The sequence below is a fragment of the Micromonospora sp. NPDC005257 genome (assembly GCF_042872445.1).
Lineage (GTDB): Bacteria > Actinomycetota > Actinomycetes > Mycobacteriales > Micromonosporaceae > Micromonospora.
Window position 1 is genome coordinate 1 of the sequence record NZ_JBIAKL010000012.1, and the last position, 189,738, is coordinate 189,738.

Here is a 189,738-nt window from a genome sequence, read left to right on the forward strand (position 1 = left end):
ACGTTGTTCGCCGAACCGCGGTCGACGGTGTTGTCGTCAGAACGCAGGTTGCGGTCCGCGCCCGAATCAGGCACCTGCTTGACGAGTACGACGATATTCATCGCGCTTCGACGACCCTTTCCTGGGTGATTGCTCTCCACACGGATTACTCTGCCCGTCTCGTTGCGTCACGCATGCTTCGGGCGTCCTGGCCACCGAGGGAGTCACTGCCCACCTCGGCGTTGTGCGCGTGGGCCACGTGGTGCAGTCCGAACACCGAATCCACTCCATCCCGCAGGCCCATGAGGTCCTCGGCCTGGTTGACCGCCTTCTTGGTCAGCGCAAGACCCAGACGCGGCATCTGTGCGATCCGTGCGGCGAGCCCCATGACCTCTGCCTCGAGCTCGTCTCTGGCGACCACCCGGTTGACCATGCCGAGCTCGGCGGCGCGCGCCGCCGGCATCCGGTCGCCGGTGAAGAGGAACTCCTTGGCGAAGCGCGGACCCAGCACCCACGGATGGGCGAAGTACTCGACGCCGGGGATTCCCATGCGTACGACCGGGTCGGCGAAGAACGCGTCGTCCGCGGCGACGATGAGGTCGCATGACCAGGCGAGCATGAGGCCCCCGGCGATACACGCTCCCTGCACCATCGCGATCATCGGCTTGGGCAGCTCACGCCAGCGGCGGCACATCCCGAGGTACACCTCGGACTCCCGGGCGAACCGGCTGTCGGCCCCGGCCTTACCCACATGGTCCCACCACAGGCCGGCACGCCGGTCGAACGACGAATCGATGTCCCGGCCCGGCGTGCCGATGTCGTGGCCGGCCGAGAAGTGCTTCCCCGCCCCCGCCAGGACGACGACCTTCACCTCGTCGTCCGCGGCCGCGCGGTAGAACGCGTCATCGAGCGCGTAGGTCATCGCCGAATTCTGCGCGTTGCGGTACTCCGGCCGGTTCATCGTCACGACGGCCACCGGCCCCCGCGTCTCGTACCGGACGACCTCCGCCTGCGGGTCCACGCCGCTGGTCTCGCTCATTTGGATCTCCTTCTCGCCGGGTCGGGTGTACGTCGTGCGGATCGCGGGCCGCCGGTGAGCGCCAGCGGTCAGGACGCGGGGCGCACGCCGGTCAGGCCGACACCGAGGTCCTCCAGCAGAGCCGCCCGGTGCCAGGCGGCGCTGCCCCACGACGACTCCAGAGCCCACGACCGCTTGAGGAACAGGTGCAGGTCGTACTCGGTCGTGTAACCGATAGCGCCGTGGCACTGCAGAGCGGCCCGGCCCACGACGTGCGCCGCCTCGGACGCCAGCGCCTTGGCCGTCGCCAGGGAACGCAGTCGGCCCGGGACGCCGGCGGCCAGCTCGAACCCGGCCGTCGCCACCACCGGCGCGGCGAACTCCAGGTGCAGCAGCGCTGTGGCGAGGTGGTGCTTGACCGCTTGGAAGCTGCCGATCGGCGCGCCGAACTGCTCTCTGGTGCGGACGTGCTCGACCGTGAGTTCGAGCATCCGTCGGGACAGCCCGATGAGTTCGGCCGAGGTCGCCAGCACCCCCCGCTCCCAGGCCAGCCGCACCACCTGCGGGTCGTCCACCGTCGCCACGAGCCGCGCGTCGGCGTACCCGGTCAGGTCCAGCGCGACGTCCACCGACGGCGACGTCGACGCCGCCGCGTCGGACACGTCGAGAATCTCGATGGGCCCCGTCCCACCGAATCCGCCACGCAGCACCAGGTCGACACCGGAACCGAACGCGACATGCCCGGTCACCGCAGGATCGGCGCCGACCGTGAGCACCCCCTCGACAAGGTTCGCCAGCCGGTCCGGAGCGCCCGAGGTGAGCACCGCCGGAGCGACCGCGAGGGTCGCCGTGAGCGGCAGCGGGGCGGCGGCGTACCCGATCTGCTCGAAGACCGACACGAGGTGGTTCTCGTCCAGGCCGAGCCCGCCGCCGCTCTCGGCCACGAGCAGCCCCGCCACACCGAGACCGGCCAGGCTCTCGGTCAGTGCGGCCACCTGCGCCGATCCGGCTCCGGCGCGTACCGTCTCCGGCGGGCACCGGTCGGTGAGAACCTGACGGACGACCGCCTCCAGCTCCCGCTGCTCGTCACTCGGAGCGAAACGCACGCCTGATCACCTTCTCGGCAGACCGAGCAGTCGCTCGGCGATGATGTTGCGCTGGATCTCGTTGGTGCCCGCGTAGATCGGACCCGACAGCGAGAACTGGTAGCCGCGGGTCCACGGGCCGTCGACGAGCGCGTCCGGGCCGAGCAGTTCCAGCGCCGTCTCGTGCAACGCGATGTCCAGCTCGGACCAGAAGACCTTGTTGAGGCTCGAACGCGCACCGGCCGGGCGACCCTCGACGATGTCGGTGACCTGAGCCAGCGTGAACTGCTGGTAGGCGTGCGCCTGCATCCACGAGCGCGCCACCCGGTCGCGGAGCAGGTCGGTCGCCGCCTCGCCCCGCCCACCCGCGAGCGCCACGAGCGCGGCTGCCGCCTTGAGGAAACGCCCCGGTGAGCGCAGCGTCAGTCCCCGCTCCGAGCCGGTCGTCGACATCGCGACCGACCAGCCCTGGTCGACGCCGCCGAGGACCGCCGAGTCCGGTACGAACGCGTCCTCGAAGAACACGTCGGCGAAGCCCTCGTCACCGTCGAGCCGGTCGAACCCGCGCACCGTCACGCCCGGGGCGTCCAGCGGCACGAGGAAGTACGTCAGTCCCCGGTGCCGTTGCGCCTGCGGGTCGGTACGGAACAGCCCGAACAGGTGGGTGCAGAACGCGCCCCGGGTCGACCAGGTCTTCTGCCCGCTCAGGCGCCACCCGCCGGCCTGCTCGTCCCGCACCGCCCGGGAGCTGATCCCCGCCAGGTCGCTGCCCGCGCCCGGCTCCGACCAGCCCTGGGCCCACAGGTCCCGCGCCGCCGCCATCCGGGGCAGCAACTCGTCCTGCTGCTGCTTCGTGCCGAACTCGAAGATCGTCGGGGCCAGCAGGAAGATGCCGTTCTGCGTCACCCGCTGCGGCGCGCCGGCCCGGTAGTACTCCTCCTCGAAGATGAGCCACTGCCATATCGAGGCCGCACGGCCGCCGTACTCCTCGGGCCACGACACGACCGACCACCGGTCCGCGTGCAGTGCCCGCTCCCACTCCAGGTGGGCGGCGAAGCCCGCCGCGGTGTCCCCGGAGGGCAACGGCTGCCGCGGCACGTTCGCGGCGAGCCAGTCGCGGGCCTCCGCACGGAACTGCTCGTCCTGCGCCGACCAGGTCAGATCCATCTCAGTCGCGTCCCGTCCCGGCGAGGACCGTCGGCGGCGTGTCGCGGTAGCGCCGTAGTTGCGTACGCGCCACCGTGCGCAGGTGCACCTCGTCCGGGCCGTCGGCGATGCCGAGGATGCGGGCGCTCGCCCACATCCGGGCCATCGGGAAATCGTCGGTGACCCCACCGCCGCCGTGCGCCTGGATCGAACGGTCCAGCACGTTGCGGGCGACCCGGGGCGCGACGACCTTGATCGCGGCGATCTCGGTCGCGGCGCCCTGGATGCCGACCTGGTCGATGAGCCACGCGGCCTTGAGCACGAGCAGGCGGGCCTGCTCGATCTCCATGCGGGACTCGGCGATCCAGTTTCGCACCACGCCCTGGTTGGAGATCGGGCCGCCGAACGCCTCGCGGGCCATCGTCCGGCGCACCATCAGCTCGAGGCCCCGCTCGGCCATGCCGAGGCAGCGCATCGCGTGGTGGATGCGGCCCGGGCCGAGGCGGGCCTGGGCGATCGCGAAACCCTCGCCCTCGGCGCCGAGCAGGTTCGTCACCGGCACCCGTACGTCGTCGAACCGGATCTCGCAGTGGCCGTGCTGGTCGTGGTAACCGAAGATCGGCAGCGAACGCAGAATCGTCACCCCGGGGGTGTCGACCGGCACGAGGATCATGGACTGCTGCCGGTAGACGGCCGCCTCCGGGTCCGTCTTGCCCATCAGCACGAGGATGGCGCAGCGCGGGTCGGCGGCGCCGGTCGTCCACCACTTGCGTCCGTTGATGACGTACTCGTCGCCGTCGCGCACGATCGAGGTGGAGATGTTGCGCGCGTCGGAGGAGGCCACGTCCGGCTCGGTCATCGAGAAGCCGGAGCGCATCGTGCCATCGAGCAGCGGGGTCAGCCACCGCTGCTTCTGCTCGGGCGTGCCGAACATGTGCAGCAGCTCCATGTTGCCGGTATCCGGCGCGGCGCAGTTGATCGCCTCCGGGGCGAGGTAGGGCGAGCGTCCGGTCTCCTCGGCCAGGTAGGCGTACTCGAGGTTGGTGAGGCCCGACAGGTCAGGCAGGAAGAGGTTCCACAGCCCCAGCTTGCGCGCCGTCGCCTTCAGCTCCTCGACGACCGGCGGCAGGACGTGGGACACCCCGCCGTTCTCGCGGGCCGCGGCGGCGAGCTCGGTGGCGTACACCTTCTCGGCGGGGTAGACGTGCTCGGCCATGAACGTGCGCAACGTCGCGAGCAGCTCGCTCGCGCGCGGGCCGGGGCCGAGGTCCATCCGGGTCAGGTCGGTCGCGTCAGCCACCGTCACTCCTTGTCTGTGCTCGTGCGGAGGGCGATCTTGCCGCGAGCGCCACGGTTCAGCACCGTGCCGAGCGCGCGAGCGGCCTCCTCCAGCGGGAAGACCTCGCTGACGTGCGGCCTCAGCCGGCCGGCGGCGATCCACTCCAGCACCGTCGTCATGTTGGCGGCGTTCGCCGCCGGGTCGCGCCTGGCCCAGGCGCCCCAGAGGACCCCCAGCACCGCGCCCTCGGTGAGCAGCAGCCGGTTGAGCTTGACCTGCGGGATCGCACCCGCCGCGTAGCCGACGGTGAGGAACCTCCCGGCCCACGCGAGGGCACGCAGCGCCGCGGTGGCGGCGTCGCCACCGACCGGGTCGTAGACGACGTCGACGCCGGCGTCGCCGGTCAGCGCACGCACCGTCGCCGTCAGGTCGTCGTAGCCGATGGCGTGGTCGGCCCCGTGCGCCAGGCACAGCTCGCGCTTGTCCTCGCTCGACGCGGCCGCGATCACTGTCGCGCCGAGGGCCTTGCCGATCTGCACGGCGGTGAGGCCGACGCCGCCGGAGGCGCCGAGCACGAGCAGCGTCTCGCCGGCGGCGAGGCCGGCCCGGTCGACGAGGCCGTGGTAGGACGTGCCGTAGACGACGGGGATCGTGCTGGCCTCGACGAGGTCGACACCCTCGGGCAACGGGTGGACCATGCGGGCGTCGACGAGCACCTGGGTGGCGTAGCCGCCGATGCCGCAGAAGCCGACGACGCGGGTGCCGACGGGTGGGCCGGTCACCCCGTCGCCGAGCGCCGCGACCGTGCCGGCGACCTCGCAGCCGGGCACGAACGGCAGCTCCGGCTTGGTCTGGTAGGTGCCGGCGACGATGAGGCCGTCGGGAAAGTTCACCCCGGCACCGACGACGTCGACGAGTACCTGCCCCGGTCCGGGCTGCGGCTGCGGCCCGTCCGCGACCGTGAGCACCTCGGGACCCCCGAGCTCGCGGACCACCATCGACCGCACGGCTCAGCCCTCGCTGCCCGGGCGTGCCGCCTTGTCGGTGCCGGCGAACTCGTCGCGGATCCGGTCGGCGACCCCGGTGAGGTTGAGCTCGAAGGTGAAGCCCTGCTCGAAGCGGTAGCTGCGGTTGACGTCCCACAGGTCGATGCCGTTGAGCGAGGCCTTGGCGGCCCGGATCACTGTGGGGTCCTTCTCGGCGATGCTGGTCGCGACGGCGAGCGCCGCCGCGCGCAACTGCTCTCGGGGTACGACACTGTGCACCGAGCCGTACGCGTGCAGCTCCTGTGCGGTGGCGGTGGCCGAGGTGTAGACCATGGCGCGCATCCGGTGCTGGGGCACCATCCGGGACAGGTGGGTGGCCGCGCCGAGGGCGCCGCGGTCGACCTCGGGCAGGCCGAAGGTGGCGTCGTCGGAGGCGACGATGACGTCGGAGTTGCCGACCAGGCCGATGCCGCCCCCGAGGCAGAAGCCGTGGACGGCGGTGACGACCGGGACGGGGCACTCGTAGACGGCCTTGAACGCGGCGAAGCAGCCGCGGTTGGCGCCGAGCAGCGCGGTGAAGCCGTCGGTGTGCTGCATCTCCTTGATGTCGACGCCGGCGTTGAAACCGCGGCCCTCGGCGCGCAGCAGGACGACACGTACCGACTCGTCGGCGCCGGCGGCGGCGAGGGCGGCGGCGAGCGCGAACCAGCCGGCCACCGGCAGCGCGTTGACCGGCGGGTTGTCCACGACGATCTCGGCGATCCCGTCGGGGTGCACTGTCGTCGTCACCGACGCGTGGCTCGTGGGACTCATCCCTGCTCCTCGGTGGTCTCGGGCTGCTCGCCAGCCTCGGGTGTCGCGTCCCCGACGGCGGCGTCGAGGGGCAGCACGAACGTCGCCCACGCGGTGACGGCCGTGTCGCCGGTCTGCCGCCGGCAGGTCAGCTCGATGTCGACGCGGCCCTCACGGCCGTCCTCGGTTTCGAGCACGTAGGTGCGCAGCGGAACGCCTTCGAGAGTGAGGACGTCGCCGGGCCACACCTGGGCCAGGAACCGGATGCGGAAGTCACGCACGTTGGGGCCGCCGAGCCAGTCGGTGGCGTAGGTGCCGAGCAGGCTGGCCTGCCACATGCCCACCGAGAAAGGGCTGGGAAACCCCGCGGCCCTGGCGAAGACCTCGTCGTGGTGGATCGGGTTCATGTCGCCCGAGGCGCCCTGGTAGCGGACGAAGTCGGTGCGGGTCACCGGGCCGTAGGCGCGCGTCGGAGGGGTCGCCGGGACGGGCAGGCCGACCTCGGTCGTACGGGGCTGGGCGGTGGCGTTGTGGCTCATGCGGACGCTCCGTCCTGCGTCGCCGCCCCGGTGACCGGCGGGCGGGCCGTCTCGACACCGGTGAGCTTGGCGCGGGCGACGAGACGCCCGGTCTCGTCGTGGAAGTCGGTGTACATCACGGCGAAGGTCATCTCACCGCCGCGACGCCCCACCTTGGTGTAGATCTCGCCGATGCGCGACTGGCAGGTGAGCCTGGTGCCGGCGCGGGGCGGCTCGCCGAAGAAGGTGTACTGCTGCTCGGCGTGCAGGCCGCGCTGCTGGTCGAGCTCGACCGCGGACCACGGGTTGGAGTCCTCGCCCTGCCAGAAGAAGGTCGTCGTGAGGAACGTCGGCTGTACGACCGGGTTCTCCTCCCGCAGGTAGGCCGCGTCAGCCGCTCCGGTGGCCAGCGCGAACTCGCGGATCTTGCCGCGCTCGACGTCGAGCCGGAAGGGGGCGCCGGTGACGCCCTGCGCGTCGGGGTTGGCCACGACGGGCTCCTTTCGTTCGTCCGCTGCGAGCCGGCACGGTCGCCGGCACGCAGCGGGTGGTCACGGGTGCTGGCTCGAGACGGACACGACCTCGCCGGTCATGTACGACGAGTAGTCACTGGCGAGGAAGACGATGACGTTGGCGATCTCCCACGGCGCCGCGGCCCGGCCGAACGCCTCCTGGTCGGAGAGTTGGGCGAGCAGCTCGTCGCTGGTCACCTTGGCCAGATGGGCGTGCATCGCGATGCTCGGGGACACCGCGTTGACCCGGATGCCGTGCTCGGCGACGTCGAGGGCCGCGCAGCGGGTCAGCGCCATGACTCCGGCCTTGGCCGCGGCGTAGTGCGCCTGCCCCTTCTGCGCGCGCCAGCCGATGACGGAGGCGTTGTTGACGATGACCCCCTTGCCGGCCGGGATCATGTGCCGCAGCACCGACCGGGTCGCCTTGAACGTCGAGGTCAGGGTCACCGACAGGACGGAGTCCCATTGTTCGTCGGTCATGTCCTGCACCGCCGCGGTGCCGCCGAGGCCGGCGTTGTTGACGAGTACGTCGATGCCGCCGAACTCGGCGGCGACGGTGTCCATGAGGTGGTCGAGCTGCGCCTGGTCGGTGACGTCGCAGGGCACCGCGAGCGGCCGGGTCCCGGTGCGGCGCTCGATCTCGTCGGCGGAGGCGGCGAGGCGGCGCTCGTGGCGGTCGCTGATGGCGACACGCGCGCCTTCCTCCGCGGCGCGGCGCGCCGTCGAGAAGCCGATGCCGGTGCCGGCCGCGGCGGTGACGAGCACCGAGCGCCCGGAGAGCAGCCCGTGGGCAGGGCCGGCCCAGTCGGCGGCTTCGGTGTGACCGGTGTCAGACACGGGCGGCCATCTCCTTCGCGATCTCCTCGACGGTCCAGCGGGCACCCTTGTCGATGGTCCAGTCGTAGCTCCACGGCGCGCAGCGACGGATCTCGCCGCCCTTGGCGTAGTACACCTCGCCGGTCACCGGCACGTCGGCGGTGAGCAGCCAGGCGACGAGCGGGGAGACGTTGCCCGGGTGGTAGACGTCGAACGCGGCGGGGTCGGCCGGGGCGGCGACCATCTCGCCGATGCCGGGCAGGTCCTGGGTCATCCGGGTACGCGCGACCGGGACGATCGCGTTGACGCGTACGCCGTAGCGGCCGATCTCCTGGGCGAGGATGACGGTGAGGGCGGCGATGGCGGCCTTGCCCGCGCCGTAGTTCGTCTGCCCGACGGCGCCGATGATGCCGGAGGTCGAGGAGACGTTGACGATCGAGGCGACCGGCTGGTTGCCGGCCTTGGACTCGGTGCGCCAGTGGTCGGCGAACACCCGGCACGGCGCGAACGTCGAGCGCAGCTGGCCACGGATCACCGCGTCCCAGTCGTCCTCGCTCATGTTGACGAACATCCGGTCTCGCAGGATGCCGGCGTTGTTGACGAGGCCGTCGACGCGTCCGTAGGTGTCGCGGGCGAGGGCGAGCAGCTCGCGGGCGCCCTCGGTGGTGGCGACGTCCGCGGTGCTGGCCACGGCCCGCCCGCCGGCGTTCGTGATCTCGGCGGCGACGGCCTCGACGACCGACGGGTCGCTGCCGGTGCCGTCGGGGGCGGCCCCGGTGTCGGCGACGACGACCGAGGCGCCTTCGGCGGCGGCGAGCAGGGCGTGCTCACGGCCGAGGCCGCGGCCGGCACCGGTGACGACGACGACGCGTCCCTGCAGTGCTCCCATGACTAGTCCTCCTTGTGCCCGGCCGGGGTCGACGCGACCGGCGCGGGCACGCCGAGTCGGTCGAGGGTCCGGGTGGCCTCGTCGATGATGCGGTCGATGAGCTCGGCGACGCTCGGGACGTCGTCGATCAGTCCGACGACCTGGCCGGTGGCCATGACGCCGAGGTCGGTCTTGCCCTCCAGCAGGGCCGACCGGTAGAGCATCGGAGCGTTGGCCGCCATGACGACCTGGCTCCACGTCAGGTCGTGGGCCTTGCGCATGGCCAGGCCCTCGCGGAGCATGTCGCCCCACGGCGTGCCGGACAGCTTCTGGAAGGCGAAGGCGTTGCGTACGGCCCGCAGCAGCCGGCCGGCGGCGGAGGTGCGCTCCAGCTCCTCGATCGTGCCGGCGCGCAGCACGCGCTGCGGAACGCCGTCGACCTGCAGGGTCAGCACGGTGTCGTTGACCGTCTTGGACAGGTAGACGTCCTTGACCGACGGCTGGACCGGCGAGTCGCTGGTGAGCAGGAAGCGGGTGCCCATGGCGATGCCCTCGGCGCCGTAGGCGAGCGCGGCGACGAGGCCGCGGCCGTCGAAGAAGCCACCGGCGCCGATGACCGGGATGCCGACGGCGTCGACGACCTGGGGCAGCAGCAGGCTGGTGGGCACCCCGCCGGTGTGGCCGCCGCCCTCGCCACCCTGCACGATGACGGCGTCGGCGCCCCACGCGGCGACCTTCTCGGCGTGGCGGCGCGCGCCGATCGACGGAACGACGACGAGGCCGGCGTCCTTGCACCTGGCGATGAGTTCCTGCTTGGGGGCCAGTGCGAAGGAGGCCACCTTGACGCCGGCCGAGATGAGCAGGTCGATGCGCTTGACGACGTCCGGCTGGTCGGCACGGATGTTGACGCCGAACGGCGCGTCCGTGCCGGCCTGGACCTGCTCGACGGCCACTACGAGCTCGTCGTAGGAGAGCAGGCCGGCCGCGAGGATGCCCAGCCCACCGGCGTTGGCCGTCGCGGTGGTCAGGCGCACGTCGGAGACGTAGCCCATGCCGGTCTGGACGATCGGGTACCGCACCCCGAACAGGTCGGTCGCCCGGGTACGCAGTGTCGGGGGCAGCCCGCGGCCCTGGCTCATGCCGGGATCTCGCGGTCGCGCAGCGAGCGGGGGTCGATGACCTCGCGGATGAGGCGCAGCTCCTCGGCGCTCGGCTCGCGGGTGGCCGGGACCTCACCCTCGACGTGCACGGCACAGCCGGTGGCGGCGCGGAACTGCTCGAGCGTGACGCCGGGGTGCAGGCTGAGCAGCCGCATCGTGCCGTCGGGGCCGCCGAAGTCGAGGACCGCGAGGTTGGTGACGACGCGACGCAGATCGTGGTACGCGCTCGCGGCCGGGCCGGCGGCCCGGGCGCTGTCGGTGCCGACGCCGGAGACCATGTCGACGGTCCGGACGAAGCTACGCGTGGAGTGGTTGGGTACCCAGTAGCTGGTCGGGTGGTAGATGCTGTTGCCGGGGGCGCCGCGCACGCCGAGCAGCTGGACCTTGGGCCGGGCGTAGTCGCCGATGGCCGAGATGTTGGTGTTGCCGTGCCCGTCGATCTGGACCGGGATCATCATGACGTGCCGCTTGCCGTGCCAGACGAGGTCGAAGATCGTGCGGAACGGGCTCCAGCCCTCGATGACGACGCCCTCGGTGGCGTGCGGGTCCGCGCCGATCTCCCAGGAGCCGGAGACGAAGTGGGCCTCACCGTCGGTGAGCAGCAGGTCGGGGGCGACGGTGAGCCGGGCGAGGCGGACGCCGATGGCCGGGATCGTGCCGAAGGCGCTGGCGATGGACTCGCCGTCGCCGGCGAACGTGTCCGCCACGGCGACCGCGCAGTACTCGGCGCGGGTCACCGGCGCGTCGGCAGTGGTGGCGCTGCCCGTGGGCTGCTCGGTGGCGGCGCTGCTCATGCGACCTCCTCGGCTCGGGCGGCGACGGCCGCCTGGTAGTCATCTTCGGTACCGGACAGGTACCGCTTCTCGAACCTGGCCCAGGCCTGCGGGTCGCCGGCGGCCTTGACGTACTCACGCTGGAAGGCCTCGTCGCGCTCGTAGTCGGGGGTGCAGGAGGTGAAGTGCGCGCCGTTCGGGGTCTCGACGACGCCGGCGACGAGCTGCCGGTTGATCTTGATGGTCGCCGAGTGCCCGGCGGCACTCAGCTCGGCCGTGGGCACGATCCGCTCGCAGGACATGAAGGCCTGGTCGGCGGCGAGGCAGTAGAGGTCGTCGAAGTACGGGTCGGGCCCGAGGAACTGGCCGTTGCCCTGGGCGTCGGCGCGGTTCATGTGCACGAGGGCCGCGTCGAGGCGCAGCGGCGGCATCGCCACGAGCCGCTCGGTGCCGTACGGGTCCTGGACGAGTTTGAGGTCGGGGTTGTGCTTCAGGACGTCCGACCCGAGCCCGGCGCGGGTCGGCAGGAAGGGCAGGCGGATGCCGGCGGCGTACAGCCCCCACTGGAGCATGCCCTCGTCGTACTCGGCGACCTCGACGGCGCCCTTCTGCCGCGCGGCGCGGAAGTGCGGGTCGAGGGCGATGCTGTCGAGGGAGACGAAACCGAAGACGACCTTCTTGACCTTGCCCGCGGCGCAGAGCAGCCCGACGTCCGGCCCGCCGTAGCTGACGACGGTCAGGTCCCTGAGGTCGGAACGCAGGATCTCGCGCACGAGGGCCATGGGCTTGCGGCGTGAGCCCCAGCCCCCGATGCCGATGATCATCCCGGAATCGAGCCGCGACACGACGTCGCGGGCTGTCAGAGTCTTGTCGGCCATGTGTCCCTCATCATTGCGTCTGTCGGAGCACTGCCCGACGGGTGGTGAGCAGCGCGAAGGGCGAGTCGCGTGCCGGGCCTCCACGGCCGGCTCACCATGTAGCAAGCGCTTGGTTGGTACACTAACAGCCTCAGGGAGAGGGTCAAGACCCTGTTGCGAAGGAGGACGAAAGATGAACACCGTGGTGCGCGAGCGCGTCGGCGCGGTGGGAGTCATCAGGATCAATCGGCCGCAGGTACGCAACGCCCTCGATCCCGACACCCTTCTGGCGATGACCGACGCCCTGCTCGGGTACGACGCGGACGCGGGCGTGCGCGCGGTCGTGCTGACCGGCACCGGCGAGTTGTCCTTCAGCGCGGGGATGGACCTGCGCGCCGCGGCCGAGGGGCGCCTGGTGGACGTGGCCCGCAGCCCGCTGACGCTGCTGCGCGGCGGCTACCGCAAGCCGGTCATCGCCGCGGTCAACGGGCCCGCCGTCGGCGGCGGCTTCGAACTCGCCCTCGCCTGCGACCTCGTCGTCGCGGCCGAGCACGCCTACTTCGCGCTGCCCGAGGTGGGGCGCGGCATCGCCGCCACCGAGGGCGGCACCGACCTGCCCCGTCGCGTGCCGGTCGCCGTAGCCCTGGAACTCGGGCTGGCTGCCGAACCGCTTCCCGCGGCCCGGGCCCACGAGCTGGGCCTGGTCAACGCCGTGGTCCCCGCCGACGAGGTCCTTCCGCGCGCGCTCCAGCTGGGCGCCCGGATCGCGACCCACTCCCCCGCGGCGGTGCGGGCGACCAAGCGGCTCATGCACCTGAGCCTGGACCCCCGCGTGGACGATCTCGGCGCGGTCAACCGGCTCGCGACCCTCGAACTGCTCGCCGGGCCGGATGCCGCCGAGGGCGCGGCCGCGTTCGTCGCCAAGCGCGCGCCGCGATGGGCGGACGCGCCCTGAGCGCTCAGGGACGCGCCACCGCGATCTGCTCGCGCGTCCAGGCGATCGAGCGGGTCACCGCCGACTCGGCGCCCTCGGCCTCGATGGCCGGGCCGATCAACTCGACGTCGACGATGCCGGTGTAGCCGGCCCGCAGCACGCTCGCCAACAGACCGGCCATCGGCAGGTCGCCGTCCCCGGGCACCCACCGGTTCGGGAAGGTCGAGGTGCCGACCCGGAAGTCGGACACCTGCAGCAACTCGACCTGACCGACCCGATCGCGGATGAGGTCGGTCAGGCCCCGCTCCTGCCAGCAGCAGTAGAGGTCGAGGCAGATGCCGATGCCGCAGAGGTCGGCCAGGGCGAGGGCGTCCCGCGCGGTGTGGGTGAAGCTGAGGTCGCACTTGACCGGCAGGGTGTTCTCCACGCCCAGGCGCACCCCGTGTTCGCGGGCGGTGGCCACGACCGGAGCGATCCGCTCGGCGAACCGGCCAGCCGCCTCCTCCCACGTCAGGTGCGCCGAGGGGCCCGAGGTGAGGTAGACGAGGTCGGCCCCGAGCCGACGGGCGTCGACGACGCCGTCCCGCAACGCCGCGACCTGCTGCGCCCAGCCCGACTCGTCGTCCGGGTGGGCGGTGAAGCTGTGCACGAGGTAGCCGAGACGTACGTCGTGCCGGGCGAGCAGGTCTTCGAGAGCCGCCACGCCGAAGGAGGCGACCTTGCTGCGCTGCAGGCCGACGAGGTCGGTGCCGGTACGCCGGTACATCGCGATCTCCTCGGGCAGGTCCCAGGACATCGCGGCCATGCCGCTGACGCAGACCGGGTTGGTCGTGACGGACATCGGGCTCCTGTCGGCTCGGCGGTCGTCCGGGTGTCGGACGTCGGGTCAGTCTCGGACGTCGGGTCAGTCTCGGACGTCGGGTCAGTCGAGGTATTCGATGCGCGCCCGGCGCATCCCGAGGGGTGCCAGGTGCGGCAGCAGCCGCGCCGTGACGGCCTCGGCGATGCGCTCCGGGGTCCACGCCGTGTGTCGCAGCACGGGCTCGGCGAGCGCCGGGTGGGTCGTCAGCATGAGTTCGGGACCGTAGGAGCGCAGCACCTGGCCGGTCAGCTCGGCGCTGAGGTCGGAGAGCAGGTAGAGCAGCAGCGGCACGTTGGCCTCGGGCGCGATGCCCGCGTTCTGCCCGCTCGGTGCGCCGCGGAACTGCTCGAGCACCTCGGCCATCCGGGTCTGCGCGTTCGGGGAGATCGCGTTGACGCGGATCCCGACGTCGGCGAGTTCGGCCGCCCACGCGTAGGTGAGCGTGGCGATCGCGGCCTTCGTCGCCCCGTACACGGCCGTTTCGGCACGGCCCATCTGCTCGCCCGAGGTGACGTTGACCAGGACCCCGTGACCCTGGGTACGCATCGCCGCGACAGCGGCGTTTCCCCAGGCGACGGCGCCGAGCACGTTGACCTCGAGCATCCGGCGCACCGTGGCCTCGGACTCGGTGCCGGCGCGGGCCATGGCGAAGACGCCGGCGTTGTTGACGAGGCCGTCGAGCCTGCCGTACTCGGCGAGGCAGTCACGCACGAGGTCGTGGGCGCCCGCCCAGTCCGCGACGTCGGCGACCCTGATCGAGCCCTGGCCGTCAGCTGCGGCGAGCTGCCCGCTGAGCCGCTGGAGTCCCTCCGCGTCGACGTCGACGGCGACCACGTGGGCCCCGGCCGCGGCGATGCCGCGCGCGTATGCCGCTCCCAACCCGTTGGCGGCGCCGGTGACGAGGACGACGCGGCCGGCGAGCAGGCCGGCTGCCTGGTCAGGCCCGGCGGCGGGCGAAGGCCCGGAGTGGACGGCAGGGATCGGGCCGGTCTTCGGGTCGGACACGGGCAGCCCCTCTCGGCTGATCGGGATCCGCAGCGCAGGCTCCGGCAACCGAACGAGCGCTTGGTTGGCTGCACGATAGGCATTTTGAGACCCCCCGGTCAAGGGAGGCTGCCTTTATCATGCTGAAGGCATCGAAGTGATATAAAGCAAGCGCTTGACCAACTCATATGCTCGAGGAACCGGGAGCACCCCAATGTCGACAACCCAGGACCGGCGCTCGGTCATCCTCGACAACGCCGCACACCTTTTCGCGGCCAAAGGAATCGATGCCACGACCGTCCGCGAGATCGCCGACTCGGTCGGCATCCTCTCGGGCAGCCTCTACCACCACTTCAAGTCCAAGGACGAGATGGTCAACGCGATCATCTCGGACTACCTGACCGACCTGACCGACCGTTACGCCCAGGTCCTGGAGTCCGAGGAGAAGCCGGCGATCCAGTTGCGCAAGCTCGTCACGAGCTCGCTGGCCAACATCGAGGCCCACCCGCACGCGACCGAGATATACCAGAACTCGAGCAACTACCTGCCCAAAATCGACGGCTACGCGCACATCCGCGACGCGGCCACCGCGATCCAGCGGGCCTGGATCCAGGTGCTCGAGGCCGGCATCGCCACCGGCGACTTCCGCAACGACATCCCGGTACGCGTACTGCACGGCATGCTGCGTGACTCGCTGTGGCTCTCGGTCCGCTGGTTCAAGCCGACCCCGTCGTACTCCATGGCGAACTTCGCCGACGACTTCGTCTCGGTATTCCTCGACGGAATTCTCGCCAGCGACTGAGCGCGAGCCGCCCTCATCCGCACGCCTACCTGGGGTGTCCGACACGACACGGCGAAAAACCAAGCGCTTGGTAGGGTCGTGCCTGAAGAGGAGGCGAACCCATGACGGCAGCAGGTCACGCCCCGAAAGACCCGGCCCCGATCGACACCACCCGGCACGTCGGGCTCCCGGCGGGCGTCGACGCCTGGCTCGGCAGCGCGGTGCCCGAGTTGCAGGGGAACCTCCGACACGAGGTCATCGCCGGAGGGCGCTCCAACCTGACCTACCGGACCACCGACGCGGTCGGCCACGTCGTCGTGCTGCGTCGTCCACCGCTCGGAAACCAACCGGCCAACGCACACGACGTACTGCGCGAGGCGCGGATCCTGCGCGGTCTGCACGGCCACCTCCCGGTGCCGCGAGTGCTCGCCGTCGAGGAGACGGGCGAGGTGGCCGGCGCCCCTCTCGTCGTACTCGAGCACCTCGACGGCGTGATCCTGCGCAGCCCCGCCGACGTCGGGCGGCTCACCACCGAGGCCGACCGCGCGCTCATCGGCCCCACGCTCGTCGACGCTCTCGTGGCCCTGCACCGACTCGCCCCGGAGGTCATCGGGCTGGGGGGCCTGGCCCGTCGCCGTGACTACGTCACCCGGCAGCTCGGGCGCTGGCACGAGAACTGGCACCGCAGCAGGATCCGCGACCTGCCCGATCTGCAGACCGCGCACGAGCACCTCGTGGCAGCGGCGCCCGAGCAGTCCCGCTCGGGGATCGTGCACGGCGACTTCCGCCTCGACAACTGCATGCTGGACTCTCGATGGCGGGTTCAGGGCGTGCTCGACTGGGAGCTGACCACGATCGGAGACCCGTTGGCCGACGTCGGTCAACTGCTCGTCTACTGGGCGCAGGCCGACGACCCGGCCCGCGCGCTGCACGACCCGGCCACGGTCCTGCCCGGATTCTCGACCCGGAACGAACTACTCTCCCGGTACTGCCTCGCCACCGGCACCGACCCGGCGCGGATCGACTACTTCGTCGCCTACAACTGGTGGAAGACCGCGTGCATCGTCGAGGGCGTGTACACCAGGGTCGCGCAGGGCGCGATGAGCGGTGGCGACCGCACCGCGGCCTCGTTCGCCGCGCAGTCGGCCGCGGTCGCCGGCCGGGCGGCGACCCTCGCGGCGGCGCTGCGCCGGCACTGATCCTCGCCTGACCGCGTGGTGGCCCCGGACGGGCGCGGTGGCATGAGCCGGGTGCCGACGTCCCCGGTTCGACCGGGGACGTCGGCGCACCCGCCTAGGAGAGCCGCTCGATGACCATCGCCATGCCCTGGCCACCGGCGGTGCACATCGTCTCGAGGCCGAACTGGCCGTCCCGGGCCCGCAGCCCGTTGATGAGCGTCGTCGTCATCCGCGCTCCGGTCTGACCGAACGGGTGGCCCAGGGCGATCGCGCCACCGTGGACGTTGACCCGCTCGGGGTTGGCCTTGAGGTCCGAGATGGAGGGGACGACCTGAGCGGCGAACGCCTCGTTGAGCTCGACGAGATCGATGTCGGCCATCGAGAGCCCGGCCAGCGCGAGGGCCCGCCTCGACGCCTCGACCGGGCCGAGACCCATGATCTCCGGCGAGATCGCCGAGACGCCCGTGGAGAGGATCCGGGCCAGCGGCGTGACGCCGAGTTCGGCGGCCTTGCGGCTGGACATGATGATGAGGGCGGCCGCGCCGTCGTTGAGCGGGCAGCAGTTGCCCGCGGTCACCGTACCGTCGGGCCGGAAGGCCGGTTTGAGGCCGGACAGCGACTCGGCCGTCACTCCGGCGCGAGGGCTGTCGTCGGTGGCCACGACGGTGCCGTCGGCGAGGGTCACCGGCGTGATGTCGGTGGCGAAGAAGCCCGACTCGATCGCGGCCTGGGCCCGCTGCTGGCTCGTGGCGGCCCACTGGTCCTGCTCGGCGCGGCTCACACCGCGGTGGCTCGCGACGTTCTCGGCGGTCTCGCCCATCGCGATGTAGACGTCGGGCAGTTCATTCGCGTCGCGTGGGTCGGTCCACGGGCCGGCGCCACCCCGTCCGCGGGTGGCGGTGCGCTCCCCCGCCGCGGCGAAGATCGGATTCTTCGTGTCCGGCATGCCGTCGGACTTGCCGGCGGCGAAGTGCGAGATGACCTCGACCCCGGCGGAGACGAGCACGTCCGCCTCACCGGCGCGGATGGCGTGCAGCGCCATCCTGGTCGTCTGCAGGCTCGATGCGCAGTAACGCTGCACGGTCGTCCCGGGGACCCGGTCGAGCCCGAGCTCGACCGCGACGACGCGCCCGAGGCCCCAGCCCTGCTCGCCGGCCGGCTGAGCGCAGCCGAGCATGAGGTCGTCGATCTGGGCCGGGTCGAGCGCCGGCACCTGGGCCAGGGCCGCCTGGACCATCTGGGTGGCCAGGTCGTCGGCCCGCATCGAGGCCAACGACCCCTTGAAGGCCCGGCCGATCGGCGAGCGCGCCGCGGCGACGATGACTGCGTCCTGCATGGTGTCCTCCGGTTCTCGGGCTGGCGCCCGTGACGGCGGTGCCGTCGGTGTCAGGTCTGGTCGGGGCGTCGGGCCTGCCGGCGAGCAGGGAACTGGGGCCGGTGCGCCGCACGAGGCGCCTTCGCGGGCAGCCCTCCGGTGAGGGGGGACCCGCGAACGCCGGGCTCACCCGGTGAGCATGAACTTCTGGATCTTTCCGCTCGCGGTTCGGGGCAGCGCCGGAACGACGGTGAAGCTGCGCGGGCGCTTGAAGTTGGCCAGCCGCTCCCGGCACCACGCCTCGAGCTCGTCGACGAGCGCCGACTCGTCCCCGCTCCAGGCGGGTACGGTCTGCACGAAGGCGCTGCCGACCTCGCCCATCCGCGCGTCGGGGACCCCGACGACCGCGACGTCGAAGACGGCGGGATGTTCGGACAGCACACGCTCGACCTCGGCGGGGTAGACGTTGAAGCCCCCGACCATGTAGACGTCCTTGATCCGGTCGGTGATGCGCAGGTAGCCGTCCTCGTCGACCCAGCCGACGTCACCGGTGTGCAGCCAGCCGTCCTCGTCGATGGCCTGCGCCGTGGCGACCGGGTCCTCGAAGTAGCCCGACATCACGTTGTAGCCACGCACGAGGACCTCGCCCGACTCACCGGCCGGCAGCGCCCGTCCGTCGAGCCCGGCGATCCGCAACTCGGTGCCCGGGATCGCCCGCCCGCAGCTGGTCGAGATCCGCTCGAGGCCGGCGTCGGGCGGGCACACGGTCGCCGTGCCGCACGTCTCGGTCAGGCCGTAGGCGGTGATGACGTCGCGGAAGCCCAGTTCCTCGCGCATCCGGCGCAGCAGCGGCACCGGCACGACCGTGGCCCCGGTGACGGCCAGGCGTACCGAGCTGAGGTCGTATGTGCCGAGGTCGGGGTGTTCGAGCAGGGAGGTGTAGACGGTGGGTGCGCCGGGGAAGACCGTGACACGTTCCTGCTCGATGAGACGCAGCACGGTCTCGACGGCGAACACCGCGACCGGAATGATCGTGGCGCGCGTGAGGAGGCAGGCCAGGATGCCGGCCCGGTAGCCGAAGCTGTGGAAGAACGGGTTGACCATCAGATAGCGGTCGCCTCGCCGCAGCCCGACGAGGCGGGCCCACTCCCTGTCGACGCGAAGGTTCGAGGCGTGCGAGACCATCGCGCCCTTGGGGTAGCCGGTGGTGCCCGAGGTGAACAGGATGTCGGCCACGCCCTCCGGGGCGAGGGCGGCGATCCGTCCGTCGACGACTCCGGGGTCGACCTGGTCGGCCAGCGCGGTGAAGGCCGCCAGGGACCACACGCCGTCGTCGTTCTGCTCGCGACCGGTGGCGGACAGGTCGACGACGGTACGCACCGAGGGCAGCAGCGGCACCGGGCGCCCGACGGCCGGTGACGGCCCGTCGCCGCGCAGCGCGGCCAGGTAGTGGGCGTCCAGGAAGGCGTCGTCGAGGACGACCATCGTGGCCCGGACCTTGGCGATGACGGATCGCGCCTCCGCACCACGGAAGCGGGTGTTGACGGGGCACAGCACGCCCCCCGCTGCCAGCACGCCGAGGGCGCTGATGACCCAGTCGGCGCTGTTCGGGGCCCAGACGATGACGCGGTCCCCCGGCTCGAGACCGTGCGCGACCGCGGCCCGCGCGAACCGGGTGACGGCCGCGTCGAGCTCGGCGAAGGTCATCCGCACGTCCCCGTCGACCAGGGCTTCGAGATCGGCGGCGTCCTGCGCGGCCTGCCGCAGCAGGGCGGGGATCGTGGTCAACACGTCACTCACGCACATCTCCTCACGCGGAGCCGGTCACTTGTCGAAACGAACCACAGACTACCAACCAAGCGCTTGCTAGACTAGCGGTGGCGGCGCCGGCGACCAGCGTCAGCGAGCCACGCCGACTCAACCGATCCGACCTCCGGCACCGACCGGTGAGGCATGTGAAGGAAGGAAACCCGGTGGCAGAGGCATACATCGTGGACGCCGTCCGCACCCCCGTCACGCGACGCGGTGGCGCGCTCGCCGACATCCACTCCGCCGACCTGGGAGCCGCCGCGCTCACCAGCCTCATGAGTTCCTCGGGGGTCGACCCCGACGCCGTCGAGGACGTCGTGTTCGGCTGCGTCGACACCATCGGCCCACAGGCCGGTGACATCGCCCGCACCGCCTGGCTCGCCGCCGGGCTCCCGCAGCACGTACCCGGCGTCACCGTGGACCGGCAGTGCGGCTCGAGCCAACAGGCGGTGCACTTCGCAGCCCAGGCCGTCATGGCCGGAGTCAACGACGTCGTCGTCGCCGGGGGTGTGCAGAACATGAGCGCCATCCCCATCTCGGCCGCGATGCTCACCGGTCAGCAGTACGGCTTCGACGACCCCTTCTCCGGGTCCGTCGGCTGGCGCAAGCGCTACGGCAACGAGCAGATCTCGCAGTTCCGCTCAGCCGAGATGATCGCCGAGAAGTGGGGCGTCAGCCGAGAGGACATGGAGCGCTTCGCCCTGCGTAGCCACGAGCGGGCCCTGCGGGCCATCGCCGAGGGCCGCTTCAGCCGCGAGATCCACGCCGTCGGCGACGTCGACACCGACACCTGTCCGCGCGCCGACACGAGCCTGGAGAAGATGGCCGGCCTCGACCCGCTGACCCCGGGCGGCCGGGTCACCGCCGCCGTGGCGAGCCAGATCTGCGACGGCGCGGCGGCCCTGCTCGTCATGAGCGAGCGGGCAGTGGCCGAGCACGGGGTGACCCCGCGCGCCCGGATCCACCACCTGTCGGTGCGCGCCGACGACCCGGTGCTGATGCTCACCGCCCCGATCCCCGCCACCGCCCACGCGCTCGAACGCACCGGGCTGTCGATCGACGACATCAGTCTGTTCGAGATCAACGAGGCGTTCGCCTCGGTCGTGCTCGCCTGGCTCAAGGAGACGGGGGCCGACCCGGAGCGGGTCAACGTCAACGGTGGCGCGATCGCCCTGGGCCACCCGCTCGGCGCCACCGGCGCCCGGCTGATGACCACCCTGTTGCACGAGCTCGAACGCACCGGCGGCCGCTACGGCCTGCAGGCGATGTGTGAGGGCGGCGGCCAGGCCAACGTCACGATCATCGAGAGGCTCTGATGACCCAGTCCCCCGCGACGCCCGGCGGCGTCGACCTGACCGGCCAGGTCGCCATCGTCACCGGAGGCACCCGTGGCATCGGCGCCGAGATCACCCGCGCCTTCCTCAAGGCCGGGGCGCGGGTGCTCGTGTGCGGCCGCAGCGAGCCCGAGCACCTGCCCGAGATCGACGGACGCACCCCCGTCTTCGTCCAGTCGGACGTCCGCGATCCGGAGCAGGCCAAAGCCCTCGTCGCCGCGGCGGTGGACCGGTTCGGCCGGCTCGACATCCTGGTCAACAACGCCGGTGGCGCACCGAGCGCCGACACCGCGACGGTGTCCCCCCGCTTCGTCTCGGCGGTCGTCACGCTCAACCTGCTCGCCCCGTTCTACGTCGCCCAGCAGGCCAACGAGGTCATGCAGCGTCAGGGCAGCGGCACGATCATCAACATCGGCTCGGTCGCCGGAGCCAACCCGGCCCCGGACACCGCCGCGTACGCCGCGGCCAAGGCGGGCCTGACGATGCTGACCCGCTGCCTCGGGCTCGACTTCGCCCCCGCCGTACGGGTCAACCAGGTGACGGTGGGGCTCGTACAGACCGAGCTCTCGCACCTCTACTACGGCGACGAGGCGGGGCAGGATCGCGTGGCGCGGACGATCCCCATGCGGCGGATGGCCACCCCGGCCGACATCGCCGCAGCCTGCCTGTTGCTCGTCTCGCCGCTCTCCGGTTACGTCACCGGCACCGAGATCGTCATCGACGGTGGTGGGGAGATCCCGTCGCGGCACCTGGCCGCCCAGCCGCCCGGCACCGGTCCGCTCGGCTGAGCCCGGCGGGCCACGTACGACGGAGGGGCCGCACCGGTTCGGTGCGGCCCCTCCGTCCTTCCGCTCCTGCCTGCCGTGGAGTTCGGCGGCCGGCTCAGAGACCCGCGAGCGCTGCCACCTCGGCCCGAACCGCCGCCGGAGAACCGGCCAGCAGCTGGGCCGACTTGCCGCGCTTGAAGAACAGGTGTGCGTGGTGCTCGAAGGTGAACCCGATACCGCCGTGCAACTGGATCGCCTCGGCTGCGACGGTCATCAGCGTGTCGGCGCACACGAGCTTGGCCAGCGCCGCGTCGTGCGAGCGGGTGGCGGCACCGGTGCGTAGCGTCGTGACGAGGTGGTCAGCCGTGGCCCGCGCTCCGGCGACCGCGACGGCGAGGTCGGCGCAGCGGTGCTTGAGGGCCTGGAACGACCCGATCGGGCGGCCGAACTGCTCCCGGACCTTGAGGTAGTCGACGGTGAGGTCGAGGCAGGCGCGGGCGGCGGCCGCCGATTCCAGCGCGAGCATGGCGCGCACGTGGTCCAGCAGCACCCGGGCCCCCTCGCCGCCGGGGGCGTCGACCCGGCCGGCCGCGGCCTCGCGCAGGTGCACAGTGCTCAGCCGCCGGGTCTGGTCGAGCGTCATGTGCGTCCGCACGTCCACCCCGTCGGCGGCCAGGTCCACGGCGTAGACGCCGAGCTCACCACCCGGGTTCCGGGCGGTGACGAGAACGACCCGGGCGGCTTCGACCCCGGCGACGAGGGTCTTCGTCCCGGTCAGCGCCCACTCGTCCCCGGCGCCGGCGGCCCGGGTGGCGGTCTGTTCGAGATCCCAGCCCGCGCCGTCCTCGGCGAGCGCAGCGGCCAGGGTCAGCTGCTCGTCCACGACGCGTGCCAGCAGGGGCTCGGCGTGGGGACCGAGGGCGCGGGCGGCGAGGATCGCGGTGAGGCTCGTCGCGAGCGCGCCCGGCACGAGCCGGGCCCCGAGCTCCTCGATGACGGCGGTCGCGGCGGGCACGCCGAGGCCGAGCCCGCCGAGGTGCTCCGGTACGACGAGGCCGAGCAGGCCCAGCTCGGCCGTGAGCAACTCGTGCAGCAGCGGGTCGTACCCCTGGTCCCCGACCATGACCTCGTGGGTTCGGCGCAGGTCAGCCTGCCCGTCGAGCACCTCGGCCACGGAGGCACGGATCTGGGCGAGATCCTCGGCCGCCTCCGTGTGCGACGTCTCGGCCACGGCACGAGGGTCGGCGTGCGATCCGGTCATCGTCCTCACCTCATCGGGGCAGGCCGAGCAGGCGCTCGGCGATGATGTTGCGCTGGATCTCGTTGGAGCCGCCGTAGATCGTGTTGGCGCGGCTGAAGAGGAAGTGGGTCTGGGCGTCGTCCAGCTCGTACCCGGGCCCGGTGAGCAGCGCCCCGGCCCCCTCGACGTCGACCGCGAGCTCGCCCAGCGAGCGGTTCCACGTGGCCCACTGGAGCTTGGAGATCGACGCCTCCAGGCCGGACAGCCCCTCACCGGCGGACGCGAGCAGCCGCACCGCCGAGTGCCGCATCACCTCGAGCCCGATGTAGGCGTCGACGAGGCGGTCACGCAGCGCCGGTTCCTGCCAGGCGCCGTTGGAGTGGGCCCGGGCGATGACGGCATCGAGGCGCCGGCGGAAGCCGATCTGCTGGCCGAGGGTGGACACGCCGCGCTCGAAGCCCAAGGTGCCCATGGCGACTTTCCAGCCCTCGCCCTCGGCGCCGACGCGGTGCTCGACGGCAGCGACGGCCTCGTCGAAGAAGACCTCGTTGAACTCGCTCGTGCCGGTCAGCTGGGTGATCGGGCGCACCGTCACGCCGGGCTGGTCCATCGGCACCAGCAGGTAGGAAAGCCCCGCGTGGCGGGTCGAGCCGGGATCGGTGCGGCACAGCACGAAGCACCAGTCGGCCAGGTGCGCGAGCGAGGTCCACACCTTCTGCCCGGTGATGACGTAGTGGTCGCCCCGGCGCTCGGCGCGGGTGCGCACCCCGGCGAGGTCCGAGCCCGCGCCGGGCTCGGAGTAGCCCTGGCACCAGATGTCCTCGCCGCTGGTGATGCGGGGCAGGAAGCGCGCCTTCTGCTCCGGCGTGCCGAATGCGAGCAGGGTCGGGCCGAGCAGCTGCTCGGACATGTGCCCGAGCCGGCCGGGTGCGCCGGCGCGGGCGTACTCCTCGTGGAAGATGACCTGCTGGGCGAGGGTCGCGGGGCGACCGCCGTACTCGGTGGGCCAGGAGAGGCCGATCCAGCCGGCCCGGCCCAGGTGGCGCTCCCACTCGCGGCGCAGCTCGTGCGCCTCGTGCTCGCGTCCCTCGCCGCCGGTGCCGACCGCCTCGGCGAACGGCCCGGTGAGGGCCTCCTGGAGCCAGCCACGGATCTCGGCCCGGAACTGCTCGTCGCTCACCGGCGCACCGGTGGCCCGCGCTGCGTCAGCACCCATGTCAGGCACCGTAGACGGGGGTCGGCGGCTCGGAGCGGGCGATGAGGTCGGCGATCACGTCGGTGAGCTCCTCCGGCTCCCACCGCGCGCCCTTGCTGGCGGCCGGCCCGTGGCGCCAGCCGTCGGCGAGCGAGACCTCGCCCCCGGCGACCTCGAAGACGGCGCCGCTGACGGCCTGCGCGGCGTCGGAGCCGAGCCAGACCACGAGGGGGGAGACGTTGGCCGGGTCCATCGCGTCGAAGCCCGTCTCGGGGGCGGCCATCGCCTCGGCGAAGACGGCCTCGGTCATCGGGGTACGGGCCGAGGGGGCGATCGCGTTGACGACGATGCCGTAGCGGGCCCACTCGGCGGCCGCGATCTGGGTCAGGGCGGCGATCCCGGCCTTGGCGGCGCCGTAGTTGCCCTGTCCGACGCTGCCCATGAGCCCCGCGCCGGAGGACGTGTTGACGACGCGCGCGGCGATCCGGCGGCCGGTCTTGGCCGCGTCCCGCCAGTAGGCGGCGGCGTGGCGCATCGGGACGAAGTGTCCCTTGAGGTCGACCCGCAGGACGAGGTCCCACTCCTGCTCACTCATGTTGACCAGCATCCGGTCGCGGTTGATGCCGGCGTTGTTGACCAGGGTGTGCAGCCCGCCGAAGGTCTCGACCGTCTCGCGCACGAGCCGCTCACCGTAGGCCCAGTCGCTGACGTCGCCGGTGCTGACGACCGCGCGACCGCCCAGTGCGCGGATCTCGTCGACGACGGCCTGGGCCGCCTCCCGGCTGCTCTCGATGTCGTTGACGACGACGTCGGCGCCCTGCCGGGCGAACTCGAGGGCGTGGACCCGGCCCAGCCCCTGTCCGGCACCGGTCACGATCACCGTTCGTCCTGCGCAGAAGCCGCTCACGGCACGCCCTTTCACTCGAGGTACGGGAAGAAAACCACACCCGACACTAGCGATGCAAGCAAGCGCTTGGTAGGGTCCCGGAAACGACAGAAGGATGGCGAAAGACGTGAAAATGTTCTCGGCCCTGCAATTCCGAGACTTCCGCTTCGTACTCCTGACCCTGGTGTTGTCCCAGGCCGGCTACTGGGGCTGCAACATCGCCTTCCAGTCGGTGCTCGTCGAGAGCGACGCCACCCCGGCGACGATGGGGGCGCTCTTCTTCTGCCTGCTCGTGCCGTTCACGCTCTTCTCCATCCCGGCCGGGGTGCTGGCCGACGCCGTCGACCGGCGCCGCCTGCAGATCGGCGTGCTCCTGGCGACGGCCGTCCTGGCCGGAGTCTGTACGGCGACGATCGCGGCCAGGATCGTCGCCCTGCCCGTGATGCTCGCGCTCGCCTTCCTCGCCGGCACCGGAGTCAGCTTCCTGTCCCCCGTGACCCAGGCCCTCGTGGCCAACACCGTCCCGGCCGAGGCGCTCGGCCACGCCGTACCGATCCAGGCTGCCGGGCTCAACCTCGCCCGCTCGGTCGGCCCCGCGGTCGCCGGGCTGATCCTCGTGGCCTGGGGACCGCTGGGCACGTTCGTGATGTACGCGACGCTCACCCTCGCCGCGGCCGCCGCCGCGATCGCGGTCCGCACCCGTCGCGTCCCGCCGGCCGTCCCGGTGGCCCGCGAGAGCCTGACCGCGCAGGTCCGCGCGGGGATCCGGCACGCCCGCGAGCGACCCCCGGCCGCGCTCTGCCTCGTCATCGTCGCGGTCAACGCGTTCTTCGGGTGCGCCTTCACGACCCAACTCCCCGTCCGGGCGGCCGCGACCTCGGACAACCCGGACCCGGTCTTCCCCATGCTGGTGGCCCTGACCGGGCTGGGCTCGCTCCTCGGGATCCTCGTGGTGGCCCGCCTCTCCAAGCGCATCGCCACCGTGTGGCATGCCGCGGTCACCATCGTTCTGCTCGCACTGAGCAACGCCCTGCTCGGGGCCGCCACGACAGTGCCCGTGCTCGCGGCGGCCGCTCTGCTGTGCGGCACGTTCAGCATCGGCGCCATGGTGATCCTGCAGACGGCGGTCCAGAGGGTCGTCGACGACGCGCAGCGCGGCCGGGTGATGAGCCTCTACTTCCTCGGCTGGGGTGGCATGCCGTTCGGCGCCCTCCTGCTCGGCGGGCTGAGCACGTGGTTCGGCTCCACGATCGCCTTCATGCTGTACGCCGCCGCGTGCCTGGCCACGGCCGCCACGGTGCTCGCGTGGTTGCGTCGCGGACGCGCCGACCCCCTTCCCGCGACGTGACCACCCTCGGCCCGTCCCGTTGTCCGCCCCGCAATTCCAGGAGTTCGTCGTGACCGACCAGTCCTCCCCGACCGCACCCGCGGCGGCGCTGCCCGTGCCCGCCGACTTCGTCCACCGCGCCGGTGTCGCGCTCGTCACCGGCGGCACCGGCGGCCTCGGGCGGGTCATCGCCCGCGAACTGGCGCGCCGGGGGTCGGCGGTGGCGATCACCTACCGCAGCGACGCCGAGGCCGCCCGGCAGGTGCTCGACGAGCTGCCGTCCGTCGCGTCCGGCACGCACTCGGCGCACCACCTCGATCTCACCGACGCCGAGGCCACCGCCGCGCTCGTGGCGGAGCTCACCGTAAGCCGCGGGCCGCTGCACACGATCGTGCACGCGGCCGGGCCGCACGTGCCCATGCGGCACCTGTCCACAGTGCGTCCCGAGCAGTTCGCCACGCAGGTGGCCAACGACACGGCCGCCTTCTTCACGCTGGTCTCGGCCTGCCTCCCGGCCCTGCGTCAGAGCCGTGGCAACGTCGTCGCGATCACGACCGCGGCGACGACGCGCTACCCCGCCCGGGACGGCCTCTCCTCCGCGCCGAAGGCGGCGGTCGAGGCGCTCGTACGGGCCTTCGCCAACGAGGAGGGCCGCTTCGGCATCCGGTTCAACTGCGTCGGGCCGGGCATGCTCACCGACGGGATGGCCGAGCGACTGATCTCCTCGGGGGACCTCGACGAACGCGCCCTGACCGTCGCCCGGTCCTCGACTCCGCTGCGGCGTTTCGGCAGCGCCGTCGACATCGCCGAGGCCGCCTGCTTCCTGGCCAGCGACCGGGCCGGCTTCATCTCCGGGCAGAAGCTCGACGTCGACGGAGGCTTCGGTGTCTGAACCGTCGCGGTCCCTCCCGGTCGAACTGGACGCGCTGCTCGCCGAGCGGGCCGTCGAGCGGGCCCTGCTGCGCTATGCGCGCGGGATCGACCGGATGGACCGGGCCCTGGCCGCGAGCGCCTTCCACCCGGACGCCCGGATCACCCTCGGCGGGACCACGGCCGAACGGGACACGACGCTGGACATGGTCTTCGCGCTCGTGGCGCGGCGCACCATGACGATGCACTACCTGACGAACATCCTGGTCGAACTCGACCCGGCCGACCCGGACCGCGCCCGGGCCGAGACGTACGGCATCGCGTTCCAGCGCAGCACGTCCGAGCCGCCGCGCGGCAACATCATCAGCGGGTTCCGCTACGTCGACCTGGTCACCCGGCGCGCGGGCGAGTGGCGGGTGCAGGAACGTCTCACCGTCTCGGAATGGCAGCGGGTCGACGACCTCGCCGGCCAGTGGCCGATCCCCGAGGCGTCGCTGCGGGGAGCCCGCGACGCCTCCGACCCGATCAGCCGGCCGTGGCCGCCCGGCGGCCCGGCTGCGGGCGGGCCGGACCGGGACAGCGATCCCGGACGCCCCCGTGAGTGACCCGCGGACTCCTGCACACGAGGCGGGCGACCGGAGGCCGGGGGCCGACGCCGGCGCGCCACGGCTCGGCTTCCGCACGGGCGACGTCGTCGTCGTGACCGGGGCCGGCAGCGGGATCGGAGCGGCGACCGCGGCGACCGCCGCCGCCCAGGGACTCGTGGTGTCCGCGTGGGACCTCGACGCCGCGGCCCTCACGGCGGTGAGCGCCGCCGTCCGCGCGGCGGGCGGGGTGGTCGACCCCCACGTGGTCGATGTCGCCGACGAGTCGGCCGTGCGCGCGGCCCTCGCCGGGACCTGCTCGGCGTACGGGCCGGTGCGCCACCTCGTCAACAACGCCGGCCCGTCCTCGGCGACCGAGCTCGACTTCGACCACGCCGTGCAGCTGTGTGTCGGCAGCGTGCGGTCGGTGACCCGGGCCTGGCTCGAACAGGCCCCGCCCGGGGCGACCCTCGTGAACACCGCCTCGGTCGCCGGCACCGTCGTGGGCACCGCCTCCGACTGGTACAGCGCGGCGAAGGCCGCGATCGTCGGCTACACCCGGCACCTGGCCGCGCACCGGGCCGACGCCGTACGGGCCAACGCGGTAGCCCCCGGCATGGTGGACACCCCGAGGCTGCGGGGCTTCGCCGGGTCCCCGACAGGGCAGTCCGTGCTGTCCCGGGTGCCGAGCCACCGGATGGCCACGCCGGACGAGATCGCCTGGCCGATCCTCTTCCTGCTCTCGCCGCTGGCCTCGTACGTGAACGGGGCGTTGCTCGTCGTCGACGGCGGGTGGACCATCACGCAGTGAGCGCTGCCCGCGGGCGGTCAGCGCGGGTCGGGGCCCGGCCCGCCGAGCATGGCCCGCATCCCGCCGTGGTTGCCGGCGACGAGGGCGGCCCGGTCCGGGCCGGAGCGCCGCGCGGCGACCTCGGCCTGCTGGCGCACCACGTGTACCGGGCCGGAGCCCAGGGCCGCCAGCCCCTGGGCGGCGACGTCGGCCGGGTCGGCCGCGCCGGTCAGGTCGAGGCCGGCGCGCGCCATGGCGGGGGTGGCCGTGAGCCCCAGCACCAGGTGCAGCACGTCGACACCGACCTGCCCCAGCTCGAGCCACAGGCCCTCGGTGAAGATCCGGGTGAATGCCTTGGCGGCGGCGTAGACGCCGATGTCGGCGTGGCCGAGGTAGCCGGCTGAGGAGCCGACGACGAGGATGCCGCCGCGGCCGCGTGCGGCGAGCCGGGCGCCGAACTCCCGGCAGAGCTCGAGCGGGCGGGTGATGTTGAGATCGATGACGGCCTGGACCCGGGCGAGGTCCGCCTCGACGAAGCGGCTGCGGTAGGTGTTCGCGCCGGCGTTGAGGACGAGCAGGCCGAGGTCGAGGTCGGCGACGGCCTCGACGATCCGGGCGGTCGCGTCCGCGTCGAGCAGGTCCAGGGCGAGCACGCGGCACGGGACCCCGTGCGCCCGGACCCGGTCGGCGGTCTCCCCGAGGGCCACCGGCTTGCGGGCGACGAGCACGATGCCGAGGCCGGCGCGGGCCAGCTGCTCGGCGAACGCGGCGCCGACCCCCTCGGAACCGCCGACGACCAGGGCCCAGGGCCCGTAGCGCTCGAACCGTCCGGTCCCGCCGGTGGACTCGGTCATGCCCCGCTGTCCGTCACCGTGGGCTCGTCGAACCAGTCCCACTCCCAGGGTGTGATGGTGGCCAGGGGCCCCGTGAACAGCGGGGTGGCCGTGCCGGCGAGCGCCGCGGGCGGGGCCGCCAGCGGATCCGCGGCCAGGGCCCGTGTGAACTCGACCGGGTCGGCTTCGAGGTAGGTGAGCCGGATCCGCACGACGGGTCCGTCGGGACGGCTGCGGCTCGGGGCGCTGCGGAAGGTCCACACGCCCGCGACGCCGTCGCGCGCGAGCAGGTCGGGCACCTGGGTCTCGTGCTCGAACCGGGACAGGTCGGCCACGTCGGGATGCAGGGACGTCTCGACTCGGCTCACCTCGACGTACACCCCGCGGTGGGGCCGGAACGGCAACGCGGCGAGGGTGACGAGGGCCCGGGGGGCGACATGACCCTGGACGGGTCGGAACATCCGGGTCATCGGCCGTTCGGTCCAGGCCAGCTCCGGACGCCGGCCCTGGTGGATCGCCCGGTCGCCGAGGTCCTTCCACTCGGGGACCGAGTCCGCGGCCGGCTCGGCGAACCAGTACATCGCCATGTACTGGCTGCCGGCGAGGGCGGGGTCGGGGTAGCTGCCGAGCCGCTCGCACGCGGGGGTACGCACCCAGCGGTCGCCGTGCACGACGCCGGGCAGGGCGAGGTTCTCGGGGCGGTGGTCGAGTTGATGCCACGCGTTGTAGTCGCGATGGCGGGCAGGGTCGGTCACCTTCGGGAACGAGAAGAAGGCTCGGGTGGCGGTCGCTGGGGTGCTCGGGAGCATCTCGGCCCTCTTCGCGGGTCGGGGCGCTGGTGACGCACGATCGGTCCGGTGTCGCCGCCGGGCGCGGCCGGTGTTCTGACTCTTGACCCTAGGGCAGCGTCCCTCATATGGTCAAGCAAGCGCTTGGTTGACATCGTTGTCCGCAAGAGGAGCCCCATGACCGGCAGTGACGCGGATTTCCGCGCCCGACTCGACGCTCTGATCGGCCTCACCGACCCGCCGCGCCGGGCCAAGGACGCGATCACCGAAGCAGCCATCCGCATCTGGTGCGACGCCGTCGGCGACGAGAACCCCGCGTACCAGGACCCCCAGTGGGCCGCCCGCTCCGTCTGGGGCGGCATCGTGGCCCCGGCGACCTCGCTGAACATGTGGACCCTGCCGGGCAACAGGCGCAGTCACCGCCACGCCGAGAGCCTCGACCGGGTCAACGAGGTCCTCGCCACGCGCGGGTTCACCTCGGTGGCCGCGGTGCAGACGGAGCACACCTACGTACGCCCGCTGCGCCCCGGCGACCACCTGGAGCAGTTCCCGTCCATCGGCGCGGTCTCCCCCGAGAAGTCCACCCGGCTCGGCCAGGGCCACTTCGTCGACCTCGTCAGCGACTACCGCACCGTCGAGGGCGAGCCGGTCGGGCGCGTCGTCCTGCGGATGCTCCGCTGGAACCCGGCGACCCGGACCGAGGTCCCGACGACGCCCGGGGACCGCCTCGCTCGCCCCGTACGCCCGGCCGCTGCCGCCCCTGTCGACCTGCCGCCCGCCGGCACCACCGGCACCCTGACCGCGCACCTGCAACCCGGCTACGCCGCCGCCCCCCTCGACGAGCGCCCCTACCTCGTCGGCAGCGCCGAACTCGCCGACGGGACCCGCTTCAGCGGAGACGTCGCATACCTGCGCCCCGACCTCGTGCACGACGGCATGCCGGTCGTCGTGGCGCACCGACGCACCCGCGACGGCCAGATCCTGCCGGTGCTCACCGCCCCCCGGCCCGAACGCCGCACGAGCACCCGTACCGGGGCCGAGGTGAGCATCGGGCAACGCCTCGCCCCCTGGCCGGTCCCCGTCACCCAGCTGTCCATCGCGGCGCTGGCGACCGCGACCTTCGACTTCAACGACGTGCACCTCGACCGCGACGCGGCCCTCGAACGAGGCGCCCGCGACGTCTACATGAACATCCTCGGCTCCAGTGCCCTGGTCAACTGCTACCTCACCGACTGGGCCGGACCGGAGGCTCGCGTCGTCGACTTCCGCACCCGCCTCGCCGCACAGAACCACCCCGGCGACACCTGCACCCTCGACGGCGTCGTCACCGGGCTGAAGCCGGCGCACGGGGGAACGCAGGTCACCGTCGACGTCCGCGGCACCAACAGCCTCGGCGACCACGTCATCGCCTCCGCCACCATCGCCCTGCCCTGAGAGGAATCGCGTGCTCGCCAGCTACGTCGTCGACTCCGGATCCCCCGACAGCCTGCGTCTCGGCCGGCTCGAGGCCCCGACGCCCGGCCCCGGTCACGTGCTCGTGCGGGCCCAGGCAGCCAGCCTGGACCGGGTCGACACCTACATCCGTCGCGGCACCCACGGGATGGCGGTCACCGGCCCGACGATCCTCGGCCGGGACGTCGCCGGCACCGTCGTGCGGACCGGTCCCGGCGTCACCGGCTTCACTCCCGGCGACGCGGTCGTCGGGCTGACCACCGGCACCCACGCCGAGCTCGCCGTCGTCCCGGCCACGCACTGCTTCCCGCGACCGGCCGCGCTCGACGCCGTCCACGCCGCGGCGGTGCCCACCGCCGGACGCACCGCCTACGACGCGGTCGTCAACCTCGCCGGCGTACGCCCCGGCGAACGGGTACTCGTCGTCGCCGCCGCGGGCGCCGTCGGCACCTTCGCCGTCCAGTACGCCCACCACCTGGGCGCGCGCGTCTTCGGCACCAGCGCCCCGGCGAAGGCCGACGCGGTACGCGCCCTCGGCGCTCTCGACGTCGTGGACCACTACCGTCCCGACGTCGTCGAGTCCCTGCGTGCCGCCCTGCCCGGCGGCGAGGTGGACGTCATCGTCGAGTCGGTCGGCGGCACCCTCTGGTCCGACGTGCTCAAGGTCCTCGCCCCCGGCGGTCGGCTGGTCACCTGTGGCGTCACCGCCGACAGCCACGCCCACCTGCACCTGGGTCGCCTCATGGTCAAGGGCTGGACGCTGCGCGGAATCGGCCGGCCCGGGCCCGAGGCGGTGGCCCGCCAGCTACGCGAGGCCCTCACCCTCTCGGCCGTGGCCGCCGCCCCCGCGATCGCCGCGACGTACCCGCTCGAGCAGGCCACCGTCGCGCACGACCGGCTGGAGGCGTCCGATTTCGTCGGTCGGATCGTCCTCACGACCGGCTGAGCCGCTCAGGCGAGCGACTCCCCCGAGACGGCGCTCAGGACGACGAGCGGGATCTGCCGCCCGAAACCCGCAGCCCGTTCGGCGTAGCGTCCCACGTTCGGCTTGCGCGCCACGACGTGCGCGAACAGCTCCGGGTCGCGCTCGCCGTCGGTCACCCGCGCCCGGACCGGGATCGTCCTGCGGCGCAGGACGATCCAGCAGAGTTCGTGATGACGCGCGTTGACCACCCAGGCCGGGTCCTTGGGGCCGCCCCCCTTGGAGCCGACGACCACCAGGTCCCTCCCGTACGGCACGTAGGGCAGCGCCGCGTCGCGCAGCTCCCCGGAGCGACGGCCAACCGTCGTCAGCAGCAGCGTGGGGTGGTACGGAAACCTGCCCGCCAGCGCGTACTGCAACGACACGAGCGAGAACCCGGTCCGTCGCACGAGAAACCGGTCGAACGCCATCCCGCGCGGCCCGCGGATGACGATGAGCCACGACCGGCCGTACGAGGCGAACGACCTCGTCTCCGCACCGATCCGGTCCCGCCGGCTCATCGCGCAAGCGCCAGCAGCGGTGACAGCGTCTCGGCGACGTCGGCGACGTCGTCGATGCCCCGGACCACCTCGACGAGCCGCTCCTGCGCGCCCGCGTCGAGGATCCCGTCGCAGAACGAGGCCAGCTTGCCGGCGACGAAGTCCCAGTCCGCCCGCGTCGTGTCGTCCCACGGGTCGCCCTGGGCGAAGTCCGACTCGACGACGTACTCCCGGCCACCGGCCCGGATCGTCAGCGCGCCGCGCGTCCGGCGGATCTGGCCGCCCGGGTGTTCCCTGAGGTCGGCCTCCCACTCCGCGTCGAGCACCGGGTCGGGCGCCGTCGTGATCCGGCGCGCCAGGTCCCACACCGCCGGGTCGGCCAGCCGCTCGGGGTCGTACCACCGCGGTCCCGGGGCGTGCCCGAGCAACGCCAGCGCCGCGGCGTACGGCATGTTGAAGGCGCCGTCCAACGGCGCGACGACAGTGTCCGGGATCTGCGGGGCCGGCTCCCGGAACTGCAACGTCCGGTAGGCCGCCGGGCTCAGCCGGATCTCCATGGACTCGATCTGCGACACCGGCACCCCGTGGCTGCTCGGGAACGCGCGGATCGCGTCGAGCGCCGCGTGGGTGAAACGGCACGTCGGGTACGGCTTGAGCGACGTCTCGCTGATCCACCACTTCGACCCCAGGCCGGCGACCATCTCGTGCCGCTCGCCGCCGAGGAAGCCCATCGCCTCGATGAAGCCCGGGGTGCGGTCCAGCACGTCCAGGTCGCCGGTGTAGCCCTCCTCGGCCAGCGCCGCGCCGAGCATCCCGGCGTGCGCGATCGCGCCGTACGGGCCGTACTTGAACGCGTTGAACGAGCGCCGCTCGGCCATGTAGGAGTTCTTCGCCGGCGGGGCCAGCCAGGCGACCAGGCCGAGCGCGTGCGCCAGCCGCTCCGGCTCCCAGCCGCCGACGACCGCGCATGCCGCGGCCGCGCCCATCGAGGCGTACCCGTGCGACGACAGCGGCGACCAGCGGAACTGGCCGTCCTCGAAGGCCATGAGCGAGGTCGACAGGTTCAGCCGCGCGTTGATCTCGAAGGCGATGATGCTCGCGCGCAACAGGCTCGCCCCGTCGGCGTGCAGCCGCTCGGCCTCCGCCAGCCCGGCCGCGACGCCGAACACCGCGAAGTGCGCCGAGTTGAAGAAGGTGTCGTCCGCGTCCAACGCGTTCATCATGTCCGCGTTGGCGTGCGCGGCGTTGATCGCCGCGACCCGCTGCCCCAGCCCGAACACCGTCGCCTCGGCGGGGCCGCCGAACCGGGCGGCGACCTGCTGGACCATGCGGCTGCGCCGCAGCCGCACCGCCGCCAGCCCGCAGACGAGCGAGTCGAGCAGGACGAGCTTGCCGTAGTCGCGTACCGACTCGGGGATCTCCTCGTCGCGTGTCGTCGCGAACCGCGCCAGCAACTGCGTCCGGGTCGGTCCCGTCGTACCGGTCACCGCTCAGCCCACCTTTCCCGGCGCGACGAGCCGGTTGCCCTGCGCGTCGCGTGGCAGCGGCACGGGGATCGCCGCGAGCAGCTTCTTCGTGTACTCCTGCCGCGGGTTGGCGAAGATCTGGTCCGTCGTGTCCGTCTCCACGACCTCACCGGAGGCCATCACCATGACCCGGTCGGCGATGACCTCGACGAGAGCCAGGTCGTGACAGACGAACAGGTACGCCAGACCCAGCTCCTCCTGCAGGTCCCGGAGCAGGTTGAGCACCTGCGCCCGCACCGACACGTCAAGCGCCGCGACCGGCTCGTCGCACACGATGAGGCTCGGCTTCATCGTCAGCGCCCGTGCGATCGCGACGCGCTGCAACTGACCGCCGGACAGCTCGGCCGGATAGCGCTCCAGGTAGCGCGAACCGATGCCGACCTTGTCGAGCAGCTCGACGGCCTCCTTCTCCCGCGTGACCCGGCCCTTGTCGGTGTGCACGAGGAGAGGCTCGGCGACCGCGTCCTTGATCGTCATCCGCGGGTCGAGCGAGCTGTACGGGTCCTGGAAGATCATCTGCATCCGCTGGCGCAGCGCGCGCAGCTGCTTCGGCTTCGTGGCCAGCACGTCGATCCCGTCGAACGTCACCGAGCCGGAGTTCGGCTCGATGAGGCGCAGCACCATGCGCCCGACAGTCGACTTGCCCGCGCCGGACTCGCCGACGACCGCGAGGCACTCACCGCGCTCCAGGGTGAAGCTCACCCCCTTGACCGCGTGCACCAATTTCGTACGCCGGCCGAGCCAGTCCCGACCGGAACTGAACGACTTCGTGAGGTTCTCGACTTCGAGCAGGCTCATCAGACCGTCACTCCATCCAGAGAGAGCTCCCCGGCCCGCACGCACCGCGCGTGGTGCTCGGCGGCACCGTCGAACCGGACCAGGTCGGGGTGGGCCACGTCGCACCGCCCCGGCACGGCGAACTCGCACCGGCTGGTGAACCGGCACCCGTGCGGCCAGGCGCCCGGGGCCGGGATGCCACCGGGAATCGCGCGCAGCCGCCGGTCGGTGCTCAGGCCCGGCTTGGGGATCGAGCCGATCAGGCCGGACGTGTAGGGGTGCCGCGGGTTGAAGAACAGCTGCTCCGAGGGCGCGTTCTCGGCCACCTCGCCGGCGTACATGACCACGACCTCCCGGCACAGCTCGGCCACCACCGCGAGGTCGTGGCTGACGAACAGAAGCGCCACCCCGGTCTGCTCCTGCAGGTCGCGCAGCAGCTCGAGGATCCGTTCCTGCACCGTCACGTCGAGCGCCGTCGTCGGCTCGTCGGCGATGAGCAGGCGCGGGTTGCACGCCATGACCATCGCGATCATGACGCGCTGGCACATGCCGCCGGAGAACGCGTGCGGGTAGTCGTCGACCCGCTGCGCCGCCCGTGGGATCTGCACCATCTCGAGCATCTCGACGGCGCGGGCCCGGGCCCGCCTGCGGCTCAGGCCCAGGTGCTTGCGCACCGACTCCGCGATCTGGTCCCCGACGGTGAATGCCGGGTTCAGGCTGCGGCTCGGTTGTTGGAAGATCATGCCCATGCCCGGGCCGCGCAGGTCCCGCCACTGCTTCTGGGTGCCCGCGGTGAGGTCCACGCCGTCGAAGACGATCCGGCCCGAGGCGATCCGCCCTCCGGTCGCCCCGGTCAGGCCCATCACCGCGATGGAGGTCACCGTCTTGCCCGACCCGGACTCGCCGACCAGGGCCATCGACCCTCCCGGCTTGAGCGAGAACGAGACGTCCTGGACGGTCGTCTGCCACCCACCCGAGGGCGAGGGGAACTCGACGTTGAGGTTCTCCACGCGCAGCAGGTCCGCCGCGTCGCCGGTGGCGTCGGTCCTGGTGCCGGCGGTCCCGCCGGACGCCGTTTCACGTGCCATGTCAGCTCCTGGTGGTTGCCGGGCGGTCAATTGCCCGAGCGGGTGCGAACGAGGGCGCGGCGGACGCCGTCACCGACGTAGGTGAAGGCGAGGACGGCGAGGAAGATCATCACGCCGGGCGGCCACACGAGGTACGGCGCGAGCCGCATGTTCGAGGAGGCCGTCGAGAGCATCGAGCCCCAACTGGCCGCGGGGGCCTGGACGCCCAGCCCGAGGAAGCTCAAGCTCGCCTCGGCCGCGACGGCGGTACCCAGCGACACCGAGATGACGAGGATGATCGGCGGCAGCACGTTGGGCAGCACGTGCCGCACCGCGGTACGCACGGTGCTGCAACCCAGGGCGATCGAGGCCTCGATGTAGGTCTCGTGCCGCACGTCCATCGTGCCGGCGCGGGCCACCCGGAAGAAGCGCGGGGCCATGACCAGGCCGATGGCGAGCATCGCGTTGGTGATGCCGGCACCGAGGACCGCGACGATGGTGATGGCCAGCACGAGCGACGGTGCGCTCATGAGCGCGTCCATGACGCGGGTCAGGATCGCGTCGACCCAGCCGCTGCGGTAGCCCGCGATCATGCCGAGCGGCAGACCGAGCAGGAGCGCGACGGCCGCGGCCTGTAGCGCCGCCCACAGCGAGACCCGTGCCCCGAAGATGAGCCGGCTCAGCACGTCCCGGCCGTAGTCGTCGGTCCCCAGCCAGTGCTCGGCGTTCGGTGGCCTGAGCCGCAGCAACAGGTTCTGCACGTCGGGGTCGTACGGCGCCAGGGCCGGGGCGAAGATCGCGATGAAGGTCAGCACGAGCAGGAAGACGCCGGCCACGATCGTCGCGGGGCGACGCACGATGCTCTTGAGGATGCCGGGGGCGGCGACCGGCTCCGGGTCGCCCGTGCCGACGGCCGCCGTCGGCATCTCGGCGCGGACGGTCTCGGCGAGGCCGCCGGAGTCGTGCGAGTCGTTCCCCGGCGCCGGAGCCGAGGGGGTCTGGTTCACGCTCATGACCGCACCTTCGGGTTGAAGTAGCCGTAGGAGATGTCGACGATGAGGTTGACGAGCACGACGACAGTCGTGCTGAACAGGACGAAGCCGAGCAGCACCGGGATGTCACGCCCCTGCACCGCCTCGATGGCGGTACGACCAAGGCCCGGCATGTTGTAGATCATCTCGATGGTCACCGATCCGGCGAGGACCTCCGCGACGCGGAAGCCGAGGACGGTGACGACGGGGATGCACGCGTTCTTCAGGGAGTGCTTGAACACGACGCTGGAGCGCGACAGTCCCTTGGCCTCGGCGTTGAGGACGTAGTCGGTCTTCATGACCTGCCCGAGTGCCGAGCGTAGTTGCAGGGTCACCTCGGCCGCGGGAAGCAGACCGAGGGCGATGCCCGGCAGGACGAGGTGCGAGAGCCACGGCCAGAAGCCGTCGGCCAGCGGTTGGTAGCCGAACGCCGGAAACATCTGCAGCCCCACCGCGAAGACCGAGGCGAGCACGAGGCCGAACCAGAAGCCCGGGATGGCGATCGCGATCGAGGCGAGCCCGTTGACGATCCGGTCGACGATGCCGCCGGAGCGCAGCGTGGCCACGAGGGCGAGGGTGGCCCCGATCATGACGGCGAAGATCATCGCGACGAGCACCAGCGACATCGTCGTGGCCATTCGCCGCGTCAGCAGCTCGATGACGGTCTGATCGGAGAGGAAGGACGTGCCGAGGTCGCCGCGGAGGACGTCGCCGGCCCACATGGCGTAGCGCACCAGGACCGGAGCGTTGAGGTTGAGCTCCTCGCGGATCGCCTCGACACGCTCCGGGGTCGGTTCGTCACCGGCCAGGACGACGGCCGGGTCGCCCGGGGCGAGTTCGATCAGGGCGAAGACGAGCAGCGGGACGACGAACAGCAGGGGTATTGCCGCGAGTAAGCGCCTGCTGGCGTAGCGGATCATGTCCTACCTCGACTCTGAGCGTGTGCCTGGGACTGCGCCTCACACGGCCTGGTGCCGGCAAGGCCGGTGGTGTCGCCGCCGGCCCCCGCCGCAGCGGGCGGGTCCGGCGGCGACGCCACCGGTGGTCAGGAGCGACCGGTTACTTCTTGACGGCGATGTGGCGCAGGTCCCAGATGCCGATGTTCGACATCGGGATGTTGTCGGTGCCGACGATGTTCGCCTTCGAGACGTTCGCGTTGGTCTGGTTGCACAGCGGCAGGAACCAGGCCTGCTCGAGCGTCGTCTTCCAGATGTCCTGGTACAGCGGGGCGCGCTTGTCCATCGACAGCGTGGGGTTGGCGGCCTCGGCCGCCTTGTCCGCGATGAGCGAGGGGTCCGCGGCCAGCTTGTACGTGTTCAGCAGGTAGGTGTTCACCGTCGCCGCCGGGTCGGCCTTCGGGCTCCACGACGTGCCGACCATCAGCTCGAAGTCGCCGGCGATGAAGCGCGGTTCGTTCTCGGTGTTGGGCACGGGGTTGAGCGTCGCGTCGACGCCGACGGCCCGCAGGGACGCCTGCACGACGTTGGCCGGCTGCTCGGCGTTCGTGCCCGCGGCGAAGGTGACGGACACCTTGGCGCCGCCGGCCTGCTGCACGAGGGCCTTGGCCTTGTCCACGCTGAACTCGTACGGGTAGGTGTAGTTCGGGATGCGGCTCGGGTCCGTCTCGGGCACGACCTGGCGGGTCGGCGTGCAGTAGCCGCTGAAGAGCGCGCTGATCGCCTCCGGGTCGACCGCGTGGGCGATCGCCTGGCGGACCTCGGGCTTGGCGACGTCGCCCTTGTTGCCGCGCATGTAGATGCCGACAACGTTCTTGAACTTCACCTGGTGCTGCTGGAGACCGCTACCCGGGGTGACGATCTTCTCAACCGTGGCGATCTCGCCGGCCGAGCTGAGCGGGGCCAGGTCGACCTGGCCACTCTGCAGGCCGTTGAGGCGGGCGGCGGCGTCGGGCACGCGCTGCAGCTCGATGCCGCCGAGACGGCCGACGTTCGGGTCCCAGTAGTTGTCGGCCCGCTTGAGGACGAGCTTCTCCTGGGGGACGAGCTGGGTGGCGATGTACGGGCCGGAACCGGCGGTCCCGGGATTGTTCTTGAGGTCGGCGCCGTCCTTGATCGCCTTCGGGCTGACCATCATGCCGGCCGTGCCGGTGAAGGACGCGGGCAACTGGACGCCCTTGCCCTTGACCAGCTTGAGCCGTGCGGTCGTCGCGTCCACGACCTCGACCGACTCGATGTCGGCGAGGTCGCTCTTGAGGGTCGAGCCCTCGAGGGTCTTGCCGCGCTCGATGTTGACCTTGACGGCCTCGGCGTCGAACGGCGTGCCATCGTGGAACTTCACGTCGTCCCGGAGCTTGAGTTCCAGGACGCCGCCGTCCTCGACGAAGTTCCACTCCTTGGCCAGGCCCGGGACGATCTTGTCGTCCTTGTCCAGCATGGTCAGCCGGTCCCACACGAGGAACAGGTAGCCCCAGGCGCCGTAGCTCGTCTGGAGGGCCGGGTCGAGGTCACGCAACGGACCCGCCGACGCGAACTTGAGCACGGCCGAAGTGTCGATCTCGCCCTGCGCGGCACTGCTGCTGCCGGAGCTGTCCGGCGAGCTGCAGCCGGCCATGGCGAGAGCCCCGATGCTGATCAACGCGACCACACGTTTGCGGGCCCTTATGTTGACGCCCATTCTCATCCTTCCCAAAACAAGAGCCGATTAGTTCCGGCTGATCAGAGGTGGTGTGTTGTCCCGTTCGGCGGCTGCCGGGCGGGATCCGTGGGTCGCTGACGGCCTTCGAATCTGTGGTGGTGGCCGGCGTCTCAGCCCTCCGCGGAGAGGATCAGTGCACTGGTGGGAACGCCGACGCCCGCCGTCACGAGGACGTTGCGTACGCCCTCGGGCTGGTTGGTCGAGGTCCCCCGGACGAGGCGGACGCCCTCCGCGACACCGTTCGTGCCGTGCAGGTATGCCTCGCCGATCTGGCCGCCGTGGGTGTTCGTCGGCAGCGAGCCGGTGACCTCCAGGTTGCCGTCGGCGATGAAGTCCTTGGCCTCGCCACGGCCGCAGAAGCCGTACTCCTCGAGCTGGTTGAGCACGTACGGCGTGAAGTGGTCGTAGAGAATCGCCGCGTCCATGTCGGCGGGGCCGAGCCCCGACTGTGCCCACAACTGCCGGGCGCAGAGCTCGACCTCGGGGATCCGGGTCAGGTCCTCCCGGTAGTAGCTGACCATCTGGTACTGGTCCGGCCCCAGGCCCTGGGCAGCCCCCCGGATGTAGACCGGAGTGGAGGGCAGGTCCTTGGCGCGCTCGGCGCTGACGACGACCATCGCCTGGCCGCCGTCGGTCTCCTGGCAGCAGTCGAACAGATGCAGCGGCTCGGCGATCCAGCGGGAAGCCTGGTGCTCCTCGAGCGTGAGCGGCTTGCCGTAGAACCACGCCTTGGGGTTGTTCGCGGCGTGCTTGCGGGCGAGCACTGCCACCCGGCCGTAGTCCTCGCTGGTCGCGCCGTACCTGTGCATGTAGCGACGGGCGAACATCGCGGTGTGCTGGGCCGGAGTGAGCAGGCCGTACGGGTTGACCCAGGAGCGGTACTCGTTGTCCGAGGTGGCCTGGGTCTTCGCCGGCGGAGGTCCCTGCCCGAAGCGAACGCCGGAGCGCTCGTTGAAGGCGCGATACGCCACGACGACGTCGGCGATCCCGCTCGCGACGGCCATGGCGGCCTGCTGGACGGGGGCGCAGGCGCCGCCGCCGCCGTAGGGGATCCGGGAGAAGAACTTCAGCTCGGGGATGCCCAGGCTGCGGGCGACCATGTTCTCCGGGTTGGTCTCCATGGTGAAGGTCGTCATGCCGTCGACATCGGCGGGGTTCAGGCCCGCGTCGGCCAGGGCGGCCGTGACGGCCTCGACGGCCAGTTGCAGCTCGCTGCGGCCGGAGTTCTTCGAGAACTCCGTCGCGCCGATGCCGACGACCGCGGTGCGACCCGACAGGAAGTTGGACGTCACGTCACTGCTCCGATCCACGGGGCAGGCGCACGGTCACCTCGGAGATGGCGTGCCCACCCTTGCTGTTCATGCCACGCACCGCGACGCGCACGGTGTCCTCCTCGACGCCGACGACCTCACCGGTCAGGCGCATCACGTCACCCGGGAAGTTCGGCACCCCGAGGCGGGTGCTCAGGCGCACCATGCGCGCGGCGGGGCCGGCCCAGTCGGTGACGTAGCGGCCGACGAGCCCGTTGGTGTGGTTGATGCTCATGTACGTGTCGGGGGTGCCGCGACGCTCGGCCTGGGCCGGGTCGTGGTGCACGTCCTCGTAGTCGCGGGTCGCGAGGGCGCCCGCGACGATGACGGTCCGGGTCAGCGGGATCTCGAGCTCCGGCAGCGTGTCGCCGAGGCTCACCTGCTCGATGGTGATCTGCGTGCCGCTCACAGCTGCTCCCCCTCGCCGACGAGGTCCGCGAGCTGCTGCAGGTGCCAGGCCCCGGAGCCGGCGGTGTTGGCCAGCTGCGTGGTCCAGAGCATGTAGCGGTGGACCGGATAGGTGACGTCGGCGCCCATGCCGCCGTGCACGTGCTGCACGGTGCGCGCGACGCGGTCGCCCGCCTCGGCGGCCCAGTACTTCGCGACGTGCACTGCCGCACGGGACGGCCGCCCGGTGGTCTCGCGCCAGAGCGCGTTGAGGTAGGTGACGCCCATCGCCTCGGTGTCGATGTGGCAGTCGGCGAGCTGGTGGGCGACGGCCTGGAAGGTCGCGATCGGCACACCGAACTGCTCACGGCCCGAGGTGTAGTCGGCGGCCTGGCGTACGGCGGCCTGGCTGATGCCGCTCTGCAGAGCCGCCACGGCGGTCCAGATCTGGCGCAGCAGCCAGTCGAGCCGGTCCTCCTCGGGGCCCTCGGCGAGCAGCCCTGCGGCGGCGCCGTCGAAGCGCACGTCGGAGGCGAGTCCACGGTCGGTGCGCTCGAAGGTGTCACGGCGTACCCCGGCGCCGGCGGTCGGCACGAGGTAGAGCCCGACCGCGCCCGCCTCGTCGGTGGCCGGGACGATGATCGCGTCGGCGAGGTGCGCCGAACGGACGCCGACCGCGGTGCCGCTCAGGGTGACCCCGTCACCGCCGGGCTCGGCGCCGGACCGCGCGCGAACGCGGGCGCCGTACGGCCGGGCGTCGGTCAGGTCGTCGACGGCGACGGTGAGGACCGCGTCCCCGGCGGCGACGCGGGGCAGCCACTCGGCCTGCTGCTTGGCGTTGCCGTAGCGCAGCAGCGGCAGGACGCCGCCGACGAGGGTCTCCCACAGCGGGACGGTGCCCAGCGTGCGGCCCTGTTCGACGAAGACCCCGGCGATCTCCCACAGGCCCAGCCCGGCGCCGCCGTGCTCCTCGGGCACGGGCAGCCCGAGGATGCCGGACTCGGCCAGGTCGCGGTACAGGACGCGGTCGAAGCGGTCCTGCCCGGCCTCGATGTCGAAGAGCCGCTGCGGGTCGCCGTTGCGCGAGAACACGTCGCGCGCCAGGTCGTTGACCGTGACCTGCTCCTCGGCGAGCTGGAAGTCCATCAGTTCCCTTCCTCTTCTGTGGGCTCCGGTGCGGAGGTCGCGGCCCGGAAACGCGGCAGCGTGAGGTTCTCGTCGTAGTCGAGCCAGTCGACCTGCACGGGCATGCCGATCTCGACCTCCTCGGCGTCCCCGGCGAAGTCGGCGACGAGGCGGGTGCCCTCTTCGAGATCGACGAGCACGACGGTGAGCGGGTAGTCGTACCCGGGAGCCTTCGGGTGGTGGCTGACGACGTAGCTGTGCACCGTGCCCCGGCCGCTCGCCTCGACCTCGTGCCACGCGTACGAGTGGCAGGAGGGGCAGATCGGGCCGGGCGGGTGGCGCAGCGTGCCGCAGTCGGCGCAGGCCTGGATGACGAGGCGACGCTGTGCGGCGGCCTCGAACCAGAACGCGTTGTCGCGCAGGATGAACGGCTTGTGCCGCAGCGCCGGGTCGGCCGCGGCCGGAGCCGCGGGCTTGGCGCCGGACGGGTCGAAGCGCAGGATGCGGAAGCGCTGGCGAGCCACGACCTCGTCGTTCTGGTCGGTGTAGGTGCGCAACGTCGTGATGAAGTGGCCGGTGCCCAGCCCCGTGGTCTTGCGCGGGGAGACGTCCTCGATGACGGTCGTCATCTTGATCTCGTCGCCCAGGCGCAGCTCGCGCACGTACTCGTGCTCGTCGTTGGTCGCGACGACCCCGACGAAGCCGGCGTCGGCGAGAAGCGCGAGCAGCCGGGCCATCGGGGTGTCCCGCGCGGCACCCGCGGCTGCGGCCGTGTGGGCCTTGTAGCCGACCATGAGCCAGGTGGACAGCATCGGCGGCGGGGCGATGACACCCTCGCGACCGGTGTCACGGGCGGCCTGGTCATCGACGTAGACGGGGTTCTCGTCGCCCATCGCCTCGACGAAGTGACGGATCATCGCCTGGTTGACGGCGTCCTGGGCGTAGCGGGTGGGCGTGGCCTCGAGGCCGACGAACTCGCGCAGGCGGGCGAGGAAGGCCTCCTGGTCGGTGGCGTCGAGGGCGGGGGCCTGCGTCGTGGTGCTCATGCGGAACGTCCCTTCCTCGGCATGCCGAGACCGGCGACCGCGATCATGTCGCGCAGCACCTCGTTGGTGCCGCCGCCGAAGGTGTTGATGTAGGAACCGCGGGTGTACGCCTCCAACTGCCCGCCGAGGACGGCGTCCGGCGCGCCGGGTCGCCGGGTCGCGCGGGGCCCGACGACGGAGACGAGGTTGCGGCAGACCCGGTCGTGGGTCTCCGTGCCGTAGACCTTGGCGACCGACGCGGCGGCGGGCGCCGGGTTCTGGCCCTCCCCCACGACGGCGATCTTCCAGTTGAGCAGGCGCATCGCGGTCAGCTCGGCGTAGTCGCGGGCCAGCTCCGTGCGTACCCACGGCTTGTCGAGGACGCGGTTGCCGTCGGCGTCGGGCTCGGCGGCCCACGCGGCGACGTCGGTCCACAGCTGCTCGGTGCGCCCGCCCATCGCGGCCAGGCCCACCCGCTCGTGACCGAGCTGGCCGGTGATGAGACGCCAGCCGCCGTTGACCTCGCCGACGAGGGCCTCGGGGCCGACGCGTACGTCCTCGTAGTAGGAGGCGTTGGTGTGGGTGATGCCGCTGGTGGCGATCGGCGTGCAGCTGAAGCCCGGGTCCGACGTCGGCACGATGAGGATGGTGATGCCCTTGTGCTTCGGGGCGCCGGGGTCGGTGCGCACGGCCATCCAGACGAAGTCGGCCTGGCTGACACCGCTGGTGAACACCTTCTGGCCGTTGACGACCCAGCCACCGTCGGGTGTGGCCTCGGCCCTGGCGCTCAGCGAGGCGAGGTCGGTGCCGGAGCCCGGCTCGCTGTAGCCGATGGCGAAGATGACGTCGCCGGTCAGCATGCCCGGCAGGTACGTGCGCTTCTGCTCCTCGGTGCCGTAGCGCATCAGCATCGGGCCGATGTTGTTGATGGTGACGAAGGGGAACGGCGCCTGGGCGCGGTTGATCTCGTCGAAGAGGATGTACTGGTCGAGCGCCGGGCGGCCCTGGCCGCCGTACTCCGTGGGCCAGCCGAGCCCGAGCAGGCCGTCCTTGCCGATCTGACGGATGATCTCGCGGTAGGCCGGGCGGTCCTCGTTGGTACCGCCGAGCGCCTCGCGGACCTCAGGCGTGAGCAGGCGCGCGAAGTAGGCTCGCAGCTCCCTGCTCAGCTCTCGCTGCTCGGGGGTGTACTCCAGGTACATGGATGTTCCTCATTCTCGGGGCGTGGGCGCCAGTCGGTGTGCCGGGCGGGCCGGCAGGTCAGGTGGCCGGCAGGAGCGCGGCACGTCCGTTGTCGGCGAACTGCTTCTCGAGGTCCCGGACGTCCGCCTCCGTCAGCGGGCGGTACGCGGTGGACGCGCCGTCGCGGACGTAGACGGGGTCGGTCGTGACCCAGGCGGTACGGCGCAGCACCTGCTTGGCGACCTTGCCGTTGCCCGTGCTGGGGATCTGGTCGACGATCCGCACGAAGCGGGGCCGCCACTTGGTGCCGAGGTCGGCCTGCTCGTCGAGGAAGGCGGTGAACGCCTCCGGGTCGAAGGTGGCGCCGCTACGCAGTTGGATCGCGCACATGACCTGGTCGCCGGTACGCGGGTCGGGCACGGCGAAGACGGGGGCGACCGCCACCCGGTCCCAGCGCTCGATGATCCGCTCGGCGGGCCCGGCCGCGAAGTTCTCGCTGTCGACGCGGATCCAGTCCGAGGAGCGGCCGGCGAAGTAGAAGTAGCCGTCGGCGTCGCGGTAGGCCAGGTCGCCGGACCAGAAGTCCTCGCCGCGGATTCGCTCGGCGGCGGCCTCGGGGTTCTTGTAGTAGCCCTCGAACCGGGCGGCCATGCCGACGCCGACGAGCTGGCCGATGGCCTCGTCGGCGTTGCGGAGCCGCCCGGTCCCGTCGAGCACGGCCGGCGGGCACTCCAGCCCGGTCTCCTCGTTCATGACCTTGATATCGGCGCCGGCGACGGCCACGCCGAGCGCCTCGGCCGGCGTCTCGGGGGTGCGGTTGATCCGCATGACGCCCTCGCTGGAGCCGTAGCCTTCGGAGATGACGACACCGAAGCGCTCGGCGAAACGGGCGATGTCGGCGGCCGAGGCCTCGGTGCCGACGGCGCGCCGCAGCGTGCTCGTCGCGTCGCGGGGGTCGACCGGCTGGGCCAGGATGTAGGCGAGGGCCCGGCCGACGTAGTTGAAGTAGGTGACGCTGTGCTCGTGCACGTCGCGCACGAAGCCCGACGCGGAGAACTTGCGAACCATGCGGATCGTCGCGCCGCAGACCATGGCGGGGCCGAGATTGAGCATGACGGCGTTGCCGTGGAACAGCGGCATCGACAGGTAGCTGATCGAGTCGCGGGTCAGCTCGGTGCGGGCCAGCAGCGCCTCGGAGACCGCGGCGAGGCGCCCATGGGAGCAGATGACCGCCTTGGGGGCCCCGGTCGAGCCCGAGGAGAACAGGAGCAGCAGGTTGGCGCGAGGGTCGACCTCGGCGGTGGGTACCGGCGCGCCGGCGTACCGTGCCAGCCAGGCGGCGTACTCCGGGGAGTCGATGCTGTGCACCTGCCCGGCGGGGATGCCCAGGTCGAGCCCGTCGATGAGGCCGGCGAGGCGGTCTTCGGTGAGGAGCAGGTCGGTGTCGGTGTGCCGCACGTCGTGAGCCAGCTCGGCGCCACGTCGGGTCGGGTTGATCCCGACCACGGTGGCGCCGGCCAGCGCGGCCGCACAGATCCAGTACACGTAGTCGGGGGTGTTCTCCAGGAGCACCCCGATGTGCAGTGGCCTGCCCTCCGGCCGGGGCACGTCGTTCAGGGCGGCGGCCCGGTCGGCGGCCTCCTGCACGATCCGGCCCCAGGTGATGGTGCGGCCCTCGAAGAGCAGGCCGGGATGATCGTCACCCGTGCGTGCGCGCACAATGTCGGCGAAGACGGCGGGTGCCGAGTTTCGGGCCACCGGGGCCTGAGTCGTCATTGACGTTTGCTCCGTCTCGTCCGTCGTCGAATGCGAGGCAGCAATCAAGCAAGCGCTTGGTCGAAGCGTAGAGTGAGGCTTGCCGCAGGTCAAGACCTTGACAACGCTTCCCACGGGCTGCTCGCGGCGAGCGCCGAGCGCACCCGGTCGGTGTCCTCACCACGGCGCCGCGGGGCCCGTGGCACGCCTGCGGGCGTACGCGAGAATCGGGGCGTGGGGGCCGGCTGAGCGACCCCCTCGACCTCGACGACGCCGCCCCGGGCACGCACCTGCGGGTGCTCGGCCGACTCGGCGATGTCCAGCACCGGGTGCACGCACGCGTCGACGCTCTCGAAGACGCTGGTCCACTCCTGCCGGGTGCGTCCGGCGAAGACCGACGCGATCCGCTCGGCCCAGCCGGTCCACCCCGACTCGTCGAACTGCCCCGGCCCGTCCTCCGGATCGAGGCCGAGGGTACGCAGGAACGCACGGTAGAACTTCGCCTCGATGGCCGCCACGGACATGAACTTGTCGTCGGCGGTGCGGTACACCCGGTAGAAGTGCGCCCCGCCGTCGAGGTAGTTCGTGCCACGGGTGAGGTTCCAGGCGCCCCGCGCGAGCATCGAGTGGATGACGACGGTGAGCAGCGCGCTGCCCTCGAGCATCGAGGCGTCCACGACCTGCCCACGCCCGGAGGAGACACGCTCCTGCAGGGCGGCCAGTACGCCGAAGGCCAGCACCATGCCGCCGCCGGCGAAGTCGGCCAGATACATCGGCGGCACGACGGGGCCGGTATCGGGCAGGCCGATCGTGTCGAGCACCCCGGAGACGGCGATGTAGTTGAGGTCGTGTCCGGCGGCCGCGGCGAGGGGGCCGTCCTGGCCCCAGCCGGTCATCCGCGCCACGACCAGGCGCGGGTACCGCTCGGTGAGTTCGGCCGGGGCCAGGCCGAGACGTTCGAGCACCCCGGGCCGGAACGGGTCGAGCAGGACGTCCGCGTCGGCGAGCAGCCGGTGCACGAGCGCCCGGTCGGCCTCGGACTTCAGGTCGAGCGTGACTGTCGTACGGCCCCGGTCGATCGCATTGACCTGCGCGCGCTCCCGCCGGTCGGGCTCGCCGGGCGGGTCGACCCGTACCACCTGGGCGCCCATGTCGGCGAGCATCATCGTCGCGAACGGCACCGGCCCCTGCCCACCGAGTTCGAGCAGGCGCAGGCCGGCCAGCGGTCCCTCGAACCGCAGGCCGGGGGCGGCGCTCACGCCTGTTCCCGGGTGCCGGCCGGGGCCGGGAGGCCGGTCACGGCACGGGGGTCCGTGCTCCACGTCTGCGCAGTCACGCCCTCCTCGCGCAGGACCCGCTTGAGGACCCGCCCGACGGCGTTCTTGGGCAGTTCGGTGCGGACCTCGATGTGGGAGGGGACGGCGTACCGCGGGATCCGCGGGTGCAGCCACTCGAAGAGCTCCGCGGGGTCGATCTCCGCACCGGGCGCGGGCACGACAGTCACCTTGAGGTCGTCCTCGGCCAGCGGGGAGGGGACCGCGTGGACGGCGACCTCGCCGACGGCCGGGTGGGTCGCGACGATGCCCTCGATCTCGAAGCTGGAGATGTTCTCGCCGCCGCGGCGCAGGTAGTCCTTGCCACGGTCGACGAAGTAGAGGTAGCCGTCCTCGTCGAGACGACCGTAGTCACCGCAGTGGAACCACAGGCCCCGGAAGACCTCCAGCGTCTTCTCCGGCTCGCGCCAGTAGCCGTTGAACATGATCGCCGGACGGTTGGGACGGGCGAGGATCTCGCCGACCTCGCCGACGGGCAGCGGGTTGTCGTGCTCGTCGGCGATGCGCACCTCGAAGGAGTCGTTGATCTTGCCTGCGCTCCCGGCGCGGTAACCCCCCGGTGGGGTGAGGGTGATCAGGCAGGCCTCGGTCAGGCCGTAGGCGCCCGAGCCGACCCGTTCGACGCCGAAGCGCTCCGTCCAGCGAGCGGCGAGCTCGGCGGTGACCGGCGAGCCGGACACGACGCGCAGCCGGCCGAAGGCCTCGCGGGTGGCCTCGGAGTCGGGGGCGCCGGCGATCATCGGCAGCATCGAGCCCATGAGCGCGGCCATCGTCGCGCGGCTGCGCAGGATCTCGTCCCAGAAGCCCCGGACCGAGAAGCGCGACGCGAGGTCGATGGCCGAGCCGAGCTGGAGCGAACCCATGACGTGCCCGACGGCGGCCATGTGGAACAGCGGCATCGCCGTCCACAGGACGTCGCCGGAGTGGCGTTCGAGGTTCTCGTGCATCTGGCGGGCCATGTTCGCCACGTAGCCGTGGCTGACCATGCACGCCTTGGACGGCCCGGTCGTGCCGGCCGTGTAGATGAGGTGGCTGGTGGCGTACGCGTCGAGGTCCGGGGTGGTCGTCACCGCCGATCCCTCAGCGACGGCGGCGTCGAAGTCGACGACCTCGGTGGCCCAGGCGGGCGCCGGGCCCGAAGCGGGCCGGATGGGGGCGCCGACGAGGACCGGCACCCGTAGCTCCGTGCCGATGAGGGCGTCGTCCAGGACGGGCACGAACTCGTCCTCGACGATCATCGCGACCGGGTCGGCGTCGAGCACCTGGTGGGCCAGTACGGGGCCGCGGTTGCTCGTGTTGAGTGGTACGACGAAACCGCCACAGAGCGTCGTCGCCCACCAGGAGAGCAGGGCCAGGCGGCCGTTGCGGGCGAGGACGACGACCCGGTCGCCGGGAGCGACGCGGTCGGCGAGGAACCCGGCGAGGCGACGCGACGCGGCATCGAGCTCGGCCACGGTGAACGGGGCGCCGGCGAGGGTGAGGGTGAGGTCCGGCTGCTCGTCGAGCAGGCGGGACAGGGCGGGCAGGAGCGGGGTGGCTGCGGTGGGACGGTTCACTGGCTCTGGCTACCTTTCTTCGGGTCGGCCGCTCGCGGTGGCGGACGGCGGGGACCTGACGCTCAGCCCTTCGTCATCGCCACGGTCCGCAGGTCGAACAGGCCGAGGTTGGTCCACGGCAGCTGCTCGGCCCCGACGACCTTCGGGGAGGCGATGGTGGCGCTGGTGAGGTTGCAGATCGGGATGAACCATGCCTCGGTGAGCAGCCGCTCCCACAGCTGGTGGTACTGCTTGGCACGCTCCTCGACGCTGGAGCGGGGGTCGGCGGCCTTGGCCGCGATCGGGCCGATGCCCTCGGGGTCGGTGGCGAGCTTGTAGTTGCCGGCGAGGTAGTTGTCGACAGTGCCCGCCGGGTCGAGACGCGGGTTGAAGGTGTTTGACACCTCGAGTTCGAAGTCGCCCGCGATGAAGCGGGCCTCGGTCTCGGAGTTCGGCGTCGGGTTGAGCTTCGCGTCGATGCCGGCCTGGGACATGGCGGCCTGGATGGCGGTGGCGGGCTGCTCGGTGTTGGTGCCGGCGGAGAAGCTGATCGACACCTTGGCCCCGCCGACCTCGGCGATCAGCGCCTTGGCCTTGGCCGGGTCGAACTCGTACGGGTAGGTCGCCGCCGGGTCCTCCCACGGGCTGTTCGGGTAGATGCTGCGGGTGGGCGTGCAGGTGTCGGCGAAGAGCGCGCGGATGGCGGCCGGGTCGACCGAGCGCGCGATGGCCTCACGGACCCGCTTGTCCTTGAGGTCGCCCATGTTGGCGCGCAGCAGGATGCCGAGGACGTTGCGGAACGGGCGGGTGGTCACCTTGAGCTGGCCGGTCTCGCCGAGCTGGCGGGCCTGGGTGATCTCGTTGGCCGAGGAGACGAAGCTGAGGTCGGTCTGACCGCTGATGACGCCGTTGAGCCGGGTGGCGCCCTCGGGGACCCGGGTGATCTCCATCCCGGCGAGGCGTCCGGCGTTGGGGTCCCAGTAGGTGCCTTCGGCGCGCTTGACGACGTACTTCTCGTTGGGGACGAACTCGGTGGCGACGTACGGGCCCGAGCCGGCGTTGCCGGGGGCGCGCTTGAGGTCGACGCCGTCGGCGATCGCCTTGGGCGAGACCATCATCCCGGCGGCGGTGGCCAGGGCCGAGGGGAGCACGGCGCCGGTGCCCGGCTTGAGGTTGAGGCGCACGGTGTGCGCGTCGACGACGGTGACGCCGGTGATGCTGGCGAGGTCCTGCTTGATGGTGCTCGTGGGCAACGTCTGGCCGCGCTCGATGTTGACCTTGACGGCGTTGGCGTCGAAGGGCGTCCCGTCATGGAACTTGACGTCGTCGCGCAGGGCGAGTTCGAGGTAGGAACCGTCCTCGGCGTAGGTCCACTTCTTGGCCAGGCCGGGGACGACCTGGTCCGTGGAGTCGACCATGGTGAGCCGGTCGTAGATCAGCGTGAGGTAGGGGTAGCCGCCGGGCGCCGGCTGCGCCGGGTCGAGGTTCTGGAACGGCGACGAGGCGCTCACCCGCAGGACGGCGTTGGGGTCGATCTCACCCGTGGTGGCACCGGGGTCGCTGGTCGGGGTGGCGGAGCAGGCTCCGACGGCGAGGGTGGCGGCGAGCAGGCTCACGGCGACGGCGAGGCGTCGGCGGCGCGGGAGGCGAGACACAATGGTCCTTTCCTGACCTTCGGCCCGGGAGCGGGAGCGGCTCCGCGGGTCACCGGCGCCCCGGAGGGCGCCGGGTGCCGCCGAGGTCGTTCGGCGGCGGCCGTGCGGGCGCGATGGTCATGGAGGTGATGGATGGCGGCGCTGGTGTGGAGCGCCTGCCCGGAACTGATCGGCATCCGCGCCCGAGGCTGGCGGTGTTGCGGCCGTTCGCGATCCAAACAAGCGCTCGATTGGGAACCGTAGGGGCAGCGTGCGGGCACGTCAATAGCCGAACGGCGGCCTGATCGACAAGGGGCGGCACGCGGCGCGCAACCGTTGCCAGCGCGCGGTCAGGTCGCTAAGGTGCCCATCAAGCAAGCGCTTGGTTGCTTGATGTCGGCCAAAGGAGTCCGCACGGTGGAAGCCCCCCTCGCCACGGCACAGCCCCGCGACACCGGCATCGACGCGGTCGCCTCGGCCACCCGCCGGCTCATCGACGCGATCACGCGCGCGGGCGGGGCCGTCGACGCCGACGCCAACCCGATCGTGGCCGACCTCGACGCGCTCACCGCCCGGATCGACGCCCACGCCCCGGACCTCTCCGAGCGGATCGCGACGATGTGGCGCCAGCCCGGCCCGGGCCGCTTCGACCCCGCCGGCGGCACCGAGAACCCGCTGTCACCGCCGGTGGCCCTCTGGGTCGAGCCGGACGGCTCACTACGCGGGGAAGTCACCCTGAGGCTTGCCTTTCAGGGGCCACCCGGGCACGTGCACGGCGGCACCTCGGCCATGCTCATGGATCACGCCCTCGGCATCGCCAACGCCCGCGCCGGATACGCCGCGGTGACCGTCGGGCTCGACATCTCCTTCCGCGCGGCCATCCCGATCGGCTCGACGATCACGATCCTGGCCCGGCACGACGGGCGCGACGGTCGCAAGGTGCGCAGCTCCGGCGAGCTGCGCGTCGGGGACCTGACGTGCGTCACGGCCACGGGCACCTTCGTACTCATGGACGACCCGTCCACGCGGGAGAAGTTCCGCCGACCGTCGAGGGAGCAGGCATGAGCACCGATCCCCACCCGACCACCGCCGCACCCGGCCCGCTCGCCGGCCGCGGCGCGCTCGTCATCGGCGGGGGCGGCGGCTTCGGCCGCGCCATCGCCGCCGCCCTGGCCGCCGACGGGGCCGCCGTGACGATCATGGGACGGACCGGGGCGACGCTGCGGGCGGCGGCCGAGACGATCGCCGCAGCCGCCCCCGGAGCACCACCGGTACGGATCAGCGCCGGCGACTCCACCCACGAACAGGACGTGGCCGTCGCGGTACGCGTCGCCGACGAGACCCCGCTGGCGGCCGTCGTCACCACGGTCGGCGGCGGCACCTTCCGTCCCGTGCTCGCCCTCGACGCCGAGACCCTCGAGCACGACTTCCGGCGCAACGTCACCACGGCGCTGCACGCCATCCGGCACGGCGGACAGGCCCTGGCCGCGCACGGTGGGGGCGCGATCGTGTGCACCTCGTCGAGCGCGGGCGGGCACTCCTTCCCGTTCATGCCGTCGTACTCGGTGAGCAAGGCCGCGCTCGAGGCACTCGTCCGGGTCGCCGCCGACGAACTCGGCCACCTCGCGGTACGGGTCAACGTCGTACGCCCCGGCATCGTCGCCACCGACGGGGCCAACCCGGGCCTGCTGCTGGCCGACCCCGAGCTGGCCGCCGCGACCGTCGCCGAGAAGCCCCTGTCGCGGATCGGGCGCGCCGAGGACGTCGCCGCCGCGGTCCGCTTCCTGTGCGGTCCCGACTCCTCATGGATCACCGGCGCCTGCCTGCCCGTCGAGGGCGGGGCCCACCTGCGGCGCGCGCCCCGCCTGGAGAAGCTCGCCCGGATCGTCAACGGCGACGAGGTCGTCGACGCCACCCTGGCGGGCCGCATCCCATGACGACACCACAGACACCCGCCACCCGGATGGAGCTGACCACGACGCTGCCGCCGACGACGGCGCTGCGCGAGGTGCCCGCGGTCGTGGCGCGCATCGAACGGCTCGGCTTCGACACCGTGCACATCCCCGAGACGACGCACGACTCCCTGGCGGTCGCGCTGCTCGCGGCCGAGCACACCAGCCGGATCACCGTACGCACCAGCATGACGCTGGCCTTCCCCCGCAGCCCGATGGTGACCGCGTACGCCGCGTGGGACCTCGCGCGGTTCTCCGAGGGTCGCTTCCAGCTCGGTCTGGCCACCCAGGTGCGCGGCAACATCGTCGGCCGCTTCTCGGTGCCATGGGAGCGGCCGGTCGAGAACCTGCGCGACTACCTCGCCTCGATCCGGGCGATCTTCGCCGCGTTCAGCACGGGCGGGCCCCTGGAGCACGAGGGCAGCCACTACCGCTTCACCCGGCTCCAGCCGTACTTCAATCCCGGCCCGCTGTCGACCGCGGCCCCGGCGCTCTACACCGGCGGGGTCAACCGACGCGTCTGTGAGGTGGCCGGCGAGCTCGCCGACGGATTCGTCACCCACGCGACGAACTCGCACCCGAGTCACCTGCGCACGGTCGTGCTTCCCGCGCTGCGCGCCGGGGCCGAGCGGGCCGGACGCGCGGCTATCCCCCGGGTCGTCGTGGTGTCCAAGTCGATCACCGGTCCGACGCCGGCCGCACTCGCCGCGAGCCGCGACTCCGCCCGCCAGGAGCTGGCGTTCCTCTTCTCCACACCCGCCTACCGCACGACCCTGGACCGGCTCGGACTGGGCCGGGTCGGCGAACGGCTCGCCGCGATGGCCGCCTCCGGGCGCTGGACGGGACTCGCCGGCACCCTCGACGACGAGACCCTGGCCACGCTCATCCCGCACGGCACCTACGCCGAGCTGCCGGACGTGCTCGGGCAGGCCTACGGCGGGATCGCCGACGGGCTCGGGCTCGGGCTGCCGCTCGACCCGGACGACGACGAGGACTTCGGCGCGTTGCTCGAACGCCTCCGGCTCATCCCGACGAGTGCCGCGTCCACCACCCCGCCCGCGACCGGCGGCCCCACCAGCGCGACGCGCGGCGTCGCCGGATCGGAGACCCTGTCATGACCGCGCGCATCGGACTGCTCACCCCGGTCGTCGTCCAACATCCGCGCACCGCGGCCGCCTGGGAACGGGACGTCCTGTCCGGCCCCGACGTCGGCGGTGCGCTGCTCGCCGTCGCCCGCGCCGCCGACGACCTGGGCTACCACCATCTGACATGCAGCGAGCACGTCGCCGTGCCCGCCCCGATCGCCGTCGAGCGGGGCGCGACGTACTTCGACCCCGTGGCCACGCTGTCGTTCCTCGCCTCGGCGACGCGCCGCGTCCGGCTCGCGACGAACGTCGTCGTCATCGGCTACCACCATCCGCTCGCCCTCGCCAAGACCTACGGCACCCTCGACCTGCTCAGCGGCGGACGCGTGATCCTCGGGATCGGGGTCGGCAGCCTCGAAGAGGAGTTCGACCTGCTCGGCGCCGAGTTCGCGCGGCGCGGCGCGATCGCGGACGAGGCGATCACGGCCCTGCGCGCGGCGTGGGGCAGGGCCGTGCCGCACCACGAGGGGCCCCACTTCACGTTCACCGACTTCGTCGTCGAACCGCACGCGCCGCGCACCACGGTGCCGCTGTGGATCGGTGGGCGCACCCGCCGCTCGCTGCGCCGCGCCGTGGCGTACGGCACCGGGTGGGCACCGTTCGGGCTCGGGCCGCGGGAGCTGACCCACATGTGGAACTCCGTGGAACGCCCGGACGGCTTCGACCTCGTGCTGCAGATCCCGCCGTTGGACCCGCTCGGAGACCCGGACGGCTCCCGCGAGCACCTGCACACGGCCGATGCCGTCGGGGCGACCGCGGTCAACGCGAGCCTCGTGGCCGCCTCGGCGGCCCACCACCTCGAGCAGATGGCCGCGCTGCGCGAGCTCGCCCCGGAACGCTTCGAGGGGAACCCGTCCACGACCTGACCGGCCGTCGACCGGCTCGGCCGGCGAGGCCCGATCGAAAGGAACCCACCATGACCGACTCGCAGCCCGACCGGCTCGCCCTGCTCGAGGCGCGCCTCGAACAGGCCGAACGGCGCCTCGCCGCAGCCGAGGACCAGATCGCCCTCTGGCGGATCGTGGCCAGCTACGGCCCCGCCGTGGACAGCGGCTCGGCCGAGGTCACCGCCCAGATGTGGACCGAGGAGGGCGTGTACGACACCTACCCGGTCGTGCTCAACGGCCGGGACGCGCTGCGCGGCATGGTCACCGGTGAGCGGCACCAGGCCCTGATCCACTCCGGCGCCGCCCACCTCATGGGGCTGCCGCACATCGTCGTCGACGGCGACCAGGCCGTCGTGACGAACTATTCGCAGCTCGTGCTCAGCGCACCCGACCAGAACGGCTACCGGATCTGGCGTACCGGGTCCAACCGGTGGGAGTTCACCCGCACCGACGAGGGCTGGAAGGTGACCCACCGCTGGAATCGCCAGCTCGACGGCACCGACGAGGGCCGCGACATCCTCGCCCGCGCCGTCGAATCCGAGGCCTGAGGCCGTGCGCATCGGCCTCAGCTCCCCGGTCCTGGCCGACTCCGGGCCCCGGCCCCCGTGGGAGGCCGAGGCCGGGGTCGCCGAGTTGCGGAAGGTCTTCACGACCGCCGACCGGCTCGGGTACGAATTCTTCACCTGTCCGGAGCACGTCAGCGTGTCACCAGGGCTGGCGCGAGGTGAACGCTTCTACGACCCGGTCGCGACCTTCTCGTACCTCGCGGCGATCACGGAGCGGATCCGCTTCCTGCCGTACGTGCTCGTGCTCGGGCTGCACCATCCGCTCGAGTTGGCCAAGCGGTACGGCACCCTCGACCACCTCAGCGGCGGACGGGTCGTCCTCGGGGTCGGCGTCGGCAACCTTGAAGAGGAGTTCGCGCTGCTCGGGCGTCCGTTCGCCGACCGCGGGCCACGGGCCGACGACGCCCTGCGGGCCCTGCGGGCGTCCCTGTCGGTACGGCTCGCGACCTACCACGGGGAGTACTACCACTTCACCGAGCAGGTGGTCAGCCCGCACGCGGTTCAGGAGAAGGTTCCGATCTGGGTCGGTGGTCACAGCAAGCGTGCCCTGCGGCGCGCGGTCACCCTGGGCGACGGGTGGGCGCCGGCCCCCGTCACGTATCGCGGACCGGACCTGGAGACCCTGCCGCGGATGCTCGCCGAGCACGACCTGCCGGAGGGGTTCGACGTCGTCATCACGCCTCCGGCTCGCCTCGACCCGACGGGTGCCCCGGAGGCCGCGCTCGACCTCGTCGGCCGGATCGGCGAGGCGGGGGGAACCGTGGTCAACCTCGTCGTACGGCACCGTGACCTGGCCGAGTACCTGGACCAGCTCGCGGCGGCAGCCGAGCTCTTCGGTCTCGACCGCCGCGACTGAGCACGGCCGTGGAGGCCGGGGCCCGGCGTCGAGCCCCGGCATCCACGGTCAGGCCTCGTTTGGCATGTTCGACCAGCCCTTGCGGTCGGTACGCGCGTACCAGCCCGAGGCGGCCAAAGTCCCTCCGTCGACGGGGATCGTGTGCCCGGTGACGAAGCGGGCGTCGTCGCTGGCGAGGAACTCGACGACGGCTGCGTAGTCGTCGGGCTCGCCGAAGCGCCCGACGGGGATCCACGTACGGACCAGTTCCGGGTCGCGTCCGCGCAACATCGCCGCGGCCGGCGTCTGGGGCGTGTCGGCGAGGTCGGGCGCGATCGCGTTGACCCGCACCCCGTGGCCGGCGACCTCGACGGCGAGGCTCTTGGTGAAGGCGCTGACCCCGGCGTTGTAGGCGGAGTACGGGGCGCACGCCGGGATACCCCGGAAGGCCTCGACGGTCGAGTTGTTGACGATGGCGCCACGGCCTCGATCGACCATGCCGGGCAGCAGCGCATGGGTCATCGCGAGCACGTGCCACAGGTTGATCTCGTAGAGCGCCTGCCACTGCTGGGGTGTCGAGTGCAGGAAGGTTTTGGAGGCCGGGCGGAAGTCGCCGACGTTGTTGACGAGCACGTCGACCCGCCCCGAGTCGACGGCCGCCGCGGCGGCGACCGCGATGGCGACACCGTCAGCGGTGCGTACGTCGGCGAGGACGACCTCGACCAGGCCGTCGGCGCTACGGATGTCCGCGGCGGTGCGGGCGGCGGCCTCACCGTCGATGTCGACGAGAACGACGTGGGCGCCCGCGGCGGCGAGACGACGGGAGATGCCGCCGCCGATCCCGAGGGCGCCGCCGGTGACGACCGCGATCTGGCCCTCGAGCCTGCGGGTGGCGCTCATCTGCCGGTTCCTTCCTCGTCGGCCCTGGTCAGGGAGACGCGGTGGCGTTCGATCCAGTTGACGGTCACCGCGCGACGTGTGAAGGCCCATCCTTCGTCGGTACGCGCGTACTCGTCGTCGTAGTGCAGAAACCAGACGAGGTCCGAGGGCCCGTCGCGACCGGGGAGCAGGTGGTGGGCCGTGCCGCGCACCCGGCCACGGGCCCCGGTCGGCGTCGGCAGGTAGCGCGTCCCGGCCACGACGTGGGTCGTCGCCAGGGTGCCGGCGAGTGCCCCGAACGCGGCCACGACAGCGGGACGGCCGACGTGGGACACGTGGGGGTCGAGGTGCGCCGGCGGCTCGGGGACCACGAGGACGCCGTCCGGGACGAACAGCGCGCCGACCGCTGCGGCGTCACGGTCGTCGGCGGCCGCGGCGTACGCCTCGGAGAGTGCGCGCAGCGCCGCGAGGTCGGCCGCGTCGAGGCCGGTCACGCCGCGGGAGCGGTTGCCGCGCGCACGACCTGGACGAGCTCGGCGACGGCACGCTCGCAGTCACCGCGGGTGTAGCCGAGCAGTGCGGTCTCGGCCGGATCCGGTTCATAGGCAAGGACGTTCCCGCGGCCCTGGACGATCATCGAGTCGGGCATGAAGGGGTGCGGCTCGTCGAGCTCAGCGATGGTGCGGTTGCCCCCGGCCGCGTCGACGAGCAACTGGAAGAACTGCCTGAACGTGAGGTTGGCGTCACCGACGAGGTAGGCCGCCCCCGCCGTGCCGCGGTCGAGCGCGCCGCCGATCGCCTCGGCCAGGGACCGGACCGACATGTAGTTCGTGCCGCCAGCCGGGGCGTGGTCGGGGATCTGCGGCTCGTTGCCGGCCGCCCAGGACACCATGCGACGGTAGCGCCTGGCCGTGATGCCGGGGATGGCACCGATGATCGAGGGCGGGTTGAGGGTGCAGACCGTGAAGGAGTCGTCGGCCAGCGCCCGGGCTCCCTCGTCGGCGTCGCGCCGGGCGGCGACGTAGGCACTGGAGTCGGCCAGGGCGGGTCGCAGGTGGTGGTAGTAGCTGCCGACCTGGACGAAGCGGGAGACACCCGCGCTCTTGGCGAGTGCGGCGAAGGCCGGCACCCCCGCGCTCTGGGTCTCCTTCCAGAACGCCGTCTCGTCCACGTCGCGGGGTAGGTGGCGTACGTCCTGCCCCGCAGCGAAGACGACAGCGTCGAAGGGGGCCAGGTCCTCCCGGGTGAAGGTCTGGCGGGTGTAGTCCCCACGGAGGACGGGCAGGTCGGCGACGGGTGAGTCCGCATCGACCGCCCCTCGGGCGGCGACGGTGACGTTGTCTCCCCGATCCCGCAGGTGAAGGGCAGTGTGGACCCCGATCATGCCGGTTCCACCGACCACGAGTACCTCCATCGCGAGGTCTCCTTGCGTAGTGAGGCGACTCCCCGCCGTGAATCTGGGAGCCGGCATGACTTCCGAACCAACCAACCAAGCGATTGGTAGGTTAGCACGAGAGGCTGTGATCGGGAACAACGGTGAGTGGGCAGGCGGCAACGTCCGGCGTAGCGCAGCGGTCATCACGGGGCGGACCGGTCTTCTCCTAGGGCGGCCACATCTGACACCGTGAACCGTGCGCCAGCGCCCGGCGCGGTTACCGAGCGCTACGGACATGCCTGCACCGCGCTCGGACAGCGGCTAAAATGAGTACGCCATCCATGGCACGGCGCCGGCCTGGCGGAGGGTCGGTGGCGCGTGGGACCCTCCCGTCATGCGTATCACCGCGCCCTCGCGACGAAGGTCTGTGCACCGGTTTGCACGGCGACGTTGGGGTCTGCGACAAGGTTGAGGTACCAAGCGGGATGCCGGTCCGCTCCGGCGTTGGAAGCGGCCACTACGTAGCGTTCACCGTCTCGAATCGCGGAGGTCCCGGCTGTCGTAGGCCAGGTCGTCGTACCCGAAGAGCTCCTCGGCGAACTCGCGAAGGAAGGCTCGTTTCACCGAGTACTCCGCGCGCTCACTGCCGTACCGGGAGCTGGTCGGCGCGAGGATTCCGGAGGGAAAGACATGCTGGAAGCCCGGATGCGTCTTGACGCTCGAGGCAGGCCCGGTTGCGGGGTCGGTGACAGCGGCTCCGGCAACAGCGACCGCGAGCAGCAGCACGATCCAGAGCGGGACGGCGCCGACGTCGCGCGGTTCGGGTCAGGTGGTGCCGCGGACGACGAGCGTCGTCGGCAACACGGTCGGCTTGGGCGGGTCGTCGCCGCCGTGCAGCATGGCGACCAGCGCCTCGGCGGCGGCCGTGCCGAAGCCGGGCTTGTTCTGGGCGACGGTGCTGAGCCCGGGCGGGATCAGCGCGGCCACCTCGATGTCGTCGAAGCCGACAATCGCAATGTCGTCGGGGATCCGTAGGCCGGCCGCCTGGGCCGCCCGCATCGCGCCGACAGCCATCTCGTCACCGGCGACGAACACTGCGGTAGGGCGGTCGTCGAGGGCGAGCAGCCGGTCCATCGCGGCGTGACCGCCGTCGAGATAGAAGTCTCCCTCGACGACGTGGCCGTCGGCGAGCGGCAGGCCGGCCCCGGCCAGCGCGGCCCGGAAGCCGACGAGCCGTTCGGCTCCCGGCCAGGTTCGCAGCGGGCCGGTGATGGTGGCGATGCGCCGGTGGCCGCGTTCGACGAGGTGGCGCACGGCGAGCGCCGCGCCGCCGGCATTGTCCGAGGTGATGTAGGTCGACGTCGGGCCGTCGACCCGCAGGTCGAGAGCGACGCACGGCACCTGGGCTTCGACGAGGGCGAGCACGGCCGGGTCCCGGGTGCCGTTGTCGATGATGACCGCGCCGTCGAGGTTGTGCTGGCGGACGGCGCGCACGTATCGCTGCCCGTCGTCGGGCCCCGCCGCGTCGTGGCCGGCGAGCATGAGCAGGTTCAGCCCGTGCGCGCTGAGCGCCGTCTTGAGCGCGACGAGGATCTCCTGCAGGAATGGGTGGCGCCATCCAGGGCGGCGATGGTCGGTGTCCCATACCAGGCCCACCATGTTGGATTTCTTCGTGGCGAGCGTCCGGGCCGACCCGTTCGGCAGGTAGCCGATCTCGGCGGCCAGGTCGAGGATGCGCTGGCGGGTGTGCTGGCTGACGACCTCGGGGGTGTTGAAGACGCGGGACACGGTGGCGACGGACACGCCGGAGCGGCGCGCCAACTCCCTGATAGTGGTCAATGTGGTGCCTTCTCTGTAACCGGTTTCACGACCGTAGCGCCAGCGATGTCCGCCGGTCAACCCGCATCGACCGTTACCGTTTCGTAACTTGACACCCCCTAGCCGAACCCGTTCACACTTCCCAGGAAAGGCGCTCGCCGGCGGTCACCCGCAACTCGGCCGGCATCCGATCTTCATCCAACTCCACCCACCCCCACCACCATCGCTTCGCCGACCATGTAACCGGTTTCAAGTAACCGGTTACATCGCACGAAAGGGTTCCCTGGCATGCACCCAAACCGACTGTTGCGACTGGCGGCGGCCACCCTGGCCGCCGGAGTACTGCTGACCGCGTGTGGCACCGGCACCGGCACCGAGGGAGGCTCCGGCGGCGGCAACGAAAAGATCACCCTGAACGTCAACCTGTTCGGCAACTTCGGGTACCAGGACCTGTACGCCGAGTACCAGAAGTCGCACCCGAACATCACGATCCAGGAGCGCACGGCCGCCTACAACGACCATCATCGCGACCTGATCACCCACCTGGCCACCGGCTCCGGCGCGGGCGACATCGAGGGCGTCGACACGGGCTTCATCGCGCAGATGCGCGAGCGGGGCAACCTCTTCGTCGACCTGGGCAAGGACCGCCAGTCCGAGTACCTCGACTGGAAGTGGGCGGCGTCGCTGGCCAAGGACGGCAAGCAGGTCGGGTACGGCACCGACGTCGGCGGCCTGGCCATCTGCTATCGGCGTGACCTGTTCGAGAAGGCCGGCATGCCGTTCGACCGCGACCAGGTGTCGGCCGCCTGGGGCAGCGGCTGGGACCAGTACATCGAGTTCGGCAAGCGGTACGCGGCGAAGGCCCCGGCCGGCAGCGCCTTCTTCGATGGCGGAGGCCAACTGTTCAACGCCATCATCGGCCAGGCCCCGGTCGGGTACTACAACGAGGACAACGCCATCGTCGTGGGCACCAGCCCCGATGTCCGAAAGGCCTGGGACCTGACGGTGAAGGCGATCCAGAGCAACCTGTCGGCCAAGCTGATCGGCAGCTCGCAGGAGTGGAACAACGGCTTCGCGAAGGACCAGTTCGCCACCATCGCGTGTCCGGCCTGGATGATGACCAAGATCAAGGACCAGGCGAAGCACGCCGCCGGCAAGTGGGACGTGGCGAGCGTCCCGGGCGGCGGCGGCAACTGGGGCGGCTCGTACCTCACCGTTCCCAAGCAGGGCAAGCACATCGAGGAGGCCAAGAAGCTCGCGGCGTGGCTGACCGCCCCGGAACAGCAGGCCAAGGTGTTCACCGCGCGGGGCAACCTGCCGTCCATCCCGGCTCTGTACGACAAGCCCGACATTGCCCAGTACAAGGACGCCTTCTTCAACAACGCACCGGTGGGCCAGGTCTTCACCACCGCGGCGAAGCAGCTCAAGCCCCAGTACCAGGGCCCGCGAGCCGGAGACGTGCAGACCACCATCCGCGACGCCCTCGTCCGCATCGAACAGGGCAAGCAAAGCTCCGACGAGTCCTGGAAGCAGATGGTCAGCGACGTCGAGCGCCTCGCCAAGTAACTCGACCCGCGCCGCCGGCGGTCGCCCCTGACCGCCGGCGGCGCCCGGCGACGAAGGATCGACGATGGCCACCTACCTCCACCAGGCCCGGCGGGCCGGCCTGAGCCGGCTCGACACCAAGGGCTCGCCCTACCTCTACATCCTGCCGTTCTTCCTGCTGTTCGGTGCGTTCGGGCTGTTCCCGCTGCTGTACACGGCGTACGTCTCGTTCAATGACTGGGACCTGCTCGACTCCGGGTCGCACCGCTGGGTCGGCCTCGCGAACTACCGCGAGATGCTGCAGGACGCGTACTTCTGGAACGCCCTGGGCAACACACTCAGCATCTGGGTGCTGTCCACCGTGCCGCAACTGCTCGCCGCGCTCTGGATCGCCCACCTGCTCAACCACCGGCTGCGGGCCCGCACCGCGCTACGGATGGGCGTGCTGCTGCCCAACGTCACCTCGATCGTGGCGGTGACGATCGTCTTCACCCAGCTTTTCGGCCGCGACTTCGGCATGGTCAACTGGGCGCTCGGCCTCGTCGGCATCGGCCCGATCGACTGGCAGGCCAACACCTGGAGCTCCCACCTGGCCATCTCGTTCATCGTCGCCTGGCGGTGGACCGGCTACAACGCCCTCATCTACCTCGCCTCGATGCAGGCGATTCCGCACCACCTGTACGAGGCCGCCGACCTCGACGGCGCGTCGCAGGCTCAGCAGTTCAGGCGGATCACCGTCCCGATGCTGCGGCCGACGATCATCTTCACCACGGTGATCTCGACGATCGGCGGCCTGCAGATCATGGCCGAACCCCTGCTGTTCGCCAGCTCCCAGACGCCCACCGGCGGCTCCGACCGGCAGTTCCAGACCGTCGCCCTGTTCATGTACGAGCAGGGGTTCCGGGAGTTCCGCTTCGGCTACGCCTCGGCGGTCGCCTGGACGCTCTGTCTGGTCATCGCCATCTTCGCGATCATCAACTTCCTGCTCACCCGGCGCATCGCCAAGGACGAGGACTGAGGAGAACGCCGTGACCACCCTCGCGGACCCCATTCAGACCGGCACCACACCCTCGCCGCCGCCACGCCGGTCCCACCGGCGCCGGAGCTTCGGGTACCCACGCAAGGGCTCGGTCTGGAGCTACGGCGCCCTGCTGGCGGTCGTGGCCGGGTCGGTCTTCCCGCTCTACTGGTCCATCGTCGTGTCCTCGCAGACCAGCGACGCCGTCACGAAGGTGCCGCCGGCCCTGGTGCCCGGCGGGCACCTCTTCGACAACATCGCGCGCGTGTTCGACACGACCGACTTCGGCCGAGCCCTGGTGAACTCCTTCATCGTCAGCGGCTCGATCACCGTCTCCGTGGTGTTCTTCTCGACCCTGGCCGGGTTCGCCTTCGCCAAACTGCGGTTCCGAGGCCGAAAGGCGCTTCTCGTCGTGGCCATCGCGACCTCGATGGTGCCGCACCAGCTCGGCATCATCCCGCTGTACATCCTGATGGCCGACCTCGGCTGGACCGGGCGCCTCACCGCCGTGATCGTGCCCGGGCTGGTAACCGCGTTCGGCGTCTTCTTCATGACCCAGTACCTCGGCCGCGCCGTACCCGACGAACTGCTGGAGGCCGGCCGCGTCGACGGGTCCAGCACGTTCGGCCTGTACTGGCACATCGTCCTGCCGGCGGCCCGCCCCGCCGCGGCGGTGCTCGGGCTGTTCACCTTCATGCAGGCGTGGAACGACTTCTTCTGGCCGTTGGTCGTGCTGCAGAACAACGCGACCGTGCAGGTGGCGCTCTCCGCACTGGCCAGTGGCTACACCACCGACTACACCCTGACGCTGACCGGCACGTTGCTCGCCACGCTGCCGATCCTCGTCGTCTTCATGCTCCTCGGCCGGCATCTCGTCGACGGCATCATGCAGGGGGCGGTGAAGGGATGACCACCACATCCGAAGGCGCCGCCGCGGCCGCAATCCAGCCGGACCTGCCCGAGCTGCCGGACCTGCCGGCCGGCTTCAGCTGGGGCGCCGCCACCGCGGCGTACCAGATCGAGGGGGCGGTCGACGAGGACGGCCGCGGGCCGTCGATCTGGGACACCTTCTGCCGCCGCCCCGGTGCCGTCGACGACGGCACCTCCGGCTCGGTCGCCTGTGACAGCTACCACCGCTGGCGGGAGGACGTGGACCTGCTGGCCGGCCTCGGCGTGGACGCCTACCGTTTCTCGGTCGCCTGGCCACGGGTCATGCCGGCCGGGCGGGGCGCGGTGAACCGGCGAGGCCTCGACTACTACGACCGGCTCGTCGACGCCCTGTGCGGGCACGGCATCCGGCCGTTCGTCACGCTGTACCACTGGGATCTGCCCCAGGCGCTCGAGGACGAGGGTGGCTGGCGGGTACGGGACACCGCCGAGTGGTTCGCCGAGTACGCCGCCGCGGTGGCGGGCGTCCTCGGCGACCGGGTCCAGGACTGGATCACGCTGAACGAGCCGTACTGTTCGTCGATCGTCGGCTACGCGGAGGGCCGGCACGCTCCCGGCACCGCCGAAGGACATGGTGCCCTGGCCGCCGCCCACCACCTGCTGCTCGGGCACGGCAGGGCGGTCGCCGCAGTCCGGTCCGCCGCCGGCCCGCGGTCGCGCGTCGGCATCACGCTCAACCTCTCCCCCGCCGTGCCGGCCAGCGATACCGAGGCCGACCGGGCGGCGGCGGATCGGCAGGACCTCATGCTCAACCGGCAGTTCACGGATCCGGTGCTGGGCGGCGCGTACCCGCCCGGGTTCGAGCGGCTCTACGCCGGGGTGAGCGATCTGTCGTTCCGCCGGGACGGTGACCTGGCGGTGATCTCCACGCCGCTGGACTTCCTCGGTGTCAACTACTACTACCGGGTGCACGTCGCCGACGCCCCGTACGAGCAGCCCGACCCGGCGCTGCGCAGCGCGTTCGACATCGGGGTCCGGCAGCTACGGCCGGACGGGTTGCCCACCACCGACCTGGGCTGGCCGGTGGAGCCGCAAGGGCTGTTCGACACCCTGACCGGGCTCGCGGACCGTTACCCGGGCCTGCCTGCCGTGTACGTGACGGAGAACGGCTGCGCCGACCTGCGGGACGGACCCGAGCCGGACCCGGAACGGATCTCGTTCGTGGCCGGGCACCTGGCGGCGGCGGCCCGTGCGGCCGCCGTCGACGACCGGCTCGATCTGCGGGGGTACTTCTACTGGTCGCTCATCGACAACTTCGAGTGGGCCCGCGGGTACGGGCCCCGCTTCGGTCTGGCCCACGTCGACTACGGCACCGGATCCCGTACGCCCAAGGCCAGCTACCACTGGCTGCGTGACCGCTTGCGGGCGTGGCGGGAACGCACCTCCACCTGAAGCGCCGCCCGCGGCTCGTGGCGGCAACGGTATGCGCGGTCACCCGGCAACGAACCGCCCCGGTTTCGGTGGAGTCGGTTTGTTTGACTCGTCAGGCGCTCAACCGCCAGTTGCCGAACGCCGCTACGCCGCTTCGCGACCGACCCGGCCCCGCGCATGCGATGCCCAGCACCCCGCGATCCGGACCTGCCCGTCGAGTTGGCAGAACGTCTGGCCACCGACCCGGACAGCACGGTTCGCCACGCGGTCGCCGACCACCCGAACCTGCCGGTCCACGTGCGTCGCGTCTTACTCGCGGATTCGAGCGAGTGGGTGGAGCAAGCCAGATGAGCTGCGGAATCAGGATGTAACAAGCTCTTCGATCATGAAGGCGGGGCGTGGGCGCCGGGCTCGCCTGGCGGGGCGTCGAGGGCCAGCCTCAGCGCCGCCTCGACCGGATAGACCGGGCAGTACAGCGGAGTGTCTGTGGCCGGCGGGGCCGCGTCCTTCGCCTCGAACGCCTTGCGGGCCCGGCCGAGGTCCGCGAGCAGGTCGGCCACTGACGGTTCCTTCTTCGGCTCCGGGGGCGCCGCCTCGACGGGTGCCTCCGTCTTCGGCGCCGTGACCGAGACGCCGAGCGCCGCCGCGGCGGCGTTGAGCCCGTCCTTCGGCATCGCGGCGGCCAGCGCCGAGAGGCGGCCGACGGCCTGGTCGGCGTACGCGGCGTCGACCGGCACCGCCGGCAGCTCGAACCGGGTTCCGGTCTGAGCGCCGAACGGGGCGTCGCGGAACACCCGGTCGCGGTTCTCGGCGTCGACGAGCACGTGGCGGCCGTCGTGGAGGTCGGCGTACAGGTTGGCGGCGAGCACGTTCCCGTCGAGCAGCAGGTTCTGGTCGGGCACGGTCGCGCGGACGGCGATGCTGTCGGCGAAGGCGAGCACGTTGGCCTCGACCCGCATGACACCCCGGCCGGAGATGTCCAGCAGGCAGCCGGTCGTGGACTGCCCGGTCGAGGCCCGGCCGGTGGGGTCGGCGGCGAACAGGACCGTGTTGCCGCGGATGGTCCAGGGGCCCGCGCCGGGTGCCTGGATACGGACGGCGGTGCCGCTCGTGTTGACGACCACGTTGTTCTCGAACGTCCCGTACGCCGCACTGAGCTGCACGGCGCAGTACGCCGCGTTGGCGAAGACGCAGTTGCGCACGGTGATGCCGCCGCTGCCGCCGCGCAGGTCGAGTAGCGCCGCCGACTGGGAATGGCCCGCGTCGAGGGCGCCGCTGTCGGCGTACGCGTTGTAGGTCGCCCCGTCGAACATGAACCCGTCAAGGATGAGGCCCTCCCCCGAGTCCTCGCCGGTGAGCACCGGATCGCCGAAGATGCCCTTCGCCTTGGTCTCCGGAGTGAGCACGAAGCGCACGGGGTGTCGCCAGGGGTCGCGCGCGGCGAACTCGGCGTCCCACCCGCCCAGCAGCGTCAGGTTGCGTACGGGGATGCGCCACGTGCCCGACCGCAGGCGGCCCGTGTACTCACCTGCGGCGACGAGGATGCGGTCGCCCTCGGCGGCCTTTTCGAGGGCCTGGAACGGGTCGCGGAACGGCGCCTCGCGGCTGCCGTCCCCGCCGGAGGATCCGGCTCGCACGAACCAGTCGCGGCCGGCCGGCCGGGGCGGCTCGGGGGCCGTGACGTCGAGCACGGGCGCGAGGGAGTCGAGGACGATGGTGGCGCTCTGACGCCCGCCGGGCGGCGTGAGGCGATACGTGCCGCGGAGCAGGTACGTGGACTCGACGTCGAGGCCGCGCGAATACCGTACGGCCTCCTCAGTCTGGTGATGGACGAGGCCGTAGCGCGGGGCGAGCGCCCACCACGGGCTGTTGTCGGTGCCGGGCTCGTAGACGGCGACGCCGATGTGCGTCTCCGCGAGCTCGGGGAGGATCTGCGTGTTCTGGTCGAAGCCGACCCCGGCCCGCACCTGCACCGGGGCTCCGGCGAGCGCCGGGTCGGCCTCGTAGAGCCGCGCCCAGTCGACGGCCTGGTACGCCGGACCGGCCGGGAGCTCGGTGAACGGCTCCGGCGCCGCCAGGTCGGCGGGGTGCGCGCCCGGCGCCGCGCCGACCGCGAGGGCGAGCACCTCGGCCGGGGCGAGCCGGCGCATGACGGGCCGCTGAACATCACGGTCTGATGTGGACGACAGCTCGCCGAGGCCGGCCGATTTCCGCAGCGCGTTGAGGGCGGCGATCGGCGGGCGCTCGTACGTGACGGCGACGTCCACCGTGTACGTGTCGAGCCACGCCGCCGGGAGCCCGGTCAGCTGTGGGTCGCCGACGGTGTTGCCGGCCGCCGAGCGCAGGCCGACGTCTTCGAGCTCCGCGGCGTACTCCTCGGTGAGCTCGGCCTCCGCGCCCGACACCCGGCTGCGCACGATGTCGCGCGGTGTGGCGAAGAACAGGTTGCGGTCGATGGCGATCTGCCCGACGTCGCGCAGGCAGGCGACGGCCGCGTTGCCGCAGCCGACGAACACGTTGTCGGCGATCGCGGCAGCGCCGTTGACCCGTACGCCGACGGCCCGGTCGGCGCCGGAGCCGCGCGGCGGGTCGGAGTCGTCGTGGGCGAAGGCGAAGGTGTTGCGGCTGACCGCGGCCGGGGCCTCGGGGGCGCCGTCGCGGACGGTGAGCAGGCTGAGGCCGACGCAGTTGACGACGATGTTGTTCTCGAAGACCACGGAGTCGCCGCCGAGCTCGACGGCGCCGGAGCTGCCGTTGGCGAAGCAGCAGTCGCGGACGGTGATGCGCTCGCCGCGCAGGCTCACCAGCGGGCCGTCCCCGTAGGAGGCGCGCTGCAGGCCGCCCTGCTCGTCGTAGTCGTCGCGCCCGGCCCCGTCGAAAAACAGCCCGTCCAGGACGAGGCCGTCGTGGCCGCCGATGCCCTGGAGCATGTTCGGCTCGTTCGGGACGCGCAGGCGGGTCTTTGCCGCGAAGACCGTCGGTGTCTGCCAGGGGGTACGGCGGGCGAAGTCGGTGCTGTATCCGCCGAGCAGGGTCAGCTCGGGGGTGTCGACGACCCACGAGGAGCGCTCGCCACGCCCGGTATAGGTGCCCGCCGCGATGTGGATGCGGTCGCCGGGCGCAGCCTGCCGCAGCGCGAGCCACGGGTCGTGGAACGGCCGGGCCCGGGTGCCGTCGCCGACCGGGCCGCCCGCCGCGACGAAGAGGTCGGTCATGACTTCTTCACCTCGTCGTCGGCTTCCTCCGTCTTGTCCGCGAGCAGCTTGAAGCCCACCTTGACCGCGTCTCTGACCTGTGCGAACGCGGCGAGGCCCGTCTGCTTGTAGGGTCCCTCGGCCAGGTCCTTGACGTATTCCTCCTCGGTCGCCAGCAGCGACTCCAGGGATTCCGAGGCCTTCTCCAGCTCCTCGTTGAACTTCGCCAGCGTGCCCGGATCATCGGTCAGCTGGGCGAAGGCGTTGGTGCTCTCCTCCACGAGCGTGGGGAAGAGCTCGTCGTAGAGCTTGCTGGACTGCTCCTTGGCCGCCTCGGCCCGCGTGTCGAGCCCTCGGTCGAGGACGTTCTCCTTCATCCAGTCCCAGTCGGTGGCCCGGTAGTCGCCGGACGCGCCGATGCCGCGCCAGTTCCCCGCCGCCTCGGCGCCGCGGGCGAAGAGCTTGTCGATCCAGTCCTCGTCGAGCTGTTCGCGGGCCGCGGTCAGCAGCTTGATGTTGTCGACCACCGTCTGCTTCGCGGCACGTTTCTGCTTGGCCGCCATGAGGTTCTCCGCGGTGAGCTTCTCGAAGTTCTTGATCGCCTCGTTGGCGGCTTCCTTGGACGACGGGTCCTTCATGAATAGGACGATCAGGCGGGCGCCCGAGGTCGGGAGGTATTTGACGAGCAGGCTCTTGACCGTGTCCTGGATGGAGCCGAAGTTCTTGAGGAGCAGCTGCTCGACGATCGCGTCGTTGCTGCGCGCGTTCTTGAGGTCCTCCTCGCACTTCTTGATGAGCGCGAGGTCGGCCTCCAGGACCTTGCTCATCAGCGTGGCGACCTCGGGGACGTCGAGCCGGGCGACCTGCGCCCAGATCTTGCGCTCCCCGGCGAGGAAGTCACGCGGGCCGACCGCGGTCCACCGTTCGTCGACGGACATCGCGTTGGCCTGGCTGTCCTCCAGCACCGACCGGATGTCCGATTCGAGGCGCTCCATCAGCGCCTCGGCCTGCTCGCAGTTGGTCTCCCACCGGTCGGTCAGGCCGTCATAGCCCGGTTGCTCCAGCTTGGAGAGCATCTCCTCGAACAGCTTCTCCCGATCGGTGTCGAAGCGTTCCAGCAGATCCAAGACCTTGTCGAGGATGTCCTCCTCGAACCCCGTGGCGCGCATCCGCTGCTCAACGAGCTCGCGGGCGTCATCGACATCTTCCACAAATTTCAGCGTAGGAGCCCTCGGTCACCCGAGGCAGTCGTGAACCCGATCCCTGCCAGATCAAGGATCCGACCTATGCCACCGCTCGGTGAAGACTGACTCCGGAAGTCGTCGACTCTTCGGGAGTGCACCATGTCATCCCTGTTCAGCGGACCGATACTTGGTGTTCGTGCCTTACCGTCCCGTGCGGTCACTCCCCCAGGAACGCACGGACGAGCCTCAGTTGAGGGCGTAGATCTCCGCGGCCGACGTCCACGGGTTGCCGGCGACCTCACTCACGGCACGCAGTCGCAAGTACTGCCCGGTCTCCGCGGTGAACCGGACGTCCTTCTGGCTCGCGTCGTTGGCGAACGCGCCAGTGACCACGACCGTTCCCCAGTTGGTGCCGTCGGTGCTGACGTACACCTCGTACTGGCCGATGCGTCCGTTGGCCGCGCCGGAGCCGCCATCCTGCCGGGGCAGGTAACGCAGGCCCGAAACGGAGTAGCTCGCGCCCATGTTGATCTGGATCTCGTGCGGCGCCGGGTCACTGCCGCCGGTGTACTTCGTGTGCCAGATCGTGCTGAGGTTGCCGTCGAACGCGTTGGTCGCCGCCCCCCGTTCTCGGCCGCCGTCTCCTGGCTGTCGACGTACCGCACCGACCAGCCGGTGCGCGGGACGACGCCGCCACCGGGCGCGCAGGTGGTGGTCAACTGGTGCGCGCCCCGGTCGGGACGTCATCCCGCGGTGACCGCTCCGCCGAAGAAGTCCCGGCTGCCCGGGTTCGTCATGACCTGGCCGCTGGCCAGGGCCGGCGAGCCGGCCCGCAGCCGGTACCCACCGGCGTTGCTGATCGAGGTGGCGGTGCCCGGACCGACCATCAGCGGGTCCGCCGTGCTCTTGGCCCCCTCCGGCTGAACTACCAGCCGGAAAACGCAAACGGTGCGCGCTGGAGTGGATCTCAGCGCACACCGTGGGGTTATCGTTTGTGTCCGAGGGGGGACTTGAACCCCCACGCCCTATACGGGCACTAGCACCTCAAGCTAGCGCGTCTGCCATTCCGCCACCCGGACCTGCACGTACCAGCCTACCCGGTCGACCGATGTGAGCTGCTCGCCGCATCGGCCGGCCTGGCGGGCCGCACGGGGGATTACTGTACACGGCCCAGAACGATCATGCACATCAGCTCCATCACGGCACGTTTGAGCAGGTCAGCGGCCATAAGAATCGCGTGGGTAGCGCGCAACAGCCGATTCCGGGCAGCATTGCTCACGTGTCCCACCCCTCCCCGTTGATCGCCACTCAACACCAGGCCCTCGCGCTGCGCGCCGCGGGTGACCTGACAAGCGCCCGCCGCCTGCTCGCCGACGCGATCGTCGCGGCCCGCCCGGCATACGGCGAGGACCACCAGGACGTCCTGGCCACCGGACACCTGCTGGCCCGGCTGCACCGCGAGGCCGACGATCCGGCCGCCGCCCGGCGCGTACTCGAAGAGGCCTACGCGGCCGGCGAGCCTCGCCGCGGCGAGGCCGACCCGCTGATGCTCGCGCTCAGCTTCGACCTCGCCGGGGTGGCCGAGGAGTTGGGCAACCGGCACGAGGCCCGCCGCAACTACAGCCGCGTGGCGACCGCCGGGCCCGCCGTGCTCGGTCCGGACCACCCAGCGGTACGCGCAGCCCGCCAGTACCTCGGCGGCTCCGCCGCCGCTCCCGCGGGCTACGGCCCCTTCCCCGGCGGCTCCGCCGCCGCTGCCGGACCGCACCCCGCCCCGTCCCTGCCCGCACACCCGCATCCGGGTCCGCCCGGACACCCGAATCCGAGCCCGGCCCAGCCCGGGCACCCGGGGCAGGCCCGAACAGGACGACCCGGTCCCGCTTCGCCCGGACACCCCGGGCACGGCCTGTCCGAGCCCACCGTGTCACTGGCAGCGATCACACCGCCCCACCCGCGCACGCCCTCCCGGCCCGCCGCGCCTGCCCCGGGTCCGCGGGCACCCGGCTCGCAGTGGGCTCCCCGCCCCGGGCCGGCGGTCCCGGTGGCCGGCTCCGGACAGCCGCCTCAGTCCGCGCCGGACCCGCGGACCGCTCCCCCGATCGCGCCCACCCCGCCGCCCCGGCCGCCCGCCGTCACGCCGAACACTCCCGCGAGCCCCTGGGCGCCGCCCGTGCCACCGGAAGAGGCGACGACCCGGTTCGCGCCGATCGCGGAGGAGGCGACCGCCCGGTTCCCGGTGGTGCCCGTCGAACCCGCCGCCCCGGCGAGGCCCTCGTCGGCTGCCGGAACGCCCTCGCAGATTCCCGGTGTCCGCCCGGTACCTCCGTCCCAAGGGGTCACCCCGGTTCCGCCGGCCCAGGACGGTGCCCCGGCGCAGCCCGGAACGTACGGTCGGCCGCCCGCCGCTTCCGCCGTCACCCCGGCACCTCCCCGCGCTCCGGCCGCCGTACCCCCGCGTCCGGCGCCCCCGCCGGGGCCCGCGACCGCGCCCGGACGGCCGACGACGCCCGGAGCCGCCGCCGCGTCCCCGCTGCCGCCACCGCCCGTCATCCCGCCGCCGCCCGCGACGCCGCGCACCGAGGCGCCCTCCACCGGGACCACCCTGCCGCCGTCGCGGCTGCCCGCTGCGGGAGCGGTACCGCCACCGCCACCGGCGGTTCTGCCGCCGGCATCGCGCGTCGTGGCGCCGGGGAGCGGCGCCCTGCCCCCACCACCACCCGTTCCGGTCGTGCCGCCGGTGGCCGCACCGGCCTCGGCCCCGCCCGCCCCGACCCCCAACGCACCGCCCCCGGTAGCCGCGTCCGCACCGCCTCCGGTCACCGCTCCGGACTCGGCATCCCCGTCGGTGCCCGCCACCCGGCCGGCGGCGGAACCGGCTCCGGCCGCCGCCACCGCACCGGCGCCGCCCGCGTCCGCCGCCCCGTCCGGGCCCACGCCCGCCCAGCGGCCGGCACCGGCTGCCGAGGCCGTTCCCACTCCCCCGCGGCACGCCGCGGCTCGGGTGGACGGCACCGGGACGAGCGGCGCCGGAGGAGGTACGACACCCCCCGTCCCCGGTGGACCGGGCTGGGACAAGCCGACGATCCAGGTACGGCAGATCGGCCCGCTGCTGGAGGAGGAGGCGGCGGCGCGCAGGGCTGCGACGGCGGTCTCCGACGCCCCTGCCACACCCGAAGCGACCGGCTCCAACGGCGACGCTCCGGCCAGCGCACCAGCGGTCAGCGGAGCACCGGTCAGCGCGCCCCCGGCGAGCAAGGGCTCGGCCGATCCGTCACCGGTCAGCGGGTCGCCCGCCGACGCGCCGCCGTCCGGTCCCACACCCGCCGGCCCCTCCCCGGCCGGCTCACCGCCGGTCAGCGCACCGCCCGTGGGCACGTCGGCGCATCCGGTGAGCGCGCCGCCCACGCACCCGACGGGCGGCGGTTATCCGCCACCGGTCAGCGGCCCGCCCGCTCCCACCTACCCGCCACCGATCAGCGCACCACCCGCACCCGGCTACCCCTCGCTGGCCAGCACGCCACCCGGGCCCGGGTACCCGCCACCGGTCAGCGGGCCGCCCGCCGGGTACCCGCCGGTCAGCGCTCCGCCCGGCACCTATGCGCCGCCCGTGAGCGGACCACCCGCCGCGCCGGTCAGCGCTGCGCCCGTCAGCGGTTCCTCCGTACCGCCGTGGGGCATGGTCGCGCCGCCGTGGAGCAGCGCTGCCCCGTCCCAACCGGTCGACCGGTCCGCCGGGCCCGAGGCCGCGCCGGATACGGACGAGCCGGCAACCGCCGATCCGGCGGCTGAGCCGGAGCCGAACCGGCCGATGACGATCTACGAGGACCTGCTGGACTTCCCCGAGCCCTCGCGACCGGAGCCGCCGGGCCAGCGGGGCCAGCCGGAGCAGGGCGCCTGGCCGGCGGCCCCGACGATGTTCCACCAGCCGCCGCCGGCTCACCCGCTGGACGCGTACCCGATGGAGCCGGAGCGGCCGGGCCGCAACCGCATGGTGCTGGCCCTGGTCGTCGGCGGCGCGGTACTCGCCGTACTGGCGGCGGTCGGCGCGGGCGCGGTGTTGCTGGACCGGGAGGCGGCGCCGCCGCCGGCCCCCGTGCCCGCGTCCGGCGCCGCGTCGCCGGAGGTGGCCGGTCCGCCGCCGGGGAACCTGGCGTTGCGCGACGACACGACCACCGTCACGGTGACCTGGACCGATCCGACGAACGGCGGGGTGCCGTTCGTGGTGGCGGGTGGCCGGGCCGGGCAGAAGCTCGGGGTGATGGCGACTGTGGACGCCGGGCAGACGCGGTACACGGTGAACGGGCTGAGCGCGAAGCTGGACTACTGCTTCACCGTGCTGGCTGTCTACTCGACCACCTCGTACGCCACCTCGGGTCAGGTGTGCACGGACCGCGAGGGTGGCGGCACGGCGAACTGAGCGCCCACGGGCGACACGCTCGGTGTCCACAGGAGGACGGTGCGGGTTTCACCGGCTCCGGGCGGCACCTATGATGGCTCCCGGCTCTGGGGAGGGTCGGCCGTGCGCATCGCCCCTCCCCCACCGACACGGGGAGGCAGCCGGCAGTGACCACCATCGAGGACGTCACGGGCACCGGGCCGGCGCCGGCCCGTCCACGGTCGCGGATGCGCGGCGGACTGGTCACCATCGGCACGGTGACCGCGCTGCTGGCCGCGATGGGTCTGACGGTGCTCGGGCTGGGCGCCGCCGACAACGCGGTGGCGAGCTTCGACGCGTCGTCCTGGTTGTGGAGCACCACTCGCAGCGAGCTGGCCCGGGTCAACGGCGTCACCGCGCGGGTGGACACCCGGATGGAGGTGCCGGGCGGGCGGCGGCACCAGATGCAGGTGGCCCAGACCGACCGGCTGCTGATCCTGCGCGACCTCAACACCGGTCGGGTCAGCTCGCTGGACCTGGCGACGTTGCAGATCACCGCCACGACGCCGACCGCGCCGGGCCTCGGGGTGAGCGTGGCGCTGCACGAGGACACGGCGTTCGTGGTGGACGCGGTGCAGGGCATCGTCCGGCAGCTCGACCCGCGGGCGCTGACGCCGGTGGGCGAGCCGGTCCGCTACCCGCCGGGCATCGCGGGCGGCACGTTCGACGGCGCCGGCAAGTTGTGGGTCGCGGTGCCGAGCGAGGGCACCGTCTCGGCGGTCACCGCCGCCGAGCTGCCGGAGAGGCCCGGTGACGCGCCGCCGCCCGGGTTCAGCCCGAAGCGGGTCGAGACGTACGACGTGGCCGAACCGGCGCACGACCTGGTGGTGTCCACGCTGGACGAGGGCGTGGCGGTGCTGGACCGCACCTCGGCGTCGCTGGTGACTGTGGTCGGCGGGCAGACGAAGCGGGCGGAGCTGAGCATGACCGCGCCGGGCAACCTGCCGACGCGTACCAGCGGGCCGCAGGTGCCGGTCACGGTCTCCGGTGAGCGGGCGGTGCACGTGGTGCGGGACAGCCGCGAGGTGAAGCGGTTCACCGTGCCCGGCACGGGTGCCCGGTTGAGCCCGGCGGTGGCGTGGGCGGGCCGGTTCTACTGCGCCGACGAGAACACCGGCACGGTGTACGCCTTCGACGGCGAGGGGCAGCTCGTGCAGACCGTCAAGGGCGCCGGCCGCCCCGGCCCGGTCGAGCTGGAGGTGCGCGAGAACCACCTGTTCATCAACCCGCCGGACTCGTCCACCGCGCAGGTGGTCGACGACCGCAACCAGGTCCGTGAGGTCGACAAGTACGCGAACGACGTGCTGGGCGGCGACCCGCCGCCGGTGGCCCCGCCGCCCCCGCCGAAGAAGCCCAAGGTCAGCAAGCCGGGTGCGCCGAAGTCGGTGACCGCGGCCGCCGGTGACGCGTCCGCGCGGGTGAGCTGGCAGGCCGCCGCGTCCAACGGCGCCGAGATCACCCGGTACGTGGTGGAGGGCGCCGGTCAGACCCACCAGGTCGGCGCGAACCAGCGCGCGTTGGAGATCACCGGCCTGACGAACGGTGAGACGTACACGTTCTCGGTGCACGCGGTGAACGCCAAGGGTGCGGGGCCGGCGCGGCGCAGCAACCCGGTGGTGCCGACCGCCGAGGTGCCGGACCCGCCGGCGGCGGTGACCGCGGAGGCGCGGCCGGACGGCACGGTGCGGGTGAGCTGGCCCGAGGCCGACGGTCAGGGCAACAAGATCGCGAAGTACGCGGTGACGGCGACCTCGGCGGGCGCGAGCGCCCCAGCCGGCGAGTCGGCGAAGACGGAGCTGGTGGTGCCGGCCGGGCAACTGGAGTACGGCACCCAGTACGCGTTCACCGTGGCAGCGGTCAGCGACTCCGGCGCGGGGTCGAAGGCGTCGCCGGTGAGCAACACGGTGGTGCCGTTCACCGTGCCGAAGGCGCCGACCGAGCTGCGCGCGTCCACCGTCGCCGACCAGCCGGGCACCGTCGCGGTGCAGTGGTCCCCGGCGGTGGAGAACGGCCGGCCGGTGACGAAGTACCTGGTCGAGGCGGCCGGGAAGTCCGTCGAGGTGACCGATGTGCGGGCCACTGTGGGCGGGCTGGGCAACGGCCAGAACGTGACGGTGAAGGTCAAGGCGGTGAACGAGGCCGGGCCGGGACCGGAGGCGAGCACGACCGCGCGGACGGTGGCGCAGCCCCGGATCACGGTGACCGGCTCGTCGGCGGACGCCACGTCGGTGACCGTGACGTTCACTGTGGACGCGGGCGGCGGGCGGGCCACCTGCACGGCGGCGACCGGCGGGAAGACGGCGAGCGGCAGTTGCTCCAGTCTGCGGGTGACCGGGCTGACGCCGGGTACCGCGTACACGGTGACGCTGACCGCGAGCAACGCCGCCGGTAGGGGCACCGCCTCCCGCGCGCAGGGCACGGACCCGCTGTACGGCGTCGCCACCTGCAAGAACGGTCCGGACGGCGATCAGCGGACGTACTGCGACAGGGACGTCGACGGTCGCAACGGCAACGAGATCTTCGAGGTTCCGCGGCAGGACAACGACCGGCAGGCGGGCTGGGTGCCGGACGGCCGGCGGCTGCGCACGTACTGCAAGGTGAAGGGCGAGGAAGTGGACGCCTGGATCTACAACAACAACAAGAAGAGCACCTGGTGGATCCAGGTGGAGTACAAGGGCAAGACGTACGTCCCGTGGGCCTGGCTCAACCTGGAGGGCGGCGACGACCTCGGCGTCCTGCCCACCTGCTGACCGCACGAGAGGCGCATCCGTGAACACGCACGAACCGCTGAGCCAGCCGGAGGTGCAGGGCTTCGCCGCCCTGGCCGCCCGGCTGGCCGACAACGTCAACGCGGTCGTGCTGGGCAAGCCGCAGGTGGTGCGGCTGGCGCTCACCGCGCTGTTCGCGCAGGGGCACGTGCTGCTGGAGGACGTGCCGGGCGTCGGCAAGACCACGCTGGCGCGGGCGATCGCGGCGACGGTGAAGGGGCAGTGGCGGCGGATCCAGTTCACGCCGGACCTGCTCCCCTCCGACGTGTCCGGGGTGACCATCTTCAACCAGGCCAGCCGGGGCTTCGAGTTCCACCCGGGGCCGGTGTTCGCCAACATCGTGATCGCCGACGAGATCAACCGGGCGTCGCCGAAGACGCAGTCGGCGCTGCTGGAGGTGATGGAGGAGCGGACCGTCACGGTGGACGGCGTACGGCACCCGGTGCCGCAGCCGTTCCTGGTGGTGGCCACGCAGAACCCGGTGGAGATGGACGGCACCTACCGGCTGCCCGAGGCGCAGCTCGACCGGTTCCTGGTGAAGCTGTCCGTCGGCTACCCGGACGAGGCGGTCGAGGTGGAGGTGCTGCGCGGCGCCACGGTCCGCTCCCCCGACTCGCTGAGCCCGGTCACCGACACCGCGACTGTGGGCGGGATGGTGAAGATGGCGCAGCGGGTGCACATCGCCGAGCCGCTCTACGCGTACGCGGTGCGGCTGGCCGCGGCCACGCGTACCCATCCGCAGGTGCGGGTCGGGGTGAGCCCGCGCGGGGTGATCGCGCTGACCCGGGCGGCGTGCGCGTACGCGCTGATCGACGGCCGGGGCTGGATCATGCCGGAGGACCTGAAGGCGCTCGTCGAGCCGGTGTTCGCGCACCGGCTGCTGCTCACCCCCGACGCGCAGGTACGCGGAGTCACGCCCGCCGAGGTGCTGCGCCAGGCGGTCGCGTCGGTGCCGGTGCCGTTGCCGACGGGCCAGGCCGCAGCGGTACACGGCTGAGCGTGGGGATCACCGCCCGTGGGGTCGGGTTGCTCATCGCCGCCCTGGTGCTGCTCGGCGTGGGGTTCCGGTACGCGTACCCGGAGCTGACGGTGCTCGGCGCGGCGGCCGGCGTGGCGGTCGGCTACGCCGTGGTGAACGCGGCCTGGCGTCCCCGGCTGAGCGTGCGGCGGCGGGCCGATCCGGACCGGGTGGCCCGGGGTGAGCCGGCGGCGATGGAGCTGACGGTGCGCAACACCGGCCGGCTGCGGGCGGCGAACCTGGTGGCCGAGGACCGCTGCGCCGGGTCGCTGGTGCCGGTGCCGCTGCTGCGGTTGCGTCCGGGCCGGGACACTGTGGTGCGGTACGAGGTGCCGACCCAGCGGCGCGGGGTGGTGCCGGTGGGGCCGCTACGGGTGGTGCGCCGGGATCCGCTGGGCCTGGTGGCGCTGGCGCGCGGCTACGGCGGCACGGTGCCGGTGTGGGTGCACCCGCGGATCCATCCCCTGTCCGCGGTGCCCACCGGCGCCGGGCGCAGCCTGGACGGACGCACCGACGGCGTGCCGCACGGATCGATCACGTTCGACTCGCTGCGGGAGTACGTGGTGGGTGACGAGTTGCGCCGCGTGCACTGGCGCACCAGCGCCCGGGTGGGCGAGCTGATGGTGCGGGAGAACGTGGACACCAGCCTGCCGTGCCTGGTGGTGGTGCTGGACAACCGCTCGTCCGCGCACCCGGGCCGGGCCGGTGGTCTGGCGGAGTCGTTCGAGTCGGCGTGTGAGGCGGCGGCGTCGGTGGTGGCCGCCGCCGTGCGGGAGGACCTGCAGGTGCACCTGCTGCTCGTCGTGCCGGCCGAGGTGGAGCCCGCCGGCGCGGCCGGGCCGCTGGACCGGCTGGCCGCGGTGGAGCTGGCGGACACCGGGCCGGACGTGCTGCCCGCCGCGACCGGGCGGCTGCGCCGGGACCGGCTCGGCGACACGCTCGTCTTCCTGACCGGACCGGGTGGCCGGGACGACCTGGGGCACGTGGGCGCGTTGCGCGGCGCGTACCCCTCGGTGGTGGTGGGGATGTTCGGCGCGGACGGGCCGACGCCGGCCGGCGCGGCGGGCCTGACGGTGCTGGACGCGGCCGACGGCGCGGCGTTCGCCGCCGAGTGGGACGGGGTCCGCCGGTGGTGACGCCGCTGCGGACCGGCACGGCGGCGGAGCGTGTGGTCCGGGCGTTGCGGGCCGCGCCGGTCCCGGCCGCGCTGGTCGTGTTGGTCGCGCTCTCCGGCGTGGTGCTGGGCCGGGTGTACGCGGACCCGCTGCCGGCCCGGCTCATGGCCGGTGCGGCGGCCGGCTCGGTGCTGGTCGGCGTGGCCGCCCGGCGGCTGCCGTCCTGGCTGGTAGCGCCGCTGTCGGTAGCCGCGCTGACCGGGTGGACGCTGCTGTCGCTGCGGCTGGCCGCCGCGCACGCGGCACTGCCGGGAGGGCTCGGCGAGGTGGCCGCCGACGCGGCCCGTAACGCGATCCCCCGGCTGCTCACCGCGATGATCCCGGTCGAGCCGGCTCCGGACACGGTGCTCGTCCCGGTGGTGGCGGCCTGGCTGGCCGGGCTGACCGCCGCCGAGGTGGCGCTGCGGGCCGGGCGGGTGCTGCTGGGCTACCTGCCGCCGGCCTTGCTCTACGCCGGCGCGCTCTACGTGGTCGGGCCGAACGCGGATCCGGCGATCGGCCCGACTGTGCTGTTCGCCGCCGTCGCGGCGGCCGGCCTGGCGGCAGCCGGGCGTCGTGACGGCCCGGCGCCCGATCCGGTCGCCGGTCTGACCCCTGCGGTACGCGCGGCGGTGCGCCTGCGGCTGGTGGCGGCGAGCGCGGGCGGGCTCGCGGTGGTGGTGGCGCTGGCGGCGCTGCTCGCCCCGGTGGTGGCCGCCCAGGTCGACGAGCGGCCGGTCGACCCGCGCCGCTACGTGGAGCCGCCGAAGGTGGAGTCGCTGGACGAGAACCCGCTGATCCGGATCTCCGGGTGGGCGCTGAACCCGGACCAGCGGCTGCTCGACGTGCGCACTGTCGCGGGCGCCGGCGACGGCGGGCCGCCGCGGATCCGGCTGGCGGTGCTCAGCGACTACGACGGGGTGACCTGGCGGGTCGGCGCCACGTACCGCAACGCGGGGCGGATCCTGCCCGCCGCCGAGCCGGCACCGGGCACGGACACCGACGAGGTACGCCAGCAGATCACTGTCGGCGACCTGACCGGGCGGCTGCTGCCGGCGGTGCCCACGCCGCGCGAGGTGACCGGCGCGCGGGTGGCGTACGACCCGGCGACCGGGACGCTGATCCGGCCGGAGGGGCTCGCGCCAGGGCTGCGGTACGAGGTGTCCTCGGTGCGGGAGCGCCCGGACCCGAACCTGCTGAGCACGGCGAACGTGCCCGCCGGTGACGAGGTGGCCCGGGTGCTGCGGGTGGCAGACGGGGCGCCGGAGCCGCTGCGAAGGCTCGCCACCCAGCTCGCCGAGTCGAACGGCGCCCCGTACGCGCGCGCCGACGCGATCGCCACGTTCCTGGCCGAGCACTACCGGGTGACAGCCGACGCGCCCAGCGGGCACGCGTACCCGAACCTGGCGTTCTTCCTGTTCGGACCGCGTAACGGCGGCGGGCAGCGGGGCACCTCGGAGCAGTTCGCCGCCGCGTTCGCGGTGCTCGGCCGCCTCACCGGCCTGCCGACCCGGGTGGTGGTCGGGTTCGAGCCCGACGGCGACGGTCCGGTGCGGGCCGCCGACGCGTACGCCTGGCCGGAGGTGCTGTTCGAGGGCGTCGGCTGGGTGCCGTTCGACCCGATGCCGCGTCCGGACTCCGAGCCCCGCCCGGTGGAGGAGGACTTCCGGCCGCGGCCGGAGGATCCACCGCCGTCGGAGGTGCCGGCGCCCACTGAGGAGCCGAGCGCCACGCCCCCGGCCGCCGCGTCCGCCCCCGGCCGGGGCGAGAGCGGGCTCGGTACGCCGGTGCTGGTCGGTGGCGGCGTCGGCGGGCTGGTGCTGCTGGTCGGCGCGGTGCTGGCGGCGCTGTACGCGATGCGCCGCCGGCTGACCCGCTCCCGCCTCGACGCCGGTGATCCGCGGGCGCGGGTCGCGGGCGCGTGGCGGGAGCTGACCGACGCGCTGCGCCTGGCCGGGCACCCGGTCGGACCGGACCTGGCGGCGGCGGAGGTGAGCGAACGGGCCCGCCGCGTGCTCGCCGGCGCCCGCGCGACGCGGCCCGGAGCGGTGCCCGCGGCCGGGAGCCGGGAGCCGGGGTCAGACGTGCCTGTGCACGGCCCCGGCGGTGGGCGGATGCCCGGGCCGGAGGGGGACGTGGGCGAGCTGGCCGGCCTGGTGAACCGGGTCGCGTTCGCCCCGGGCAGCGTCGATCCGGCCCAGGCGGACCGGGCGGCGGCGGTGGCGGCCGATTACGTCGCGGCGCTGCGGGCGGCCCGGTCCCGGCCGGGACGGCTGCTGTGGTCGCTGCACCCGGGCCCGTTGCGCTGGCGCCGCTGACCGGCTCGGCAGCGGGCTGGGCCGTGCGAGGGGACGCTGTCGCCCGTCGGCGCGATGTCACAAACGACTCAGCTCGAAAGGCGCCCACGGAGAGACAGCCTGTCGAGGCGCCGGCCGGCCGCGGGACGGCGCGAGGCGTGGTGGTCAGCGGTCGGCGGCGCGCAGCTTGCGGACGAGTTTGCGCAGCCCGGCCTGCCAGCCGTCGGGGTCCTCGGCGCGACGGCGGGCATAGTCGGCCACCTCCGGGTGCGGCAGGATCAGGAACCGCTCCTCGGCCAGGCCGGCGACGACCGCGTCGGCGACCTGGTCGGGCGTGAGGATCGTCCCGGACGCGGCGATCACCCGGGCGCCCAGGTGCCCCTCGGCGAGGCCGTCGGCGAGCATCGGGGTGTCCACGCCCTGCGGGCACAGCGCGCTGACCCGGATACCGGCGTCCCGGTAGGTGATCGCCAGCCACTCGGCGAGACCGACCGCCGCGTGCTTGGTGGCGGTGTAGGGGGCGTCGCCGACCGCCGTGAGCACACCCGCCGCCGAGCACGTGAGCAGCAGGTGGCCCTGGCCCCGGCGAAGCATCCCGGGCAGCGCCGCGCGAGCGCTGTGCAGGTGCCCGAGCACGTTCACCCGCCAGGCCCGGTCCCAGTCCGCGTCGGGCGCGTCGATGCCGCCGCCGGTGGCCACGCCGGCGTTGGCGCAGAACAGGTCGATGCGGCCGTGGCGGCGCTCGGTCGCCTCGACGAGGGCGCGTACCGCCGCCTCGTCGGTGACGTCGAGCCCGACGCCGCTGGCCACCGGGCCGATCGCCTCGGCGGTGGCGCGGGCCGCGTCGGCGGCCAGGTCGGCCAGGACGACAGCGGCGGCGCCCTCGGCGGCGAACCGGCGGCCCAGCGCCGCGCCGATCCCGCCGGCCCCGCCGGTGATCACCACGACCCGGTCGGTCAGGTTCATCTCAGGCCACCTTCCCGGGGGCGAGCCGGGGAAGCAGGTCCATCCAGGCCGCCGCGCCGCCCTCGTTGATCTCCGGCGTGGGCAGCACGGCGACCACCGGCACGTCCACGCCGTTGTCGGCGTAGCGGCGGACGGCGGCCACACACTGCTCGGGTGAGCCGTGCAGCACCAGCGCGTCGACCACCTCGTCCGGCACGGCGGCGGAGGCGCCCCGCCGGTCCCCCGCCGCCCACGCCTGCCACATCGGGCCGAGCGAGTCCTGGCGGCCCAGCCACCTGTGGAAGGCGGCGTACGCGGGCACCGTGAGGTAGGCGGTGATCATGCGGCGGCCCAGCGCGCGGGCGTACACGGCGTCCTCCGTCGGGCAGACGAAGATGCGGGCGGCGACCTCGAAGCCCGGCCGGCGCTCGCCCACCTCGGCCAGCGCGGTCGGCACGTCGTCGGCGGACAGCCAGTTGAGGATCACCCCGTCGGCCTCGGCGGCGGCCAGGCGCAGCATGCCGGGGCGCAGCGCGGCCAGCACGACCGGCGGCGGCAGGCTGGGCGGACGTTCCAGCGTGAACTTCCGGACGGCGAACGTGTCGAACGCGCCGTCGACCGTCTCGCCGCGCAACGCGGCCCGCAGGAACCGCAGCACGTCCCGGGTGCGCTTGAACGGCTCGTCGAACTCGATCCCGTTCCAGTCCCGCACCAGCACCGGCGACGACGCGCCGACGCCGAGCGCGAAGCGGCCCGGCGCTGCCTCGGCCAGAGCGGCGGCGCTCATCGCGAGCAGTCCCGGCCCGCGGGTGAACACCGGCGTGATGGCGGTGCCCAGCCGCAGCCGCGGCGACCAGGCCGCGGCCAGGGCCAGCGGGGTGAACGCGTCCGCGCCGGCCACCTCCGACGACCACACATCGGTGAACCCGGCGTCGTCGAGGGCCGCGTAGACGGCGGCGTGGTCGGCGAGCGGGATGCCGCCCAGCGGCACGGTCATGCCCCATCGGTTCGTCACCCGTCGATCGTGCCCGTCCGGCACCGCCGGGAGCAAGATCCAGGACGATATGGGCGATCGGACGGCGACGCCGGTCCCGCACGCCGCACCCGGGCTACGATCCGCGCGTGACCTTCTCGCTCGTCGCCCGCTCCGCCGACGGGCTTCTGCACGGCGTGGTCGTGGCCAGCCGGTTCCTCGCCGCCGGGGCGCTGGTGCCGGCCGCCGAGGCGCAGGTGGGAGCGGTCGCCACCCAGGCACACGCGAACCTCGCCTACCGGGCGCAGGCGCTCGCGCTGCTGCGTACCGGCGTCAGTGCCACCGACGCGGTGGCCGGGCTGGTGGCCGCCGACCCCGGCCGCGACGACCGGCAGCTCGCCGTGGTCGGGGCGGCCGGTGACGGGGCGACCTGGACCGGGCCGCGCTGCCATCCGTGGGCCGGCGGGCAGGCCGGCGACGGCTGGGCGGCGCAGGGCAACATCCTGACCGGCCCGCAGGTGATCGACGCGCTGCGCGACGCCTGGCTGGCCCGCGTGGATCTGCCGTTCCCGCAGCGCCTGCTGGCCGCGCTCATCGCCGGTGACCAGGCCGGCGGCGACCGGCGCGGCCGGCAGAGCGCGGCGATGTTCGTGGTGCGGCGCCACGGCGGCTACGCCGGCACCGGCGACGAGCTGGTGGACCTGCGCGTGGACGACCACCCCGACCCGGTCTCCGAGCTGAGCCGCCTGCTCGACATTCACCACATGCTGTTCGGCCGGCCCGACCCGGCGTCGCTGCGTGACCTCACCGGTCCGCTCGCGGCCGAGGTGGCGGAGCTGCTCGCCGCCACCGGCAACCCGGTCGGCCCGGCCGGCCTGGACGACGCGCTGGCGGCCTGGAGCGGTCTGGAGAACCTGGAGGAACGCTTCGTGCCCGGCCGGATCGACCCGATCGTGCTGGCGCACCTGCGGCGTTGCGCGGCGCGCTGAGCCCGGTCAGCCGCCGAAGGCCAGCCGGCCGATGCCCGCTCGCGCCAGCTCGGCGCGTTCGTCGCCGGTCGCCGGCAGCCGGCCGGTGGCCTTGCGCAGCACGGTGAGCGCGTCCCAGCGCAGGCCCGGCGGCACCGGCACGCCGCCGGTGAGCACCCCGACCACCACGTCCGCCGCGACCGGGGTCAGCCAGGGCGGCCGGTCCAGCGCGTCGGCCAGGTCCAGGCCGTGCACCGCGACCTCCACCACGCGGGTACGCAGGAACTCCGCCAGCGTCATCGCGTCACCGTGCCGGGTGCCTACCACCCGGCCGGGCGGCGCGGCCGCGACCGCCTCGTCGGTGGCCCGCCAGGCCCGGCCGAACTCCGCTGCCACGGCGGCGGCGCCCGAATGCTCCCGCGCCGCCCGCCGCGCGGACTCGACACGGTCCCGGTCGACCCGCGGGCTGAACTTGGCCGCTCCGAAGTAGGCAGCCGCGTCGACCTCGGCCCGGAGCGGCGCGGGTTCGGCGAGCATCCCGGCCAGGCGTCCGGCTCCGGTGCTCACGTGCGCCACCAGGTCCCGCACCGACCAGGGCGGGCATGGCGTGGGCCGGTCCAGCGCGGCGTCGTCCAGGACGCGCAGCACCCGTTCCAGGCGCTCGCACTCGGCCCGGAACGCCGCCCGTACGTTCTGCACCGCGGTTCAGCCCTTCCAGCGGGGCACCAGCCGGTGCACCATGACCAGCACCAGCGCGGCCACCACGGCGATCGCGCCGCCGATGCCGGCCGCGCTGCCCGCGTACCCGATGAACAGCGGACGGCGGCCGAGCGCCTCGACGGGGACGGTCGAGCGATCGACCAGCCAGGACAGCGCCACCACGGAGGCCAGCAGCGCCACCACGCCGGCGCCGCCGAGCACGGCGGCGGCCACCCGGTGCGCGTCGCCCGGCTCCACCACCGCCTGCTCCCGCTGGAAGAACAGCAGCACCAGCCCGGCGACCGCCGCCCAGGCGCCGACCACCAGGTACGCGGCGACCGCGTCGCTGGGCCGGTGCCAGCCGGCGGAGAGCGTCGCGATGCCCGCGGCGGCGGCGTACCCGGCGCCGAGGAACGCCCCGGCCACCCGCAGCTTGCGCGGCAGCACCAGGATCAGCGCGACCGCCACCGAAGCCGCCACCGCGGTGTGCCCGCTGGGCAGGCTGTTGCCGGCGGCGGCCCGTTCCGGGTCGATGCCGAAGTCGGGGCGTACCAGGTAGTGCTTGAGCAGTTGCGTGGTCACGTTCGCGCCGGCGATCAGCAGCGTCGCGGTGACGGCGAGCGCCTTGCGGCCCCGGATCAGCGCGATGAAGCCGATCACGGCGGTCGCGGCCAGCAGCGACACCACCGACATGGCGTTGAGGATCGTGTCCACCGGACCGTCGATGCGGTCCTGGCCGATCCGGTTTCCGGTCAGCGCCACCGTGTCCAGCCACTGACCCAGTTCGGTGTGTACGGCGAAGCGCCACACCAGCCCGAACGCGGCTGTCTGCAGCAGGGCCAGTACGACCAACCAGACCGCCGTCCAACCCCTCGCCGTCTCACGCACCCGGACAACTTAGCGGTAGGACCGCTCCGGCGCGCGGCGGAGCGCCAGCGGCGGCGGCGTACGGTGAGGCGGGCGATGCGAGGAGGTGGGCCGTGACGGGCACGCCAGGGCGGCGACCGGAGGGCGAACCCCGGCCGGAGTCGCTGGCTGACCTGCTCGGCGGCCGGCGCGGGGCGCTGGACGCGACGCTTCCCGCCCTGGCGTTCGGGCTCGGCTGGGCGCTCGGCGGGCTGGGCGGCGGCGTGCTGGCGGCCGTGCTGACCGGCACGGCGGTGGCCGGCTGGCGGTGGCGGCGCGGCGACCGGCCCCGCTCGGTGCTGATCGGGCTGCTCGCGGTCTGCGTGGCCGCGCTGATCGCGTTGCGCACCGGCCGGGCCGCCGACTTCTTCCTGCTCCAGATCGCCGCCAACGCGGCGAGCGCGCTGGCCTGGGCGGTGAGCATCGTGGTGCGCTGGCCGCTGCTGGGTGTGGTGGTCGGCACGGCGCTGGGCCAGCGGACCCGGTGGCGGCGCGACCCGGCGCTGCTGCGGGCGTACGGCCGGGGCAGTTGGGTGTGGGCCGCGAGCTACGTGCTGCGGGTAGCGGTGTTCGTGCCACTGTGGCTGTCCGGGCAGGTGGTCGCGCTGACGGTCGCGCGGGCGGCGCTGACCTGGCCGCTGATCGCGGCGGCCCTGGCGGGGAGCTGGATGGTGATCCGGCGTTCACTGCCGGCCGGGCATCCGGGGCTGCGTCACCCGGTGGACCCGGCGGACGGCATGGTCCGGACAGAATAACGGAGAGGCCGCCACGGGGGGAGCGGCCTCTCCGTCAAATACGTTACTCCGTCCAGGGCCCGGATGTGATCCCGTGGACCGCTGAATTTCGCATGCCTTTTCGCGCCATGGGTCGTCGCCGGGCGGAGTGGTGGGCCGGCCGGTCCGCTGCGTCGGCCGGACGGCCGGCCCACCCGGCCTGACCGTGGGCGTCAGGCCGTTCGCCGACCCGGCCGCTCCGTTCCCCCATCGGCCGGGTCGGCCTCCTCCGCGGGCGGGCTCGCACCCGCCCACGGAGGAGGGGTCACCTCACCCCTGCGGGAAGTAGGTGCCGTAGTCGGCGTACGCCATGGCGATGTCCGACTGGGCCCAGAACCGGTGGTAGTTGAAGACCGGCTCGGGACCGCCGTCCAGGTACGCCTGCACCTTCGGCCAGTCCGGGTCGTTCTTGTAGAACGAGCGGATGTCCAGGAAGCTCTTGCCCGGGGCGATCGCGTCGCCGTTGGGCATCTTCCCGGTCCAGCCGTTGGGGATGTAGAGGCCCTGGCCGTCGGCGGCGTTGTAGACGTCGTCGAAGCGCTTGTAGTCGCCGCGCTTCTCCGCCGTCGAGACGCCCTTGCTGTCGGCGGCGGCCGAGAGCGCGTCCAGCAGGCCCTTGGCGGTGTCCTTCGCCGCGGTGTCGCCGGACTTGGCCGCGTACGCGATGAGCGTGCGGGCGTAGGCGCCGGCGACGCCGACGTCCTGCCCCTTGACCGTCACCTCGACGTGCAGGTTGGTGTTCGGCTGCGGGCTGCTCGGGTTCCAGTTGGCCGGCTGGCCCGTCCACTTCATGTCCGACGGGATCGACCAGTTGGTGCCGAGCGTGGTGTTGGCGATCGCCCACGGTACCCACTTGTCCAGCAGCGCCTTGGCCTTCGCGTTGCCGGTCTCCAGGTACAGCTCGGCGATGCGCTGCATCGACCAGGCCTGCATGCCGAACCACTGGTTCGACGGCGGGTCGTTGTAGACCGGGTCGACGTCGTAGAACATGCCGTAGAAGGTGGCGGTGCCCGACGGCGGCTGGGCGTAGCTGCCGTCCCAGCTGTTGGTGGCGCCACCGGCGATGCCGCCCTCGGCGGACTGGAGCCAGGTGTAGAACTCCAGCTGCCGGTCGAGGCTCTTCTGCCAGTCGGAAGTGGCGGTCGGCGACTTCGGCTTCAGCTCCGCGACGCTGGACATCGCCCAGGCCGCGAACGGGTTCTGGTAGCCGAAGTGGCTGTGGCTGGAGCCGATCCGCCACGACCAGTTCTGCGAGGCGTCGTACGCGCCACCCCAGGCGTAGTACCAGGAGAGCAGGTAGTGCGCCGAGTCACGGCCGGTGGCGGCCGGGCAGGTGCTCGCGCCGACGCAGTTGCCGATCTTCTTGAAGTACTTGTCGAACAACGCGTAGCGCAGGTAGTCGCCCATCTTGGCGGCCTTTGCCACGGTGGCCGCCACGTCGGCCTGCTTGCCCTGCGCCTTGGCCCAGGTCAGCGCCCAGTAGGCGGCCTGGACGGCACGCGCGTCGGCGTCCGGGGCGTTCGTGTACTTCCACTGCTTGGCCGGGGCGCTGGACTCCTTGACGAACAGGTCCAGGTAGCCGCTCGGGCCGCCGTGCTTGAACGTGTCGCAGGACGGCTGCGGCACGGTCTCCCACACCGACTCCTGAGTGCCCCGCTGGAACGTGTTGATGTACGCGGGCCGGGTGGTGCCGTCGCCGCAGCGGCCGAAGCCGTAGGTGTTGTCCACGTCGAGCAGCCAGTGCATGCCGTAGATGTCACCGGTGCCGTAGGTGGACTGCAGTTCCGAGCGCAGCGGGTCCTGGCCGACCGGGACGCTGGCCTCCAGCGCCGACGGGTACTGGCTGGGCAGGTTGTGCTCGGACGCGTACTGCGGGGTGCCGGGCGAGCCGGCCGTCGCCTGGTCTGAATGATTCGGAATAATATATTTTTCCATCACCGTCCAGGCGTTGTTGAACGGGGCCCAGTTCTGGCTGACCCGGCCGTACTGCGCCTCCAGCCAGAGCCAGAAGCTGAACGCCTCCGAGGTGGTCTCGTGGCCGTGGTCGGGCGCCTCGACGATCAGCGTCTCGATCGAGTGGTACGGCACGCCCTCGGGGCTGAAGTAGCCCGAGTTCTTGATCTTGCCGTACTGGTCGAGGAACTTCTTGATGTAGGCGTTGTCGCCGCCGGGGGTGTCGTTGTCCGCCTCGGTGGCCACGACGGAGATCGGCGCGTAGCCGGTGGCCGACGCGGTGATGGTGGCGGTGCCGCCGACCGTGTCGGAGTCCTCCGCGGCGGATACCGTCGCGGTGACGCCGGTGCTCCAGTTGCTCGGGGTGAGCGTCAGCGTGGACGGCGAGACGGTGATGTCGCTGTCGCCGGTGACGGCGAGGGTCACCGGGACGTTGGCGGTGGGCGCCGCGCTGAGCGTGTACCGGACCGTGGCGCTGCCGCCCTCGGACACGGTGACCGCCGACGGGCTGGCGACCAGCTTCGGCCCGCTCGCCGCGGTCACGCTGAAGGACTTCTCCGAGGTCGCCGTGCCGCCCGCGTTGTCGTACGCCTTGGCCTGCACCGTGTAGCTGCCGGCCGGCAGGTCGAGCAGGTCGTAGCCGTACGGCGCGGTGGTGTCGGTGTTGACCAGCAGGCCGTTGCGGTAGAACTCGACCTTGCTGATGGTGCCGTCGGTGTCGCTCGCGGTCGCGGTCAGCGGGACGTCCGCCGGCGCCTCGAACGGGCCGGCCGGCACGCTCAGGGAGACCGTCGGCGGCTGGTTGGTCTGCGCGCCGTTGCAGGCGACCCCGTTGAGCGTGAACGCGGTCGGCTTCGGGTTGCTGCCGCTGTAGCTGCCGTTGAAGCCGATGCTGGTGGACGCGCCGGCGGGCAGGCTGCCGTTCCACGACTCGTTCGTCGCGGTCACCTCGCTGCCGGACTGGCTCCACCGGGCCGACCAGCCCTGAACCACGCGCTGGCTGCTGTTCGGGAAGGCGAACTTCAGCGACCAGTTGTTCAGCGCGTCGCCCAGGTTCTTGATGGTGACGTTGGCGGTGAACCCGTTGTTCCAGTCGGTTGACGCATAGGTCACGTCGCAGGCGGGCGCGGCCTGGGCGGCGCCCGCGGGCAGGGCCACCCCGCCTATGACGAGGGCGGCGGCGGCGACCATCGCCGTGCGGCGACGTCTGGCCAGAAGTCTCATGTGGGCGATTTCTCCTCGGACCGGGCCGGGACCTCGGGGTCCCGGCAGGGCGCCTCCACGCGCCGACGGGGCGTACGCGGGGGGACGGAGGCGTCCGGAAAGGTGGTCGTCCCGGCCGTGCCGGGGATCGGGTGCCGCACCGGTTCGTCACCGGGTGCCCTCGGCGGCCCGCGCTCGCGTTCACTGGCTCCGCGCTGCGTGACGAGAGTGTGACATGGAAGCGCTCCCACCACAACGGCCAGCGCAGATACGCCCATCCATGTTTCGATCTCGTTTAGGGGCTTTTCCAAACCCGTGACGAGCGTTACAGTCGCAGCATCGCCGATGGGAGCGCTTCCATCGACGGAGATGTAAGTACTGGATCGCCCGGGCACACCCGTGCCCGGCGCGTCGGCCCAGAGGCCGACGGCGGACCAGCCCGGACGCCGCCGCCGGCCATCACCCGCCATACGGAGGGAGGTGGAACCAGAGCCACTCGCGTGGCCCGGCTCCCGCGCGACGCGCACGACGGACGCCAATCCACTTCGTGCGTGTGTGCACCATCGGTGGGGACGGGGGTTGCCCTCCCCCGTCCCCACACTAAACCCCCGTTGTCGACGGCAAAAGAGGCCGACGGGACAGGCGTGACACGCCACCCGGACGGCCTTTCTCGCTATCCACCCCACCCCTCGCCGCTCACGCCGCCGCGAGCGACGTTCCCGAGCGACGCCCCCGCCCTCACCCACCCTTCCGGCCGCCCGCCGGCCGCGCCGCATCCTCGCCGCGACCGCCGGATCGGGGCCGGCCGCCCCTGGCTATGCTGGGAGCGCTCCCGGCCCAGGGCGGCCCGTCACTCCGAGGAGAAGCCTCATGTCGTTACTCACCCGACGGCGCCTGCTCCGCCGCGCCGCCCTCTCCGCGACCGCGGCCGGCGCGGCCCGGGCCGGGCTCGCCGGCGCCACCGCGGCCGGCGCCACCGCGTCCACCGTCGCGCTCGGCGGCTGCGACAGCCGGCCCGAGCGCACCACCGACCCGGAGCCGGATCGCGGGCTGCGTTTCCCGGACGGCTTCGGCTGGGGGGCGGCGACCTCGGCGTACCAGATCGAGGGGGCCGCGAAGGAGGACGGGCGGGGTGAGTCCGTCTGGGACACCTTCAGCCACACGCCGGGCCGCACGCGCAACGGCGACACCGGCGACGTCGCGGCCGACCACTACCACCGGTACGCCCAGGATCTGGACCTGATGCGCGAGCTGGGGCTGCGCAGCTACCGGTTCTCCATCTCCTGGCCGCGCATCCAGGCCGACGGCTCGGGCCGCCCCAACCAGCGCGGCCTCGACTTCTACCGCCGGCTGGTGGACGGGCTGCACGAGCGCGACATCGCGCCGATGGCCACCTTGTTCCACTGGGACCTCCCCCAGGCCCTCCAGGACGCCGGCGGCTGGGAGAACCGGGACACCGCCGAGCGCTTCGCCGAGTACGCCGACGTGGTGTTCCACGCCCTCGGCGACCAGGTGCCGGTCTGGCTGACCATCAACGAGCCGAAGACGGTGGTGCAGAACGGCTACATCTGGGGCCACCACGCGCCGGGCATCCGCGACGAGGACGCGGCGTACCTGGTCGCCCACCACCTCCAGCTCGCTCACGGCCTCGCCGTGCAGGCGCTGCGCGCCTCCGGCGTCACCGGCCGGATCGGCCCGGCGCTCAACCTGCACCCCTGCTACCCGGCCGACGACTCGGCCGAGTCGGCCGCCGCGACCCGGCTCCACGACGGCTACGAGAACCGCCTCTACCTCGACTCGATCTTCAAGGGCGCGTACCCGGAGGACGTGCTGGACGACCTCGGCCCGGACAGCCGGATGGCGCGCGGCGTCCGCGACGGCGACCTGAAGATCATCTCCAGCCCGATCGACCTGCTCGCCGTGCAGTACTACACGCCGCTCTACGTCACCGGCGACCGCGACACGGTCCGCAAGTGGCCCACCTCCGAGGCGGAGTGGCAGCAGATCTACCCGGAGGGCATGTACGACATCCTGACCCGGGTCACCCGCGACTACGGCCGGGTGCCGATCACCATCACCGAGAACGGCCTGCCCTGCCCCGACGCGCCCGGCCCGGACGGCAACATCGACGACGTCGGGCGGGTCACCTTCCTGCGCGACCACTTCGCCGCCGCTCACCGGGCCATCGCCGACGGGGTGCCGCTGGAGAGCTACCACGTCTGGTCACTGCTGGACAACTTCGAGTGGGCCGAGGGGTACGAGCAGCGCTGGGGCCTGGTCTATGTCGACTACGCGAGCCAGCGGCGGGTGCTCAAGCGCAGCGCCCACTGGTACCGCGACGTGATCCGCCGCAACGGCCTGTGAACCGGCGCGCGCCCGGCCGGCGGTGTGCCGGCCGGGCGCGCACCCGGTGGATCAGCGCGTAAGCGCCGGCAGCGGATCAGCGCGTAAGCGCCGGCAGCGGATCAGCGCGGCAGCGCCTGCTGGAGTTCGGCGCGCAACGCCGGGGTGAGCATCTCGCCCGCCTGCTTGGCCAGCCGCGCCATCTCGTAGCCGACCACGCCGATGTCGGCGTCCGCCCCGGCCAGCGTGGCCAGGATCGAGCCGTCCCGGATCTGCATCACCAGGAAGTAGCCGCGCCCCATCTCGACCACCGTCTGCTTGACGACGTCACCGTCGAACATCTGTGCCGCCCCGGCGGTGATGCTCATCAGGCCGGAGGTCACCGCGGCGAGCTTGTCCGCGTGGTCGCGGGGCAGGTTCGCCGAGATCGCCACCAGGAGCCCGTCGGAGGACACCACCACCGCGTGGGCCACTCCCGGAACACGCTCGGCGAACGCGTTCACCAGCCAGCTCAGGTCGCGTGCCTCCTGGCTCAACGTCGTCACTGTCGTCGTCCTCCTTCGTCGTGCGGCAGGTACATCTCGGTGGTCTCCTCGGCCTCGGCCCGCCGTACCCCGCTGTAGAGGCGCGACAGCATGCCGCCGACCGCCTCCGGATCCGGCTCGTGCCGCACCGTCGGGCGGTCCGGACGCCCGTCCGGGGCGACCGAGGTGAGCTGGGCCATCGGCACGCGTACCGGCAGGCCCCGCTCGTTGGTCCCTCCGGTCACCGGCGTCGCCGCCGGGGCCGGCGTCACACCCGGCGCCGACGCGGCCGGCCCCTGCCGGCTGAACCATCCGCCGCCCGCCGCGCCGACGTCCGGCGTGAGCACGTCCTCGGCCCGTCCCGGGCGGGGCCGCGGTGCGGTGACCGGCGCGGCGGCCGGCGCCGGCGCGGCGGGTCCGGCGTCGCTCCCGTCGCCGAGCGGCCGGCCGGTCAGCGGGGACACCGGCAGCGCCGCGGGCTGGCCCGGCGCCGGACGCCATCCGGCCACCGGCAGCTCGGCGGTCGCCGCGACGAGCGCCCCGGACGCCGCTACCGGACCGGTGAGCGCCCGCTGCTCCGCGCCGCGCCCGAGCCGGTCCGGCCCCGGCCGTTCCGTCTCCGGCCCGGGCGCCTCGGCCAGCAGCTCGGCCGGGATCCGCACCCGGGCCACCAGGCCCGCCCGGGTGGCGCTCAACCGCACCCGTACGCCGTGCCGGGCGCCGAGGTGGCTCACCACGAACAGGCCCATCCGCTCCGAGGCCGACACGTCGGCGGCCGGCGGCTCGGCGAGCACCGCGTTCGCCTCGGCCAGCGCCGGCGGGCTCATGCCCAAGCCTTCGTCGACGACCTGCACCAGCGCGCCCCGGCCGTCCGGCTCGACGACCACCCGCACCGCGGTGTCCGGGCGGGAGAAGGCGGTGGCGTTCTCCAGCAGCTCCGCGAACAGGTGCACCAGGTCGCCCACCGCGTGCCCGACGATGTGCAGGTCGGTCCGGTTCTCGTGGCGCACGCGCTGGTACTGCTCGATCTCGGCACTGGCGGCCAGCAGCACCGCGCCCAGGCCCACCGGACGGTTCCACCGCCGGGTCGACTCGCTGCCGGCGAGCACCAGCAGGCTCTCGTCGTTGCGGCGCATGCGGGCGGCGAGGTGGTCGAGCTTGAACAGGTTCTCCAGCTGGTCCGGGTCGCTCTCCTCGCGTTCGAGGTCGTCGAGCAGCTCCAGTTGCCGCTCGACGAGCACCTGGCTGCGCCGGGCCAGGTTGACGAACATGGCATTGACGTTGCGCCGCATCATCGCCTGCTCGACCGCCACGTCGACGGCGCTGCGGTGCACCGCCACGAACGCCTCCGCCAGCTCGCCGATCTCGTCCTGCGAGTCGATCACCGCGGGCGGCACGTCGATCGCGCCCACCGGGCGATCCACCGTGCGCAGCCGTTCCAGCGTCAGCGGCAGATCCACCTGCGCGATCCGCAGCGCCTGGCCGCGGAGCTGCCGCATGGCGCGGGCCACCGACCGGCCGACCAGCAGCGAGATCAGCACCGCGGCCAGGAGCACGGTGGCGATCGCGCCGCCCACCAGCAGCGTGTCGCGCAGTTGGCGGGCGCTGGCGTCGTCGGCCTGGCGTACCGCGTCGCCGACGATCTCGCTCTCCAACTGGCGGAACAGCTCCTGCCGCTGCTCGCTGGCCGCCCACCACTGGGCCGCGTCCAGCAGGGCCGGCTTCGCCTCGCCGCCGGGCAGGGTGCGCTCCTCCATCCGGGTGGCGGCGACGAACGCCGGGTCGACCGAGGTGCGGTCGTAGCGGCGGATCTGGTCCGCGGTCGCCGCGACCCGGAACGCACCGAGCGCGGTGAGCTGCTGGGCCCGCAGGTCGCTCAGCGTCACCTGGGCGTCGGGCTCGTACCGGCCGGCCCGGGCGGCGGCGTAGAGCTCCGCGCGGACGCGCGAGGACAGCTCCTTGACCCGGGAGACCTGCACGTACCGCAGCACCGCCTCGGTCAGGTCCTGCCGGCCGTCGCCGGGCGACGGCTCGGCCAGCAGGTTCAGCAGCGACGCGACGGACCTGTGGTAATTGCTCAGCACGGTGTCGCTGGACAGCACCGCCGGCGCCACCGCCGCCCGGATGTTCGTTACCTGGTCGTACGCCTCGATGGCCTCGGAGTACGAGACCCGCCAGGCGGCGTCGGCGTCGGCCAGCGGCGCGGCGGCGGTGCGCAGCTCCGCCATCGCGCGGTCGGTGGCCTCCTGGAGCGGTTTGAGCGCGGCGACGGCGGCGTCCCGGTCGGCGCCGGTGCCGACACGGCGCAGCGCGGCCAGTTCGCCCGCGGTGCGGTCCCGTTCGTGCTGGAGCCGGTCCACGGCGGCGGAGATCTGCCGGCCGATGCCGACCTGCTCGGCGAAGGCGCTCAGCGTGGTGGTCTGCCCGACCAGGCCCCGGGTCTGGATGCCGGCCAGGATCAGGAACGCCAGTGAGGGGATCACCAGCACCGTGGCGAGCTTGGTGCCCATCCGCCAGTCCCGCAGCCGGAACCCGGAGCGCCGCCGGTGCGGCTGAGGGGCCGCACCGGGAACCGGGTCGGGACCTGCGCCCACGGTTGCCTCCTCGTCCCGCCCCACCACATCGGGGAGCGGAGTCCATCCAATCAGGCCGTCTGCCGGTGTCAACGGCCGCCCGGACGGCATGACCAGGACGGTCAGCGCCGCGGGGTGGACGGTCACGCGTGCGAGGCGGCCTCGTCCGTCCGGCCGACCCCGGCGATCTCGCCCGCCTCCGCGAGCCGGCCCAGCGCGATGAGCGCCGCACCGGTGGCGCCGATCTCCGGGTTGCGTTGCCAGCACACCCGGCGGGGCGCGAGCGCGTCGAGGAACGCACCGCGCCACCACGGTGAGGCGGTCAGCGCCCCGCCGCCGAGGATCACCTCCATCGGCTCCCCGATGTCGGCCTCCAGCAGGGTCAGGTCGTCGGCGACGAGCCGGCACAGCCCGCTCATCAGGCCGGCGAGGATGTCCACCGCGGTGGTGCCGAAGCTCAGCCCGCGCAGCTCCCCCGATCCCGCCGGGGCGGTGCCCGGTGGACGGTCGCCGCCGAACCGGGGGTTGGCCCGCACCGGACCGGCGGCCCGGTCCAGCGCCGCCTCCAACTCCCGGCCCGCCGGCAGCCGCAGCTCGCGGGCCGCCCAGGCGAACAGGTTGCCGCCGCTGGAGTACGCCGCGCCGGTCACCACGTGGTCGTGGTCGACCCGGTAACGCCAGAGCCGGGCCGGCAGCGGCGGCGGCTCCGCGCCGGCCGGCAGCGCCTGGATCACACGTACCGCCGCCGAGGTGCCGACGGTCACCGCCGCACGGGAAGGGTCGACGCAGCCCGAGCCGACGTTCGCCGCCGCGCCGTCGCCGACCGGCGGCGCCCACCGCGCCCCGGCCAACTGCGGCCACCGCCGGGCGTACGTCGCGTTCAGCCGGCCGTGCCAGCCCGGCGGGGCCGGCGGCGCCAACCGGTCCGGTCGTACGCCGGCCAGCTCGCACGCCTCCGGATCCCAGTCCAGGCGCCCCAGGTCGAACAGCCCGGTGCCGGAGGCCAGTGACACGGACATCGGCGCCTCGTCGAGCAGCGTGCCGAGCGCGTACTCGGTGAGCCCGGTGAAGCGGGCCGCCGGGCCGGTGCGCTCACGCAGCCAGGGCAGTCGCACCGACCAGTAGCAGCGGTGCCACCACGCGCCGGTACGCCTGTGGAAGTGCTCCGGGTCGGCCGGCCCGGGCGCTCCGGCGAGCGGCTCCGGCCGGGTGTCCAGCCAGGTCAGCACCGGTCCCGACGGTTTTCCGTCGGCGGCAAGCGGCAGCACCGAGTGCCACTGCGCGGAGATGGCCACCAGCTCCACGTCCCGCAGGTGCCCGCCGGCGGCCAACTCGTCCACGCACTCGATCAGGCAGGCCAGGTAGGCCGGGCCGTCGAGCGTCCCGCTGCCGTCCTCCCCGGTTACCAGGCGCACCCGGCGCCGGGCCAGCGCGCCCGGACGGGGGACGGCGTCCGCGTCGAGCACCAAGCCGCGCACCGAGGAGGTGCCCAGATCCAGAGCGAGAATGTCCATCGCCGGTCAACCTACCCGGGGCGGCCGGCGGCTACGCCAAGATCCGTACCGCTCTCGTGTGATCGGGTTCCGCGGCGACCGCCGACCGCGTACAGTGACCGTCATGCTCGCGCACCTGTCCTGCTGGTGGCCCGCCGACCCGGCGGCCCACCCCCGCGCGTAGCTTTCCCCACGCGGCCGCCCGACGAGGCGGCCGCCGGTCTCCCCCGGCATCCCGGGTCGCCTCCACCGGCGGCCACCGGCCCACCGAGGAGACCCGATGACCCGCCTGTCCGACCCGCTCGCCGCCGTCGCTGCCGGCCGCGACCCCGGCCCGTTCGCGCTCGTCCGCCGCGAGGGCGCCGGCCACGTCGACCTGTTCACCGGCCCGGTACGCACCGCCGACCGGCTCGCCGACCTGCCGCTGCCCGAGCACGGCTCCGGGCCGCACACGCTGGCGGTGGTGCCGTACCGGCAGATCACCGAACGCGGTTTCGAGTGCGTCGACGACGGGCTGCCACTGGAGTTCCTGACGGTCGAGGAGCACCGGCGGATACCACTCGCCGAACTGCTCGACGACCTGCCCGACGCCGAGGTACGCACCCGCGACGCCGGCTTCGACATCGCCGACGACGAGTACGCGGCGATCGTGGAACGGGTGCTGACCGACGAGATCGGCCGGGGCGAGGGCGCGAACTTCGTCATCCACCGCACCATGCGCGCCACGGTGCAGGGCGACCCGCTGGCCGCGGCCCTGGCCGCGCTGCGCCGGCTGCTGCTGCGCGAGCGGGGCGCGTACTGGACGTTCCTCGTGCACACCGGCACCCGGATCCTGGTCGGCGCCAGCCCCGAGCGGCACGTCAGCGTCACCGACGGACTGGTCGAGATGAACCCGATCAGCGGCACGTTCCGGCACCGGGGCGAGACCGTCGACCGGACCGAGCTGCTGCGCTTCCTGTACGAGGAGAAGGAGGTGGAGGAGCTTTACATGGTGCTGGACGAGGAGCTGAAGATGATGGCCGTGGTCGCCGAGCACGGCGGCCAGGTGGTCGGGCCGTACCTGAAGGAGATGGCGCACCTGGCGCACACCGAGTACCTCCTGGCCGGGCGCTGTTCCCGGGACGTACGCGAGGTGCTGCGGGAGACCATGTTCGCGCCGACGGTCACCGGCAGCCCGATGGAGAACGCCTGCCGGGTGATCGCCCGGCACGAGCGCACCGGCCGGCGCTACTACGCCGGGGTGCTCGCCCTGCTGGGCCGCGACGTGCAGGGCCGGCAGACGCTCGACGCGCCGATCCTGATCCGTACCGCCGAGATCTCCCCGACCGGCGCGCTGCGCGTGCCGGTCGGCGCGACGCTGGTCCGGCACTCGACCACCGCCGGGGAGGTCGCCGAGACGCACGCGAAAGCCGCCGGGGTGCTGGCCGCGCTCGGCCTGGGCCCGGACGCGCCGCGCTCGGCCACCGAGCCGGCCGTCCGGTACGCCGACGACCCCGAGGTACGCGCCGCGCTGGCCGCCCGCAACGCCCCGCTGGCCCGGTTCTGGCTGGAGCAGCGGACGCCGGGGGCACTCGCGCTGCGCGGGCTCGCCGGACGCCGGGCGCTGATCGTCGACGGCGAGGACACCTTCACCGGCATGCTCGCCCACCAGCTCGGCGCGCTGGGCCTGACCGTGACCCGGCGGGACTGGCCGGACCCGGGTCCGCTGGACGGCTACGACCTGGTGGTGGCCGGCCCTGGGCCGGGTGATCCGCGGGACGCGACGGCACCGAAGATGGTGGCGCTGCGGACGCTCCTGACCGAGCTGCTCGAATCCGGCCGGCCGACGCTGGCGGTGTGCCTGGGCCACCAGTTGCTCGCCGGGCTGCTGGGCCTGCCGCTGCACCGCCGCGACGCGCCGTACCAGGGGTTGCCGCGGGACGTGCCGGTGTTCGGGGTGACCCGCCGGGTCGGGTTCTACGCCAGCTTCACCGCCCGCGCCGACGCGGACCGGGTCGCTAGCCCGTACGGCCCGGTCGAGGTGTCCCGCGACCCGGCCGACGGCGCGGTGCACGCGCTGCGCGGCGCGGGCTTCGCCGGGGTGCAGTTCCACCCGGAGTCGGTGCTGAGCCAGGACGGCACGACGGTCCTGGCAGATCTGCTCGGGCATCTGCTCGACCGCCCCGCGCTGAGCGCGCATGGCGCGGCCGATCGCGGGTAGGGCACTGGCGACCGGTGGTCCGGGCGGGTTCGAGAGCCCTCGCCCGGCCACCGGTCGCCAGTCGGGCCGTCAGCCGGCCATGCCCCGCTTCAGCGCGGCGCCCATGAGCACGGCCCGCTTGGCGGTCAGCGCGGTGGCGGTCAGGGCAACGTGGTCCGGGGCCACCTCGCCGTTGTTGCTGGTGTGCGACGCGCCGTACGGGTTGCCGGCGACGAACTGGCTCGGGTCGGTGTAGCCGGGGGTCACCACGATGCCGCCCCAGTGGTAGAAGACCGTGTACAGCGACAGCAGCGTCGCCTCCTGGCCGCCGTGTGACGTGGCGGTCGAGGTAAACCCGGTGTAGACCTTGTCGGCCAGCGCGCCGTTGGCCCACAGCGGCCCGGTCGTGTCGATGAACTGCTTGAGCTGGGCGGCGATCATGCCGTACCGGGTCGGCGCGCCCATGATCACCACGTCCGCCCAGGCCAGGTCGTCCGGCTCGGCCTCCATCACGTCCTGGGTCTCCAGCCGGTGCGCCTGCCAGCCGGAGTTGGAGCGGATCGCCTCGTCGGGCGCCAGCTCACGTACCTTGCGCAGGCGCACCTCGGCGCCGGCCTCCCCGGCCGCCTCGACCGCCGCCTGCGCCATCTGGTAGGTGATGCCGGTCGCGCTGTAATAGATCACCGCGACCTTGACCTGGCCATCCATCAGACGTTCCCTCCTCGGTTTCGGGTCAGCTCCGGCGACTACCCGTTACTTGTTCCGTCAAACGCCGGGCGTGGCATGCTCGCCGGGTGCAGACCCGTACCGCCACGCCGGCCGACTGGCCGCTGGTCTGGCCGTTGCCGCGCGGGATCGTGGCGGCCGGCGAGACGTACACCTGGCCCCGCGACGTCACGGAGGAGCAGGCCCGCAGGCTCTGACTGCCCTGGACCGCGCGTCGCTCAAGATTTGCGCAAGTTCCGTCCGCAACCGCTCTCCCCGCCCAGCTCACACGGGATGCTGGTCGGACCGGCGTCGGCCGCACCGGCCGCCCCCGCGCCGGGAACCTGAACGGGGGATCGCGCTGGTGTCGGCAGCGCCGCCGGCGCAGCGCGATCAGGGGCTGTCGTATCCCGCGCCTACGCTGACCCCGTGATCGCACGTCTGAGCCGCGCCGAGGCGCTCGCGCTGCGGATGACCGGCCTGCTGCTGCGCCCGCACCCCACCGCCCGCCCGCAGGGCGTCGCCGACGTGGTCGAGTGGTTCGGCGCCATGCAGGCGCAGGACGCGGCGAGCGGGCTGTGGTCGCTGGGCGTACGCCTGCCCGGCGCCACCCAGGCCGACGTCCGCGCGGCGCTGGAGCGGCGCGAGGCGCTGCGCACCTGGCCGATGCGCGGCACCGTGCACCTGGTCCCGGCGCGCGACACGCGGTGGATGCTGGAGCTGACCGGGGCGCGGACGCTCGCCGGCATCGCCGGACGATGGCGGCAGCTCGGGCTGACCGTCGCCGACGGTGAGCGGGCCGGTGACGTGCTGGGCGCGGCGCTGGCCGGCGGTGGCCGGCTCACCCGCGCCGAGTGCCTGGCCGCGTTGCGGGCCGCCGGGCTGGACACGGACGGTCAGCGCGGCTATCACCTGCTCTGGTACGCCAGCCAGCGCGGCGTCACCTGCATCGCGCCGCACGTCGGCACCGAGCAGACGTTCGTCCTGCTCGACGAGTGGGCGCCCGACCCGCACCGCCCGGAGCGCGACGAGGCGCTGGCGTTACTGGCGCAGCGCTACGTGCGCGGCCACGGCCCGGTGACCCGGCACGAGCTGGCCCGGTGGACCGGCCTGACCGTCACCGACGCGACCCGGGCGATCGCGCTCGCCGGTGACCTGCTCGCCCCGGTCGAGGTCGACGGCGAGCCCGCGGTGGTCGACGCCGCGCTGCTCGACGCGCCCCGCTCACCGGTCGACGACGTGCACACCCTGCCCGGCTTCGACGAATACCTGCTCGGCTTCAAGGACCGCTCGCTGATGCTCGACCCGGCGCACGCCGCGGCAGTGGTCCCCGGCAACAACGGCATGTTCCGGTCGACCGTGGTGCGCGGCGGGCGCGTGGTCGGCACCTGGACGCGGACGCTCGGCGCGAAGACGGTGACGGTGGCCGTGCACCAGCTTGTGCCGTTCGACGCCGCGCTGCGCACCCGGGTCAACGCCGCGCTGACGGCTTACGCCCGCTTCCTCGGCCTGGAGCTGCGCCACTCCTGGTGACGCTCGCCGAGAACTCGACGGGTGGAACACCATGGGTGTCACAACCGTCCGCAGGCACCCGTGGTGTTCCGCTCACCGCATGCGGCCCGCCGCACGGGCGGCCCGGCGCCTGGTTCGCTCCGGCCGCAGACGCCAGTTCGGGGAAGTGGCGTCATCCCACGTGAGTGATGCCACTTCCCCGACGTGCAGGTGATCGCCGGGTGCGGGTCACCCGCCACCGACGGATGGGCTCAGTCGGCCAGCGCGCCGGCCGAGCGGCCCTCGTGCAGCGTCAGGTTGCGGCCGCTGCCCGGGTCGAACAGGTGGATCTTCTCCAGGTTGAACCAGACCCGGCGCGACTCGCCCTCGCGGACCGGCGACTCCGCCGACAGCCGGGTGACCAGGTTGGAGCCGGCGCCGGCGAAGTCCGCAGCGCCCGTGTCGGCGGCCAGTTCCTCAAGCTCGGCGGCGGTGGCCCGCTCCCCCTCGACGGTGAAGTAGACGTACTTGTCCGAGCCCATCGACTCGACGATGTCGACAGGCGCCTCGAACTCGATGCCCCGGCGGCGGGTCTCGTCGTCGATCAGCGCCGCGTCCTCGAAGTGCTCGGGGCGGATGCCGAGGATCAGCTCCCTGGGCGCGTCGCCCGCCTCCAGCTCGCGCCGGATCCGATCGCCGACCGGCACGTCGCCGAGCGCGGTCCGCAGCCGGCCGTCCTCCACGACGGCGTGCACGAAGTTCATCGAGGGCGAGCCGATGAACCCGGCGACGAAGAGGTTGCGCGGGTGGTCGTACAGCTCCTGCGGCGGCCCGACCTGCTGCACCGCGCCGCCCCGCATGATGACCACCCGGTCGCCGAGCGTCATCGCCTCGGTCTGGTCGTGGGTGACGTAGACGGTGGTCGTGGCGAGCTGCTTCTGCAGCCGGGACACCACGGTGCGCATCTGCACGCGCAGCTTGGCGTCCAGGTTCGACAGCGGCTCGTCCATCAGGAACGCCTTGGGCTGGCGAACGATCGCCCGGCCCATCGCCACCCGCTGCCGCTGGCCGCCGGAGAGGTTGGCCGGCCTGCGGTCCAGCAGCGCGGTCAGCTCCAGCACCTTCGCCGCCTCGTCGACCTTCTGGTTGATGGTCTCCTTGTCCAGCTTCGCCAGCCGCAGCGGGAACGCCATGTTCTCCCGCACGGTCATGTTCGGGTAGAGCGCGTACGACTGGAAGACCATCGCGATGTCGCGGTCCCGGGGCGCCTTGTCGTTCACCCGCTCACCGCCGATGCGCAGCTCACCGGAGCTGATGTCCTCCAGCCCGGCGATCATGTTGAGCGTGGTGGACTTCCCGCAGCCGGACGGGCCCACCAGGATCACGAACTCGCCGTCGGCGATCTCCAGGTCGACGTCCTGTACGGCGGTGGTCCCGTCCGGGAACCGCTTGCTCACCTTGTCCAGCACGATGTCGGCCATTGCTACCACCTATCCCTTGACTGCGCCGGAGGTCAGACCGGAGACGATGCGGCGCTGGAAGAAGAGCACGAACAGGATGATCGGCACGGTGATCACCACGGCGGCGGCGCAGATCGCCCCGGTGGGGTCCTCGAACTGCGACTCGCCGGTGAAGAACTGCAGGGCCACCGGGACCGTGCGGGACCGCTCGGTCGAGGTGAGCGTGATCGCGAACAGGAAGTCGTTCCAGCAGAAGATGAAGACCAGGATCGCCGTGGTGAACACGCCGGGCGCGGCCAGCGGCGCGATCACCCGCCGGAACGCCTGGGCCTGGGTGGCGCCGTCCATCTTCGCCGCCTTCTCCAGGTCCCACGGGATCTGCTTGAAGAACGCCGACAGCGTGTAGATCGCCAGCGGCAGCGCGAACGTGATGTACGGCAGGATCAGGCCCGGCCAGGTGTCGAACAGACCGAGCTGCCGTTCGATCTCGAACAGCGGCGACACCAGCGACACCTGCGGGAACATCGCGATCAGCAGCGAGACGCCGACAAGCACCTTCTTGCCCGGGAAGTCCAGCCGGGAGATCGCGTACGCGGCCATCGTCCCGAGCACCACCGCGATCGCGGTGGCGATCAGCGCGATGCCGATGGAGTTGACCAGGGCCCGGACGAACTGGTCGGTGTCGAAGATGGTCCGGTAGTTGTCGAGCGTCCACTCCCGGGGCCAGAACTTGCCGTCGGTGAGCGTGGCCGGGGTCTTGAACGACAGCGAGGCGATCCAGAGCACGGGAACGAGCGCGAAGACGACGACCACGACGTCCAGCAGGCCCCAGCGCAGCTTCGCCCGCGTGGTGGTTTCCACTGCCATGTCAGCGCCTCTCCCCATCGTCGCTGCCCGGGGCAGCGGTGCCGAACAGCTTCACGAAGACGAAGGCGATGATCGCCACGGTGATGAAGATCAGCACCGACATCGTGGAGCCGATGCCGAGGTTCAGGCCCCGGATCAGGTTGTTGTAGGCGAGCATCGACACCGACGACGTCTCGTTGCCGCCGTTGGTGAGCACGAAGATGTTGTCGAAGACCCGGAACGCGTCGAGCGTGCGGAACAGCAGCGCGACCAGGATGGCCGGCTTCATCACCGGCAACATGACCTTGGTGAACCGCTGCCACGCCGTCGCGCCGTCGGTGGAGGCCGCCTTGAGCAGGTCCTCCGGCACCAGCGCCAGCCCGGCCATCAGCAGCAGCGCCATGAACGGGGTGGTCTTCCAGATCTCCGCCAGCATGATGATCGCCAGCGAGCTGGCCCGCTCGGTCAGCGGGGCGCTGCCGTCGAACAGGTTCGCCAGGTAGCCGGTGCCCGGCGTCCAGGCGTACCGCCAGGAGAACGCCGCGACCACAGTGACGATGCCGTACGGGATCAGCGCGGCGGTGCGGACGATGCCGCGACCGACCAGCGTCCGGTGCATGATCAGCGCCAGGCCCATGCCGAGAACCAGCTCGACCGCGACGGTGACCACGGTGATCAGCGCGGTCACCCCGAACGCGGTCCACCAGAAGTCGTTCGTCAGCACGGTGACGTAGTTCTCCAGCCCGACGAACTCCCGCTCGTCGGGGAAGCGCAGGTCGAAGCGTTGCAGCGACAGCCAGACCGAGTACAGGATCGGGTACGCGGTGACCAGCACCATGACCAGCGCGGCCGGCGCGCACAGCAGCCAGCCGAGACGCCGCTCGGCCCGCTTGTTCTCGCTCAGCGGGGCGCGGGAGCCGCGCCGGGAGCGCTGTTCCGGTACGGCGGCGTGCCGGCCGCCCGGCTGCCCGGCCTCGGCCTCGGCGGCGACCTGCGCGCCGGCCGGGGTGGCGTTCACGCTCATGGCAGAACTCCCTTGGACTCCAGCGCGTCGGAGATCGCCTTGCGCAGCTCGTCAGCGGTCTGCTCGGGCCGGATCGCCGACGGCGGCGACAGGATCGCCGACATCACCGTGGAGATGCTCTGGTAAGCCGGGGTCAGCGGCCGGACCGCCGGCTCCTTCAGCTCCTCCAGGATGGTCTCCTTCATCGGGTACGCCTCTGTCATCTCCGGGTCGTCGTAGACGGCCTCGATGGTGGGCGGCACGCCGTCGTTGACGGCGGAGAACTTCTGGTTCTCGGCGTTACGCAGGCAGCGGGCCACCTCGAACGCCTCCTCGGGGTGCTTCGAGTAGCTGCTCACCGCCAGGTTGACCCCGCCGATGGTGACCTTGCTGGGGGTGTCCGCGTCGATGCCCGGCACCCGGGCCCACTTCACGTCCTTCGCCAGGTCGGGGTTGGCCTCCTGCAGCGCCGGATAGACGAACGGCCAGTTCACCTGGAACGCGCCCTTGCCGGACTGGAACTCCAGCCGCACCGGGTCCTCCAGCGCGTTGCTGAACGACGGCGAGGTCACGCCCGACGTGGCGAAGCGCTTGAGCTGGTCGAGCGCGCGGATCGCGCCTTCGTCCATCTCCGCCTTCTTGCCGTCGTCGCTGAGGATCTTGCCGCCGGCGCTCTCGGCGAGCGTGTTGTAGAGGACCACCAGGCCCTCGTACTGGGCGCCCATGGTGAGCACCTGGTACGGCTTGCCCTGCTCCTTGAGCTGCTGGGCGGCGGAGATCATCTCGTCCCAGGTCTTCGGCGGCTGCGACACCAGGTCGGACCGGTACCACAGCAACTGCACGTTCGTGTTCTTGGGCGCGCCGTAGAGCTTGTCCTCGTACCGGGCGGTCTCCAGCGGGCCGCCGAGCGTGCCCTGCTCGACCTCGGCCTTGTCCTGGCCGGTCCACTCTTTGATCCACTTCGCGCTGGCGAACTCCTGGGTCCACGTGACGTCCAGGCCGAGCACGTCCATCCCGCTGTCCTGCGCGGCGAGCCGCCGTACCATCTGCACCCGCTGCTCGTCGGCCTCGCGCGGCAGCACCCGGTAGTCGATCCGGTATCGCCCCTGCGCCGCCGTGTTGCAGGTGTCGACGACCTTCTGCAGGTTCTGCTCGGGCGGGTAGTACAGGTTGATCGTGGGGACGCCGCCGTCGCCGCCGGACCCGCAGGCGGCCAGCGGGGCCACCAGCGCGAGCGCGGCGGCCGCCGCCGCCGCGCGTCCGGCCGGCCGCCGTGCGGCCGTGTCGGGGACTGTCGTCATCACCCTCCCCCTCTCTTCGGCGAAGAACCGGGGAGTGACCCGTGCCCCGGCGCACGGCGAGACGACCGGGGAACGGGGCCCGATCGCCCGACGCCCCGGGCGTGTGTCGTGCGGCTGAACGTGCCCGACCTGCGACGGAACGAAACATCACGGACATGTGACAGCAGCCGCCCTGGTCTGCCCGTGGACCCGGCGGGCGCCGCTGGCCCATCGGCTGATCGGCAGGGCGATCGACGAATGCCTGGCCCGGCGCACCGGCGATCCGGCTTGACCGCCGTCCCGCTGCGTGAGCGCGGGGGGACTACCCAGCGTCAGCCGGCTCGGCTAGCGTTTTGCCTAGCTCCGTAGCCGGCGCGTCGCCGTCGATGCCGATGCGCCTCCGGCCGTTCCCCCATCACCCGCCCGATCGGCTGGTTCTGCAGGGAAGTGCCGTGCGTGCGTTCCCCGGTTGGGCAGGATTCCCCCGAGGAGGTGCCGTCGTGCAGGACACCCGCGCTCTCGCCCTGACCTTCGAGGTGAGCGGCCTGCCCCCGGTCAAGACCGAGGCCCTGTCCATCTTCGCCGCCGGGCACCGCCAGGCCACGAGGGTCCGCACCCTGCTCCAGGCCGCCTGCACGGCGGCGCAGCGCACCGGGTGGACCCCGCTGACCGGGCCGGTCGAGGTGGACCTGACCCTGCGTTGTCCGCCCGGGCACCGCACCGCCGACGCCAGCACGCTGCTGGGCGGCGTATGCGCGGTGCTCCAGGACAAGAAGCGGGTGTCCACCATCGGTCTCGCGCACCTCGGGGTGCTCGTCGACGTCGCGCTCTGGGCCGACGACCGGCAGATCCGCCGGCTGTCGTACGTCGAGGAGCCGGCGGAGGAGTTCTCGTATCTGGTCCGGGTGTCGGCCGTACCGACGATGGTTTGACCGACGTCAGCGGTGGGGTACCGCGGACGCCGACGAAGGGAGTGCCGATGTCGGAGCCACATGTCACGCTCGACCCGAGCGGGCTCGACCCTGTGCAGCAGAAGCTGCGCGGCCCGCTGGAGGATCAGCTGACCTCGGCCCTGCAGGCGGCCGCCGACCGGGTCCGCGCCGGCTACGCGGGTGAGCCGGTGGAGGACGTCTGCCGTCGGTTGCTCGACGAGACCCGCTCCGGCCTGCACCCCGACATCGCCGCCGGGTTCAACCCGGACATGGACGAGTTCTGCCGGGTGGCGGTGGCGATCGTGCGCGGCGAGGTCGGCTGACAACCCGGCGTCAGGCCGAGCGGGCGGCATGGTTGACCGACCCCGGGTCGTACCACGCGCTCACCGGGTCGGCCCGCCACGGGGGCAGCGGGTGCAGGTGCGACCACCCTGCCGTCCATCCCCGCTAGGCGACGGCGCTCCCGATCCAGTCGACAAGCCGGACGAACGCCGCCTCGATCTCTACGTAGTCGAGATCCTCCTCGTCCAACTCACCCCAGACCGCCCGATACAACACGTCCAAAGCGCCGGAGCGAGTCAACCGGAAGCCGAGGGAGTCCTCGCCGTACTGCCGGCCGAGATCAAGCGCAGCGCCGAGGCAGTCCGCCGCCATACCGGAATGTGGCGCATACAGCACCTCACGCTCCCGGATCGCACACAGGGTGGCGGCGAAATCGTACAAGCCGCTTTCGTCTCCTCCTGCCGCCTCCCGCGAACACGCCCGCCGCACCTCCCGGCGAAAGAACTCGAACTGCTCATCACCCTGAAAGGAATGCTCCCCGTACTCCGGCAGCGCCTCGACCAGTCTCTCCACGGTCGGAGTGAGCACGATCCTGCCGCCCACCGCCAGAAATCGATCAGGATCGCCTCCACCCCACAACGTGTAACCCGAGACGAGGTCGAGGTTGAGACCGACGATCCACAGGGTGGTGGCGCCACTGAGTTCCTGGAGCGGTTCACCCATTCGGAACCTTGAAACCATCGAACCTACCCGCCTCATCGCCCGGCCCGATCGACACCGTTTTTGATCTTGAAGTGACTGGATCCCGCCCCACGCGTGCCGGGCGGCGACAATTCCTTGCCGGCCTCCTTGTAGATCCGCTTCACTGTCATTCTCCGGTCCACACGTGACACGACGGGTGAAGGCCAGGGACGTGACATACACCGGCGGCTATATCTCAGCTACCGCCCGGCGGCGGCGATCCGGCGCTCCGGTCAGCTCCGGCGGACGTCGACGGCCACGACGTGGGTGCCGTCCGGGCGGTCGGACTCCCCCAGCCGCACCGGCAGCCGGCCGCCGTCGGGCGGTCGCAGGCCGAGCCCGAAGCTGAGGTGTCCCTCGAAGTCGCCGGCCGCCGCCCATCCGCGCAGCGTGGGGAAGCGGATCGCCGCGGGCGGCAGGTCCGCCGTCCCGCCGCCGCGGGCGTCGTGGGCCTGGGCCGGATCGAACCGCACCGACAGGTAGGCGGTGCCGGGCAGCGTGACCGGCGCGTTCCGCCCCTCGGTCACCACCTGCGGCACGTAGGAGACCTCGTAGGACGGGGTGGGCCCGCGGAAGACGAACGCGATCCGGCTGAACCCCTCCGCCGGATGGTCGCCGACGGCGATCGCCACCAGGACGGGCAGCGGCTCCCCGGGCGGCGGGGTGACCGGCACCCGTACCCGATGGGTCACCCGGGCCGGGCCGCCGGGCACCGCCCATCCCCAGGTGACGCGCCAGGACCCGGCGGCCGACGCGGCATCGGTCGGCACCGGCGGGGTCGGGGTGACCTCCGGCGCGTCGGTGGGGGCCGGCTCGGAGGCCGCCGCGACCGTCGGGGTGGGCGCCGGGGACGCGCCGTCGTGGCCGGTCGCCGTGCATGCCGCCGCGAACAGCACGACCAGACCGGCGAGCAGCGGTACGCGCTGAGGTGTCATGACTCAGTCTCGCTCCGTTACCGCCCCGCGCACCAGGGGTGTCCCACCCGCGATCCGGTGGCGATTCAACGTGCTGGTGGCGGGTGCCGGACGGGTCAGGACCGGGTCCGCAACTCCCCGGTCCTGACCCCGGCCGTCCGGTTGGGTGGCGGTCTGCGCCGCGGGAGCGCGGCAGGCGTGGCACGACGCCTTCCGCCGGGCTCCGCACGGCGAGCCGGCATGCCCGCACTCAGCTCCACGGTGCTCTCACCACCGGACTCCGGTGCGCCACCGCCTCACCCCGACGAGGCGTGGGCGCCGGCTCAGGTTAGGCGCGTTCGCGCAGGCCGGACAAGCGATGACCGACGGCCGCGGTTGTGATTGATGTCTATGCCGAATTGCGGCATGTCGGCGTAACGGGGTCAGCCGGTTTCGCGCTGTTCGACTTCGAGACGCCCACTGCGCCCGGCCGGCGACGGCGGGCCGGTGCGGGCCGCCACCGCCCCGGCGACGAGCGCCAGCGCGACCACGTGCAGCGCCCGTACGCCCGCCGGGGCGGCGACACCGGCCGCCGGCAGCGCGGGCAGCAGCAGCGCGCCGAGCCCGGTGACCGCCAGCGCCACCCGCCAGAACACGTTCGGGTTCGCCTCCGGCGCGGGTAGGTGCCCGCCGTCGGCCCGCAACCCGCGGCGGGCCTCGTAGACGGCCAGCACGATCACCAGCAGCCCGCCGCCGAGACCGGTCACCAGGTCCGCGAACTGGTACCAGTACACGCCGGTCACGGCGTGGAAGTCGGCGACGCCGAGCAGCCGGGGCAGCCGCTCGCTGTGGCTGGCCCGGTCCCACGCCACGTGGCTGAACGCGCCGATGAGCGCCGAGCAGACGGTCACCTGCCAGGGATGGCGCACCGTGGCCAGCGTCGCGTACCAGCGCCAGCCGAACAGCCGCCGCGCGGGTAGGTGCACCGCGATGCCGGCGACCACGCGGCGCACCACCCAGGCGTACCCGAGGGCGACCGGCAGGCACCACCACAGCAGCCCGCCGAGCGTGTGCGTCCCCATGTCGAGCGCCAGCCGCGTGCCGGTGAACAGGTACGCGACATCCGGCGCCACCGCGCCGGTGCACAGCGCCACGCCGTCGAACCAGCCCGGCCGCCACAGTTTGAGCGGCAGCACCGGCGCCAGGTGCGACGGGAAGGTCAGCGGCACCCTCCGGACGTTACCGGCCGGCTCAGAAGTGCTGGACCAGGTCGGGGAACCCGGCCAGCCGGATCACCCGGGAGTCGGACGGGTCCAGCTCGTCGTGCTCCAGGATCCAGGTGTTCTCGTTCGGGATGAAGACCGCGTTCATCCCGGCGGCCCGCGCGGGCAGGATGTCCGAGCGCGGGGAGTTGCCGATCATCCACGCGGCGGCCGGGTCGAAGGCGTGCTCGCGGGCCAGCCAGCGGTAGGTGTCCGCGTCCTTCTCCGGCACGATGTGCGCGGCCCGGAAGTGGTGCAGCAGTCCGCACGCGTCCAGCTTGCGCTGCTGCTCCTCGCGCTCGCCCTTGGTCAGCAGCAGCAGCTCGTGCCGCCCGGCCAGGTCGTCGAGCGTCTCGGCCACGCCCGGCATCAGCTCGACCTGGTGCCCGACCAGCGCCGCGGCGAGCTGCTCGATCTCGGCGCGCTCCCGTGCGGTGGCCGGACGCTCGCGCAGCCTCTCCAGGCACTCCCCGAGGCTGCGCAGGAAGACCTTGCTGCCGTAGCCGTGCGCGACGGCGTTCGCGCGCTCGATGTCGTCGAGCACCTCACGGATCCGCGCCCGGTCGAGCGTGGGGTGGTCGAGCCAGGTGAGGAAGTCGTCGATGACGCGCTCGAACAGGACGTTGTTCTCCCAGAGCGTGTCGTCGGCGTCGAAGACCAGCACGGCGGCCTCCCGGCGCGGCGGCATCGCATCCCCTCCCTCGTGGACCCCGGACACCGTACTGCCCGGCCGCCGGACGGGCCACGCGGATTATCCGGTCGGTTGCCGGTTACCGGCGGCTACCCGACTGCGGAATCCCTGGTCCGACGGCATGCTTCGGCCATGAAGACCTCACCTGATCATCCACCTGGACGCCGGCGGCGGGTGGCCGTCGCGGTGGCCGCGACGCTCGCGGTCACCGGCGCGGCGCTGCCGGGTTCCCCGGCGCTCGCCCTCAACGCCGCGCACACCACAGTGGTCGGCACGAACCCCGTCGACTGGACGCCGCACGCGCTGGACGGCACCGTCCACCGGATCCTGCAGATCGGCAACCGCGTGTACGTGGCCGGCACGTTCACCAAGGTGCGCAACGCCGGTCAGTCGGCCCAGCTGGCGATGCCCCGGCTGGTGGCCCTGGACGCGACCACCGGCCGGATCGACACCACGTTCCGGCCGCAGGTGAACGGCGCGGTCAAGGCGCTCGCGCCCGCGCCGGACGGCCGCTCGCTCTACATCGGCGGTGCGTTCACCACTGTCAACGGCACGGCGGCGTCCCGGCTGGCCCGGATCGACGCGGCCACCGGCGCCCGGGTCGCCGGGTTCACCACGCCGGCGCTGAACAACCAGGTGAACGACATGCGCCTGGTCGGTAACCGGCTGATCGTCGGCGGCGCGTTCCAGACCGTCGGCGGGGTGACCCGGCGGGCCCTGGCTGCGGTGAACGCCACCACCGGGGCGGCCGACGCGTCGGTCGACCTGAACCTGGCCGGTCCGCGCAAGACCACCTCCGGGGCCACCGCGCCGGTGAAGGTGGAGGCGCTCGACGCCTCCCCCGACGGCACCCGGCTGGTGTTCGCCGGCAACTTCAGCACCGTCGCCGGCGTGGTGCGGCACCAGCTCGCGGTGGCAAACCTGTCCGGCGCGGGCGCCACGCTCTCCGGCTGGGCCACCGACCGCTACCAGCCGCAGTGCGCGAAGTCGATGCCGTCGTACCTGCGCGGCGTGGACATCTCTCCGGACGGCGCCTGGTTCGCGGTGGTCACCACCGGCGGCCCGTTCGCGGGCACGCTCTGCGACACCGCGGCGCGCTTCGAGTTCGGTACGGCCACCGGCGGCAAGCAGCCGGCCTGGGCCAACTACACCGGCGGCGACACGCTGCTGTCGGTGGCGGTGACCGGCGCGGCGGTCTACGTCGGGGGCCACCAGCGCTGGCTGGACAACCCGCAGGGCCGCAACTCCGCTGGTCCGGGCGCGGTGTCCCGGCCGGGCATCGGGGCGATCCACCCGACCACCGGCAAGGCGCTGCCGTGGAACCCGACCAAGGACCGGGGCGTCGGCACCCAGGAGCTGTACGCCACCGACCGGGGCCTGTGGGTCGGCAGCGACACCGTGACGGTGGCCGGGGAGTACCACGCCCGGCTGGCGTTCCTGCCGCTGCCCTGAATGGGTGGGGCGCGACGTTCTCCGTCGCGCCCCACCGTCGGCGAAGCATCGATTCCGCCCGCGACTCTCGGCGTTCCCGCAGCGCAACACATCGGCACCCGCAATACAAGCATTGACCTTCGTCGCTGCCTCTGTGTATAAAGGGTTGCATAATTAACGGGGACCAACGGAGGAGCAATTAATGCGATTCCCCCTCTCCCGCCTCATTGTCGCCCTCGCGTCGACGATGGCCGCCGTCCTCGCCTTTCCGGCTTCGGCACAGGCCGCACCCGGCTGGCAGTCCTACACCTACTCGTCCAAGTGGCACTGCTCCCAGGCGAGCTCGGACACCTCGATCGCCGCGGTCAGTGTCTGCGTGGTCGTGAACGGCCAGGCGACCCAGGCCGTCGTCACGGTGACCAACAAGAGGTCGAGCACGATCCAGATCCAGGCGCCGACACTGACCCTGTACTCCGTCGGCCAGCCGCTCTCCACCGTCTCCTGCAACTTCAGCTACCTCAGCGCCAACCAGACGACGGCCTGTTTCGGACCCACTTTCCAACGCACGTGCAGCCAGAACGCGCAGACCTGGGCGAAGGTGAACTACAGCCTGCCCGACGCAGCCATATGGAAGGTCGCCACCGGCTGGTCGCCCACCTGGAATATGTGCACGGTGGCCAGATCGCGCTGAAAATCGCCGAGTCAACCGGCGGCCCGCTCAATTCGAGCGGGCCGCCGGCTATTTCTCGGATTCCGCGCCACGCCGATTCGGCGACCCACGGTCAACGGCGCAACGTGAGGATCAGGTCGGCGACCAGCGCGGTCCAGCCGGTCTGGTGCCAGGCGCCCAGGCCGGCGCCGTTGTCGCCGTGGAAGTACTCCGGGAAGCAGATCAGGTCGCGCCAGTCCGGGTGGGTCTGGAAGAGCTGCGCGGCGCCGTAGATCGGCCGCCGTCCCCAGTCGTCGCGGGTGAACAACGAGATCAGCCGGGCGGACAGGTCGTCGGCGATCTCGTCCAGCGTGCGCTTGACGCCGGACCGGGTCGGATACTCGACCTGGAGGTCGTCGCCGAAGAACGCGGCGTAGTCGCGCAGCGCGCTGATCAGCAGGAAGTTCGTCGGCATCCAGATCGGGCCGCGCCAGTTGGAGTTGCCGCCGAACAGGCCGCTGGTCGACTCGGCCGGCTCGTACCCGACGCTGAACTCCTGCCCGCCGAGCATGACGGTGAACGGCTTGTCCAGGTGGGCCCGGGACAGCGTGCGCAGCCCGTACTCGGAGAGGAACTCGTCGGTGTCGAGCATCCGGGCCAGCAGCCGCACCACCTGGTCCGGCGCGACCATCGACAGCAGCCGCTGCTGGCGGCCGTCCGGTCCCAGCCGGCGGGCGCCGATCACCTCCGCGTACTCCGGGCGGTTGGTGAGGAACCAGCGCAGCCGGGCGCCCAGCTCGGGCAGTCGGCGCATGGTCCGGGCGGACAGCCGGGTGACCGCGGCCAGCGGCAGCAGCCCGACCACCGAGCGGACCTTCAGCGGCACCTTCGTGCCGTCGGCCAGACGCAGCACGTCGTAGAAGAACGCGTCCTCGGCGTCCCAGAGCCCCTGGTGGTACGCCGCCGTGGCGATGTACGCGAAGTGCTCGAAGAACTTCGTGGCGGTGTCGGCGTACGTGCGGTCGTGCTCGGCCAGCACGATCGCCATGTCGAGCAGGTTGAGCGCGTACATGGCCATCCAGCCGGTGCCGTCGGACTGCTCCAGCACCCCGGCGACCGGCAGCGCGGCCGAGCGGTCGAACGGGCCGACGTTGTCCAGCCCGAGGAAGCCGCCCTCGAAGACGTTGTTGCCGCCGGTGTCCTTGCGGTTGACCCACCAGGTGAAGTTGAGCAGCAGCTTGTGCATCACCCGGGCGAGGAACTCGTGGTCGCGGGCGCCGTCGATCTCGAAGACCTTCAGCGCCGCCCAGGCGTGCACCGGCGGGTTCACGTCCCCGAACGCCCACTCGTACGCCGGGATCTGCCCGTTGGGGTGCAGGTACCACTCGCGCAGCAGCAGCAGGATCTGCTCCTTGGCGAAGCCCGGGTCGACCCGGGCGATGGTGACGCAGTGGAAGGCCAGGTCCCAGGCCGCGTACCAGGGGTACTCCCACGGGTCCGGCATGGAGATCACGTCGAAGCTGTTCATGTGCCACCAGCCGCTGTTGCGCCCGTGCCGTCGGCCGGCCGGCGGTGGCGCGGAGCCGGGGTCGCCGGACAGCCACCGCTCGACGTCGAAGTGGTAGAACTGCTTGCCCCACATCAGCCCGGCGATGGCCTGGCGGGCCACCAGTGCCTCGTCGGCGGTGGCGGCGGCCGGGATGACGCTGTCGAAGAACCGGTTCGCCTCGGCCCGGCGGGCCCACAGCACCGTGTCGAAACCGTGGCCCAGGTCGGCCGGTGCGGGCGGCGCGCTGGCCGGCGGCGGCGCGGTGCGGGCCAGCCGCAACCGGATCTGCCGCTTCTCGCCGGCCGGCACGTCCAGCACGTAGTGCAGCGCGCCCTTGGTGCCGATGCGCTCCGGGTTGACGGTGTCCGCGCCGGCCACCACGTGGTCGTTGATGCCGTCCTTCGGGTACGGCGACCGCCCGGGCAGCCCCCACAGCCGCTCGGCGTTCGTCTCGTTGTCGCACAGCAGCGGCACCGGGTCGCCGTCGCCCTCCAGCAGCAGTTGGCCGAGCACCCCGTGCTCACCGACGAGCCGGGCCCCCGACCGCTCCCCGGCCGGCTCGCCGACCAGCTTCGGCACCCGGTCGGTGCCGGGCAGCCCCCACGCCCACGTGTTGCGGAACCACAGCGTGGGCAGCACGTGCAGCGTCGCGTCCTCGTCGCCCCGGTTCGCCACGGTGATCAGCACGCACATGTCGGCCGGGGACGCCTTGGCGTAGTCGACAGTCACCGCCCAGTACCTGTCGTCGTCGAAGATGCCGGTGTCCACGAGCTCGTACTCGGTGTCGTCCCGGCCGCGCAGCGCGTTCACCGCGACCAGCTCGTCGTACGGGAAGGCGGCCTGCGGATAGTGGTAGCGCCAGCGCATGAAGGAGTGCGTCGGAGTGCTGTCGAGGTACCACCAGTACTCCTTGACGTCCTCGCCGTGGTTGCCGCCGTCGCCGCCGAGGCCGAACATCCGCTCCTTGAGGATCGGGTCGCGCCCGTTCCACAGGGCGAGGGCGAAGCAGAACGTCTGCCGGTCGTCGCAGACGCCCGCCATGCCGTCCTCGTTCCACCGGTACGCTCGGGACCGCGCGTGGTCGTGGGGGAAGTAGTCCCACGCCGTGCCGTGCTCGCTGTAGTCCTCCCGTACCGTCCCCCACGCCCGCTCGGACAGATAGGGGCCCCATGCGCGCCAGTCCTGCTCCCCGGCGTCGGCCTGGGCGAGCCGGTGCCGCTCGGGGTCGGGGGACGCGGAGGTCGACCGGTCGGTGATCACTGGCTCATCTTCGACGCCGCCCGGGTACTTCTCCACAGCGGCCATTGTCGCCGTGGCATGTCACACCTCGCTGCCGGTGGAGGAAAGTTGATCGACATCCGTTTCGGGCCACGGGTCTGCGGCGAGCTGTCCACCGCCGCCGCGCGGGAATGGCTGGTCACGGACGGGCGCGGCGGTTACGCCATGGGCACCGTCGCCGGGCTGCGTACCCGCCGCTACCACGGGCTCCTCGTGGTGGCCGGTGACACGCCCGCGTCCCGCAAGGTGGGACTCGTGAGCCTCGACCCGGCGGTGACCCTGCCGTCGGGGCGGCAGGTCCGCCTCGGCGCGCACGAGTGGTCCTCCGGCGTGGTGGACCCGCGCGGCTTCGAACAGCTGGAGCACTTCGACCTCGCCGACGGGGTGCCGCGCTGGCGGTGGCGCATCGGCGACGTGGTGATCGAGCGGGAGATCGCCATGACGTACGGCCGCTCCTGCGTGGCGGTGGTGCACCGGCTGGTCTCCGGCGGCCCGGTCCGGCTGGACCTCGCGGCGGCCTGCACCTGGCGCGACGCGCACGGCGAGCGGCGGGCGGACGGTCCGGCGCCCCGGCTGGAGCCGGCGGCCGGCGGCGCCGTGGTCGACGGCGCGTACCGGCTCGCCGGGCCGGACTGGACCCCGGTGGGGCAGTGGTGGCACGGGGTGCGTCACCGCACCGAGGCCGAGCGCGGCCTGCACCCGGACGAGGACCTCTGGTACGCGGGCCGGTTCACCGGCGCGCTCGACGAGCCGGGCGCGACCGTCTCGGTGCTGGCCTGGGCGGACGACCTGGCCGAGGAGCCGCCACCGGCGACCGCGGTGGTGGAGGCCGCCCGCCGGCGCAGCCGGGCGGTGGTGGCCGCGGCGAAACCCGCCGACGCGGTCGAGGCGACGCTCGCGCTGGCCGCCGACGCGTTCGTGGTACGCACCGCCACCGGCCCGGACGTGGTCGCCGGCTACCCCTGGTTCGGCGCCTGGTCGCGGGACACGATGATCTCCTACGAGGGTCTGTTCCTGTGCACCGGCCGCGCCGACGAGGGCCGGGACCTGCTGCGGGCGTACGCGGCCACGCTGAACGAGGGCATGCTGGCGAACACGGCCGACACCGGCCGGGTCGAGTACAACACCGTCGACGCGACGCTGTGGTTCCTGCACGCGGTCCACCGGCACGTCACCGTCACCGGGGACACCGACCTCGGCGACGAGCTGCTGCCCGCGCTGCACGGCGTCGTCGAGGCGCACGTGGCGGGCACCCGGTACGGCATCGGCGTGGACCCGGCCGACGGGCTGCTGACCCAGGGCGGCCCGCCGGACGTGGCGCTGACCTGGATGGACGCCCGGGTGTACGGGAGGCCGGTGACCCCGCGTACCGGCAAGCCGGTCGAGGTCAACGCGCTGTGGATCAACGGGCTGGCCGGGCTCGCCGAGCTGACCGAGCTGGCCGGACGCGACGCCGCCCCGCTGCACGCCCTGCACGACCGGGCCACCGCCGCGTTCCGGGAACGGTTCCCCGCCCCGGCCGGCTGGCTGCACGACGTGGTGGACGCCCCGGCGCCCGCGTACCCGCTCGGCGGGGCCCCGCACCACGACGACGACCTGCTGCGCCCCAACCAACTGCTCGCCTGGTCGCTGCCGCACGCGCCGCTGGAGCCGGACGAGGTGACGCTGCGCCGGGTCACCGAGGCGCTGTTCACGCCGCTCGGCCCGCGCAGCCTCGCCCCGGACTTCCCCGGATTCACCGGCCGGCACCGGGGCGGGCCCGCCGAGCGGGACTCGGCGTACCACCAGGGCACCGTCTGGCCGTGGCTGACCGGGCCGCTGCTCGACGCGTACCGCCGGGCCGGGCTGCCCACCGACGACCTGCTGGTGGGACTGGTGGGCCACCTCACCGAGGACGGCCTGGGCTCGGTGAGCGAGACCGCCGACGGCACGGCCCCGCACGCGGCCACCGGCTGCCCGTTCCAGGCGTGGTCGGTGGCCGAGATGCTGCGTGCGCGGCGGATGCGCCGGTAACGCGTTACAGACCGGCAACCGGCGCGTCGTCGCCGGTTATCGACGCCTCGGCAGGATGGGTGACGACTCCACCGGACACCACGGCGACGCCGCCGGGGTGGGGACGCCACAACTCAAAGGGGGCCGCGTGTCAGCTGACGCCGAAGTGATCGACATCCAGCCCGCCCGGCGCCTGCGGGTGCTGCTGCTCTCCTGGGAGTACCCGCCGGTGCTCGTCGGTGGGCTCGGCCGCCACGTCCACGCGCTGTCGGTCGCCCTGGCCGCCGCCGGGCACGAGGTCACCGTCGTCACCCGCCACGCCGACGGCGCACCCCTCGAGGAGTACGCCGACGGCGTGCGCATCGTCCGCGCCGCCGAGGACCCGGTCCGGTTCCCGCTCGCCACCGGCTCCCTGCTGGCCTGGACCATGGCGTTCAACCACACCCTCACCAGGGCCGCCCTGCGCGCCGCCTCCTCCGGCGCCTACGACGTCATCCACGCCCACGACTGGCTCGTCGCGCACACCGCGGTCACGCTGGCCGAGCACCTGGACGTGCCGCTGGTGACCACCATCCACGCCACCGAGGCGGGCCGGCACCAGGGCTGGCTGCCGGAGGAGATGAACCGCACCATCCACGGCGTCGAGCACTGGCTGGCCGGCGAGTCCGGCCGGGTGATCGCCTGCTCCGGCTACATGCGCGACCAGGTGGCCCGGCTGTTCGGCGTACCGGCCGGGCGCATCGACGTGGTCGCCAACGGCGTCGACGACCGGGCCTGGCGGGCCCGGCCGCACGCGGTCGCCTCCGCCCGGGCCCGCTTCGCGGCGGGCGGGCCGCTGGTCGGGTACGCCGGCCGGCTGGTCTACGAGAAGGGCGTCCAGCACCTGGTGCACGCCGTGCCACACCTGGCGAAGCGGCACCCCGGCCTGCGTGTGGTGATCGCCGGGGACGGGCCGTACAAGGACGAGCTGGTCGACCAGGCGCGGCGGCTGCACGTCGGGGACACGGTCCGGTTCGCCGGTTTCATGGACGCCACCCAGCTCCCCGCGGTGCTGGCCGCCACCGACGCCACGGTCATCCCCAGCCTCTACGAGCCGTTCGGCATGATCGCGCTGGAGGCGGCGGCGGCCGGCGCGCCGCTCGCCGTGGCCCGCACCGGCGGGCTGGCCGAGATCGTCGAGCCCGGGGTGACGGGGGTGACGTTCCCGCACGGCGATCCGGACGCGCTGGCCGGCGCCGTCGACCGGCTGCTCGGCGACGAGGTCTTCGCCCGGCGGGTGGCCCGAAAGGCCCGGACCATGGTCAGCCGGCGGTACGCCTGGTCGGCGATCGCCGCCCGGACCGCTGCCGCCTACGCCGCCGCCCGCCGTGACCACGACACGTTCCAGGCCCGCCGGGCCACCCGCCTGCTGGCCGGCGACCGGTCCCCGATCGCCGTCCCGGAGGGGAACCTGCTCGCCGGCGCGGCAAGTTAGGCCCCCGGGGGACATGACTCACTGACATGCGATAGGTACCGTCCGATCCGTTGGCTATTGTGGACCACTGACCAGCGGTGAGGAGTGCGGTGCGGGAGGTAGTGATCGCGGGGCGGTACCGCCTGCTCGAACTGGTCGGCCGCGGCGGGATGGGCCAGGTCTGGCGGGCGCGCGACGAGGAGCTGCAACGCGAGGTCGCGGTGAAGCAGGTCGTGCCGCCGAACTGGCTCGCCGAGAACGAGCAGGACGAGCTGCGCGCCCGTACGCTGCGCGAGGCGCGGACGTCCGCGCGGCTCAACCACCCCAACGTGGTGCGGGTCTACGACGTCGTCCGGGTCCAGGGCGAACCCTGGCTGATCATGGAGTACGTCCCGTCCCGCTCCCTCCAGGAGATCATCGAGGGCGACGGGCCGCTGCCGCCCGGGCGGGCCGCCGAGATCGGCCTGTCGGTGCTCGCCGCGCTGCGCGCCGCGCACGACGCCGGGGTGCTGCACCGGGACGTGAAGCCCGCGAACGTGCTGCTGGCCCGGGACGGGCGGGTGCTGCTCACCGACTTCGGGCTGGCCGTGTTCGAGGGCGGCGACGGCGCCATGACGCGGCCCGGCCTGGTCCTCGGCTCCCCCCAGTACGTCGCCCCGGAGCGGGCCGCCGAGGGCGTGTCGAGCGTCGAGGCGGACATGTGGTCGCTCGGCGCCACGCTGCACGCCGCGGTGGAGGGCCGCTCGCCGTACGCCCGCAGCACCGCGATGGCCACGCTCGCCGCGCTCGCCACCCGGCCGCCCGACCCGGCCCCGCACGCCGGCCCGCTGACGCCGGTGCTGGCCGGGCTGCTGCGCCGCGATCCGCGTACCCGCATGGGGCACCGCGAGACGGCCCGGCTGCTCGGCGTGGCCGCCGTGTCGGAGGTCGACGGGGAGGCCGCCGGGTCCGCCGGCCGCGCCACCGCCGCGTCGTCCGACCGGGCGGCCGGGCGCGAGGCCCCCGGTCCGGCACGCGGCGCCCCCGGTGACGGCGCGGCGCTCGCGGGCAACCCGGCCGCGCCTGCGGGCGGCATCTACCCGGACCTGATGCCGCCGGCCGCCGCCGCGCGGGCGTGGAGCCGGGCGGCGAAGCGCAGCGAGTGGGCCCCGCCCGCCGAGGGCGACCGCGCGCCGCCACCGGGCGACGCCACCGGACCGGCGGACGTGCCCGGTTCGGCCGGCCGCCGCTCGGATTCCGCCGGCCTCCCGTCCCCGTCGTCCGCGGCCGGCCGGCCGGATGCGAACCGCCGCCCGGATGCGACAGGCGGTCCGGCCGCCGACCGAGGTTCGGGCGCCGCCGGCTCGGGTGCGGCCGATCGCTCGGGTGCGGCCGATCGCTCGGGTGCGGTCGGCCGGGCGGCGCCGCCGGAGCACGCCCGGGCCGGCGGCCCGGAGCGGGACCGGGCCGGTGACCCGGATGCGACCACGGAGCCGGAACCGCCCCGGGGCGGGCCGGCCCACCCGGGCCCGATCAGCCTCGGTCCCACGGTCCTCACCAGCTTCGTCGACCCGGGCAGCCCGAGCGGGCCCGAGTCGGCCCCCCGCGCCGACGCCCTCAGTCCGGTACACATCGGCGGCCCCGGCTCCGCGCCGGTGTCCAAGCCTCCTCCGGTCGCGCACAGCGGGCCGGTCGACAGCGGCGCGGTGCATCCCGCCCCGCCCCGGCCCGCCGGGGTCCCCCGCCCCGCCGACCCGCCGCTGCCCGCCGCTGGCCGGAACCCGCTGCACCGCTGGGGAGTCGTGCTGGGCGCCGTGCTGCTGGCAGTGGCGACGGGCGTGGGCACCGCGCTGGCGATCACCGGCGGCCGCGACGATCCGCCGCAGCCGGTCCGTTCCCCAGAGGCCGTCGTCACCCGCCCCTGGGACCGCCAGCCCGGGCCGGGCCTGCCACCCCCGCCGTTCCCCTGCGTCCGGCCCGACGTGGCCGGCACACCGGTCCGCAAGGGGCCACCCCCCGACGACCCGCCGGTGACAGTTCCGGCCGGCTGGGTCTGGCCCGCCGACACCGGCGGCTTCCGCATCGCCCTGCCCGCCGGCTGGCTGCAACTGCGCTCCGGCGACACCACCTGTTTCCAGGACCCGGCCAGCCGGCGCATCCTCGGCGTCGAGCCGTACCCGGGTGGCGATCCGGTGGGCCGGTTGAAGTCGTCCGAGCGGGATCTGAACTCCGCCGGCCGGCTGCCGCTGTACCGGAAGCTCCGGTTGGAGCCCGACGGCCCGGGAGCGGCGTGGGAGTGTCTCTGGACCGCGCCGTACGGGGAGCGGATGCACGCGTTGCGCGTGCTGCCCGGCGAGCGGGCCGGCTGGACGCTCGGCTGGACCACGTCCGACGCCGACTGGCAGGCGGCTTCGAAACAGTTCGCGGTCATCCGCGCGAGCCTCGGCACGGTCCGGCCCACCCGTACCGCGGGCTGAACCGGCGCTCCCTCCTCTGTGGACCGTCCGGGTGATGCCCCGCCGTCGTACCGGCTGACTACAGTGGCGTAGTTTCGTAGATCAAGATCTTCGGGAAGGGCGAGCCGAGATGATGGGACCGTCCCACGCGCTCTCGGGCGCGGCGGTGTGGCTGACCGGCTCCTGGGCGATGGCCCAGTTCGCGGACTACCACCAGACACCGCTGGCGCTGGCGGTGGGCACCGCGGTCTGCGCCGGCGGGGCGCTCTTCCCCGACCTGGACCTGTCCGGGAAGGTCACCCGGAACCAGGGCGGCGCCACCGTGGCGCGCACGTTCGGCGTGTTCAGCCTCTTCGTCGCCGAGGTGGTGGAGAAGATCTCGCTCGGCGTCTACTACGCCACGAAGCTCAGCAAGGATCCACGCCGCAACAACGGGCACCGCACGCTGACCCACACCATCCCGTTCACGGTGCTCGTCGGCTGGGGCACCACCGCGCTCTGCGCCCACTACGGCAAGTGGGCGGTGGTCGGCATCCTCTTCTTCATGATCGGCCTGGCGCTGCGCGGGCTCTTCGACGAGTGGGCCGAGCGCGCCGGCTGGGTGGTGGTCACGCTGGTGTCCGCCGCCGCGGCCTGGTTCACGTTCGCCACCCTGCCCGGTGACCGCGGCTATCCGATGATCGGCTTCGCGGTCGGGGTGGGCTGTTTCGTGCACATCCTCGGCGACATGATCACCCGAGCCGGGGTGCCGATCCTCTGGCCCATCCCGATCAAACGCCGGATGTGGACGATGATCGGGCTCCCGAACAAGATCGCCCTGCGCACCGGCAGCAAGGCCGAGACCGTGGTGCTGCGCACCGCGATGACGGTGCTCTCCGTGCTGGCCGCGCTGGGGCTGGTCGCCCCGTCGGTGCTGCAACGCTTCAACATCCAGGTGTAGCCGGAGCGGACGTCCGGAAGATCGGCCCGAGCGGGTCAGCCCGCTTCGGCGGGCAGCGGACCGGCAGTGGCCGCCCGGCGCCCGATCAGCCGGGCCGCCCATCCCACGCCGCCGGCGCTGAGCGCGTACGCCGCCGTCGGCGGGAGGGCCAGCAGCGCGCCGATCCCGGCCACGAGCGGCACCCGGGCGCCCGGCACGTCCGTGGCGACCGCGACCGCCGTGGCGTACCCGGCGGCCAGCACGACCGCGACGAGCCCCGCATACGCCAGACCCCGGCCGAACCGCCGCCGGCCCGCGGCCTCGCCGAGCGCGACGGCCGGCGCGAACAGCAGTGGCAGCCCGGCCACGCCGAGCAGCGCCGCGATCAGCACCAGCAGTGGCCCGGCCAGCGGGCCGCCCGGGTCGGCGCCGGTGACCAGCGCGTACGCCAGCAGGCCGAGGTAGCCGACCACCGCCTCCGCGACGACGACGAGCCAGGCCGCCGCGGCTCCGGCGAGATGTCGAGCGACGGTGGCTCCCACGTTGTCCCCTCCCCTCGCGGACGGCACGACGACCGTCCGATCGGAACGGTAGCGCCTCGCCGCATCGAGGTGGGGGCGGGCAGGGCCCCGTGCGGGTGCGGTCCCTGGGGCCGAACCCGCATCACCGGGCTGTCAGGAGGCAGAACTCGGTGCCGTCCGGGTCGGCCAGCACCACGTCGCCTGCGGTGTGCCTTCCCGTGCCGACCCGGGTCGCGCCGAGCGCGCACAGCCGGTCGATCTCCGCGTCCCGGTCGCCGGCCGCGACCAGATCCAGGTGTACCCGGTCCCGGCCCTCGCTGAGCATCAGCGGCGGGCCGCTCCAGGTGACCTTCGCGCCCCCGCGCGGCGACTGGATCGCGGTCTCCTCGTCCTGGTCCCAGACCAGCGGCCAGCCCAGCGCCTCGCTCCAGAAGAGACCGGCCGCCCGCGTGCCGTCGCAGTTCACCGCACCGACAAAGCCGCAACCGGCGAGGAAGCCGTTGCCCGCCCCGATGACGCAGAACTCGTTGCCCTCCGGGTCGGCGAGCACCACATGGTCGTCGTCCGGGCCCTGGCCGATGTCGATGTGCCGGCCGCCCAGCGCCAGTGCCCGGGCCACCGTCTCCCCCTGCGCCCGCGGTGACGCGCTGGTCAGGTCGAAGTGGATCCGGTTCTGCGCTGTCTTCGGGGCGGATGTCGGCAGGAACCGGATGCGGAAGTCGCTGTGGGCGTCGCCGCCCAGCGCCACGCCCTCGCGCGGGTCGTCCACGATCTCGCGGCCCAGCACCCCGGACCAGAACCGCGCGAGCCGCGGCGGGTCGCCCGCATCGAGGCTCACCGCGTGAAGGTGAACAGCCATCCGCCCGTCTCCGATCCGCGTCGCCGTCGGCAGGTCAGTAGCGTAGGCGGGCGGGCCCGGCCGCGCAGCCGGGTTTCGACGCGGTGCCACCTCGCCGGCAGCGGGCACGCGAATTCGCGCGTTACTTCCCCGGCAGGGTGCGCGCGAAGCGGACGGCCCCGTCGACCCAGCGGGCCAGGTCGGCGTCGCGCTCGCAGGCGGCCGGCGACACGGTGACCCAGCCCCGCATCTCCCGGCCCCGCATGACTGTCGCCTCAGCACCGGGCTCGGCGAGCGCGCGGTCGACCTCGGCCGGGTCGACCCGGACCATCAGGCCGCCCGCGCCGCGCACCACCACCGCCATGTTGCCGCGCAGCATCATCGCCAGGCCGCCGAACATGCGCCGCTCGGTGATCCCGGGCTCGGGCCCGAGGCGTTCCCGTACCCGGTTCGCCAGGTCCTCGTCGTAGGCCATGGCGGCATCGTGGCATCGGGGTCCGACAACGGCGCGTCAGGCGCCGACGCGTTGTTCGGGGATGGACAGGCCGTAGAGCGCCATCAGCTCCGGACTGTCGATCCGGCTGCCGTCGGCCACCGAGTCGCAGGCGATGTCGACGATCTGGTCCTTGTGCGCCAGCAGGTACGGCCGCGCCCCCACGTCGGCGCTGGCCAGCGTGGCGATGCCGGACCAGTGCCGGCGGCCGAACAGCATCGGGTAGCCGCGCAGCCCGTCGTAGGTGGCGCAGACCAGCACGTCCGGGTACGGCAGCGCGGTCACCCGGCGGACCGCCGCGGCGGTGAGCCCGGGCATGTCCACCGGCACCACGACGACCGCCTCGATGTCGTCGTCGGTGAGCGCGGCGAGCCCGGCCCGGATCGAGGAACCGACCCCGGTGCCCCAGGCGCGGTTGACCACGACGGTGGCGCCGCTCAGGTCGGTGGTCTGCCGTACCTGCTCGGCCGCCGCGCCCAGGACGACCACGACCTGCGCGCAGCCCGCCTCGGTCATCGTGTCGACCATCTGGCTGACCAGTGGCCTTTCGCCCTGGTGCAGCAGCGCTTCGGGTCCGCCGATGCGGCGGCCGCCACCGGCGGCGATGATCATTGCAGCGATCCGGTTCAGCGGTGCCCCCTCGATCAGGGGTCGGACCGGGCACAGCCGCCCGGCCCGTCCCGTCGTACGCACACCGGGCCCAACGATCGCGGCCGGGGGCGGGTAGCGGGGCAAAACGGAATTTTGTGCGACTATGCCGCGTCCGCGTAGCAGTCGACAGTAGACAGGTCGAGCGGGAACCGGACCGGCGTGTCGCCGAACAGCAGCCGGGTGGCCCGCGCGCCGGCGGCGGTGACCGCCTCGGCGACCGCCGCCGCCTGCCCGGCCGGGCAGTGCACCATCACCTCGTCGTGCTGGAAGAAGACCAGCTCCGCCCCCGTGCCGGCCAGCTCGGTGCGCAGCGTGGCGAGCAGCGTCGAGGCCCACTCCGCGGCGGTGGCCTGGATGACGAAGTTGCGGGTGAAGCGCCCCCGCGAGCGGGCCGCCCGGGCCGACGGGCTGTGCGGATCGGGCCCGCCGTCCGGCACCGCCTCCTCCCCCTCGGCGAACCCGGCCGACCCGGGCGGGCAGGTACGCCCCAGCCAGGACCGGACCAGCCCGCCCGCCTCACCGGTGCGCGCCGCCGCCTCGACGTAGCCGAACGCGGTCGGATAGCTCTTGCGCAGCACCGCCAGGGCCGGCAGGGCCGCACCGCCGGTCTGCCCGTACATCGCCCCGAGCAGAGCCACCTTCGCCTTCGCCCGGTCACCGCCGAACGCGTCCCGGGCCAGGGCCGCGTACAGGTCACCCGCGCCGCCCGCCGCCGCGAGCCGCTCGTCGCCGGAGACCGCTGCGAGCACACGCGGTTCGAGCTGGCCCGCGTCGGCCACCACGAACGTCCAGCCCGGGTCCGCCACCACTGCCTGCCGGATCACCTTCGGGATCTGCAACGCCCCGCCGCCCCGGGTCGCCCACCGGCCGGAGACCACGCCGCCGGGCACGTACTCCGGGTGGAACCGGCCGCCCGAGACCCAGGCGTCGCGCCAGGCCCAGCCGTGCGCCGTCCAGATCCGGTACAGCTCCTTGTACTCCAGGACCAGCGGCGCCGCCGGGTGCTCCACCCCGCGCAGCACCCACGCGCGCGTGTTCGGCAGGTCCACGCCGGCGCGGGCGAACGCCCGCAACAGCTCCGCGGGCGAGTCGGCGTGCACCTGGCGTACGCCGAACGCGTCGGCGATCCGGGCCTGCAACTCGGCCAGCCGACGCGGCGGCCCGCCGACCGGGGACGCCGCGCCGAGCAGCCCGGCCAGGATCGCGTCGTGCACGTCGGCACGCCACGGCAGGCCGGCCGCGCCCATCTCGGCGGCCACCAGCGCGCCCGCCGACTCGGCGGCCACCAGGAGCCGGAACCGGCCGGGGTGCGTGGTCGCGGCGATCCGGGCGAGCTGGCCGGCGTACACCCTCGTCAACGCCGTGATGCCCGGACCGGGCGGGCCGGACGGCGGCTCGAAGAGCGCGGCCTGGGCGTGGCCGGGTGGCTCGGGCGGGCGGGGCGACGGGTCCGGCGGGACCGGCGTGCCGGTCAGCCGGGCCCACGCGGCGGGCAGCGCGCGGGGCTCACCCCAGCGGCCCGCGTGCCCGAGCAGCAGCGCCTCGGTCAGCTCGACGTCGTGGCAGCGGTCGAGCCGCACCCCGGCGCGCAGCAGCGCCGGGTAGACGGGCGCCCAGGCGGCCCAGAGCCAGCGGGGGTGATCGGCGGCCTCGCGGGCGGCCACGGCGGCGGCTAGGTCGGCGACCTCCCCGGGCGGGCCGGCCGGGGTGCCGTCGGCGTGCAGGGGTTGCAGCACGCCGCCGCCCCGCTCGTCCGCCACCACCGCCACCAGCACGGACGCGATTCTGCCCGGTGCCACCGACAGCCCGGGGCCCCGGCTCGTCGAGCCGGGGCCGGCGGGCTACTTGCCGACGCCGGCGGTGAGGCCGGACTGCACCTGGCGCTGGAAGACGATGTACACGATGAGCACCGGCAGCATCGCCATCGTGACGCCGGCGAACAGACCGGACCAGTCGGACTTGTACCCCTGGTTGACCGACAGCTCGATCAGCCCCTGGGCGATCACCTGGTTCTTCGGCTCGCCGGAGACCGACTGCATGAGCAGCGTCGGCAGGTACCACTGGTTCCACTGGCCGAGCACGTTGAAGATGCCGATGCTGATCAGGCCCGGCTTGGCCATCGGCAGCATCACGCTGAAGAACGTCCGGGTGTGCGAGGCCCCGTCGACCTGGGCCGCCTCGGCGATCGAGTCGGGCAGCGTCCGGAAGAACGAGTGCATGAAGAAGATCGTGAACGACAGCGACCAGGACACGTACACCAGGATCAGCATGAGGTGCTTGTTCGGGCCGAGCAGCGGGAGAGCGACCCCGGTGTTGTAGACGCCCTTGAACAGCGGCACCGCGGCCAGGTAGATCGGCAGCGTCAGACCGGACAGGAACATCCAGTAGATCAGCCGGTTGCCGCGGAACTCGTAGCGCGCCAGCGCGTACGCGGCCATCGAGCCGAGCAGCATCGTCAGCGTCACGCTGAACGCGAGCACGAGCAGCGTGTTGAGGAAGAAGCTGTCGATCCCGGCGGTCCAGGCGCGGGCGAAGTTGTCCCACTGCAACGCGTCGGGGAGCAGCGACAGCGGCTCGCGGATCACCTCGGAGTCGGTCTTGAGCGCCGACATCACCACCCACAGCAGCGGGTAGACCACCATGATCGCCCAGACCGCGAGGAACAGGTGCGAGAAGCCGTTGAAGATCCGGCCGCCGAAGCCGTTGCCGGTTTCCCGCCGGTCCGCCGGGGGCCGGTCCGGCGGCGCCGTGTCGGACCGGGCCGGACCGGAGGGGTGGGTCACAGTGCTCATCGTCCAGACCTCCTCAGTACTCGATCCGCTCACGGCGGGTGATCCTCAACTGGAGCGCGGCCAGCAGGATGGTGAAGATGGCCAGCGCGACGGCGATGGCACAGGCGTAACCGAACTGGCCCTTCTGGAACGCGTTGAACTGGATCACCGAGGCGAAGATCTCGCTGGCGTGGTTCGGCCCGCCCTGGCTCGGCGTCATGACGAAGACCAGCGCGTACATGTCCAGCGCGATGAAGCCCAGATACACCCAGGCGACCGAGATGCTGTCCCGCAGCAGCGGCAGCGTCACCTTGAAGAACGTGTGGAACCGGCCCGCGCCGTCGAGGATCGCCGCCTCGTAGATGTCCTTCGGGATCGACTGCATCGCGGCGGAGAACAGCACCATGTAGAAGCCGGCACCGCTCCAGACCGCGATGAACAGCAGCCACCACAGCACCGCCGGCACGCCGAGGAACGGCTCCGGGTCGGCGGTGAAGGCGATCGGGTTGTCGGCGTCGACCAGCCCGACCTTGATGAGCAGGCCGTTGATCAGGCCCTGCCCGTCGGTGCGGTAGATCTGCTGCCACATGACGGCGATGACCACCAGCGACAGCACCTGCGGGAAGAAGAAGATGACCTTGTAGATCCCGGAGCCGAACACCCCGCGGATGCCGGCCCTGTCCTCGCGTCCGCCCACGTTGAGCAGGAACGCGAGGAACAGGGCCAGCGCGATCGTGAACAGCGGCACGGTGACCAGGAAGAACACGTTGTGCCAGAACGCCTTCCGGATCAGCTCGTCGGAGAACAGCCGGACGTAGTTGTCCAGCCCGACGAAGCGCTGGGAATCGGAGTACCCGCCCCAGTCGGTCAGCGAGTATCCCGCCGCCTGGGCGAACGGCCACACCACGTAGAACAGGTACAGCGCGACGGGCAGGGCCAGGAAGCCCGTGACGAAACGCGCGACTCCGTGCCGCATTGGACTCACTTCCTCGCGGTGATCAGGCGGTGCGGGTCTGCTTCTTGACCGACGAGTCCTTGGCGACCTTGTCGGCGGCCGCCTGCATCTTGTCGACGAACTGCTGCGCGGTCAGGCGGCCGGCCATCAGCTCCTCGGAGAGGTTCTGGCTCTCCTTGTCCAGGTCGGCGTAGAAGTCCGGGAACTTCACCGAGATCAGGTCCGAGCTGCCGTTCTTCATCAGCGTGTTCGCCGACGCCAGCGCGGTGTCCTGGACGTTGTCGCCGGAGCCCTTGGTGGACGCCAGCGACTTGGTCAGCTCGGCGAACTTCGCCGAGCCGGCCTTGGAGAGGATGGCCCGCAGGAACTCCTTCGCGGCCTCCTTGTTCGGCGCCTTGCTCGGCACCACGAAGCCCTCGCCGGAGGAGGCGAAGACGTCCTTCGCCGCCTTGTCGCCGCTCTTGCTCCAGTAGTCGGACAGGGTCATCTCGAAGCCCGGCGGGATGGTCGCGGCCATCTCGTTCTTCAGCCAGGTGCCGACCTGGATGAAGGCCGCCTTGCCGTCCAGGAACGCCTGCTGCGACTGGGTGTGGTCGAGCTTGCCCGGCAGCAGCAGCTTGTCCTTGACCAGCTTCTCCCACGGCTCCAGCGCCGCGACGATGCCGTCGGCCTTCCAGGCGCCGTCCTTCAGGTTGTCGATGTCGACGACGGCCTGCTTGCCGACCGCCTTCCAGATGCTGGCGAACAGCGCCCAGCGCGGGTAGTAGCCGTGCACCGCGTCGTGCACGTACGGCGCCATGCCCTTGGCCTTGATCTTCGGCGCGAGCGCGAAGAACTCGTCCCAGGTGGTCGGCGCCGTCCAGCCCTCCTTCTTGAACAGGGCGGCGTTGTACCAGTTGCCCCAGACCGTGTACGCGACGTTGACGACGTAGAACTTGCCGTTCTGCGTACCGTCGGCGACGGTGCCGGGCAGCAGGCTGTCGGCGACCGTCCCCTCGGTGTCCCAGGCCGGCGCGGTGAGCAGGTCGTCCAGCGGCTCGATCGCGCCCTCGTTGATCAGCGTGCTGCGGTCCATCATGTCGGCGCCCGAGTTCATCACCAGGTCGCTCGGCTGCGTCGCCATCTTGGGCTGCTCTTCGGTCTTGATCTTCTGGGTCGAAGACATGTTGACCGTGACGTTCGGGTGCTTGGCGTTGAAGACGACCTTGTCCTCCTTGGCCCACTGGTCGCCCAGGCCACCGTTGAAGACGACCACCTTGACCGCGCTGCCGTCCTTGACGCCGAACGGGTTGTCCTTGCTCTTGGCCGCGCCGCCGCCGTCGGACTTGCTCGGCTCGCTGCCGGCACAGGCGCTCAGCAGACCCGCCGCCGGTACGGCCAGCAGGCCGGCCGCGGCGGCCCGCCGCAGCAGGGTCCGACGGCTGACGTCGCCGAACTTCTCGGGGAAAACCGACATGTTGTCTCTCCTTGTGGGTCGGGTCAGGCGGTCCGCCGGAGGCGCCCGGCGTACCGCGACTCGAGGGCGAGGTTGTGCTCGTCCCCACCGGGGACGTTGGCGGAGAGGTAGACAGGGGGCACCTCTCCGGCCTGGTGGAACCGTCGTACGACCTCGGCGGTCAGCAGCTGCGCCAGCAGCGCGGCGGTGACCGAGGAGACCGCACAGACCGCGCCGCCGCCCTCGAGCGGCAGCAGTGCGTCGCCGTACGGCGCGCCGTTGTCCAGCACGACGTCGGCGAGGTCGGCGAGCCGGTGCCCGGAGGGGTGCCGAGGAGCTACCCGGGCGGTGTGCTCGACCGAGGTGACAGCGATCAACTGATGGCCACCGCGCTTGACGAGCGTCGCCAGCTCGACCACCGAGCCGTTGATGCCGGACTGCGAGGCGATCACGAACACGTCCTCCGGCTGCGGCACCGCCAGCGCGTAGAGCTGGTGCGCCACGGCCGGGTCGCGTTCCAGCTTCGGGTCGGCGAGCACGTCGCGGGGCGCGTCGCCGTGCAGCACGAGGTCGTGCAGGGAGATCCGGTTGGCGGGGACCAGGCCGCCGGCGCGGGCGACCAGTTCGGCGGCGAGCGCCTCCGAGTGACCGGCGCCGAACGCCTGGAGGACGCCACCCGCGCGCAGGGCGGAGGCGATCAGGTCGGCGGCCCGGTCCACCGCGACGGCCTGGCTGTCCACCAGCCGGTCGAGCACCGGGCGGACCGCGTCGGCGTACCGCCGGGCACTGATCATGAGAGGGACCCCTTCGCGGCCTTGTGCCCGTCGACGGCCTGGGCGGTACGCCGGAAGGCCGCGTGGGCGCGGTCGTGGGTGCGCTGCGCCACCGCGATGTAGAGCAGGTCGAGCACGACGAGCTGCGGGTGGCGGGCGGAGAGCGCGTCCGGCCGGAACGTGGTGGCCTGGCTGGCGGTGACCAGCACGATGTCGGCCAGCTCGGCCAGCGGCGATCGGAGGAAGCCGGTCAGCGCGACAGTGGTGGCTCCGCGACTGCCGGCCTCGGCGAGCAGCTCGATCGTCTCCCGCGTCTGCCCGGTGTGCGAGATGCCGAGCGCGACGTCCCCGGCGCCCAGCAGCGCGGCGCTGGCCAGCCCTTCGTGCACGTCGCTCCAGGCCCACGCGGCGACCCCGATGCGGTGCAGGCTGAACTGCATCTCCTCGCCGACGAGCGCGCTGCCGCTCGCGCCGAAGATGTTCACCCGGCCGGCTCCGGCGATGGCTACCGCCGCCCGTTCCACCTCGGCCAGGTCGAGCAGGGCGGCGGTGTCGTGCATGGCCCGCGTGTCGGCGGCCATGATCTGGTCGAGCACCCGGGACAGCGGATCGCCGGGCTGGATCTCGCGTCCGATGTCGACGGTCCAGCCCGCGGAGCGCGCCCGGCCGGTCTCGGCGGCGATGCCGAGCCGCAGGTCCGCGTACCCGTCGAAGCCCATGGCCCGGCAGAACCGGGTGATGGTCGCCGGTGACGTGCCGCTGCGCTCGGCCAGCTCGACGATGGTGGCCCGGGCCGCTGCCTCCGGGTCGCTGAGCACGTGCTCGGCGACCCGGCGCAGCGCCCCGGTCAGCTCCCCCGTGCCGGCCCGGACCCTGGCCAGCACCCCGTCGGCGCCCAGCCGGTCGGCCGGGCCGGCATCGACCACCGCGGTCGCCGCGGGAGTCTCCACCTCGTGCTCGGCCATCGGCGAAAGCCTTTCGGAAAAGAGTGTTAACTGTTAGTGGTAAAAGTTCTTACTGAAGGCCCCTCCGTGTCAAGAGCGTGGGCGAAGTTTTCAAACTGTTACCCGCCGCGAAACCGCGATCTTGCGTCCGGCGACGCGGCCGACCAGCATGAGTTCCATGTCGGACACCGTCGTGGTCGGCCTCGACGTCGGGGGCACCTCCACCCGCGCGGCAGCGCTGAACCTCGACGGCACGCGACTGGGCACCGGTCGCGCCGGCGGCGGCAACCCCACCAGCCACGGCGCCGAGCGGGCCGCCGCCGAACTGCTCGCCGCCCTGCGCGCGGCGCTCGCCGACATCGACCCGCATCGGGTACGCGCCGGCGTCATCGGCCTCGCCGGAGCGGGCCGCCTCCTGGCCGACCCGCACGGCCGGGACGCGTTCGACCACGCGTGGGCCGAGGCGGGGCTGCGATGCCCGTACGCGGTGCACGGCGACGCGCTCGTCGCCTACGCCTCCGGCACCGCCGCGCCGGACGGCACAGTGCTCGTCGCCGGCACCGGCGCGATCGCCGCCCAGGTGCGCGACCTGCGGCTGGACCGCACCGCGGACGGCCACGGCTGGCTGCTCGGCGACGCCGGCTCCGGGTTCTGGCTCGGCCGTGAGGCGGTCCGCCGGCTGCTGACCGATCTGGACCGCGCCGAGCCGCCCGGCGACCTGGGACGCCGCGTGCTGGCGGAGCTGACCGGCACGACCGAGGTGGACGCTCAACCGCGCACGACGGTCGGAGCCGTGGTGCAGACGGTGACCCGGCGACCGCCGGTGGAGCTGGCCCGGCTCGCGCCACTCGTGGTCGCGGCGGCCCGCGACGGGGAGCCGACGGCCGCCGCGCTGATCGCCGGGGCCGCGGCGCTGCTGGCGGAGAGCGTCTCCCGGATCCGCCCTCCCGGCGCCACCGACCCGGTGGTGCTCGGCGGCGGGCTGCTCACCGGCGACACCCCGCTGGCCGGCGCGGTACGCGCGGAACTGGCCACCCGCTGGCCGGGCGCGCCCCTGCACGGCGCCGGGGACGGGGCCGCCGCCGCGGCCTGGCTCGCCGCCCGTGACCTGCCCGAGGTCACCGACCCGGCGGCCCTGCACACCCGCCTGGTCCCCCGGCCCGCCTGACGCGCCCTCGCCCGCCTGACGCGCCCTCGCCCGCCTCTCGCCCGCCCGCGGGATGCTCCCCCGCTGGGTGGAACGCCATGGGTGTCGTGACGCCGGTTTGACACCCATGGCGTTCCACTCGCCGTATGGCACCTGCGGACGCGCGCCGGTGCCCGGCTGATCAGTATCGGTCCTGCGAACCCGGCTGATTCGGGTGCCAGCCCTGCGGCGCGGGCTGACCGGAGTGGCCCTGCGGCGGGGTGCCGTACGGGACGGGCTGACCCGGGTGGGCCTGGGGCGCGGCGCCGTGGGGTCCGGGCTGCCCCGGGGCGGGCGGGAACGCCGGGCCGGGCTGCCCGTGGCCAGCCGCCGGGTACATGCCCGGCTGCTGCGGCCCACCCGCGAACTGCTGGCCACCCGCGAACTGCTGCCCGCCCGGGTACTGCTGGCCGCCCGGGTACTGCTGGCCACCCGGGTACTGCTGGCCGCCCGCGAACTGCTGCGCGGCGGCCTGCTCGCGCGCCTCCTTGCGCGCCTTCACCGCGCGCACGATCAGCAGGATCGGCAGCACGAAGACGTAGAAGAAGATCCGGTAGCTGTCGCCGTCGAAGAGGAAGAGCAGGTAGAAGCCGTACCCGAAGAAGGCCAGGCCGATGACCACGTTGAGGATCCGGGAGCCGGTCCCCTGTTCCTTGATCGCCGCGCCGACGACGACCATCGCGATGCCGCCGAGCATCAGCAACAGCGTGTAGAGGAGGAAGAACATGATATTCCTGTCGATAGATGAGCGTGCCGGCTCACCCTAGGTCAGCCCGATCTTCTCCACTGCCCCGTCGCCTGTGGCAACCACCTCACTTCAGCTGCCCGGCGGTCAGTCCGGACTGGACCTGACGCTGGAAGGCCACGTACACCACGAGCACCGGCAGCACCGCGATGGTCAGGCCGGCGAACAACTGGGCGTAGTCACCGGCGTAGCCCTGGCTCACCGCGAGCGAACTCAGCCCCTGGGCGAGCATCCGGTCCTGCCCGTCGCCGGGCAGGAGCACCTGCGGCAGCAGGAACTGGTTCCAGTGGCTGAGGAAGTTGAAGATCGCCACACTGATCAGTCCCGGTCTCGCCATCGGCAGCATCACCCGGAAGAACAGCCGGAAGTGCCCGCACCCGTCGATCAGCGCGGCCTCCGCCACCGACGTCGGCAGGGTACGGAAGAACGCGGTCAGGAAGAACACCGTGAACGGCAGCGAGTACGCGGTGTAGACCAGGATCAGGCCCGGCCAGGTGCCGAGCAGGCCGACGCTGCGGACCACGAAGAACAGCGGCACCAACGCCAGGAAGACCGGGAACATCATCCCGCCGACGAACAGGTAGTAGACCACCTGCCGGCCGCGGAACTCGTAGCGCGCGAAGACGTACGCCGCGGTGGCGCCGAGCAGCATGGTCAGGCTCAGCGACCCGGCCACCACCACCAGGCTGTTGAAGAAGAACCGGCCGATGTGAGCGGTGGTCCAGGCTCGTGTCCAGTTGTCGAACCGCAAGGCCTCGGGCAGACCCCACGGCTCGGCGACGATCTCGCCGTTGGTCTTGAGCGAGCTGAGCACCATCCAGGCCAGCGGCAGTACGGTCATCGCCGCCCAGAGCAGCAGGAAGCCGTGCGAGAAGACGTTCGCCACGCCCAGCTCGCGGCGCGGCCGCCGGTCGCCCGGCCGGGCGGGGCCTTCCGGGACGGAGGCGCCGGCGGCCGTCGTACCGGGATCCACTGTGGTCACGAGTACTCGATCCGATCACGCCGGGCGGTGCGCAGCGCCAGCACCGCCACCGAGAGGGTCAGGAAGAACATCGCCACGCCGATCGCCGACGCGTACCCGAACTTGTTCTCGCTGCCGAACGAGGTGTCGTACATCCGCAGCCCGATCACGTCCGAGGAGAAGTTCGGTCCGCCGTTGGTCATGAGCTGGACCAGGATGAAGCCGTCCAGCGCCGCGATGGCGAGGTAGATCCAGGCGACCTGGATGGTGTCCCAGAGCAGCGGAACGGTGATCTTCCGCAGCATCGTGGTGCGGGACGCGCCGTCGAGCAGCACCGCCTCGTAGATGTCGCGCGGGATGGCCTGCATGGCGGCGCCGAAGAGCACGACGTAGAAGCCGACGTTGCTCCACACCATCACGGCCAGCACGCACCAGAACGCGAAGCGCGGGTCGCCGAGCCAGGCCGGGGTGGCCAGCCCGACGGCGCGCAGGACGCCGTTGAGCAGGCCACTGGTCGGGCTGTAGATCTCCTTCCAGAGCAGCGCGATGATCACCACCGAGAGCACCTGCGGGAAGAAGTAGACGAGCCGGTAGACCGAGGTGCCCCGCACCCCGGTCACCCCGGCCCGGCCCTTGCGTCCGCCCATGGTGAGCATGCTGGCGAAGAACAGGCCCAGCCCGATCGTCACCACCGGCACCACCGCGAGCAGGATCGCGTTGTTCTTCAACGCGTTCCACACGTACCCGTCGTTCAGCAGCGTGCGGAAGTTCGCCAGGCCGACCGGGTCGGCCTGCGCGGAGTAGCCCATCCAGTCGGTGGTGGAGATCTGGAAGGCCTGGAGGTACGGCGACAGCACGAAGATGCCGTACAACGCCAGCGGGGGAAGCAGGAACGTGAGGATCAGGGGGTAGCGGCCCTGCCGCATCACGCCGACCGCTTGTACTTCTTGACCGAGCTGTCCTGCGCGATCGAGTCGGCGCCCTTCTGGCACTGGTCGAGGAACTCGGCCGGGGAGATCCGGCCGCTGAAGAACTCGCCGCAGGCCGCGTCGACCAGGTTGCGCTCCAGCTTCCGGTAGTAGTTGTTGTAGACCCAGTTGAAGCCGTTGGACCCGGACGCGTCGAGCGCCTCGACCACGGTGCTGAGCCCGTACGGCAGGTCGATGCCCTCGGTGGCGCCGGCGACCACGGGCAGGCTGGCGACCTTCCTGGTGAAGTCCTGCGCGCCCTTGCGGGAGAGCATGGTCCGGAAGTACTCCAGGCCACCGGCGACGTTGCGCGCCTTGGCCGGCACCATGAACGGCTCGCCCGCGGTGCCCCGGATCGCCTCGTACGGAAGCTTGTCGCCGCTGCCCAGGCTCGGCGTCGGCGCGACGGTCATGTTGAAGCCGGGCGGGGTGACGTCCTTCTGCTCGCTCTCCAGCCAGGAGCCGCAGGAGATGAACGCGGCCTTGCCCTGGCACCAGGCGGTCTGCGACTGCTTGTGGTCCAGGCCCGGGGAGCCGTCGAGGATGAACTTGTCCTTGACGATCTGGTGCCAGGCGTCGGCGGCGGTCTTCATGGCGTCCGACTTCCAGGCGTTCGGCTCCAGGTTGTCGATGGCGAGCGCGACCGACGGGCCGCCGAGCTTGATCGCGGTGGAGATCAGCGGCCAGCTCATGTAGCGGGGGTGCACACCGGCGTACGTCCAGGGGGCGATGCCGGCGGCCTTGATCCGGCGGCAGAGCGCGATGTGGTCGTCCCAGGTCTTGGCGTTCTCCCAGCCACGGTCGGCGAAGAGCTTGGTGGAGTGCCAGATGCCGTACACCGTGTAGGTGTAGTTCAGCACCAGGAACCGGCCGTCGTAGGAGCCGACCTCGACGGTGCCGGGCAGCAGCGTGTCCTTGACCGTCTTGCCGGGCGTGTCGAGGCTGGGCGCGGCGAGCAGCTCGCCCAGGTCGGCGAGCGCGTTCTGCGAGACCAGGCCGTTGAAGTCGATCTGACCGGCGCCGGAGTTGTTCACCACGTCGGGCGGGCTGCCGTCGACGAAGCGGGGCTGGAGCGTCTTGCTGATCTCGGCGGTGGCCGAGTGCTTGATCTGCGCCTTCGGGTACCGCTCCTTGTACATGGCCTCGTGGGCCTTGGCGTAGTCCTCGCCGAAGCCACCGTTGAAGATCACCACCTCCAGCGGGGCGTCCTCGGCCACGCCGAGCGGGTTCTGCTCGCTCCTGGTGCCCTTGTACGCGTCGCGGTCGCCCGCGTCGTCGCCGCCGGAGGTGGCACAGCCGGCGAGCAGGCCGGCGGCGGGGGTGGCCAGCAGACCGGCGGCGGCGCTGCGCCGTAGGATCTCACGCCTGTTCATAGGATCTCCTCGGTCCGGGTACGCGCGGTGAGCACCCTGTCGCTTGTCTTCATAAGACGCATTTGCACTGAAGAATTTCTACGACAGCGCGGCGGGGACCACAAGGATTCTCGACCGATCCGTTATCCGTACCGGTCGGAGCCGGCTGGCCTAATCTGAGCCCATGCGCCGCCTGCGGCAGCTCGCGCAACGCACGCCGCCGGGGCGGGAGCGCTACATCGACCTGCTCCGGGCGCTCGCCATCACCATGGTCGTGCTCGGCCACTGGGGCGTGACAGTGGTCGGGTACGACCACGGCCGCCCCGCCGGTCACTCCGCGCTGGGCGACCTGCGCTGGGCCTGGCCGCTGACCTGGGTGGCCCAGGTGATGCCGGTGTTCTTCCTGGTCGGCGGCTACGCCAACGCCGCCTCGCTGGCCGCCCGCCGGCGCCGGGGCGGGTCGGCGGCGGGGTGGCTGGTGGACCGCAGCGCCCGGCTGGTCCGGCCGACCACCGTGTTGCTGCTCGTCCTGGCCACCGGGGCGGGAATCGCCACGCTGCGCGGCGCCGGCCCGGGGCAGGTGCGCACAGTGCTCTGGTTCGCCACCATCCCGCTGTGGTTCCTGGTCGCCTACGTCGCGGTGGTGGCGCTGACCCCGCCCATGTACGCGCTGCACCGCCGGTTCGGGCTCGCCGTGCCGGTGGCGCTGGTGGCGCTGGTGGCGCTCGGCGACCTCGGCCGGCTCCTCGGCCCGGCCGCGCTCGCCGACGGCAACTACCTGTTCGGCTGGCTGGCCGTACACCAGCTCGGTTTCGCCTGGTACGACGCCACCCGGGCGGACACCCGCCGGACCGGCGACGCGGCCGGCGCCGGGCCGACCGCCGGTCACCCGGCCGACGGCGGTGGCTCCGGACCGCGGGCCCTGTTCCGCCGCCGGCTGCCGCTGTCCCGCCGGGCGGGCGCGGTCCTGCTCGGCGGCGGCCTGGCCGCGCTGCTACTGCTCACGGCCGTCGGGCCGTACCCGGTGGCGATGCTGCACGTGCCCGGCGAACGGCTGGACAACGCGGCGCCGCCGAGCCTGGCGCTGATGGCCACCGCCGCCGCTCAGCTCGGCCTGATCCTGCTGCTGCGGGGCCCGGCCGGGCGCCGGCTGCGCCGGTCCGGCCCGTGGCAGGCGGTGATCGCGGTGAACGCGGTGGCGCTCACCCTCTTCCTCTGGCACCTGACCGCCGCGGTGCTTCTCGTCGGTCTGCTGGACGCGCTCGGCGTGCTGCCCACTCCCCCGGTCGGCTCGGCGGCCTGGTGGGCGTGGCGCGTGCCGTGGCTGCTCGCGCTGGCCGCGGTGCTGGCCGTGCTGGTCGCCGTCTTCGGCCCGGTCGAGGCCCGCACCCGGCGCCCGGCCGCCACCGGGCTGGCCGGAGCGGGTGGCCGGCGGCTGCGTGCCGGCCTGGCCGTGGCCGGGTACGCGGGCGTGCTGGCCGGTCTGCTGATGAACAGCCTCGCGCCCAAGACCGCGCCGGAGCCGCTGGGCCTGCCCGCCCCGGCGCTCGTGGCGTACCTGGCCGGGGCGGGTCTGCTGCGGCTGCTCAGGTCGGGGCGGGCAGGCCGGCGCCGGCCGGGTTGACGCTCACGTCCCGATCGCGGCGCGGACGGCCTCGACCAGGATCGCCAGGCCCTCCCGCGCCTCGTCCTCGGTGAGCGTCAGCGGCGGGCCCATCCGGATCACGTTGCCGTACAGGCCGCCCTTGCCCACCAGCAGGCCGCCCGCGCGGCACGCCTCGAAGACGCGGGTGGTCAGCGCCGCGTCCGGCTCCACGGTTCCGGGGTGGACGAACTCGACGGCGAGCATCAGGCCCTTGCCGCGTACCTCGGCGACCTGGTCCAGCCCGGCGGTGGCCGCACGCAGGCCGTCGCCCAGGATCGCGCCGACCCGGGCGGCGTTGCCTTGGAGATCGTGGTCGAGCAGGTAGTCGAGCACCGCGTTGCCGGCGGCGGTGGAGACCGGGTTGCCGCCGAAGGTGGAGAAGCTGATCGCCGGCACCGACTCCAGCACCTCGGCGCGGCCGACCACACCGGCGAGCGCGAAGCCGTTGCCGATGCCCTTGGCGAAGGTGAGCAGGTCCGGCGTCACGCCGTGCGCCTGGTAGCCCCAGAAGTGCTCGCCGGTACGACCCCACCCGGTCTGCACCTCGTCGCTGATCAGCAGGATGCCGTGCTCGTCGAGCACCTTCTTCCAGGCGGCGAGGAGACCGTCCGGGCCGTGCACGAAGCCGCCCACGCCCTGGACCGGCTCGGCGATCAGGCAGGCCACGTCGCCGGCGGTCTGGGTGGCGAGCACCTCGCGCAGGTCCTCGACCGCCGCGTCGACCCGGTCGCCCTCGTCGAGCCGGGCCAGCAGCCCGCGCAGCCGTTCACCGGAGTGCAGCCAGGCCACCGCCAACGGGTTGAGCGCGCTGGCCGACCACCCGCGGTTGCCGGTGACGCCCATGGTCGCGTACGACCGGCCGTGGTAGCTGTTGCGGACCGCGAGGATCTGGTGCGAGCGCCGGTGGTTGGTGGCGACGAGCAGCGCCGCCTCGTTCGCCTCGGTGCCGGAGTTGGTGAAGAAGACGCGGGCGTCCGGGATGCCGGAGAGCTGGGCGATCTTCTCGGCCAGCTCGACCTGCTGCCGGATCAGGTAGAGCGTGGAGGTGTGCACGAGGCCGGTGCGCAGCTGCCGTTCGACCGCCTCCCGGATCTCCGGGATGTCGTGGCCGACCATGGTGGTCAACACCCCGCCGAAGAAGTCCAGATAGGTCCGGCCGGCCGCGTCGGTGACCCGGCGGCCGGAGCCGGACACCAGTTCCAGCGGTTCGGCGTAGTAGAGGGGCATCCAGGACGGGAGCACGGCCCGGTGCCGGGCCAGCAGGTCGTCGGAGGTCATCGGCGCACCCTTCAGCGGCGGTAGGTCTCCGCACGCTGCCACCACCGGGAGACGGGGACAAGTGCGCGGCAGTGGGCCGGTGCCCGGCGAAGCGCCGCGCACCGGCCCGAGCCGGGTGTCAGTTGACGAAGACAGCCGGGCTGCCGGTCTTGCTGGTGTCCTTCACCGGCGAGTACGACGCGGTGAAGTACGCGGTGCCGAAGCACAGCGACGGGCCGGAGAACTTGGTCAGGGTCTGGTTGGTGAAGCTGATCGAGTTGGTGGCGTTCGACGCCGTACCGGTGAGCGTGTTCGTGCTGGTGCGGTAGACGCAGGTGATCGCGCCGAGCAGCGAGTTGAGCACGACGGTGCTCTGGATCGGCGCCGCCGCCGTGCCGGCGATGGTGACCGTGCCGGCGCTGGTGACCGACGTGGTGTACGGCAGGTTGTTGACGGTCACGCTCTGCACGCCGGTGGTGCCGAAGACGTTCGTGGTGCAGCTGGCGAACGACTGCGCGGTCAGGCTCTCCGTCGCGGTGCCGGGCGCGGTCGGGTTGGTCAGCACCTTGGCGCTGAAGCTGGACGCGGCGCACTTGATGCCGGTGGTGCCGCTGGTCGACGAGTAGAATGTGGCGTTCGTGCCGCTGCGCAGGCTGGCCTTGATGACGTCGCCCACCGACACGGCGGTGCCGCCGGCGGTCGGGTAGGTCAGCACGGCACTGGCGAGCGAGGAGGCGGGGGCGGCGGTGGCGGGAGCGGCGCCGACCAGACCGGTCAGCAGCGCCAGGGCTGCGAGGCCCGCGCCGATGCGTCCGTACCTGGGCATGGTTGTTCCTTCCGGCGGTGGGACAGGTGCCGGCGGCGTCCCGGATGGACGGAGCCGGTGGGGTACGGCGGCCGGGATCGGGCCGCCGATGGTGGTGGTGCGCCGTCGCGGCCTCAGCGGGCCGGGCGGCGTGGCGCAGTGCGGCGTCGCCGCGTCACCTGGATCTCTCCGGCCTTGGGGGGACGGTTCCGCGCGGCGATAATGGCAGCCATCCGGCCCTCCTTCGACGCGTTCGGTGACCGATGAGGAGTGATCACCAGCGGTGACGAGACATGAACTGAGCGTGTCGAAAGTTATAAACCTCGGAGGGTCGTAAAGTCAACGCATCAAGAGAGGTCGATTCGTGACAGTGCCGAGCCCGCCGTCGCCGGCACCGATGCCCCTGCCGGGCGCCCGCCACGGCCGCGACCCGGACCGCGCCATCAAGCGCGGCCCGCGCCGCGTGCCGGCCGAGGAGGTGGCGGCGACCCAGCGCGACCGCCTCTTCGACGGGCTGGTCCGGGAGGTCGCCACCCGGGGGTACGACAACGCGCGGGTCAGCGACATCTGCCACGCCGCCGGCGTCACCCGGCCCGCCTTCTACGCGCTGTTCAGCGGCAAGCAGGACGCGTTCCTGGCCGCGTACCGGCACGGCATCGCGGTGGTCTCGCACCTGATGGAGGACGCCTACCGCGATGCGGGACCGGCCTGGCCGCAGGCCGCCCGGGCGGCGCTGCGCACGCTGCTCGAGGTGCTGGCGAGCGTGCCCGCCTTCGCCCGGATTGCGCTCGTCGAGGTGGACGCGGCCGGCCCGGACGCCCGCCGGGAGCGCGACGCGCTGCTGCACAGCTTCCGCCGGTTCTTCGCCGACGCCGGACCGGCGCCGGCCGAGGTGGACCGGGAGACGCTGCTGTCCACAGTGGTCGGCGGCATACACGCCACCATCCGGGAGCGGGTGGCGCAAGGGCGGGCCGACGAACTGCCGCTGCTGTTGCCGGCGCTCACGTACGCGGCCACCGCGCCGTTCCTCGGCCCCCGGGAGGCGAGTCGCATCGCCCAGGTGGCCCGCGCGGACGACGGTCCGGCCGCCACCGCGCCCTGTGCGCCCGCCGGCCAGCCCTGAGCGATGGAAACCGCAGCGGTTTTTCACTTTGGCCGCTTTTGGCAAATGCCGCCCAACGATCTGCTACAGACAGTTGACCGCATCTTTACTCAGCGGTAACTTCGGCCTGCGCCCTCGGCGCGCACATCCTGCGAATCCCATTCACATCGTCCTGGATGAATTGATCTCGAAAGGGGCCGGCATGTCGGAGCAGATCGAGGAGATCGAGATCGATCAACCGCGAAGCGGCGTGCGCTGGCGCCGGTTCGCCGTCACGCTCGGCGCCGTGGCGGCCGGCGCGGCCGGCATGGTGGTGCTGACCGCGCAGGGTGTGCTCGGCGCGCAGTTCGCCATCTCGGGCATGCCGTTCACGGTCACCGCCGACAAACTGGAGGGCACCGGCTTCGAGCAGTTCGCCACGCTCGATCAGATGATCCCGGACAGCCCCAACCAGGGCGACACCGGCGGGCAGGTGCTCGTGATCGTCTCGGCCATCGACAAGGCCGAACTGACCAATCTCTGCCAGAGCATCAACCTGGGCGGCACGAATCTGCGGATCACCGCCGGCAATTCCGGAAAGCCGGTGACCGCCCGCACGCTCGTGGTCGACGGTGACGAGGTCGCCGGTAACGCCTCCTTCAAGAACATCGACGTCGGGCAGGACGCCAGCACCGTCGACAAGGTCCCCGGCGTCAAGGGCAACCCGGGCGTGTTCGCCCAGCAGGCCGACACCGTGACCATCACCAACCTGCGGCAGAACAACTACGCCACCACCGCCGCGATCTTCACGCTGCCCAACCTGCGCATGGGCTTCAGCTCCGAAGGGTGCTGACGTGACCGCGGGACAGCACTCGGCGCCCGCCGCCGGCGTCCGCACACGCTGGCGGCGCTGGCGCCGGGCCCGGCCGTTCACCGCCGGGCTGCTCATCGCGCTCGGCGGCGCGGAGATGCTCGTGACACTGCGCGCGCCGCTCGGGGTGCTGCTGCACGTCGGGCCGCAAGGGCTGGCCGCGTACCTGGTCCCCCTCATCCTGGTCATCTGCGGCGTACTGCTGATCGCCACACCGCAGCAACGCGTCTTCTACGCGGTGGTCTCCCTCGTGCTCGGGCTGGTCTCCTGGCTCACCTCGAACCTGGGCGGCTTCCTGGTCGGCATGCTGCTGGCGCTCGTCGGTGGGGCGCTCGCGTTCGCCTGGACGCCGGTCAAGCGACGGACCACCCACGCCGGTCCGGCGGCCGGGCCCGCCGAGGCGACGCCCGCCGAGACGGCGGACGGCGGCACGGCGCCCGCGCCGCGCGAGCCGGTGGACAGCTCGGCGCCCACCGAGTCGCTCGACGCGCTCCTGTCGGCCGAGCCGGGGCCGCCGGGGAACGCCCGGGCCGACCGCGGCTGACTCAGCGGGCGGTGTCGGCCACCGCCTGCGCGAACACCTCGGAGCGGTGCTCGAAGTTGCGGAACCTGCCGTAGCTCGGCGCGGCCGGGGACAGCAGCACCACCCCGCCGGCCGGGGTGAGCTTGCGGGACAGCCCGACGGCGGCGACCAGGTCGTCGGCCAGCTCGGTACGCACCGACGGCAGCCCGGACAGCGCCTCCACGATGCGGGGGCCGCTGTCCGGCACGCCGATCACGGTGATCTCCCGGTCGGCCAGGTGGGCGCGCAGCGGGCTGTAGTCCAGCCCTCGGTCGGCGCCGCCGACGATCACGGTCAACGGCCGCCCCTCGTACGCGTCGATCGCGTGCATGGCCGCGTACGGGCTGGTGGCGAGCGTGTCGTCGACGAACGTGAGCCCGGACGGGTCGGCGATCTCGGTGAGCCGGTGCGCCAGGCCCTGGAACTCGGCCACCGCCACCGCGAGGCTGTCCTTACGCGCCACCACGTCGATGCCGAGCGCCTCCAGCGCGGCGAGCGCGACGCAGAGGTTGCCCTCGTTGTGCCGCCCGACCAGCGGCAGCACCGCGCGCGGGAACAGCGGCGTGTCCCGCAGGTGGAACCACTGCGTGCCGTCCGGCCCGGTGGCGACGTGCGTGGTCTCCGGCCCGCCGGTCCGGATCGCGGTCCGGTCACCCAGCTCCGTCGCCAGGCGCGGGTCGGCGCCGTTGACCACCACGGCGTGCGGGCCGTGCGCGATCAGGTTCAGCTTGTCCCGGTAGTACTCCCGCTCGCCGCCGTGCGCGTCCAGGTGCTCGGGGAACAGCGCGGTCACCACCGCCACCCGCGGCGAGTCGGTCAGGTCGGAGCACTGGTAGCTGGACAGCTCCAGCACGTACAGCTCCGCCTCGGGCAGGTCCAGCAGCGGCACCCCGATGTTGCCGCCGAACACGTTCGGCCGGTCCATCGCGGTGAGCAGGTGACTGATCAGGCTGGACGTGGTGCTCTTGCCCTTGCTGCCGGTCACCCCCACGGTCCGGTCCGCGTGGTCGGCCATCCACAGCGCGCTGCCCTGCGTGACGAGCACGGACCGGCGGCGCAGCTCCACCATCCACGGGTGGGTGTTCGGCACGCCCGGCGAGCGGACCACCACGTCGGCCGCGGCCAGGCGCGCGAAGCCCTCCTCGCCGGTGACGAGCGGCGCCGCGGCGGCGAGCGGACCGTCCCAGGGCAGCGTGAGGAAGTTCGCGCTGTCGTCGACGACGACCAGGCCGGCCGGCCCGTGCGCGGCGATCGCTGTCACCGCGGCCCGGCCCTCGCGGCCGGCACCCCAGACGGCGACATGACGTCCGCGCAGATCAGACAGGCGCACGGGCTCTCCTCGGACTCGGTCGACGCACGGCGGGCAGGGTCCGGCCCAGCCGGACACGGACGGACGAACCAGGGCCTAGTATGGCGTGTGCCCAACGAGCAGCTGCGGCGGATGGACGCCTTCACCTTCCCGTCCTACTCGATCGACTTCGCCACCGGCGAGGTCCTGTTCGACTACGCCCTGACCGGTCCCGACGGCGAGCAGCGGTTCACCGAGGTGATCACGCTTCCGCTGCCGGCCGAGCCGGTCACCGACGCCACCGCGGCCACCCTGGCCCGGGTGCTGGAGCTGCTGCACGTGGTCGCCGGCGTCAGCTACTACAAGGCCGCCGCGCCGCCCCGGCTGGTGCTGCCCGCGCCGCTGGGCACCGCCGCCGTCGAGCTGGTCACCGCCGTCTACACCAAGGGCCTCGCCGAGTACGCGTACCGCAACGAGCTGCCGCACGTGCTGGAGCTGCGTCCCGAGGTGCCGTCCGGCACCGTGGATCCGGCGGCGCCGGTGGACAACTCCGACCGCCGTCCGCTCTCGGCGGTGGGCGGCGGCAAGGACTCCATCGTCACGCTGGAGGCGCTGCGCCACGCCGGCCTCGACCCGGTGCCGTTCTCGGTCAACCCGAACCACGTGATCGTGTCGGTGAACGAGGCGTCGGACCTGGTGCCGCTGGCCGCCCGGCGGCGGCTGGACCCGGTGCTGTTCGAGCTGAACGCCGCCGGCGCGCGCAACGGGCACATCCCGGTCACGGCGATCAACTCGCTGATCGCGGTGGCCACCGCCGTCCTGCACGGGCTCGGGCCGGTGGTGATGTCCAACGAGCGTTCTGCCTCCGACCCGAACCTGATCTGGAACGGCCACGAGATCAACCACCAGTGGTCGAAGGGCGTCGAGGCCGAAGGGCTGCTGCGCGCGGCGCTGGCCGAGCACGCCGGGCTCACCGAGCCGTACTTCTCGTTGCTGCGCTCCCTGTCCGAACTGCACATCGCCCGGCTGTTCGCCGAGATCGACCGGTACGACGCGGTGGTGACCAGTTGCAACGCCGCGTTCAAGCTGCGCGACGCGAGCGAGCGCTGGTGCCGCGACTGCCCGAAGTGCCGGTTCGTGTTCCTGGCCATGGCGCCGTTCATGCCCCGGGAGCGGCTGACCGGCATCTTCGGCGGTGACCTGCTGGCCGACGAGTCCCAGGTCCCCGGCTACCGGGAGTTGCTCGGCATCGACGGGCACAAGCCGTTCGAGTGCGTGGGCGAGGTGGAGGAGTCGGTGGTCGCGCTGAGCCTGCTCGCCCAGCAGGACCAGTGGCGCGACGCTCCGGTGGTACGCGCCCTGGTGGCGGCGCTGCCCGACACCGCCTGGCAGTCGGCCGCGAACTCCGACGTGTTCACCCCCGGCGGCGAGAGCTTCGTCCCCGTCCGGTACGCCAAAACCCTCACCGCCCTGGCCTGACCCGCGGTCAGGGGGTGCGGATGGCGTCCAGGGCCAGCAGGGCCACGTGCAGGGAGAGGCATCTGTCGACCGAGTCGAGGTCGGCGTCGAGGATGCGGCCGATGCGGGCCAGCCGCTCGTAGAACGCCGGCCGGGACAGGTGCGCGGCGGACGCGGCGGCCGACTTGTTCCGCCCCTGCTCCAGATACGCCCGCAGGGTGCCGAGCAACTGCTCCCGGGGATGCCGGGCGTCGTGGGCGAGCAGTGGCCCGAGTTCGCGTTCGACGAACGTCTGCAACCGGGGCTCGTCACGCAGCAGGTGCAGCAGGCCGGCCAGCCCGACATGCGGCAGCCGGTAGCAGGACAGATCCCGGGGATCCCGCCGGGCCGCCTCGGCGACCTGCCGCGCCTCGATCAGCGAACGGCGTGCCTCGCGCAGGCTGCTCACGCCGGATCCGGCCGCCACCACGATCGCCGCCCGAGCCGGCGCGTCGACGGGCCGCCCGTTCCCGGACGCCACGGCACGGCCACCGGACGCACCGCTCCGGCCGTTTCCCGCGGACCGCCCACCCGCCCCGCCCGGACCCGACGCACCCGACCGATCAGGCGCGACCGACCGATCAGGCGCGTCGACCGGGCGGACGGCCGGGGCGGCGTCGAGGCGTACCCGGCGCAACGCCGTGGCGAACGCGGACAGGGCCTTCTCCTCGGCGGCCGGGTCGGGAAGCGCCAGCAGCGCGCCCACCGCCTGGTCGTCGAGCGGGCTGGTCAGCGCGGTGAGCTTGGCGTCGCGGACGGCCTGGCTGACCGCCTCGGCGAGGTCGCGCAGGCGGGCCGGGCCGGCTTGCGGACCTTCCGCGTCGGTGTCGCGGCGCGTGCCGCGCCGGGCGGGGGTGGCCTCGTCGTCGAGGGCGCCCGGATCACCGGCGGGCTCGTCGGCGCGGTGCCGGACCACCACCCCGACCAGGTGCCGGCGGTCCAGGACGACGCCGAGCGCCTTGGCCCGCAGCGCCACCTCGTCCACCGGGCGGGTGTGGTCGATCAGGGCCGTCAGCAGCGTCCGGTGGATCTGCCGTTCCAGGCCCTCGGCGTCGCGCCGGATGAGCCGGCCCAGGGCGAGCGTGGAGGCGGCCCGTTCGATCAGGATGGTCAGCCGGGTCGGCGGGGTGGACTCGGTGGCCGGCCAGCGCAGCAGCAGCCGTCCCCAGTCCTGTCCCCGCGCGCCGACGGTGGTGACCAGCCAGCCGCTGTCCGGGTCGTACGCGGTGCGCCCGGCCGGGCGGATCTGCCGCGAGTGCCGTTCCCAGCCGTCCAGCAGCAGTTCGGCGTTCTCCCCCGCCGGGTCGTACGCCAGCACCTGCCGGGACAGGTTCTCCAGCACCATCGGGCAGCCGGCCAGCTCGGCGGCCTGCCGCAGCACCTCGGCCGGTTCGGCGCCCTCCACCGACAGGTCGGTGAACCGCTGGTGGATCTCCTCGGTGGCGCGCAGCTCGGTGAGCTGGGCGTCCACGATCAGCGCGTGCACCGCCTCGGTGATGCGGACGAACGGGGTGCCCCGCCGCAGCTCGATCAGGGGCAGGCCGCGGCGTTCGGCGGCGGCGGCCATCACCCGGGGCACTCCGGTGAGGTACCGGCGGCCCAGCTCGACCGCGAGCCCGGAGGCGCCGACGTCGGCCAGGGTGCCGATGAACTCGCGGAGCCCGGCGTCGTCGGCCGGCAGGCCGATCCCGGTGGTGAGGACGAGTTCCCCGCCGCCGAGCAGGGTGGCGATGTCCGGCACCTCGGCGATGTGCACCCACCGCACCGGCCGGTCCAGTCCGGCGTTCCCGGCGACCAGGCGGGGCGCGCCGTTGCGCACGGGCACCAGGTCCAGCACCTCACGCACGGTAGGGAACACGGGCGATACGCTACCCTGCGTCACCACCGTTGCCGAAAGCCACACCGCCCGCCGGCCCGCCGAGAAGGCGGGGACCGGCGGGCGGGCAGACGGAACGAGCCGCGGCGATCAGTCGACGCCGAACTCCATCGCGGCGCGGTCGAGCGCCTCGTCCTCGGCGGTGGGCACGCCCCGGGACGCGATGGCCTCCGCGCCGCCCTGCGGCATGGCGCCGATCAGCCCGGTCGAGGCCGCCTGGGCGGCGCCGACGACCCGCTGCGGGGTGCCGCCGCCGACCATGCCGACGAAGGCGTACTGCTCCAGCTTGGCCCGGGAGTCGGCGATGTCGAGGTTGCGCATGGTGAGCTGACCGATCCGGTCGGCCGGGCCGAACGCCGAGTCCTGGGTACGCTCCATCGACAGCTTGTCCGGGTGATAGCTGAACGCGGGCCCGGTGGTGTCCAGGATCGAGTAGTCCTCGCCCCGGCGCAGCCGCAGCGTGACCTCACCGGTGACCGCCGTGCCGACCCAGCGCTGCAGCGACTCGCGGAGCATCAGCGCCTGCGGGTCGAGCCAGCGGCCCTCGTACATGAGGCGGCCGAGGCGGCGGCCCTCGTTGTGGTAGTTCGCCAGCGTGTCCTCGTTGTGGATGGCGTTGACGAGCCGCTCGTACGCGGCGTGCAGCAGCGCCATCCCGGGGGCCTCGTAGATGCCCCGGCTCTTGGCCTCGATGATCCGGTTCTCGATCTGGTCGGACATGCCCAGGCCGTGCCGGCCGCCGATGGCGTTGGCCTCCAGCACCAGGTCGACGGCGCTGCCGAACTCCTTGCCGTTGATCGTCACCGGGCGGCCCTGGTCGAAGCCGACGGTGACGTCCTCGGTGGGGATCTCCACCGACGGGTCCCAGAACTTGACGCCCATGATCGGCTCGACCGTCTCGATGCCGGTGTCCAGGTGTTCGAGGGTCTTGGCCTCGTGGGTGGCGCCCCAGATGTTGGCGTCGGTGGAGTACGCCTTCTCGGTGCTGTCCCGGTAGGGCAGGCCGCGCTCCAGCAGCCACTCCGACATCTCGGTGCGGCCACCAAGCTCGGTGACGAAGTCGGTGTCCAGCCACGGCTTGTAGATCCGCAGCTGGGGGTTGGCGAGCAGGCCGTACCGGTAGAACCGCTCGATGTCGTTGCCCTTGAACGTGGAGCCGTCGCCCCAGATCTGCACGTCGTCGGCGATCATCGCGCGGACCAGCAGCGTGCCGGTGACGGCCCGGCCCAGCGGCGTGGTGTTGAAGTAGGCCCGTCCGCCGGAGCGGATGTGGAAGGCGCCGCAGGTCAGCGCCGCCAGCCCTTCCTCGACCAGCGCGGCGCGGCAGTCGACGAGGCGGGCGACCTCGGCGCCGTAGCTGAGCGCGCGGCCGGGCACCGACGCGATGTCGGGCTCGTCGTACTGGCCGATGTCGGCGGTGTAGGCGCAGGGGACGGCGCCCTTGTCGCGCATCCACGCGACGGCTACCGAGGTGTCGAGGCCGCCGGAGAAGGCGATGCCGACACGTTCGCCGATGGGCAGGGAGGTGAGAACCTTGGACACAAGGAAGATTATGCACGGACTCGCATGGTCATGCAAGCCGGGTGGGTCAGAGCGCGTCCTCGCGCCCCAGCTCCCAGAACGCCACCGCCGCGGCGGCGGCCACGTTCAGCGAGTCGACGCCGCGCCGCATCGGGATCACCACCCGTACGTCGCTGGCGGCCTGCGCCGCCGCGGTCAGCCCCGGCCCCTCGGCACCGAGCAGCAGCGCCGCCCGCTCGCGCTGCGCCGGGGTCAGCCGCTGCATCGGTACGGCGTCCGGCGCCGGCGTCATCGCGAGCACCGTGAACCCGGCCGCCCGGACCTGGTCCAGCCCTGCCGGCCAGCGGTCGAGCTTGGCGTACGGCACCGCGAACACCTCGCCCATGCTGACCCGTACGCTGCGCCGGTAGAGCGGGTCGGCGCAGGTCGGGGAGAGCAGCACCGCGTCGACGCCGAGCGCGGCGGCGCCCCGGAAGATCGCGCCGAGGTTGGTGTGGTTGTTGACGTCCTCCAGGATCACCACCCGCCGGGCGGCGGCCAGCACCTCGTCGGCCGAGCGCAGCGGCCCGCGGTGGAACGACGCGAGCACGCCCCGGTGCACGTGGAAGCCGGTGGCGCGCTGGAGCACGTCCGGCGTGGCCGCGTACACCGGCGCGTCACCGGTGTCCAGGTCGGCGAGCTGGTCGACCCGCTTGGCGTCGACCAGGTACGACCGGGCCGGGTAGCCGGCCCGCAGCGCCCGCCGCAGCACCAGTTCCCCCTCGGCGATGAACAGCCCGTGCGGCGGTTCCCAGCGGGTACGCAGCTCCACGTCGGTGAGCGCGCGGTAGTCGGCGATCCGGTCGTCGTCGGGGTCGGTGATCTCGTGAACGGGCACCAGGCGATTCTGCACCGGCCCGCCCGGTCGCCCCGGCACGGGCCGGGTTTCCGCCGTCCCGGGCGGGGAACGGAGCCGAAGGCCGACGCGACGGAAGGACCACGATGGGCGCGGATCACGACGGCGACCTCCCCCGCGACGCCACCGTCGCCGACTACCTGGTGGCCCGGCTCGCCGAATGGGGCGTGCACCGCTACTACGGCTACCCGGGCGACGGGATCAACGGCATGACCTCCGCGCTGCAACGCGCCGAGGGACGGGCCCGGTTCATCCAGGTACGGCACGAGGAGACCGCCGGATTCGCGGCCGGCGCGCACGTCAAGTACGGCGGCGGCCCGCTCGGCTGCGTGGTGGTGACCAGCGGTCCGGGCGCGATCCACGCCCTGAACGGCCTGTACGACGCCAAACTCGACCACCAGCCGGTGGTGGCGCTGCTCGGGCACACCGCGCTGCCCGCCGAGGGCGGCGGCTACTACCAGGAGGTGGACCTGCTCTCGCTCTACAAGGACGTGGCGTCGGCCTTCCTGGCCCAGCTCGACGACCCGTCCCAGGCCCGGCACCTGGTGGACCGGGCGTGCCGCACGGCGCTGGCCCGGCGTACCGTGACCGCCCTGGTCCTCCCCTCCGACGTGCAGGACCTGCCGGCGGTGCCGCACCCGCCGCACGCCCACGGCTACTACCACACCAGCGCGGTGCCGAGCAGCGAACCGACGGTGCCGCCGAAGGCCGACGTGCGCCGCGCGGCCGAGGCGCTGCGCGGTGGCGAGCGGGTGGCGATGCTGGTCGGGCAGGGCGCGCTGGGCGCCGAGGACGAGGTACGCCGGATCGCCGACCGCCTCGGCGCCGGGGTCGCCACCGCGCTGCTCGGCTTCACCGCCGTCGACCACCGCCAGCCGTGGGTGACCGGCGCGATCGGCCTGCTCGGCAGCCGCCCGAGCTGGCAGCTCATGCGCGAGTGCGACCGGCTGCTGATCGTCGGCAGCCAGATGCCGTACTCGGAGTTCTACCCGCCGGAGGGCCAGGCCAGGGCGGTGCAGATCGACATCGACGGCACCCGGATGGGGTTGCGCTACCCGACCGAGGTGAACCTGACCGGCGACGCCGGGCCGACGCTGCGCGCCCTGCTCAAGGAGCTGGGCCCGGGGCCGGGCCCGACCGCGTGGCGGGCCACCATCGCCGACGCCACCGGCAAGTGGCGGGCCTCGCAGCGGGAGGTCGCCGCCCAGCCGGCCGACCCGGTCAACCCGCAGTCGCTGTTCGCCACGCTCGACGACGCGCTGCCCGAGGACGCCATGCTCGCCGTGGACTGCGGCACCGCCACCGCCTGGTACGCCCGGCACGTACGGGTCCGCCCCGGCATGCTGGCCAGCCTCTCCGGCACGCTGCTGTCCATGGGCGGCGGGATGCCGTACGCGCTGGCGGCGAAGTTCGCCCACCCGGACCGGCCGGTGATCGCGCTGCTCGGCGACGGGGCGATGCAGATGAACGGCGTCAACGAACTGATCACGGTGGCGAGGTACTGGCGGGAGTGGTCCGATCCCCGGTTCGTGGTGCTGGTGCTCAACAACCGGGATCTCGCGTTCGTCAGCTGGGAGCAGCGCTCCGGCGAGGGCACGCCGATGTTCCCGGACAGCCAGGACCTGCCGGACGTGGCGTACCACAGGTGGGCGGAGGTGCTGGGCCTCGGCGGTGAGCTGGTCGACTCGCCCGGCCGGGTGGACAGGCTGTGGCAGCGGGTGCTCGACGCGGACCGCCCGGTCGTGGTCAACGCGGTGGTGGACCCGGCCGAGCTGATGCTGCCGCCGCACTTCACCGCCGAGCAGGCCCGCAAGACCGCCGCCGCGGTGCTGCGCGGCGACAGCGATCGGGCCGGCATCGTGCGGCGCGGCGTGCCGGCCGCGCTCGCCACGTACCGGCCCCGCCGCCGGGGCCGCTGACCGCCGCTGACCGTCAGGCCCGCTCGTAGCGCAGCAGCACGGACCGCTCGTCGAAGGTCCGCGTGCCGGTCAGCCGCAGGCTGCGGCGGTCCAGGTCCGGCAGCAGCCGCTTGCCGCCGCCGAGCAGCACCGGGTGCACGATCACGTGGAACTCGTCGACCAGCCCGAGCGCGGTCAGCGACGCCGCCGCGCCGGTCCCGCCGGTGAGCAGCAGGTAGCCGTCGAGCCCGTCGCGCACCGCGGCCACCTCGGCGGCCAGGTCACCGCCGCCGACCACCCGGGCGCCGTGGCCGGCCTCGGCGAGCGTCCGGGAGACCACGATCTTCGGGGTACGCCGCCAGATCGGCGCGAACGCCAGGTCGTGCGGGTGGTCGGAGATCGACTCGACCTGCGGCCAGTAGCCGGACATCATCTCCCACACCCGCCGGCCGTAGGCGAAGGCGCCGGCCCGCTCGGACAGGTCGATGGAGTACGCGGACAGCTCGTCCCCCATCTCCGTCCAGTCGAACTCGCCGTTCGGCCCCTCGATGAAGCCGTCGACCGACGTGTGCACCCAGTAGATGACAGTGCCCATGATGTGTTCCTCCGCGTTGCGGCGCGTCCCGGTCGGGCGCGCTCGCCGGTGGGTCGGAGCCGTCCGGCCGGATCCGACAACCCGGCCGCGACGACTGTCGGCCGGACAGACGACTCCCGGCCGGCTGACCACTCCCGGCCAGGCTACGGTCCGGTCAGCCGCCGCTCGATCTCGTTCGCCGTGGCGGTGGCCCCGATCCGGGCAGCCACCGCGTGGGCGCGCCGCCAGACGTCCCGGGCTGCCGCGGCCCCGGTCAGCCGCTCCACCGCCCGGGCCAGGTCCATCAGGGCCTCCACCTGCAGCGGCGGGCTGGCCGTCAGGTCGCCGGCCGCCTGTTCGAGCAGGACCCGCGCCCGCGCCGGCTCGCCCGACATCAGGCTGATCCGTCCCTGGGCGTACCGGGCGTAGGCCAGGTACGCCGCGACCCGCGTCTTACGGGCCTGCGCCAGGGCGGTGTCGGCGTACCCGGCCGCCTCGCCCAGCCGGCCGTGCCCCGCGAGCATCGCGGCGACCTCGCTGAGCAGCGCCACCTCACCGAGCCGGTCACCGTGCCGCCGGACCAGATCCAGGGCTTCCAGGTACGCCGCCCGGGCCTCGTCCACCGCGCCGCGGTGATCGTGCCAGCGGCCCGACGCGCGCAGGCCGAACGCGAGCGGCCGGGGCGTGCCGGCGGCCCGCAGCAGCGCGACGGCCCGGGCGAGCGTCTCCCCCGCCGCCGGATCACCCTCCTGCAACTGGAGTACGCCGAGCCGGACGAGTTTCGGTCCGGCGGCGACCGGGTCGCCGGCCTCCTGGTACAGCTCGATGGAACGGACGAGGCTGGCGCGGGCGGCCGCCCGGTCGCCCATGCCCTCGTACACCTGGTTCTCGACCCCGGCGATGTCGGCGCGCAGCCAGGGCTGCGCCAGCGTCTCGGCCACCTCGGCGGCGGCCCGCACGTGCCCGAGCGCGGCGGTCAGGTCACCGCGCAGCAGGGCTGCGAACGCCACGCAGAGGCGTAGCCGGGCGATCCCCTCCGGATGCCGCCGACGCTCGGCGGCCGTCAGACCGGTCTCGGTGACCCGGGTCAGCTCGTCCAGCCGGGCGTCGACGAACAGGTAGTAGTCGCAGTGCCAGGCCAGCGCCCAGGAGTAGTCCTCCAGGCCGGGCGTCGCGGCGGCCTGCTCGACGGTGGCGAGCAGGGCGGCCCGCTCGGCGCCGAACCAGCGCTTCGGATCGCCCAGGTGCTCGCCGGTGGCCGCCGGTGACCTCGGCAGGTCGGCGACGATACCGGCGCCGCCCTCCTGGCTGAGTGCCAGCCGGGCCTGCTCGGCGAGCGTCAGCCAGGCGCCGAAGACGCGCCGCAGCAGCCGTACCCGCTCCTGCGGCCCCTCCTCCCGGGCCGCGCGTTCCCGGGCGAAGGCCCGGACCAGGTCGTGGAGGTGGTAGCGGCGCTGGCCCAGGTCGTCCGGTCCGGTCACCTCGGCCAGGTTCGCCTCGACCAGGGCGGTGACCGCGCCCGCCGCGTCCTCGACGTCCGGCAGCAGCACGGCCGGCAGCCACGGCGGGACGTCGTCGAGGTCCAGCAGGGCGAGCCGGCGCAGCATCGCGCGGGCCGGCTCGTCCAGTGCGACGTACGCCGAGTGGAACGCCGCCCGGACGCTGCGGTCGGCGCGGGTGAGATGGTCCAGCCGGTGCGCGAGTTCGGCGAGCTGATCCGCCGCCTGCCGCAGGGACAGCAGGTCGGGTATCGCCAGCCGGGCGCCGGCGATGCGCACGGCCAGCGGCAGCAGCCCGCAGTGGCGGACGACGTCCGCAGCCGGCCCGGGCTCGGCGGCGACGCGGTCCGCGCCGACGATGCCGGCGAGCAGCCGCAGCGCCTCCGCCTCGGGCAGCGGGCCCAGCCGCAGCCGGTGGGCGCCGTCGACGTCCACGAGCGCGCGCCGGCTCGTGACCAGGACGACGGCGTCCGTGCCGGGCAGCAGCGGCCGTACCTGCGCCGCGTCCGCCGCGTTGTCCAGCAGCACCAGGCCGGGCCGTCCGGCCATCGCCGCGCGGAACAACGCCGCGCGTTCGTCCAGGTCCGCCGGCATCTCCACACCGGGTACGCCGAGCGCCCGCAGGAACCGTCCGAGCACTTCGGCCGGGGATAGCGGCTGGTCGTGCCCGTTCAGGTCGACGTAGAGGTGCGGACCGGGGTACGCCGGGCCGAGGCGGTGGGCGATCCGGACCGCCAGGGCGGTCTTGCCCACGCCGGGCAGGCCGCTGATCGCCGCCACCGCGACCGCCGGCCGCTCCGGGAGCCCTTCGAGGATCGCCGCCACCTGCTCCTGGCGGCCGACGAAGTCGGTGAGGACGGCCGGGAGCATCCGGACCGGCGGGCCGCCGGGGCGGGCCCCGACGGTGCCCGGGGCGTCGCCGGATCGGCGCGGCTGCTCCGGACCGGATCTTCCGCCCGCCGGCACGACGACCGGCCCGGCACCGCCGGACGTCGACCGGAGGCTGGGGTCGTTGCGCAGGATCAAATCGCGCAGCGCCGTCAACTGCGCCGTCGGGTCGACGCCGAGTTCCTCGGCCAGGCGGCGGCGTAGCTGTTCGAAGCGGTCCAGCGCCTCGCCCTGCCGGTCCGCCCGGTAGAGGGCCCGCATGAGCTGGCCGACGAGCGGCTCCCGCCAGGGGTACGCCTCGACCAGCTCGGTCAGGTGGCCGATCACCTCGTCGTACCGGCCGAGGCCCAGTTCCAGGTCGAGGCAGCGTTCGACCACAGTCATCCGCCGTTCGTCGAGGCGCTGCGCCGCCGCGCTCAGCACGGGTGTACGCAGGCCGTCGAGCGCCGGGCCCCGCCACATCGCCAGCGCCTCCCGCAGGCCGGACACGGCCTCCTCCGGCGCGCCCTGGTCGAGTCGCGACTCGGCCCGGCGGACCCGTTCCTCGAAGACGTCCAGGTCGAGCTGCCCCTCGGCGACGGTGAGCAGGTATCCGGAGCCGTGGGTGCCGATGGCGTCCAGACCGGCCGCGCGCAGGGCCCGCCGCACGGCGGCCACCCGGTTGCGGACCTGGACGTCCGCGCTGGCCGGAGGATGGTCGCCCCAGGCGGCGTCCATCAGGCGGGACACCGGGACGACCCGGTTGGCCTCCAGCAGCAACGCGGCGAGCATGGCCCGGCTGCGGGGGCCGCCGACGCGTACGGTCCGCTCGTCGAGGCAGACCTCGACCGGGCCGAGCAGCCGAAACATGACCGCCGGCACCATTCGCTCCCCCCGAAGCGCGCGGACCCGGGCGGCCACGATGGACCGTGATCGCCCTCCGGCCACACCCTAGACGAGTTCGCGCACTGTCAGGGGGCGGCGGCGGCCCCGGCCCGGCGACGCCGGGAGTGCCGGCGGTAGAACGTGACCAGGAATATCGCCTGGAGCGTGCCCTCGACGACGAGGACCACCGCGCCGTCCACTGCCGCGAGCAGGCTTCCGCCGGTGGCACCGGCCAGCACCGCCGAGCCGGCCTGGATCGCGCCGTGCACGACGATCGGGACGCCGAACACGAGGAAGCTGGACAGCGCGACGGCGCTGCCCAGCACCACCGCCACCGCGTAGATCCGCACCGCGCGGCGCTCGTGCGGCGGCAGGACGGCGGACGGGTCGCCGGTGGACGCCGCCACCCGGCCGGGCAGCGCCGCGTGGAGGCAGCGGCGCAGCACGTGCCGGGCGTACGCGAAGCCGTCCTGGAACAGGTTGCGGCACCGCAGCAGGTCGAGCAGGACGAAGTAGCAGTCGGTACGCATGTAGACGTGCAGTTGCAGCACCATCGACATGACGATCACCAGCACGACCGCGGACAGCAGCCCCTCGGCGAGCGGGTGCGGCCGGGCGTACGCGACGACCAGCAGCGCGACGCAGACGACGGCGAGGTCCCAGAGCACGCCGCTGAGGTAGACGCGGTACCGGTAGCGGCGCGGCACCGACCAGATCGCTGTCACGTCGGTCTCCAGGACCAGATGGTGCAGCCGGGTGGCGAACCGGATCCGGGCCGGCGCGCCGAGCGACCGGGCCGCGACCAGGTGGCTGAACTCGTGCAGCACGGCCGTCACGGAGAACAGAGCGGTGTTGACGAGCACGGCCAGGCCGACGTAGTCGGTCCAGAAGAAGTCCCGGTACGACGGCAGCAACTCGGGGCGGCGTACCACTGTGGCCAGCGTCGCCGCGACCAGCGCGAGGTAGGCCACCTTCGCGGCGGGGCCGAAGAGCCACCGCACGTGCCGGGCCCGCAGGCGGGGCAGATGTGGCCGGTCCTCGCGGTGGCCGGCGCCGGAGGGACGGCCGTCGACCTCGGCGACCAGGCCCGCGTCCCGCAGCGCGAGCACCAGGTCCACGAGATCGAGGTCGACGTCGTGGTCGGCGGCGATGCGTTCCTCGGCCGCGCCGACCGGCACGCCGGCGTCGAGCAGTTCGACGGCCCGGGCACCGATCGCGGGCAGCTCCACGAACTCGCCGACGTCCGGCCGGCCCACCACCACCGAGTCCGGGTCGTCGTCGGAGGGCCGGATCCGCAGCGGGTGGAACCGCACCCGCGTCGCGGCGCCCACCGCCGGTACGGCCTCGATCTCGACGGCGGTCATCGCCCGGGCCTCACGCGCTGTCCGGGCCGCACGAGGGGCAGCCGGGGTCCCGCGGCACGTCGATGAAGTAGTGGTGGTCCCAGCGCGCGACGTTCTGGTGGAAGACCCGCCCGGCGACCTGCTGGGGCAGCCCGGCGAGGTGGTAGAGCACCTCCAGCGCGCAGAGGTGACCGGTCACGTTGGCGGTGGCGGCGATCACCGCGTTCGGCCGTTCCCCGCCGCGCAGCGGCGAGCCGTCGGTCTGGATCTCGTGCTTGTCCGGCCGCCGCCTCAGGCAGGTGTGGCAGCCGGTACGGCCCGGAAGGAACGAGCCGACGACTGTCATCGGCCCGGTGTAGAGCGCCATGAACCACGGCGTGCCGGTACGCAGGGCCGCCTCGTTCGTCCAGTCCTGGATGTGGTCGACGGGCCGGTCCGCGCAGAGGACGAAGGCGTCCCGCCCGTTCATCAGCGGCACCAGGTCGTCGGCGGAGCGCACCTGGCACTCCTCCCCTGTCACCTCGACGTGCGAGTTCATCGCCCGCAGCCGGTCCACGGCGACCTTCACCTTCGGCTGGCCCAGGTCGTTCTCGGTGTAGAGAAGCTGGCGGGTCAGGTTCGGCTCGTCGACGACGTCGAAGTCGGCGCAATGCAGGCCGCCCACGCCGCTGGCGACGAGCCCGGCCGCGACGGCGGTACCGGTGCCGCCGAGACCGAGCACGGTGACCCGGGCACGCCCGATGCGCGCCTGCACCTCGAAGGGCGAGCGGCGCGGCTGGGTGTCGATCCAGGCGTAGAAGTGCCGGGCCCGGTCGTAGCGCTGCGCGGCCTCCGCGGTGAACCCGTCGGGCAGCGGGGCCGCGGCGTCCTCGACGTAGCCCTGCGCGATGAGCTGCTCCACCACCTCGCGGACGCTGTCCCCGTCGATGCCCGGGTGCGTCTCGGCGAGGTCCGCGCAGACCTGGGCCACGTCCCGGGTGCCGTCCAGCAACGTCAGGATGCGGGCGATCGTGCCGTCCTCGTCGTCCTGGATCTCCGACGCGACGCCGTACTGCATCAGACCGATGATCAGCCGGTTCCCCGGCAGGGTGTAGGGCTCGTGGACACTCTTGACACGCGGCTTGAGCATGGGCACCGCAACCTCACAATGCTCGGCGGAAGGCGGGACGGCCGTCACGACGGGAAGCGGCACCCCGGTCGCCGGGGGTGCGTCATGGCGACCGGGGTGCCGCGGCGGATCAGGCGCCGTTGCTCTCGCGGATGACGGTGGTCTCCAGCCGCTCCAGCTTGCGGACCTTCAGCGAGAGCTTCTTCTTGCCGGCCTGCTCGATCGTGGCCTTCTCCATGGACGCCTCCTCGATTCGGGTGCGCCTTCCGCGGTTCCGGAAGGCGAGCCCAGCCTGTCGATCGGCGTCACCGGTCGATCACAAGTCGATCATCAGTGGCCGTGCCGGCCGGCGCTAACATCCGGGTGTGTGGCCCACCCTGTGATGATCGCCCTGATCGGCGTCGATGGCTCCGGCAAGACCACCCAGGCCAAGGCACTCGCGGCGCGGCTGTGCGAGCGGGGTGTCCGGGCGCGGTACTTCGAGAACGCCGGTGGACGGCCGCTGTGGAACCGGCTGGCCCGGGCGCTCGGCCGTCCGGACGGGGTGGCGCTGTTCGGCCGTACCCTCTATCCGGCCCTGGAGGCGACGGTGCGCGCGCTGGCGATGGCCCGGACCGTGGCGGCGGCCCGCCTAACCGGACGGGTGGCGGTGCTGGACCGGTGGACCTGGTGCCAGGACGTGATCATGACGGCCCGGGGTGACCGGGGACGGCGCGTGGTGCGCGCCGCGTACGCGGTCTTCCCCCGCCCGGACGTGGTGTGCTTCCTGGCCACCTCGCCGGAGGTGGCCCAGCGGCGGGTGGCCGCGCGGGGCATCGACACCGAGGAACTGGCGCACCTGCGCGCGCTGGACGCCGCCTACCGGGCGTTGCCGGACTTCGGCACGTTCGTGGCGCTCGACGGCGACGCCGGCCCGGACGAGGTGGCCGCCGCACTGGACGGGGTGGTGCGCGCGGCGCGGTGAGCGCGCGCGGTGGTGCGCGCGGTGTTAATAAGGGGCCCCTCCTCTACCGGAGGCGTTAAGAAGGGGCCCTTCCTTACCCGCGGTCGCGCAGCCAGCGGAGGACGTCGGAGGGCAGCTCGCTGTCCTCGCGCTGCTCGCGCGGCTCGCGGCGTTCGGGTTGCGGGCGAGGGCGGGGGCGCTGCGGGTCGCCGACCATCGTGCGGCTCGGGGCGGTGAAGTCGGCCACCGGCTTGCCGGTGAGCGCCGTCCTGATGGTCCGGGCCACCGCGTCGATCACCTTCGCCTGCACGGCGGAGCCGACCAGGTCGGTGACGTCGTCCGGGTTGGCCGCGATCCCGGCCACGGCGACCTGCGGGGTGAACCCGACGAACGTCTCGGTGGCGTTCCGCTCCGAGCTGCCGGTCTTGCCGGCCACCGGGCGGCCGACGATCCGGTCGACGGCGGTGGCGGTGCCGCCGTTGCACTGCCCGAACGAGGACTGCTGGCCGACCGGGCAGCGGGCCGCGTCGGTGGCGGCGCGGGCCACGTCCGGGTCGAGCACCCGCTTGCAGGACGGCTGCGCCACGTCGACGGGGCGGCCGTCGGGCGTGGTCACCGAGACCACCGGCAGCGGCGTGCAGTACGTGCCCTCGGCGGCCACCGTGGCGTACGCGTTCGCCAGGTCCAGCGGAGTGGTGGCGGCCACGCCGAGGGTGAACGCGCCCCAGTTGGCGGCGTTGTCGCGGGCGAACGCGGCGTCGGAGTCGGCCCGGAAGGTGATGCCGAGGCGCTGGGCCATCTCCACCACCTTGTCCTCGCCGACCTGTTCGGCCAGCCAGACGAAGTACGTGTTGACGGAGCGGCCGAAGCCGTCCCACATCATCCGGTAACCGTCCATCCACTGCGGGTTGGCGTTCGCCGGGCACCACGTGCCGTTGCAGTTGCCCTCGTCGTCCGAGGCGTACCGGGTGGGCAGCCGGCTCGGGGCGTCGAAGCCGGTGGACAGCGGCTTGCCGGCCTCGAGCGCGGCCAGCATGGTGAACATCTTGAACGTCGAGCCGGCCTGGTAGCCGTCGACGCTGGCGCCGCCGGAGATCAGCGGGTTGACCGTGTTCGGGCGGTTGGCCTGCCCGGCGGGGTTGGCGTCGAGGCTGTAGTGCCGGTTCACCGCCATGGCGAGCACCCGGCCGGTGCCGGGCTCGACCGCCGCGATCGGCAGCGCGCGCTTGTTGCCGTACCCGTAGACCTTGGTGGCCTGCTCCTGCGCGGTCTGCTGGATCTTCGCGTCGAGCGTGGTGACGACCCGGTAGCCGCCGCGGCGCAGCGCCTGCTCCCGCTCCTCGGGGGTGCTGCCGAAGGCCGGCTGGGTGAGCCACCAGCGGCGCAGGTAGTCGCAGAAGAAGCCCCAGTCGTCGTGCCCCTGGGCGGTGGCGGTGCAGCCGTTGGGCTGGGCGGTCGGGCGCAGCGTCAGCGCCTCGGCCTTCGCCGCGGTGGCCTGCGCCGGGGTGATCGCGCCGGTCTCGGCCATCGCGTCGAGCACGTACCCGCGCCGGACCAGCGCCTGGCCCTTGTCGCCGTCGATCGGGCTGTACGCCTCGGGCGACTGGACCAGGCCGGCGAGCAGCGCCGCCTCGCCCAGCGTCAGGTCGGCCGGGGCCTTGCCGAAGTAGCGCTGGCTCGCGGCGGCGACGCCGTACGCGCCGGAGCCGAAGTACGCGATGTTGAGGTAGCGGTTGAGGATCTCGTCCTTGGACAGCGACTGCTCCAGCGCGTTCGCGTACCGGATCTCCTGGAGCTTGCGCCCGACGGTCTGCTCGGTGGCGGCCTGCCGCTCCTCGGCGGTGCGGTTCGGGTCGGTCTTGAGCACGTTGCGGACGTACTGCATGGTCAGCGTGGAGCCGCCCTGCTCGGTGCCGCCACCCTTGACGTTCGCCACCAGCGCGCGGGCGATGCCGCGCAGGTCCGTGCCGCCGTGCGAGTAGAACCGCCGGTCCTCGGCCGCGATGATCGCCTGCCGCATCGCCGGGGCGATCTCGGCCAGCGGCACGTCGGTGCGGTTCACGTCGTAGAACGTGGTGATCAGCGTCTTGCCGTCGTTGGCGTAGAGGTAGGAGCGCTGCGGCTGCACGGGGGTGCGCAGCGCGTCCGGCAGGTCCGCGTACGCGCCGAGCGCCGCCCGGGCGGCGAACCCGCCGAGCAGGCCGCCGGGCAGCGCGGCGACCGCGAGGACGAGCCCGGCGAGCAGGCCGGCCAGCAGCACGGTGAACAGCCGCGACAGCGGCGACCTGGGAGACGGCATGGACTCCAGGATTGCCACGAAAGCCGCCTACCGGCCACCCCGCCAGGCAACTGTCAGTTACCTCACGGCGACCGTTCAGCTGGAGAACCGGTCATCCCGCCCCGAGTGGCCCCTTCGGTGACGCGGGCGGCACGGGTGCGGCGGCGACGCTCGCCGCGGCCGCGTCCCGGGCGATGGTCTCGGGCACCAGGCGGCCGCCGCGGTAGCCGATGCCGATGCCCGCGACCAGTACGAAGATCGCGCCGAACGTCTGGAGCGAGCCGATCAGCGCGCCGCCCAGGCCGAGCAGCGGGGCGGCGATCATCAGCATGGTCCCGTCGCCGTAGGAGAACATCCCGGACCGGGCGACCGACCAGCCGGTGAGGAACCAGCCGGCGCTGTAGAGCGTGGCGCCGAACAGCACGATGCCGCGCGCGGTCACCCCGAACACCGGCGTCTGCTCGGCCAGCCCGGCGAACGGCAGCATCAGCACCATCCCGCCGATGCTGGCCAGCAGCCCGGCCAGCGCGACGCGGCGGCAGCGGGTGGCGGCGAGCAGGCCGGTGAGCGCGAGCAGGGCGAGCAGCCCGAGCCACACCGAGGCCACCCAGCCGACCAGGTAGAGCGGCCGGCCGTCGGCCGGATACGGGTCGTTGCCCACGCCGCCGTCGCTGGCCATCGCCACCACGCCGTAGAGGACCGCGTACGCCGGCAGCAGCCAGACCGCCGCGCGGGCGAACCGGCGGATCGACCAGGCCCAGGTCGCGTCGGTAGCCGGCGCCCCCGGGCCCGGCTCGGAGACGAACGGCAGGACCCCGAAACCCCCTCCGGTACGCCGGGAGCCGATCGGTCCGGCGGGGTCGTGCGCGCCGGGGACGGGGGTACGGGAGAACAGCCGGTTCGCCGGGTCCTTCATGCCTCACCTCGTTCGCGCCGCGGGCGGCCCGGGACGCGCGACGGCGCTCCGGCCCTGCTCACCACCCGTCCTCAGGACTGATGGTGGCAGCCGCCGGAGCGCCGCATGAGGGATTCTCGGATTTGCCGGTCAGCCCCGCTCGCGCTGGTCCGCCGGGTCGTTCACCAGGCTGGCCGGTGACACCGGCTCCGGCGCGGGCAGACCCTGCGGGGTGTTGCCGCCGGTGGCCTGCGCCTCGGCGACACGTACCTCGTCGTGGATCTGCTGGGCGGCGTCTGCCGCGGCCTGCGCCGCCTCCGCGGCCTCCTGCTCCACCTGACTCGCGTGTTCGGCCGCCTCCGGTGCGGGCAGGTCCCCCACCATCTGGCTCAGCCCACCGAGCGCGCCGCCCATGCCCTCCAGGGCCTTGGTCAGCTCTGCCGGCACGATCCAGACCTTGTTGGCGCTGCCCTGGGCGATCTGCGGGAGTGCCTGCAGGTACTGGTAGGCGAGCACCTTCTGGCTCGGGTTCGCCTGGTGGATGGCGTCGAAGACGGTACGGATCGCCTTCGCCTGACCCTCGGCCTGCAGGATCCGGGCCTGCCGGTCACCGTCGGCGCGCAGCACCGCCGACTGCTTGTCACCCTCGGCGGTGAGGATCACCGACTGCTTGTGACCCTCGGCGGTGAGGATCGCCGCCCGGCGGTCCCGCTCGGCGCGCATCTGCTTCTCCATCGAGTCGCGGATGCTTGCCGGCGGCTCGATCGCCTTGATCTCGACCCGGGTCACCTTGATGCCCCAGCGGCCGGTGGTCTCGTCCAGCACCCCGGAGAGGTGCCTGTTGATCTCGTCGCGGCTGGTCAGCGCCCGCTCCAGGTCCAGCGAGCCGATGACGTTACGCAACGTGGTGACGGTCAGCTGCTCGATGGCCTGGAGGAAGCTGGAGATCTCGTAGGTCGCCCGGACCGAGTCGACGACCTTGAAGTAGAGCACGGTGTCGATCGAAACCACGAGGTTGTCCGAGGTGATCACCGGCTGCGGCGGGAAGCTGACCACCTGCTCCCGCATGTCGACCTTGGTGCGAACCGCGTCGACGAACGGCACCAGCAGGTTGAGGCCGGGGTTGAGCGTGCGCTTGTACTTACCGAGCCGCTCCACCACGTCCTGCCGCTGCTGCGGCACGATCCGTACCGCCTTGAACAGCGTCACCACACCGATCAACGCCACCGCGATCATCAGGATCGCCAGAAACTCCATACCGTTCACCTTTTCGCTTCGGGCAGCTCGCCCGGGGTGGAAATGTCGTCCTGCCATACCAGGGCGGTAGCGCCCCGGACCTTTATCACCTGCACCCGCTCACCCTCGGCATACGTGCGCGTCGCGTCGTACGAGCGGGCCGTCCACAGCTCACCATCGATCTTGACCATGCCCCGCTCGGCGTCTACCACCTCCAGGACCACGGCGGTGGCCCCTTCCAGCGCCTCGATCCCGAACGGCTGCTCGCCGGTCTCCAGGGCCGGCCGGGCGTGCCGCCGGACCACCGGACGGGCCACCACCACCGACAGCGCCGACACCACCGCGAAGATCGCCACCTGAAGCGCCACCGGCGCACCGAGCGCCGCGGCGCCGGCGGCGGCGAACGCCCCGACCCCGAACATGATCAGGAAGAGCGTCGTCGTGAATATCTCGGCGACCGCCAATACCACACCTAAAACGATCCAGAAGACGGCGTCCACGAGAACAATCCTGACACGTCAACGCACGTGTCATCGAACTGTCATGATCGCTAGGCTCGGCACGGCGTTACCGCGCCCCCCGGCCGACGAGGAGGACGACATGTCCCTGCTGCCCGAGACCGCGCGTCAGGTGGACCTGCTGGTCGCCCGGACCCAGGCCGAAGGGCGAGGTCCCTCGCTCGCCCTCGGCGTGGTCCGCGACGGTCACCTGGCCCACCTGGCCGTCGCCGGCGAGACGCCCCGCCCGGACGGCGACCTGCAGTACCGGGTCGGCTCGATCACCAAGACCATGACCGCGGTGCTGGTGATGCAGCAGCGCGACGCCGGCCGGCTGGCGCTCGACGACCCGCTGGACGCGCACCTGCCGGGCACCCCGGTCGGCAGGGCGACCGTACGCCAACTGCTCGGCCACGTCAGCGGGCTGCAACGCGAGCCGGACGGCGGCTGGTGGGAGCGGGCCGGGGGCATGGACCTGGACACCCTGCTCGCCGGGCTGACGCCCGACAAGATCGCCCACCCGCCACACTTCGTCTACCACTACTCGAACCTCGCGTACGGGCTGCTCGGCGCCGTGCTGGAGCGGATCACCGGCACGCCGTGGGCGGACCTGCTGACCGAACGGCTGCTGACGCCGCTGGGCATGCGCCGCACCACGTACCACCCCACCGAGCCGTACGCCCGGGGCTACGTCGTGCACCCCTGGCACGAGACGCTACGGGAGGAGCCGCTGACCGACAGCGGGGCGATGGCAGCGGCCGGCCAACTCTGGTCGACGGTCGAGGACCTGGGCCGCTGGGCCGCGTTCCTGGCCGACCCGGACCCGGCGGTGCTCTCCCCCGCCACGCTCGCCGAGATGTGTGCCCCCGTGGTGATCAACGACCTCGACTCGTGGACCGGCGGGCACGGCCTCGGCATCGAGCTCTACCGCGTCGGCGACCGGGTGCACGTCGGGCACGGCGGCTCCATGCCCGGTTACGTCGCCGGCCTGGCCGTGCACCGGCCCACCCGTACCGCCGTGGTCAACTTCGCCAACTCGTACGGGCTGCGCGGCCACCACATCGGCGCGCTCGGCCGGGAAGCGCTCACGCTGGTGCTGGACGCCGAACCGGCCGTGCCCGCCCCCTGGCGCCCGGCCGACCCGCCCGCCGCCGACGTGGCCGCGCTGACCGGCCGCTGGTGGTGGATGGGCGGCGAGTACGAGTTCCGCGTCGACGCCGCCGGGGACCTGGTCGGCGGCCTGGTGGGCAAGCCACTGCTCCGGTTCACTCCCGAGGGACCGGACCGGTGGCGGGGCCGCTCCGGCTCCCAGGACGGCGAGATCCTCACCGTCCTCCGCGACGGTTCCGGCACCCCGGTAGCCCTGGACATGGCGACATTCGTCCTGACCCGCTCCCCCGACCAGGCCCCCTGACCCCCCGCTCTCGCCCCGCTCTCGCCTCCCGCCGCCCTCGCCCTCGCCACCCCCGCCCCGCCCCTGTCCCCGCCCCGTCGATCTTGCAGTTGTGGCCCTCATTTCGCCCTGCTATGCCCGATCCGTGGGGGACCACGACTCCATGATCGACGCACACCCGCACCGTCCACCGCGGTGATCAAGGAGTTCGTGTCGGCGTTGATCCTCGGGCCGGGACGGGGGTTCCGGGGTCCCGGGTGCGGGCGGAGTCGGCGCACGGCGGGGCCGGGGGCGACCGTGACCGGCGCAGGGATCAAGCCTGACTGTGCCGGAGCCGGGCACGGTCGCCCTCGGCCCCAACCGCAACCACCCCGGGCGCAAGCCGAGCTGCTACCCCGAGCCGCAACCACTCACCCGGGCTCGGTGACGAAGTCGATCAGGCGCTCCATCGCGTTGATCAGCGGCGTCTCCACGTCGGCGAAGCTGTCCACCCGGGACAGGATGTGTCGCCACATGTCGGCCGGCTCGGCCACCCCGAGCGCCGCGCAGACGCCTTCCTTCCAGGGCCGTCCCGGAGGCACCACGGGCCACGCCGCGATACCGAGCGCCGCCGGGCGTACCGCCTGCCACACGTCGACGTAGGGGTGCCCGGTGACCAGCACGTGCGAGGAGTTGACCCGGGCCACGATCCGGCTCTCCTTCGAGCCGGGCACGAGGTGGTCGACGAGCACGCCGAGCCGGCGACCAGGGCCGGGCGCGAACGCGCGCACCTCGTCGGCGAGCGCGTCGATGCCGTCCAGCGGCTCCACCACCACGCCCTCGACGCGCAGGTCGTCGCCCCAGATCCGCTCGACCAGCGCGGCGTCGTGCACGCCCTCGACCCAGATCCGGCTGGCCTTGGCGACCTGCGCCCGTACGCCGTCCACCGCGATCGAGCCGGACGCGGTACGGCGGCGCGCGGCGGGCACCGGGGTGCGGGCGGGCCGCCGCAGCGTGACCGGCCTGCCGTCGAGCAGGAACGCGGCGGGCAGCAGCGGGAAGTTGCGGCGCCGCCCGTGGCGGTCCTCCAGCACCACCGCGCCGGAGTCGAAGCCGACCACCGCGCCGCAGAACCCGGAGTCGGCGTCCTCGACCACCAGGTCGGGTTCGGCGTCGACCTCGGGGGTCACCTTCCGCCGCCGCCAGTCGCCGGCCAGCACGTCGCCGTCGTATCGCCCCGCCATGCCGGAGACGCTAACCAGCGTCCCGGCGTGTCGCTCGCCGACACGCCGACCGGGCGATCATCCGTCGGCACGAAACGGTGCGAAGGGGGTAGTTGGGACCAGGTAGCGCCGCCGGAGCGGCAGCCGAGACAGCAGCGGCGCGGAGCACGTACCCTTTCCGCATGTCCTCCCCCGCAGCGGGCGCGGCCACACTGGCTCCGCGCCGGTCGAGCCGGTTCGTCGCCTGGGTGCGTGCCTGGCGAGCCGGCCTGGTGCCGTTCGACGAGGTGGCCGACGCCGTGGCCGGCGACGAGGAGCACCTCGTCGCCGACGCCCCCGGCACCTGGACCGACGTGTCGTTGCGGGAGGCGCTGCCCAGCCTCGCCAAGCACTCGCCCGACGACATCCGGCTGGTGCTGCCCGCGCCCGGCGACCCGCGGGGCCTGCCCGGCCCGGGCGCGTTCGCCGGGGCGGCGCTGGTGGCGGGCGAAGCGGTGGTGGCGAGCGGGATGGGGCTGGTGCCCGAGGTCCGCACGCACACCTCCGGCTCGGGGATGACCTGGGAGACGGTGCTGTGGCGGGTCCACCCGCTGCCGGTGGACGCGCCGAAGGCGTCGCTGACCACGCCCGGCGCCGCGGAGGCCGAGGCCGAACTCGCCGCCGTGCTGGCCGAGACCACCGCCACGCTGACCCGGCTGGACGTCGCGCAGTGGCGGCCCGAACTGGCCGGTGCGCTCGCCGCGCTGCGCCGCCCGGACGGCGCCACCGACCTGCCGCCCGGCTTCGACCCGCGGGCCCGCCGCCTGTTCGCCCGCGCCGCCGTACTGGATCGGGTGCTCGCGCTGGCCGGGGAGAGCGCGCCCGGCGGCGCGGTGAACACCTACGAGGCGCAGCAGCGGGACGCGGCGCTGCGGCCGCTGACCACCGCGTGCCGGCAGGCCCTGGTGGCCGCCTGCAACGCGCCGCTGCGCCTCTAGCACCGCGGCGGCGGAGCCGCACGCGACCCGCGGCTCAGACCTCGTCGATCAGGTCGGCCACGGAGTCGACGATCCGCGACGGACGGTACGGGTACCGCTCCGCCTCGGTCCGGCTGCTGATGCCGGTGAGCACCAGGATCGTCTCCAGCCCGGCCTCCAGCCCGCACAGGATGTCGGTGTCCATCCGGTCGCCGATCATCGCGGTCGACTCGGAGTGCGCGTCGATGGTGTTCAGCGCGGAGCGCATCATCATCGGGTTGGGCTTGCCGACGAAGTACGGGTCGACGCCGGTGGCCTTCGAGATCATCGCCGCCACCGAGCCGGCCGCCGGCAGCGCGCCCTCCATCGACGGGCCGGTGGCGTCCGGGTTGGTGCAGATGAACCGGGCGCCGTCGTCGATCAGCCGGATCGCCTTGGTTATCGCCTCGAAGCTGTAGGTGCGCGTCTCCCCCAGCACCACGTAGTCCGGGGCGAAGTCGCTGAGCACGTACCCCACCGCGTGCAGCGCCGTGGTCAGGCCGGCCTCACCGATCACGTACGCGGTGCCGCCCGGCCGCTGGTCGGCCAGGAACTGGGCGGTGGCCAGCGCCGAGGACCAGATCGCCTCCTCCGGCACGTCCAGCCCCATCCGGGCCAGCCGGGCCTGGAGGTCACGCGGGGTGTAGATGGAATTGTTCGTCAGCACCAGGAACGGCTTGCCGGAGGCACGCAGCTTCTTGACGAACTCCGGGGCGCCGGGCACCGGCTGCCCCTCGTGCACCAGCACGCCGTCCATGTCGGTGAGCCAGCTCTGCACCGGCTTGCGGTCAAGCATCGTGTCGTCCCCAGGGGTGTCGTCGGGTCGGGCTCACGGCCGGCGGGCCGGGGGCACGCAGCACAACGCCGGGCAGGTGTCCCAGGCCGGCAGCTCGCCGAGGTGGCGGCGCAGGTTCTCCCCGTTCGGGGCGGTGCGCTCCAGCACCAGCTCGCGGACCATCGCCACGAACCGCGGGTCGACTCCCGGCGTGCCGGCGCGGACGAAGTCCAGGCCGAGCTGCTTGGCCGTCTCCAGCGCCTCGGTGTCCAGGTCCCACACCACCTCCAGGTGGTCGGAGACGAAGCCGATCGGGCTGACCACCACGCTCGTCACGCCCCGCTCGGGCAGGGTGGCCAGGTGGTCGTTGACGTCCGGCTCCAGCCACGGCACCTGCGGCGGCCCGGACCGGCTCTGCCAGACCAGGTCGTACAGCAGGTCGGGCGCGGCCGCGGCGTGCACCAGCCGGGCGACCTCCTCCAGCTGGGCGGTGTACCGGCCGCCGTGCGGTCCGGCGGTGGCGGCCGCGGACATCGGGACGGAGTGGGCGGTGAAGACCAGCCGGGTGCTGTCCCGCTTCGCCGGGTCGAGCTGGGCCAGCGCGGCGCGTACCGCGTCGGCGTGCGGCTCGATGAAGCCGGGGTGGTCCCAGAACTGGCGCAGCTTCTCGATCAGCGGGGCGTCCGGGCCGACCGCGGCGCGGGCCGAGGCGATGTCCTCCTGGTACTGACGGCAGGAGGAGTAGCCGCCGTACGCGCTGGTGACGAACGCCAGCGCCCGGGTGATCCCGTCGTCGCGCATCCGCGCCACCGTGTCGGCGAGCATCGGATCCCAGTTGCGGTTGCCCCAGTAGACCGGCAGGTCGACGCCGTTGGCGGCGAAGTCCTCCCGGATCGCCGCGAGCAGGTCACGGCACTGCTGGTTGATCGGCGACACCCCGCCGAAGTGCAGGTAGTGCTCGGCGACCTCGGCCAGCCGCTCCGGCGGCACCCCCCGCCCCCGGGTCACGTTCTGCAGGAACGGGAGAACGTCCTCGGGCCGCTCCGGGCCGCCGAACGAGACCAGCACCAACGCGTCGTACGCCATGGGGACCATTGTCCTCGCCCGTCGTGACGACGTGGCGACGCCCCCTGGTCGGCGCGGTGACCACCCGGGCATGGGGTGTCAAGAAGGGCCCCTTCCTCTGCACGAGGCATTAAGAGGGGCCCTTCCTCACCCGTCAGGCGCCGATGGCGTGGTAGCCGCCGTCGACGTGGACGATCTCGCCGGTGGTGGCCGGGAACCAGTCGGACAGCAGCGCCAGGCAGGCCCGCGCGGCCGGCTCCTGGTCGGTGAGGCTCCAGCCCAGCGGGGCCCGCTGGGTCCAGGCGTCCTCGAACTGGTCGAAGCCGGGGATGGACTTGGCCGCGATGGTCCGCAGCGGGCCGGCCGCGACGAGGTTGCTGCGGATGCCCTGCTTGCCCAGGTGCAGCGCCAGGTAGCGGGAGGCGGACTCCAGCCCGGCCTTGGCCACGCCCATCCAGTCGTAGACGGGCCACGCCTTGGTGGCGTCGAACGTGAGGCCCACCACGGCGCCACCGGCGGACATCAGCGGCAGCGCGGCCATGGCGAGGGACTTGTACGAGTAGGTGGAGACCTGGAGCGCGGTGGCCACGTCCGCCCAGGGGGCGTCGAGGAACCCGCCGCCGAGGCAGCTCTGCGGGGCGAACCCGATCGAGTGCACCACGCCGTCGAGGCCGTCGACGTGCTCGCGTACCTTGTCGGCCAGCCCGGCCAGGTGTTCCTCGTTGCTGACGTCCAGCTCGATCACCGGCGCCGGTTCGGGCAGCCGCCTGGCGATCCGCTCCACCAGGGAGAGCCGGCCGTAGCCGGTGAGCACGACCTGTGCGCCGTTCTCCTGGGCGAGTTTCGCCACCGAGAAGGCGATCGAGGCGTCGGTGATGACGCCGGTGACCAGCAGCCGCTTACCGGCGAGAAGTCCGGACATTGCGTGTCTCCTCCGTGTGCTCTGCTCAGTGGCCCATGCCGAGGCCGCCGTCGACCGGGATGACGGCGCCGGTGACGTATCCGGCCGCGTCCGAGGCGAGCCAGGTGACGACGCCCGCGACCTCGTCCGGGGTGGCCATCCGGCCGGCCGGGATCGACTTGCGGATCTCCGCCTTGCGCTCCTCGGGCAGGCCCGCTGTCATGTCGGTGTCGATGAAGCCGGGCGCCACCACGTTCGCGGTGATGTTGCGGGTGCCCAGCTCGCGGGTGATCGAGCGGGCCACGCCGACCAGGCCGGCCTTGCTGGCCGCGTAGTTGACCTGGCCCGCGCCGCCGGAGAGACCGACCACCGAGGAGATGAAGATCATCCGCCCCCAGCGGCCGCGGAGCATCTTCGTCGAGGCCCGCTTGGCGACCCGGAACGAGCCGGTCAGGTTGGTGTCGAGGACTCGGGCGAACTGCTCCTCGGACATCCGCATGATCAGCGTGTCGTCGGTGATGCCGGCATTGGCTACCAGCACCTCCACCGGTCCGAGCTCGGCCTCGATCGCGGTGAACGCGGCGTCGACCGACTCGGCGTCGGTCACGTCGCACCGCACCCCGAACAGGCCCTCGGGAGCTTCACCGCTGCGGTACGTCACCGCCACCCGGTCGCCCTGCTTGGCGAACGCCTGCGCGATGGCCAGGCCGATCCCCCGGTTTCCGCCGGTCACCAGCACGGTTCGGGCCACGGATCCCCCTCTGCTCAGTGATCTCTCGGACGGTCGGAGCCTAGGGGTTACCGACAGGTAAGCGCTAACCCGCGCAGGTCACAGCGTCGGCCCCGGCCGTGGTCGCCCGAGGTCCGCGAGGGCGGCCGGCCGCACGCGCGACACCCGCACCCCCCGGTGTACGATGATCGCGTCTGCGGGTCGCTCTGTGCCCGCGCCGGGCCCCACCGACCGCAGGAGGTGATCGCTGTGCGAGATAGCGATCCTCCCAGTCGTGGCCGGGCCCACCGTCAGCCCCGCTGAGCCACGGCTCCGTCGACGCGGCTGACCCGCTTCCCGCCCTCCGCACCGCATCCGCTCTCCGGCGCACACGCCGGGGTGTGGCCTGCCGCGCGGCGGAGCACCCGGTCACGACTTCGTGCGCGTACGCCCCCGACCCCCCACGGCCCGCACCGGGCCGCTGTCGCCACGGAGCACACCCATGAGCCGTTATGTCGCCCCGCTGGGCTTCACCCTCGCCGCCGTCTGGGTGGCCGTCCTGTTCGTGCTGGCCGGCGGCGGTCACTGACCGCCGCCGGCCAATTCCGGCTCAGACGAGCCGGGACGTCCAGAGCAGACTCAGCCCGCCCGCGCACAGCGCCAGCAGCAGCGCGATCCCCGCGTACCACTGGGTGATCTCACGCGGCTCGGTCCGGTAGCCGATCGAGCTGCCCATGTCCTGGTAGACCTGCTTCAGCTCGCTGGCCGACGCCGCCTCGTAGAAGAAGCCCTGCGTGGTCTCCGCGAGCTGGGACAGCGCGGTGCGGTCCACCGGCACCCGCTGGAGCTGCCCGCCGATGTCGACCTGCCCGGAGTCGGTGCCGAACGCGATGGTGGACACCGGCACGTTCGCCGCCTGCGCCGCCGCCGCGGCCTCCTCCACCGACCGGCCCGACGTCCGGTAACCGTCGGACAGCAGCACGATGCGGGCCGGCGGGATGCCGGCGGCGCCGTCGGCCGGCACCGAGCGGATCGCCTCCAGGCAGGTGAAGACCGCCTCACCGGTGGCGGTCGCCTCGGCCAGCACCAGCCCGTCGATGGCGGTGGTGACCGCGGCCCGGTCCTTCGTCGGCGGCACCAGCACGTTCGCCGACTTGGCGAACGAGACGAGCCCCAGGTTGTAGCTCTGCGGCAGCTCGCCGACGAACTGCTTGGCCGCCTCCTGCGCCGCCTCCAGGCGGTTCGGCGAGACGTCGTCGGCCTGCATCGACAGCGACACGTCGATGGCGAGCATCACCGTGGCCCGCTCCAGCGGCTCCCGGGTGTCGATCGCCGGGCGGGCCAGCCCGGTCGCCAGCACCAGCAGGCAGAGCAGGAACGCGGTGGCCGCCACGTGCCGCCGCCAGCCCAGTCCCTTCGGCGCGACCGTACGCAGCAGGTCGACGTTTGTGAACCGCAGCGCGTACTGCCGGCGGTGCAGTTGCCGCCAGACGTACGCGGCGGCGAGGGCGAGCACCGGCAGCACGGCCAGCAGCCACCACGGTTGCAGAAAACGGATCATCGAGTCGTCCCTCGGGTGCGGGCGTGCCGCTGCGCGGCGACGAAACGCACCATGTCCAGCAGCCAGTCTCGGTCGGTGCGCAGGCGCAGGTGGGCCGCGCCCGCGGCGCGCAGTTCGGCGGCGATCGCCCCGCGCTGGGCGGCCGCCGCCTCGGCGTACCGGCGGCGCAGGCCCGGGTCGGCGGTCTGCACCTCGTGCAGTTCCCCGCTCTCCGGGTCGACCACCGGCAGCACCCCCACGTCGGGCAGTTCCAGTTCCCGCGGATCGACCACCTCGACGGCCAGCACGTCGTGGCGGACCCGCAGCTTACGCAGCGGCCGGCCCCACTGCTGCGGCGGCGCGAGGAAGTCGGAGATCACCACCGCCACGCCGCGCCGCCGGGGCGGCCGGTTGAGCATGTCGACGAGCACGCCGAGATCGCTGCGGCCGGGCCGGATCTCGGCCCCGGCGACCGCCCGCAGCAGCCCCTGAGCCTCCTTGCGGCCGGAGCGGGCGGGCAGCCGCAGCATCGTGCCCGGCCCGCCGGTGCCGACCACCGCCCCGATCCGGTTGCCGCCCCGCACGGTGAGATGGGCCAGCGCGGCGACGGCGGCGACCGCCACGTCCCGCTTGAGCCACCGCCCGGTGCCGAAGTCCAGGCTGGCCGACATGTCCACGGCCAGCCAGGTCTCCAGTTCGCGGTCGGCCACCGTACGCCGCACGTGCGGCGTGGTGGTACGGGCGGTGACCGGCCAGTCCATCCGGCGCACGTCGTCGCCGGGCCGGTACTCCCGGGACTCCCCCGCCTCGCTGCCCGGTCCGGGCAGCAGCCCGGCGTAGTCGCCCTGGAGCAGGCCGTCCAGCTTGCGGGTGACCATGAGCTGGAGCCGGGCCAGCGCGGCCCCCGAGCGGTCGCCGGTGGCGCTCAGCGGGGTGGGCGGGCTCACGGCCGCTGCCCGGGCCACCCGTTGTGCGGCACGGCCGGCGGCGGTGGTGTGGCCTGCTGGCGGGGCGCGACGGCGGGCAGCGGAATGGTCGACATCACCCGGTGCACGATGTGGTCGGCCGGTACGTCGTCGGCGAGCGCGTCGTAGCTGAGCACCAGCCGGTGGCGCAGGATGTCCGGCGCGATGTCCTGCACGTCCTGCGGCAGCGCGTAGTCCCGGCCGCGCAGCAGCGCCAGCGCCCGGGTGGCCCGGACCAGGCCGAGCGAGGCGCGCGGGCTGGCGCCGTACTGGATGAGCTGGGCGACGTCGGGCATGCCGTGCTCGGCCGGCGCCCGGGTGGCGAGCACCAGCCGGACCGCGTAGTCGACCAGCGCGTTGTGCACGAACACCTGGTCGGCCTTGTGCTGGAGGGCGACCAGGTCCGGGGTGTCGAACACTCGGGCCGGCTCGGGCGGCTTCACGCCCATCCGGTAGACGATCTCGCGCTCCTCGGCGTCGGTCGGGTACCCCACGACGATTTTCATGAGGAACCGGTCCCGCTGCGCCTCCGGCAGTGGGTAGACGCCCTCCTGCTCGATCGGGTTCTGGGTGGCCATGACCAGGAACGGGTCGGGCACCCGGTGGCTCTCGCCGCCGATGGAGACCTGCCGCTCGCTCATCACCTCCAGCAGCGCCGACTGCACCTTTGCCGGCGCGCGGTTGATCTCGTCGGCGAGCAGGAAGTTCACGAAGACCGGGCCCAGCTCGACGTCGAACTTCTCACTGGACTGCCGGTAGATCCGGGTGCCCATGATGTCGGCGGGCACCAGGTCGGGGGTGAACTGGACCCGGGCGAACGAGCCACCGACGACCCGGGCCAGGGTCTCCACGGCCAGCGTCTTGGCCACGCCGGGCACGCCCTCCAGCAGGCAGTGGCCCCGCGCCAGCAGCGCGACGAACATCCGCTCGACCATCCGGTCCTGGCCGACGATCACCCGCTTGGTCTCGAACAGCGCCCGCTCCAGCAGCGTGGCGTCCTGGGCCGGGGTGGTGCCCGCCGGGGGCGGCGCGTCCGGCGCCGCCTCGGTCGGGTTCGGCACGTCGGGTGTGGTCGGCTGGGCCACCGGTCCTCCACAGCAGGGTCGTCGTCGCGGCGTGGTGCGTATCAAGACTGTCATGCCTCCCTGAGAGCCGAGGGTGGGAGAGGCACGATTTTCGCCGCGCCGTCCGGCCACGCCGCCCGGGTGTTCATGAAACGCTGAACACGGGTGGACAACAAGGGGTCCGCCGTGTGTACGATTCACCCGTCGCCGGGCGGCTCCCCCCGTGGCCGCCCGGCGCTAAAACTCCCGGCGTGCGGCCTCTAGACTCGCCCCGGTGACGACTCCCACCCCGGACGAGACGCTGATCTGCTCGGCGCGAGGGTGTCGCGCTCCCGCCGCCTACCAGCTCCGCTGGCACAATCCCCGCCTGCACGCGCCGGACCGGCGCAAGACCTGGCTGGCCTGTCCGGAGCACCGGGGCTCCCTCGGCGACTTCCTCGACGCCCGTGGCTTCCTCCGCGAGGTGGTCCCGCTGCCCTGATCGCCTACGCTCGAAGCGTGAGCGAGCAGACGATCCGAGCCCGTACCGGCGGCGAACACGGCAGGTCGCCCCGATGAGCGGTGACGGCCCCGCCGGCCTGCCCCCCGCCTCGCGCAGCGCGCTGGAGCCCTGGCCGGACACGGTCCGCTGGCAGCCGATCTCCCGCGACCTGATCTGGGTGGAGCTGATCCGGCTCGGCATCGGGCTGGCGGTGACGCTCGTGGTGCTCGGCGCGGCCTGGGCGATGACCGGGCACTGGCTGCTCGGCGCCGCCGTCGGCGGAGCGCTGCTGCTGGGCGTCTGGCGGGCGATCACCATCGTGCGCGCGGTCCGCGCCTGGGGATACGCCGAGCGCGACGACGATCTGCTCGTGCGGCACGGCCTGCTGGTGCGCCGGCTGTCCATCGTGCCGTACTCCCGAATGCAGTTCGTCGATGTGAGCGCCGGTCCGCTGGAGCGCGCCTTCGACCTCGCCACAGTGCAATTGCATACGGCCGCCGCCGCGAGCGACGCCCGCGTGCCCGGTCTGCGCCCGGCCGAGGCGTCCCGGCTGCGCGACCGGCTGACCGCGCTCGGCGAGGACCGGGCGGAGGGCCTGTGAGCGACCGGAACGACCCCGGCGCCCCGCCGCCCCCCGACGACCGGCCCACCCCGGCCACCGGATCGGAGCAGCCGGCCGGTGCGGCGTCGCCGGGCGGGCCGTGGCAGCCACCCGCTCCTGGTTACGGGCCGCCGCCCGAATACGGGCCGCCCGGCTCGGCGACGCCGCCCGGCCCGGATGCGGCGCCCGGGCCGTGGCCGGCGCCGCTGCCGCCGTACCCGGGAATGTGGGGTCCGGCGGCCGGGCCGCCCGCCGGCGGCGAGGAGCCCCGGCAGCGGCTGCATCCGCTCAGCCCGGCGCTGCACGGCGCGAAGTCGCTGGTCGTGGTGATCGCCGGGCTCTCCTGGTCGACGCTGTCGCGGGTCGGGTTCGGCTGGTTCGCGGTGCTGGTCACGGTCTTCGTGCTCGGCGCCACGGTGCTGTCCGTGGTGAGCTGGTGGAACACCGGCTACCACCTGGTCGGCCGCGAGCTGCGGGTCTACGAGGGGCTGCTGTGGCGGCGTACCCGGGCGATCCCACTGGAGCGGTTGCAGGCGGTGGAGGTGGTCCGGCCCCTGCTGGCTCAGCTCACCGGCCTGGCCGAGCTGCGGCTGGAGGTGGTCGGCGGGGGCAAGACCGAGGCGCCGCTGGCCTACCTCAGCGTGGCCGAGGCCACCGCGCTGCGGCAGCGGCTGCTGGCGGTGGCCGGTCGTTCCGCCCCGGTGCCGGCGCCTGCGGCCGAGCCCGGCGCACCGGTCGCGCCCACGCCGGAGGGCCGCCGGCTGCATGCCGTCCGCAACCAGGATCTGCTGGTCAGCCAGTTGCTCACGCCGCAGGCGTTCCTGCTGCCGCTGGGCCTGGTGTTCATCGGCGCCCAGTTCCTCTCCGAGGACTCGTGGTCGTTCATCGCGGTGGCGAGCACGCTCACCGCGATGGCCGGCGTGGTGCTGCAACCGATCCGCCGGGTGCTCGACGACTGGAACTTCCGGCTCGACCGGGACGACGGCACGCTGCGCGTGCACAACGGGCTGCTGGAGACGCGGGTGCAGACCGTGCCGCTGCACCGGGTGCAGACCGTACGGGCGACCTGGCCGCTGCTCTGGCGGATGAAGGGATGGCTGCGGCTGCGGCTGGAGGTGGCCGGTTACTCGGCCGGTGAGGCGGACGACCGCAACCGCCCGGACCGGCTGTTGCCGGTCGGTGACGCGGGCACCGGCGCGCTGGTCGTGGCGGAGGTGCTGCCCGGCGTGCGGCTGGACGCGCTGCCCGCCACGCCGCCCCCGGCACGGGCCCGGTGGCTGCGCCCGCTGAGCCGCAAGGTGGTCGGCGCCGGCTTGGACGAGCGGGTGTTCGTGGCCCGCTCCGGGCTGCTGACCCGCCGGTTGACGCTGGTGCCGTACGCCCGGATCCAGAGCGTGCGCGTCACCCGGGGTCCGGTGCAGCGGATGCTGCGGCTGGCCACGGTGCACGCGGACACCGCCGGTGGGGCCGGGGCGGCAGCGGTCGACCGCGACCTGGCCGACGCGTGGGCGCTGGCCGCGGAGCTGACCGAGCGGTCGCGGGCCGCCCGCCGTGCCGACCGCTGACCCGCCGTACCGACCGCTGGCCGGGCGCCTACCGGGGCTCGGCGGGCACCGCGTCCCGGTCGTCGGCCGCCCGGTCCGGGGTGTCGGCGGCGGCGCCGTCTGCGGGCGGACCGGCGGCGGCGACGGCGGGCTCACCGGCGCGCCGCGCCCGGCGCGCCGCCCACCAGCGCTCGGCCAGGCCGACCACCAGGAACGTCAGGCCCACGTACGCCCAGCCGACCAGCACGTCGATCAGGTAGTGCTCACCGCTGTACATCAGCGTGAACGTCATGGCCAGCGGATACGCGAGCATCAGCGGCCACCAGCGCTTGCGCACCGAGCGCATGAAGAACAGCACCACGAACAGCGCGAACGCGGTGTGCAGCGACGGCATGGCGGCGACCGGGTTGGAGGCGATCTGCCCGGCGTTGAGCAGGTTGCCCGCGCCGTGCATGCCGACCTCCTTCCAGCCTCGGGTGGAGATCCGGGCGACCTCGGTGAGCAGCCCGTTCTGCGCCGCCCACCACGGCGGCGCGGCCGGGTAGGCGAAGTAGGTGACCAGTCCGGCCGCACACAGGAAGCCCCAGCGGGACATGTACGCGATCCAGCGCCGCCGGTTGCGCATCCACAACACCGCCGCGGCGGCGAACGTCGCCACGAAGTGGGAGAAGTAGATCCAGCTCACCAGCACGTCCCACCAGCGCACCTCGGCCGGGTCGTACAGCCGCTCCTGGAGCCAGATGGTCGGCACCTCGCCGCCGGTGAGCCAGCCGGTGAGGAACCGGTCGGCGACGATCAGCTCCATCGCGTGCGGGGTGGCGCCGTTGTCGGCGAACCCCCGGGACAGGTTGTACGCGGCGAGCAGCAGCACCACCGGGATCCAGTCCCGGGCGAACCGCAGGTGGCTGCGCCACGGGCGGTCCGAGTTCCAGGCGACGGTGCCGGCCCAGATCCAGAGGAACGCGTACGCCGGGTCGGTTGGCAGGCCGATGGCGAGCCAGGCGGCGACGAACGCGACGCCCCAGATGGTCATCGCGATCACACGGCGGCGCCCGCCGTCGGGCGACTCGGTGGTCGCGTCGGGGGCGGGGGTCGGAGATTGTGTCTGCTCGGCCATCGCGGACAAGGTTAACGGCGGGCGACGGACGGGCCTGCGGGCGGTCGGGAACGACACGGGCGCGGCGGCTCGGACGCCGGACGGCCCCGGGTCGGCTGCACTAGGCTCGGCCGCATGCAGGAGCAGCCGGAGCCGCCCTTCACGCCGGGCCTGACCGCCCGGGTCGAGCTGACAGTGACCGACGCCGACACCGCGCAGGCGGTCGGCTCCGGGGACGTGCCGGTGCTCGGCACCCCACGGGTGCTGGCGCTGGCCGAGGCGGCCACGGTGGCCGCCATCGCGACCCGGATGCCGTCCGGGTCCACCACCGTCGGCGTGCGGGTCGAGCTGGAACACCGCGCGGCCACCCCGGTCGGGCGTACTGTCGCCGCCCACGCTGAGCTGGTGAAGGTCGACGGGAAGCGGCTGGTCTTCGAGGTGACCGTGACCGACGGGCCCACCGTGGCGGCGCAGGGGCGCGTCGAGCGGGCGCTCGTCGACCGGCAGCGCTTCGTCGAGCGGGCCCTCGGCCCGTCATGACCGCCGGGTTCGCCGAGGTCGCCGCCGGGGTGCACGTGCTGCGTGAGCCGGTGCTCGCGGTGAACGTGGTGCTGGTGGTCGGTGACGGCGCGGCGCTGCTGGTCGACACGCTCTCCACCGCCGCGCAGGCCGGGGAGATGGCGGCGGCGGCGCGGGCGGTGACGCCCTACCCGTGGACGATCGTGAACACGCACCACCACTTCGACCACTGCTTCGGCAACACCACGCTGGCCGGGCCGGACACCGCGATCTACGCGCACGCCCAGGCCGTGGCGGCGCTGCGGGACCGGCCCGAGGCGCTGCGCCGCGCCGCGTACGAGGAGATGCGCGCCGGGCATCCGGCGCTGGCCGAGGAGCTGGCGCGTACCGAGCTGCGGGCGCCGACACACGAGGTGGCCGAGGAGACGGTGCTCGACGTGGGCGGCCGGCGGGTGGTCCTGCGCCATCCCGGGCACGGGCACACCGACGCCGATCTGGTGGTGCACGTGCCGGACGCGGACGTGCTCGTCGCCGGCGATCTGGTGGAGCAGAGCGGGCCACCGGCGTTCGAGGAGTCGTACCCCCTGCGGTGGCCGGACGCACTGGCCGACCTGCTGCGGCTGACCACGCCCGCGACGGTGGTGGTGCCGGGCCACGGCGAGCCGGTCGGCACGGACTTCGTCCGCGACCAGCACGCGCAGCTCGCGCGGCAGGCGTGGCTGATCCGCGCCGGGCACACCGGTGGCGCCCCGCCGGAGCGGGTGGCGGCGGAGTCGCCGTTCGGCGCCCGACCGGGCCTGATCGCGGCCCGGCGCGGCTACGCCGAGCTGGACGGAACGGCCTGACCGGCGGGGCAGGCCGGGTTCAGCGGGCGTCGGCGAGGATCTCGCGGAGCCGGTTGCGGCACTCGGCGACGAACGCCGGGAACGTGTGCCAGTAGTAGGAGACGCCGCTGGCCGCCACGCCGAGCGCCCAGGCGCGGGCCCGCGCCCAGGTCACGTCGTCCACGTCGAGCGCCTCCCGGTAGGCGTGCCGGGCCGGGGGCGGGAGGTCCCAGACCGGCGCGTGTTCGGCGTCGGGGCGCCCGACGGCGAGGCCGCCGAAGTCGATGACCGCCCGCAACCGGCCGTCGCGTACCAGCAGGTTGGTGGGTTTGAGGTCGCCGTGCAGCCAGACGTACGGCCCGGCGGGTTCGGGCAGGGTGAGGGCCTCGCGCCACAGCCGCTGGAGCGTGCCGACGTCCGTCTCGTCCCCGATCAGGGTCCGGCAGTCGTCGAGCGCCGGGGAGATCCAGGTGTCGCAGGGCCGCAGGCTGCCGCCGCGGTATCCGCTCAGCGGGCCCGCGCGGGTCGCGCCGAGCAGGTCGGCCGCGTGCAGGCGCCTGACGAACGCCGCCAGGTCGGCGCCGAGGACGGCCCAGTCCTCGACGGTGCCGGGCCGGACCTCGTCGCCCGGTATCCACCGCAGCACCGACCAGGGCAGCGGGAAGGCGGCACCCGGGGTGCCCGCGTACAGCGGTTCGGGCACCCGCACCGGCAGCAGCGGCGCGAGCCGGGGCAGCCACTGCTGTTCCTTGCGCAGGGCGCCGGCCTTCTCCGCGGTCCGGGGCAGCCGGACGAGCAGGTCGGCGCCGAGCCGGTACATCGTGTTGTCGGTCCCGGCGCCGGCCGGCGTCAGCGGCAGCGCGGCCCACTCGGGGCGCTGGTCGGTCAGCAGCGCGCGGACCACGTCCTCGTCCACCGGTATCTCGTCCTGGTGCAGCACCCCGCGATCATGTGCCGTGGGGCGGTACGGCGGCCACCGGGTTTCCCGCCGCGGGTTCGGACCCCTCGGGCCGGACGGGTCCGGCAAGCGCGTCGCGCAGCGCGTCGAGGTGCGGGGCGGCGGCCAGGATCGCCGCCCGTGCCGGCGGGTCCAGCGCGTCCAGGGCGGCGGCGAGCAGCGCCGCGCGGTGGGTCGCGTAGTGGGCGATCCGCGCCCGGGCGGCATCGGTGGTGCGCAGCCGGACCACCCGGCGGTCGGCGGGGTCACGGTCGCGAGCCAGCAGCCCGGCGTCGGTGAGGTCGCGGACCAGCGTGCTCACCGTGTTGGGCGCGGTGCCGAGACGCCGGGCCACCTCCTTGCCGCTGATCCCCGGTGTCTGGTGGACCAGCAGGAGCACCTCCACCTGAGCCTCGGGCAGCGGGTCCCGCCCGGCGCGCGCCATGGCCCGGCGGCGCAGGAGCCGGTGCACCTCGCCCAGCACCGCGCCGAATCGCGCCACCTGCTCGTTCGTCGCCACGGAGTCACCCGCCTCACATCGCAATAGTTCTGACTACAGATGTAAGGTACCCCGAAGCACCGGATCAGGGGGTACCCACTCGTGAGCAACGCCGCGCCCGCCGCCGCGCGCCCGACCGATCGCACCACCGCGTCCACCGCACCCACCGGCGTGACGCTGCTGCTCCTGCTCGGCGGACTCACCGCGGTCGGCCCGCTGTCGCTGGACATGTACCTGCCGGCGTTCCCGGCCATGACCCGCGACCTCGGCGCCGACCAGGCCGGCATCCAGCTCTCGCTCACCACCTACCTGATCGGCCTGGCGTTCGGCCAGCTCGTCACCGGGCCGCTGAGCGACCGCTGGGGGCGCCGCCTCCCCGTGCTGGTGGGCCTGGTCGCGTACACGGTGCTGACGCTGGCGTGCGCCGCGGCGCCGAACGCCCCGCTGCTCGCCGTCGCCCGGTTCGCCCAGGGTATGGCCGGCGGCATGGGTGTGGTGGTCGCCCGCGCGGTGGTCCGCGACCTCTACGCGGGCCGCGCCGCCGCGAAGTACTTCTCCCGGCTCATCCTGGTCTTCGGCGTGGCGCCGGTGGCGGCACCGGGCGCGGGCAGCCTCGTGCTGCGGTTCGGCTCGTGGCGGGCCGTCTTCCTGGTCCTGGCCGTCATCGGGGCGATGCTCGCGGTCGCGGCCGCGCTGCGCCTGCCGGAGACGCTGCCGGCCGAGCGGCGCAGCACCGGCGGTCTCAGGGGCACCGTCCGGACCATGCGGTCGCTGCTCGCCGACCGGGTCTACCTCGGGTACGCGCTGACACAGGGCTTCGCGTTCGCCGGGCTGTTCGCGTACATCTCGGGGTCGTCCTTCGTGTTCCAGGACGTCTTCGGTGTCTCCATGGTGGTGTACAGCGTGATCTTCGGGGTCAACGCGCTCGCCCTGGTGGCCCTCGGACAGGCAAACGCCCGGCTGCTCGACCGGTTCTCCCCGCGCCGGCTGCTGGTCACCATGCTCGTGGTCGGCCTGGTGGCGGCGGCCGGCGTGCTGACCGGCGCGCTGGCCGGGAGCCTGGTCGTGACGGCGGTGCCGCTGTTCGTCTTCGTCGGCTCGATCGGCATGGTGATGCCGAACAGCACCGCGCTGGCGCTGGACGCGCACGCCCGGCACGCGGGCACCGCCGCCGCGCTGATGGGCGGCATCCAGTCGGTGGTGGGCGCGCTGGCCGCCCCGCTGGTCGGGCTGGGCGGCGAGGGCAGCGCGCTGCCGATGGCGGTGGTCCTGGCCGGCGGGTCGCTGCTGTCCCTGACCGCCGTCCTGACGATGACCCGCCGGCGCGCCTGACCCCGGCGTCCGCGGGCCGGGGGCGGGCGCACGGCCGTCACGGGAAGCGGGTGGCCACCTGCGCGCGGGTGGGCATGGCGGTGGCGCCGCCCGGTGACTCGCACACCACAGCCGCCACCCGCAGCGCGAACGCGACCCGCTCCCGCCAGCCGGCCGGGTCCGCCGGCTCACCGGCGGCCAGCAGGTCCGCCACCAGCGCGCCCATCACCGAGTCGCCCGCGCCCGTCGCGTCCACCGCCTCCACCTTCGGCGCGGGTACGCGTACCACGTCGTCGGCGGCGGCGACCAGGGCGCCGTCCGCGCCGAGCGTGACCACGACCGTGCCCGCGCCCAGTTCCCGCAGGTACGCGGCGACGCCCTCGACCGGCTCGTCCGGGTAGAGCAGCCGCGCGTCGGCGCTGCTGAGCTTGACCAGGTGCGCGGCGGCGGCGAACTCGGCGACCACCGCCCGCAGCCCGTCCAGCGCGCCCGGTGCGGTGAGCAGGCGGGGCCGCACGTTGGGGTCGAACACCCGCAGCCCGCCCGCGATCGACCAGGCGCGGCGGGCGGCGGCCAGCACCGGCGGGTCGAGCAGCACGATGGAGCCGCAGTAGAGCACGTCCGCGCCCTCGACCAGCGCCACGTCCAGGTCGTCCGGGCCGAACAGCGCGTACGAGCGGGGCTCGCCGTAGAAGCGGAAGTCCGGCTCGGGACCGGCGAACGTGGCCACCGCCAGCGCGGTCGGCGCCGGCGCCGTGACCGTCCCGCGCACGTCCACACCCGCGTCGGTGAGGAAGGCGCGGATCCGCCCGGCGAGCGCGTCGTCGCCGAGTGACCCGACGAACCGCGCGTCCCCGCCGAGCCGGGCGACCGCCACCGCCACGTTCAGCGGACCGCCGCCGATCGCCTGCCGGTAGACGGGTTCTCCGTCGTGCTCGGCGTCGAGCAGGTCCACCAGCGCCTCGCCGAGCACCACCGCGTACCCCATCCTGGCTCCTCTCGTCGTCTCCCCCGATCCTGGCCCATGCCGGCGCCGCGCCGCGCCGGGACCTGGGCATCGAGCGGCGCCTATTGCGGGCGGCGTGCGGACGTGGTGGGATGGCGGTGCCGGGTAACGACGCGGGGGGCTGCCGCGTCGCCGGCCGCCGGGTCGAGCCGACGCGAGGGCATCCACGGTCCGTGGCAACGGACCGCAGGCGGTGCGCGCCCGCCGACGGCTCCGGCCGCACGCCGACCGGGCGCGGGCACCGCGATCGTCGCATCCGCTCGTCCCAGCGGAGCGGGCCGAACCGGGCCACGCTCCGCGAGTCAGGAGATCCCCGTGCACCGATCCCGTACGGCCGCGTTGCTCACCGCGGCCGCCACCCTGGCCCTGGGCGCGTTCGCCCTGGCCACCAACACCGGACCGGCGGCCGCGCACGGCGCGGCCATGACGCCGGGCGCCCGCACGTACCTGTGCTGGAAGGACGGCCTCACCGGAACCGGTGAGATCCGGCCCAACAACCCCGCCTGCTCGTCGGCGGTGGCCGAGAACGGGGCGAACTCGCTGTACAACTGGTTCAGCGTGCTGCGCTCCGACGGCGGCGGGCGGACCGTCGGGTTCATTCCGGACGGCAAGCTGTGCAGCGGCGGCAACCCCAACTTCAGCGGGTACGACGCGGCGCGCAACGACTGGCCGGTCACCCACCTGACGGCGGGCCGGTCGACCGAGTTCCGGTACAGCAACTGGGCCCACCACCCGGGCACGTTCTACTTCTACGTGACCAAGGACAGCTGGAGCCCGAACCGGCCGCTGGCCTGGAGCGACCTGGAGGAGCAGCCGTTCCTTCAGGTGACCAACCCGCCGCAGCGCGGCGCGGTCGGCACCAACGACGGTCACTACTACTTCACCGGCAACCTGCCGTCGAACAAGAGCGGCCGGCACATCATCTACTCGCGCTGGGTCCGCTCGGACAGCCAGGAGAACTTCTTCGGCTGCTCGGACGTGACGTTCGACGGTGGTAACGGCGAGGTGACCGGGATCGGCTCGGGCGGCAGCAACCCCCCGACGACCGCGCCGCCGACGACCGCGCCGCCGACCACCGCGCCCCCGACGACCGCGCCGCCGACCACGCCTCCGCCGGTGACGAGCAGCCCGACCATGCCGTCGGGCACCTGCATGGCGGTGTACAAGGTGGTCAGCGCCTGGAACGGCGGTTTCCAGGGCGAAGTGACGATCATGAACCACAGCACCCGGACGTACTCCGGGTGGACCGCGAACTGGACCTGGCCCAGCGGCCAGACCATCAACCAGGTGTGGAACGGCACGCTGAGCGGCAGCGGGGCGTCGGTGAGCGTCACCAACGCCGCCTACAACGGCAGCGTCCCGCCGGAGGGCACCACCACGTTCGGCTTCACAGCGAACTTCTCCGGCACCAACTCTCTGCCCACTGTCACCTGCACCGGTCGCTGATCACGCACTGAGAAGGGCCCCCGGGGAACATCCCGGGGGCCCTTCCTCGTCACGCTCGGTTCAGCGCACCATGCTGCCGACGACCGGCTTGGTGAGCAGCGCGGACTGGTTGCGCTGGATGCCCGGGTCGAGCGTCTTGGCCACGAAGATGGCGTGCCAGATGCAGAAGATCAGCACCGTCCACACCTTGCGGGAGTGGTCGGCCTCCTCCCGCTTGTGCTCGTCGAGGAGGCGCATCGCGTACGACAGGTCGATCAGGTCACCGGCGCCCGAGGTGGCCAGCACGTGCCGCGCCCACTCGTACATCTCGCCGCGCAGCCACACCCGGGTCGGGGTCGGGAAGCCCAGCTTCTTGCGGTTGACGATGGCCGGCGGCACCACGCCCTGCAGCGCCTGGCGCATCGCGTACTTGGTGGCCTCGGAGCGGGGCGGCAGCTTCAGGTCGACCGGGATGCCGGCGGCGACGTTGAACACCTCCCGGTCCAGGAACGGCACCCGCACCTCCAGCGAGTGCGCCATCGAGATCCGGTCGGCCTTGACCAGGATGTCGCCGCGCAGCCAGGTGTAGAGGTCGACGTACTGCATCTTGGTGACGTCGTCCAGCTCGGTGCACTCGGCGTAGATCGGCGCGGTCACGTCGGTGTAGCGCACCGAGGGGTCGTAGCGGCGCAGCAGGTGCTGCTTCTCCTCCTCGGTGAACATCCGGGCGTTGCCGTAGTAGCGCTCCTCGATCGGGGTGGTGCCGCGCTCCAGGAAGCTCTTGCCCTTGACCCCCTGCGGGATGGCCTTGGAGACCGCGCGCAGGCCCTTCTGCACGCCGTCGGGCAGGCTGTTCACCGCGTTGAGCGACAGCGGCTCCCGGTAGATCGTGTAGCCGCCGAAGAACTCGTCCGCGCCCTCGCCGGAGAGCACCACCGTGACGTGCTCGGCGGCCTTCTTCGCCACGAAGTAGAGCGGCACGAGCGCCGGGTCGGCGACCGGGTCGTCCAGGTGCCAGACGATCTTCGGCAGCGCGTCGATCATGTCCTGCGGCCCGATCTTGGTCGGGATGGTGGTCACGTCGAGGTGCCGGGCCGAGTCCTGGGCCACGTCGATCTCGGAGTAGCCGGGCACGTCGTAGCCGACGGTGAAGGTGAGGATGTTCGGGTTGAACTCGCGGGCCAGCGCCACCACCGCGGTGGAGTCGATGCCGCTGGACAGGAACGAGCCGACCGGCACGTCCGAGCGCATGTGCATCCGTACGCTCTCGCGCAGCGTCTCCCGGATGTCGTGGTAGAGCCGCTGCTCGTCGGAGACCGGGGCCGGCCGGAACACCGGGCGGTACCAGCGGCGCACCTCGATCCGGCCACCCGGCGTCCAGGTCAGGTACTCCCCCGAGCCGATCCGGCTGATCCCCTTGTGCAGCGTGCCGGGCTCCGGCACGTACTGCAGGGTCAGGTAGTGGCTCAGGTTGGCGGTGTCGATGCCCGCGTCGCCCTGGTACGCCGAGTGCGCGAACGGCAGCAGCGCCTTCTTCTCCGAGGCGAGGTAGAGGCCGTCCTGGGTCTGGAGGTAGTGCAGCGGCTTGATGCCGAAGTAGTCCCGCGCGCCGAAGGCCCGCCGCTCCTGCCGGTCCCAGATCACGAACGCGAACATGCCGCGCAGCTTGGTGAGGACCTGCTCACCCCAGTAGTGGTAGCCGGCGACGATCACCTCGCCGTCGCCGTTGGTGGCGAACTGGGCGCCGTAGTCGCGGATCAGCTCCTCGCGCAGCTCGATGTAGTTGTAGATCTCGCCGTTGAAGGTGAGCAGGTAACGCCCGCCCGCGTAAGGCAGGGGCTCGTGGCTCAGCGCCACGTCGATGATCGCCAGGCGCTTGTGCGCGAACACGCCGTCCGCGTACCGGCCGGAGGCGTCGCCGACCACCTCGACCCCTGTCTCGTCCGGGCCACGGTGGTGCAGGCACTCCAGTGCGCCGGCGATGTGGTCGCGGTGGGCGGCGGCGTCGCCGCGCGCGCTGAAGAAGGCCAGGAGTCCGCACATGGCCGCCATCTTTCCACGCGCCGGAAGCCGTCGTCGCGGCACCGCAGGCACCTACCGCCGTCGAGCGCGCGGTACCGTCGGGACCAGCGACGAGGCTCAGGGAGGGGCGGATCATGGCCGAGGAGCGGACCGGGCAGGGCAAACCGGCGGATGGCACCGAGTCGCACGACCCGGATTTCCCGGAGGCCTTCCTGTCGTTCATGCGGCAGGGCTGGCGGGACACCGAGCTGCCGGTCCCCCCGCGTCCGGAGGTGCCCAACCACGCCAAGCGGCGGGCCGCGCTGGCCGAGGCCTTCCCGGGCGAGACGCTGGTCATCCCCACCGGCAACGAGAAGGTACGCGCCAACGACACCGACCACCGGTTCCGGCCGGGCAGCGACTTCGCGTACCTGACGGGCGACCTGGAGCCGGACAGCGTCCTCGTGCTGCGGCCGGGCGGCGAGGCCACGCTGTTCATGCGGCCCCGGTCGTCCCGGGCGACCGACGAGTTCTTCCGCAGCCGCCACGGTGAGCTGTGGGTGGGCCGCCGGCCGACGCTGCGGGAGAAGTCCACCGAGCTGGGCCTGCCGACGGCCGACCTGAGTGAGCTGGACGCGGCGCTGGCTGAGCTGGCGCCGGGGCGCACCCGGGTGCTTCGCGGTTTCGACGCCCGGGTGGACGCGGCGGTGCGTCGGTACGACGGCGCGCGCGCCGAGGGGCAGCCCGGCCGCGACCGGGAGCTGGCGATCGCGATCGCCGAGCTGAAGCTGGTCAAGGACGAGTGGGAGATCGCGCAGCTCCAGGAGGCGTGCGACGCCACGGTGCGCGGCTTCGAGGACGTGGCGCGGGCACTGCCGGCTGACCGCGCGGTCTCCGAGCGTCTGCTGGAGGGCGTCTTCGCGCTGCGTGCCCGGCACGACGGCAACGACGTCGGCTACGGCTCGATCGTCGGGGCCGGCGAGCACGCCACGATCCTGCACTGGGTGCACAACCACGGCGCCACCCGTCCCGGTGACCTGCTGCTGATGGACATGGGCGTGGAGAACCGCAACCTCTACACCGCCGACGTCACCCGCGTGTTCCCGGTCGACGGCCGGTTCACGCCGTTGCAGCGCCAGGTCTACGACGCCGTGTACGCCGCGCAGCAGGCGGGCATCGAGATGTGCCGGCCCGGCGTGGCGTTCCGGGACGTGCACCTGGCCTCGATGCGGGTGCTCGCGGAGGCGCTGAAGGATCTGGGGCTGCTGCCGGTGAGCGTGGACGAGGCGATGGACCCGGCCTCCACCGTCTACCGGCGGTGGACGCTGCACGGCACCAGCCACATGCTCGGCATCGACGTGCACGACTGCGCCAACGCCCGCAAGGAGACCTACCGCGAGGGGCCACTCGGCGAGGGGTACGTGCTCACCGTCGAGCCGGGCCTCTACTTCCAGCCGGAGGACGAGCTGGTCCCCGAGGAGCTGCGGGGCATCGGGGTGCGGATCGAGGACGACATCCTGGTCACCGCCGACGGCCCGGTGAACCTGTCGGCCGGCCTGCCGCGCGCCTCCGCCGAGGTGGAGACCTGGCTGGCCGAGCAGCGTGAGGCGGGCCCCCGCCTGCCCGGCTGATCCTGCGGCCCCCGACCTCCGGCGGGCCCCACCACCGCGCCGCCATGGCCGGTGATGGGGCCCGCCGCCGTCTGTGCGGTTCCGGTCCCGCTCACGTGGTTGCTCACCGACCGCCGTTCGTGGGAGGAACGCGGGCTTTTTTCGGATACATCCTCTTCGCGAGGACCCTTCTCATACGGTGTCGATCAGAGGCTACAACCGGTTTGTAGCTGGTCGCCCGGCCTGGGGCGGTGCGACCCGTTTGGGAAGAACCGAAAGGGCTCTCATGTCGAACGACGTAACGACACCCGACGGCGGCGCTCCGATGGCGCCTCCGCCGCGGACCAGCAGGCGGCGGGCGCTCTGGGTCGCCACCGGCGTGGCCGGGCTGACCGGCGTGGTCGGGCTGGCGGCGCTCGGCGGCCTCGCCGCCCGCGACGACAGGTCCGGCACCGAGCCGGTGGCGGACAACCACGCCGCGGCTCCCCAGAACGCCGGCAACGACTCCGACAGCGGCAAGCGCGACGAGGGGCACGGCAAGGACGAGCACGGCAAGGACGGCAAGGACCGTGGCCAGGAAGGCCACGACCGCGGCGAGTGGGGCCCGGACAAGGGCGACTGGGGCA

The 189,738-nt window shown here is 72.9% G+C and carries 165 protein-coding genes, 1 tRNA gene and 4 pseudogenes; 62 read left to right on the top strand and 108 right to left on the bottom strand.

Going from position 1 to position 189,738, the window contains the following annotated elements; genetic code table 11:
- The 14 genes and pseudogenes from ACFYO8_RS23745 to ACFYO8_RS23810 all read right to left on the bottom strand — a co-directional run.
- Positions 1–101 (bottom strand): annotated as a pseudogene (locus ACFYO8_RS23745) (electron transfer flavoprotein subunit beta); the annotation flags it as partial.
- A gap of 44 nt (positions 102–145) precedes the next feature.
- Entirely contained in the window at positions 146–1,018 is an 873-nt protein-coding gene (locus ACFYO8_RS23750) for an enoyl-CoA hydratase (RefSeq protein ID WP_354874438.1), read from the bottom strand.
- 68 nt (positions 1,019–1,086) lie between these two features.
- Positions 1,087–2,103 (bottom strand): acyl-CoA dehydrogenase, encoded by a 1,017-nt coding sequence (locus ACFYO8_RS23755; RefSeq protein WP_355096423.1) that lies wholly within the window; start codon positions 2,101–2,103, stop codon positions 1,087–1,089.
- A 6-nt stretch (positions 2,104–2,109) separates the two neighbouring features.
- Positions 2,110–3,249 carry an acyl-CoA dehydrogenase family protein gene (locus ACFYO8_RS23760; RefSeq protein ID WP_355096421.1) on the bottom strand — a complete coding sequence of 380 codons (1,140 nt, stop codon included), beginning with the start codon at positions 3,247–3,249 and terminating at the stop codon, positions 2,110–2,112.
- A 1-nt stretch (position 3,250) separates the two neighbouring features.
- Positions 3,251–4,501, bottom strand: coding sequence for an acyl-CoA dehydrogenase family protein (locus tag ACFYO8_RS23765; RefSeq protein WP_387190354.1), 1,251 nt, complete (start codon positions 4,499–4,501; stop codon positions 3,251–3,253).
- 29 nt (positions 4,502–4,530) lie between these two features.
- Positions 4,531–5,505: an NADPH:quinone oxidoreductase family protein gene (locus ACFYO8_RS23770; protein WP_387190351.1), complete on the bottom strand. Its 975-nt coding sequence runs from the start codon at positions 5,503–5,505 to the stop codon at positions 4,531–4,533.
- 12 nt (positions 5,506–5,517) lie between these two features.
- Positions 5,518–6,306, bottom strand: coding sequence for an enoyl-CoA hydratase family protein (locus ACFYO8_RS23775; RefSeq protein WP_387257542.1), 789 nt, complete (start codon positions 6,304–6,306; stop codon positions 5,518–5,520).
- Positions 6,303–6,824, bottom strand: a complete 522-nt coding sequence (locus ACFYO8_RS23780) for a MaoC/PaaZ C-terminal domain-containing protein (RefSeq protein ID WP_354874446.1) — start codon at positions 6,822–6,824, stop codon at positions 6,303–6,305. The genes ACFYO8_RS23775 and ACFYO8_RS23780 overlap by 4 nt, the downstream gene beginning before the upstream one ends.
- Entirely contained in the window at positions 6,821–7,294 is a 474-nt protein-coding gene (locus tag ACFYO8_RS23785; protein ID WP_354874448.1) for a MaoC family dehydratase N-terminal domain-containing protein, read from the bottom strand. The genes ACFYO8_RS23780 and ACFYO8_RS23785 overlap by 4 nt, the downstream gene beginning before the upstream one ends.
- A 60-nt stretch (positions 7,295–7,354) precedes the next feature.
- Positions 7,355–8,148: pseudogene (locus ACFYO8_RS23790) on the bottom strand (SDR family oxidoreductase).
- A complete protein-coding gene (locus ACFYO8_RS23795) occupies positions 8,145–9,020 on the bottom strand; it encodes an SDR family NAD(P)-dependent oxidoreductase (protein ID WP_387257544.1) in 876 nt (291 codons plus the stop codon). The pseudogene ACFYO8_RS23790 and the gene ACFYO8_RS23795 overlap by 4 nt, the downstream one beginning before the upstream one ends.
- A gap of 2 nt (positions 9,021–9,022) precedes the next feature.
- On the bottom strand, positions 9,023–10,138 hold the full coding sequence (locus tag ACFYO8_RS23800) for an NAD(P)H-dependent flavin oxidoreductase (RefSeq protein ID WP_387188543.1): 1,116 nt from the start codon (positions 10,136–10,138) through the stop codon (positions 9,023–9,025).
- On the bottom strand, positions 10,135–10,953 hold the full coding sequence (locus tag ACFYO8_RS23805; protein ID WP_354874453.1) for a CoA-transferase: 819 nt from the start codon (positions 10,951–10,953) through the stop codon (positions 10,135–10,137). Before ACFYO8_RS23805 ends, ACFYO8_RS23800 begins: the two co-directional genes overlap by 4 nt.
- Complete coding sequence (locus ACFYO8_RS23810) at positions 10,950–11,810, bottom strand: CoA-transferase (protein WP_354874455.1); 861 nt, start codon at positions 11,808–11,810, stop codon at positions 10,950–10,952. The genes ACFYO8_RS23805 and ACFYO8_RS23810 overlap by 4 nt, the downstream gene beginning before the upstream one ends.
- A gap of 172 nt (positions 11,811–11,982) precedes the next feature.
- Here ACFYO8_RS23810 and ACFYO8_RS23815 point away from each other — a divergent pair, with 172 nt between their 5' ends.
- Positions 11,983–12,744: an enoyl-CoA hydratase/isomerase family protein gene (locus ACFYO8_RS23815; RefSeq protein ID WP_387190338.1), complete on the top strand. Its 762-nt coding sequence runs from the start codon at positions 11,983–11,985 to the stop codon at positions 12,742–12,744.
- Between the two features lie 4 nt (positions 12,745–12,748).
- Here ACFYO8_RS23815 and ACFYO8_RS23820 read toward each other — a convergent pair whose 3' ends face one another.
- Together ACFYO8_RS23820 and ACFYO8_RS23825 are read right to left on the bottom strand one after the other, a co-directional pair.
- Positions 12,749–13,564: a sugar phosphate isomerase/epimerase family protein gene (locus ACFYO8_RS23820; RefSeq protein ID WP_387190335.1), complete on the bottom strand. Its 816-nt coding sequence runs from the start codon at positions 13,562–13,564 to the stop codon at positions 12,749–12,751.
- An 81-nt stretch (positions 13,565–13,645) separates the two neighbouring features.
- The gene (locus ACFYO8_RS23825) at positions 13,646–14,590 is read right to left on the bottom strand and encodes an SDR family NAD(P)-dependent oxidoreductase (RefSeq protein ID WP_387190332.1); all 945 of its coding nucleotides are present in this window, start codon (positions 14,588–14,590) and stop codon (positions 13,646–13,648) included.
- Positions 14,591–14,783: 193 nt separating this feature from the next.
- On the opposite strand from ACFYO8_RS23825, the gene ACFYO8_RS23830 reads away from it, so the two are divergent.
- Positions 14,784–15,371 carry a TetR/AcrR family transcriptional regulator gene (locus ACFYO8_RS23830; protein WP_354874463.1) on the top strand — a complete coding sequence of 196 codons (588 nt, stop codon included), beginning with the start codon at positions 14,784–14,786 and terminating at the stop codon, positions 15,369–15,371.
- Between the two features lie 101 nt (positions 15,372–15,472).
- Positions 15,473–16,549, top strand: a complete 1,077-nt coding sequence (locus ACFYO8_RS23835; protein ID WP_387190328.1) for a phosphotransferase family protein — start codon at positions 15,473–15,475, stop codon at positions 16,547–16,549.
- A gap of 94 nt (positions 16,550–16,643) precedes the next feature.
- Here the strand turns inward: ACFYO8_RS23835 and ACFYO8_RS23840 are convergent, their stop codons facing one another.
- Together ACFYO8_RS23840 and ACFYO8_RS23845 are read right to left on the bottom strand one after the other, a co-directional pair.
- Positions 16,644–17,864 carry an acetyl-CoA C-acetyltransferase gene (locus tag ACFYO8_RS23840; RefSeq protein ID WP_387190325.1) on the bottom strand — a complete coding sequence of 407 codons (1,221 nt, stop codon included), beginning with the start codon at positions 17,862–17,864 and terminating at the stop codon, positions 16,644–16,646.
- Between the two features lie 165 nt (positions 17,865–18,029).
- Complete coding sequence (locus tag ACFYO8_RS23845; protein WP_387257588.1) at positions 18,030–19,634, bottom strand: FadD3 family acyl-CoA ligase; 1,605 nt, start codon at positions 19,632–19,634, stop codon at positions 18,030–18,032.
- Between the two features lie 182 nt (positions 19,635–19,816).
- On the opposite strand from ACFYO8_RS23845, the gene ACFYO8_RS23850 reads away from it, so the two are divergent.
- Positions 19,817–20,968: an acetyl-CoA C-acetyltransferase gene (locus ACFYO8_RS23850; RefSeq protein ID WP_355095803.1), complete on the top strand. Its 1,152-nt coding sequence runs from the start codon at positions 19,817–19,819 to the stop codon at positions 20,966–20,968.
- Positions 20,968–21,774 (top strand): SDR family oxidoreductase, encoded by an 807-nt coding sequence (locus ACFYO8_RS23855; protein ID WP_354874471.1) that lies wholly within the window; start codon positions 20,968–20,970, stop codon positions 21,772–21,774. Before ACFYO8_RS23850 ends, ACFYO8_RS23855 begins: the two co-directional genes overlap by 1 nt.
- A gap of 94 nt (positions 21,775–21,868) precedes the next feature.
- Here ACFYO8_RS23855 and ACFYO8_RS23860 read toward each other — a convergent pair whose 3' ends face one another.
- Genes ACFYO8_RS23860 through ACFYO8_RS23870 form a run of 3 tightly spaced genes read right to left on the bottom strand, consistent with a single transcriptional unit; the run spans position 21,869 to position 25,110 of the window.
- Positions 21,869–23,014, bottom strand: coding sequence for an acyl-CoA dehydrogenase family protein (locus ACFYO8_RS23860; protein WP_387257547.1), 1,146 nt, complete (start codon positions 23,012–23,014; stop codon positions 21,869–21,871).
- A 10-nt stretch (positions 23,015–23,024) separates the two neighbouring features.
- The gene (locus ACFYO8_RS23865; RefSeq protein ID WP_354874544.1) at positions 23,025–24,173 is read right to left on the bottom strand and encodes an acyl-CoA dehydrogenase family protein; all 1,149 of its coding nucleotides are present in this window, start codon (positions 24,171–24,173) and stop codon (positions 23,025–23,027) included.
- A gap of 37 nt (positions 24,174–24,210) precedes the next feature.
- Positions 24,211–25,110, bottom strand: a complete 900-nt coding sequence (locus ACFYO8_RS23870) for an SDR family oxidoreductase (protein ID WP_387257548.1) — start codon at positions 25,108–25,110, stop codon at positions 24,211–24,213.
- A gap of 97 nt (positions 25,111–25,207) precedes the next feature.
- Between ACFYO8_RS23870 and ACFYO8_RS23875 the strand changes: the two genes are divergently transcribed.
- The 4 genes from ACFYO8_RS23875 to ACFYO8_RS23890 are packed head-to-tail and all read left to right on the top strand — an operon-like array spanning position 25,208 to position 28,666.
- Entirely contained in the window at positions 25,208–26,422 is a 1,215-nt protein-coding gene (locus ACFYO8_RS23875; protein ID WP_354874546.1) for an MFS transporter, read from the top strand.
- Between the two features lie 49 nt (positions 26,423–26,471).
- Positions 26,472–27,293, top strand: coding sequence for an SDR family oxidoreductase (locus ACFYO8_RS23880; RefSeq protein ID WP_355095799.1), 822 nt, complete (start codon positions 26,472–26,474; stop codon positions 27,291–27,293).
- A complete protein-coding gene (locus ACFYO8_RS23885; RefSeq protein ID WP_354874479.1) occupies positions 27,286–27,876 on the top strand; it encodes a nuclear transport factor 2 family protein in 591 nt (196 codons plus the stop codon). The genes ACFYO8_RS23880 and ACFYO8_RS23885 overlap by 8 nt, the downstream gene beginning before the upstream one ends.
- Positions 27,869–28,666 (top strand): SDR family oxidoreductase, encoded by a 798-nt coding sequence (locus tag ACFYO8_RS23890; RefSeq protein ID WP_354874481.1) that lies wholly within the window; start codon positions 27,869–27,871, stop codon positions 28,664–28,666. The genes ACFYO8_RS23885 and ACFYO8_RS23890 overlap by 8 nt, the downstream gene beginning before the upstream one ends.
- A 17-nt stretch (positions 28,667–28,683) precedes the next feature.
- Here ACFYO8_RS23890 and ACFYO8_RS23895 read toward each other — a convergent pair whose 3' ends face one another.
- The gene (locus ACFYO8_RS23895) at positions 28,684–29,499 is read right to left on the bottom strand and encodes an SDR family NAD(P)-dependent oxidoreductase (protein WP_354874483.1); all 816 of its coding nucleotides are present in this window, start codon (positions 29,497–29,499) and stop codon (positions 28,684–28,686) included.
- Entirely contained in the window at positions 29,496–30,287 is a 792-nt protein-coding gene (locus ACFYO8_RS23900; RefSeq protein ID WP_355097209.1) for a hypothetical protein, read from the bottom strand. The genes ACFYO8_RS23895 and ACFYO8_RS23900 overlap by 4 nt, the downstream gene beginning before the upstream one ends.
- Positions 30,288–30,443: 156 nt before the next feature.
- Here ACFYO8_RS23900 and ACFYO8_RS23905 point away from each other — a divergent pair, with 156 nt between their 5' ends.
- Positions 30,444–31,700 carry a MaoC family dehydratase N-terminal domain-containing protein gene (locus ACFYO8_RS23905; RefSeq protein WP_357711323.1) on the top strand — a complete coding sequence of 419 codons (1,257 nt, stop codon included), beginning with the start codon at positions 30,444–30,446 and terminating at the stop codon, positions 31,698–31,700.
- Positions 31,701–31,710: 10 nt separating this feature from the next.
- Complete coding sequence (locus ACFYO8_RS23910; RefSeq protein WP_354874489.1) at positions 31,711–32,664, top strand: zinc-binding dehydrogenase; 954 nt, start codon at positions 31,711–31,713, stop codon at positions 32,662–32,664.
- 5 nt (positions 32,665–32,669) lie between these two features.
- Here the strand turns inward: ACFYO8_RS23910 and ACFYO8_RS23915 are convergent, their stop codons facing one another.
- The 16 genes from ACFYO8_RS23915 to ACFYO8_RS23990 all read right to left on the bottom strand — a co-directional run bounded on the left by ACFYO8_RS23915 (position 32,670) and on the right by ACFYO8_RS23990 (position 51,543).
- Positions 32,670–33,200: a nitroreductase/quinone reductase family protein gene (locus ACFYO8_RS23915; RefSeq protein WP_355095405.1), complete on the bottom strand. Its 531-nt coding sequence runs from the start codon at positions 33,198–33,200 to the stop codon at positions 32,670–32,672.
- Positions 33,197–34,666, bottom strand: a complete 1,470-nt coding sequence (locus tag ACFYO8_RS23920; RefSeq protein ID WP_355095403.1) for an MmgE/PrpD family protein — start codon at positions 34,664–34,666, stop codon at positions 33,197–33,199. The genes ACFYO8_RS23915 and ACFYO8_RS23920 overlap by 4 nt, the downstream gene beginning before the upstream one ends.
- 3 nt (positions 34,667–34,669) lie before the next feature.
- On the bottom strand, positions 34,670–35,503 hold the full coding sequence (locus ACFYO8_RS23925) for an ATP-binding cassette domain-containing protein (RefSeq protein ID WP_355095401.1): 834 nt from the start codon (positions 35,501–35,503) through the stop codon (positions 34,670–34,672).
- The gene (locus ACFYO8_RS23930) at positions 35,503–36,570 is read right to left on the bottom strand and encodes an ABC transporter ATP-binding protein (RefSeq protein WP_355095399.1); all 1,068 of its coding nucleotides are present in this window, start codon (positions 36,568–36,570) and stop codon (positions 35,503–35,505) included. Before ACFYO8_RS23930 ends, ACFYO8_RS23925 begins: the two co-directional genes overlap by 1 nt.
- 26 nt (positions 36,571–36,596) lie before the next feature.
- On the bottom strand, positions 36,597–37,562 hold the full coding sequence (locus ACFYO8_RS23935; protein ID WP_354874499.1) for an ABC transporter permease: 966 nt from the start codon (positions 37,560–37,562) through the stop codon (positions 36,597–36,599).
- Positions 37,559–38,500 (bottom strand): ABC transporter permease, encoded by a 942-nt coding sequence (locus ACFYO8_RS23940; protein ID WP_355095397.1) that lies wholly within the window; start codon positions 38,498–38,500, stop codon positions 37,559–37,561. The genes ACFYO8_RS23935 and ACFYO8_RS23940 overlap by 4 nt, the downstream gene beginning before the upstream one ends.
- Positions 38,501–38,639: 139 nt before the next feature.
- A complete protein-coding gene (locus tag ACFYO8_RS23945; protein WP_354874503.1) occupies positions 38,640–40,214 on the bottom strand; it encodes an ABC transporter substrate-binding protein in 1,575 nt (524 codons plus the stop codon).
- Between the two features lie 131 nt (positions 40,215–40,345).
- Positions 40,346–41,527: a lipid-transfer protein gene (locus ACFYO8_RS23950; protein ID WP_354874505.1), complete on the bottom strand. Its 1,182-nt coding sequence runs from the start codon at positions 41,525–41,527 to the stop codon at positions 40,346–40,348.
- 1 nt (position 41,528) lies between these two features.
- Positions 41,529–41,954 carry a MaoC/PaaZ C-terminal domain-containing protein gene (locus ACFYO8_RS23955; RefSeq protein ID WP_198937703.1) on the bottom strand — a complete coding sequence of 142 codons (426 nt, stop codon included), beginning with the start codon at positions 41,952–41,954 and terminating at the stop codon, positions 41,529–41,531.
- On the bottom strand, positions 41,951–43,078 hold the full coding sequence (locus tag ACFYO8_RS23960; RefSeq protein WP_387257550.1) for an acyl-CoA dehydrogenase family protein: 1,128 nt from the start codon (positions 43,076–43,078) through the stop codon (positions 41,951–41,953). The genes ACFYO8_RS23955 and ACFYO8_RS23960 overlap by 4 nt, the downstream gene beginning before the upstream one ends.
- Positions 43,078–44,103 (bottom strand): MaoC family dehydratase N-terminal domain-containing protein, encoded by a 1,026-nt coding sequence (locus ACFYO8_RS23965; RefSeq protein WP_354874509.1) that lies wholly within the window; start codon positions 44,101–44,103, stop codon positions 43,078–43,080. The genes ACFYO8_RS23960 and ACFYO8_RS23965 overlap by 1 nt, the downstream gene beginning before the upstream one ends.
- Complete coding sequence (locus tag ACFYO8_RS23970; protein WP_387257552.1) at positions 44,100–45,284, bottom strand: acyl-CoA dehydrogenase family protein; 1,185 nt, start codon at positions 45,282–45,284, stop codon at positions 44,100–44,102. Before ACFYO8_RS23970 ends, ACFYO8_RS23965 begins: the two co-directional genes overlap by 4 nt.
- A 58-nt stretch (positions 45,285–45,342) precedes the next feature.
- Positions 45,343–47,040, bottom strand: a complete 1,698-nt coding sequence (locus tag ACFYO8_RS23975; protein ID WP_355095501.1) for an AMP-binding protein — start codon at positions 47,038–47,040, stop codon at positions 45,343–45,345.
- 89 nt (positions 47,041–47,129) lie between these two features.
- Positions 47,130–48,278, bottom strand: a complete 1,149-nt coding sequence (locus ACFYO8_RS23980; protein WP_355095503.1) for a CaiB/BaiF CoA-transferase family protein — start codon at positions 48,276–48,278, stop codon at positions 47,130–47,132.
- Complete coding sequence (locus ACFYO8_RS23985) at positions 48,275–49,909, bottom strand: AMP-binding protein (RefSeq protein ID WP_354874516.1); 1,635 nt, start codon at positions 49,907–49,909, stop codon at positions 48,275–48,277. The genes ACFYO8_RS23980 and ACFYO8_RS23985 overlap by 4 nt, the downstream gene beginning before the upstream one ends.
- 62 nt (positions 49,910–49,971) lie before the next feature.
- On the bottom strand, positions 49,972–51,543 hold the full coding sequence (locus ACFYO8_RS23990; RefSeq protein WP_355095505.1) for an ABC transporter substrate-binding protein: 1,572 nt from the start codon (positions 51,541–51,543) through the stop codon (positions 49,972–49,974).
- Between the two features lie 396 nt (positions 51,544–51,939).
- Here ACFYO8_RS23990 and ACFYO8_RS23995 point away from each other — a divergent pair, with 396 nt between their 5' ends.
- From ACFYO8_RS23995 to ACFYO8_RS24020, 6 genes are read left to right on the top strand one after another with little or no spacing between them, the layout of a single operon-like run.
- Positions 51,940–52,587, top strand: a complete 648-nt coding sequence (locus ACFYO8_RS23995; protein WP_355095507.1) for a PaaI family thioesterase — start codon at positions 51,940–51,942, stop codon at positions 52,585–52,587.
- Positions 52,584–53,459 carry an SDR family oxidoreductase gene (locus tag ACFYO8_RS24000; protein WP_354874520.1) on the top strand — a complete coding sequence of 292 codons (876 nt, stop codon included), beginning with the start codon at positions 52,584–52,586 and terminating at the stop codon, positions 53,457–53,459. The genes ACFYO8_RS23995 and ACFYO8_RS24000 overlap by 4 nt, the downstream gene beginning before the upstream one ends.
- Positions 53,456–54,592 (top strand): TIGR03617 family F420-dependent LLM class oxidoreductase, encoded by a 1,137-nt coding sequence (locus ACFYO8_RS24005; protein WP_354874522.1) that lies wholly within the window; start codon positions 53,456–53,458, stop codon positions 54,590–54,592. The genes ACFYO8_RS24000 and ACFYO8_RS24005 overlap by 4 nt, the downstream gene beginning before the upstream one ends.
- Complete coding sequence (locus tag ACFYO8_RS24010) at positions 54,589–55,485, top strand: LLM class F420-dependent oxidoreductase (RefSeq protein ID WP_354874524.1); 897 nt, start codon at positions 54,589–54,591, stop codon at positions 55,483–55,485. The genes ACFYO8_RS24005 and ACFYO8_RS24010 overlap by 4 nt, the downstream gene beginning before the upstream one ends.
- A 50-nt stretch (positions 55,486–55,535) precedes the next feature.
- Positions 55,536–56,054 carry a nuclear transport factor 2 family protein gene (locus tag ACFYO8_RS24015; RefSeq protein ID WP_354874526.1) on the top strand — a complete coding sequence of 173 codons (519 nt, stop codon included), beginning with the start codon at positions 55,536–55,538 and terminating at the stop codon, positions 56,052–56,054.
- A gap of 4 nt (positions 56,055–56,058) precedes the next feature.
- Positions 56,059–56,928 carry a TIGR03619 family F420-dependent LLM class oxidoreductase gene (locus ACFYO8_RS24020; protein ID WP_355097086.1) on the top strand — a complete coding sequence of 290 codons (870 nt, stop codon included), beginning with the start codon at positions 56,059–56,061 and terminating at the stop codon, positions 56,926–56,928.
- A 48-nt stretch (positions 56,929–56,976) separates the two neighbouring features.
- Here the strand turns inward: ACFYO8_RS24020 and ACFYO8_RS24025 are convergent, their stop codons facing one another.
- The 6 genes from ACFYO8_RS24025 to ACFYO8_RS24050 all read right to left on the bottom strand — a co-directional run bounded on the left by ACFYO8_RS24025 (position 56,977) and on the right by ACFYO8_RS24050 (position 61,000).
- Positions 56,977–57,807 carry an SDR family NAD(P)-dependent oxidoreductase gene (locus ACFYO8_RS24025; protein ID WP_387257555.1) on the bottom strand — a complete coding sequence of 277 codons (831 nt, stop codon included), beginning with the start codon at positions 57,805–57,807 and terminating at the stop codon, positions 56,977–56,979.
- A complete protein-coding gene (locus ACFYO8_RS24030) occupies positions 57,804–58,280 on the bottom strand; it encodes a nuclear transport factor 2 family protein (RefSeq protein WP_387257557.1) in 477 nt (158 codons plus the stop codon). Before ACFYO8_RS24030 ends, ACFYO8_RS24025 begins: the two co-directional genes overlap by 4 nt.
- Positions 58,277–59,200 (bottom strand): NAD-dependent epimerase/dehydratase family protein, encoded by a 924-nt coding sequence (locus ACFYO8_RS24035; protein ID WP_355095010.1) that lies wholly within the window; start codon positions 59,198–59,200, stop codon positions 58,277–58,279. Before ACFYO8_RS24035 ends, ACFYO8_RS24030 begins: the two co-directional genes overlap by 4 nt.
- 362 nt (positions 59,201–59,562) lie before the next feature.
- Positions 59,563–59,679, bottom strand: coding sequence for a nitroreductase/quinone reductase family protein (locus ACFYO8_RS24040; RefSeq protein WP_387257559.1), 117 nt, complete (start codon positions 59,677–59,679; stop codon positions 59,563–59,565).
- 10 nt (positions 59,680–59,689) lie between these two features.
- Positions 59,690–59,947 (bottom strand): hypothetical protein, encoded by a 258-nt coding sequence (locus tag ACFYO8_RS24045; RefSeq protein ID WP_355095012.1) that lies wholly within the window; start codon positions 59,945–59,947, stop codon positions 59,690–59,692.
- A 39-nt stretch (positions 59,948–59,986) separates the two neighbouring features.
- The gene (locus tag ACFYO8_RS24050; protein WP_073831689.1) at positions 59,987–61,000 is read right to left on the bottom strand and encodes a LacI family DNA-binding transcriptional regulator; all 1,014 of its coding nucleotides are present in this window, start codon (positions 60,998–61,000) and stop codon (positions 59,987–59,989) included.
- A gap of 267 nt (positions 61,001–61,267) precedes the next feature.
- On the opposite strand from ACFYO8_RS24050, the gene ACFYO8_RS24055 reads away from it, so the two are divergent.
- From ACFYO8_RS24055 to ACFYO8_RS24075, 5 genes are all read left to right on the top strand, one after another.
- The gene (locus ACFYO8_RS24055; RefSeq protein WP_387257561.1) at positions 61,268–62,545 is read left to right on the top strand and encodes an extracellular solute-binding protein; all 1,278 of its coding nucleotides are present in this window, start codon (positions 61,268–61,270) and stop codon (positions 62,543–62,545) included.
- Between the two features lie 64 nt (positions 62,546–62,609).
- Positions 62,610–63,542 (top strand): carbohydrate ABC transporter permease, encoded by a 933-nt coding sequence (locus tag ACFYO8_RS24060; protein WP_030500465.1) that lies wholly within the window; start codon positions 62,610–62,612, stop codon positions 63,540–63,542.
- 10 nt (positions 63,543–63,552) lie between these two features.
- Positions 63,553–64,452, top strand: a complete 900-nt coding sequence (locus ACFYO8_RS24065) for a carbohydrate ABC transporter permease (RefSeq protein WP_091427581.1) — start codon at positions 63,553–63,555, stop codon at positions 64,450–64,452.
- Positions 64,449–65,882: a GH1 family beta-glucosidase gene (locus ACFYO8_RS24070; protein ID WP_355015272.1), complete on the top strand. Its 1,434-nt coding sequence runs from the start codon at positions 64,449–64,451 to the stop codon at positions 65,880–65,882. The genes ACFYO8_RS24065 and ACFYO8_RS24070 overlap by 4 nt, the downstream gene beginning before the upstream one ends.
- Before the next feature lie 156 nt (positions 65,883–66,038).
- Positions 66,039–66,212 (top strand): hypothetical protein, encoded by a 174-nt coding sequence (locus ACFYO8_RS24075; protein ID WP_387257562.1) that lies wholly within the window; start codon positions 66,039–66,041, stop codon positions 66,210–66,212.
- 32 nt (positions 66,213–66,244) lie between these two features.
- Here ACFYO8_RS24075 and ACFYO8_RS24080 read toward each other — a convergent pair whose 3' ends face one another.
- The 3 genes from ACFYO8_RS24080 to ACFYO8_RS24090 form a co-directional block, all read right to left on the bottom strand.
- Positions 66,245–69,076, bottom strand: coding sequence for a hypothetical protein (locus ACFYO8_RS24080; protein ID WP_387257563.1), 2,832 nt, complete (start codon positions 69,074–69,076; stop codon positions 66,245–66,247).
- Positions 69,073–70,266, bottom strand: a complete 1,194-nt coding sequence (locus tag ACFYO8_RS24085) for a hypothetical protein (RefSeq protein WP_124778837.1) — start codon at positions 70,264–70,266, stop codon at positions 69,073–69,075. Before ACFYO8_RS24085 ends, ACFYO8_RS24080 begins: the two co-directional genes overlap by 4 nt.
- Before the next feature lie 219 nt (positions 70,267–70,485).
- Positions 70,486–70,986, bottom strand: a complete 501-nt coding sequence (locus ACFYO8_RS24090; protein WP_355095020.1) for a discoidin domain-containing protein — start codon at positions 70,984–70,986, stop codon at positions 70,486–70,488.
- A gap of 6 nt (positions 70,987–70,992) precedes the next feature.
- Between ACFYO8_RS24090 and ACFYO8_RS24095 the strand changes: the two genes are divergently transcribed.
- Entirely contained in the window at positions 70,993–71,163 is a 171-nt protein-coding gene (locus ACFYO8_RS24095) for a hypothetical protein (RefSeq protein ID WP_355095022.1), read from the top strand.
- A 71-nt stretch (positions 71,164–71,234) separates the two neighbouring features.
- Here ACFYO8_RS24095 and ACFYO8_RS24100 read toward each other — a convergent pair.
- Positions 71,235–71,318 (bottom strand) — tRNA-Leu (locus tag ACFYO8_RS24100).
- A gap of 200 nt (positions 71,319–71,518) precedes the next feature.
- Between ACFYO8_RS24100 and ACFYO8_RS24105 the strand changes: the two are divergent.
- The 6 genes and pseudogenes from ACFYO8_RS24105 to ACFYO8_RS24130 all read left to right on the top strand — a co-directional run.
- Positions 71,519–71,692, top strand: a pseudogene (locus ACFYO8_RS24105) (hypothetical protein); the annotation flags it as partial.
- Between the two features lie 1,392 nt (positions 71,693–73,084).
- Entirely contained in the window at positions 73,085–74,656 is a 1,572-nt protein-coding gene (locus ACFYO8_RS24110; RefSeq protein WP_354873311.1) for a hypothetical protein, read from the top strand.
- A gap of 206 nt (positions 74,657–74,862) precedes the next feature.
- A complete protein-coding gene (locus ACFYO8_RS24115) occupies positions 74,863–77,424 on the top strand; it encodes a fibronectin type III domain-containing protein (protein WP_354873313.1) in 2,562 nt (853 codons plus the stop codon).
- A 19-nt stretch (positions 77,425–77,443) separates the two neighbouring features.
- Positions 77,444–78,439, top strand: coding sequence for a MoxR family ATPase (locus tag ACFYO8_RS24120; protein ID WP_354873143.1), 996 nt, complete (start codon positions 77,444–77,446; stop codon positions 78,437–78,439).
- 2 nt (positions 78,440–78,441) lie between these two features.
- Complete coding sequence (locus tag ACFYO8_RS24125; protein WP_354873145.1) at positions 78,442–79,596, top strand: DUF58 domain-containing protein; 1,155 nt, start codon at positions 78,442–78,444, stop codon at positions 79,594–79,596.
- The gene (locus tag ACFYO8_RS24130) at positions 79,593–81,932 is read left to right on the top strand and encodes a transglutaminaseTgpA domain-containing protein (protein ID WP_387188766.1); all 2,340 of its coding nucleotides are present in this window, start codon (positions 79,593–79,595) and stop codon (positions 81,930–81,932) included. The genes ACFYO8_RS24125 and ACFYO8_RS24130 overlap by 4 nt, the downstream gene beginning before the upstream one ends.
- Positions 81,933–82,076: 144 nt before the next feature.
- Here the strand turns inward: ACFYO8_RS24130 and ACFYO8_RS24135 are convergent, their stop codons facing one another.
- Positions 82,077–82,877 (bottom strand): SDR family oxidoreductase, encoded by an 801-nt coding sequence (locus tag ACFYO8_RS24135; protein ID WP_355096405.1) that lies wholly within the window; start codon positions 82,875–82,877, stop codon positions 82,077–82,079.
- Between the two features lies 1 nt (position 82,878).
- On the bottom strand, positions 82,879–83,853 hold the full coding sequence (locus tag ACFYO8_RS24140) for an LLM class F420-dependent oxidoreductase (protein ID WP_354873314.1): 975 nt from the start codon (positions 83,851–83,853) through the stop codon (positions 82,879–82,881).
- 125 nt (positions 83,854–83,978) lie between these two features.
- Between ACFYO8_RS24140 and ACFYO8_RS24145 the strand changes: the two genes are divergently transcribed.
- On the top strand, positions 83,979–84,818 hold the full coding sequence (locus ACFYO8_RS24145) for a DUF1028 domain-containing protein (RefSeq protein ID WP_354873151.1): 840 nt from the start codon (positions 83,979–83,981) through the stop codon (positions 84,816–84,818).
- 6 nt (positions 84,819–84,824) lie between these two features.
- Here the strand turns inward: ACFYO8_RS24145 and ACFYO8_RS24150 are convergent, their stop codons facing one another.
- Both ACFYO8_RS24150 and ACFYO8_RS24155 read right to left on the bottom strand, forming a co-directional pair.
- Positions 84,825–85,496 (bottom strand): maleylpyruvate isomerase N-terminal domain-containing protein, encoded by a 672-nt coding sequence (locus tag ACFYO8_RS24150; RefSeq protein ID WP_357711827.1) that lies wholly within the window; start codon positions 85,494–85,496, stop codon positions 84,825–84,827.
- Positions 85,497–85,502: 6 nt separating this feature from the next.
- On the bottom strand, positions 85,503–86,384 hold the full coding sequence (locus tag ACFYO8_RS24155; RefSeq protein ID WP_354873155.1) for a phosphatase PAP2 family protein: 882 nt from the start codon (positions 86,382–86,384) through the stop codon (positions 85,503–85,505).
- 92 nt (positions 86,385–86,476) lie between these two features.
- Between ACFYO8_RS24155 and ACFYO8_RS24160 the strand changes: the two genes are divergently transcribed.
- The gene (locus ACFYO8_RS24160; protein ID WP_357711824.1) at positions 86,477–87,157 is read left to right on the top strand and encodes a DUF3159 domain-containing protein; all 681 of its coding nucleotides are present in this window, start codon (positions 86,477–86,479) and stop codon (positions 87,155–87,157) included.
- Between the two features lie 288 nt (positions 87,158–87,445).
- Here ACFYO8_RS24160 and ACFYO8_RS24165 read toward each other — a convergent pair whose 3' ends face one another.
- Complete coding sequence (locus ACFYO8_RS24165) at positions 87,446–90,343, bottom strand: glycoside hydrolase family 48 protein (protein WP_355096403.1); 2,898 nt, start codon at positions 90,341–90,343, stop codon at positions 87,446–87,448.
- Positions 90,344–91,201: 858 nt separating this feature from the next.
- Here ACFYO8_RS24165 and ACFYO8_RS24170 point away from each other — a divergent pair.
- Positions 91,202–92,695, top strand: coding sequence for a GH1 family beta-glucosidase (locus tag ACFYO8_RS24170; protein WP_354873159.1), 1,494 nt, complete (start codon positions 91,202–91,204; stop codon positions 92,693–92,695).
- A 101-nt stretch (positions 92,696–92,796) separates the two neighbouring features.
- Here the strand turns inward: ACFYO8_RS24170 and ACFYO8_RS24175 are convergent, their stop codons facing one another.
- From ACFYO8_RS24175 to ACFYO8_RS24185, 3 genes are read right to left on the bottom strand one after another with little or no spacing between them, the layout of a single operon-like run.
- The gene (locus ACFYO8_RS24175; RefSeq protein ID WP_334523680.1) at positions 92,797–93,210 is read right to left on the bottom strand and encodes a roadblock/LC7 domain-containing protein; all 414 of its coding nucleotides are present in this window, start codon (positions 93,208–93,210) and stop codon (positions 92,797–92,799) included.
- A gap of 5 nt (positions 93,211–93,215) precedes the next feature.
- A complete protein-coding gene (locus tag ACFYO8_RS24180; protein WP_387257590.1) occupies positions 93,216–95,882 on the bottom strand; it encodes a nitrate- and nitrite sensing domain-containing protein in 2,667 nt (888 codons plus the stop codon).
- Between the two features lie 32 nt (positions 95,883–95,914).
- Complete coding sequence (locus ACFYO8_RS24185; RefSeq protein ID WP_354873163.1) at positions 95,915–97,285, bottom strand: FGGY family carbohydrate kinase; 1,371 nt, start codon at positions 97,283–97,285, stop codon at positions 95,915–95,917.
- A 259-nt stretch (positions 97,286–97,544) separates the two neighbouring features.
- Between ACFYO8_RS24185 and ACFYO8_RS24190 the strand changes: the two genes are divergently transcribed.
- Positions 97,545–99,464, top strand: coding sequence for a chorismate-binding protein (locus tag ACFYO8_RS24190; protein WP_355095521.1), 1,920 nt, complete (start codon positions 97,545–97,547; stop codon positions 99,462–99,464).
- A gap of 69 nt (positions 99,465–99,533) precedes the next feature.
- Here the strand turns inward: ACFYO8_RS24190 and wrbA are convergent, their stop codons facing one another.
- Entirely contained in the window at positions 99,534–100,151 is a 618-nt protein-coding gene (wrbA, locus tag ACFYO8_RS24195; protein WP_354873167.1) for an NAD(P)H:quinone oxidoreductase, read from the bottom strand.
- A gap of 86 nt (positions 100,152–100,237) precedes the next feature.
- On the opposite strand from wrbA, the gene ACFYO8_RS24200 reads away from it, so the two are divergent.
- Together ACFYO8_RS24200 and ACFYO8_RS24205 are read left to right on the top strand one after the other, a co-directional pair.
- Positions 100,238–100,366, top strand: a complete 129-nt coding sequence (locus tag ACFYO8_RS24200) for a hypothetical protein (protein ID WP_355095519.1) — start codon at positions 100,238–100,240, stop codon at positions 100,364–100,366.
- 211 nt (positions 100,367–100,577) lie between these two features.
- Entirely contained in the window at positions 100,578–101,681 is a 1,104-nt protein-coding gene (locus ACFYO8_RS24205) for a winged helix DNA-binding domain-containing protein (RefSeq protein WP_354873170.1), read from the top strand.
- A gap of 230 nt (positions 101,682–101,911) precedes the next feature.
- Here the strand turns inward: ACFYO8_RS24205 and ACFYO8_RS24210 are convergent, their stop codons facing one another.
- Genes ACFYO8_RS24210 through ACFYO8_RS24225 form a run of 4 tightly spaced genes read right to left on the bottom strand, consistent with a single transcriptional unit; the run spans position 101,912 to position 106,249 of the window.
- Positions 101,912–103,120 (bottom strand): sn-glycerol-3-phosphate ABC transporter ATP-binding protein UgpC, encoded by a 1,209-nt coding sequence (locus ACFYO8_RS24210; RefSeq protein ID WP_357707591.1) that lies wholly within the window; start codon positions 103,118–103,120, stop codon positions 101,912–101,914.
- A gap of 9 nt (positions 103,121–103,129) precedes the next feature.
- Positions 103,130–103,966, bottom strand: coding sequence for a carbohydrate ABC transporter permease (locus tag ACFYO8_RS24215; RefSeq protein WP_354873174.1), 837 nt, complete (start codon positions 103,964–103,966; stop codon positions 103,130–103,132).
- A gap of 1 nt (position 103,967) precedes the next feature.
- Complete coding sequence (locus ACFYO8_RS24220) at positions 103,968–104,969, bottom strand: sugar ABC transporter permease (RefSeq protein ID WP_354873175.1); 1,002 nt, start codon at positions 104,967–104,969, stop codon at positions 103,968–103,970.
- Entirely contained in the window at positions 104,966–106,249 is a 1,284-nt protein-coding gene (locus ACFYO8_RS24225; RefSeq protein ID WP_387257565.1) for an ABC transporter substrate-binding protein, read from the bottom strand. The genes ACFYO8_RS24220 and ACFYO8_RS24225 overlap by 4 nt, the downstream gene beginning before the upstream one ends.
- Positions 106,250–106,728: 479 nt before the next feature.
- Here ACFYO8_RS24225 and ACFYO8_RS24230 point away from each other — a divergent pair, with 479 nt between their 5' ends.
- A complete protein-coding gene (locus ACFYO8_RS24230; RefSeq protein WP_354873179.1) occupies positions 106,729–107,160 on the top strand; it encodes a hypothetical protein in 432 nt (143 codons plus the stop codon).
- Between the two features lie 47 nt (positions 107,161–107,207).
- Positions 107,208–107,483 carry a hypothetical protein gene (locus ACFYO8_RS24235; RefSeq protein WP_354873181.1) on the top strand — a complete coding sequence of 92 codons (276 nt, stop codon included), beginning with the start codon at positions 107,208–107,210 and terminating at the stop codon, positions 107,481–107,483.
- Positions 107,484–107,607: 124 nt separating this feature from the next.
- Here ACFYO8_RS24235 and ACFYO8_RS24240 read toward each other — a convergent pair whose 3' ends face one another.
- The 4 genes from ACFYO8_RS24240 to ACFYO8_RS24255 all read right to left on the bottom strand — a co-directional run bounded on the left by ACFYO8_RS24240 (position 107,608) and on the right by ACFYO8_RS24255 (position 111,026).
- Complete coding sequence (locus tag ACFYO8_RS24240) at positions 107,608–108,165, bottom strand: hypothetical protein (protein WP_354873183.1); 558 nt, start codon at positions 108,163–108,165, stop codon at positions 107,608–107,610.
- Between the two features lie 251 nt (positions 108,166–108,416).
- Positions 108,417–109,118, bottom strand: a complete 702-nt coding sequence (locus ACFYO8_RS24245; protein WP_354873185.1) for a hypothetical protein — start codon at positions 109,116–109,118, stop codon at positions 108,417–108,419.
- A gap of 401 nt (positions 109,119–109,519) precedes the next feature.
- Positions 109,520–110,305 (bottom strand): DUF4184 family protein, encoded by a 786-nt coding sequence (locus ACFYO8_RS24250; protein WP_354873187.1) that lies wholly within the window; start codon positions 110,303–110,305, stop codon positions 109,520–109,522.
- Between the two features lie 22 nt (positions 110,306–110,327).
- A complete protein-coding gene (locus tag ACFYO8_RS24255) occupies positions 110,328–111,026 on the bottom strand; it encodes an HAD family hydrolase (RefSeq protein WP_354873188.1) in 699 nt (232 codons plus the stop codon).
- A gap of 135 nt (positions 111,027–111,161) precedes the next feature.
- Between ACFYO8_RS24255 and ACFYO8_RS24260 the strand changes: the two genes are divergently transcribed.
- Both ACFYO8_RS24260 and ACFYO8_RS24265 read left to right on the top strand, forming a co-directional pair.
- The gene (locus ACFYO8_RS24260; protein WP_354873190.1) at positions 111,162–112,481 is read left to right on the top strand and encodes a hypothetical protein; all 1,320 of its coding nucleotides are present in this window, start codon (positions 111,162–111,164) and stop codon (positions 112,479–112,481) included.
- A 181-nt stretch (positions 112,482–112,662) separates the two neighbouring features.
- The gene (locus tag ACFYO8_RS24265) at positions 112,663–113,151 is read left to right on the top strand and encodes a hypothetical protein (protein ID WP_354873192.1); all 489 of its coding nucleotides are present in this window, start codon (positions 112,663–112,665) and stop codon (positions 113,149–113,151) included.
- A gap of 91 nt (positions 113,152–113,242) precedes the next feature.
- On the opposite strand, the gene ACFYO8_RS24270 is transcribed toward ACFYO8_RS24265, so the two are convergent.
- A complete protein-coding gene (locus ACFYO8_RS24270) occupies positions 113,243–115,963 on the bottom strand; it encodes a glucosidase (protein WP_354873194.1) in 2,721 nt (906 codons plus the stop codon).
- Positions 115,964–116,005: 42 nt separating this feature from the next.
- Between ACFYO8_RS24270 and ACFYO8_RS24275 the strand changes: the two genes are divergently transcribed.
- The 4 genes from ACFYO8_RS24275 to ACFYO8_RS24290 all read left to right on the top strand — a co-directional run bounded on the left by ACFYO8_RS24275 (position 116,006) and on the right by ACFYO8_RS24290 (position 122,756).
- On the top strand, positions 116,006–117,949 hold the full coding sequence (locus ACFYO8_RS24275) for an amylo-alpha-1,6-glucosidase (RefSeq protein ID WP_387257568.1): 1,944 nt from the start codon (positions 116,006–116,008) through the stop codon (positions 117,947–117,949).
- 127 nt (positions 117,950–118,076) lie between these two features.
- Complete coding sequence (locus ACFYO8_RS24280; RefSeq protein ID WP_387257569.1) at positions 118,077–119,402, top strand: glycosyltransferase family 4 protein; 1,326 nt, start codon at positions 118,077–118,079, stop codon at positions 119,400–119,402.
- A gap of 89 nt (positions 119,403–119,491) precedes the next feature.
- Entirely contained in the window at positions 119,492–121,837 is a 2,346-nt protein-coding gene (locus ACFYO8_RS24285) for a protein kinase (RefSeq protein WP_387257571.1), read from the top strand.
- Positions 121,838–121,946: 109 nt separating this feature from the next.
- Complete coding sequence (locus ACFYO8_RS24290) at positions 121,947–122,756, top strand: metal-dependent hydrolase (protein ID WP_354873202.1); 810 nt, start codon at positions 121,947–121,949, stop codon at positions 122,754–122,756.
- Positions 122,757–122,791: 35 nt separating this feature from the next.
- On the opposite strand, the gene ACFYO8_RS24295 is transcribed toward ACFYO8_RS24290, so the two are convergent.
- The 10 genes from ACFYO8_RS24295 to ACFYO8_RS24340 form a co-directional block, all read right to left on the bottom strand.
- Entirely contained in the window at positions 122,792–123,277 is a 486-nt protein-coding gene (locus ACFYO8_RS24295; protein WP_354873204.1) for a hypothetical protein, read from the bottom strand.
- Positions 123,278–123,398: 121 nt separating this feature from the next.
- The gene (locus tag ACFYO8_RS24300) at positions 123,399–124,115 is read right to left on the bottom strand and encodes a VOC family protein (RefSeq protein ID WP_354873206.1); all 717 of its coding nucleotides are present in this window, start codon (positions 124,113–124,115) and stop codon (positions 123,399–123,401) included.
- A 121-nt stretch (positions 124,116–124,236) separates the two neighbouring features.
- Positions 124,237–124,569, bottom strand: coding sequence for a TfoX/Sxy family protein (locus tag ACFYO8_RS24305; RefSeq protein WP_387257572.1), 333 nt, complete (start codon positions 124,567–124,569; stop codon positions 124,237–124,239).
- Positions 124,570–124,605: 36 nt separating this feature from the next.
- Entirely contained in the window at positions 124,606–125,199 is a 594-nt protein-coding gene (locus ACFYO8_RS24310; protein WP_354873208.1) for a nucleotidyltransferase family protein, read from the bottom strand.
- A gap of 140 nt (positions 125,200–125,339) precedes the next feature.
- Positions 125,340–127,043: a bifunctional 3'-5' exonuclease/DNA polymerase gene (locus ACFYO8_RS24315; protein WP_387257591.1), complete on the bottom strand. Its 1,704-nt coding sequence runs from the start codon at positions 127,041–127,043 to the stop codon at positions 125,340–125,342.
- Between the two features lie 36 nt (positions 127,044–127,079).
- Positions 127,080–128,030 carry a carbohydrate ABC transporter permease gene (locus tag ACFYO8_RS24320; protein ID WP_354873210.1) on the bottom strand — a complete coding sequence of 317 codons (951 nt, stop codon included), beginning with the start codon at positions 128,028–128,030 and terminating at the stop codon, positions 127,080–127,082.
- Positions 128,031–128,043: 13 nt separating this feature from the next.
- Positions 128,044–128,985 carry a sugar ABC transporter permease gene (locus ACFYO8_RS24325; protein WP_354873212.1) on the bottom strand — a complete coding sequence of 314 codons (942 nt, stop codon included), beginning with the start codon at positions 128,983–128,985 and terminating at the stop codon, positions 128,044–128,046.
- Between the two features lie 22 nt (positions 128,986–129,007).
- Positions 129,008–130,420 (bottom strand): N-acetylglucosamine/diacetylchitobiose ABC transporter substrate-binding protein, encoded by a 1,413-nt coding sequence (gene ngcE / locus ACFYO8_RS24330; RefSeq protein ID WP_354873214.1) that lies wholly within the window; start codon positions 130,418–130,420, stop codon positions 129,008–129,010.
- Positions 130,421–130,443: 23 nt separating this feature from the next.
- Positions 130,444–131,193, bottom strand: coding sequence for an SIS domain-containing protein (locus ACFYO8_RS24335; protein ID WP_354873216.1), 750 nt, complete (start codon positions 131,191–131,193; stop codon positions 130,444–130,446).
- Positions 131,190–132,137 (bottom strand): MurR/RpiR family transcriptional regulator, encoded by a 948-nt coding sequence (locus ACFYO8_RS24340; RefSeq protein ID WP_354873218.1) that lies wholly within the window; start codon positions 132,135–132,137, stop codon positions 131,190–131,192. Before ACFYO8_RS24340 ends, ACFYO8_RS24335 begins: the two co-directional genes overlap by 4 nt.
- Positions 132,138–132,294: 157 nt before the next feature.
- Here ACFYO8_RS24340 and ACFYO8_RS24345 point away from each other — a divergent pair, with 157 nt between their 5' ends.
- The gene (locus ACFYO8_RS24345) at positions 132,295–133,284 is read left to right on the top strand and encodes a BadF/BadG/BcrA/BcrD ATPase family protein (protein WP_354873220.1); all 990 of its coding nucleotides are present in this window, start codon (positions 132,295–132,297) and stop codon (positions 133,282–133,284) included.
- 160 nt (positions 133,285–133,444) lie between these two features.
- Here the strand turns inward: ACFYO8_RS24345 and ACFYO8_RS24350 are convergent, their stop codons facing one another.
- The 4 genes from ACFYO8_RS24350 to ngcE (ACFYO8_RS24365) form a co-directional block, all read right to left on the bottom strand.
- Positions 133,445–134,029 carry a hypothetical protein gene (locus ACFYO8_RS24350; protein ID WP_387257574.1) on the bottom strand — a complete coding sequence of 195 codons (585 nt, stop codon included), beginning with the start codon at positions 134,027–134,029 and terminating at the stop codon, positions 133,445–133,447.
- A gap of 85 nt (positions 134,030–134,114) precedes the next feature.
- Positions 134,115–135,029: a carbohydrate ABC transporter permease gene (locus ACFYO8_RS24355; protein ID WP_387257575.1), complete on the bottom strand. Its 915-nt coding sequence runs from the start codon at positions 135,027–135,029 to the stop codon at positions 134,115–134,117.
- Positions 135,026–135,934 carry a sugar ABC transporter permease gene (locus ACFYO8_RS24360; protein ID WP_355096365.1) on the bottom strand — a complete coding sequence of 303 codons (909 nt, stop codon included), beginning with the start codon at positions 135,932–135,934 and terminating at the stop codon, positions 135,026–135,028. Before ACFYO8_RS24360 ends, ACFYO8_RS24355 begins: the two co-directional genes overlap by 4 nt.
- Positions 135,934–137,349, bottom strand: coding sequence for an N-acetylglucosamine/diacetylchitobiose ABC transporter substrate-binding protein (ngcE, locus tag ACFYO8_RS24365; RefSeq protein WP_387257576.1), 1,416 nt, complete (start codon positions 137,347–137,349; stop codon positions 135,934–135,936). The genes ACFYO8_RS24360 and ngcE (ACFYO8_RS24365) overlap by 1 nt, the downstream gene beginning before the upstream one ends.
- A 163-nt stretch (positions 137,350–137,512) precedes the next feature.
- Here ngcE (ACFYO8_RS24365) and ACFYO8_RS24370 point away from each other — a divergent pair, with 163 nt between their 5' ends.
- Positions 137,513–138,952, top strand: coding sequence for an acyltransferase family protein (locus ACFYO8_RS24370; RefSeq protein ID WP_387257577.1), 1,440 nt, complete (start codon positions 137,513–137,515; stop codon positions 138,950–138,952).
- A gap of 3 nt (positions 138,953–138,955) precedes the next feature.
- On the opposite strand, the gene ACFYO8_RS24375 is transcribed toward ACFYO8_RS24370, so the two are convergent.
- Positions 138,956–140,251, bottom strand: a complete 1,296-nt coding sequence (locus ACFYO8_RS24375) for an aspartate aminotransferase family protein (RefSeq protein WP_354873231.1) — start codon at positions 140,249–140,251, stop codon at positions 138,956–138,958.
- A 118-nt stretch (positions 140,252–140,369) separates the two neighbouring features.
- Positions 140,370–141,056 (bottom strand): Tat pathway signal sequence domain protein, encoded by a 687-nt coding sequence (locus ACFYO8_RS24380; RefSeq protein ID WP_354873233.1) that lies wholly within the window; start codon positions 141,054–141,056, stop codon positions 140,370–140,372.
- 343 nt (positions 141,057–141,399) lie between these two features.
- On the opposite strand from ACFYO8_RS24380, the gene ACFYO8_RS24385 reads away from it, so the two are divergent.
- The 3 genes from ACFYO8_RS24385 (at position 141,400) to ACFYO8_RS24395 (ending at position 143,531) form a co-directional block, all read left to right on the top strand.
- Positions 141,400–142,158, top strand: a complete 759-nt coding sequence (locus tag ACFYO8_RS24385) for a TetR/AcrR family transcriptional regulator (RefSeq protein WP_354873235.1) — start codon at positions 141,400–141,402, stop codon at positions 142,156–142,158.
- Positions 142,159–142,231: 73 nt separating this feature from the next.
- A complete protein-coding gene (locus ACFYO8_RS24390) occupies positions 142,232–142,969 on the top strand; it encodes a DUF6230 family protein (RefSeq protein ID WP_354873237.1) in 738 nt (245 codons plus the stop codon).
- 1 nt (position 142,970) lies between these two features.
- A complete protein-coding gene (locus tag ACFYO8_RS24395) occupies positions 142,971–143,531 on the top strand; it encodes a DUF6114 domain-containing protein (protein WP_354873239.1) in 561 nt (186 codons plus the stop codon).
- 1 nt (position 143,532) lies between these two features.
- Here ACFYO8_RS24395 and murD read toward each other — a convergent pair whose 3' ends face one another.
- Positions 143,533–144,879 carry a UDP-N-acetylmuramoyl-L-alanine--D-glutamate ligase gene (gene murD / locus ACFYO8_RS24400; protein ID WP_354873241.1) on the bottom strand — a complete coding sequence of 449 codons (1,347 nt, stop codon included), beginning with the start codon at positions 144,877–144,879 and terminating at the stop codon, positions 143,533–143,535.
- 87 nt (positions 144,880–144,966) lie between these two features.
- Here murD and ACFYO8_RS24405 point away from each other — a divergent pair, with 87 nt between their 5' ends.
- Positions 144,967–146,316 carry a hypothetical protein gene (locus tag ACFYO8_RS24405; protein WP_354873243.1) on the top strand — a complete coding sequence of 450 codons (1,350 nt, stop codon included), beginning with the start codon at positions 144,967–144,969 and terminating at the stop codon, positions 146,314–146,316.
- A 7-nt stretch (positions 146,317–146,323) separates the two neighbouring features.
- Here the strand turns inward: ACFYO8_RS24405 and ACFYO8_RS24410 are convergent, their stop codons facing one another.
- From ACFYO8_RS24410 to ACFYO8_RS24420, 3 genes are all read right to left on the bottom strand, one after another.
- Positions 146,324–148,192: a PucR family transcriptional regulator gene (locus ACFYO8_RS24410; protein ID WP_387257579.1), complete on the bottom strand. Its 1,869-nt coding sequence runs from the start codon at positions 148,190–148,192 to the stop codon at positions 146,324–146,326.
- 108 nt (positions 148,193–148,300) lie between these two features.
- A complete protein-coding gene (gene argG / locus ACFYO8_RS24415) occupies positions 148,301–149,752 on the bottom strand; it encodes an argininosuccinate synthase (protein WP_354873247.1) in 1,452 nt (483 codons plus the stop codon).
- A 46-nt stretch (positions 149,753–149,798) separates the two neighbouring features.
- Positions 149,799–150,608, bottom strand: coding sequence for an RNA methyltransferase (locus ACFYO8_RS24420; RefSeq protein WP_354873249.1), 810 nt, complete (start codon positions 150,606–150,608; stop codon positions 149,799–149,801).
- A gap of 104 nt (positions 150,609–150,712) precedes the next feature.
- Between ACFYO8_RS24420 and ACFYO8_RS24425 the strand changes: the two genes are divergently transcribed.
- Complete coding sequence (locus ACFYO8_RS24425; RefSeq protein ID WP_355047265.1) at positions 150,713–152,545, top strand: thiamine pyrophosphate-requiring protein; 1,833 nt, start codon at positions 150,713–150,715, stop codon at positions 152,543–152,545.
- Positions 152,546–152,558: 13 nt separating this feature from the next.
- Here ACFYO8_RS24425 and ACFYO8_RS24430 read toward each other — a convergent pair whose 3' ends face one another.
- From ACFYO8_RS24430 to ACFYO8_RS24445, 4 genes are all read right to left on the bottom strand, one after another.
- The gene (locus ACFYO8_RS24430) at positions 152,559–153,119 is read right to left on the bottom strand and encodes a dihydrofolate reductase family protein (RefSeq protein ID WP_354873253.1); all 561 of its coding nucleotides are present in this window, start codon (positions 153,117–153,119) and stop codon (positions 152,559–152,561) included.
- A 143-nt stretch (positions 153,120–153,262) separates the two neighbouring features.
- Positions 153,263–156,334 (bottom strand): BTAD domain-containing putative transcriptional regulator, encoded by a 3,072-nt coding sequence (locus tag ACFYO8_RS24435; RefSeq protein ID WP_354873255.1) that lies wholly within the window; start codon positions 156,332–156,334, stop codon positions 153,263–153,265.
- Positions 156,335–156,435: 101 nt separating this feature from the next.
- On the bottom strand, positions 156,436–157,713 hold the full coding sequence (locus ACFYO8_RS24440) for a hypothetical protein (RefSeq protein WP_354873257.1): 1,278 nt from the start codon (positions 157,711–157,713) through the stop codon (positions 156,436–156,438).
- A 10-nt stretch (positions 157,714–157,723) separates the two neighbouring features.
- Positions 157,724–158,821 (bottom strand): TOMM precursor leader peptide-binding protein, encoded by a 1,098-nt coding sequence (locus ACFYO8_RS24445; RefSeq protein WP_354873259.1) that lies wholly within the window; start codon positions 158,819–158,821, stop codon positions 157,724–157,726.
- 346 nt (positions 158,822–159,167) lie between these two features.
- On the opposite strand from ACFYO8_RS24445, the gene ACFYO8_RS24450 reads away from it, so the two are divergent.
- Positions 159,168–159,764 carry a thymidylate kinase gene (locus ACFYO8_RS24450; RefSeq protein WP_354873261.1) on the top strand — a complete coding sequence of 199 codons (597 nt, stop codon included), beginning with the start codon at positions 159,168–159,170 and terminating at the stop codon, positions 159,762–159,764.
- A gap of 73 nt (positions 159,765–159,837) precedes the next feature.
- On the opposite strand, the gene ACFYO8_RS24455 is transcribed toward ACFYO8_RS24450, so the two are convergent.
- The 4 genes from ACFYO8_RS24455 to ACFYO8_RS24470 form a co-directional block, all read right to left on the bottom strand.
- On the bottom strand, positions 159,838–162,042 hold the full coding sequence (locus ACFYO8_RS24455) for a transglycosylase domain-containing protein (protein WP_357707542.1): 2,205 nt from the start codon (positions 162,040–162,042) through the stop codon (positions 159,838–159,840).
- 91 nt (positions 162,043–162,133) lie between these two features.
- A complete protein-coding gene (locus tag ACFYO8_RS24460) occupies positions 162,134–162,937 on the bottom strand; it encodes a hypothetical protein (RefSeq protein ID WP_354873265.1) in 804 nt (267 codons plus the stop codon).
- A 129-nt stretch (positions 162,938–163,066) separates the two neighbouring features.
- A complete protein-coding gene (locus ACFYO8_RS24465; protein WP_354873267.1) occupies positions 163,067–164,173 on the bottom strand; it encodes an SPFH domain-containing protein in 1,107 nt (368 codons plus the stop codon).
- 5 nt (positions 164,174–164,178) lie between these two features.
- On the bottom strand, positions 164,179–164,652 hold the full coding sequence (locus ACFYO8_RS24470) for an NfeD family protein (RefSeq protein ID WP_354873269.1): 474 nt from the start codon (positions 164,650–164,652) through the stop codon (positions 164,179–164,181).
- Between the two features lie 100 nt (positions 164,653–164,752).
- Between ACFYO8_RS24470 and ACFYO8_RS24475 the strand changes: the two genes are divergently transcribed.
- Positions 164,753–166,063, top strand: coding sequence for a serine hydrolase domain-containing protein (locus ACFYO8_RS24475; RefSeq protein WP_354873271.1), 1,311 nt, complete (start codon positions 164,753–164,755; stop codon positions 166,061–166,063).
- A 389-nt stretch (positions 166,064–166,452) separates the two neighbouring features.
- On the opposite strand, the gene ACFYO8_RS24480 is transcribed toward ACFYO8_RS24475, so the two are convergent.
- Positions 166,453–167,265, bottom strand: a complete 813-nt coding sequence (locus tag ACFYO8_RS24480; protein WP_357707537.1) for a DUF3097 domain-containing protein — start codon at positions 167,263–167,265, stop codon at positions 166,453–166,455.
- A gap of 161 nt (positions 167,266–167,426) precedes the next feature.
- Here ACFYO8_RS24480 and ACFYO8_RS24485 point away from each other — a divergent pair, with 161 nt between their 5' ends.
- A complete protein-coding gene (locus tag ACFYO8_RS24485) occupies positions 167,427–168,221 on the top strand; it encodes a hypothetical protein (RefSeq protein ID WP_354873275.1) in 795 nt (264 codons plus the stop codon).
- Between the two features lie 34 nt (positions 168,222–168,255).
- Here the strand turns inward: ACFYO8_RS24485 and ACFYO8_RS24490 are convergent, their stop codons facing one another.
- The 7 genes from ACFYO8_RS24490 to ACFYO8_RS24520 all read right to left on the bottom strand — a co-directional run bounded on the left by ACFYO8_RS24490 (position 168,256) and on the right by ACFYO8_RS24520 (position 175,279).
- Positions 168,256–169,035 (bottom strand): HAD-IIA family hydrolase, encoded by a 780-nt coding sequence (locus ACFYO8_RS24490; RefSeq protein ID WP_349876080.1) that lies wholly within the window; start codon positions 169,033–169,035, stop codon positions 168,256–168,258.
- 33 nt (positions 169,036–169,068) lie between these two features.
- Complete coding sequence (locus ACFYO8_RS24495; protein WP_357707532.1) at positions 169,069–170,100, bottom strand: ferrochelatase; 1,032 nt, start codon at positions 170,098–170,100, stop codon at positions 169,069–169,071.
- Between the two features lie 133 nt (positions 170,101–170,233).
- Positions 170,234–171,001 carry an enoyl-ACP reductase FabI gene (gene fabI / locus ACFYO8_RS24500; RefSeq protein WP_354873281.1) on the bottom strand — a complete coding sequence of 256 codons (768 nt, stop codon included), beginning with the start codon at positions 170,999–171,001 and terminating at the stop codon, positions 170,234–170,236.
- Between the two features lie 25 nt (positions 171,002–171,026).
- Entirely contained in the window at positions 171,027–171,731 is a 705-nt protein-coding gene (fabG, locus tag ACFYO8_RS24505) for a beta-ketoacyl-ACP reductase (protein WP_120568989.1), read from the bottom strand.
- A 568-nt stretch (positions 171,732–172,299) separates the two neighbouring features.
- Positions 172,300–173,250: a VWA domain-containing protein gene (locus tag ACFYO8_RS24510; RefSeq protein WP_302907890.1), complete on the bottom strand. Its 951-nt coding sequence runs from the start codon at positions 173,248–173,250 to the stop codon at positions 172,300–172,302.
- Positions 173,247–174,194, bottom strand: a complete 948-nt coding sequence (locus ACFYO8_RS24515; RefSeq protein WP_354873285.1) for a DUF58 domain-containing protein — start codon at positions 174,192–174,194, stop codon at positions 173,247–173,249. Before ACFYO8_RS24515 ends, ACFYO8_RS24510 begins: the two co-directional genes overlap by 4 nt.
- Positions 174,173–175,279 (bottom strand): MoxR family ATPase, encoded by a 1,107-nt coding sequence (locus ACFYO8_RS24520; protein ID WP_354873287.1) that lies wholly within the window; start codon positions 175,277–175,279, stop codon positions 174,173–174,175. Before ACFYO8_RS24520 ends, ACFYO8_RS24515 begins: the two co-directional genes overlap by 22 nt.
- Before the next feature lie 253 nt (positions 175,280–175,532).
- Between ACFYO8_RS24520 and ACFYO8_RS24525 the strand changes: the two genes are divergently transcribed.
- From ACFYO8_RS24525 to ACFYO8_RS24535, 3 genes are all read left to right on the top strand, one after another.
- Positions 175,533–175,739, top strand: a complete 207-nt coding sequence (locus ACFYO8_RS24525; RefSeq protein ID WP_354873289.1) for a hypothetical protein — start codon at positions 175,533–175,535, stop codon at positions 175,737–175,739.
- Positions 175,740–175,812: 73 nt separating this feature from the next.
- Positions 175,813–176,340, top strand: a complete 528-nt coding sequence (locus tag ACFYO8_RS24530) for a PH domain-containing protein (RefSeq protein WP_354873291.1) — start codon at positions 175,813–175,815, stop codon at positions 176,338–176,340.
- Positions 176,341–176,564: 224 nt separating this feature from the next.
- On the top strand, positions 176,565–177,905 hold the full coding sequence (locus ACFYO8_RS24535) for a PH domain-containing protein (RefSeq protein WP_354873321.1): 1,341 nt from the start codon (positions 176,565–176,567) through the stop codon (positions 177,903–177,905).
- A gap of 28 nt (positions 177,906–177,933) precedes the next feature.
- On the opposite strand, the gene ACFYO8_RS24540 is transcribed toward ACFYO8_RS24535, so the two are convergent.
- Positions 177,934–179,001: a phosphatase PAP2 family protein gene (locus tag ACFYO8_RS24540; RefSeq protein ID WP_354873293.1), complete on the bottom strand. Its 1,068-nt coding sequence runs from the start codon at positions 178,999–179,001 to the stop codon at positions 177,934–177,936.
- A gap of 114 nt (positions 179,002–179,115) precedes the next feature.
- Between ACFYO8_RS24540 and ACFYO8_RS24545 the strand changes: the two genes are divergently transcribed.
- Together ACFYO8_RS24545 and ACFYO8_RS24550 are read left to right on the top strand one after the other, a co-directional pair.
- Positions 179,116–179,520, top strand: a complete 405-nt coding sequence (locus ACFYO8_RS24545; RefSeq protein WP_357707521.1) for a hotdog domain-containing protein — start codon at positions 179,116–179,118, stop codon at positions 179,518–179,520.
- Complete coding sequence (locus tag ACFYO8_RS24550; protein ID WP_357707519.1) at positions 179,517–180,344, top strand: MBL fold metallo-hydrolase; 828 nt, start codon at positions 179,517–179,519, stop codon at positions 180,342–180,344. Before ACFYO8_RS24545 ends, ACFYO8_RS24550 begins: the two co-directional genes overlap by 4 nt.
- A 19-nt stretch (positions 180,345–180,363) precedes the next feature.
- Here ACFYO8_RS24550 and ACFYO8_RS24555 read toward each other — a convergent pair whose 3' ends face one another.
- Together ACFYO8_RS24555 and ACFYO8_RS24560 are read right to left on the bottom strand one after the other, a co-directional pair.
- Positions 180,364–181,263, bottom strand: coding sequence for an aminoglycoside phosphotransferase family protein (locus tag ACFYO8_RS24555; RefSeq protein ID WP_387257580.1), 900 nt, complete (start codon positions 181,261–181,263; stop codon positions 180,364–180,366).
- A 7-nt stretch (positions 181,264–181,270) separates the two neighbouring features.
- Complete coding sequence (locus tag ACFYO8_RS24560) at positions 181,271–181,780, bottom strand: MarR family transcriptional regulator (protein WP_387257582.1); 510 nt, start codon at positions 181,778–181,780, stop codon at positions 181,271–181,273.
- Between the two features lie 81 nt (positions 181,781–181,861).
- Here ACFYO8_RS24560 and ACFYO8_RS24565 point away from each other — a divergent pair, with 81 nt between their 5' ends.
- On the top strand, positions 181,862–183,091 hold the full coding sequence (locus ACFYO8_RS24565) for a multidrug effflux MFS transporter (protein WP_387257584.1): 1,230 nt from the start codon (positions 181,862–181,864) through the stop codon (positions 183,089–183,091).
- A 37-nt stretch (positions 183,092–183,128) separates the two neighbouring features.
- On the opposite strand, the gene ACFYO8_RS24570 is transcribed toward ACFYO8_RS24565, so the two are convergent.
- Positions 183,129–184,058, bottom strand: coding sequence for a carbohydrate kinase (locus tag ACFYO8_RS24570; protein WP_355097366.1), 930 nt, complete (start codon positions 184,056–184,058; stop codon positions 183,129–183,131).
- A 333-nt stretch (positions 184,059–184,391) separates the two neighbouring features.
- On the opposite strand from ACFYO8_RS24570, the gene ACFYO8_RS24575 reads away from it, so the two are divergent.
- Entirely contained in the window at positions 184,392–185,522 is a 1,131-nt protein-coding gene (locus ACFYO8_RS24575; protein WP_387257586.1) for a lytic polysaccharide monooxygenase, read from the top strand.
- 60 nt (positions 185,523–185,582) lie between these two features.
- Here the strand turns inward: ACFYO8_RS24575 and asnB are convergent, their stop codons facing one another.
- A complete protein-coding gene (gene asnB, locus ACFYO8_RS24580; RefSeq protein WP_354873307.1) occupies positions 185,583–187,544 on the bottom strand; it encodes an asparagine synthase (glutamine-hydrolyzing) in 1,962 nt (653 codons plus the stop codon).
- 113 nt (positions 187,545–187,657) lie between these two features.
- On the opposite strand from asnB, the gene ACFYO8_RS24585 reads away from it, so the two are divergent.
- Positions 187,658–189,133 carry an aminopeptidase P family protein gene (locus ACFYO8_RS24585; RefSeq protein WP_354873309.1) on the top strand — a complete coding sequence of 492 codons (1,476 nt, stop codon included), beginning with the start codon at positions 187,658–187,660 and terminating at the stop codon, positions 189,131–189,133.
- 265 nt (positions 189,134–189,398) lie between these two features.
- Positions 189,399–189,738: pseudogene (locus ACFYO8_RS24590) on the top strand (hypothetical protein); the annotation flags it as partial.

Excerpts from the sequence above, each read along its gene's own strand:
- ACFYO8_RS23750 (WP_354874438.1), bottom strand. The coding sequence starts at position 1,018 with ATGAGCGAGACCAGCGGCGTGGACCCGCAGGCGGAGGTCGTCCGGTAC.
- ACFYO8_RS23760 (WP_355096421.1), bottom strand. The coding sequence starts at position 3,249 with ATGGATCTGACCTGGTCGGCGCAGGACGAGCAGTTCCGTGCGGAGGCC.
- ACFYO8_RS23765 (WP_387190354.1), bottom strand. The coding sequence starts at position 4,501 with ATGGACCTCGGCCCCGGCCCGCGCGCGAGCGAGCTGCTCGCGACGTTG.
- ACFYO8_RS23770 (WP_387190351.1), bottom strand. The coding sequence starts at position 5,505 with ATGGTGGTCCGCGAGCTCGGGGGTCCCGAGGTGCTCACGGTCGCGGAC.
- ACFYO8_RS23775 (WP_387257542.1), bottom strand. The coding sequence starts at position 6,306 with ATGAGTCCCACGAGCCACGCGTCGGTGACGACGACAGTGCACCCCGAC.
- ACFYO8_RS23780 (WP_354874446.1), bottom strand. The coding sequence starts at position 6,824 with ATGAGCCACAACGCCACCGCCCAGCCCCGTACGACCGAGGTCGGCCTG.
- ACFYO8_RS23795 (WP_387257544.1), bottom strand. The coding sequence starts at position 9,020 with ATGGGAGCACTGCAGGGACGCGTCGTCGTCGTCACCGGTGCCGGCCGC.
- ACFYO8_RS23800 (WP_387188543.1), bottom strand. The coding sequence starts at position 10,138 with ATGAGCCAGGGCCGCGGGCTGCCCCCGACACTGCGTACCCGGGCGACC.
- ACFYO8_RS23805 (WP_354874453.1), bottom strand. The coding sequence starts at position 10,953 with ATGAGCAGCGCCGCCACCGAGCAGCCCACGGGCAGCGCCACCACTGCC.
- ACFYO8_RS23810 (WP_354874455.1), bottom strand. The coding sequence starts at position 11,810 with ATGGCCGACAAGACTCTGACAGCCCGCGACGTCGTGTCGCGGCTCGAT.
- ACFYO8_RS23815 (WP_387190338.1), top strand. The coding sequence starts at position 11,983 with ATGAACACCGTGGTGCGCGAGCGCGTCGGCGCGGTGGGAGTCATCAGG.
- ACFYO8_RS23820 (WP_387190335.1), bottom strand. The coding sequence starts at position 13,564 with ATGTCCGTCACGACCAACCCGGTCTGCGTCAGCGGCATGGCCGCGATG.
- ACFYO8_RS23830 (WP_354874463.1), top strand. The coding sequence starts at position 14,784 with ATGTCGACAACCCAGGACCGGCGCTCGGTCATCCTCGACAACGCCGCA.
- ACFYO8_RS23835 (WP_387190328.1), top strand. The coding sequence starts at position 15,473 with ATGACGGCAGCAGGTCACGCCCCGAAAGACCCGGCCCCGATCGACACC.
- ACFYO8_RS23840 (WP_387190325.1), bottom strand. The coding sequence starts at position 17,864 with ATGCAGGACGCAGTCATCGTCGCCGCGGCGCGCTCGCCGATCGGCCGG.
- ACFYO8_RS23855 (WP_354874471.1), top strand. The coding sequence starts at position 20,968 with ATGACCCAGTCCCCCGCGACGCCCGGCGGCGTCGACCTGACCGGCCAG.
- ACFYO8_RS23860 (WP_387257547.1), bottom strand. The coding sequence starts at position 23,014 with ATGACCGGATCGCACGCCGACCCTCGTGCCGTGGCCGAGACGTCGCAC.
- ACFYO8_RS23875 (WP_354874546.1), top strand. The coding sequence starts at position 25,208 with ATGTTCTCGGCCCTGCAATTCCGAGACTTCCGCTTCGTACTCCTGACC.
- ACFYO8_RS23895 (WP_354874483.1), bottom strand. The coding sequence starts at position 29,499 with ATGACCGAGTCCACCGGCGGGACCGGACGGTTCGAGCGCTACGGGCCC.
- ACFYO8_RS23900 (WP_355097209.1), bottom strand. The coding sequence starts at position 30,287 with ATGCTCCCGAGCACCCCAGCGACCGCCACCCGAGCCTTCTTCTCGTTC.
- ACFYO8_RS23905 (WP_357711323.1), top strand. The coding sequence starts at position 30,444 with ATGACCGGCAGTGACGCGGATTTCCGCGCCCGACTCGACGCTCTGATC.
- ACFYO8_RS23915 (WP_355095405.1), bottom strand. The coding sequence starts at position 33,200 with ATGAGCCGGCGGGACCGGATCGGTGCGGAGACGAGGTCGTTCGCCTCG.
- ACFYO8_RS23925 (WP_355095401.1), bottom strand. The coding sequence starts at position 35,503 with ATGAGCCTGCTCGAAGTCGAGAACCTCACGAAGTCGTTCAGTTCCGGT.
- ACFYO8_RS23930 (WP_355095399.1), bottom strand. The coding sequence starts at position 36,570 with ATGGCACGTGAAACGGCGTCCGGCGGGACCGCCGGCACCAGGACCGAC.
- ACFYO8_RS23935 (WP_354874499.1), bottom strand. The coding sequence starts at position 37,562 with ATGAGCGTGAACCAGACCCCCTCGGCTCCGGCGCCGGGGAACGACTCG.
- ACFYO8_RS23940 (WP_355095397.1), bottom strand. The coding sequence starts at position 38,500 with ATGATCCGCTACGCCAGCAGGCGCTTACTCGCGGCAATACCCCTGCTG.
- ACFYO8_RS23945 (WP_354874503.1), bottom strand. The coding sequence starts at position 40,214 with ATGGGCGTCAACATAAGGGCCCGCAAACGTGTGGTCGCGTTGATCAGC.
- ACFYO8_RS23960 (WP_387257550.1), bottom strand. The coding sequence starts at position 43,078 with ATGGACTTCCAGCTCGCCGAGGAGCAGGTCACGGTCAACGACCTGGCG.
- ACFYO8_RS23965 (WP_354874509.1), bottom strand. The coding sequence starts at position 44,103 with ATGAGCACCACGACGCAGGCCCCCGCCCTCGACGCCACCGACCAGGAG.
- ACFYO8_RS23970 (WP_387257552.1), bottom strand. The coding sequence starts at position 45,284 with ATGTACCTGGAGTACACCCCCGAGCAGCGAGAGCTGAGCAGGGAGCTG.
- ACFYO8_RS23975 (WP_355095501.1), bottom strand. The coding sequence starts at position 47,040 with ATGACGACTCAGGCCCCGGTGGCCCGAAACTCGGCACCCGCCGTCTTC.
- ACFYO8_RS24000 (WP_354874520.1), top strand. The coding sequence starts at position 52,584 with ATGAGCACCGATCCCCACCCGACCACCGCCGCACCCGGCCCGCTCGCC.
- ACFYO8_RS24005 (WP_354874522.1), top strand. The coding sequence starts at position 53,456 with ATGACGACACCACAGACACCCGCCACCCGGATGGAGCTGACCACGACG.
- ACFYO8_RS24010 (WP_354874524.1), top strand. The coding sequence starts at position 54,589 with ATGACCGCGCGCATCGGACTGCTCACCCCGGTCGTCGTCCAACATCCG.
- ACFYO8_RS24015 (WP_354874526.1), top strand. The coding sequence starts at position 55,536 with ATGACCGACTCGCAGCCCGACCGGCTCGCCCTGCTCGAGGCGCGCCTC.
- ACFYO8_RS24025 (WP_387257555.1), bottom strand. The coding sequence starts at position 57,807 with ATGAGCGCCACCCGCAGGCTCGAGGGCCAGATCGCGGTCGTCACCGGC.
- ACFYO8_RS24035 (WP_355095010.1), bottom strand. The coding sequence starts at position 59,200 with ATGGAGGTACTCGTGGTCGGTGGAACCGGCATGATCGGGGTCCACACT.
- ACFYO8_RS24055 (WP_387257561.1), top strand. The coding sequence starts at position 61,268 with ATGCACCCAAACCGACTGTTGCGACTGGCGGCGGCCACCCTGGCCGCC.
- ACFYO8_RS24060 (WP_030500465.1), top strand. The coding sequence starts at position 62,610 with ATGGCCACCTACCTCCACCAGGCCCGGCGGGCCGGCCTGAGCCGGCTC.
- ACFYO8_RS24070 (WP_355015272.1), top strand. The coding sequence starts at position 64,449 with ATGACCACCACATCCGAAGGCGCCGCCGCGGCCGCAATCCAGCCGGAC.
- ACFYO8_RS24075 (WP_387257562.1), top strand. The coding sequence starts at position 66,039 with ATGCGATGCCCAGCACCCCGCGATCCGGACCTGCCCGTCGAGTTGGCA.
- ACFYO8_RS24080 (WP_387257563.1), bottom strand. The coding sequence starts at position 69,076 with ATGACCGACCTCTTCGTCGCGGCGGGCGGCCCGGTCGGCGACGGCACC.
- ACFYO8_RS24090 (WP_355095020.1), bottom strand. The coding sequence starts at position 70,986 with ATGACGTCCCGACCGGGGCGCGCACCAGTTGACCACCACCTGCGCGCC.
- ACFYO8_RS24115 (WP_354873313.1), top strand. The coding sequence starts at position 74,863 with ATGCGCGGCGGACTGGTCACCATCGGCACGGTGACCGCGCTGCTGGCC.
- ACFYO8_RS24135 (WP_355096405.1), bottom strand. The coding sequence starts at position 82,877 with ATGAACCTGACCGACCGGGTCGTGGTGATCACCGGCGGGGCCGGCGGG.
- ACFYO8_RS24140 (WP_354873314.1), bottom strand. The coding sequence starts at position 83,853 with ATGACCGTGCCGCTGGGCGGCATCCCGCTCGCCGACCACGCCGCCGTC.
- ACFYO8_RS24170 (WP_354873159.1), top strand. The coding sequence starts at position 91,202 with ATGTCGTTACTCACCCGACGGCGCCTGCTCCGCCGCGCCGCCCTCTCC.
- ACFYO8_RS24180 (WP_387257590.1), bottom strand. The coding sequence starts at position 95,882 with ATGCCGTCCGGGCGGCCGTTGACACCGGCAGACGGCCTGATTGGATGG.
- ACFYO8_RS24185 (WP_354873163.1), bottom strand. The coding sequence starts at position 97,285 with ATGGACATTCTCGCTCTGGATCTGGGCACCTCCTCGGTGCGCGGCTTG.
- ACFYO8_RS24190 (WP_355095521.1), top strand. The coding sequence starts at position 97,545 with ATGACCCGCCTGTCCGACCCGCTCGCCGCCGTCGCTGCCGGCCGCGAC.
- wrbA (WP_354873167.1), bottom strand. The coding sequence starts at position 100,151 with ATGGATGGCCAGGTCAAGGTCGCGGTGATCTATTACAGCGCGACCGGC.
- ACFYO8_RS24210 (WP_357707591.1), bottom strand. The coding sequence starts at position 103,120 with ATGGCCGACATCGTGCTGGACAAGGTGAGCAAGCGGTTCCCGGACGGG.
- ACFYO8_RS24215 (WP_354873174.1), bottom strand. The coding sequence starts at position 103,966 with ATGGCAGTGGAAACCACCACGCGGGCGAAGCTGCGCTGGGGCCTGCTG.
- ACFYO8_RS24220 (WP_354873175.1), bottom strand. The coding sequence starts at position 104,969 with ATGAGCGTGAACGCCACCCCGGCCGGCGCGCAGGTCGCCGCCGAGGCC.
- ACFYO8_RS24225 (WP_387257565.1), bottom strand. The coding sequence starts at position 106,249 with ATGACGACAGTCCCCGACACGGCCGCACGGCGGCCGGCCGGACGCGCG.
- ACFYO8_RS24235 (WP_354873181.1), top strand. The coding sequence starts at position 107,208 with ATGTCGGAGCCACATGTCACGCTCGACCCGAGCGGGCTCGACCCTGTG.
- ACFYO8_RS24240 (WP_354873183.1), bottom strand. The coding sequence starts at position 108,165 with ATGGGTGAACCGCTCCAGGAACTCAGTGGCGCCACCACCCTGTGGATC.
- ACFYO8_RS24245 (WP_354873185.1), bottom strand. The coding sequence starts at position 109,118 with ATGACACCTCAGCGCGTACCGCTGCTCGCCGGTCTGGTCGTGCTGTTC.
- ACFYO8_RS24255 (WP_354873188.1), bottom strand. The coding sequence starts at position 111,026 with ATGCCGCCGCGCCGGGAGGCCGCCGTGCTGGTCTTCGACGCCGACGAC.
- ACFYO8_RS24260 (WP_354873190.1), top strand. The coding sequence starts at position 111,162 with ATGAAGACCTCACCTGATCATCCACCTGGACGCCGGCGGCGGGTGGCC.
- ACFYO8_RS24265 (WP_354873192.1), top strand. The coding sequence starts at position 112,663 with ATGCGATTCCCCCTCTCCCGCCTCATTGTCGCCCTCGCGTCGACGATG.
- ACFYO8_RS24270 (WP_354873194.1), bottom strand. The coding sequence starts at position 115,963 with ATGGCCGCTGTGGAGAAGTACCCGGGCGGCGTCGAAGATGAGCCAGTG.
- ACFYO8_RS24290 (WP_354873202.1), top strand. The coding sequence starts at position 121,947 with ATGATGGGACCGTCCCACGCGCTCTCGGGCGCGGCGGTGTGGCTGACC.
- ACFYO8_RS24300 (WP_354873206.1), bottom strand. The coding sequence starts at position 124,115 with ATGGCTGTTCACCTTCACGCGGTGAGCCTCGATGCGGGCGACCCGCCG.
- ACFYO8_RS24305 (WP_387257572.1), bottom strand. The coding sequence starts at position 124,569 with ATGGCCTACGACGAGGACCTGGCGAACCGGGTACGGGAACGCCTCGGG.
- ACFYO8_RS24310 (WP_354873208.1), bottom strand. The coding sequence starts at position 125,199 with ATGATCATCGCCGCCGGTGGCGGCCGCCGCATCGGCGGACCCGAAGCG.
- ACFYO8_RS24320 (WP_354873210.1), bottom strand. The coding sequence starts at position 128,030 with ATGAGCACTGTGACCCACCCCTCCGGTCCGGCCCGGTCCGACACGGCG.
- ACFYO8_RS24325 (WP_354873212.1), bottom strand. The coding sequence starts at position 128,985 with ATGCGGCACGGAGTCGCGCGTTTCGTCACGGGCTTCCTGGCCCTGCCC.
- ngcE (WP_354873214.1), bottom strand. The coding sequence starts at position 130,420 with ATGTCGGTTTTCCCCGAGAAGTTCGGCGACGTCAGCCGTCGGACCCTG.
- ACFYO8_RS24335 (WP_354873216.1), bottom strand. The coding sequence starts at position 131,193 with ATGATCAGTGCCCGGCGGTACGCCGACGCGGTCCGCCCGGTGCTCGAC.
- ACFYO8_RS24340 (WP_354873218.1), bottom strand. The coding sequence starts at position 132,137 with ATGGCCGAGCACGAGGTGGAGACTCCCGCGGCGACCGCGGTGGTCGAT.
- ACFYO8_RS24345 (WP_354873220.1), top strand. The coding sequence starts at position 132,295 with ATGTCGGACACCGTCGTGGTCGGCCTCGACGTCGGGGGCACCTCCACC.
- ACFYO8_RS24350 (WP_387257574.1), bottom strand. The coding sequence starts at position 134,029 with ATGTTCTTCCTCCTCTACACGCTGTTGCTGATGCTCGGCGGCATCGCG.
- ACFYO8_RS24360 (WP_355096365.1), bottom strand. The coding sequence starts at position 135,934 with ATGCGGCAGGGCCGCTACCCCCTGATCCTCACGTTCCTGCTTCCCCCG.
- ngcE (WP_387257576.1), bottom strand. The coding sequence starts at position 137,349 with ATGAACAGGCGTGAGATCCTACGGCGCAGCGCCGCCGCCGGTCTGCTG.
- ACFYO8_RS24370 (WP_387257577.1), top strand. The coding sequence starts at position 137,513 with ATGCGCCGCCTGCGGCAGCTCGCGCAACGCACGCCGCCGGGGCGGGAG.
- ACFYO8_RS24375 (WP_354873231.1), bottom strand. The coding sequence starts at position 140,251 with ATGACCTCCGACGACCTGCTGGCCCGGCACCGGGCCGTGCTCCCGTCC.
- ACFYO8_RS24380 (WP_354873233.1), bottom strand. The coding sequence starts at position 141,056 with ATGCCCAGGTACGGACGCATCGGCGCGGGCCTCGCAGCCCTGGCGCTG.
- ACFYO8_RS24425 (WP_355047265.1), top strand. The coding sequence starts at position 150,713 with ATGGGCGCGGATCACGACGGCGACCTCCCCCGCGACGCCACCGTCGCC.
- ACFYO8_RS24430 (WP_354873253.1), bottom strand. The coding sequence starts at position 153,119 with ATGGGCACTGTCATCTACTGGGTGCACACGTCGGTCGACGGCTTCATC.
- ACFYO8_RS24435 (WP_354873255.1), bottom strand. The coding sequence starts at position 156,334 with ATGTTTCGGCTGCTCGGCCCGGTCGAGGTCTGCCTCGACGAGCGGACC.
- ACFYO8_RS24440 (WP_354873257.1), bottom strand. The coding sequence starts at position 157,713 with ATGACCGCCGTCGAGATCGAGGCCGTACCGGCGGTGGGCGCCGCGACG.
- ACFYO8_RS24445 (WP_354873259.1), bottom strand. The coding sequence starts at position 158,821 with ATGCTCAAGCCGCGTGTCAAGAGTGTCCACGAGCCCTACACCCTGCCG.
- ACFYO8_RS24455 (WP_357707542.1), bottom strand. The coding sequence starts at position 162,042 with ATGCCGTCTCCCAGGTCGCCGCTGTCGCGGCTGTTCACCGTGCTGCTG.
- ACFYO8_RS24460 (WP_354873265.1), bottom strand. The coding sequence starts at position 162,937 with ATGAAGGACCCGGCGAACCGGCTGTTCTCCCGTACCCCCGTCCCCGGC.
- ACFYO8_RS24465 (WP_354873267.1), bottom strand. The coding sequence starts at position 164,173 with ATGGAGTTTCTGGCGATCCTGATGATCGCGGTGGCGTTGATCGGTGTG.
- ACFYO8_RS24475 (WP_354873271.1), top strand. The coding sequence starts at position 164,753 with ATGTCCCTGCTGCCCGAGACCGCGCGTCAGGTGGACCTGCTGGTCGCC.
- ACFYO8_RS24480 (WP_357707537.1), bottom strand. The coding sequence starts at position 167,265 with ATGGCGGGGCGATACGACGGCGACGTGCTGGCCGGCGACTGGCGGCGG.
- ACFYO8_RS24485 (WP_354873275.1), top strand. The coding sequence starts at position 167,427 with ATGTCCTCCCCCGCAGCGGGCGCGGCCACACTGGCTCCGCGCCGGTCG.
- ACFYO8_RS24490 (WP_349876080.1), bottom strand. The coding sequence starts at position 169,035 with ATGCTTGACCGCAAGCCGGTGCAGAGCTGGCTCACCGACATGGACGGC.
- ACFYO8_RS24495 (WP_357707532.1), bottom strand. The coding sequence starts at position 170,100 with ATGGCGTACGACGCGTTGGTGCTGGTCTCGTTCGGCGGCCCGGAGCGG.
- fabI (WP_354873281.1), bottom strand. The coding sequence starts at position 171,001 with ATGTCCGGACTTCTCGCCGGTAAGCGGCTGCTGGTCACCGGCGTCATC.
- ACFYO8_RS24510 (WP_302907890.1), bottom strand. The coding sequence starts at position 173,250 with ATGATCCGTTTTCTGCAACCGTGGTGGCTGCTGGCCGTGCTGCCGGTG.
- ACFYO8_RS24530 (WP_354873291.1), top strand. The coding sequence starts at position 175,813 with ATGAGCGGTGACGGCCCCGCCGGCCTGCCCCCCGCCTCGCGCAGCGCG.
- ACFYO8_RS24535 (WP_354873321.1), top strand. The coding sequence starts at position 176,565 with ATGTGGGGTCCGGCGGCCGGGCCGCCCGCCGGCGGCGAGGAGCCCCGG.
- ACFYO8_RS24540 (WP_354873293.1), bottom strand. The coding sequence starts at position 179,001 with ATGGCCGAGCAGACACAATCTCCGACCCCCGCCCCCGACGCGACCACC.
- ACFYO8_RS24545 (WP_357707521.1), top strand. The coding sequence starts at position 179,116 with ATGCAGGAGCAGCCGGAGCCGCCCTTCACGCCGGGCCTGACCGCCCGG.
- ACFYO8_RS24550 (WP_357707519.1), top strand. The coding sequence starts at position 179,517 with ATGACCGCCGGGTTCGCCGAGGTCGCCGCCGGGGTGCACGTGCTGCGT.
- ACFYO8_RS24570 (WP_355097366.1), bottom strand. The coding sequence starts at position 184,058 with ATGGGGTACGCGGTGGTGCTCGGCGAGGCGCTGGTGGACCTGCTCGAC.
- asnB (WP_354873307.1), bottom strand. The coding sequence starts at position 187,544 with ATGTGCGGACTCCTGGCCTTCTTCAGCGCGCGCGGCGACGCCGCCGCC.
- ACFYO8_RS24585 (WP_354873309.1), top strand. The coding sequence starts at position 187,658 with ATGGCCGAGGAGCGGACCGGGCAGGGCAAACCGGCGGATGGCACCGAG.